The 227,218-nt window shown below is 57.2% G+C and carries 219 protein-coding genes, 10 tRNA genes, 3 other RNA genes, 1 pseudogene and 1 riboswitch (2 of these 234 running past the window's edge); of the genes and pseudogenes, 100 read left to right on the top strand and 133 right to left on the bottom strand.

Annotation, left to right across the window (positions count from 1 at the left end):
- The 15 genes from groL to GPK89_RS05295 all read left to right on the top strand — a co-directional run.
- Positions 1-244: the final stretch of a chaperonin GroEL gene (gene groL / locus GPK89_RS05225; protein WP_215691885.1), read on the top strand. Its footprint begins 1,388 nt before the window's first position; 244 of the gene's 1,632 nt are visible here — the last part of the coding sequence; its start codon lies off the left edge, out of view; its stop codon occupies positions 242-244.
- Positions 245-360: 116 nt separating this feature from the next.
- Entirely contained in the window at positions 361-822 is a 462-nt protein-coding gene (locus GPK89_RS05230; protein WP_215691886.1) for a VanZ family protein, read from the top strand.
- 28 nt (positions 823-850) lie between these two features.
- Positions 851-2,452, top strand: a complete 1,602-nt coding sequence (locus GPK89_RS05235) for a peptidoglycan D,D-transpeptidase FtsI family protein (protein WP_215691887.1) — start codon at positions 851-853, stop codon at positions 2,450-2,452.
- 247 nt (positions 2,453-2,699) lie between these two features.
- Complete coding sequence (locus tag GPK89_RS05240; RefSeq protein ID WP_215691888.1) at positions 2,700-3,683, top strand: diacylglycerol/lipid kinase family protein; 984 nt, start codon at positions 2,700-2,702, stop codon at positions 3,681-3,683.
- The gene (gene lon, locus GPK89_RS05245) at positions 3,676-6,126 is read left to right on the top strand and encodes an endopeptidase La (protein ID WP_215691889.1); all 2,451 of its coding nucleotides are present in this window, start codon (positions 3,676-3,678) and stop codon (positions 6,124-6,126) included. Before GPK89_RS05240 ends, lon begins: the two co-directional genes overlap by 8 nt.
- Before the next feature lie 71 nt (positions 6,127-6,197).
- On the top strand, positions 6,198-6,794 hold the full coding sequence (gene yihA / locus GPK89_RS05250; protein ID WP_215691890.1) for a ribosome biogenesis GTP-binding protein YihA/YsxC: 597 nt from the start codon (positions 6,198-6,200) through the stop codon (positions 6,792-6,794).
- Positions 6,795-6,797: 3 nt separating this feature from the next.
- Positions 6,798-7,556 (top strand): class I SAM-dependent DNA methyltransferase, encoded by a 759-nt coding sequence (locus tag GPK89_RS05255; protein ID WP_215691891.1) that lies wholly within the window; start codon positions 6,798-6,800, stop codon positions 7,554-7,556.
- Positions 7,557-8,468: an Hsp33 family molecular chaperone HslO gene (hslO, locus tag GPK89_RS05260; protein WP_215691892.1), complete on the top strand. Its 912-nt coding sequence runs from the start codon at positions 7,557-7,559 to the stop codon at positions 8,466-8,468.
- 106 nt (positions 8,469-8,574) lie between these two features.
- A tRNA-Gly gene (locus GPK89_RS05265) sits at positions 8,575-8,650 on the top strand.
- Between the two features lie 6 nt (positions 8,651-8,656).
- Positions 8,657-8,732 (top strand) — tRNA-Val (locus tag GPK89_RS05270).
- A gap of 5 nt (positions 8,733-8,737) precedes the next feature.
- A tRNA-Asp gene (locus GPK89_RS05275) sits at positions 8,738-8,814 on the top strand.
- A 3-nt stretch (positions 8,815-8,817) separates the two neighbouring features.
- Positions 8,818-8,893 (top strand) — tRNA-Phe (locus tag GPK89_RS05280).
- Between the two features lie 36 nt (positions 8,894-8,929).
- Positions 8,930-9,005 (top strand) — tRNA-Gly (locus GPK89_RS05285).
- Between the two features lie 32 nt (positions 9,006-9,037).
- Positions 9,038-9,109, top strand: a tRNA-Cys gene (locus tag GPK89_RS05290).
- Positions 9,110-9,517: 408 nt separating this feature from the next.
- Positions 9,518-10,477 (top strand): calcium/sodium antiporter, encoded by a 960-nt coding sequence (locus tag GPK89_RS05295; RefSeq protein ID WP_207686394.1) that lies wholly within the window; start codon positions 9,518-9,520, stop codon positions 10,475-10,477.
- Between the two features lie 309 nt (positions 10,478-10,786).
- Here GPK89_RS05295 and bilR read toward each other — a convergent pair whose 3' ends face one another.
- From bilR to GPK89_RS05310, 3 genes are read right to left on the bottom strand one after another with little or no spacing between them, the layout of a single operon-like run.
- Positions 10,787-12,712 carry a bilirubin reductase, long form gene (gene bilR / locus GPK89_RS05300; protein WP_215691893.1) on the bottom strand — a complete coding sequence of 642 codons (1,926 nt, stop codon included), beginning with the start codon at positions 12,710-12,712 and terminating at the stop codon, positions 10,787-10,789.
- Positions 12,713-12,742: 30 nt separating this feature from the next.
- Positions 12,743-13,498 (bottom strand): alpha/beta hydrolase family protein, encoded by a 756-nt coding sequence (locus GPK89_RS05305; RefSeq protein ID WP_215691894.1) that lies wholly within the window; start codon positions 13,496-13,498, stop codon positions 12,743-12,745.
- A gap of 3 nt (positions 13,499-13,501) precedes the next feature.
- On the bottom strand, positions 13,502-14,890 hold the full coding sequence (locus GPK89_RS05310) for an MFS transporter (protein WP_215691895.1): 1,389 nt from the start codon (positions 14,888-14,890) through the stop codon (positions 13,502-13,504).
- 214 nt (positions 14,891-15,104) lie between these two features.
- Between GPK89_RS05310 and GPK89_RS05315 the strand changes: the two genes are divergently transcribed.
- The 3 genes from GPK89_RS05315 to GPK89_RS05325 all read left to right on the top strand — a co-directional run bounded on the left by GPK89_RS05315 (position 15,105) and on the right by GPK89_RS05325 (position 19,130).
- Entirely contained in the window at positions 15,105-15,935 is an 831-nt protein-coding gene (locus GPK89_RS05315; protein WP_291232398.1) for a helix-turn-helix domain-containing protein, read from the top strand.
- Positions 15,936-16,223: 288 nt separating this feature from the next.
- Positions 16,224-17,618 carry an alanine/glycine:cation symporter family protein gene (locus GPK89_RS05320; RefSeq protein ID WP_215692140.1) on the top strand — a complete coding sequence of 465 codons (1,395 nt, stop codon included), beginning with the start codon at positions 16,224-16,226 and terminating at the stop codon, positions 17,616-17,618.
- A gap of 30 nt (positions 17,619-17,648) precedes the next feature.
- Complete coding sequence (locus GPK89_RS05325; RefSeq protein ID WP_252261495.1) at positions 17,649-19,130, top strand: Na+/H+ antiporter NhaC family protein; 1,482 nt, start codon at positions 17,649-17,651, stop codon at positions 19,128-19,130.
- An 80-nt stretch (positions 19,131-19,210) separates the two neighbouring features.
- On the opposite strand, the gene GPK89_RS05330 is transcribed toward GPK89_RS05325, so the two are convergent.
- From GPK89_RS05330 to GPK89_RS05345, 4 genes are all read right to left on the bottom strand, one after another.
- The gene (locus GPK89_RS05330; protein ID WP_215691898.1) at positions 19,211-20,119 is read right to left on the bottom strand and encodes an RluA family pseudouridine synthase; all 909 of its coding nucleotides are present in this window, start codon (positions 20,117-20,119) and stop codon (positions 19,211-19,213) included.
- A complete protein-coding gene (locus tag GPK89_RS05335; protein ID WP_215691899.1) occupies positions 20,116-22,065 on the bottom strand; it encodes a DUF6311 domain-containing protein in 1,950 nt (649 codons plus the stop codon). The genes GPK89_RS05330 and GPK89_RS05335 overlap by 4 nt, the downstream gene beginning before the upstream one ends.
- Before the next feature lie 281 nt (positions 22,066-22,346).
- Positions 22,347-22,973, bottom strand: a complete 627-nt coding sequence (locus GPK89_RS05340) for a recombinase family protein (protein ID WP_215691900.1) — start codon at positions 22,971-22,973, stop codon at positions 22,347-22,349.
- A gap of 184 nt (positions 22,974-23,157) precedes the next feature.
- Positions 23,158-24,147 (bottom strand): DUF4352 domain-containing protein, encoded by a 990-nt coding sequence (locus GPK89_RS05345; protein ID WP_215691901.1) that lies wholly within the window; start codon positions 24,145-24,147, stop codon positions 23,158-23,160.
- Between the two features lie 134 nt (positions 24,148-24,281).
- Between GPK89_RS05345 and GPK89_RS05350 the strand changes: the two genes are divergently transcribed.
- On the top strand, positions 24,282-24,464 hold the full coding sequence (locus GPK89_RS05350; protein ID WP_215691902.1) for a hypothetical protein: 183 nt from the start codon (positions 24,282-24,284) through the stop codon (positions 24,462-24,464).
- A 45-nt stretch (positions 24,465-24,509) separates the two neighbouring features.
- Here the strand turns inward: GPK89_RS05350 and GPK89_RS05355 are convergent, their stop codons facing one another.
- The 3 genes from GPK89_RS05355 to GPK89_RS05365 all read right to left on the bottom strand — a co-directional run bounded on the left by GPK89_RS05355 (position 24,510) and on the right by GPK89_RS05365 (position 27,604).
- Positions 24,510-25,025, bottom strand: a complete 516-nt coding sequence (locus GPK89_RS05355) for a hypothetical protein (RefSeq protein WP_215691903.1) — start codon at positions 25,023-25,025, stop codon at positions 24,510-24,512.
- A 1,072-nt stretch (positions 25,026-26,097) separates the two neighbouring features.
- Complete coding sequence (locus GPK89_RS05360) at positions 26,098-27,318, bottom strand: tyrosine-type recombinase/integrase (RefSeq protein WP_215691904.1); 1,221 nt, start codon at positions 27,316-27,318, stop codon at positions 26,098-26,100.
- A gap of 202 nt (positions 27,319-27,520) precedes the next feature.
- Positions 27,521-27,604, bottom strand: a tRNA-Leu gene (locus GPK89_RS05365).
- Between the two features lie 201 nt (positions 27,605-27,805).
- Between GPK89_RS05365 and miaB the strand changes: the two genes are divergently transcribed.
- From miaB to GPK89_RS05550, 37 genes are all read left to right on the top strand, one after another.
- On the top strand, positions 27,806-29,188 hold the full coding sequence (miaB, locus tag GPK89_RS05370; protein ID WP_252261496.1) for a tRNA (N6-isopentenyl adenosine(37)-C2)-methylthiotransferase MiaB: 1,383 nt from the start codon (positions 27,806-27,808) through the stop codon (positions 29,186-29,188).
- Positions 29,189-29,224: 36 nt separating this feature from the next.
- Positions 29,225-29,632, top strand: a complete 408-nt coding sequence (locus tag GPK89_RS05375; protein ID WP_215691906.1) for a YlbF family regulator — start codon at positions 29,225-29,227, stop codon at positions 29,630-29,632.
- 150 nt (positions 29,633-29,782) lie between these two features.
- Complete coding sequence (mutS, locus tag GPK89_RS05380; protein WP_215691907.1) at positions 29,783-32,401, top strand: DNA mismatch repair protein MutS; 2,619 nt, start codon at positions 29,783-29,785, stop codon at positions 32,399-32,401.
- A gap of 15 nt (positions 32,402-32,416) precedes the next feature.
- Positions 32,417-34,495 (top strand): DNA mismatch repair endonuclease MutL, encoded by a 2,079-nt coding sequence (mutL, locus tag GPK89_RS05385; protein ID WP_215691908.1) that lies wholly within the window; start codon positions 32,417-32,419, stop codon positions 34,493-34,495.
- Complete coding sequence (miaA, locus tag GPK89_RS05390) at positions 34,488-35,420, top strand: tRNA (adenosine(37)-N6)-dimethylallyltransferase MiaA (protein ID WP_252261497.1); 933 nt, start codon at positions 34,488-34,490, stop codon at positions 35,418-35,420. The genes mutL and miaA overlap by 8 nt, the downstream gene beginning before the upstream one ends.
- Before the next feature lie 18 nt (positions 35,421-35,438).
- Positions 35,439-36,668, top strand: a complete 1,230-nt coding sequence (locus tag GPK89_RS05395) for an HlyD family efflux transporter periplasmic adaptor subunit (RefSeq protein ID WP_215691910.1) — start codon at positions 35,439-35,441, stop codon at positions 36,666-36,668.
- A 121-nt stretch (positions 36,669-36,789) separates the two neighbouring features.
- On the top strand, positions 36,790-37,236 hold the full coding sequence (locus GPK89_RS05400) for a cell division protein SepF (protein ID WP_215691911.1): 447 nt from the start codon (positions 36,790-36,792) through the stop codon (positions 37,234-37,236).
- Positions 37,220-38,029, top strand: coding sequence for a YlmH/Sll1252 family protein (locus GPK89_RS05405; protein ID WP_215691912.1), 810 nt, complete (start codon positions 37,220-37,222; stop codon positions 38,027-38,029). The genes GPK89_RS05400 and GPK89_RS05405 overlap by 17 nt, the downstream gene beginning before the upstream one ends.
- Before the next feature lie 68 nt (positions 38,030-38,097).
- Positions 38,098-39,036, top strand: a complete 939-nt coding sequence (locus GPK89_RS05410; RefSeq protein WP_215691913.1) for a DivIVA domain-containing protein — start codon at positions 38,098-38,100, stop codon at positions 39,034-39,036.
- A gap of 53 nt (positions 39,037-39,089) precedes the next feature.
- Positions 39,090-41,864 (top strand): isoleucine--tRNA ligase, encoded by a 2,775-nt coding sequence (gene ileS / locus GPK89_RS05415; RefSeq protein WP_275951424.1) that lies wholly within the window; start codon positions 39,090-39,092, stop codon positions 41,862-41,864.
- A 64-nt stretch (positions 41,865-41,928) separates the two neighbouring features.
- Complete coding sequence (gene lspA / locus GPK89_RS05420) at positions 41,929-42,426, top strand: signal peptidase II (RefSeq protein ID WP_215691914.1); 498 nt, start codon at positions 41,929-41,931, stop codon at positions 42,424-42,426.
- The gene (locus tag GPK89_RS05425; RefSeq protein WP_215692142.1) at positions 42,413-43,345 is read left to right on the top strand and encodes an RluA family pseudouridine synthase; all 933 of its coding nucleotides are present in this window, start codon (positions 42,413-42,415) and stop codon (positions 43,343-43,345) included. The genes lspA and GPK89_RS05425 overlap by 14 nt, the downstream gene beginning before the upstream one ends.
- Positions 43,342-44,169, top strand: coding sequence for an HAD family hydrolase (locus tag GPK89_RS05430; RefSeq protein WP_215691915.1), 828 nt, complete (start codon positions 43,342-43,344; stop codon positions 44,167-44,169). The genes GPK89_RS05425 and GPK89_RS05430 overlap by 4 nt, the downstream gene beginning before the upstream one ends.
- Before the next feature lie 24 nt (positions 44,170-44,193).
- Complete coding sequence (locus tag GPK89_RS05435) at positions 44,194-44,667, top strand: PTS sugar transporter subunit IIA (RefSeq protein ID WP_215691916.1); 474 nt, start codon at positions 44,194-44,196, stop codon at positions 44,665-44,667.
- A gap of 241 nt (positions 44,668-44,908) precedes the next feature.
- On the top strand, positions 44,909-45,949 hold the full coding sequence (locus GPK89_RS05440) for an ABC transporter substrate-binding protein (protein ID WP_215691917.1): 1,041 nt from the start codon (positions 44,909-44,911) through the stop codon (positions 45,947-45,949).
- Between the two features lie 98 nt (positions 45,950-46,047).
- The gene (locus GPK89_RS05445; RefSeq protein ID WP_215691918.1) at positions 46,048-46,995 is read left to right on the top strand and encodes an ABC transporter permease; all 948 of its coding nucleotides are present in this window, start codon (positions 46,048-46,050) and stop codon (positions 46,993-46,995) included.
- Positions 46,988-47,782 carry an ABC transporter ATP-binding protein gene (locus GPK89_RS05450; RefSeq protein WP_215691919.1) on the top strand — a complete coding sequence of 265 codons (795 nt, stop codon included), beginning with the start codon at positions 46,988-46,990 and terminating at the stop codon, positions 47,780-47,782. Before GPK89_RS05445 ends, GPK89_RS05450 begins: the two co-directional genes overlap by 8 nt.
- A gap of 186 nt (positions 47,783-47,968) precedes the next feature.
- On the top strand, positions 47,969-49,648 hold the full coding sequence (locus tag GPK89_RS05455; RefSeq protein WP_215691920.1) for a GDSL-type esterase/lipase family protein: 1,680 nt from the start codon (positions 47,969-47,971) through the stop codon (positions 49,646-49,648).
- A 22-nt stretch (positions 49,649-49,670) separates the two neighbouring features.
- A complete protein-coding gene (locus GPK89_RS05460; RefSeq protein ID WP_215691921.1) occupies positions 49,671-50,426 on the top strand; it encodes a YjjG family noncanonical pyrimidine nucleotidase in 756 nt (251 codons plus the stop codon).
- A 69-nt stretch (positions 50,427-50,495) separates the two neighbouring features.
- On the top strand, positions 50,496-52,385 hold the full coding sequence (locus tag GPK89_RS05465) for an ABC-F family ATP-binding cassette domain-containing protein (RefSeq protein WP_215691922.1): 1,890 nt from the start codon (positions 50,496-50,498) through the stop codon (positions 52,383-52,385).
- Positions 52,386-52,497: 112 nt separating this feature from the next.
- Complete coding sequence (locus GPK89_RS05470; RefSeq protein ID WP_215691923.1) at positions 52,498-53,268, top strand: DUF4422 domain-containing protein; 771 nt, start codon at positions 52,498-52,500, stop codon at positions 53,266-53,268.
- The gene (locus tag GPK89_RS05475; RefSeq protein WP_215691924.1) at positions 53,261-54,160 is read left to right on the top strand and encodes a glycosyltransferase family 2 protein; all 900 of its coding nucleotides are present in this window, start codon (positions 53,261-53,263) and stop codon (positions 54,158-54,160) included. The genes GPK89_RS05470 and GPK89_RS05475 overlap by 8 nt, the downstream gene beginning before the upstream one ends.
- On the top strand, positions 54,157-55,875 hold the full coding sequence (locus GPK89_RS05480; protein ID WP_215691925.1) for an HAD family hydrolase: 1,719 nt from the start codon (positions 54,157-54,159) through the stop codon (positions 55,873-55,875). The genes GPK89_RS05475 and GPK89_RS05480 overlap by 4 nt, the downstream gene beginning before the upstream one ends.
- 19 nt (positions 55,876-55,894) lie before the next feature.
- On the top strand, positions 55,895-56,911 hold the full coding sequence (locus tag GPK89_RS05485; protein WP_215691926.1) for a glycosyltransferase family 2 protein: 1,017 nt from the start codon (positions 55,895-55,897) through the stop codon (positions 56,909-56,911).
- Positions 56,908-57,756, top strand: coding sequence for an NAD-dependent epimerase/dehydratase family protein (locus GPK89_RS05490; protein ID WP_215691927.1), 849 nt, complete (start codon positions 56,908-56,910; stop codon positions 57,754-57,756). Before GPK89_RS05485 ends, GPK89_RS05490 begins: the two co-directional genes overlap by 4 nt.
- 23 nt (positions 57,757-57,779) lie before the next feature.
- On the top strand, positions 57,780-59,723 hold the full coding sequence (locus GPK89_RS05495) for a rhamnan synthesis F family protein (protein ID WP_215691928.1): 1,944 nt from the start codon (positions 57,780-57,782) through the stop codon (positions 59,721-59,723).
- Between the two features lie 6 nt (positions 59,724-59,729).
- Positions 59,730-61,136, top strand: coding sequence for a rhamnan synthesis F family protein (locus GPK89_RS05500; protein WP_215691929.1), 1,407 nt, complete (start codon positions 59,730-59,732; stop codon positions 61,134-61,136).
- A 39-nt stretch (positions 61,137-61,175) separates the two neighbouring features.
- Positions 61,176-62,156: an acyltransferase family protein gene (locus GPK89_RS05505; protein ID WP_275951425.1), complete on the top strand. Its 981-nt coding sequence runs from the start codon at positions 61,176-61,178 to the stop codon at positions 62,154-62,156.
- 137 nt (positions 62,157-62,293) lie between these two features.
- A complete protein-coding gene (gene hprK / locus GPK89_RS05510; RefSeq protein WP_215691931.1) occupies positions 62,294-63,226 on the top strand; it encodes an HPr(Ser) kinase/phosphatase in 933 nt (310 codons plus the stop codon).
- Positions 63,227-63,244: 18 nt separating this feature from the next.
- Positions 63,245-63,994 carry a phosphatase gene (locus tag GPK89_RS05515; RefSeq protein WP_215691932.1) on the top strand — a complete coding sequence of 250 codons (750 nt, stop codon included), beginning with the start codon at positions 63,245-63,247 and terminating at the stop codon, positions 63,992-63,994.
- Positions 63,991-64,947, top strand: coding sequence for an ROK family protein (locus GPK89_RS05520; protein WP_215691933.1), 957 nt, complete (start codon positions 63,991-63,993; stop codon positions 64,945-64,947). The genes GPK89_RS05515 and GPK89_RS05520 overlap by 4 nt, the downstream gene beginning before the upstream one ends.
- Positions 64,948-64,970: 23 nt before the next feature.
- Positions 64,971-65,897, top strand: a complete 927-nt coding sequence (gene murB / locus GPK89_RS05525; protein WP_215691934.1) for a UDP-N-acetylmuramate dehydrogenase — start codon at positions 64,971-64,973, stop codon at positions 65,895-65,897.
- A gap of 16 nt (positions 65,898-65,913) precedes the next feature.
- Positions 65,914-66,777: an RNase adapter RapZ gene (gene rapZ, locus GPK89_RS05530; RefSeq protein WP_215691935.1), complete on the top strand. Its 864-nt coding sequence runs from the start codon at positions 65,914-65,916 to the stop codon at positions 66,775-66,777.
- A gap of 16 nt (positions 66,778-66,793) precedes the next feature.
- Complete coding sequence (whiA, locus tag GPK89_RS05535) at positions 66,794-67,726, top strand: DNA-binding protein WhiA (RefSeq protein WP_215691936.1); 933 nt, start codon at positions 66,794-66,796, stop codon at positions 67,724-67,726.
- Positions 67,719-71,261, top strand: coding sequence for a DNA polymerase III subunit alpha (locus GPK89_RS05540; protein WP_215691937.1), 3,543 nt, complete (start codon positions 67,719-67,721; stop codon positions 71,259-71,261). The genes whiA and GPK89_RS05540 overlap by 8 nt, the downstream gene beginning before the upstream one ends.
- A 166-nt stretch (positions 71,262-71,427) precedes the next feature.
- Positions 71,428-72,402, top strand: coding sequence for a 6-phosphofructokinase (pfkA, locus tag GPK89_RS05545; protein ID WP_215691938.1), 975 nt, complete (start codon positions 71,428-71,430; stop codon positions 72,400-72,402).
- Between the two features lie 150 nt (positions 72,403-72,552).
- Positions 72,553-72,628, top strand: a tRNA-Ala gene (locus GPK89_RS05550).
- A 41-nt stretch (positions 72,629-72,669) separates the two neighbouring features.
- Here GPK89_RS05550 and GPK89_RS05555 read toward each other — a convergent pair.
- Positions 72,670-73,359: a DUF421 domain-containing protein gene (locus GPK89_RS05555; protein ID WP_215691939.1), complete on the bottom strand. Its 690-nt coding sequence runs from the start codon at positions 73,357-73,359 to the stop codon at positions 72,670-72,672.
- Positions 73,360-73,760: 401 nt separating this feature from the next.
- Between GPK89_RS05555 and alaS the strand changes: the two genes are divergently transcribed.
- Genes alaS through GPK89_RS05585 form a run of 6 tightly spaced genes read left to right on the top strand, consistent with a single transcriptional unit; the run spans position 73,761 to position 81,083 of the window.
- The gene (gene alaS, locus GPK89_RS05560) at positions 73,761-76,421 is read left to right on the top strand and encodes an alanine--tRNA ligase (protein WP_215691940.1); all 2,661 of its coding nucleotides are present in this window, start codon (positions 73,761-73,763) and stop codon (positions 76,419-76,421) included.
- 39 nt (positions 76,422-76,460) lie between these two features.
- The gene (locus GPK89_RS05565; RefSeq protein WP_215691941.1) at positions 76,461-76,805 is read left to right on the top strand and encodes a histidine triad nucleotide-binding protein; all 345 of its coding nucleotides are present in this window, start codon (positions 76,461-76,463) and stop codon (positions 76,803-76,805) included.
- Positions 76,806-76,856: 51 nt separating this feature from the next.
- Complete coding sequence (locus GPK89_RS05570) at positions 76,857-77,396, top strand: phosphoribosyltransferase family protein (RefSeq protein ID WP_215691942.1); 540 nt, start codon at positions 76,857-76,859, stop codon at positions 77,394-77,396.
- Between the two features lie 3 nt (positions 77,397-77,399).
- Positions 77,400-79,472 carry a ComEC/Rec2 family competence protein gene (locus GPK89_RS05575; RefSeq protein WP_215691943.1) on the top strand — a complete coding sequence of 691 codons (2,073 nt, stop codon included), beginning with the start codon at positions 77,400-77,402 and terminating at the stop codon, positions 79,470-79,472.
- Positions 79,459-80,487, top strand: coding sequence for a DNA polymerase III subunit delta (gene holA, locus GPK89_RS05580; RefSeq protein WP_215691944.1), 1,029 nt, complete (start codon positions 79,459-79,461; stop codon positions 80,485-80,487). Before GPK89_RS05575 ends, holA begins: the two co-directional genes overlap by 14 nt.
- Positions 80,487-81,083, top strand: a complete 597-nt coding sequence (locus GPK89_RS05585) for a toprim domain-containing protein (RefSeq protein WP_215691945.1) — start codon at positions 80,487-80,489, stop codon at positions 81,081-81,083. Before holA ends, GPK89_RS05585 begins: the two co-directional genes overlap by 1 nt.
- A gap of 47 nt (positions 81,084-81,130) precedes the next feature.
- Here the strand turns inward: GPK89_RS05585 and GPK89_RS05590 are convergent, their stop codons facing one another.
- Positions 81,131-83,068 carry an NAD(+) synthase gene (locus GPK89_RS05590; protein WP_215691946.1) on the bottom strand — a complete coding sequence of 646 codons (1,938 nt, stop codon included), beginning with the start codon at positions 83,066-83,068 and terminating at the stop codon, positions 81,131-81,133.
- Positions 83,069-83,237: 169 nt separating this feature from the next.
- On the opposite strand from GPK89_RS05590, the gene GPK89_RS05595 reads away from it, so the two are divergent.
- From GPK89_RS05595 to GPK89_RS05605, 3 genes are read left to right on the top strand one after another with little or no spacing between them, the layout of a single operon-like run.
- Positions 83,238-83,435, top strand: coding sequence for a helix-turn-helix transcriptional regulator (locus tag GPK89_RS05595; protein WP_215691947.1), 198 nt, complete (start codon positions 83,238-83,240; stop codon positions 83,433-83,435).
- A 3-nt stretch (positions 83,436-83,438) separates the two neighbouring features.
- Positions 83,439-83,915, top strand: a complete 477-nt coding sequence (locus tag GPK89_RS05600; protein WP_215691948.1) for a DUF6773 family protein — start codon at positions 83,439-83,441, stop codon at positions 83,913-83,915.
- Positions 83,902-84,891, top strand: coding sequence for a CPBP family intramembrane glutamic endopeptidase (locus tag GPK89_RS05605; RefSeq protein ID WP_215691949.1), 990 nt, complete (start codon positions 83,902-83,904; stop codon positions 84,889-84,891). The genes GPK89_RS05600 and GPK89_RS05605 overlap by 14 nt, the downstream gene beginning before the upstream one ends.
- Positions 84,892-85,009: 118 nt before the next feature.
- Here the strand turns inward: GPK89_RS05605 and GPK89_RS05610 are convergent, their stop codons facing one another.
- The 5 genes from GPK89_RS05610 to asd all read right to left on the bottom strand — a co-directional run bounded on the left by GPK89_RS05610 (position 85,010) and on the right by asd (position 89,554).
- Complete coding sequence (locus GPK89_RS05610; protein WP_215691950.1) at positions 85,010-85,465, bottom strand: ACT domain-containing protein; 456 nt, start codon at positions 85,463-85,465, stop codon at positions 85,010-85,012.
- Positions 85,466-85,492: 27 nt separating this feature from the next.
- Positions 85,493-86,722, bottom strand: coding sequence for a CapA family protein (locus GPK89_RS05615; protein ID WP_215691951.1), 1,230 nt, complete (start codon positions 86,720-86,722; stop codon positions 85,493-85,495).
- Complete coding sequence (gene dapB / locus GPK89_RS05620; RefSeq protein ID WP_215691952.1) at positions 86,713-87,480, bottom strand: 4-hydroxy-tetrahydrodipicolinate reductase; 768 nt, start codon at positions 87,478-87,480, stop codon at positions 86,713-86,715. The genes GPK89_RS05615 and dapB overlap by 10 nt, the downstream gene beginning before the upstream one ends.
- A 66-nt stretch (positions 87,481-87,546) precedes the next feature.
- A complete protein-coding gene (dapA, locus tag GPK89_RS05625; RefSeq protein WP_215691953.1) occupies positions 87,547-88,437 on the bottom strand; it encodes a 4-hydroxy-tetrahydrodipicolinate synthase in 891 nt (296 codons plus the stop codon).
- A gap of 40 nt (positions 88,438-88,477) precedes the next feature.
- Positions 88,478-89,554 carry an aspartate-semialdehyde dehydrogenase gene (gene asd, locus GPK89_RS05630; RefSeq protein WP_215691954.1) on the bottom strand — a complete coding sequence of 359 codons (1,077 nt, stop codon included), beginning with the start codon at positions 89,552-89,554 and terminating at the stop codon, positions 88,478-88,480.
- Between the two features lie 126 nt (positions 89,555-89,680).
- Positions 89,681-89,857, bottom strand: a riboswitch (Lysine riboswitch).
- A 69-nt stretch (positions 89,858-89,926) separates the two neighbouring features.
- On the opposite strand from asd, the gene queA reads away from it, so the two are divergent.
- From queA to GPK89_RS05665, 7 genes are all read left to right on the top strand, one after another.
- On the top strand, positions 89,927-90,955 hold the full coding sequence (gene queA, locus GPK89_RS05635; RefSeq protein ID WP_215691955.1) for a tRNA preQ1(34) S-adenosylmethionine ribosyltransferase-isomerase QueA: 1,029 nt from the start codon (positions 89,927-89,929) through the stop codon (positions 90,953-90,955).
- Between the two features lie 77 nt (positions 90,956-91,032).
- Entirely contained in the window at positions 91,033-91,932 is a 900-nt protein-coding gene (locus tag GPK89_RS05640) for a helix-turn-helix transcriptional regulator (RefSeq protein WP_215691956.1), read from the top strand.
- Positions 91,933-91,986: 54 nt separating this feature from the next.
- Positions 91,987-92,589, top strand: coding sequence for a GyrI-like domain-containing protein (locus GPK89_RS05645; protein WP_215691957.1), 603 nt, complete (start codon positions 91,987-91,989; stop codon positions 92,587-92,589).
- A gap of 145 nt (positions 92,590-92,734) precedes the next feature.
- Positions 92,735-93,868 carry a tRNA guanosine(34) transglycosylase Tgt gene (gene tgt / locus GPK89_RS05650; RefSeq protein WP_215691958.1) on the top strand — a complete coding sequence of 378 codons (1,134 nt, stop codon included), beginning with the start codon at positions 92,735-92,737 and terminating at the stop codon, positions 93,866-93,868.
- An 81-nt stretch (positions 93,869-93,949) separates the two neighbouring features.
- Complete coding sequence (gene yajC / locus GPK89_RS05655) at positions 93,950-94,300, top strand: preprotein translocase subunit YajC (RefSeq protein ID WP_215691959.1); 351 nt, start codon at positions 93,950-93,952, stop codon at positions 94,298-94,300.
- A gap of 59 nt (positions 94,301-94,359) precedes the next feature.
- Entirely contained in the window at positions 94,360-94,779 is a 420-nt protein-coding gene (locus tag GPK89_RS05660; protein ID WP_215691960.1) for a TIGR04086 family membrane protein, read from the top strand.
- The gene (locus GPK89_RS05665) at positions 94,779-95,429 is read left to right on the top strand and encodes a hypothetical protein (protein WP_215691961.1); all 651 of its coding nucleotides are present in this window, start codon (positions 94,779-94,781) and stop codon (positions 95,427-95,429) included. The genes GPK89_RS05660 and GPK89_RS05665 overlap by 1 nt, the downstream gene beginning before the upstream one ends.
- Here GPK89_RS05665 and GPK89_RS05670 read toward each other — a convergent pair.
- Entirely contained in the window at positions 95,367-96,437 is a 1,071-nt protein-coding gene (locus GPK89_RS05670; protein ID WP_215691962.1) for a tyrosine recombinase XerC, read from the bottom strand. The genes GPK89_RS05665 and GPK89_RS05670 overlap by 63 nt on opposite strands.
- A 428-nt stretch (positions 96,438-96,865) precedes the next feature.
- Here GPK89_RS05670 and GPK89_RS05675 point away from each other — a divergent pair, with 428 nt between their 5' ends.
- The gene (locus tag GPK89_RS05675) at positions 96,866-97,072 is read left to right on the top strand and encodes a hypothetical protein (RefSeq protein WP_215691963.1); all 207 of its coding nucleotides are present in this window, start codon (positions 96,866-96,868) and stop codon (positions 97,070-97,072) included.
- A 12-nt stretch (positions 97,073-97,084) separates the two neighbouring features.
- The gene (locus tag GPK89_RS05680) at positions 97,085-97,384 is read left to right on the top strand and encodes a hypothetical protein (protein ID WP_215691964.1); all 300 of its coding nucleotides are present in this window, start codon (positions 97,085-97,087) and stop codon (positions 97,382-97,384) included.
- Positions 97,385-97,436: 52 nt separating this feature from the next.
- Here the strand turns inward: GPK89_RS05680 and GPK89_RS05685 are convergent, their stop codons facing one another.
- Genes GPK89_RS05685 through radA form a run of 3 tightly spaced genes read right to left on the bottom strand, consistent with a single transcriptional unit; the run spans position 97,437 to position 100,671 of the window.
- The gene (locus GPK89_RS05685; RefSeq protein ID WP_215691965.1) at positions 97,437-98,366 is read right to left on the bottom strand and encodes a haloacid dehalogenase-like hydrolase; all 930 of its coding nucleotides are present in this window, start codon (positions 98,364-98,366) and stop codon (positions 97,437-97,439) included.
- A complete protein-coding gene (locus GPK89_RS05690) occupies positions 98,363-99,259 on the bottom strand; it encodes an enhanced serine sensitivity protein SseB C-terminal domain-containing protein (RefSeq protein ID WP_215691966.1) in 897 nt (298 codons plus the stop codon). Before GPK89_RS05690 ends, GPK89_RS05685 begins: the two co-directional genes overlap by 4 nt.
- An 11-nt stretch (positions 99,260-99,270) precedes the next feature.
- Positions 99,271-100,671: a DNA repair protein RadA gene (gene radA / locus GPK89_RS05695; protein ID WP_215691967.1), complete on the bottom strand. Its 1,401-nt coding sequence runs from the start codon at positions 100,669-100,671 to the stop codon at positions 99,271-99,273.
- 181 nt (positions 100,672-100,852) lie between these two features.
- Here radA and GPK89_RS05700 point away from each other — a divergent pair, with 181 nt between their 5' ends.
- The 4 genes from GPK89_RS05700 (at position 100,853) to GPK89_RS05715 (ending at position 104,380) form a co-directional block, all read left to right on the top strand.
- Positions 100,853-101,587 (top strand): DUF5058 family protein, encoded by a 735-nt coding sequence (locus tag GPK89_RS05700; protein ID WP_215691968.1) that lies wholly within the window; start codon positions 100,853-100,855, stop codon positions 101,585-101,587.
- A 14-nt stretch (positions 101,588-101,601) separates the two neighbouring features.
- A complete protein-coding gene (locus GPK89_RS05705) occupies positions 101,602-102,282 on the top strand; it encodes a hypothetical protein (protein ID WP_215691969.1) in 681 nt (226 codons plus the stop codon).
- Positions 102,283-102,303: 21 nt separating this feature from the next.
- Positions 102,304-103,740: a M20/M25/M40 family metallo-hydrolase gene (locus GPK89_RS05710; protein ID WP_215691970.1), complete on the top strand. Its 1,437-nt coding sequence runs from the start codon at positions 102,304-102,306 to the stop codon at positions 103,738-103,740.
- A gap of 367 nt (positions 103,741-104,107) precedes the next feature.
- Positions 104,108-104,380, top strand: a complete 273-nt coding sequence (locus tag GPK89_RS05715) for a DUF6061 family protein (RefSeq protein WP_005345990.1) — start codon at positions 104,108-104,110, stop codon at positions 104,378-104,380.
- A gap of 211 nt (positions 104,381-104,591) precedes the next feature.
- Here the strand turns inward: GPK89_RS05715 and GPK89_RS16740 are convergent, their stop codons facing one another.
- The 7 genes from GPK89_RS16740 to GPK89_RS05750 all read right to left on the bottom strand — a co-directional run bounded on the left by GPK89_RS16740 (position 104,592) and on the right by GPK89_RS05750 (position 109,577).
- Positions 104,592-104,819, bottom strand: coding sequence for an IS3 family transposase (locus GPK89_RS16740; RefSeq protein WP_055167138.1), 228 nt, complete (start codon positions 104,817-104,819; stop codon positions 104,592-104,594).
- A 52-nt stretch (positions 104,820-104,871) separates the two neighbouring features.
- The gene (locus tag GPK89_RS05725) at positions 104,872-106,545 is read right to left on the bottom strand and encodes a recombinase family protein (protein WP_002604471.1); all 1,674 of its coding nucleotides are present in this window, start codon (positions 106,543-106,545) and stop codon (positions 104,872-104,874) included.
- A 77-nt stretch (positions 106,546-106,622) separates the two neighbouring features.
- Positions 106,623-106,796, bottom strand: a complete 174-nt coding sequence (locus tag GPK89_RS05730; protein ID WP_002604472.1) for a transposon-encoded TnpW family protein — start codon at positions 106,794-106,796, stop codon at positions 106,623-106,625.
- Between the two features lie 458 nt (positions 106,797-107,254).
- Positions 107,255-107,497 carry a helix-turn-helix domain-containing protein gene (locus GPK89_RS05735; RefSeq protein ID WP_002604473.1) on the bottom strand — a complete coding sequence of 81 codons (243 nt, stop codon included), beginning with the start codon at positions 107,495-107,497 and terminating at the stop codon, positions 107,255-107,257.
- Positions 107,481-107,918 (bottom strand): sigma-70 family RNA polymerase sigma factor, encoded by a 438-nt coding sequence (locus tag GPK89_RS05740; RefSeq protein WP_002604474.1) that lies wholly within the window; start codon positions 107,916-107,918, stop codon positions 107,481-107,483. The genes GPK89_RS05735 and GPK89_RS05740 overlap by 17 nt, the downstream gene beginning before the upstream one ends.
- A 473-nt stretch (positions 107,919-108,391) precedes the next feature.
- Positions 108,392-109,375 (bottom strand): 23S rRNA (adenine(2503)-C(2))-methyltransferase RlmN, encoded by a 984-nt coding sequence (rlmN, locus tag GPK89_RS05745; protein ID WP_002584956.1) that lies wholly within the window; start codon positions 109,373-109,375, stop codon positions 108,392-108,394.
- A 16-nt stretch (positions 109,376-109,391) separates the two neighbouring features.
- The gene (locus tag GPK89_RS05750) at positions 109,392-109,577 is read right to left on the bottom strand and encodes a cysteine-rich KTR domain-containing protein (RefSeq protein ID WP_003431289.1); all 186 of its coding nucleotides are present in this window, start codon (positions 109,575-109,577) and stop codon (positions 109,392-109,394) included.
- A gap of 398 nt (positions 109,578-109,975) precedes the next feature.
- Between GPK89_RS05750 and GPK89_RS05755 the strand changes: the two genes are divergently transcribed.
- From GPK89_RS05755 to GPK89_RS05765, 3 genes and pseudogenes are all read left to right on the top strand, one after another.
- Positions 109,976-110,332, top strand: a complete 357-nt coding sequence (locus GPK89_RS05755) for a helix-turn-helix transcriptional regulator (protein WP_002584957.1) — start codon at positions 109,976-109,978, stop codon at positions 110,330-110,332.
- A 201-nt stretch (positions 110,333-110,533) separates the two neighbouring features.
- The gene (locus GPK89_RS05760; RefSeq protein WP_002584958.1) at positions 110,534-110,863 is read left to right on the top strand and encodes a plasmid mobilization protein; all 330 of its coding nucleotides are present in this window, start codon (positions 110,534-110,536) and stop codon (positions 110,861-110,863) included.
- Positions 110,824-111,180: pseudogene (locus GPK89_RS05765) on the top strand (relaxase/mobilization nuclease domain-containing protein); the annotation flags it as partial. The gene GPK89_RS05760 and the pseudogene GPK89_RS05765, both read left to right, overlap by 40 nt.
- Here GPK89_RS05765 and GPK89_RS05770 read toward each other — a convergent pair.
- The 7 genes from GPK89_RS05770 to GPK89_RS05800 form a co-directional block, all read right to left on the bottom strand.
- Positions 111,123-112,001 carry a nucleotidyl transferase AbiEii/AbiGii toxin family protein gene (locus tag GPK89_RS05770; protein WP_055167140.1) on the bottom strand — a complete coding sequence of 293 codons (879 nt, stop codon included), beginning with the start codon at positions 111,999-112,001 and terminating at the stop codon, positions 111,123-111,125. The pseudogene GPK89_RS05765 and the gene GPK89_RS05770 overlap by 58 nt on opposite strands.
- Positions 112,002-112,595, bottom strand: coding sequence for a type IV toxin-antitoxin system AbiEi family antitoxin domain-containing protein (locus GPK89_RS05775; RefSeq protein WP_003505367.1), 594 nt, complete (start codon positions 112,593-112,595; stop codon positions 112,002-112,004).
- A gap of 88 nt (positions 112,596-112,683) precedes the next feature.
- Complete coding sequence (locus GPK89_RS05780) at positions 112,684-113,394, bottom strand: DUF6040 family protein (RefSeq protein WP_003505369.1); 711 nt, start codon at positions 113,392-113,394, stop codon at positions 112,684-112,686.
- Positions 113,372-115,093, bottom strand: coding sequence for a MobA/MobL family protein (locus GPK89_RS05785; RefSeq protein WP_215691971.1), 1,722 nt, complete (start codon positions 115,091-115,093; stop codon positions 113,372-113,374). Before GPK89_RS05785 ends, GPK89_RS05780 begins: the two co-directional genes overlap by 23 nt.
- Positions 115,069-115,374, bottom strand: coding sequence for a hypothetical protein (locus GPK89_RS05790; protein ID WP_215691972.1), 306 nt, complete (start codon positions 115,372-115,374; stop codon positions 115,069-115,071). The genes GPK89_RS05785 and GPK89_RS05790 overlap by 25 nt, the downstream gene beginning before the upstream one ends.
- Complete coding sequence (locus GPK89_RS05795; RefSeq protein ID WP_041254741.1) at positions 115,374-115,688, bottom strand: hypothetical protein; 315 nt, start codon at positions 115,686-115,688, stop codon at positions 115,374-115,376. Before GPK89_RS05795 ends, GPK89_RS05790 begins: the two co-directional genes overlap by 1 nt.
- A 144-nt stretch (positions 115,689-115,832) precedes the next feature.
- Positions 115,833-116,063 carry a helix-turn-helix domain-containing protein gene (locus GPK89_RS05800; RefSeq protein WP_003505382.1) on the bottom strand — a complete coding sequence of 77 codons (231 nt, stop codon included), beginning with the start codon at positions 116,061-116,063 and terminating at the stop codon, positions 115,833-115,835.
- A 174-nt stretch (positions 116,064-116,237) separates the two neighbouring features.
- Here GPK89_RS05800 and GPK89_RS05805 point away from each other — a divergent pair, with 174 nt between their 5' ends.
- Both GPK89_RS05805 and GPK89_RS05810 read left to right on the top strand, forming a co-directional pair.
- Positions 116,238-116,867, top strand: a complete 630-nt coding sequence (locus GPK89_RS05805; RefSeq protein ID WP_015520978.1) for a helix-turn-helix domain-containing protein — start codon at positions 116,238-116,240, stop codon at positions 116,865-116,867.
- Between the two features lie 86 nt (positions 116,868-116,953).
- The gene (locus tag GPK89_RS05810; protein ID WP_118266101.1) at positions 116,954-118,249 is read left to right on the top strand and encodes a tyrosine-type recombinase/integrase; all 1,296 of its coding nucleotides are present in this window, start codon (positions 116,954-116,956) and stop codon (positions 118,247-118,249) included.
- Between the two features lie 149 nt (positions 118,250-118,398).
- Here GPK89_RS05810 and GPK89_RS05815 read toward each other — a convergent pair whose 3' ends face one another.
- From GPK89_RS05815 to GPK89_RS05945, 27 genes are all read right to left on the bottom strand, one after another.
- Complete coding sequence (locus GPK89_RS05815) at positions 118,399-118,728, bottom strand: hypothetical protein (RefSeq protein WP_178875831.1); 330 nt, start codon at positions 118,726-118,728, stop codon at positions 118,399-118,401.
- Positions 118,729-118,777: 49 nt separating this feature from the next.
- Positions 118,778-119,371 (bottom strand): VanZ family protein, encoded by a 594-nt coding sequence (locus GPK89_RS05820; RefSeq protein WP_215691973.1) that lies wholly within the window; start codon positions 119,369-119,371, stop codon positions 118,778-118,780.
- A 137-nt stretch (positions 119,372-119,508) separates the two neighbouring features.
- Complete coding sequence (gene tyrS, locus GPK89_RS05825) at positions 119,509-120,729, bottom strand: tyrosine--tRNA ligase (RefSeq protein ID WP_215691974.1); 1,221 nt, start codon at positions 120,727-120,729, stop codon at positions 119,509-119,511.
- Between the two features lie 422 nt (positions 120,730-121,151).
- Entirely contained in the window at positions 121,152-122,819 is a 1,668-nt protein-coding gene (gene recN / locus GPK89_RS05830; protein WP_215691975.1) for a DNA repair protein RecN, read from the bottom strand.
- Between the two features lie 29 nt (positions 122,820-122,848).
- On the bottom strand, positions 122,849-123,319 hold the full coding sequence (locus GPK89_RS05835; protein WP_215691976.1) for an arginine repressor: 471 nt from the start codon (positions 123,317-123,319) through the stop codon (positions 122,849-122,851).
- The gene (locus GPK89_RS05840; RefSeq protein ID WP_215691977.1) at positions 123,316-124,161 is read right to left on the bottom strand and encodes an NAD(+)/NADH kinase; all 846 of its coding nucleotides are present in this window, start codon (positions 124,159-124,161) and stop codon (positions 123,316-123,318) included. The genes GPK89_RS05835 and GPK89_RS05840 overlap by 4 nt, the downstream gene beginning before the upstream one ends.
- An 18-nt stretch (positions 124,162-124,179) precedes the next feature.
- Positions 124,180-125,001 (bottom strand): TlyA family RNA methyltransferase, encoded by an 822-nt coding sequence (locus tag GPK89_RS05845; RefSeq protein WP_215691978.1) that lies wholly within the window; start codon positions 124,999-125,001, stop codon positions 124,180-124,182.
- The gene (gene dxs / locus GPK89_RS05850) at positions 124,998-126,872 is read right to left on the bottom strand and encodes a 1-deoxy-D-xylulose-5-phosphate synthase (protein WP_215691979.1); all 1,875 of its coding nucleotides are present in this window, start codon (positions 126,870-126,872) and stop codon (positions 124,998-125,000) included. The genes GPK89_RS05845 and dxs overlap by 4 nt, the downstream gene beginning before the upstream one ends.
- A 16-nt stretch (positions 126,873-126,888) precedes the next feature.
- Positions 126,889-127,356 (bottom strand): divergent PAP2 family protein, encoded by a 468-nt coding sequence (locus GPK89_RS05855; RefSeq protein ID WP_215691980.1) that lies wholly within the window; start codon positions 127,354-127,356, stop codon positions 126,889-126,891.
- 15 nt (positions 127,357-127,371) lie between these two features.
- Positions 127,372-128,265 (bottom strand): polyprenyl synthetase family protein, encoded by an 894-nt coding sequence (locus GPK89_RS05860; RefSeq protein ID WP_215691981.1) that lies wholly within the window; start codon positions 128,263-128,265, stop codon positions 127,372-127,374.
- Positions 128,255-128,476, bottom strand: coding sequence for an exodeoxyribonuclease VII small subunit (gene xseB / locus GPK89_RS05865; RefSeq protein ID WP_252261498.1), 222 nt, complete (start codon positions 128,474-128,476; stop codon positions 128,255-128,257). Before xseB ends, GPK89_RS05860 begins: the two co-directional genes overlap by 11 nt.
- A 6-nt stretch (positions 128,477-128,482) precedes the next feature.
- Entirely contained in the window at positions 128,483-129,697 is a 1,215-nt protein-coding gene (gene xseA, locus GPK89_RS05870; RefSeq protein WP_215691982.1) for an exodeoxyribonuclease VII large subunit, read from the bottom strand.
- Positions 129,676-130,623, bottom strand: coding sequence for a glycoprotease (locus GPK89_RS05875; RefSeq protein ID WP_215691983.1), 948 nt, complete (start codon positions 130,621-130,623; stop codon positions 129,676-129,678). The genes xseA and GPK89_RS05875 overlap by 22 nt, the downstream gene beginning before the upstream one ends.
- Positions 130,617-131,030 carry a transcription antitermination factor NusB gene (nusB, locus tag GPK89_RS05880; protein ID WP_215691984.1) on the bottom strand — a complete coding sequence of 138 codons (414 nt, stop codon included), beginning with the start codon at positions 131,028-131,030 and terminating at the stop codon, positions 130,617-130,619. The genes GPK89_RS05875 and nusB overlap by 7 nt, the downstream gene beginning before the upstream one ends.
- Positions 131,031-131,061: 31 nt before the next feature.
- A complete protein-coding gene (locus tag GPK89_RS05885; protein WP_215691985.1) occupies positions 131,062-131,424 on the bottom strand; it encodes an Asp23/Gls24 family envelope stress response protein in 363 nt (120 codons plus the stop codon).
- 98 nt (positions 131,425-131,522) lie between these two features.
- A complete protein-coding gene (locus GPK89_RS05890; protein WP_215691986.1) occupies positions 131,523-132,173 on the bottom strand; it encodes a SpoIIIAH-like family protein in 651 nt (216 codons plus the stop codon).
- 13 nt (positions 132,174-132,186) lie between these two features.
- A complete protein-coding gene (locus GPK89_RS05895) occupies positions 132,187-132,714 on the bottom strand; it encodes a stage III sporulation protein AG (protein ID WP_215691987.1) in 528 nt (175 codons plus the stop codon).
- Positions 132,711-133,142, bottom strand: coding sequence for a hypothetical protein (locus GPK89_RS05900; RefSeq protein ID WP_215691988.1), 432 nt, complete (start codon positions 133,140-133,142; stop codon positions 132,711-132,713). The genes GPK89_RS05895 and GPK89_RS05900 overlap by 4 nt, the downstream gene beginning before the upstream one ends.
- Positions 133,139-134,170, bottom strand: coding sequence for a stage III sporulation protein AE (locus tag GPK89_RS05905; protein ID WP_215691989.1), 1,032 nt, complete (start codon positions 134,168-134,170; stop codon positions 133,139-133,141). The genes GPK89_RS05900 and GPK89_RS05905 overlap by 4 nt, the downstream gene beginning before the upstream one ends.
- Entirely contained in the window at positions 134,167-134,550 is a 384-nt protein-coding gene (locus tag GPK89_RS05910; protein ID WP_215691990.1) for a stage III sporulation AC/AD family protein, read from the bottom strand. Before GPK89_RS05910 ends, GPK89_RS05905 begins: the two co-directional genes overlap by 4 nt.
- 3 nt (positions 134,551-134,553) lie before the next feature.
- Positions 134,554-134,748 (bottom strand): stage III sporulation protein AC, encoded by a 195-nt coding sequence (gene spoIIIAC, locus GPK89_RS05915; protein WP_215691991.1) that lies wholly within the window; start codon positions 134,746-134,748, stop codon positions 134,554-134,556.
- 13 nt (positions 134,749-134,761) lie between these two features.
- On the bottom strand, positions 134,762-135,235 hold the full coding sequence (locus GPK89_RS05920) for a hypothetical protein (RefSeq protein ID WP_215691992.1): 474 nt from the start codon (positions 135,233-135,235) through the stop codon (positions 134,762-134,764).
- Complete coding sequence (locus GPK89_RS05925; RefSeq protein ID WP_215691993.1) at positions 135,232-136,119, bottom strand: ATPase, T2SS/T4P/T4SS family; 888 nt, start codon at positions 136,117-136,119, stop codon at positions 135,232-135,234. Before GPK89_RS05925 ends, GPK89_RS05920 begins: the two co-directional genes overlap by 4 nt.
- A 172-nt stretch (positions 136,120-136,291) precedes the next feature.
- Positions 136,292-138,283 carry an NAD-dependent DNA ligase LigA gene (gene ligA / locus GPK89_RS05930; RefSeq protein WP_215691994.1) on the bottom strand — a complete coding sequence of 664 codons (1,992 nt, stop codon included), beginning with the start codon at positions 138,281-138,283 and terminating at the stop codon, positions 136,292-136,294.
- Positions 138,284-138,352: 69 nt separating this feature from the next.
- Positions 138,353-138,982 carry a sporulation protein YunB gene (locus tag GPK89_RS05935; protein ID WP_215691995.1) on the bottom strand — a complete coding sequence of 210 codons (630 nt, stop codon included), beginning with the start codon at positions 138,980-138,982 and terminating at the stop codon, positions 138,353-138,355.
- A 78-nt stretch (positions 138,983-139,060) separates the two neighbouring features.
- Positions 139,061-139,597, bottom strand: coding sequence for an NADH peroxidase (locus GPK89_RS05940; protein WP_078783802.1), 537 nt, complete (start codon positions 139,595-139,597; stop codon positions 139,061-139,063).
- A 120-nt stretch (positions 139,598-139,717) separates the two neighbouring features.
- The gene (locus tag GPK89_RS05945) at positions 139,718-140,251 is read right to left on the bottom strand and encodes a Gx transporter family protein (protein WP_252261500.1); all 534 of its coding nucleotides are present in this window, start codon (positions 140,249-140,251) and stop codon (positions 139,718-139,720) included.
- A gap of 292 nt (positions 140,252-140,543) precedes the next feature.
- Between GPK89_RS05945 and GPK89_RS05950 the strand changes: the two genes are divergently transcribed.
- The 3 genes from GPK89_RS05950 to GPK89_RS05960 all read left to right on the top strand — a co-directional run bounded on the left by GPK89_RS05950 (position 140,544) and on the right by GPK89_RS05960 (position 143,815).
- Positions 140,544-141,140, top strand: coding sequence for a DUF4358 domain-containing protein (locus GPK89_RS05950; protein ID WP_215691996.1), 597 nt, complete (start codon positions 140,544-140,546; stop codon positions 141,138-141,140).
- A 76-nt stretch (positions 141,141-141,216) separates the two neighbouring features.
- Positions 141,217-142,611, top strand: a complete 1,395-nt coding sequence (locus GPK89_RS05955) for an MBOAT family O-acyltransferase (RefSeq protein WP_215691997.1) — start codon at positions 141,217-141,219, stop codon at positions 142,609-142,611.
- Between the two features lie 16 nt (positions 142,612-142,627).
- Positions 142,628-143,815, top strand: coding sequence for a DHHW family protein (locus tag GPK89_RS05960; RefSeq protein WP_215691998.1), 1,188 nt, complete (start codon positions 142,628-142,630; stop codon positions 143,813-143,815).
- A 233-nt stretch (positions 143,816-144,048) separates the two neighbouring features.
- Here GPK89_RS05960 and GPK89_RS05965 read toward each other — a convergent pair whose 3' ends face one another.
- The 3 genes from GPK89_RS05965 to GPK89_RS05975 are packed head-to-tail and all read right to left on the bottom strand — an operon-like array spanning position 144,049 to position 147,366.
- Positions 144,049-144,963, bottom strand: coding sequence for a hypothetical protein (locus GPK89_RS05965; protein WP_215691999.1), 915 nt, complete (start codon positions 144,961-144,963; stop codon positions 144,049-144,051).
- Entirely contained in the window at positions 144,933-145,931 is a 999-nt protein-coding gene (locus GPK89_RS05970) for a hypothetical protein (protein WP_215692000.1), read from the bottom strand. The genes GPK89_RS05965 and GPK89_RS05970 overlap by 31 nt, the downstream gene beginning before the upstream one ends.
- Positions 145,921-147,366: a spore germination protein gene (locus GPK89_RS05975; RefSeq protein ID WP_215692001.1), complete on the bottom strand. Its 1,446-nt coding sequence runs from the start codon at positions 147,364-147,366 to the stop codon at positions 145,921-145,923. The genes GPK89_RS05970 and GPK89_RS05975 overlap by 11 nt, the downstream gene beginning before the upstream one ends.
- Before the next feature lie 67 nt (positions 147,367-147,433).
- Between GPK89_RS05975 and GPK89_RS05980 the strand changes: the two genes are divergently transcribed.
- Together GPK89_RS05980 and GPK89_RS05985 are read left to right on the top strand one after the other, a co-directional pair.
- Positions 147,434-148,084: a DUF421 domain-containing protein gene (locus GPK89_RS05980; protein WP_215692002.1), complete on the top strand. Its 651-nt coding sequence runs from the start codon at positions 147,434-147,436 to the stop codon at positions 148,082-148,084.
- 9 nt (positions 148,085-148,093) lie between these two features.
- Positions 148,094-148,462 carry a DUF4363 family protein gene (locus tag GPK89_RS05985; RefSeq protein WP_215692003.1) on the top strand — a complete coding sequence of 123 codons (369 nt, stop codon included), beginning with the start codon at positions 148,094-148,096 and terminating at the stop codon, positions 148,460-148,462.
- On the opposite strand, the gene nrdR is transcribed toward GPK89_RS05985, so the two are convergent.
- The 29 genes from nrdR to GPK89_RS06130 form a co-directional block, all read right to left on the bottom strand.
- A complete protein-coding gene (nrdR, locus tag GPK89_RS05990) occupies positions 148,442-148,915 on the bottom strand; it encodes a transcriptional regulator NrdR (protein ID WP_215692004.1) in 474 nt (157 codons plus the stop codon). The genes GPK89_RS05985 and nrdR overlap by 21 nt on opposite strands.
- Positions 148,916-148,941: 26 nt before the next feature.
- Positions 148,942-151,254, bottom strand: coding sequence for a protein translocase subunit SecF (secF, locus tag GPK89_RS05995; protein WP_215692005.1), 2,313 nt, complete (start codon positions 151,252-151,254; stop codon positions 148,942-148,944).
- A gap of 53 nt (positions 151,255-151,307) precedes the next feature.
- Positions 151,308-152,591 carry an aminotransferase class I/II-fold pyridoxal phosphate-dependent enzyme gene (locus tag GPK89_RS06000; protein ID WP_215692006.1) on the bottom strand — a complete coding sequence of 428 codons (1,284 nt, stop codon included), beginning with the start codon at positions 152,589-152,591 and terminating at the stop codon, positions 151,308-151,310.
- A gap of 217 nt (positions 152,592-152,808) precedes the next feature.
- Positions 152,809-153,147: RNase P RNA component class A (gene rnpB / locus GPK89_RS06005), an RNA gene on the bottom strand.
- Positions 153,148-153,194: 47 nt separating this feature from the next.
- Entirely contained in the window at positions 153,195-153,449 is a 255-nt protein-coding gene (locus GPK89_RS06010) for a pro-sigmaK processing inhibitor BofA family protein (RefSeq protein ID WP_215692007.1), read from the bottom strand.
- Complete coding sequence (locus GPK89_RS06015; RefSeq protein WP_215692008.1) at positions 153,446-153,658, bottom strand: hypothetical protein; 213 nt, start codon at positions 153,656-153,658, stop codon at positions 153,446-153,448. The genes GPK89_RS06010 and GPK89_RS06015 overlap by 4 nt, the downstream gene beginning before the upstream one ends.
- 12 nt (positions 153,659-153,670) lie before the next feature.
- The gene (spoIVA, locus tag GPK89_RS06020) at positions 153,671-155,146 is read right to left on the bottom strand and encodes a stage IV sporulation protein A (protein ID WP_215692009.1); all 1,476 of its coding nucleotides are present in this window, start codon (positions 155,144-155,146) and stop codon (positions 153,671-153,673) included.
- A gap of 15 nt (positions 155,147-155,161) precedes the next feature.
- The gene (locus tag GPK89_RS06025) at positions 155,162-156,706 is read right to left on the bottom strand and encodes a DUF3794 and LysM peptidoglycan-binding domain-containing protein (RefSeq protein WP_215692010.1); all 1,545 of its coding nucleotides are present in this window, start codon (positions 156,704-156,706) and stop codon (positions 155,162-155,164) included.
- Positions 156,707-156,932: 226 nt separating this feature from the next.
- A complete protein-coding gene (locus GPK89_RS06030) occupies positions 156,933-157,565 on the bottom strand; it encodes a thiamine diphosphokinase (protein WP_215692011.1) in 633 nt (210 codons plus the stop codon).
- Positions 157,562-158,422 (bottom strand): ribosome small subunit-dependent GTPase A, encoded by an 861-nt coding sequence (gene rsgA, locus GPK89_RS06035; protein ID WP_215692012.1) that lies wholly within the window; start codon positions 158,420-158,422, stop codon positions 157,562-157,564. Before rsgA ends, GPK89_RS06030 begins: the two co-directional genes overlap by 4 nt.
- A gap of 14 nt (positions 158,423-158,436) precedes the next feature.
- Positions 158,437-160,338 carry a Stk1 family PASTA domain-containing Ser/Thr kinase gene (gene pknB / locus GPK89_RS06040; RefSeq protein ID WP_215692013.1) on the bottom strand — a complete coding sequence of 634 codons (1,902 nt, stop codon included), beginning with the start codon at positions 160,336-160,338 and terminating at the stop codon, positions 158,437-158,439.
- On the bottom strand, positions 160,331-161,080 hold the full coding sequence (locus tag GPK89_RS06045; RefSeq protein ID WP_215692014.1) for a Stp1/IreP family PP2C-type Ser/Thr phosphatase: 750 nt from the start codon (positions 161,078-161,080) through the stop codon (positions 160,331-160,333). Before GPK89_RS06045 ends, pknB begins: the two co-directional genes overlap by 8 nt.
- Positions 161,081-161,115: 35 nt before the next feature.
- On the bottom strand, positions 161,116-162,153 hold the full coding sequence (gene rlmN / locus GPK89_RS06050) for a 23S rRNA (adenine(2503)-C(2))-methyltransferase RlmN (RefSeq protein WP_215692015.1): 1,038 nt from the start codon (positions 162,151-162,153) through the stop codon (positions 161,116-161,118).
- Positions 162,154-162,190: 37 nt separating this feature from the next.
- Positions 162,191-163,498 (bottom strand): 16S rRNA (cytosine(967)-C(5))-methyltransferase RsmB, encoded by a 1,308-nt coding sequence (gene rsmB, locus GPK89_RS06055; protein ID WP_346344838.1) that lies wholly within the window; start codon positions 163,496-163,498, stop codon positions 162,191-162,193.
- Positions 163,495-164,415, bottom strand: a complete 921-nt coding sequence (gene fmt, locus GPK89_RS06060) for a methionyl-tRNA formyltransferase (protein WP_215692016.1) — start codon at positions 164,413-164,415, stop codon at positions 163,495-163,497. Before fmt ends, rsmB begins: the two co-directional genes overlap by 4 nt.
- A 5-nt stretch (positions 164,416-164,420) precedes the next feature.
- Positions 164,421-164,936 carry a peptide deformylase gene (gene def / locus GPK89_RS06065; protein WP_215692017.1) on the bottom strand — a complete coding sequence of 172 codons (516 nt, stop codon included), beginning with the start codon at positions 164,934-164,936 and terminating at the stop codon, positions 164,421-164,423.
- Positions 164,937-164,954: 18 nt separating this feature from the next.
- Complete coding sequence (gene priA, locus GPK89_RS06070; protein ID WP_215692018.1) at positions 164,955-167,222, bottom strand: replication restart helicase PriA; 2,268 nt, start codon at positions 167,220-167,222, stop codon at positions 164,955-164,957.
- Complete coding sequence (gene gmk, locus GPK89_RS06075) at positions 167,219-167,797, bottom strand: guanylate kinase (RefSeq protein WP_215692019.1); 579 nt, start codon at positions 167,795-167,797, stop codon at positions 167,219-167,221. Before gmk ends, priA begins: the two co-directional genes overlap by 4 nt.
- A 2-nt stretch (positions 167,798-167,799) precedes the next feature.
- Complete coding sequence (locus GPK89_RS06080) at positions 167,800-168,054, bottom strand: DUF370 domain-containing protein (RefSeq protein ID WP_215692020.1); 255 nt, start codon at positions 168,052-168,054, stop codon at positions 167,800-167,802.
- A gap of 15 nt (positions 168,055-168,069) precedes the next feature.
- A complete protein-coding gene (locus GPK89_RS06085) occupies positions 168,070-168,948 on the bottom strand; it encodes a YicC/YloC family endoribonuclease (protein WP_215692021.1) in 879 nt (292 codons plus the stop codon).
- Between the two features lie 162 nt (positions 168,949-169,110).
- Positions 169,111-170,514, bottom strand: coding sequence for an oxaloacetate decarboxylase subunit alpha (locus GPK89_RS06090; RefSeq protein WP_215692022.1), 1,404 nt, complete (start codon positions 170,512-170,514; stop codon positions 169,111-169,113).
- Between the two features lie 22 nt (positions 170,515-170,536).
- Complete coding sequence (locus tag GPK89_RS06095) at positions 170,537-170,914, bottom strand: biotin/lipoyl-containing protein (RefSeq protein ID WP_078783769.1); 378 nt, start codon at positions 170,912-170,914, stop codon at positions 170,537-170,539.
- A 31-nt stretch (positions 170,915-170,945) separates the two neighbouring features.
- The gene (locus tag GPK89_RS06100; RefSeq protein WP_215692023.1) at positions 170,946-172,268 is read right to left on the bottom strand and encodes a carboxyl transferase domain-containing protein; all 1,323 of its coding nucleotides are present in this window, start codon (positions 172,266-172,268) and stop codon (positions 170,946-170,948) included.
- Positions 172,269-172,415: 147 nt separating this feature from the next.
- Positions 172,416-173,225, bottom strand: a complete 810-nt coding sequence (locus tag GPK89_RS06105) for a pseudouridine synthase (protein ID WP_252261501.1) — start codon at positions 173,223-173,225, stop codon at positions 172,416-172,418.
- 7 nt (positions 173,226-173,232) lie between these two features.
- On the bottom strand, positions 173,233-173,628 hold the full coding sequence (ytfJ, locus tag GPK89_RS06110) for a GerW family sporulation protein (RefSeq protein WP_215692024.1): 396 nt from the start codon (positions 173,626-173,628) through the stop codon (positions 173,233-173,235).
- 33 nt (positions 173,629-173,661) lie between these two features.
- Positions 173,662-174,522 carry a hypothetical protein gene (locus GPK89_RS06115; protein WP_215692025.1) on the bottom strand — a complete coding sequence of 287 codons (861 nt, stop codon included), beginning with the start codon at positions 174,520-174,522 and terminating at the stop codon, positions 173,662-173,664.
- Between the two features lie 6 nt (positions 174,523-174,528).
- Positions 174,529-175,104, bottom strand: coding sequence for an SMC-Scp complex subunit ScpB (gene scpB, locus GPK89_RS06120; protein ID WP_215692026.1), 576 nt, complete (start codon positions 175,102-175,104; stop codon positions 174,529-174,531).
- Positions 175,101-175,826, bottom strand: a complete 726-nt coding sequence (locus GPK89_RS06125) for a segregation and condensation protein A (protein ID WP_215692027.1) — start codon at positions 175,824-175,826, stop codon at positions 175,101-175,103. The genes scpB and GPK89_RS06125 overlap by 4 nt, the downstream gene beginning before the upstream one ends.
- A 4-nt stretch (positions 175,827-175,830) precedes the next feature.
- Positions 175,831-176,487: a site-2 protease family protein gene (locus GPK89_RS06130; RefSeq protein ID WP_252261503.1), complete on the bottom strand. Its 657-nt coding sequence runs from the start codon at positions 176,485-176,487 to the stop codon at positions 175,831-175,833.
- Between the two features lie 214 nt (positions 176,488-176,701).
- On the opposite strand from GPK89_RS06130, the gene rpmB reads away from it, so the two are divergent.
- The 3 genes from rpmB (at position 176,702) to GPK89_RS06145 (ending at position 178,372) form a co-directional block, all read left to right on the top strand.
- Positions 176,702-176,890: a 50S ribosomal protein L28 gene (gene rpmB / locus GPK89_RS06135; RefSeq protein WP_040917667.1), complete on the top strand. Its 189-nt coding sequence runs from the start codon at positions 176,702-176,704 to the stop codon at positions 176,888-176,890.
- 78 nt (positions 176,891-176,968) lie between these two features.
- Positions 176,969-177,142 (top strand): DUF4250 domain-containing protein, encoded by a 174-nt coding sequence (locus GPK89_RS06140; RefSeq protein ID WP_215692029.1) that lies wholly within the window; start codon positions 176,969-176,971, stop codon positions 177,140-177,142.
- A 36-nt stretch (positions 177,143-177,178) separates the two neighbouring features.
- Positions 177,179-178,372: an ATP-grasp domain-containing protein gene (locus GPK89_RS06145; RefSeq protein ID WP_215692030.1), complete on the top strand. Its 1,194-nt coding sequence runs from the start codon at positions 177,179-177,181 to the stop codon at positions 178,370-178,372.
- Between the two features lie 193 nt (positions 178,373-178,565).
- Here GPK89_RS06145 and GPK89_RS06150 read toward each other — a convergent pair whose 3' ends face one another.
- On the bottom strand, positions 178,566-179,897 hold the full coding sequence (locus GPK89_RS06150; RefSeq protein WP_215692031.1) for an MATE family efflux transporter: 1,332 nt from the start codon (positions 179,895-179,897) through the stop codon (positions 178,566-178,568).
- A gap of 208 nt (positions 179,898-180,105) precedes the next feature.
- On the opposite strand from GPK89_RS06150, the gene GPK89_RS06155 reads away from it, so the two are divergent.
- A complete protein-coding gene (locus GPK89_RS06155) occupies positions 180,106-180,945 on the top strand; it encodes an SDR family oxidoreductase (RefSeq protein WP_215692032.1) in 840 nt (279 codons plus the stop codon).
- A gap of 216 nt (positions 180,946-181,161) precedes the next feature.
- Here GPK89_RS06155 and GPK89_RS06160 read toward each other — a convergent pair.
- From GPK89_RS06160 to GPK89_RS06305, 30 genes are all read right to left on the bottom strand, one after another.
- Positions 181,162-181,238 (bottom strand) — tRNA-Pro (locus GPK89_RS06160).
- Positions 181,239-181,479: 241 nt separating this feature from the next.
- A tRNA-Pro gene (locus GPK89_RS06165) sits at positions 181,480-181,556 on the bottom strand.
- Between the two features lie 98 nt (positions 181,557-181,654).
- Positions 181,655-182,203: a GNAT family N-acetyltransferase gene (locus GPK89_RS06170; protein ID WP_215692033.1), complete on the bottom strand. Its 549-nt coding sequence runs from the start codon at positions 182,201-182,203 to the stop codon at positions 181,655-181,657.
- A gap of 80 nt (positions 182,204-182,283) precedes the next feature.
- Positions 182,284-182,636, bottom strand: a transfer-messenger RNA (tmRNA) gene (ssrA, locus tag GPK89_RS06175).
- 48 nt (positions 182,637-182,684) lie between these two features.
- Positions 182,685-183,152 carry an SsrA-binding protein SmpB gene (gene smpB / locus GPK89_RS06180; RefSeq protein ID WP_215692034.1) on the bottom strand — a complete coding sequence of 156 codons (468 nt, stop codon included), beginning with the start codon at positions 183,150-183,152 and terminating at the stop codon, positions 182,685-182,687.
- Positions 183,153-183,223: 71 nt separating this feature from the next.
- Positions 183,224-183,820 (bottom strand): recombination mediator RecR, encoded by a 597-nt coding sequence (recR, locus tag GPK89_RS06185; protein WP_215692035.1) that lies wholly within the window; start codon positions 183,818-183,820, stop codon positions 183,224-183,226.
- A 10-nt stretch (positions 183,821-183,830) separates the two neighbouring features.
- Positions 183,831-184,172: a YbaB/EbfC family nucleoid-associated protein gene (locus GPK89_RS06190; RefSeq protein ID WP_215692036.1), complete on the bottom strand. Its 342-nt coding sequence runs from the start codon at positions 184,170-184,172 to the stop codon at positions 183,831-183,833.
- Positions 184,173-184,194: 22 nt separating this feature from the next.
- Positions 184,195-185,928: a DNA polymerase III subunit gamma/tau gene (gene dnaX, locus GPK89_RS06195; protein WP_215692037.1), complete on the bottom strand. Its 1,734-nt coding sequence runs from the start codon at positions 185,926-185,928 to the stop codon at positions 184,195-184,197.
- Between the two features lie 63 nt (positions 185,929-185,991).
- Positions 185,992-186,091: signal recognition particle sRNA small type (ffs, locus tag GPK89_RS06200), an RNA gene on the bottom strand.
- A gap of 81 nt (positions 186,092-186,172) precedes the next feature.
- Entirely contained in the window at positions 186,173-186,400 is a 228-nt protein-coding gene (locus GPK89_RS06205; RefSeq protein WP_215692038.1) for an acyl carrier protein, read from the bottom strand.
- A 21-nt stretch (positions 186,401-186,421) separates the two neighbouring features.
- A complete protein-coding gene (locus tag GPK89_RS06210) occupies positions 186,422-187,591 on the bottom strand; it encodes a diaminopimelate decarboxylase family protein (RefSeq protein ID WP_215692039.1) in 1,170 nt (389 codons plus the stop codon).
- The gene (locus GPK89_RS06215) at positions 187,588-189,114 is read right to left on the bottom strand and encodes an amino acid adenylation domain-containing protein (RefSeq protein ID WP_215692040.1); all 1,527 of its coding nucleotides are present in this window, start codon (positions 189,112-189,114) and stop codon (positions 187,588-187,590) included. The genes GPK89_RS06210 and GPK89_RS06215 overlap by 4 nt, the downstream gene beginning before the upstream one ends.
- Before the next feature lie 14 nt (positions 189,115-189,128).
- The gene (locus GPK89_RS06220; RefSeq protein WP_215692041.1) at positions 189,129-190,709 is read right to left on the bottom strand and encodes an MBOAT family O-acyltransferase; all 1,581 of its coding nucleotides are present in this window, start codon (positions 190,707-190,709) and stop codon (positions 189,129-189,131) included.
- An 18-nt stretch (positions 190,710-190,727) separates the two neighbouring features.
- Positions 190,728-192,032, bottom strand: a complete 1,305-nt coding sequence (locus GPK89_RS06225; RefSeq protein ID WP_215692042.1) for a hypothetical protein — start codon at positions 192,030-192,032, stop codon at positions 190,728-190,730.
- 166 nt (positions 192,033-192,198) lie between these two features.
- Positions 192,199-194,604 (bottom strand): homocysteine S-methyltransferase family protein, encoded by a 2,406-nt coding sequence (locus GPK89_RS06230; RefSeq protein ID WP_215692043.1) that lies wholly within the window; start codon positions 194,602-194,604, stop codon positions 192,199-192,201.
- An 11-nt stretch (positions 194,605-194,615) separates the two neighbouring features.
- Complete coding sequence (locus tag GPK89_RS06235) at positions 194,616-195,284, bottom strand: methionine synthase (RefSeq protein WP_215692044.1); 669 nt, start codon at positions 195,282-195,284, stop codon at positions 194,616-194,618.
- Positions 195,284-196,147, bottom strand: coding sequence for a methylenetetrahydrofolate reductase (locus tag GPK89_RS06240; protein ID WP_215692045.1), 864 nt, complete (start codon positions 196,145-196,147; stop codon positions 195,284-195,286). The genes GPK89_RS06235 and GPK89_RS06240 overlap by 1 nt, the downstream gene beginning before the upstream one ends.
- A 16-nt stretch (positions 196,148-196,163) precedes the next feature.
- Positions 196,164-197,147, bottom strand: a complete 984-nt coding sequence (locus tag GPK89_RS06245; protein WP_215692046.1) for a ComEC/Rec2 family competence protein — start codon at positions 197,145-197,147, stop codon at positions 196,164-196,166.
- The gene (locus tag GPK89_RS06250) at positions 197,137-200,523 is read right to left on the bottom strand and encodes a DNA translocase FtsK (RefSeq protein ID WP_252261505.1); all 3,387 of its coding nucleotides are present in this window, start codon (positions 200,521-200,523) and stop codon (positions 197,137-197,139) included. Before GPK89_RS06250 ends, GPK89_RS06245 begins: the two co-directional genes overlap by 11 nt.
- 340 nt (positions 200,524-200,863) lie before the next feature.
- On the bottom strand, positions 200,864-201,931 hold the full coding sequence (locus GPK89_RS06255; protein WP_215692047.1) for a YcxB family protein: 1,068 nt from the start codon (positions 201,929-201,931) through the stop codon (positions 200,864-200,866).
- Positions 201,932-202,003: 72 nt separating this feature from the next.
- Positions 202,004-203,365 carry a sensor histidine kinase gene (locus GPK89_RS06260; RefSeq protein WP_215692048.1) on the bottom strand — a complete coding sequence of 454 codons (1,362 nt, stop codon included), beginning with the start codon at positions 203,363-203,365 and terminating at the stop codon, positions 202,004-202,006.
- The gene (locus tag GPK89_RS06265) at positions 203,347-204,018 is read right to left on the bottom strand and encodes a response regulator transcription factor (protein ID WP_215692049.1); all 672 of its coding nucleotides are present in this window, start codon (positions 204,016-204,018) and stop codon (positions 203,347-203,349) included. Before GPK89_RS06265 ends, GPK89_RS06260 begins: the two co-directional genes overlap by 19 nt.
- Before the next feature lie 11 nt (positions 204,019-204,029).
- On the bottom strand, positions 204,030-204,890 hold the full coding sequence (locus tag GPK89_RS06270; RefSeq protein WP_215692050.1) for a TraX family protein: 861 nt from the start codon (positions 204,888-204,890) through the stop codon (positions 204,030-204,032).
- Between the two features lie 57 nt (positions 204,891-204,947).
- Entirely contained in the window at positions 204,948-205,691 is a 744-nt protein-coding gene (locus GPK89_RS06275) for an acyl-[acyl-carrier-protein] thioesterase (RefSeq protein WP_215692051.1), read from the bottom strand.
- A gap of 103 nt (positions 205,692-205,794) precedes the next feature.
- A complete protein-coding gene (locus tag GPK89_RS06280) occupies positions 205,795-207,036 on the bottom strand; it encodes an ABC transporter substrate-binding protein (protein WP_215692052.1) in 1,242 nt (413 codons plus the stop codon).
- A gap of 2 nt (positions 207,037-207,038) precedes the next feature.
- Positions 207,039-207,890 (bottom strand): ABC transporter permease, encoded by an 852-nt coding sequence (locus GPK89_RS06285; protein ID WP_215692053.1) that lies wholly within the window; start codon positions 207,888-207,890, stop codon positions 207,039-207,041.
- 1 nt (position 207,891) lies between these two features.
- Positions 207,892-208,713: an ABC transporter permease gene (locus GPK89_RS06290; RefSeq protein WP_215692054.1), complete on the bottom strand. Its 822-nt coding sequence runs from the start codon at positions 208,711-208,713 to the stop codon at positions 207,892-207,894.
- A 3-nt stretch (positions 208,714-208,716) separates the two neighbouring features.
- A complete protein-coding gene (gene potA / locus GPK89_RS06295; RefSeq protein ID WP_215692147.1) occupies positions 208,717-209,763 on the bottom strand; it encodes a spermidine/putrescine ABC transporter ATP-binding protein in 1,047 nt (348 codons plus the stop codon).
- A 300-nt stretch (positions 209,764-210,063) separates the two neighbouring features.
- Positions 210,064-210,375, bottom strand: a complete 312-nt coding sequence (locus tag GPK89_RS06300) for a hypothetical protein (RefSeq protein ID WP_215692055.1) — start codon at positions 210,373-210,375, stop codon at positions 210,064-210,066.
- 106 nt (positions 210,376-210,481) lie between these two features.
- The gene (locus tag GPK89_RS06305) at positions 210,482-211,117 is read right to left on the bottom strand and encodes a TetR/AcrR family transcriptional regulator (protein WP_215692056.1); all 636 of its coding nucleotides are present in this window, start codon (positions 211,115-211,117) and stop codon (positions 210,482-210,484) included.
- A gap of 147 nt (positions 211,118-211,264) precedes the next feature.
- Here GPK89_RS06305 and GPK89_RS06310 point away from each other — a divergent pair, with 147 nt between their 5' ends.
- The gene (locus tag GPK89_RS06310; protein ID WP_215692057.1) at positions 211,265-212,104 is read left to right on the top strand and encodes a patatin-like phospholipase family protein; all 840 of its coding nucleotides are present in this window, start codon (positions 211,265-211,267) and stop codon (positions 212,102-212,104) included.
- On the opposite strand, the gene GPK89_RS06315 is transcribed toward GPK89_RS06310, so the two are convergent.
- From GPK89_RS06315 to GPK89_RS06345, 7 genes are all read right to left on the bottom strand, one after another.
- Entirely contained in the window at positions 212,105-212,893 is a 789-nt protein-coding gene (locus tag GPK89_RS06315; protein WP_215692058.1) for a hypothetical protein, read from the bottom strand. It lies immediately after the preceding gene.
- Positions 212,887-213,585, bottom strand: a complete 699-nt coding sequence (locus GPK89_RS06320) for an ABC transporter ATP-binding protein (RefSeq protein WP_215692059.1) — start codon at positions 213,583-213,585, stop codon at positions 212,887-212,889. The genes GPK89_RS06315 and GPK89_RS06320 overlap by 7 nt, the downstream gene beginning before the upstream one ends.
- Before the next feature lie 3 nt (positions 213,586-213,588).
- Positions 213,589-213,963 (bottom strand): GntR family transcriptional regulator, encoded by a 375-nt coding sequence (locus tag GPK89_RS06325; RefSeq protein ID WP_215692060.1) that lies wholly within the window; start codon positions 213,961-213,963, stop codon positions 213,589-213,591.
- 128 nt (positions 213,964-214,091) lie between these two features.
- On the bottom strand, positions 214,092-215,024 hold the full coding sequence (locus tag GPK89_RS06330) for an alpha/beta fold hydrolase (protein ID WP_215692061.1): 933 nt from the start codon (positions 215,022-215,024) through the stop codon (positions 214,092-214,094).
- Positions 215,025-215,042: 18 nt separating this feature from the next.
- Positions 215,043-216,059, bottom strand: coding sequence for an acyltransferase family protein (locus GPK89_RS06335; protein WP_215692062.1), 1,017 nt, complete (start codon positions 216,057-216,059; stop codon positions 215,043-215,045).
- Between the two features lie 30 nt (positions 216,060-216,089).
- On the bottom strand, positions 216,090-217,049 hold the full coding sequence (locus GPK89_RS06340) for an acyltransferase family protein (RefSeq protein WP_346344841.1): 960 nt from the start codon (positions 217,047-217,049) through the stop codon (positions 216,090-216,092).
- Between the two features lie 52 nt (positions 217,050-217,101).
- The gene (locus tag GPK89_RS06345) at positions 217,102-218,364 is read right to left on the bottom strand and encodes a replication-associated recombination protein A (protein ID WP_215692064.1); all 1,263 of its coding nucleotides are present in this window, start codon (positions 218,362-218,364) and stop codon (positions 217,102-217,104) included.
- A gap of 121 nt (positions 218,365-218,485) precedes the next feature.
- Here GPK89_RS06345 and GPK89_RS06350 point away from each other — a divergent pair, with 121 nt between their 5' ends.
- From GPK89_RS06350 to GPK89_RS06370, 5 genes are read left to right on the top strand one after another with little or no spacing between them, the layout of a single operon-like run.
- On the top strand, positions 218,486-219,133 hold the full coding sequence (locus GPK89_RS06350; protein WP_215692065.1) for an endonuclease III domain-containing protein: 648 nt from the start codon (positions 218,486-218,488) through the stop codon (positions 219,131-219,133).
- A complete protein-coding gene (locus GPK89_RS06355; protein WP_215692066.1) occupies positions 219,126-219,878 on the top strand; it encodes a GntR family transcriptional regulator in 753 nt (250 codons plus the stop codon). Before GPK89_RS06350 ends, GPK89_RS06355 begins: the two co-directional genes overlap by 8 nt.
- 57 nt (positions 219,879-219,935) lie before the next feature.
- Entirely contained in the window at positions 219,936-220,889 is a 954-nt protein-coding gene (gene pyrB, locus GPK89_RS06360; protein WP_078783728.1) for an aspartate carbamoyltransferase, read from the top strand.
- Positions 220,876-221,304, top strand: a complete 429-nt coding sequence (locus GPK89_RS06365) for an aspartate carbamoyltransferase regulatory subunit (RefSeq protein ID WP_215692067.1) — start codon at positions 220,876-220,878, stop codon at positions 221,302-221,304. Before pyrB ends, GPK89_RS06365 begins: the two co-directional genes overlap by 14 nt.
- 13 nt (positions 221,305-221,317) lie before the next feature.
- Complete coding sequence (locus GPK89_RS06370; RefSeq protein WP_215692068.1) at positions 221,318-221,521, top strand: ferredoxin-thioredoxin reductase catalytic domain-containing protein; 204 nt, start codon at positions 221,318-221,320, stop codon at positions 221,519-221,521.
- A gap of 44 nt (positions 221,522-221,565) precedes the next feature.
- Here GPK89_RS06370 and GPK89_RS06375 read toward each other — a convergent pair whose 3' ends face one another.
- On the bottom strand, positions 221,566-223,839 hold the full coding sequence (locus GPK89_RS06375) for an ATP-dependent Clp protease ATP-binding subunit (protein ID WP_252261508.1): 2,274 nt from the start codon (positions 223,837-223,839) through the stop codon (positions 221,566-221,568).
- A 152-nt stretch (positions 223,840-223,991) separates the two neighbouring features.
- Here GPK89_RS06375 and GPK89_RS06380 point away from each other — a divergent pair, with 152 nt between their 5' ends.
- Positions 223,992-225,731 carry an ABC transporter ATP-binding protein gene (locus tag GPK89_RS06380; RefSeq protein ID WP_215692070.1) on the top strand — a complete coding sequence of 580 codons (1,740 nt, stop codon included), beginning with the start codon at positions 223,992-223,994 and terminating at the stop codon, positions 225,729-225,731.
- Positions 225,728-227,218 carry the 5' portion of an ABC transporter ATP-binding protein gene (locus GPK89_RS06385; protein ID WP_215692071.1) on the top strand. It continues 267 nt past the right edge of the window, so only the first 1,491 of its 1,758 coding nucleotides appear in the window; it begins with the start codon at positions 225,728-225,730; the stop codon falls past the right edge of the window. Before GPK89_RS06380 ends, GPK89_RS06385 begins: the two co-directional genes overlap by 4 nt.

A 227,218-nucleotide genomic window follows, 5' to 3' on the forward strand; every position in this document is an offset into this window, starting at 1 on the left:
CGTTGTTATCGACAACATCCTGAAGGCCAACAAGCCCAACTACGGCTTCGACGCCCAGAAGGAAGAGTACGTTGAGGATATGATCGAGGCCGGTATCGTTGACCCGACCAAGGTCACTCGTTCCGCTCTGGAGAACGCCGCCAGCGTCGCCGCGATGGTTCTGACCACCGAGAGCTTGGTCGCTGACCTGCCCGAGCCGCCGGCTCCGGCTGCCCCGGCCCCTGACATGGGCGGTATGTACTAATTCAGCCCAAAAGCAAGCACAAGGTCGAAGTCTTGGCGACAAGGCTTCGGCCTTTTTGTATAGACCCAAGGCGGTAAAACGTGGTATAATAACCAAAAACAGCGGGGGAGGCAGCCATGAAACAACGGATGAAATACGCGGCGCTGGCCTTCACGCTGGGGCTGATGGCACTGATTTTCTACTTTTCGGGCCAACCGGCGGCGGACTCCTACAAACTCAGCGAGACCGTGACCGAGACTGTGCAGACGGATGGTATCTCGTTTTTGTTGCCGCTCTGGTTCGATGCCGAGAACTTCCACGCGAACCTGCGCAAGTGGGCGCATGTGGCGATTTTTGCCGCGCTTGGTGTAGGCATGGCCCTGACTGTGCACAGCTGGCTGTCCGGGCTGACGCTGCGCCGGCAGGGAATGCAGGCGGCGGTGCTGTGTGTGCTGTATGCGGCCAGTGACGAGCTGCACCAGTATTTTGTGCCCGGCCGCGCCGCCCTGGTGGGGGATGTGGTGATAGATGCCTTGGGCATCCTGCCCGGCGTGGCGGGGGTGTGCCTTTTGGTCTGGCTGCATCAAAAGCAACGCTGATGCCCATACTCCCACCGGGGGTGAGGGTATGTCTCTGCGGCGGTTTTATGGGCTTTGCGGGGCGTTGGTTTTTCTGGCGGGGGTCGTGCTCTGCCGCACCTACTGGGTGGGGCAGCAGGCCGCCTATGCCGCCAGCGCAGGCGGCCAGACCGTCCAGACACTGGACTTGCCCCGGGCCAGGGGCGATTTCTACGACCGCAACGGCCGCAAACTGACTGGCACGCAAACGCAGTATTACGCGCTCTGCATCCCCGGCGACGATGGCTACACGGCGCTGTTTCCCTATGTTTCCTACGAAAAGCAGGGCGTGCTTTACGACCGCCGTAACCTGGCCGCGCCGTTCCTGATTGAAGTCAGCCGCGACCTGACCGGGCGGGGCATCGCCACCTGCGCGGTGCCTGCGCATACGGTGGATATTGCGCCGCATCTGCTGGGCTACCTCGACGGCGAAGGCCGCGGCGTCGCCGGGCTGGAACGCGCCTACGACGCGCTGCTGACGGCCTCCGGCGATAAGCGCACCGTCAGCTGCGTGCTGGCGGCGCACAGCGGCCTGATGGCGGGGACAAGCCCTGTATGGGCTACGAGGAAAGAAGGCACTGGGCAGGGCGTGCAGCTGACACTGGACGCCGACTTGCAGCGCGCCTGTGAGGCGCTGGCGGCGCAGCTTATGCCGCGGGGGTGCATCCTCATTATGGACGCTGCTACAGGCGAGGTGCTTGCCAGCGTCAGTGCGCCGACGTTTGACGCACAGGATGTGGCCGCCAGCATCCGCGCCGACGATACTTCGCTCATCAACCGCCCATTTGCTGCGTTCAGCGCTGGATCGGTGTTTAAAGTGGTGCTGGCCGCAGCTGCCTATGAACAGGGCTTGGACTGGTTCACCCACGACTGCACCGGTGAAATCGTGGTGGCGGGGCAGACCTACCGCTGCGCCCAAGGCCGCGCCCACGGCGAAGTCAACCTGCGCGGTGCGCTGGAAGAAAGCTGCAACACCTATTTTATCAAACTGGGCCAGCTGTTGGGGGCAGAAGCCATCCGGGAAGAGGCAGAACACTTCGGCTTTGGCACAGCGGTACAAATTGCCCCGGGCCTGGCCGCAGCTGCCGGTACGCTGCCGGACGCGGAGACGCTGGAAAACCCCGGCCAGTTGGCAACGTTCAGCTTTGGGCAGGGGTCGCTGACCGTGACGCCGCTGCAAATCACCGCCATGATGAACACTGTTGCCAACGGCGGGGTGTATAGGACACCTGGCTTTGTGCAGGGCATCACCGGGGCCGATGGTATGTTGACCGACCCGGCGGCAGCGGAGAGCGCCCCGCGTACCGTCTGTGACGCCGCCACGGCCCGGGTGCTGCGCAGTATGCTGGCCTCGGTGGTGACGGATGGCATTGGCCATGACGCCCAGCCACGCCATGGTACAGCGGGCGGCAAGACTGGCACGGCCCAGACCGGCCAGTACAACGCCGACGGTGAGGAGCTGTTGAACTATTGGTTCACCGGCTTTTACCCGGCTGATGCGCCCCAATATACCATCACGGTCATGCAGGACGGTATCTTGAAGCCCGAAACCTCCAGCGCCGCCCTGTTTGAGCGAATAACGGAAATTCTGGATGTGTGGGCGGGGTACTAAGCCTTCTCCCCTCGGGGAAAGGTGGCCCTGCAGGGCCGGATGAGGGGCGCGTGTCCCATGGCAACCCCTTTATGGGCAAACATGGCAAGACCGCCCCTCATCAGTCCGCTTCGCGGACAGCTTCCCCCTCGGGGAAAGCCATTTATTGCATCCAATTTCCCCCAGGGTATTGCACTTTTGCGGTAAAAAAGCTACAATAATTATTATCTGTAAACCACAATGGCCTGGTGCTGAAAGGGACAAACCGATGCAGCCTGTATTCATTATAAATCCAACGGCGGGCAAGCTGGATGCCAGCGTGGCGCTGATTCCGCAGATCCACGCCGCCGCCAGCCGCGCCGGGGTAAAACCCATCGTGGAGATCACCCGCCGCCCGGGCCATGCCTGCGACCTGGCCGCCAAATATGCCGCCAGCGGGGAAGAAGTAGCCCTATACGCCTGCGGCGGAGACGGCACGCTGAACGAAGTTTTACAGGGCGTCATAGGCTGCCCCAATGCCGCTGTGGGCTGTGTGCCCTGCGGCAGCGGCAACGACTACGTGCGCAACTTCGGAACCCAGGCACAGTTTTTGGATATCGATGCCCAGTTGGCGGCAAAGCCGTTCGCGGTGGATCTGATTCAGACGCCCCAGGGGTACGGCATTGATATCTACGCTGCTGGCATTGACGCGCAGGTGGCAAACGGTATCCCCAAGTGGCGGCGCGTACCGCTGTGCGGCGGCACGACCGCTTACACGCTGTCGATCCTTGAAGCCATCTGCAGCACCTTCAAGCACCGTCTGCGCATCACGGCGGACGACCGCCGGCTGGAAGATACCTTCATGATGCTGGCGGTCTGCAACGGCCAGATGTACGGCGGTGGCTATTGTGCCGCGCCCCACGCCAGCATGGCGGACGGCCTGTTGGACGTGGTGCTGCTGAAACCCATCCCGCGCTTAAAGCTGCCCGGCCTGCTGGGCGGCTACAAAAAGGGTGAGCACCTGGCGGCAGGCGATGCCGTGACAGAAAAATTCAAACCCTACTTAACGTTTTTCCGTACAAGCAAAATTGACATAGAGGTGCTGGACGGCAACCCGCTCATCACGACGCTGGACGGTGAGTGTTCGCCCCAGCTGACGATGCACGCGGAAGCTGTGCGCAGTGCGGCGCATATTTTGCTGCCGCCCGCTTTGGCCGAAACCGCAAACAAGACGCCTGTTCTGGCAGGCTATGGGAGAGTAACGAATGTCTGAAAAAGTAAAAATCAAGATTGCCCGCAATGTGGTACATCTGCCGGCCATCGCGCTGCGCGGGCTGGTGGTGTTCCCGAACAACGTTGTCCACTTTGAGGTGGGCCGCACCAAGTCCATCGCCGCCATCGAGGCCGCCATGCACGCCAACAGCAGCGTGTTCCTGATCGCCCAGCGGGAAATGGACATCGAAGAACCGACCATCCGCGACCTGTACACCTACGGTGTCATTGCCGAGATCAAGCAGGTGCTGCGCGTCTCCGACGATCTCGTCAAAGTCCTGGTCGAGGGCAAGACCCGCGCCCGCCTGCTGGAACTGGATGCAGGGGAGAAGTATTTGCAGGCCACCGTGCGCCCGGTCGCGGTGCGCGGCATTGCTGCCGACAAGCGCAACCAGGTCGAAGCCCTTGTCCGCAGCCTGAAAGACTGCTTCGAGGAATACCTCTCGTACAGCCCGCAAATCTCCAAGGATGTTGTCTATAACATCATTTCTTCCGACTCGCCGCTGTTTTTGAGCGAGTATATGCCCGCCAACCTGCTGTTCAAGTATGAGGACAAGCAGACGATTCTGAACGAATCGACCCTGCTGGGCCGCCTGGAAAAGCTCTTGACCCTGCTGCGGCAGGAGTGCCAGATCATGGATATCGAGCGCGACCTTGACGATAAGGTCAACGCCCGCATGGACAAGGGCCAGCGCGAATACTACCTGCGCGAGCAGATGAACGTCATCAGTGAGGAACTGGGCGACGCCGAGGACACCCGCGCCGAGGCCGATACATACCGCGAGAAAGTCAAGGCGCTGAATCTCGATGAGGAATCCACGGAAAAGCTGCTGAAAGAATGTGATCGCTTGGCCCGGATGCAGGGCAGCAGCGCCGAGAGCGGCGTCATCCGCAGCTATCTGGACGCCTGCCTGGCCCTGCCGTGGCATACCGCCACCGAGGATGACCTCGACCAGGCCCACGCCCGCAAGGTGCTGGACCGCGAGCACTACGGCCTGCAAAAGGTCAAAGAGCGCATCCTGGAGCTGCTGGCCGTGCGCAAGCTAAACCAGGACGTCAAGGGCCAGATTATCTGCCTGGTTGGCCCTCCGGGCGTCGGCAAGACGAGCATTGCCCATTCTATTGCCGAGTGCATGAACCGAAAGTTCGCCCGCATGAGCCTGGGCGGCGTACACGATGAAGCGGAAATTCGCGGCCACCGCCGCACCTACATCGGTGCCATGCCCGGCCGCATCATCAGCGCCATCACGACGGCAAAGTCCACGAACCCGGTTATTCTGCTGGACGAGATCGACAAACTGGCAGGCGACTACAAGGGCGACCCTTCCAGCGCCCTGCTGGAAGTGCTGGATCCCGAGCAGAACCGCACGTTCAAAGACAATTACCTGGATATTCCGTTCGATTTGAGCGAGGTGCTGTTCATCACGACGGCCAACGATGCCTCCACGATTCCGGGCCCGCTCTATGACCGTATGGACGTTATCGAGCTGCCCAGCTACACCCGCACCGAGAAGTTCAACATTGCCAAGCGCCACCTGCTGCCCAAGCAGCTGAAAAATAACGGCCTGGAAGGCCGTGTGACCCTGACGAACAGCGCACTGTACGCCATCATCGACGGATACACCCGCGAGGCCGGCGTGCGCAACCTGGAACGCACTGTGACTTCTGTGCTGCGCAAGTGCGCCCAGAAGATCGCAGCAGGAGAGGCTGAAAAAATCAGTGTCTCCGCCGCCACGGTTCGGGAACTGCTCGGCCCCGAAAAGGTCAAGCCGACCTTTATCTCCCGCAAGGACGCCGTGGGCATTGCCAACGGCCTGGCCTGGACCAGCGTCGGCGGCGAGATGCTCCCCGTTGAGGTCGCCGTCATACCGAACGGCAGCGGCAAAATTGAAATTACCGGCAGCCTGGGCGACGTCATGAAGGAGAGCGCCCAGTTGGCCGTGACCTACGCCAAGGTCCACGCCGAGGAATACGGCATCCCCGCTGATAAGTTCAAAAACACCGACCTGCACATCCACGCCCCCGAGGGTGCCGTGCCCAAGGATGGTCCCAGTGCGGGCGTCACCCTGACCACGGCCTTGGTGTCGGCGCTGTCCGGTATCCCGGTGCGCCACAACCTGGCCATGACCGGCGAGATTACGCTGCACGGCAATGTGCTGCCCATCGGCGGCTTGAAGGAAAAGAGTATGGCCGCCTTCCGCGAGGGTATCTCCACCGTGCTCATCCCCAAGGACAACGCGAGCGACCTGTATGAGGTCGACGCCGAGGTCAAGGAGAAGGTGCAGTTCATCCCGGTCGCCAATCTGTCCGAGGTGCTGAAACACGCCCTTGTGCGGTCGGGCCGCACACCTGCCCGGGCTGCCCGCGGTGTACCGCAGGCAACCTCCCTCATCGCCAACGAAAAGCCCGCCGACGCCCACAAGGAACCCACGGCGGTGATGTAAATGATGTGCTGCAGGGGGCGGCACCCTCGACGCCCCGCAATGCACCACACACCTGAACAAAAGGAACACCCATGAATTACAACAACAGCGAATTTCTCGCGTCCTACGGCCTGTCCCGCCAGCTGCCGGACAGCGACCGCCCCGAGATCGTTTTCTCTGGCCGCTCCAACGTCGGCAAGTCGAGCCTCATCAACAAGCTCTGCAACCGCAAAAAGCTGGCCCGCGTCAGTGCCACGCCGGGCAAAACGGCCACCATCAACTTTTACCACGTCGATACGGCCTACTTCGTTGACTTGCCCGGCTACGGTTATGCCAAGGTTTCCAACGCTGAGCGCGAGCGGTGGGACGACTTGATCAACAGCTACTTTGAGGCGGACAGAGCCGTCTGCCTGCTGGTGCAGCTGCTGGACAGCCGCCATGCCCCCAGCGCCGACGACGTGCAGATGCTTGAGTACCTGCACTACCACCGCATTCCCTTTGTGGCGGCGCTGACCAAGGGCGATAAGCTGAAAAAGAGCGAGATGGCCACCCGCAAGGAAGAATTTGAAAGAATCTGCGCCCCTTACGGCTGCCAGGCCGTTGTGCTGACCAGCGCCGAGAACGGCCTGGGTATGGACGAACTGCGCGCTCTGCTGGAAGCCAGCATGGCAGCAGAGGACGAGGATTGACCGATGGCCTACAACGAGTTTGCCTATTTTTACGATGAGTTCAACGGCGAGGCCGACTACGACGCGCTGTACGGCTATGTGACCGATGAGCTGAAAGCCCATGGTGTTGCCGACGGCATCCTGGCAGACCTGGGCTGCGGTACCGGTGATTTGACGCTGATGCTGACCCAGGCCGGGTACGATGTCATCGGCATCGACCGCTCGGAGGAAATGCTCAGCGTCCTGCGGGAAAAGGCCGACGAGCTGGGCCTGACTGGCCGTCTGCTGCTGTTAAAGCAGGACCTGCTAGACCTGGACCTGTACGGCACTATCCGCGCGGCGGTGTCCACCTTTGACACGTACAGCCACATCGGCCCGCTGGACAATTTTGAAAAGGCCATCCGCAAGGCGGCCTATTTTATGGAGAAGGGCGGCGTGTTCATCTTCGATTTGAACACCCCCTACAAGCACCAAAAAATCCTGGCCGGGCAGACTTTTGACATTGAGGCTGAGGACGCCGACTGCCATTGGTCCAACCGCTATGACGAGACCGCACAGCGGGTGGATATCACCATCGATATCGACTACCACGAGACAGGGGAGCACTTCCGTGAGCAGTTCAGCGAGTACAGCTATGCACTGGACACTGTGACCGCCCTGCTGGAAAAGTACGGCTTTGCAGTGGCTAAAATGGCCGACGGCGAGAGCTTCGGCCCTGTACGCGCCGACAGCCCGCGCTGGATCTTCACGGCTGTCAAGCAATATACACAAGAGGTACAATAAATGGAACAGAATCATAATATGCTGCGCGGTATCTCCGAGAACGGCGGCATCGTATTTTACGGCGTAGATTCTACGGAAATAGTCCGCGAAATGGAGCGTCTGCACAAGACCAGCGCTGTTACCACTGCTGCGTTGGGCCGCCTGTTGACCGCCGCGTCAATGATGGGCATTATGCTCAAAAGCACCCAAGACTCGGTGACTTTGCAGATCAAGGGCGGCGGCCCCGCAGGCCGTTTGCTGGCTGTCTCCGACGGTACCGGCAATGTCAAGGGCTATGTGGAGCACCCAGTCGTGGAGCTGCCCCCGCGGGCGGACGGCCACCTGAACGTGGGTGCAGCCGTCGGCAAAGACGGCACGCTGGATGTTATCCGCGATTTGGGCATGCGGGAGCCATACATCGGCCAGGTGCCGCTGACCTCTGGCGAGATTGCCGAGGACGTCACGACCTACTTTGCCATCAGTGAGCAGGTCCCCACTGTCTGCGCCCTGGGCGTGCTGGTGGATAAAGACCTGAGTGTGCGCTGCGCAGGCGGCTTCATCGTGCAGCTGCTGCCCGGTGCGACCGAGGAAGAAATCGAACATCTGGAAAAGAACATCAAGGCCATGCCCAGTGTGACTACGATGCTGGAAGAGGGCAAGAGCGTCCGCGATATGCTGGAGCTGGCTCTGGCCGGTTTCCAGCCCGATATCCTGGACAGCTACCACGTGACCTACAAGTGCGACTGCGGCTTGGAGCGTGTGGAAAAAATGATCCGCTCCCTTGGCAAAAAAGAAATCGAGCGTATGCGCGACGAGGACCCCATTGCCGAGGTGAACTGCCAGTTCTGCAACAAAAATTATAAGGTGGACCTGAACGAACTGCTCAAAAACTGGCCTGCCATCGATGAAAAAGCTGCGGACGAAAACGCATGAAAAACTTTGAAAAAAGTTCGCAAAAAACGCTTGACTTTTCTGCTCACATAGTATATAATAACATGCGTCGCCCGGAGAGAGCGACTGAGCAAAAACTCTCCAATATGCGGCCGTAGCTCATCTGGTAGAGCGCCACCTTGCCAAGGTGGAGGTAGCGAGTTCGAGCCTCGTCGGCCGCTCCATTATGGGGAAGTTTAGCTCAGCTGGGAGAGCATCTGCCTTACAAGCAGAGGGTCAGCGGTTCGAGCCCGTTAACTTCCACCAAATGTGGCCCGGTAGTTCAGTTGGTTAGAACGCTAGCCTGTCACGCTAGAGGTCGTCAGTTCGAGCCTGATTCGGGTCGCCATTTGCCTCTGTAGCTCAGTCGGTAGAGCAGGGGACTGAAAATCCCCGTGTCATTGGTTCGATTCCGATCGGAGGCACCATTTTCTTGTATGTTCTTCGCAAAGAACATACACCATGCGGCCGTAGCTCATCTGGTAGAGCGCCACCTTGCCAAGGTGGAGGTAGCGAGTTCGAGCCTCGTCGGCCGCTCCAAAAAAACAGCAGAAAGCAATTTCTGCTCATATGGTGACGTGGCCAAGTGGTAAGGCAAAGGTCTGCAAAACCTTCATTCACCAGTTCAAATCTGGTCGTCACCTCTTCAAGACTTGCAAATTCTGCGATAATTCGTGGAAATGCAGGTCTTTTTCTTTTTTGAAAAATAGCCTGTGTTGTGATGCGATGCTTGTATCGGCACGGAAATTGGCAAGAAGCCCGCATGGAGCATATTTACCCCAACGCCAAAAAAGTGACCAAGGCAGAATAAATCCCATATTTTCCCTTGCGCTTTTGCTGGAAAACAGGTATAATATTCTCTGGATAAAAGGGAGTAAGGGGCGTACTTTAGTTGAAAAACGGGTGCGCTGTGCTGCAGCGACACCCCCGGCAGAAATGCCCGATGCAGTACCGGATGCTTGAGACTTTTATCACATTTTCCCATTTTGGGCTGGATGTGATAAAGGTCTTTTTTTGTGCCTCTGCCGCTATTATTAAAAAGGAGAGATATTATGCTGATCCCTGTTCTGTTATTTATCGTGGGTCTGCTGTGCCTGATCAAGGGCGGCGACTGGTTTGTGGACGGTGCCACCGGCATCGCCCGCCGCTTCCATGTGCCGGAGCTGCTCATCGGTGCCACGGTGGTGTCCATCGGTACCACCCTGCCGGAGGTCATGGTGTCCACCACCTCTGCCCTCACCGGTCACGGCGAGATCGCCTACGGCAACGCCATCGGCTCGGTCATCTGCAACGCTGCACTGATCGCCGCCATCACCATTGCGGTGCGCCCGGGCAAGGTTGACCCCAAGAGCCTGCGCACCCCGGTGGCCTTCTTCTTTGTGGCTGCCGCTTTCTATGCCGGTGTGGCCTACACCACCGGCTCCTTCACTCGCCCGGTGGGCCTGATCCTGCTGGCCATGTTCGTGGCTTACATCGTGTGCAACGTGCTGGCTATGAAAAATACCCCCGCCCCGGAAGAGGAAGAGCAGGCTGAGGAAGGCTCCTTTGCCAAGGAGTTGGGGCTGCTGGCCATCGGCGCAGTGCTCATTGCTGTGGGCGCTGACCTGCTGGTGGACAACGGCACCCTCATCGCACAGGCGCTGGGCGTGCCGGAGTCGGTCATTGCGCTGACCTTTGTGGCACTGGGCACCTCGCTGCCGGAGCTGGTCACCGCCATCACCTCGCTGGCCAAGGGTCACGGCGCGCTGTCGCTGGGCAACGTCATCGGTGCAAACGTGTTCAATCTAGTGCTGGTCAGCGGCGTGTCTGTCACGCTGGCACCCTTCAGCATCCCGCAGAACTCCACCATCGCAGGCATGAACGCCTCGCTGGTGATGGATATCCCGGTCATGTTTGCCGTGATGCTGCTGCTCACCCTGCCCGCTCTGATCAAGGGCAAGCTGAGCCGCCCGCAGGGCATTGCACTGCTGTGCATCTATGCCGCCTTCTGCGCCGTGCAGTTCAGCATCTGATCTGTTGTAAACGTAAAATATTTAAGGCTGCTGCACAGGGTTTTGTGCAGCAGCCTTTTTATGTGGGATGATTTTAAATGCGCTCCGCGACATCTTCCCCCGGTGGGTGAAGGCTTAAGCGGTGGCGGTACAGTTCCCGGCTGACCCGTAAAGTTTCCGGGCGTGTCCGCTCTCCCCTTGGGAGAGCTGGCGCGGGAGCGCCTGAGAGGGCGAGGCAAAACCCTGACGGCTTTGCCTGAGAGGGTAAAAAAAGTGGGTCAGAAGCGCCCACAGGCGTTTCTGACCCACAAATAGAACGATATTTTTGTTTTACAGCTGGCAGGCGGTATCGTAGCCGGTGCGGATGGCGTTGGAGATATCCGCAGCCTTGCCGGCGGCATCGCCAATGGAATACACCGGGATGCTGGCAGCTTCCAGCGCAGCAGCGTCAAATTCGTTGGAGCGTGCGCCCATAGCCAGCACGATGTAATCGCAGGGGATGGTCACCTCTGCACCGTCCTTGTTCTCGCAGACGACGGCGTCCATGCGGAACTCCTTGACCTTGTGGCTGGGGTACTGCTCCACGCCGTAGGTCTTATAGTTTTCCAGCAGGGTGGGCAGAATGGTGGTGCTCTCGCCTGCGGCGATCTTGTCCATCATCTCGATAACGGACACCTTGCAGCCGCGGGCAGCCAGATACTCTGCGGTCTCGCAGCCCACCATGCCGCCGCCGATGACGGCAACCGTGCCGTACACCTGCTGCTCACCGGCCAGAACCTTCCATGCATCGGCCACGTTCACGCTGTCGATGCCGGGGATGCGGGGTGCGGCGCTGTGTGCGCCCACAGCGTTGATGACGGCCTCGAAACCGGCATCCTTCAGCTGCTCTGCGGTGCGGGTCTGACCCATGCACAGGTGCACACCGGCGTTGCAGACCGCGTGGATCAGATCCTGTGCGGCGCGGCGCATCTCCTCCTTGCGGGGAGGTACGCAGGCAATGTTCAGCTGGCCGCCCAGAGTGGTGGTCTTTTCGAACAGGGTCACGTCATGGCCGCGCAGCGCTGCCACACGGGCGGCTTCCAGACCGGCAGGGCCGCCGCCGAGGACGGCGATCTTCTTTTTCTGCGCTGCGGGCTGGATGCTGCGGGTGTTCTCGTAGCCGTTCTCCGCGTTCAGCACGCAGGAGAGGAACTGACGGTTCTGGATGGCATCGGTGCAGCCCTTGTTGCAGCTGATGCAGCGGCGGATATCGCAGGCCTTCCCGGCAGCGATCTTGGTGCCCCAGTCGGGGTCTGCCAGCAGCGGGCGACCCATGGCAACCATGTCGGCCATGCCGCTCTCGATGACACGCGCAGCCATTTCGGCATCCACGATACGACCCACGGCGCTGACCGGCACATTGACGGCCTTTTTGATGTCCCCGGCGATTTTGACGAAGAAGCCGTAGGGCTGTACGCCCATGGGAGGAATGGTGTCGGCCATGTTGCCGGTGTGGTTGGCCTGCGCAACGTGGAACATATCCACGCCGTCCTCTACCAGCCACTGGGCAAACTGCACGGCGTCGGCTTCGTCAATGCCGCCCTTGCCGCGCTGCGGGGTGACGATGGACAGCTTGTAGTCGATGACCATATCCGGCACAGCCTTGCGGATGGCGCGGGTCAGCATGCGGGCAAAGCGGACGCGGTTCTCCAGACTGCCGCCGAACTTATCGGTGCGGTGGTTCATGCGGGTGGAGCACAGGCAGCCGTTCAGGCGGTCGCCGTGGATCTGGATGACGTCCACACCGGCCTTCTGTGCACGCACTGCGCAGGCGCACATCTTATCGATGATGGCCATCAGCATCTCCTCGCTGACCTCATCGGTGAAGAACATCATGTCGTGATGCAGGCGCTGACGCATCTCATCAAACTTTTTCTGCATAAACAGACTGTTGATGGCGTCTACGTCGTACTCCGGGTGGAAGAGCTGGACGCCCAGCTTGGTGCCGTAGGCGTGTACGCTGTCGGCCAGTGCCTTGAAGGCAGGGATCTGGCTGTCGTCAAACAGCTTGGGGGTGGGAGAAAAGCTGTTGATGGGCGCCACATCGCCCATAACGATGTAGCCCACGCCGCCCTTTGCCAGACGGGTGTAGAAGCCCATGTCCTGCTCACTGATCATGCCGTTTTTCTCGTAGCCGGTGGTCAGCGGGGGGAACATGATGCGGTTTTTAAAGGTCTGTCCGCCCACCTCAATGGGCTGCAGAATTACGTTTTGCATATAAAAGCCTCCTTGCAGATATGCTTTGCTTTACAGATTTGCTTTGATGAATGCTGCGGTCTTTTCCTCCACGGCGGCACGGGCTGCCAGCGTGGCAAAGTTGTGGCCGCCGCCTGCAATGGTGTCCACCTCGGGTGCGGTGTACACCTGTGCGTAACGGCTGCAGGTGCCCTCGTCCACCAGACGGTCATCGTCGGCGCGCAGCAGCAGCACCGGGCCGTTGTAGCCCTTGGCCTCGGTAAAGGGGTCGGGGTGCTTGGCCATCTCGTAGTTAAAGGCCATCTTGTAGCACAGACCCTCCAGGTCGGTGTAGTCCTTGCCGGTCTGCACAACGCCGTCGGCGCGCTGTGCGCAGCCAAACCACATCCCGGCACCCGGGCACAGCAAAATCAGGCCGTGGGGCTGGATGACCGGTGCGCAGGAGGCGGCAATGTAGCCGCCCATGCTCTGGCCGGAGAGGAACAGCTTTTCGCTGTCCACATAGGGCTGCTCAGCGGCCCATGCAAAGATATCCTGTGCATCGGTGTGCAGGCCGTCAAAGCTCATATCCTCAAACTCGCCGTCGCTCTCGCCGTTGCCGTAGAAATCGAACCGGGCGCTGCCGATGCCCTGCGCTGCCAGAGCGCGGGACAGGTGGGTGTACATGGACTTGTAGCCGCTGCAGCTGCCGGCAAAGCCGTGCAGATGCACCACAAAGGGTACCTTGCCCTCGGTGTCGGGCAGGGTCACGATGCCGCGCAGGGTGTGGCCATTGCGGTTTTTAAACTGAACCTGTAAGATCTTCATGGTTTACTTGCTCTCCTTTGCGGCGCGGCGAGCCTTCAGCTCGGTCAGCATCTCAGCAGTCTTCTGCTTGGTCAGGGGGTAGACGAAGAACAGGATGGCAACTGCAATGCCGTAGCCCAGGAAGTAGACGCCGGTGTAGCTCTTCCAGATGGCGTTCACAACGCCTGCGGTCTGCACAGCGCCTGCGGTAACGTTGTAGCCGATGGCACCCAGCACAAAGCTGGACAGGCTGCCGGAAATAGCGCTTGCAAGCTTGCGGAAGAAGGAGTAGGTGGAGTAAACGATGCCCTCGTTGCGTTCGCCGGTCTGCAGCTCATGGTAGTCGATGGCGTCGTTGACCATAGCCCAGATCAGCACCTGCATGCCGGAAGCGCCCAGATAGCAGATACCGTTGATGACGATGAAGGCCACAGGGTTGTGGACGGGGAAGAAGAACAGGATGCCGAACACGATGGCGGCAAAGCCTGCGCCCATGCAGCACCACTCCTTCTTGCCGAACTTGTTGGCCAGAGGCTGGGTGATGGCAAAGGACAGCACAGCGTACAGCACGCTCAGCATACCGGAGACAGCCTGAATTTTAACGTTGCCGAAGAAGTCCTTATACAGGTAGGTGTTCAGACCGTTGACCACGGAAGCACCGATCATGCCGGTCAGGCTGAAGAACATAACGCCCAGCAGAGCCTTATTGTGAGAGATCTCCTTGAGCACATGCAGGTAGTTCAGCTTTTCGCCCTGCGGACGCTCGGGCACTTCCACGCGCTCCTTGCACCACACGCAGGTGATCTGCAGGCACAGCAGACCCAGCAGAGCGCAGATGCAGGCCAGCATCAGGAAGCGGCCGGCCACGGGCTTGTTGTCCACATACAGGAACAGGGGGCCGATCATGACCATGACGGTCATGAAGATGGTGCCGCCAAGGCTGCGGTAGCGGGACAGTGCGGTGCGCTGGCTGACATCATCGGTCATCACGCTGGACAGGGTGCCGAAGGGCACGTTGACGCAGGTGTACAGCGCCTCGTACAGAACGTAGGTGACGAACATGTAGGCCAGACGCAGGCCGTAGTTGATATTGCCTACATTGACAAAGCCAAGTATGCACAGCACTGCCATGGGGAAGGAGAAGGCGCGGATCCACGGGATGAACTTGCCGCCCTTGGTGGCCTTACGGGAGTCCACGATGGCACCGATGATGGGGTCATTCACGGCGTCCCAGATCTTGGTGATCAGCAGCAGGATACCCACGTGGAAGGGGTTGACCTGCAGGATCAGGGTGTAGAAGATCGACAGATACATGGCGCGGTACTGCTCGGTGAAGCAGCAGCCCAGATCACCCAGCGTATAGCCGATCTTGTCCTTCATGGAGAAGGGGCGGATGGTCTTTTTCTGGTCCATTGTGTTTTATCCTCCTTAAAAACAGTGAAACCACGAGACTTTTCGCACAAGTCTCTTTTCTACGTTTTCATTATACGTTGATTTTTCATCAATGCATATCCAAAAAATGATTGAAAACTATCGCAAATTGATGTATTATGCAATTATAACAGTTGTACTTTTCTGTTGTGTACAACAATTTGTTACATATGACAGTTTTATGGAGAACTTTTTGGTGAATTATACAGTCAAGCGTTACCTTTTTGAGCAGAGCGCCGTCCGGGAATTTTATTCCGGCGCGTATTATGATTTGTTTCTGGTCATGCGGGGCAGCGGTGTGTTCCGGTGCAGCGAGGTGGTGCTGCCCGCACAGCAGCAGAATCTCATCATCTTCAAGCCCGGTCAGGGCGGCAGACTGGAATACGCCGGTGCTTACGGCCCGCTGGAACTTATTCGGGTGCAGCTGTCCCCCCAGACGCTGGCGCAGCTTTCGGACGCAGATACCGACCTTGAAAAAAGCTTCAACGTGGTGCCCTTCCGGCAGGTGGCTGTGCGCCCGGACAGCCAGATCTATATGCTGCTGAAAAACCTTGCCCGGAAGCTGCTGATGCTCCCGCAGGAGCGCACCCAGTTCGGTGCAGCGGTGTTCGAGCACGGTATTTTGCAAATGTTTGTGGTGCTGGCGCTGCGTGCCTGCATCCATGCGGAGTTCCACACCGCATCGGTCAGCCGCTACCACCTGATGCTGGACGAGGTGTTTTTGTTTATTCAGGCGCACCTTACCGAGGAACTGACGCTGGAGCGGCTGGAAAAGGAGTTTTTCGTCTCCCGGGAACATATTGCCCGGGAATTCAAACGCCAGACCGGGCAGACGGTGCACCGCTATATCGTAAAGGCGCGGTTAGACCGCTGCTGCACCCTCATCGAGCAGGGGCTGCCCATCACCGAGGTGTACAAGACCAGCGGCTTTGGCGGTTACAACCACTTTTTCCGCGCCTTTAAAAAGGAGTACGGCATGACCCCCAAGGAGTACTTCCACACCACCCGGCAGGACGCCCGGGGATGAATCCGGCAAAAGCAGCGCCGTCTGCGCCTGTGAAAAAAGCCGCCCGGGAAGATCCGCAGATCCTCCCGGGCGGCTTGCTTATCCTATTTTTTTTCTTTTACTTGCGGTGGGTGAGGCAGAAGACGCACAAGGGGATTGCAAACAACATGGCATAGTGGTATACTAATCTTGCAGTGATATAAGTCAAACTTGTCACAGTCGGACAAAAAGGCTTGTAAGCCGACAAAAAATGTCGGCGTTGCAGGCCTTTCTTTTTTTGCGAAAAATCAAAAGCAGAGGGATGCAATGATTCTTGAAACGATTGCGGCTGTCAATACGGCGGTCAACAACTTTGTGTGGGGCATACCGGCTATGGTGTGCATCATCGGCGTGGGGCTTCTGCTCAGCGTGCGCACGCACTTTTTGCAGATACGAAAGTTTCCATATGCCATCAAAACGACAATCGGGCGTATGTTCCGAAAAAAAGATGCCTCCGACGGTACGATGACGCCGTTTCAAGCGGTGTGCACGGCGTTGGCGGGCACGGTGGGTACCGGCAACATTGCGGGTGTTGCGGGCGCTATCGCCATTGGCGGCCCGGGCGCGGTGTTTTGGATGTGGTGTTCGGCGGTCCTGGGCATGTGTACTAAATTTGCCGAGGTCACGCTGGCAGTCCACTACCGGGAGCGCAGCGCCGCCGGGGAGTGGGTCGGCGGCCCGATGTACTATATCAAAAACGGCCTGGGCAGGCATTGGCAGTTTTTGGCGGTGCTCTACTCGCTGTTCGGTGTGCTGACGGTGTTCGGCACCGGCAACGCGACGCAGGTCAACACCATTGTGGCCGCCATTGACACGGCCCTGACGGAGTTCAACGTTGTGAGCGGCAGTGCGCTGTCCACCTTGAATCTCGTCGTTGGCATCATCGTTGCTATGCTGGTGGCCATGGTGCTGCTGGGAGGCATCAAGCGCATTGGCAGCGTCAGCGAACGCCTTGTGCCGTTCATGGCGCTGTTCTACATCGTGCTGTCAGTGGGCGTTGTCATCCTGAACATCCAGCGCTTTCCGGCGGTCATCGAGGCCATCTTCGCGGGGGCCTTCAACCCGGCGGCCTTCACCGGCGGCGTCATCGGAAGTCTCTTCGTCAGTATGCAGAAGGGTGTCTCCCGCGGTATCTTCTCCAATGAGGCGGGCCTTGGCACCGGCTCCATTGCCCATGCCTGTGCCGACACGAAAAAGCCGGTCAAGCAGGGTGTGTTCGGCATCTTTGAGGTTTTTGCCGACACCATCGTCATCTGCACGCTGACGGCCATGGTCATCCTGTGCAGCGGTGTCCCTGTCAACTACGGCGCGGCGGCCGGTGCCGAGTTGACGATCTCCGGCTTCACCACCACCTACGGCGGCTGGGCGTCCATCTTCACGGCGGTGGCGCTGTGCTGCTTTGCGTTCTCCACCATCATTGGCTGGGGCCTGTACGGCTCGCGCTTCATCGCGTTTTTGTGCCGCAGCGACAAGGTTGTGCGCCCCTTCTTTGTGGTGTACTCCTTCGTGTCCATCCTGGGTGCAACGGTCGATCTGGGGCTGCTGTGGAGCATTGCCGATACCTTCAACGGCCTTATGAGCATCCCGAACCTCATTGCGCTGCTCCTGCTGTCCGGCACGGTGGTCGAACTGACCAAGGACTATTTTGCGAAAGAAAAGGTGTAAAAAATGTTTATTGGAACCTGGTGGTCTCTGATGCCGCCTATCATCGCCATCCTGCTGGCGCTGCTGACGAAAGAAGTTTACCTCTCGCTGTTTGCGGGCTGTGCGCTGGGGGCGCTGCTGGTGGCGGAGTTCCACCCTTGGCTGGCATTTGACACGCTGTTCAACACGATGATCAACAGCGTTGACTTCTCGATTCTGATGTTCATGATCCTGCTGGGCATGGTCGTCATGCTGATGCAGGAATCCGGCGGTACGCGCGCCTACGGCGAGTGGGCGGCAAAGAAACTCAAGAGCAAGCGGGCTACCTTGGTGGCAACGTCGCTGCTGGGGGCGCTGATCTTCGTGGACGACTACTTTAACTGTCTGACCGTCGGCTCGGTCATGCGCCCGGTCACGGACAAATACAAAGTTTCTCGCGCAAAGCTGGCCTACCTCATCGATGCTACCGCTGCACCGGTCTGCATCATTGCGCCGATTTCCTCCTGGGCGGCAGCAGTCAACTCCTACGTCCCGGCGGGCAGCGCCATGTCCGGGTTTGAAATGTTCGTGCGCACGATACCGTTCAACCTCTATGCGCTGCTGACGCTCTACATGGTGTTCTTCACCTCGCTGGTCGGGTTTGACTTTGGCCTGATGAAAAAGCATGAGCGCAACGCCGCCAATGGCGACCTCTTCACCTCGGGCGGGGAGGCATTCCAAAACCAGGAGACACACGACCCCACAGAGGGCGGCAAATACGCCAAGGGCAAGGTCATTGACCTGATTGCGCCGATGATCGTGATGATTGCAACGGCTATCGGGGCTATGATCTGGACCGGCTACCTGAACGGCGGCACGAACCTTGTGGAGGATTTTGCCAACTGCTCCTCGTCGGAGTCGCTGGTCTTTGCGGGGCTTATCACGGTGGGGTTCCTGCTGGTGCTCTATCTGCCGCGCCGGGTCATCGGGTTCAAAGATTTCATGAACTCTGTGCCCGAGGGCGGCAAGCTGATGATGCCCGCTATCCTGATTCTGGTGCTGGCTTGGACGCTGAAAGGCATGACTGACGCGCTGGGCATCGGCGATTTTGTGCGCCAGGCCGTCAGCCTGAACGCCGGGCTGATGCGGTTTGTGCCGCTGTTGATTTTCTGCATTGCCATCTTCATTGCGTTTTCCTCCGGCACCAGCTGGGGCACGTTTGCCATTCTGGTGCCCATCGTTGTCAATATGTTCAGCGAGACAGACCCCAACATGATGCTCGTGGCCGTAGCCGCTGTGCTGGCGGGCGCTGTCTGCGGCGACCATATCTCGCCAATCTCCGACACCACCATCATGTCCAGTTCCGGCGCACAGTCCAACCACATCAACCACGTGCAGACCCAGATGCAGTATGCCATGGTCGTGGTGGCTGCCTGCGTGCCCGGCTACTTGATTGCGGGCTTTACCGAGAACTGGCTGCTCACCTTGGCCGCATCCCTCGTCATCCTGACCGTGATGCTTCTCTGGCTGCGCAAGCGCAGTTTAGCTGAATAAAAAAAGCAGTGCTTTCAAAATTGAAGGCACTGCTTTTTATTCTGCGTGCCCGGGCGGATTCCATATCCGCCCGGGCCGTCTTATTTCAACGTTCCATCCACGACCTGCTGGTAATACCACGGCTTCTCGGCGTGGAACACCCGCCCGGCCAGGTGGGCAAAACGCGGGTCGGAAATCTGTGCAGGGAAGCGCAGCTCCCACGCGCAGAGGGCTTGATACTTGAACCGCAGCTCCCGGTTGGCGGCGTTGCTGCCGTACTTGGAATCGCCCAAGATCGGGCAGCCGATGTGTGCGAGGTGCGCCCGGATCTGGTGGGTGCGCCCAGTCACAAGCTCGACCTCCAGCAGGGCCAGCCGTCCGCTGACGGCCAGCGTCTCATACCCGGTGATGACTTCCTTCGCGCCGCCTGCGGTCGTGTCGGTAATGCGCACAATGCCGCGCTCGGCGTCCTTCAAAAGGTAATCCCGCAGCAGGGCGGCGGGCGGGTTCGGGCGACCGAACGTCACGCAGAGATACCGCTTTTCAATGTCCCGTGCCTTGATGGCGGCGGTCAAAAATGCCTCGGCGGCGTTGTTTTTTGCCAGCAGCACCAGGCCGCTGGTGCCGGTGTCCAGCCGGTGGCAGAGCACCGCGTGGGTGGCCTTGCCCTCGGAGGCCAGCTTTGCCTGCACGCGGCGAATCAGCGTGTCGGTGTCTGGCCCATCCACCGCAATGCCTGCAGGTTTGCTGGCGATGATGATATCGTCGTCCTCATACACAAATACGGCGGCGGGGGTGGGGCGGTTTTCCAGCTGCTCATCGGTCAAAAATAGTTTGATTATGTCTCCGTTCTGTACCCGGGTCGCAAGCGGCTGCCTTTTGCCGTTCAGCTTGATCTTATTCTCGCGCAGGGCCTTGTTCAGCCGCCCCATGCCTAAGGCGGGAAACTGATCCATCAGGTATTTATCCAGCCGCACCGGCAGCAGGCTTTTCACGTGCAGTTCTTTCATTTTGTTGTCAGCTCCTCATCCCACAAAATTGTGGCATCGTCAATTTCCAGCGTAACCATCAGCCAACCGGCGTCATGGTCGTCCACTGCCAGTATCGGGTATTCGCGGCCCCCGGCACACAGGTATGCAGCACCGTCCAGCTTTGCGCGGGCAAAGGGAGAGTCCATAAAGCAGACTGTCTTTTTGGTGGAATCCAGCACACCGCGGTTCCACAAAGCGTCGGTGTAATCCGCCAGCCGCAGGGGATAGTTTTCATCGTAGGGCGTGCAGAGTGCATCAAAAGTCTTGCCTTGCAGCCCCGGCGCGATAACGTACCAGCTGGCCGTGCCGTCGGTACTTGTCACCCAGCCGCACCAGGCGGCATCTTTTACCGGCTCAACGGCTTGCAAAAATGCACCTTCGGTCGCAAATAAATAGAGAGTATCATTCTGCAAATCGCCGTTCACCAGCGCATCCAGCGCGGTCTGCCGCTCGGCGGCAAGGGCGGTTTCATCATAGCGGGCGGCGAAGGGGTCGTTCGTGGTCATGTCGTTGTCGGCGGCCCACAGCGCCAGGTGCAGGCTGTCGGCCTGCATCCCTTCCACGGATTCAAGGTGTGCGTACCGCCCGGAGGCTGTCTGCCAGAAGCTGCTTTGCATCTCGGTAGGAAAAGCGTCCACCGTTTGCGCGTTCCGCATGGCATCGTGCCGCTGGATGAGCGCGGGGCTTACATCCCACAGCTGCACCATTGCAAACATGGCCACCCAGACTGCTGCCTGGGGCAGCCGTGCCAGTCCGGTGAACGCCGCCAAAACCAGCAGGTAATACACCGGCCAGAACAGCCGCCCGCCGGAGCGGAACACCGAAAACAGTTTGATAAAGGAAGCTGGTAACGGCAGCGTGGCCAGCGTAACGCCGTTGGCCGTGATGACGTTGCTCACGGCAAACGCAGTCAGCACCACACAGCAAAGGCAGAGCGCCCAGTGGCGGCGAAGGTACCCGGCCAACCGCCGCCGCGCCAGCACCAGCGCCACCGGCAGCGCCGCCAGCACGCCCAGCCCCAGGTAGGCAAAAGCGTCATAGTTGCCGCCCACCTGGTTTTGCGCGGGCAGCAGACGGCTGTACAAAACGCCGTTTACGCCCACCGGGTTCCACAGCGCGTTTAAATTCATGGCAAAATAGCCGTACAGCGCCTGCCCGCCGCTGGTGGCCGTGCCGTACAAAAGCCCCAGTGCCCAGCCCAGCGCTGCCGTGCAGACCATATTGCTGCCCAGATACACAGCGGGCCGCAGCCATTGCCGCTTTTGCACGGCGTATTCCAACAGAAGCGCCAGCGTGACGGCGTAGGTCATGGGCAGAAAATAGGGGTGGATGCCCACGGCTAAAACATTGAGCAAAAACAGCCCCCGCGACGCATACAGCCCCTGCCGCTTACAGACAAAATAGCAGTAGAGCGCTGCCAGCACAAGCCATTGTGCCCCCAGTGAGGTGTGCCGGAACGCGCGTTCGATCAAAACAGGGCTGGCGGCAAAGACGAGCGACCCCGCCAGCGGGGCAAACAACCCGCCCGCAAACAGCGAACACAGCAGCGCCCCAAAACCGCCCTGCAAGGCAAAGCACACCAGCGTGAACCAGCCAAAATACTGGAACGTGCCACCCAGCGCCGCCGCCAGCGGGCGGCATAAAGCCGCCAGCAGGGGGATGGAGTCGGTGTAGGCTACGCTGACCCCGCCAGGGTAGTTGACGGCATCCGTCACACCCAGGGGCCAGCCGATGGCGCTGCGCTTATAAAACAGCCAGCCCGCGTAGTGCTGCTGGATGTCCTTTTCGATATAGCCGCCGCGGCAGAATGCGTCGTTGGCGACGTTCAGCGGCGCGGTGCCATACACCAGTAAAAAGATGGCCACCCCCAGCAGGGCACCCAGCAGAAACAGCTGCGCTTTGCGGGATAATTTATGGTTCAGCATATAGCCCATCCCTCGCACTAAAAAACAAAAGTCTAACCGACCGGACGGAAGGTTAGACTTTACGAGGAAATGCCGCTGACCGGGATCGAACCGGTACGGTATCGCTACCGAGGGATTTTAAGTCCCACTAAAAGCGGTATTTCTACATATTGAGTCCAAACACCTTTTGGTTAGCATGTTTTTCTATATATTGTGTGTATCTAAAGTAACAGGAAAAATATTACAAGAGATTGAAGAATTGAAATTATGGTAGAGGGATTTTCAAATAGGCATAAGAATATTTAATCTTTACCTTCATAGCGCTTCACCAGTCGATAAAATGTGGGCTTCGTAAGGTTCAATTCTCGCATTGCGTCAACAGCGAGAATCTGATTCTGTTTCCATTTGATATACACGGTCTGCCAATTTTCGGGGTAGTCCTTTGTGGGGCGGCCCATCTTAACGCCGTGTGCGCGCGCGACCTCAATGCCTTGCGCTTGACGCTTACGGATGTTTGTACGCTCTTTCTCGGCGGTGTAGCTAAGAATCTGCAAGACCAAATCTGCAATGAAGCGTTTGTCAAGGTTCTCTGTTGCGGTGCTGGTGTCCAGCAGGGGCATATCGAGAACTTTAATATCCGCGCCGATCTCGGTGGTGATGTATGCCCACTGCTTGCGAATTTCGGTATAGTTACGGCCTAGTCTGTCAAGAGAGAGAACAACAAGCAAATCACCTTTGCGCAAAAGGGGAGCACTTGTATCTGTGCCGACTAGGAGATTCCATGTGCGGCGCTCAAAATCCTTGCCCGATGCCTTATCGCAGAGAATGTGCTTCTCGTCGATGCCCTCGGCCAGCATAGCGGCCTTTTGGCGGTCAAGGTTCTGATCTACACTGCTAACACGGCAATAGCCCCAAACGGTTCTGTCCATCTGTCAGCGCTCCTTTCATTTGCTGATATAAATATACCACAGAAGTATCAAAAAGTCAACACTTTTATTGATACGTTTCTAAAGAAAATTTAAAGAATCTGAGACGCAGAAAATGCCCTCCGAATAGGCTTCGGAGGGCGTTTCTTTAAGTATACCTTTTGGAACGTCTTAGACGCTGATAAAATCAAACGAAATCTTTGGGTTCAATTAGAAATGCGCCTTGCCGCGTGGCGAGTTCAATCTTCTTCCAGTTGGCGGGGGCTTCAATCACCTTATAGCCGCTCATAGATTTACCGCTTAAAATGTCTTTATAGTCTTGGTCGTTCAAATCTTCCATGTCGTCAACCGTGGTATAGAGGAAACTGGTAAATCTATCGGAGTAGTCGTCAATGAACACATCGAATGTATTAAGGGCATCAAACCGTTGCGTTTGATCAGAAGCGTTTTTGATGTCAAAAAATAAAATGACGAAAACTTTACCGTCATCGGGTTCATAATAGGTATAAGAATCTTTGCTGACATATTCGGTTTGACGTGCGCCTGTCAGTGTAATCTTCATACCGTTGCGCGTTAGTGTGTCCCCTACATGGTAAACAACATCTTCTCCGCTTTCTTCACCCGCAGAAATCGTGCCCAAATCAGCATGGGTAATAGATACCACTGAATTATCAGGACAACTTATTTTTATTTCATTCCATTTTTCTGGGACAACCGCAGAAAAATAGTTTTTAGCTTTTCGTCCCGCTTCTAAAGAAGTATACCATTCAATTTTATCAACACCATTATATTTATCATAGAAGTTAATAAAAGAACATTCTTCACCATCGGCAGAAATCTTAAAGAAATCACTGAGGTCAATCGCGGTATTTGATGTATTTTCCAGTTCAAAACTTGCAAAGAAATACTCCGTGCCACTATCAGCGTCCGTATAGTCCTCAAATTCTGGTGTTGCATCAACAGAATCAATCACTAACGTGTATCCTTTTCCGTTGACGGTTTCGCCTTTCTTATAAACTGTTGTTGGGTCAAGCAAATTTGATACAGCCGTGCCTAAACCGCCCTTCGAATCAGAAGAAGTTGCTCCATTAGAATTTGTTCCACTTCCACCGCAAGCAACCATTGTCAGCGCTAATGCAGTTGTCAGGCTTAGTGCAGCAATCCTTTTTAACTTCATTTTGTCAGTCCTCCTCAAAATGATTGTAATACAAGTATACAGATTTTGCACATAATAATCAAGTGTTAATACCACACATAAATAATGCGTTGTTTTTGGTGGTATTTTCACCCACAATATAGAGGGGTGGTAAAATGGCTTTCAAGATTCCAAAAGAAGAATATGTCAATCGTACATTTAGGTTTGAAAAATCGCTGCTTGACCGTATGGATAAAATCTGCGATAAAGAGGGCATTTCACTAAACCGCCTTACTGTGCTATGTATTGAATATGCGCTTAACGATATGGAAGAAAATTCTGAAAATAAAGACCAATAGAGCCAATGGGCGCGTGTATCTTTACCCGATACACGCGCCTTTCTATTAGGATACAAGGTCAAGCTGCTCCTGCTGGGAGTTGTTAGCTACTTCAAGCGGCACATTCTGCTCTACTGCTTTATCTTCGTCAGTAGCCTTTTTGTTTGTTCGTTTGGCTTTCTTCGCGGCGGCTTCGCGCGCTTTCTTAGCTTTCTCTGCTTCTTCACCTTCGCGCTTCTCAACAAACCATTTGCGAATTACAGCAAACTTCACCTTGCGGACGCTCTTAGTTGCGTTGGTCTTGCTGGGAATCTTCTCACCGAACAGTTTGTCAAACTCGACCTTCCACTCTTTGTGTTCATCGTCACCAATGTAGGCTTCAATATCGTCCATAGTGGTATGGTCGTATTTGCCAACGCGCTTTTTGGCTTCTTCGACCACAATCTTGAATGTGGGGAACTTAGCTTTCGTTTCAATGTAAAGGTCATAGGTTTCTTTGTTGCCGTTGTTGAGCTTCTTCTCAAATGCAGCGGTGAAGATGATGGTTTCATTCTGGAGGCTTACGGTATAAAACTTAGACATAATGTTCTTTGCCTGTTTTCTCTGCTTCTCTTAATTCTTCTATATTATTCTCTTTATATCGTTATATTCCTTCTTATATTATCTCTTATATAATTCCTTACACTATCCCTTTTATTATTCCTATTATTATTTTCATTACTATCCCTTTACTGTTATCCCTATTATTCTTTGCAATTCCTGTTTGGTTTTATCAGCGCGCTTAACCAGACACGCGCTAACGCGCTGTCAGCTACGCGCGCGGTCTGTCTTAATTCTATTTATTATAATTATATATTATATTTATAATATCGTTTTTAAAGAGAGTAATAAGAAAACAAGAAAAATCCAAAAAAATAAGATATAATAATTAACACAAAATCGCAAATTTTCGGAAATCGTTTGCACTTCAACAGTCAGCAAATACCGTTTTTTGATTTTGCCTTTTGTGCGTATCCTGCATTATATCCCCCTCATACGAACCAACAGAGGTGTTGAACAATGACAAAACAAGAGCAACTAAACAGCGCCGTTTCTATGCTGCGTCCCTTGTGCGGCGTTTCAAGGGCTGCATTTGCAGCGTAGGCGGGTTTAAATGTCTACGACCTATATGACCTTTCACGCACCAAAAGAAAGGCTTCTAAGCGGCTCTGTGAGCGCGTGGAAAGAGCTTTGTTGAAATACTATCCCTTTGAGTATGAAACGCTTACACAGAGCCTTACAGCGTTGGAGGATTCAGCCGATGAAAACAACGAACATCTTCTATAATCCAGAACATGAAGCGTGGCACGATGAACGCAGCCACAAAATCGCCCAATAGGAAATAAACCGCCTTGTTCCCTCAATAGCAAAGAAAGAAGCGGCGCGCCTTTATAATGAGCGCATGGACAGATTGCTTGCTGACTTACAGGCCGACTTGCAAACAACCATCTATGCTGCTTTTGAGGATAATAAAAATGTTCTTTTGGGGTAGACTACACGCGCCGTCCTTTCCGATGCGCTGTTTGAGCGCGTCCGCAATGATGTGGAACGCTTAAAAATCACAATAGAATGAGAAAGAAATTGCGCCCACAGATTCTAAGCTGTGAGCGCGCTTTTATTTTCTGAAAGCTAACTTTGTTTTGCCTCGATTTATGCGAACAGTATTGATAGGGGCGTGTTCTTCGACCATCGGTTTTGTGTCCTCTGCGAACAAATTAGAGTAGCGCTGAACCATCTTCAAAGAGCGATGGCCTAATATCTTCTGCAAGGATAAAATATCACCGCCAGATTGAATCCATCGTTTGGCGAACGTGTGTCGCCAGAGGTGGCAGCTTGTCTTTTGAACGCCACGACTTTTGTTGTATTCTCCGAGGCTTTTGCCTAGGGCAACAGGGCCGCATTTGCTGCCGTAAGAATTGCAAAAGACATAGGCCTTATTTAAAGGAATGCCGTTTTCGTCACAGCGATAGTGGCGAATGTATTCTATAAGAATCGGCTTTAGTTTTTCGGCCATTGCAATGCGGGAGGGGTCACGATTCTTTTGAACATTGACGGTTATAATGCCTTCATCAAAATCTAGATCGCTTATTTTCAGATTGGCAACGGAGGAAATGCGGTTTCCAGTAGCAAGAAAATAGTTGATGATAACCCAATTTCGGTATTCTATGAAATCTTCGGGCCTAGGCTTTACAAGTAACTTTTCGATTTCAGAATCGGTGTACACTTCTTTGATTGCGGGCGCTACTTCTCTTATATAGATATTGCGCGTATCTATCCAGCCTTTATCCATGCAGAAGTAAGCAATAGCACGCCAACCGCGGAAAATGTTGTTTAGCGTTTGCTCATTACATTCTAGGTAGTCTAAAATGTAGTCGTGGTACTCGGCTTCAAAATCATCTGTTTCGAGAACGACCAACGGCATGATTTTGCCAAACTCGAGATCGCTCAATGTGTGCTCTGTAAGAGCCTCTTTTGAAGTGTTTAGCATTTTGGCGTAATCGGCAGGGGATTCACTCACGAGATAAGCAACAAACCTGTAAAGGTTGCGAAAAACCTTTTGATAGTATTTGATGGTGGCTTCTGTGTTGTTTTTGCCCCTTTGATAGCTGATAAACATATCTTCGATTTGCCAAAGGGGAGTGGTGAACTTATTGACTTGCTTGCTTTTTAAGCGCGCGATTCTTCCTTTTGGGAGAGATGCTTCTTGCATTTCCAGCGCGTGCCGAAATGTTTGACGAGTTTCTTCGTCAACGGTTGAGTTGGATTTATTTAAGGCTTCTGCTTCTTCTGGCGTGGCTTCAATAGTAAGACTGGCGTTGAAGATAGGCTCTTTCATTGTAAAACCTCCAAACATCGACCTTTTGATACAGAAATTATACCGCAAAATCGAGGGATTGTCAACAGAATCGAGGGATTTTCTGCCGAAAAAATACTAGGGATTGCCAGAATAAAATTGACTAGGGATTGCTTTTGATACACAGAAATCAAAACAAAAAAGGCCCTATATTCAGCGAATGAACGTTGAATATAGGGCTATATGCCGCTGACGGGAATCGAACCCGTACGATGTTTCCATCGAGGGATTTTAAGTCCCTTGCGTCTGCCAGTTCCGCCACAGCGGCATAACATATGTATTGTAGCGCATGATGGCGGAAATGTCAATCTTCCCGGCGCGTTTTTTCCATCCCAAAACCCAATTTGCACAAAAAATTCAACATCAGCCGCTTGTGCTTTTGCCCGAGATTTGCTATACTAATATGGTATGTTTGGATAGGTGCGCCCATTTGGCAAGACCCGGGCGTTTTATAATAAGGAGAATTCACTTGGAAAAACTGACCTATACCCACAATGACGCTGCGGCCAAGGTGCTGGCGGCCTACTACGAGACCCCGCCGCTGGCGTATGTGCGCAGCTACGGCTGCCAGCAGAACGTCAACGACGGAGAAAAAATCAAGGGCGTTTTGCAGGATGTCGGCTACGGTCTGTGTGACAATGTCGAGCACGCCGACCTCATCCTGTTCAACACCTGTGCCGTGCGTGAGCACGCCGAGCAGCGGGTGTTCGGCAATGTCGGTGCGCTGAAAAAGCTCAAAGAGCAGAACCCCCGCCTGATGATCGGCATCTGCGGCTGCATGGCCCAACAGGAGCATATCGTTGAAAAGCTGCGCCAGAGCTACCCCTATGTGGATCTCGTGTTCGGCGTTGACGGCATCGACCGCTTACCCGCCATGCTGGCGGAGCGCATCCGCAAAGGCAAGCGCTACCTGGAAAAGCCCGAGGAACGCAACGCCGTGGTCGAGGAACTTCCCATCCGGCGGGACTCCGGTTTCCGCGCCTGGCTGCCCATCATGTACGGCTGTGATAACTTTTGCACCTACTGCATCGTGCCTTATGTCCGCGGGCGGGAGCGCAGCCGTGAACCTGCCGCCATTTTGGCAGAGTTCAAGCAGCTGGTGGCCCAAGGCTACAAGGAAATCACCCTCTTGGGCCAGAACGTCAACAGCTATGGCAAGGGGCTGGAAAACCCCATCGACTTTGCCGACCTGTTGAATCTTTTGTGCGAGGTGCCCGGCGACTATCAGATTCGCTTCATGACGAGCCATCCGAAGGATGCCAGCCGCAAGCTCATTGATACAATTGCTGCGCAGGAGCATCTGTGCAAACACATCCATCTGCCGGTGCAGTCCGGGTCTGACCGCCTCTTGAAGGAGATGAACCGCCACTACAACGTCGCGCAGTACATGGACCTCATCAATTATGCGAAAGAAAAGGTCCCCGGCGTGACCTTCTCCAGCGACATTATTGTCGGCTTCCCCGGCGAGACGGAAGAAGATTTTGCCGCGACGCTCGACCTTATCCGCAAGGTGGGGTATATGCAGCTGTTCACCTTTATCTATTCCAAGCGCATGGGTACGCCCGCCGCCAAATTGCCTGACCCCACGACTCACGCCGAAAAGGCCGCCCGCATGGACCGCCTGCTGAAAACGCAGGAAGAGTTTGCCTTTGCGGCCACCGCCGCCATGACCGGCCAGACCGTCCGCGTGCTGGTGGAGGCCGCCGGCCGCAGCGAGGGCACTGTCAATGGCCGCCTGGACAACAACCTGGTGGTCGAGTTCAAAGCCCCCGAAACCCTCATCGGCCAGTGGGCCGACGTCCACGTCACCGGCTCCCGCGCCGCGCTGCTGGTGGGTGAACTTGCCGAATAAACCCAATCTACATTATATATACAAGGAGATTTTACTATGGATTGCATTGATCTTTTTAAGAAAGCCGCAGCTGCTTTGCAGACTGACGTCCGCTACCTGGAACTGGACGCCGCCCGCCGCGAGAATGACGCGGACGAGGAGCTGCAGAACATGATCGGCGAGTTCAACCTCGCCCGCCTGGACCTGAACAACGAGAGCGCCAAGCCCGAAACCGACGCTGCCCGTGTGGCCGAGCTGAACCAGCGTGTCAACGACCTGTACAGCCAGATCATGGCCAGTGAAGGCATGGTGCGCTACAACGCCGCCAAGGCCGAGTGCGAGGCCCTGGTCAGCCACATCGACGCCATCATTAACACCGCTATGAACGGCGGCGACCCCATGACCGTGCAGGCCCCCACCGGCGGCTGCACCGGCAGTTGCTCCACCTGCGGTGGGTGCCACTAAAGATTGAGGCACGGTAGGGAACTGTAGGGGCGAGCATTGCTCGCCCGTCACTTCCCGCTGCCGCTCATAGCCCGGGCAAACGGCCCGCGGGCGGGCAATGCCCGCCCCTACAAAGCAACGTATCAACCAGACAAAACAGGAGTGTGAAACATGGCCGAACAAGCAGTATCGCCCATGATGCAGCAGTATTTTGAAATCAAAAAACAGCATCCCAACGAGATATTGTTCTACCGCGTCGGTGATTTTTACGAGATGTTCTACGACGACGCGCTGACGGCCTCCCGCGAACTGGAACTGACGCTGACAGGCAAAAACTGCGGCAGGGAAGAACGCGCCCCCATGTGCGGCGTGCCGTTCCACTCCTACGAAACCTACATGGCACGCCTGGTGGCCAAAGGCTACAAGGTCGCCATCTGTGAGCAGATCGAGGACCCGGCCCTGGCCAAGGGCCTTGTCAAGCGTGATATCATCCGCGTTGTCACCCCCGGCACCGTCATCGAGAGCAGTATGCTCCGCGAGGACAAAAACAACTATCTGGCGAGCATTTTCTGCAAGCGCACCCGGGGCCGCTGGCGTGCAGGCGTCTGTTTTGCCGATATCTCCACCGGCGAAGCCTACGCTACCGAGCTGAACGCTGAAAAAATCGGCGGGGCCATCATCACCGAGCTGTGCCGCTACATGCCCAGCGAAATTCTGATTTGCCCGCCGATGCTCGACTTCAAAGACGTGACGACCTACATCAAGCAGCACACGAACGCCCTTGTTGAACTGCGGGAAGATGCCTGCTTCAAGGACACCGTCATGGAATCCACGATGGCGGATCAGTTCGGCGCGAACTGGCGGGAGACGCTGGGCTATGAGAAAGACGCCCTCGTGCCTTACGCCGTGGCTGCCCTGCTCAACTATCTGCACGAGACGCAGAAGCACGGCGTCGAGCGCATTAAGACCGTGCAGAACTATGCCGACGCACAGTATATGCGCCTGTCGCCTGTGACCCGCGCCAATTTGGAACTGACCGAGACGATGCGCGGCCGCGAAAAGCGCGGCACGCTGCTGTGGGTGCTGGACAAGACCGAGACTTCGATGGGCAAGCGCCTTCTGCGCTCCTGGATCGAGCAGCCGCTGGTGGATGCCGACGCCATCAACGCACGGCTTACCGCCGTGCAGGCACTCTATTCCGCCAGCATCGCCCGCGCTGATTTGAAAGAAGCTCTCGGTCATGTGTTTGACATCGAACGCCTGACTACCCGCATTTTGTACGGCTCGGCCACCCCGCGCGAGGTCAAGGCACTGGGGGATACCTGCGCTATGCTGCCCCAGGTCAAGACCCAGGCCGCCGCCTGCGGCGCACCGCTGCTGACCGATCTGTCCGAACAAATTGACCTGCTGGAAGATGTTTTGCAGAATATCCAGACTGCCCTTGTGGACGACCCACCCGCCAACATGAAGGACGGCGGTGCCATCCGCGCGGGCTACAACAGCGAGGTCGACGAGCTGCGGGACATCATGCACGGCGGCAAGGGGTATCTCTCAAACCTTGAAGCCCGCTACCGCGAGGAAACCGGCATCCCGAAGCTGAAAATCGGCTTCAACAAGGTGTTTGGCTATTACATCGAGGTCAGCCGCTCTTACACGGACTCCGTACCTGATACTTTTACCCGCAAGCAGACGCTGACGACGGGTGAACGCTACATCACGCCCGAACTGAAAGAGCTGGAAAATAAGATCCTCGGCGCGAATGAGCGGCTGCTCGTCCTCGAACATCAGCTGTTCGCTGACTTGCTCTCGTCGATTTCTGCCGAGATCGTCCGCATCCAGCGCACGGCGTCCGCCGTGGCGCAGCTGGATGTGCTGGCAGGCTTTGCCGAGGCCGCACTCCAGAACAACTACGTCATGCCCACCGTCGATGAGAGCGGCATCATGGAGATTAAAGAGGGCCGCCACCCGGTCATTGAGCAGATGCTCAAAGGCAGCCTGTTCGTGCCGAACGACACGCTCTTGGATGAGGACGAGAACCGAATGCTGCTCATCACCGGCCCGAACATGGCCGGTAAATCTACTTATATGCGCCAGAATGCGCTGATTGCCCTGATGGCGCAAATCGGCAGCTTTGTACCCGCTGCCAGCGCCCACATCGGCGTAGTGGATGCGATTTTTACCCGCGTCGGCGCGTCGGACGATTTAGCTGCCGGGCAGTCGACCTTCATGGTCGAAATGACCGAGGTAGCGGAGATCCTCAAAAATGCGACGAAGGACAGCCTGGTCATTCTCGATGAGATCGGCCGCGGCACTTCGACGTTTGACGGCATGAGTATTGCCCGCAGCGTGGTAGAATTTATCTGTGAGAACATCGGCTGCAAGACGCTGTTCGCCACCCATTACCACGAGCTGACCAGTATGGAACAGGATATCCACGGCGTCAAAAACTACAACATCGCCGTCAAAAAGCGCGGTGAGGATATCACGTTTTTGCGCCGCATCGTTGCAGGCCCGGCGGATGACAGCTACGGCATCGAGGTCGCCAAACTCGCGGGCCTGCCAGGCAGCGTGACCAAACGCGCCCACGCCGTGCTGCGCCAGCTTGAGGCCAACGCCCCAGGCCGCAACAGCACGATGCAGCTTGACTTTGACACCGTCGAAGCCTACAACAACCCCAGCGTCCCCAGCGAGGTGGTGGAAAAGCTGCACACCGTCGATATCGAGACGCTGACCCCGCTGGAAGCGCTGAACTTTTTGTACGAACTGAAAAATACCTTGGACAAAGACTAAAGGCAGGTGAGACCCATGGCGGAAATTCGTGTGCTGGACAAGCATACCGCTGAATTGATCGCGGCAGGCGAGGTCGTAGAGCGGCCGGCCTCCGTGGCAAAGGAACTTTTGGAAAATGCTATCGACGCGGGTGCAACGCAGATCACGCTGTCTGCAACGCGCGGCGGCATCCAGCAGCTGCAAATCGTGGACAATGGCTCGGGTATCGAGGCGGAATATATCGATAAGGCGTTTATCCGCCATGCTACCAGCAAGATTGCTACGGCGGACGACCTCGGGCACATCCACACCCTGGGCTTCCGCGGCGAGGCGCTGGCGTCGATTGCCAGCGTTGCCAAGGTCGAGGTGCTGACCAAGACTGAAGCCGACGAGTATGCCTGCTGCTACCGCATCGAGGGCGGCGAGCCCCAGGGCATGGAGCCGGGCGCTCGCCCGGTGGGCACGACCATCACGGTCAACGACCTGTTTTACAACACCCCCGCCCGTATGAAGTTCTTGAAAAAGGACGCCAGCGAAGGCACCTTCGTGGCCGAGACGGTGCTGCACGCAGCGCTGTCCCACCCGGAGATCAGCTTCCGCTTTCTGCGCGACGGCAAGCAGCAGTATGTCACCCCCGGCGACGGCGACCTGCGCAGTGCTGTCTACGCGGTCTTAGGCCGCGAGTTTGCCCGCGACCTGCTGCCGGTGGACGGCGGCAGCGAGCTGTACCACGTCACCGGCCTGGTCACGCCGCCGCGTGCCTGCCGTGCCAGCCGCGGGGCGCAGCATTTCTTTGTGAATGGCCGCTATGTCAAAAACCGAACAATGATGGCAGCGCTGGAAAATGCCTACAAGGGTACGATGATGCAGGGCAAGTTCCCGGGCGCAGTGCTCATGTTGGAACTGCCGCCGGACATGGTGGATGTCAACGTCCACCCGGCCAAGACAGAGATACGTTTTGCGCGGGAGAGCGATGTGTTTGACGCCGTTTACCGCGCAGTGCGTGCCGCACTGGCAACGCCGGGCAGCGGGGAATGCCGCTTTGAGATGGGCCACACCGCCCCTAAAGTTGGGCAGACCGAAATGAAGCCTGCCGAGCCCCCGAAGCCCGCGGCCAAGCCCGCCGTGACGATGCCCAAAAAGGGCGGTTTTACGACGCTTTCCTCCGTCGAGTGCCGCGCACTGAACGGCCTGACGGCCCCGGTGCCCGCAAGGCCGCTGCCCGGTGTATTGGAAGCACAATCCCCGAAGCCCGCCTACAATGCAGGCTCCGCGCCGAAGCCGCTGACGCCCGCCGCTGTGACCCCGGTCACGCCCATGGAGCCGGTGACGCTGCCGACGCCCCAGCCGATGCCGCCGGTGAACACCGACGACGCTGTGCTGGACATCCTGCCCGACGAGCCGGACGAGAGCGCTGCCGCTGCGCCCGCACAGCCCGAACCGGAAAACGATTACGTCCAGAACGACCCCCACGCACTGAGCGCCCTGCCTGATATGGTCAACACCCGACCCGAGCAGACGACGCTGACCCCGCCGCCCGCAAGCGAACCGCTGCGCCTGGTGGGCGAGGTGTTCAAGACCTACATTATTACCGAGCGCGGCGGTGAGCTGTGCCTCATCGACAAGCACGCCGCCCACGAACGCATTTTGTTTGAGCAGCTGGCGAAGGATTACGGCAACGTGCCGTCCCAGATGCTGCTGGTGCCGGTGCAGGTCAATCTGACCGCCGCCGAAAAGCAGGCGGTTTTGCAGAATATCGACCTGTTGACCGACGCGGGCATCGAGGCGGAGGATTTCGGCGGTTCCACCGTCGTTGTCCGCGCTGTGCCCGCCGATGTGCCGGTGGACGATGTGGAGGATATGATCGTGGAAGTCGCGGCGAAGCTGATCGACGGCGGCCGCGACGCTTTGCGGGAAAAGACCGAGTGGGTGTTGCATTCCATCGCCTGCCGCGCCGCCATCAAGGCGGGCGACCACACGAACGCTGCCGAAATGCTGGCGCTGGCCCAGCACATCATGGATGGCACGGTTCCGCCGTTCTGCCCCCATGGGCGGCCCTGCGTGCTGAAAATCACCCGGAAGGAGCTGGAAAAGCAGTTTGGCCGACTTGTCTAAACCCCGCGTTGTCGCGGTCGGCGGCCCCACGGCCAGCGGCAAGACCACGCTTTCCGTCGCGCTGGCAAAGGCGTTCGACGGTGAGATCATCAACGCGGACTCTATGCAGATTTATAAAAATCTTGACGTAGGAACGGCAAAACCGAGCGCGGAAGAGCAGCAGGGGATACCACACTACCTGCTGGACTTTTTAGAGCCGGAAATGCCGTACAGCGTGGCAGATTTCACCGCCGCCGCCGATCCGTTGATTCGGAAACTCACGGCACGCGGCAAGCTGCCCGTCGTTGTAGGGGGCACAGGACTCTATATCACCAGCCTTTTGAACGGCATGAACTTTGCCCCGGAAAAAATCGACCCGGCTATCCGCGCCCGCCTGCAAGCCCGGGCCGACGCCGAGGGCGGCGCAGCGCTGTACGCCCAACTGCAAAGCATTGATCCCGATTACGCCGCGCAGGTCCACCCAAACAACCTACCCCGCGTCATCCGTGCGCTGGAATTGTACGAAGCCACAGGCCGCAAAATGAGTGTGGAGCGCATCAGCGCCCGGGCTACTGAGCCACCGTACCGTTCGCTCTGCCTTTGCCTGACCTGCCGCGACCGCGCGGCGCTCTATGACCGCATCGGCCGCAGGGTGGACTTGATGGTGAAAAACGGCGTGTTGGACGAGGCAAAACAGGTCTATGACCATCGCGAGAGCTACCGCACGGCGGCCCAGGCCATCGGCTACAAGGAGCTTTTTCCGTATTTTGAAGGCACGGCGCCCTTGGAGGAATGCACCGAAAAACTCAAGCAGGCCACCCGCAACTACGCCAAGCGGCAGCTGACCTGGTTCCGCCGCCAGAACGACGCGGTCTGGCTTTATATTGATGAAGAAAACGTCATCGACCGCGCCTGTTCGCTGGTGCGTGAATTTTTGCAAAACTGACAGAAAGGGGAGTGCGCAGTGGAAAAACAGCCGAACCGCACAGCGGCAAAGAAAATTTTTCATGTGGTCGGGTTGCTGGCACTGGCACTGGTTTCTGTCTACATTATTGTACAGTGTTTCGTTATTTTTCGCCGCTCCTACAAAACAGAGACTGCCATCAAGTACACGTTGGCCGAGAGCATTACCCTCGACGGCGTTGTGGCGTTTGACTCGGTGGATGTGGCAGGCAGCGGCGACCTTGGCTACCTTGTCCAGGACGGTGAGCGCGTCACAAACGGAACCACCGTGGCCGAAGTGTACACCGATGATTCCCAGGGATTGCAGCGCGAGCGGCTTGACCGGCTCGAGCGCACCATCACGCTGCTGACAAAGTCCCAGAACTCCACCGGCAGTGATCTGTCGGTGCTGACGAACCAGACAAAACAGGCGCTGTACAACCTGCTGGATAAGATCAACACGGCTCAGTACAGCGGCATTACCGACGCCGAGGATACCTTCCTGCTGGCGCAGAACCGTCTGCAGGTCAGCACCGGCCAGACGGCGGGCTTTGCAGATACCATCGCGGCTTTGCAGGTTGAATATGACAGCATCAAGGCGCAGCTCGACGCTTTGCAGACTATCACGGCCACGACGAACGGCTACTTCAGCAGCACAGCGGCGTCGCCCGCCATCGCGGCGGATCGCCAGGCACTGGACGACGCTGACCCGGCCACTCTGCAAAAGATGCTGGCGGACGGCTTCCCGGCGGCCGCCACCGACCGCGCCGGGCAGATCACCACCGGCTTTTCCTGGAAATTTTATGCCGTCTGCGACCTGGATACCGCCGCGCGGTTCGACAATATTTCCAGCGTCAAAATCAGCGTGCCCGGCAAGCAGAACACCCCGCTTTCTGCCACGGTGGAAGAGGTGGCACCGGACAAAGACAACGGCATCGCCAAAATCGTGCTGCAATGCCAGACCATCAACGCCGAGGTGCTGAGCTTTGGTCAGGAGACCGCGCAGATCGACCTGAAAACCTACGAGGGCATCCGCATCGACAAAGAGGCCCTGCACATCGTGGACGGCCAGCGCGGCGTCTATGTCAAGTACGGCAACCTGCAAAGATTTTTGAAAATCACGACGCTGTATGAGAACGACAGCTACATCCTCATCCCGGAAAACGGCAAGATCGGCACCGACAACGAAGTGCGGCTCTACGATGAGATCATCGTGCAGGGTACAAATTTGCAGGACGGCAAACTATTATAACGGAAATACGGCCTTTTGTATTGACAAGACAGCCTAAAAAGAAGATAATATTTAATGTATATCGCTGTAATAGCGCGCTGACGTGAACAGCGCATACTTATCTCAAAGGAGTTTTACGACCATGTCCATGTTTGACAGTTTGAAAAGCAAGCTCGGTATCGACCCCGACGCTGATTCTTATGTAGATGATACCGAAGATGATGTTTTCCCCGGCGGCCAAGGCGGTGCGCAGGAATATACCCAGCAGGAGGTCAAACAGCACAGTAATAAGGTCGTGAACATCAACGCCACGACCCAGCTGCAAGTTGTGCTGGTCAAGCCCGAACGGTTTGAGGATGCCTCCACTATCGCCGATCAGCTCAACGCCAAGCGTACCGTTGTGCTGAACCTGGAATCCACCGGCAAGGAAGTTTCCCGCCGCCTGATCGATTTCCTGTCCGGTGTGGCTTACGCCAACAACGGCCAGATCAAGCGCGTTGCCACCAGCACCTTCATTATCACGCCGTACAACGTTGATATCATGGGGGATCTGATCGACGAGCTGGAGAACAATGGCGTATTTTTCTGATACCCAGGACACGCCTGCCAAGCGCGGCTTTGTGCCGCCGCAGAACGACGACGAACGCCGCCTGATGCGCCGTGTGGAGGAACTGTGCCGCGTGGCCCAAAGCCGCGGCATCCCGCGGTATACAGGCTTTCTCTCCGACCGGGAGCAGAGCCTAGCGCAGGCTGCCTGCAACAAGGCGGGCTGTGACTGTATCCGCTTTTGGGGCGGGTTTGAAGGTGCCGAGCGCAAGGTGCTCTGCATTGAGCCGCCCGACGCCTGGCAGGAGGAACCGCTGGCCTACCTGCAATTTGCCGCCTACGGAGATAAAGTACCGACCCACCGTGATTATCTTGGCTCTATCTTAGGGCTGGGACTGGAGCGCACCTGTGTGGGAGATCTTTTGGCAGACCCCGAACGGGGCGACATGTTTTACGCCGTCGTCCTGGCGGACAAGCAGGCGTTCATCAACGCCGAACTGACCAGCGCCGGGCACTGCACCGTGCACACCGAATGCGTTGACGCGCTGCCCGCCCATCTGCTGCGAAGCGGGGAACGCGCCTTGCAGGAGGCTACCGTGCCGTCCCTGCGTGCGGATGCTGTGCTGGCCGTGATGATGCATACCTCCCGCACCCGCGCGGCAGAATATATAGCTGCGGGCCGTGTGGAGATCAACCACCTGCCGCTGAAAGCTGCCCACGAGACCGCCTACGCCGAGGATATCTTCACGGTGCGGGGCGTGGGGCGCTTCAAGCTGGCGGCCATCGGCGGAAAAAGCCGCAAAGACCGCCTGTTCATATCCTTTTACCAATACTGAGCGCATGATCTGCCCGCCGTCTGCGGGCCGGGAATAACAGGGCACCGTCCCTGCATAGGAGGAAAGTCATGATCTCTTCTGAGGATGTCCGCCGCGTAACGTTTGACAAAGCGTTCCAAGGTTATCGCCGCGAAGATGTGGACGCATATCTGAAAGAGGTGGCCCAGGCCATGGACGACCTGGCTGCCCAGAATGATGACCTGCAAAAAAAGCTCGTTGTACTGGCCCAGCGCATTGACCAGTACCGTGCCGAGGAAGACACCCTGCGCACGACGATGATCAACGCCCAGCGCTTAGGGGAAAATGTCATCCGCGAGGCCAAGCAGAAGGCTGCCGAGATCATACGAACCGCCAACATCAAGGCCGAGGATCGCGAGCAGCGCTCCCGCGATGATGTGGAGCTGGCCAAACAAGAGATCGTCACACTGAAGAGCGAGGCGGACAGCTTCAAGCGCTCACTGATCGAGATGTACCGCAAGCACATCAACCTCATCAACAAGCTGCCGGATTACACCCCCCAGCCCGAGGATCCGCCGGTACGCCCGATGCAGCCTGCCGCCGAACCGGCCCCGGCCCCTGTACAGGCCGCCCCGGTCGAGCAGCCCGCCGTGGAGCCGACCTACACGCCGCCCGCCGCCCAGCCCGCGCCGGAACCGATACAGCCCCCGATGCAGGAGACCGCCTACTATGAGGAACCCGCCCCCGCACCCGAGGCTGCTGCCCCCGCCGGGGAAAAGGTGGACACCGTAGAGTTTGCCATTGCCCCGCACCCGGAGGAGCCCGAAGAAATTGCCCCGACCCCCATTCCGGAGGCCCCGGCCATTGATGAGAGCCGCTTCCAGGATATTTCGGGCCTGTATGACGAACCTGAGGCAAAACCCGCCCGCCGCAGAAAAGCGAGCACCACCACCAAGCGCACCACCCGCAAAAAGGCAAGTGCCGAACCGCAGGAGGAGCTGAACTCCCCGGCGTTCGATAACTTTGAAGGCGTTGACTTTGACAGCTGACACCGGATGTGGTATAAATAAAGAATCTACAAAATAGAGGAGAGTAGGAAACTTTGGCGCAGAACTACAACGACACCATCCATAAGATGCAGACCCCCTTTGAAATGCGGGCCGGTCTGCCGAAAAAAGAACCCAAAATGCTGGAGGACTGGGAGCAGAACCATGTCTACGAGCAGATGATCAAGAACAACGAGGGCAAGCCCCAGTACATCCTGCACGATGGCCCTCCGTATGCCAACGGCAATATCCACATGGGTACTGCATTGAACAAGATCATCAAGGATATCATCATCCGCTATAAGAATATGTCCGGCTTCCAGGCACCGTATGTGCCCGGCTACGACACCCACGGCCTGCCCATCGAGCTGAAAGCCCTCAGTTCCCTCGGCGACAAAAAGGCGGGCGTCTCCAAACTGGAGCTGCGCCAGATCTGCAAGGAATTTGCCACCGAGCACATCGGCGTCATGAACGAGCAGTTCAAGCGCCTGGGCGTGCAGGGCGACTTTGAAAATCCCTACCTGACCCTGCGCCCTGAGTTTGAGGCCCGCCAGGTTGAGATTTTCGGCGAGATGGCGAAGAAAGGCTACATCTACAAAGGCATGAAGGCTGTCTACTGGTGCCCCGAGGACCGCACTGCGCTGGCTGAGGCCGAAATCGAGTACGCCGAGGACGAGTGCGATTCCATCTACGTCCGCTTCAAGCTGACCGACGACCCCAACGGCGTGCTGGCTAAGCACAACATCCCGCTGGACAAGGCATGGATCGTCATTTGGACCACCACCACCTGGACGCTGCCCGCCAACGTTGCTACCTGCCTGAACCCCAACCTGGAATACGCCTTCGTCAAGATCGGCGACGCTTACCACATCATGGCCCGCGAGTTGGTCGAGTCCACGATGAAGGGCTGCCACATCGACGAGTACGAAGTCCTGCCCGAGACTGTTCTCGGCAGCGAGCTGGAACTCATGCAGTACCAGCATCCGTTCCTGGACCGCAAGGGCCTGGTCATCCTGGGCGACCATGTCACCCTCGAAGGCGGCACCGGCTGTGTCCACACCGCCCCCGGCCATGGTGTCGAGGACTTTGAGGTCTGCGTCAACCATTACCCGCAGGTGCCTGTCGTTGTCCCCGTGGACGATGCCGGCCGCCTGACCGCCGAGGCTGGCGAGAAGTTTGCCGGTCTGAAGGTCTGGGACGCCAACAAGGTTATCCTTGAGCATATCAAGGAGAGCGGCCACCTGATGGGCGTGCAGCACATCACCCACCAGTACCCGCATTGCTGGCGCTGCCACCATCCCATCATCTTCCGCGCCACCGAGCAGTGGTTCTGCTCCATTGACGCTTTCAAAGAGGACGTCTACAAGGCCATCGACAGCGTGCACTGGCAGCCGGCCTGGGGTCATGACCGTATGGCGGGCATGGTTCGCGACCGCAGTGACTGGTGCATCAGCCGTCAGCGCGTCTGGGGCGTGCCCATCCCGGTATTCTACTGCAAGAAGTGCGGCAAGTACCACATCACCGATGCTTCCATCAAGGCTGTCTCCGACCTGTTCCGCAAGGAGGGCAGCGACGCCTGGTACAAGTATGATGCCAACGACATCATGCCCAAGACCGAGGTCTGCGAGTGCGGTGCTTCTGATTGGGAGAAAGACCCCGATATCATGGACGTCTGGTTCGACTCCGGCTCCACTTGGAGTGCTGTCTGCCGTGAGCGCCCCGAGCTGCACTGGCCTGTCGATATGTATATGGAGGGCGCCGACCAGTTCCGCGGCTGGTTCCAATCCAGCCTGCTGACCAGCGTTGCCACCCAGGGCGTTGCCCCGTACCGCGAGGTTCTGTGCCATGGCTGGGTCGTCGATGCCCAGGGCAAGCAGATGCACAAGTCCGCAGGCAACGGCATGGAGCCTTCGGAGATTATCCGCGATTACGGTGCTGATATCATCCGTCTGTGGGTCGCATCCAGCGACTACACCGTCGATGTCCGCGCCGGCAAGGAAATCTTCCGCCAGCTGTCCGAGGCGTACCGCAAGATGCGCAACACCGCCCGCTTCATGCTGGGCAACATCAACGACTTTGACCCTGCGAAGGATATGGTCGCGGATGACCAGCTGTTTGAAATCGACCGCTGGGCGCTGGATGCCTGCAACAAGCTGACTGCCAACCTGCGCGACGCCTACGACCATTACGATTTCAGCCGTGCCTACCATGCGCTGTACAACTTCTGTGTCATTGATATGTCCAACTTCTACATGGACGTCATCAAGGACCGCCTGTACTGCGCTGACGACCACGCACGCCGCTGTGCCCAGACCGCGCTGTACCGCATCCTGGTCGACTTCACGAAACTGCTGGCCCCGATCCTCTGCTTTACCAGCCAGGAGATTTGGAGCTACATCCCGAAGCTGCCCGGCATGAAGGACTACGTTGTCTTTGAGCAGATGCCCGAGGCCAAGGCCGATGCCGACGAGGCGTTTGAAGCCAAGTGGGCCCGCATCATGGCCATCCGCGACGATGTCAAGAAGGTCCTGGAGCAGGCCCGCGCTGACAAGACCATCGGTTCCGCGCTGGAAGCCGGCCTGACGCTGTACTGCAGCAAGGAGGTCTACGACTTCCTGAACGCCATCCCGATGGATGAGCTGGCTGACCTGTTCATCGTCTCTCACGTTGACCTCGTCGAAGGCGAGGGCGGCGTCAAGGGCCTGGTCGAAGGTCTCGGCGTTGCGGCTGCCCACGCGGCCGGCAACAAGTGCCTGCGTTGCTGGAAGTATGAGCCTTCCGTCGGTGAGGACGGTCTGTGCCCGCGCTGCGCCAAGGTCCTGAAACAGTAAGTTTTACTCCGTCAGCGGTGCTTATAGTGGTAAGCACCGCTGATTTTTTCGGATAAGGTGTTGTATGATTTTCGGTTTGTTTTCTGTGCTGGGGGCGGCCGCGCTGGTCGTGATTGACCAGCTTATCAAGCATTGGGCCACGGCGGCGCTGCTGCCGGTGGGCCAGATGAATGTGCTGCCCGGCATTGTGGAGCTGCGCTACTGTCTGAATGACGGCATGGCGTTCTCAATGCTGGCGGGCAAGCAGGGCTTGCTCATCGGTATGACATCGGTCATGCTGCTGGTCGTGCTCGTCATGCTGTTCACCCGCAAAATGACGGCGTGGGAGCGCGTTGCCTGGACGCTGGTGCTCGGCGGCGGTGTGGGCAACCTCATCGACCGCGTGCTCAACGGCGTTGTGGTGGATTACATCAATGTGCTGTTCATGCACTTTGCCATCTTCAACTTTGCGGATATCTGCGTCTGCGTGGGCGTCGGCCTGCTGATGCTGGTCGTGCTGCTGGACTCCTGCAAGAAGGAAAAGCCCGCAGAGCAAAAGGCGGACGATGATGGAGCAGCTTGAATTTACCGCTGCGGCCGGCGATACCGGCCGCCTGGATGCCTGGTTGGCCGCGCAGTGCCCGGCACTGTCCCGCAGTGCGCTGCAAAATCTCATTGAGCAGGGCTGTGTGACGAAAGGCGCCGCGCCGGTCAACAAGAAAGAAAAGGTCGTGCCCGGCGCAGTCTACACTGTGGAACTGCCCGACCCGCAGCCCATCGAGGCCCGGCCCCAGAATATCCCGCTGGATATCGTCTATGAGGACGACGACCTGCTTGTCGTCAATAAGCCCAAGGGTATGGTCGTTCACCCGGCTCCCGGCAACCCGGACGGCACGCTGGTCAATGCGCTGCTCTACCACTGCGCGGGACAGCTGTCCGGCATTGGCGGGGCCATCCGCCCGGGCATCGTCCACCGTATCGATAAGGACACCAGCGGTCTTTTGGTCGTTGCCAAAAACGATGCGGCGCACCAGGCCCTTAGCGAGCAGATGAGCGTACACAGCATCCACCGCGTCTACCATGCGGTGGCCTACGGCAACCTGAAAGACGATGAGGGCTTTGTGGAAAAGTGGCTGGGCCGCGACCCGCGCGACCGCAAAAAGATGGCCGTGCTGGCCGACAACGCCGTCGGGGCCAAGTATGCCTACACGGGCTGGCAGGTGCTGGAACGCTACGGCAACTTTACCTACATTGCCTGCAAGCTCAAAACCGGCCGCACGCACCAGATTCGCGTGCATATGGCATCTACAGGGCACCCGCTGGCGGGGGATGCCGTTTACGGCCCAAAAAACTGCATCAAATCGTTGAACGGCCAATGCCTGCACGCCAAGGAGTTGGGCTTTGTGCACCCCAGAACAGGGGAGTGGATGCAGTTCGATTCTCCGTTGCCGCCCTATTTTGCGGATTTTATAACACGGCTAAGAAAGGAACATCGCGCATGAAACCACCCCTCGGCGATACCCTTGTGATCTGTGATATGGATAATACGCTGCTGACCGCCAAGGAGGGCATCCCGGCCTGCAACCGTGCGGTTATCCGGCTGTACACCGGCATGGGTGGGCTGTTCACGGTCGCCACCGGCCGCCCGCCGGAGTCCATCCGCGCGGCGCTGGGAAATCTGAAGCTGTCGCTGCCGGCTATCTCCTGCAACGGTGCGCTGCTGTATGATTTTTCTACGGAATCGGTGCTGCACCGCTCGACATTGAACCGGGAGCAGGCCACGACGGCCATCATCGATATCCTGGCGAAATTCCCGCGTATGGGCGTGGAGGTCATGGCGGGCAACGGCGAAATGTACGTCATCCACGCCAACGAAGTGACCCACGCCCACCAGGTGGACGAGCACCTGGGCAGCATCGCCTGCCCGGTGGAAAGCGTACCCGACGGCTGGGTCAAGGTCGTGTTTGCCTCTGACCCCGAGAGCATCCGCAAGCTGGGGCAGTACGCAAAGACAAAGTATTATGGCCGAGACAACTACTTCCTTGCCACCAACAGCATTTACTTAGAGATCATGCCCGGCGGCGTCAGCAAGGCCAGCGGCCTGCACGATTTGTGCGCCTTGATGAGCAAATCCATGAAGAACACCGTCGTCATCGGCGACTATTACAACGATTTGGAGATCATGCGGGAGGCCGGATACGCGGTGGCCGTTGCCAACGCCCCGGCCGAGGTGAAAGCTGCCGCCGACCATGTAACGACCTGCACCTGCGCCGAGGGCGCGGTAGGCGAGTATCTGTACAGCCTGATCGGTAAGACCGACGAATAACCGCATCACAAAGAGGGTTTGACGATGAAAGTCAGTGAACTGATGGACCCGAAGGGCGTGCTGCTCTACGCCAAAATCGATAACTCCGCCGACGCGCTCGGCATTCTGGTGGAATTGCAGGAGGGGATCGGCGTCATCACCAACGGCAACGCCTACTATAACGCGGTAAGCCAGCGGGAGACCTTCGGCGGTACCACGGCCATCGGCGGCGGTATCGCGCTGCCCCACGCCAGCAACGCGGGTGTGTCCGCGCCGGGCATCTCGGCACTGCTTCTGCGCCGCGGTGTGGACTGGGGTGCGCCCGATGGACAACCGGTGGACCTGGTGTTCATGATTGCCGTGCCGCCCAAAAGCGAGAGCCTGCATTTGCAGATTTTGGCGCGGCTCGTGAACCTGCTGGGCCGCCGTGACCTGGTGGAGGCCCTGCGCACCGCCAGCAACCCCCAGCGCTTTGTGGAACTGATTGCCAAAACCGAAAACGCCTGCTTTGCAGATTGACAGGGAACATCCCGGCTTTTACAGGAGGCCGGGATGTTCGTTTTTAACAAGAACTGGCAATATCCACAAAAAAACATCAAAAAGCGTGGCGGTATTATACGCATTTGTTCTTGCTTTAAGCCACTAAAGTGTGCTATACTTTAAAGCACTAAACCGGCTGCGCTGGAGGGACTTGTTTGAGGAAGCAAGTGTACACCTGAAACAAAAGGTTGCGCAGTGGGTACTATTTGGAGGAATAGACATGAAAAAAGCAGTTTCCCTTATGATGGCAGCCGCCATGACCATGGGCCTGGCCGCCTGCGGATCTTCCGCTTCTACGGATACCGCCGCATCCACCGCTGACGCCGCTTCCACCACCGAAGCCGCCGAGAGCACCGCAGACAGCGCTGCTGCCGCCGACGGCAAGGTTTACAATGTCGGCATCTGCCAGCTGGTTCAGCACGAAGCGCTGGACGCTGCGACCCAGGGCTTCAAGGACGCTTTGGTCGAGAAGCTGGGCGAGGGCAATGTAAAATTTGATGAGCAGAACGCCTCCGGCGATTCCGCCAACTGCGCTACCATTGTGAACGGTTTTGTCTCCAACGGCGTTGACCTGATCCTGGCCAACGCTACCGCGCCGCTGCAGGCCGCCGCCCAGGCTACTGCCGATATCCCGGTGCTGGGCACCTCCGTTACCGACTACGCCACCGCGCTGGATATCAGCGATTGGACCGGCACCGTCGGCAACAACATCTCCGGCACCTCTGACCTGGCCCCGCTGGACCAGCAGGCAGCTATGATCAAAGAGCTGTTCCCTGACGCCAAGAGCGTCGGCCTGCTCTACTGCAGCGCCGAGCCGAACTCCGTCTACCAGTGTGACGTCATCGAGGGCTACCTGACGGAGGAGGGCTATACCGTCGCCCGCTACGCCTTCACCGACACGAACGACGTTACCTCCGTTGCCCAGAGCGCGGCCGACAACTCCGATGTCATCTACATCCCCACCGATAACACCGCCGCCTCCAACACTGAGGCTATCGCCAATGTCGTGCTGCCCGCGCAGGTTCCTGTTGTGGCTGGTGAGGAAGGCATCTGCTCTGGCTGCGGCGCTGCCACACTGTCCATCAGCTACTACGATCTGGGCTACGCCACCGGTGAGATGGCCGCTAAGATTCTGGCCGAGGGTGCTGACATCTCCACCATGCCGGTCGAGTTCGCCCCCAACGTCACCAAGAAATACAACGCCGCCAACTGCGAAGCCCTCGGCATCACGCCGCCGGACGACTACGTGGCCATCGGCTGATAACCGGAACAGCGACTAAAAATCATCATAACAGCGAGGAAGGGGAGACATCTCTCTTTCCCCGCTGTTTTGGTGCTTTATGAAATGAGGATGTTTTTATGGATTTCCTGACCTCCCTGATAAACTCGATGCCCGGTGCCGTCGCGCAGGGCCTTATCTGGGGCATTATGGCTATCGGCGTCTACATCACCTATCGTATTCTGGATGTGGCGGATCTGACCGTGGACGGCTCCCTCGGTACCGGTGGCGCAGTCTGCGTTGTGCTGGTCCTGAACGGCGCGCCGGTGGGCGTCGCCTTGGTGGCGGCCACGCTGGCCGGTATGCTGGCGGGCCTTGTCACCGGCTTGTTCCACACGGCCTGCGGCATCCCGGCAATTCTGGCCGGTATCCTGACCCAGCTCGCGCTGTATTCTGTCAACCTGCGCATCATGGGCACCGGCACAGGCGGCGGCAAAGCCAACCTGCCCATTAGCGTGGACAAATACAGCCTGCTGGTCTCCGCACGCTATGTGCGCAAACTGGCGCTCAATAACCCAATTCTGGTGCTGGTCATCTTCTGCGCGGTGCTGATTGGCGTGCTGTATTGGTTCTTCGGCACCGAGCTTGGCTGCTCGCTGCGTGCTACGGGTGCGAACCAGCATATGGCCCGTGCCCAGGGCATCAACACGAACATTACCATCGTGCTGGGCCTGATGGTCTCCAACGGCCTAGTCGCGCTGGCTGGCGGTCTGCTGGCGCAGTACCAGGGCTTCTCCGATATCAACATGGGCCGCGGCGCTATCGTTATCGGTCTGGCAGCTGTCATCATCGGTGAGGTCATCTTCGGCAAAATCTTCCGCAACTTTGCCCTCAAGCTGACGGCAGCGGTCATCGGTGCTATCATCTACTACATTGTCATGAACTTCGTGCTGCGCATGGGTCTGTCCACCGACGACCTCAAGCTGCTGACTGCGCTGGTTGTGGCTATTTTCCTGACCATCCCGTACTGGAAAGGCAAATACTTCACGAAAACGCCGGTGAAAAAGGGAGGCAAGGACAATGCTTGAAATTAAAAATGTGTACAAGACCTTCAACGCGGGCACTGTCAACGAGAAGGTCGCCTTAAAGGGCCTCGACTTGACACTGGAGGACGGCGACTTTGTCACGGTCATCGGCGGCAACGGCGCGGGCAAGTCCACGATGCTGAATGCCGTGGCCGGTGTCTGGCCCGTAGATATGGGCAAGATCGTCATTGATGGGCAGGATGTGACCCGCCTGTCGGAGCACCAGCGTGCCAAGTACATTGGCCGCGTGTTCCAGGACCCGATGATGGGTACCGCCGCTACCATGCAGATCGATGAAAACCTGGCCCTGGCGGCCCGCCGGGGCTTGGCCCGCACACTGAAAACCGGCATCACAAAGAAAGAGCACGACGAATACTACGAGCTGCTCAAAACGCTGGACTTGGGGTTGGAAAACCGCATGACCAGCAAGGTGGGGCTCCTCTCCGGCGGCCAGCGCCAGGCGGTCACGCTGCTGATGGCAACGCTGAAAAAGCCAAAGCTCCTGTTGCTGGACGAGCACACCGCGGCCCTGGACCCCAAGACGGCCGCCAAGGTGCTGACTCTCTCCGAAAAAATCGTCGAGGAAAACCACCTGACTACCCTGATGATCACCCACAACATGAAGGACGCCATCAAGTACGGCAACCGCCTGATCATGATGTACGAGGGCCACGTCATCTACGATGTGAAGGGCGAGGAAAAGAAGAACCTTCAGGTCAGCGACCTGCTGCAGCGCTTTGAGCAGGTCAGCGACGGCGAGTTTGCCAACGACCGTATGCTGCTTTCGTAATCCACAATTTTGCCCGGGATGCACCATCCCGGGCATTCTCTTTGTAATAAAATTGTAATACGTGACAATTTTTTGAAAATGATGTTCAAAGCCCGCTAAATATGATATAATCTCTAATATGTATACTAGGTGGGATATGGCCTTGTGGCTCCCACTTGCCATAGACTAAGGAGGTACTCGTTCCCTATGAGCCGCGAACGTTATGAGGAAAAAGCAGGTATGAGCCCCACCCAGCGCAAGGCGTGTGTGGTGCTGGCGCTGTGTGCGTTGGCTATCGTGCTGAGCATTGTGGTCGCCTGGGTACTGCCCGGCAAGCTGGGCCTTTTTACCGGCGGTGCAAGCGCCTATGATAAGGACGCCTACCCGCTGGATACATCGCTGGAGGCTATACTGCCCCAGGCTGCGGCGGATGATGCCTATATCACCGCCAGTGTCTTTGCGGGCGATCAGTATGCTGTCACGCTGCAAAAGGACGCCCGCATCACGCTGAACCAGTTTGCGGGGCAGGAGGGGCTGCAAACCGCCAAGGCGCTGTCCACGGCCTGCGTAAACTTTGCGTCAGACTCCAACAACTACACGATCCCGCAGGCAATCCCCAAGATGAAAGCCCGCCGTGTTTTTGTGCAGCTGGGCTCCAACGATGTGGACGGAACGGTCAGTGTGGATTCCTTCATTGCCGATTACAAGCAGTTCTTGCAGAACATCCACTCGGCCTACTCCTATGCGGATATCATCGCAGTGTCCATCCCGCCTGTCACCGAGGACAGTGCCAACGCCGCCGAGACCCAGACTTACATTGACCAGTTCAACCAGGCCATTGCCGTGGCCTGCAGCGACATGGGCTTCAAATACCTGAACAGCGCCGAGACCCTGAAAAACAGCCGAGGCTTTGCCGAGAACAGCTACATGGAAGCCAATGAGTACAGCGCCTCCGGCGCCCGCGCCCTGCTGGAATACGCCAAGTCCCACGCCTATAACACGATGGACAGCCGCCCGGACACCAGCGACATCCCACAGCGCGCCTCGTCCACCAGCGGCGCGGCCAGCACGCCGCTCCCCACCGCCACCCCGACGAAGTTCACCGCCAGCTATGAGGTGGAGGACAGCGCCAAGGGCACCCTGACCGGCAACGGCCAGACCGGCGTTTCCAGCGTGGAGATCCAGGCGGACTCCGGCACCAGTGTCAACGTGACGGCGGTAGCCGCCGATGGCTTTGTATTCTACAAGTGGAGCGACGGCATCACCACCGCGACCCGCTATGACAACGTGACGAAGGACATCTCGGTCAAGGCCATGTTCAACGACGCCCGTGTCGAACTGACGCTGGACAAGGGCGACACGACGATCAAGAAGGGCGAGAGCCTGACCGTCAACGCCGCCGTCAAGCTGGGCGGTAAGGCCTACGACGCCACCAATGTGCAGTGGTCCATCAATGACGAGATGGAGAAAAACGGCAGCAGCCTGACCTTTACGCCCGACGCTGCCGGAACCTACACCCTCAAAGCGGGCATCGAGATCAATGGGACCTTCTCCACCGCGCAGCTGACCGTGACTGTGGAGGCCGACGCCGCGACGGTGAACATCAGTGGCAACAGCACCCTGACCGCGGGCCAGAGCACGACCCTGACTGCGACCGTCGCCAACGGCAGCGGTGATACAGTTTGGGGCTGCGAGGAAACGTCCTGGAAAGCCACCGGCGACCAGGTGACATTCACCGCCAACGAGCCGGGCACTTACCGCATCCACGCCGCCAACAACGGCACCGAGAGCGTCTTTATCCTGACGGTCACGGCTGCCGCCACGCCGGAGCCGACCGCCACACCGGCCCCTGCGCCTGAGAGCCAGTCGGAATCCAACGCAGAATAAAACGCGACAGAGGTTACAAGAAATGGCAATTTACACCTGTGTCCTGCTGGACATTGACAATACGCTGCTGGACTTTGACGCCGCCGAGCGCCAGGCTGTGACCGATATGCTGGCCGAGTACGAGCTGCCCCACGACGAGGCCGCCTACGAGACCTACCACAAGGTCAACCGTGAGCTGTGGGACTCGCTGGCAAAGGGCCAGCTGAACAAGCAAAAACTGTTCCAGATTCGTTTTTCCCGCTTTATGCAGGCCATGCAGCTGCCGGATAACGGCAAAGGCAAGGCCATGAACGACCGCTATGAAGAACTGTTGGCGACCCACGCCGATCTTCTGCCCGGTGCCCTGACCGCGCTGGAAGAACTCAGCGAGGTGGCAACGCTGGCCATCGTCTCCAACGGTGCCGCTGCCGTACAGGAGTCCCGTATTGCAGCCTCCGGCATTGACCGCTATATGGACGGCATTTATATTTCGGAGAAGGTAGGCGCGGCCAAGCCCAGTGCCAAGCTGTTTGAGCACGCCCTCCGCGATTTGGGCATCACGAACAAAAGCCGCGTGCTGATGGTCGGCGATGACCTGTTGGCCGATATCAAAGGCGGCATGAATGCAGGGGTGGACACCTGCTGGTTCAACCTCGGGAATGTGGAAAACAAGACCGGCATCACGCCGAAATTTACGGTCGGTTCCTATGAGGAACTGTATCGCATTGTGATGGAGCCGGAGGAACTGGAAAACTTGGGCGTGCGCAACCGCCGTCACAGCAACGAAGCCCTGCTGTAAAAACCGGGGCACACTGCCGCTGCCCGCAAAAGGCGGCGGCATCATTTTGGAATTGAGGATGTACCGTATATGTTGTTGGAACTGCAAAACCTGGGCAAGAGCTTCGGCGAACACGAGGTACTGCGGGATGTGAACGCGGGCGTCGAGCGCGGCGACCGCATCGGCATTATTGGTGCAAACGGCACCGGCAAAACGACGCTTTTGCGTATTCTGTGCGGCGAGAGTCTGCCCGACGCGGGCGACGCCGCCTTCGGCACCGGCGTGACGACCGGATATCTGGAACAGAACGCCCGGCTCGACCCAGCGCTGGATGTCTACGCCACGATGAAACTGGTGTTCACTCCGGCGCTGGACGCGATGCAGCAGATGGAAACCCTGCAAAAACAGCTGGCTGCCGACCCGCACAACGCCGAGCTGACCGAAAAGATTGCCCACTGCACCGCTGTTATCGACGCCATGGATGCCTATAACATGGACACCCAAATCAAAAAGGTCCTCAACGGCATGGGCTTTCCCGCTGACACCTGGGCGAAGCTCGCGGGCGTGCTTTCCGGCGGCGAGCAGACCCGCTTGCGCCTGGCGCGGCTGCTGCTGGAACGCCCTGACCTGCTGATTCTGGACGAGCCGACGAACCACCTGGACCTGGAAACGATGGAGTGGCTGGAAAATTACCTGAAGGCCTACCGCGGTGCGGTGCTGGTCGTCAGCCATGACCGCTATTTCCTTGACGCTGTCTGCACCCGTATCTGGGAGCTTCGCGGCAAAAGCATCAAGACCTACCGCGGAAACTACTCAGCCTACCTGCCCCAGCGCGAAGCCGCTGACGAGCGCCAGCAAAAACTGCATGACGCCGCCGTGGAAAAGGCTGCCAAATTGCAGGACTATGTGGACCGCAACTTGGTCCGTGCCTCCACCACCAAGATGGCCCAGAGCCGCCGCAAGCAGCTGGAAAAACTGGAGATCGTCGAGGCACCCACCGCCGAGGCGTGGGAACTGAACTTCCGCTTTGAGTACGACATTGAGCCGTATGACGAGCTGGTCATCATGAAAAACCTGAGTGTACACATCGGCGAGCGCACTCTCATCGATGCACTGGATTACGTTGTCCACCGCGGAGACAAGCTCGTCATTGCCGGCCCCAACGGCGCGGGCAAATCGACGCTTTTGCAGGTGTTGGACGGCAAGCGCCGCCCCTCTGGCGGCATGGTGCGTTTGGGCAGCGGGGCCAAACCCGGCATCTTCACCCAGCAGCAGGCCCGCCGGGCGGGCCGCGTCATCGACGCCATCTGGAACCAGTACCCCCGCTTCACCGAGCTGGAAGTCCGCAGCCATCTGGCACGCTTCGGCTACCGGGGCGAGGAAGTCTTTAAGGACTGCGCGTCCCTCTCCGGCGGCGAGCTGGCCCGCCTGCGCTTTGCCGAGCTGGCCCTTGAACGCCCGAACCTGATGTTTTTGGATGAGCCGACGAACCACCTGGATATCTACATGCGCGAGAGCCTGACCCAGGCGTTGGCCGCCTACACCGGCACGCTGCTGCTCGTCACCCACGATCGCTATCTGATGCAGACGCTGGGCTGCCCCATCATGTATTTAGAGGACGGTAAGGCGACGTTTTACCCGAATTTTGCAGCGCTGCAAAACCGCGAAGCGGGCAAAACCCAAGAGCAGCAGAAAACCGAGGACACTGCCAAAAAGCAGGCCTACGGCAAGGAACAGCGCAAGCGCCGCGCCGAGGTTCGCGCCCGCTTAAAGAAAGTGGAAACAGAGATCGAAGAGCTGGGGGCACACATCGTTGAGCTGGAAAACGAAATCAACGACCCCGAGGTTCTGCGCGACCACCTGCTACTGCGGGACAAATGTGATGAAATGGACGACACCCGTTTCCACCAGCAGGAACTTTACGACGAATGGGAAAAGCTGGCCGAAGAACAGGAATCCTTCGACAGCGAGGGCGAGTAAGCATTTTACCATTCTGTAACTTGTATTCCTGCAAAAAAACGCTATACTATAAGTTTAGCAAAACCCTTATATGAGAAAGTATAGGAAAGTATTTTAAGGCGGGTAGACTATATTGCAGACCACCATTATCGTAGCAACGCATAAACCGTACTGGGTGCCGGATGATCCGATGTATCTGCCGGTACAGATGGGCCATGCCATCCATCCGGCCATCGGCTATATCGGCGATGATACCGGCGAAAATATCTCGGAGCGCAACGCAAATTTCTGTGAGCTGACCGGCCTGTACTGGGCCGCGCACAACATTGATTCCGACTATATCGGCATTGTGCATTACCGCCGCTATTTTGCCAGCCGCCGCAAGAGCCGCTTTGCCGCCAAGAAAAGCCGCGTCATCAGTCACGAGGAACTGTGCTCTATCCTGGCGACCACCAACGTGGTGCTGCCTAAAGAACGCCACTATTTCATCGAGACAAACTACACCCAGTACATCCACGCCCACCATAAGCGGGATCTGGAAACGACCCGAGCCATCATTGCGCGCAAATGCCCCGAGTATCTGCCCGCGTATGATCTGTATATGTCCAAGACGCACGGCCACCACTTCAATATGTTCGTCATGAAAAAGGAGCTTTTGCAGCACTACTGCACCTGGCTGTTTGATATCTTGTTTGAACTGGAAAAAGAGTTGGACATGACCGGCTACACGGTCAATGACCGCCGCGTCTTTGGCTTTGTCAGCGAACGTCTGCTCGATGCCTGGCTTATCACGAACAACATCAGCTTTGAGGAACTGGACATCGTCTATATGGAGCACCAGAACTGGCTGCACAAGGGCACCGCCTTCCTCAAGCGCAAATTCTTCCCGAAGAAAGATGATTGACGCAAACGCCGTCACGGCTGTGGTCGTGACCTACAATCGGCTGGCGCTGCTCCAACAATGCCTGGCCGCCTTGTGCGCCCAGACCGTGCGGGGCTTTACGGTGCTGGTGGTGGACAACGCCTCCACCGACGGTACCGCTGACTACCTGAAAACGCTGGATATGCCTGGGCTTGTCTGCCGTAATCCGGGCAAAAATCTCGGCGGTGCGGGCGGCTTTGCCTACGGCATCCGGGAGGCTGCAGCCCTCGGCTGCAAGGCAGTCTGGATCATGGACGACGATACACTCCCGACGCCCACGGCGCTGGAAACCCTGCTGGCGGCGGACGCTGCCCACGGTGGAGACTACGGCTGGCTGTCTGGCCGCGCCCTGGCCCCGGATGGCGCCGACCAGCCTATGAACCTCCAGCGCAAGACGATGTACCGCGATATCGACGGTTTCGGTGATGGCAAAGGCGAGATACCCGCCGTGATGGCGAGCTTTGTCTCGCTGTTTCTGCGCGTCGAGACCGTGCGGCAGTTCGGCCTGCCCATCGCCGAGTTCTTCATCTGGTCCGACGATTGGGAGTACACCCGCCGCATTTCCCGCGAAAAGCCCTGCTATGTCGTGCCATCCAGTCGGGTCGTGCACGCCATGCAGAACCCCGGCGTGGTGAATATCGCGAAGGACGTGCCCGCCCGTTGGGCCAGATACCGCTACTTTTACCGCAATGATGTCGTGCTCTACCGGCGGGAAGGAGTCATCGGCTGGCTGTGGCTGCTGGCAAAGGATGCCTGGCACACCGTGCAGGTTTTGCGCGACGGCCAGGGCAGCCGGGCCGAACGCATCAAAATCATCTGGAAAGGCTTTGCTGCGGGGGTCAAGTTCCACCCGCAGACACCGTACCTGCCATGAATCTAACGGAACACATCTGCCATATGGCCGCCCGGTATGACGCGGTGGCTTTCGACGTGTTTGACACGCTCATCAAGCGTGACACTGCCGCGCCGACGAATCTTTTCCGCCTGCGGGGCGAGGCGTTTTATACCGCCCGCACCCGGGCCGAGCGCGAAGCCCGCGCCGCCAAAAGCGGGGAAGTAACACTGGCGGAAATCTACGCCCGGCCCTGCCTTGCGGGTTATGACACCGCGCAGGAGTGCGCTGCCGAGCTGGCCGCCTGCACGGCTTACGCACCGGTGCAGGCCGCTGTGCAGAAATTGGCGCAGCAGGGCAAAAAACTCTATTATATTTCCGATATGTACCTGCCGCAGACGCAGATCAACGCCATGCTGCGCCGCTGCGGCTACACCCAGTTTGCGGGGGGCTTCGCCTCCTGCACCTACGGTGTGCAGAAGCGCAGCGGCAGACTGTTCAAACAGTTTTTGCACGAGACGGAACTGGACGCCAGGCAGGTGCTTTTCATCGGGGACAGCTGGCGCGCCGATGTGGCCGGGGCCGCGCTGGCAGGGATAGCTTCGTGGCATCTGCCCACAGGCCCCGCCCCGGCGTCTGACCTCGATGCCTTTATACAAAACCGGCTGCAACTGTGCAAAACGGCGGGGGAGGCGCTGGGCATTTCGGTGCTGGGGCCGCTGGCTACGGCCTACTGCCGCTGGCTGCATGAACGCCGTGCCGTGCACCCGGACGCGAAACTCTATTTCCTCGCGCGGGATATGTACCTGATGCGCGCAGTATACGCCGCACTGTACCCGGACGAAGAAACCGAATATTTGCGGGTCTCCCGCCGCAGCCTGGCCCCGGCGTTTTTGGCGGCGGGGGATTATGCCAGTGTGAGGGCGGCACTGCCACGGCAAAGCCTGACCGGGGCGCAGATCGCCGCCTACTGCGGTGCAGTCTGCCCGCCGGAGCTGGCTGTACAAAAATTTGACTTGAAAGCTCCGAACACCGCAGAACTGGATATCTTTTTGCAAAAACTGCCCGCCCCGGAAAACGCCGAGGCCGTGACCGCCTACCTGCGCCAAATGGGCGTGCGGGAGGGGGATATCCTGGTGGATATCGGCAGCGGCGGCACGACCCAGCTGCTGCTGGAACGGTTGCTGGGCGTGCAGCTGCACGGCTTGCAGCTCTCGGCAGACGAGCGCCTGCGCAGCCGCTTTGACGAGACGCGCACCGAGGTGTTCCTGTTCGGCGGTCAGCCCGCTCCGCGCCTGTACTGGGCAGGTCAGCCGATGCTGGAACGACTCATTTCTGAGGATGTTGGCGCGACGCTCGGCTATCGGGCGGCAGAGGACAAAATAGAAGCAGTCGCGGCGTCCCAGCCTGTCGCGCCGCTGCTGGCGGGTATCCAACAGGGCGTGCGGAACTTCGCCGTTGCCTGGCGGGACAGCGTGCTGCATGATTGGCCCATCCCGCCGGAACGGGCCATTGCACCGTTTTTGCAGCTGGTGGAAAGCCCGACTGCTTTACAGGTAAAATTGCTGGGAGATTTGACTGTCGAGGATGGCGGTGTGTATCCGCTGGCCGCCCCCGAGAGCGCCGCCCACTACCTGGCCCACCCCAGGGACGTAAAACGCGATCTGGCAGAAGCGCGGTGGAAAATCGGCTTTTTAAAGCGGCTGGCCCCACTGCCGCTGCCCTACGGAAAAATCTATCTGAAACTCAAAAAATAATCAGGAAAGGAGAGATACCATGGCAAAAATCAGCGTCATTTTACCGGCCTACAACGCCGAAAAGACCCTGCGCACCGCCGTGGAGTCCATCCTTTCCCAGCAGGTGCCGGGGATGGAAATCATCATCGTCAACGATGGCTCCGCCGACGGCACGGCCCGGCTCTGCCATGTGCTTGCCAGCGAGAACGACTGCATCCACGTCATCACCCAGAAAAACGCCGGCATCTGCGCGGCCCGCAACCGCGGGCTGGAAGCCGCGGGCGGCGAGTTTATCGCCTTCTGCGACGACGATGATCTGTTCTGGCAGGGGGCACTTAAACTGCTTTTGCAGACTGCAGAGGATTCCCACGCCGACATTGTGCGCGGCGGGTATGAGCTTTTGCGCCAGCGCCCGGACGGCACCTTTGCCGAGCAGAGGCATCCCACCGGGCAGCCTTGCACAATAGAATTGGGCAAGGGCGGCTATGGTGCCTTTTTGGAGAACAGCGGCCCGCAGTTTGTCTGGAACGCCCTTTACCGCCGCACAGCGCTGTTGGGCCTGCGCTTTAATGAGCGGTGCAGCTTCGGCCTGGAGGATTTCGTCTTTAACGCTGCGGCCTACCGGCGCATCTGCAAGGCGGTCTACATCCCGCGGGTAGTCTACCGCCACTTTGAGGGGGCGCAGAGCACCTCCTGTGCGCGGACGGCGCAGGCACTTATGGGGCGCATCCGGGCGTTGGAACCCTGGATGGAGGCGGAATTTCACGCCGCCCAGCGCTGGTGCAGCCCCGACGAAATGCAGGCTGTGTGGAAAAACCGCCGCGCCCAGGTCGTGACATTTTTGATGCACCAGCTGCGGGATGCCCGCGCCCCCGATCCGCTGCGTCGGCAGGCGTGGCGCACCCTGCGGGAAGTTCTGGCCCCATACCCGGGCGGAATGCTTGACATTTTGCACGATGCAGGGAAAAATAAAAAGCAGACGGCCGCGCTGCTCTTATACCAGCTGCGGCTGCAAAATCTGTACGATTTGCTGACCATCAGAGAGGAACAACTATGAAAACGATTCTTGTCACCGGCGCGGCCGGGTATATCGGCCGCCATGTGGTCAAAAATGCCCTGGATCGCGGCTATAAGGTCATTGCGGCAGACTTCAACTTTAAAGGTGTGGACGAGCGCGCCGAGTTCTGCGATGTGCCGCTGTTCAGCGGCGACGCTGACCTGTACCGCAAACTGGGCAGCCCGGATATCTGCATCCATCTGGCCTGGCGCGACGGCTTCCGCCACAATTCGCCCGCCCACATGAAGGATCTGTCCAGCCATATCGTGTTCCTGAACGCCCTCATCGACGGCGGCCTCAAAGATTTGAGCATCATGGGCACGATGCACGAGGTCGGCTACTGGGAGGGGGCTATCAACGAGAGCACGCCATGCAAGCCCCAGAGCCAGTACGGTATTGCCAAAAACGCCCTGCGCCAAAGCATGATGCTGACGCTGGCGGATGCCCCCTGCAAGCTGCATTGGCTGCGGGCCTACTACATCACCGGCGACGAAGCCCACGGCAGCTCCATTTTTGCAAAAATCACCCAGGCCGAGCAGGACGGCAAAAAGACCTTTCCGTTCACCAGCGGCAAGAACCTCTATGATTTCATCGATGTGGACGAGTTGGCAAACATGATTGTGGCGGCCAGCGTGCAGGATGAGATCAATGGCATTATCAACGTCTGCACCGGCAAGCCGATGAGCCTGGCCGAGCGGGTCGAGCAGTTCCTCAAAGACAAAAACTATAAAATCAGGCTCAACTACGGCGCATTCCCGGACCGCCCCTACGACAGCCCGGGCACTTGGGGTGACCCGGCCAAGATCAATAAGATTCTGTCCATGGATACCTACAAAAAAGCATAAAAGAGCATAAAAGGAAAAACGCAATGAAACGATTGGGCATCTTTTTCTTTTACGAAAAAAACGGCGATGTGGATGATTTCATCACCTACTACCTCGCTGACCTGAATAAGAACCTGACCGAGCTGGTCGTCGTCTGCAACGGCAAGCTCAGCGCACAGGGCCGCGCGGCCTTTGAACAGTTTACCGACAACATCATCGTGCGCGAGAACAAGGGCCTCGACGTCTGGGCCTACAAAACGGCGCTGGATTCTTACGGCTGGGCGAAGCTCACTGAATTTGACGAGATCGTCATGACGAACTCGACCTTGATGGGTCCGGTGCGCCCGCTCAAGGAAATGTTTGACGCCATGTGGGAAAATCAGGATCTCGATTTCTGGGGTCTGTCTATCCACCACGGCGCAAAGTCGAACCCCTTCAAGGGCAAGCACCTTTATAACTATCTGCCGGTGCACATCCAGTCCCATTTCATCGTCTACCGCCAGCGCTTTGTCAAGGCCCCTGAACTGCAAAATTATTGGGACAATATGCCGATGATCGAAAGCTACACCGACTCGGTGCAGCGGTACGAGGCCGTGTTCACCAAACAGTTTGAGGATAAGGGCTTCAAGTGGGACGTCTATGTCAAGACCGACGATTTGAAGGAGTTCACCGACTATCCGCTGCTCGTCTGTCCGACGCGCCTTCTGCGGGAGAAAAAGTGTCCGCTGTTCAAGCGCCGCAGCTTTATGCACGAGCTGGAAGCCTACCTCAACTATACAGCGGGGGAGCCGGTGCAGGAACTGTACGCCTACCTGCGGGATGAGACAGACTATCCGATGGCTCTCATCTGGAAGAACATGATCCGCACGATGCACCCCCACGACTTCACCCGCAGCCTGGCCCTGACCCGCATCATTGAGCCGACTGTGCTGGATGCCGTTACGGCGGAGAGTATCTGCAAAAACCGCCGCATTGCGCTGGCCATGCACCTCTATTTTATGGATATGCTCGACCAGAGCAAGGCGTTTGCGGCCAAGTTCCCGCCGGAGACGGACGTTTTTATCTCGACGAGCAGCGCCGAAAAAAAACCGCAGATCGAAGCGGCCTTTGCTGATTTGAACCTGCACAGCGTCACCGTGACCGTGGTGGAAAACCAGGGCCGCGATGTGGCCGCGTTTCTGTGCGACCTGGCCCCGCAGCTCAAAGACTACGACTATGCCTGCTTTATGCATGACAAAAAGGCCATCCAGACCAAGCCGGGCAGTGTGGGGGCCAGCTTCGGCTATGTCTGCAACGAGAACGTTTGCAAAAATGCAGCCCATGTGCTGAACGTGCTGTGTGAATTTGAAAAGGATCCCTACCTCGGTATTCTCTGCCCGCCGTACCCGACGCACGGCTTGTACTTTATGAATATGTGCTCCGGCGGCTGGGGCCCGAACTTTGAGAACACGAAAAAGCTGATGAAAGATCTGGGCATCGATATACCCATTTCCGGCGAAAAATCTCCCATTGCGCCCTACGGCAGTGTGTTCTGGTTCCGCCCCAAGGCGCTGGAACCGCTGTTTGCCCACGGCTGGCAGCATTCGGACTTCCCGCCCGAACCCTTACCGCAGGACGGCACCATCAGCCACGCCATCGAGCGCATTTACCCATTTGTGGCCCAGAGCGCGGGCTACTACCCGGCGGTGGTCATGAGCAAAAACTATGCCGTTACCCACAACGACACGATGCAGGCCTACGCCAGCGGCATGATCCGCCCGCTGGCCCGGGTGTTCGACTGCACGACCTTCTACGGTGCGGAAAACTCGGCCACAGGCTTTGCCTACAAAAAGCACCACCTGTTCAGCCACTATGGGCCGTACTCCGACAGCAAGCGCCGCCACGCGCGGAACTGGCTGCGGGACAACCTGCCCGCAGGTTCCTACAAGGTCATCATCAACACCAAGCGTGCCATCTTTGGACCGCACGAAGGCCCCTACGAGGACTGACCCCTTATGAAACGACTGGTCATCTATTTCCATTACGACCCGGCAGGCCGCATCGATACGGCCTGCCGTATTGCTGTGCAAGCCATGCAGAAGTACGCCAAGGTGCTGTTTGTTACCAACGGCACGCTGACCCCGGCGGACCGCGTCTGGGTGCGGCAGGCGGGCGCAGGCCGCATTGAGCGGGACAACACCGGCTTTGATGTAGGTGCTTACAAAGAGGCTCTGCTGACCCTTGGCAGGGAGAAGCTGGCGGAGTATGAGGAAGTCATCCTCATGAATTTTACGCTGGCGGGGCCTGTCTGCCCGCTGGGGCCGATGTTCGCCGCTATGGACGCGCGGGCGGAACTCGACTTCTGGGGCCTGACGCGCCATTATGCCATGCAGAGCCGCCGCTTTGGCGGCGCGGTGCCGGAACACCTGCAATCCCACTTCCTGGCGCTGCGGCCGCGATTATTCAACAGCGACGCCTTCTGGGACTATTGGCAGCAGATGGCGCTGCCCGCAAGCTATGAACAGTCGGTTATCCTGCACGAAACGCGGTTCACGCCGTACTTTGCTGCCAAGGGCTATATCTGGGATACTTATGTAAATACCGACGATTTGTGCGGCGTTTTCGTCAACCCCATCATGGCCTGCCCGGCAGAACTACTGCAAAAACGGGACTGCCCGTTTTTCAAGCGCCGCAGCCTGTTCACGCCCTATGCCGACGAGCTGCGCCGCACCGATGGCTGCGCGGCGGGGGAACTGTACCGCTATGTGAAAGCGCACACGGAGTTTCCCGTTGACCTTTTACTTGCGTCGCTCTTGCAGACACAGCCCATGGCCGCACTGGCAAAGAACCTGCACTGGAATTACGTGATAGCAGAACCCGCCGCCGAAGTGCCCGACCTGGCCGCGCTGGGTCTGCGCTTGTTGCGGTACACGCTGCCCGCTGCCGACCCGGTGACGGACTGGTACAATAAAAAGGCCTCTGCCGACGCGGACGCCCTGCTGGGCCGCGCCGCGCAGCTGTTTGAAAAAAAGCCGCTGTTGGGAGTGCTCAGCCCGGCGCTGCCGTTGTGGCAGGGCTGCGCCGCCGCCCGGCGTACCCAGTGGCAACGCGACGCCGGGACACTGGCCGAAAAAGCCGCCGTGCCTGTTGGCAGCGACCCACTGCCTGCACCCAACTGCGGCTGGCTGCTGGTGCGGGAGGCTTCCTTCCTCGACGGCATCCCGCCCTGCACCACCCAGCGCGACGCTTGGCAGCTGGCCCTGACAGCCCAGGCCGCCGGGTATTATGCCGCTGCCTTTGAAACCGCCGCCCAGGCTGCCGCGCGGGCGGATGTTCTGGATGTGTACGAGGCCGATGCCGCTCGGCCTGCCGTCGTGGCCAAGCATCTGGGGCGGCTCATCAAGCACAAACTGCAAAAGTAAAAGGGGAGAAGAGCCATCAAAAAGCAACGCCTTTTTTATCTGGACCTAGTCCGCGCCGTGGCGCTCATCTGTATTCTGGTCGTGCATTTCAATGCGACGGTCACAGGCTATTTCACATTGCCTCATAAAATTTTCACCAGCAACCTGCCGCTGGGCATTTATTTGGGGGATTTCGGCTCCTCGCTGTTTTTTATCGTGTCCGGCGCGTCACTGGCGCTGACAGTCCCGGCAGAGCAAAGCCCCCCGCAATTTTACAAAAAGCGGGCAAGAGCTGTCTATCCGCTGTTCTGGCTCGCGTGGTTCGTTGTGTTCAGCTGCCGGTTCGTCACGCGCCCAGGCAGTTTCGGCGGGGCCAGGACCGTCACGCTGGTGCTGACCTTTTTGGGCCTTGACAACTTCGCCGTTGCCGCTGGGTGGGTCGGCATGGACTTTGCCTGCGTGGGTGAGTGGTTTTTAGGCAGTATCCTGTTTTTATATCTGCTGTTCCCGCTTCTGCAGCGGGCCTTGCGCAAAAACGCCTGGCTGACCTGGGTTGTGACGCTGGCCGTGTGTATCCCGGTACACCTGCTGGGCTGGGATGCGCGGCTGGTGGCCGTACATATCCCGGAATTTCTCTTCGGCATGACGTTTTTGATGCTGCCGAAAAAAGTGCAGTACATCTTGGCTCCGGCACTGCTGGTGGCGGCCATCCCGGCTAAAGGATGGGACGGCAAAATCACCTGTGCTCTGGCAAGCATGGGGGTGTTTATCCTGCTGGCGCTGGTGTCGCCGCTGCTGGACCGCCCCTGGCCTCGTGCGCTCGGCGCAGAGCTTGCCAAAATTTCCTACGCGGTGTTCCTTGTGCATCATGTGCTCATCCAGGATATGGCATCCCACTTTGACTTGGCGGCGCTCTCCCGCCGGGACACAGCGTTCCTCTTCATTATCTATCTGGCGGCAGCTTTTGCCGCGGCCAAGGCGCTGCTCTGGCTGCAAACAGCCCTGCGCGGGGCGTTTGCCAAACTGTGCCCCCAGACATAAAACCTGCTGCCCGCTGTTTTTATCCAAAAACAGCGGGTATTTTTTTAACATTGTACACCTGCGCCCTCTGTACAAAAATCGGCAGGTACGGTATAATAAGTAATAATGTTCTACAAAAAGGAAAGGGGCGTTCCACTGTGTCCGAATTCTCTGTTTCCCTGGCAAAGCTGGCTGAGGAAGCCAATCTGACGACCGCCTACACCCCCTGTGAGCTGGACAAGATTCAGGTCACGGCAACCGAGGTGTACCGCCCGGGTATCCTGCTGGCCGGTTACTATGAAAACTTTGACAACAAGCGCATCCAGATCATCGGCCTGACCGAAATGTCCTATCTGGATGAGTTGTCCACTTCGCTGCGCAACACCCACCTGGAAAAGCTGTTTTCCTTCCAGCCGCCGGCTGTTGTGCTCACGCGCGGGATGCGGCCCATGTCCGAAATGATGCAGTATGCCAAGCAGTACGGCGTGCCGCTCCTGATGTCCACCGAGATGACGTCTGCCCTGATGGGCCAGCTCATCACGACCTTGAACACCGAGCTTGCGCCCCGCATCACTCGCCACGGCGTATTGGTCGAGGTCTACGGCGAAGGCATCCTGATTCTGGGCGACTCCGGCGTCGGCAAGAGCGAGACGGCCATCGAGCTGGTCAAGCGCGGCCACCGTTTGATCGCCGATGACGCCGTTGAGCTGCGCCGGGTGTCCTACCGCAAAATCCTCGGCACCGCACCCGCCAATATCCGCCACTTTATTGAGCTGCGCGGTATTGGCATTATCAATGTGGCCCGCGTGTTCGGTATCGGTTCAGTGCGTTCCAGCGTTGAGGTCGAGATGGTCGTTCAGCTTGAACCCTGGGACCGCACAAAGAACTACGACCGCACCGGCCTTGAGACCGAGTATTATGATATCCTCGGTGTCAAGGTGCCCAGCATGCTCATCCCGGTCATGCCCGGCCGTAACCTGGCTGTTATTCTGGAAACGGCGGCCATCAACAACCGCCAGAAGGAAATGGGCTACAACGCTGCCAAGGAGCTGCTGACCCAGCTGGGCTTGGCGGACGATATCTCAAAATAAAAGAGGTTTTTCCATTCCATGCAAATGATTGCAGACCTGCACACCCATACCCTGTGTGCGACCCACGCTTACAACACCTTTAACGAAATGGCCGTAGCGGCCAAGGAAATCGGTTACTGCGCCCTGGCTGTGACTGACCACGCGCCCGCTATGCCCGATGCGCCGCACTCGTGGCATTTCTCCAACTGGAGCGCCATGCCCCCTGTGATCAACGATGTCGTTATGCTCTACGGAGCCGAGGCCAATGTCATGGACACTAAAGGCGGGTTGGATATGCCTGAGAGCCAGCTCAAAGACCAGGATTGGGTCGTGGCGTCCATTCACAGCTCCTGTGTGCCGGGCCTGCTGACCCGCAAGGAGGCAAACCGCCTCTGGCTGGCTGTGGCGGAAAACCCTTACGTAGATATCATCGGCCATTCCGAGCAGGAAAACTACCGCTACGACTACGACCTTGTCACCAAAGCGTTTGCCAAAAATCACAAGGTCGTGGAGCTGAACGGCAACTCCTTCAATGTCCGCAAGGACGGCATCCCCAATATGCGCGCTCTGCTGGCAGCCTGCCTGCAAAGCGGCTGCCATATCGCTGTGGACAGCGATGCCCACAGCACACACCAGTTGAAACACGGCCTGACAGCCCTCTACGCCATGCTGGAAGAGATGGATTTCCCGCAGGAGCTCATCGTGAACGCCACGCGGGAAAACCTGGTCCGTGAATTGAAATTGCATAAAAAAACCTGTGCAGAAAAAGTAGGAGGAATTTTATTATGAGCAAGTACACCATTGGTATCGATCTGGGCGGCACCACCATGACCGCCGGCTTGGTCAACGAGAACTACGAAATCGTCGCCAAGACCACATGGGCTACGCGCCTGCCCCGCCCGGCGGAGGATTTGGAAAAGGCATTGGCAGACCTGTGCCGCACCGTTGCCAAAGAAAACAAAGTTGACTTTGCCGATGTCAACTATGTGGGCATCGGAACCCCCGGCAGTGTGAACTTCAAGACCGGCTTTGTCGGCTTCAACACGAACTTCGGCTACTATGACTGGAACCTTGGCCCCGACATGGAAAAGATGCTGGGCTGCAAGGTCTATGTGGAAAATGATGCCAACGCCGCCGCTTACGGCGAGTACATTGCGGGCGGCGCCAAGGGTTATAACGACGCAGTCGTCATCACCCTGGGCACCGGCATCGGCAGCGGCATCATTCTGGGCGGTAAAATCCTGCGCGGCTTCAACTTTGCGGCTGGCGAAATGGGCCACAACGTCATCGTTAAGGACGGCATCCAGTGCACCTGCGGCCGCAAGGGCTGCTGGGAGCGCTATGCCTCTGCCAGCGCACTGACCCGCGAGACAAAGGCCGCCATGCAGGCCAACAAAAACACCATCATGTGGAAGATGACCCAGGATATCGACCATGTCAACGCCAAGCTCGCCTTTGACGCCATGGCTAAGGGCGATGAGACGGCAAAGCAGGTCGTGGACAGCTGGATCGAGTATGTCGGCGTCGGCATTGCAAACGTCATCAACACCTTTGAGCCGGAGGTCATTTGCATCGGCGGCGGTGTGTCCAACCAGGGCGAAGTCCTGCTGGCCCCGGTCCGCGCATATGCTGAGAACGAGACGAAGAACATCACCACCGGCAAATTCCCCAAAATCTGTGCCTGCACGCTGCATAACGACGCGGGTGTTATCGGTGCAGCTGCCCTGGGAAATTCTATTTAACAGCAGTTTTTACGGAGGTTTCCATGCAGGAACAAACGATCACGGCACTGCGTGAGTCACTGGCGGCGGCAGGACTGCCGTTTGTGCAGGACGAGCCGCTGGCAGGGCACACGACATTCAAAATCGGCGGCCCGGCAGCGTTCTGGTGTACGCCGCATAACGCGGAGGAACTGCGCAGCACGCTGGCCCTCTGCCGCGAAAACGGCGCGCGGGTCTACCTGCTGGGCAACGGCTCCAACACATTGTTTGACGATGCAGGGTTTGACGGCGCAGTCATCGATATGCGCGGCGTGGCCGAGATGGAGCACTCCGACGCAGACAACGATATCGTGCGCATCACCGCCGGGGCAGGGCAGACCCTGGGCCGGCTTTGCAGCAAGGCCCAAGCGCTGGGCCTGACCGGACTGGAATTTGCCTGCGGCATCCCCGGCACGGTGGGCGGCGCGGTCTATATGAACGCCGGTGCCTACGGCGGCGAATTGAAGGACGTGCTGGAAAGCGTGACCTTCCTGGATGACAACTTACAGCTGCGTACGCTGCCTGCGGCGGATCTGGCTATGGGCTATCGTACCAGTATTTTTGAACAAAATCCCGGCTGGTGCATCCTGTCGGTCACGGTCGTTCTGCACCGCGGCGATGGTGCTGCCGTGCTTGCCAAGATGCAGGAGCTGCTGGGCAAGCGCAAGGAAAAGCAGCCGCTGGAGTGGCCCAGCGCGGGCAGCACCTTCAAGCGGCCCGTGGGCGCGTTTGCGGGCAAGCTGATCGAGGACTGCGGCCTGCGGGGCTTTACCGTGGGCGGCGCGCAGATCAGTGAGAAACATTGCGGCTTTGTCATCAACCGCGGCGGCGCGACCTGTGCCGACGTGGTAGAACTGACTGAGCAGGTCAAACAAATCGTGAAGCAAAAGACCGGCTTTGTGCTGGAACGTGAGATTCGCGTGGTAAAATAAGAGAGCGGTGGGGGAAATGAACTTTCTGATCGTGACCGGCCTGTCCGGCGCGGGCAAGTCTATGGCTGTCAATGCGCTGGAGGATATCGGCTTTTTCTGCATTGATAATATCCCGGTGGCATTGCTGCCGCGTATCGTGGACTTTGCCCTGCAAGGCGAGAACCAGCTCAACCGCGTGGCGGTCGTTATGGATGTGCGCGGCGTGCGCAGCATCGAGCAGCTGAAAGCCGCCCTGGACGACCTGGATGCCAAGAAAATCGATTACGACATCCTGTTCCTGGATGCGAACGATTCCGTCATCCAGCGCCGCTACAAGGAGACACGCCGCCAGCACCCCATCACCATCAGCGAGAAAGTCCCCATCACCGAGGCTATCGCCAAGGAGCGCAAGCTATTACAGCCTTTGCGTGAGAAGGCAAAATATGTCATCGACACGTCGTTGCTTTCGGCGGCGCAGAACCGTGAGCGGGTGTGCAGCCTATTTCTGGACAAGGGCGAAAGCCCGATGGAGTTGATGGTCGTGTCCTTCGGCTTCAAGTACGGTCTGCCACAGGAGGCAGACCTGGTGTTGGATGTGCGCTGTTTGCCAAACCCCTTCTATGTGCCGGAACTCAAGCACAAGACTGGCCTCGACCAGGAGGTCGTGGACTACGTCATGAACTCCGAAGCGTCGCAGGAGCTGCTGCGCCGCTATGAGAGTATGTTGGAATACGCCCTGCCGCTCTATGTCAAGGAGGGCAAAAGCCAGCTGATGATCGCGGTGGGCTGCACCGGCGGCAAGCACCGCTCCATCACGTTCGCACGGAAGATTGGCGAGTTCTGCGAGAAACTCGGCTATGCCCCCAGCGTGCAGCACCGCGACGTGAACCGAAGTTTATAATAAGGAGACCACCACCTTGAGCTTTTCTCAAGAAGTGAAAAACGAAATACTACGCCGCAAAATCAGCAAACCCTGCTGCAACATGGCCGCCGCGTATGCGGTGGCCTGTTTTGGCAAATACTTTGATGACCGCGGTGTTGTCTTACAGACCGAAAACGAGGGCGTTGCCCATTTTGCCCAAAAGCTCTACCGTCGCTGCGGTGTGCAAGGCACTGTTATCAGCAAGGAACGCCCCACAGGCCCGGTGTATGAGTTCAGCGTAAAGGACCCAGCCGAGGTTGCCAAGATGCTGGCACTGTTTGGCCACACCGGCAAGGAGCCTACCCTGCGCATCCGTCCGGAAAATTTCAGATGCCAGAACTGTATGCAGGCGTTTATCTCTACAGCGTTTTTGTGCTGCGGCACGATGACCGACCCTGAAAAAAGCTACAATCTGGAATTCCTCTCGACCCGGCATTACCTTTCCCAACAGCTGGAAGCCATGCTGGCCGAGCATGATTTTCATCCCCACCGCGCCCTGCGCAAGGGGGCCAACACCATTTATATCAAGGCCGCCGACCATATCGAAGATCTGCTGACCTTTATGGGGGCGGGCGGCGCGGCCATGCGCATTATGGATCAGCGTGTTTACAACGAGATGCGCAACAAGACGAACCGTCTTTCCAACTGCGAGACAGCCAACCTGGGCAAAAGCGTCCAGGCCGCCGTACAGGTGCAGCTTGCCATTGAAAAGCTGCAGGCGGCGGGGGCTATGAACACCCTGCCCGAGGCCCTGCGCCACACCGCCAAGCTGCGGATGCAGTACCCCGACCTGCCGCTGGCAAAGCTGGCCCAGAAGTTTGATCCGCCGGTGAGCAAAGCCGGGCTTTCCCACCGGATGAAGAAGATACAGGAGGCTGCCGCCCGCCTGGGCACGGCCCCTGACGAAAAGGAAACACCCCATGCCTGAAACGACCCCGAGACAATTCACACACCTGCATGTCCACACCGAGTACAGCCTGTTGGACGGTGCCTGCCGCATTGACCGGATGTTTGACCAGCTGAAAGCGATGGGGCAGACGGCGTGCGCTATCACCGACCACGGTGTCATGTACGGCTGCGTGGCTTTCTTTGATGCGGCCAAAGCGGCGGGCATCAAGCCCATCATCGGCTGTGAGGTCTATGTAGCCACCCGCACCCGCTTTGATAAGGTCAACCGTATCGACGGCAACAACCACCTGATTCTGCTCTGCAAAAACGAGACAGGCTACAAGAACCTTATCAAGATGGTGTCTGCCGGCTTTACCGAGGGCTTTTACTCCAAGCCGCGTATCGATAAGGAACTGCTGGAAAAGTACCACGATGGTCTGATCTGCCTGTCCGCCTGCTTGGCGGGCGAGATACCACGCGCGATTCTGGCAGGGGACTATGACCGCGCCAAGCAGACAGCGCTGTGGTATCGGGACTTGTTCGGCGAGGGCAACTATTACATCGAATTGCAGGACCACGGCCTCGAAGAAGACCAGGTCGTGCTGCCGCAGCTCATCCGCTTGGCACGGGAGACCGGCATCCCGATGGCGGCAACGAACGACGCCCATTATATCACCAAAGAGGACGCCAAGATGCAGAGCATTCTGCTTTGCATCCAGACCGGCAAGACCATCAACGATGTGGATCGGATGGAGTTCCAGACCGACGAGTTCTATCTGAAATCCACCGATGAGATGTACGACCTCTTCTCCATGGTGCCCGAAGCCTGCGAGAACACGAACAAAATTGCCGAGCAGTGCAACTTCGCGTTTACCTTCGGCGAGACGAAGCTGCCGTACTTCAAAGCGCCCGACGGCATGGAGAACCAGGCATATTTTGAAAAGCTCTGCTGGGAGGGCCTGGAGCGCCGTTACCCCGGTAAAGTGACCGATGCCCTGCGTGAGCGCCTGACCTATGAGATCAACGTCGTCAAGACGATGGGCTACACGAACTACTACCTCATTGTCTACGACTTTATCAACTACGCCAAAAGCCACGATATTCCGGTCGGTCCGGGACGTGGCTCCGGCGCGGGCAGTCTGGCGGCCTACTGCGTCGGCATCACCGATATCGACCCGATCCGCTACAACCTGATCTTCGAGCGTTTTTTGAACCCAGAGCGCGTCTCAATGCCCGACTTCGACGTCGACTTCTGCTACGAGCGCCGCCAGGAGGTCATTGACTATGTCAACGAGAAATACGGCCGTGACCATGTGGCCCAGATCGTGACGTTTGGTACGATGGCCGCCCGCGCTGCCGTGCGCGATGTGGGCCGCGTTATGGGCATGAGCTACCAGGATGTGGACCGGGTGGCAAAGCTCATTCCCACCGACCTGAAAATGACGCTGAAAAAGGCGCTGGAAGTCAGCCCCGATTTGAAAACGCTCTACGACGGCGACAGCCAGGTGCATGAACTCATCAACACCTCGCTGAAAGTCGAGGGGATGCCGCGCCATGCATCCACCCACGCGGCGGGCGTCGTCATTACCCGCGACCCGGCCACCGAGTATGTACCGCTGTCCACGAACGACGGCCTGCCGGTCACCCAATTCAACATGGTGGAAATCGAGCGGCTGGGCCTTTTGAAAATGGACTTTCTGGGTCTGCGCACGCTGACCGTCATCCATGATACCGAGATGGCCGTGCGCCATACCAAAGATCCGGATTTCCGTATTGCAAACCTCGATTACGACGACCCCGACACCTATGCCATGCTGGCAAAAGGTGAGACGGAGGGCATCTTCCAGCTTGAATCTACCGGCATGACCCAGGTGCTTGTCAGTATGCGGCCAAAGAACCTGGAAGATATCATTGCCCTGATTTCGCTCTACCGCCCCGGCCCGATGGATTCCATTCCGACCTACCTGCGCAACCGCAAGGACCCTTCCCAGGTGACCTACAAAACGCCGCAGATGGCGCATATCGTTGACGTTACCAACGGCGTTGTCATCTACCAGGAACAGGTTATGCAGATCTGCCGCGAGTTGGCCGGGTTCAGCTTCGGTCAGGCTGACAATGTCCGCCGCGCAATGAGTAAGAAAAAGCTCAAGGTCATGGAGGCTGAGCGCGAGCACTTTGTCCACGGCTGCAAGGAACCGGGAAAGGAGTGTGCGGGCTGCGTGGCCAACGGCGTGCCCGAGAACGTTGCCAACGAGATTTACGACGATATGATCAGCTTTGCGTCGTATGCGTTCAACAAATCCCATGCCGCCTGCTATGCCTACGTGGCATTCCAGACGGCGTATTTAAAGTGCCACTATCCGCATGAATTTATGGCGGCACTCCTGACCAGTGTGCTTGATAATACGTCAAAAGTTATTGAATATACGACCGAGTGCCAGCGTCTGGGCATCAAGGTCCAGCAGCCGGATATCAATATCTCCCGCGGCGGCTTCACGGCGGATGGCGGCCTTATCCGCTTCGGCCTGAACGCCGTCAAGAGCGTGGGCCGCGACGTAATTGACGCCGTCATTAAGGAACGCACCCACCAGCCTTACCGCAGTCTGTACGATTTCTGTAAGCGCTTGCGGGGCGGCGGCCTCAACCGCCGTGCACTGGAAAACCTCGTCAAGGCCGGTGCATTCGACAACCTCGGTGCTACCCGCCACGGTATGCTGGAAAGCGTCGAGGGCATCTTGAAGAGCGTCGAGAACGATGCCCGCCAGAACCTGGACGGTCAGATGGATCTTTTTGGTCTGATGGGCGGCGGCAGCGACGACAAGCCCGCCGACGATTATAAAATCCCGAACCTGCCGGAATATTCGGCTGGCGAACTGCTGAAAATGGAAAAAGAGGTGTCCGGCCTCTACCTGTCCGGTCATCCGCTTGACGCCTACCGCGCCCAGATCGCGCAGATAGCTACCTGCACCATCGCCCAGCTGCTGGGGGAGGACGCCAAACAGTTTGACAACCAGACTGTCACCTTTGTCTGTACCATCGTCAAGAACAAAATCATGACGACAAAGTCCAACACCCTGATGGCCTTTACCACCGTCGAGGATCTGACCGGCAGCATGGAGATGATCGTTTTCCCGCGCATCCTGGCAGAGTGCCGCGCAGCCTTGCAGGAAAACGCCGTCGTCGTCGCCAATGGCCGCGTCTCCGTCAAGGAGGACGAGGCCGCCCGGTTGCTGGTCGAGGGCGTGCAACCCATTGACAGTTATGACCCGAACAAAAACTTTGGCATGAACCGTGTCGAACGTGTCAAACGCGAGACCAGCGGGGGAGGGGCCGCCGGGTATTTCCTGACCGTGCCAGCTCGGGACTGTCCGGAAATGCACAAGGTTGAAAATCTTTTGTGCAACATCTTTGACGGCGGCACAGTCAAGGTATACTTCCGCTTCCTGGACACCGGGAAAGCGGTGCTGGCCCGGCACATGGCAATCAAGGACGATCCGCTGCTGCGTACAGAATTGGAGCGAATTCTGGGCAAAAATTGTGTAAAAGTTCAGGATATCGAACAGTCTGCAAAATAAATCCATGTGTTTTGCGCGATTTGTCCATAATTGCCAAGGCCAAAGTGTGGTATAATGTGGATGGTCACGAGATTGTTAAAAATTTATTGTAACGTGATGACCGCGCCTGAATACATCGTACATTTCAGGCGGGTCCATAGTTCCCGAAATAGGAGGGGCTCGCTTTATGGCTAAGGAAATCAAAACGATCGGTGTTCTCACCAGCGGCGGTGACGCACCTGGCATGAACGCCGCTGTCCGTGCAATCGTCCGTGCAGGTATCAGCAAGGGCTACCGCATGATGGGCATTCAGCGTGGTTACAACGGCCTGATCAATGGTGAAGTGTATGAAATGAACGTCCGCAGCGTGTCTGAGATCATCCACCGCGGCGGCACGATTCTGTATACCGCACGCTGCCTGGAGTTCAAGACGAAGGAAGGCCAGGCCAAGGGCCTTGCCCGCTGTAAGGAACTGGGCATTGACGCGCTGGTCGTCATCGGCGGCGACGGCTCCTTCATGGGTGCCCGTGCGCTGGCAAACCAGGGCATTCCCTGTATCGGTCTGCCCGGCACCATCGACAACGATATCGCCTGCAGTGAGTATACCATCGGCTACGACACGGCCATGAACACCGCTGTCGAGGCCATCGATAAGCTGCGCGACACCACCCAGAGTCATGACCGCTGCTCGGTCGTTGAGGTCATGGGCCACCACGCTGGTTATATTGCACTGAACGTCGGCATCGCCACCGGTGCGGTTGCCGTTTTGCTGCCGGAGATCCCGTTCGACTTTGAGCGTGACATCCTCGATCGTATGCGCCAGACCCAGGTCACTGGCAAGAAGCACTTCATCATCATTGTGTCCGAGGGTGTTGTCGGTGCCCAGGAACTGGCCAATCAGATTCAGGCGGCTACCGGCGTTGACTCTCGTGCCACCGTTCTGGGCCACATCCAGCGCGGCGGTTCTCCCACGGTGCGCGACCGTGTGAATGCCTCTCTGATGGGCTACCACGCCATCGACCTGCTGGACAAGGGCATTTACAACCGCGTTGTGGCTGTCTCCGGCGACAAGATCGTCGATTACGATGTCAACGTTGCGCTGTCCATGCACAAGACCATCGACCGCGACATGATCGAGATTGCCAAGGCTATTTCCATCTGATACTTGCAAGGGCTGCATCCCATTTGGGGGCGGCCCTTTTCTATAAAATATTTTATAAGTTTTTTTGCAAAAACCTGTTGACATTTGCGAACAGCTTTGCTATAATAACACACGTCGTCAGGAGCAAACACCCCAGACGACGCCAGCTGTGGGGGATTAGCTCAGCTGGGAGAGCGCTTGCATGGCATGCAAGAGGTCACCGGTTCGATCCCGGTATTCTCCACCACAAACCCGCCTGATAGAGTTTCTGTCAGGCGGGTTTTCTTTTTATTTTACCCGACAGGCGAAAAATCCATCTGCCTTATCACAGGCAGCGTAGAATACCTCGCTGCGTTGGCCGATGCCCTGGGTGTGGAGCTGGGCATCCAGCCAGCGTTCATCCCGGCCTGCAGCCTTTAAATTGTCCTGCATGAGCTGACCGTCGATAATTAAATCATACCAGATGCCGGCGACGTCGGGATGCAGCTGCATATCCTCAGGCGTAAGCGGGCGGTTGAGACTTTTGGGCAGAAAGCTGATTTGCCCGCTTGTCTCCAAAATTGCCGTTTCAATTTCGTTCGGATCAAAGTACCCGGCTATCCGGGCCTGGCCCAAAAACTCATTTACATCAATGGCAGCCCGCTGCAAGGCTGTTTTTGATATCACGCCGCCGTCCATCAGGATCAGGCTGCGCCCGCTCCAAAAGCAGCGCATGGCGTTACTTTTGCAGGCAGTATAGTGTACAAGCCAGGTGGCAAGGATATAGATGATAAGCGCCGACAGGGGACGCCACCACTGCTCTAAGTCCGTCGCCAGTTCGGCCCCGATAGAACCTACGGTGACGGCATTTAAATAGTCAAAGGGGCTCATCTGTGCGATCTGCCGCTTGCCGCCGATTCGGGTGAAAACGAACATTACCACCAGGGACAGCAGGCTTGTCAGCACGACCAGCCGGATCTCTACAAAAACATCTGCCATAAAAACACTCCTCTCCGTGTTAGGTTTTGCGCAGATGGGTGCTTTTATGCGGAAAAAAGCGGTTGACAAGAGGACAAAAACGGCATATAATAAGCCTGTAAAAAGGAAAATAGCGATGAAAGGGCCAATGCCGCCCCTCCGCTTTTCAGAGAGAAAGCCGCTTGGTGTAAGGCTTTCAGCGTGAACACGGCAGAGCCACCCCGGAGCTTTCGGCGTAGAGCCGAGCGTACCTGCGGCGTTAACGCAGACACAAAGAGGTGGTGCCAATGCTTTACAGCATGGCACCGCAAACCGGGTGGTACCACGGAAGCATAACAGCCTTCGTCCCTGTATTGGGGCGTGGGCTGTATTTTTTTGTGGCGGCACTTATTCGCAATTTTATGGATTGGAGAACACAACCTATGCAATGGACCGGATTGAACGAACTTCGCGAGAAGTACCTGCATTATTTTGAGACGAAGGGCCACCTGCGCTTGGGCAGCTTCCCGCTGGTGCCGAAAGATGACCCCAGCCTGCTGCTGATCAACAGCGGCATGGCCCCCATGAAAAAATGGTTCCTCGGCCAGGAGGAGCCTCCGCGCCACCGTGTGACCACCTGCCAGAAGTGCATCCGTACCCCGGATATTGAGCGCGTCGGCATCACGGCCCGCCACGGCTGCTTCTTTGAGATGCTGGGCAACTTCAGCTTCCAGGATTACTTCAAGAAGGAAGTCATTCCTTGGGCCTGGGAGTTCCTGACCAAGGAACTGGAAATCCCCGCTGACCGCCTGTATATCTCCGTCTACCAGGACGACGACGAGGCCTACGATATCTGGACGAAGGAAGTCGGCATCCCCGAAGATCACATGGTCCGCCTGGGCAAAGAGGATAACTTCTGGGAGCACGGCTCCGGCCCCTGCGGCCCCTGCTCTGAAATCTACTACGACCGCGGCCTGAAATATGGCTGCGGCAAGCCCACCTGCGGTGTCGGCTGCGACTGCGACCGTTTCATGGAGATCTGGAATCTCGTGTTCAGCCAGTATGACGCCGACGGCAAGGGCAACTATGAACTGCTGGCTAAGCCCAACATCGATACCGGCATGGGCCTGGAGCGTCTGGCCGTCGTCATGCAGGACGTGAACAACTTGTTCGAGGTCGACACCGTCGCCGCTGTTCTGAACCACGTCGAGCGTATTGCCGGCAAGAAGTACGGCGAGAACGAGAAGGACGATATCTCCATCCGCGTTATCACCGACCACATCCGTGCTACCGTCTTTATGGCCTCCGACGGCATCCTGCCCTCCAACGAGGGCCGCGGCTACGTCATGCGCCGTCTGCTACGCCGCGCTGCCCGCCACGGCCGTATGCTGGGCATCAACCGCCCCTTCCTGACCGAGCTGGTTGACACTGTCATCGAGTCCAGCGAAGCGGGTTATCCCGAGCTGCGCGAGCATGAGTCTTATATCAAAAAGGTCATCGGCACCGAGGAACTGCGCTTTGGCCGCACCATCGACGCTGGCCTGAACATCCTGACCGGCATGATGGGCCGCCTGAAGGAAACCCACGAGAAGGTTCTGTCCGGCGTTGAGGCATTCAAGCTGAACGATACCTTCGGTTTCCCGCTTGATCTGACCCGCGAGATCGCCGCCGAGGCAGGCCTGGCCGTCGACGAGGCTGCGTTCCACATCGAAATGACCAAGCAACGTGAGCGCGCCCGCGCCGAGCGTCTGGCAAAGGATATCTCTGGTTGGAGCGCTGACCTGTTCGGCGAGCTGACCGCCGATGCCACCCAGTTTGACGGCTACGAGACCTTGAGCGAGAAGGCCAAGGTCCTGGCCCTGTCCGACGGTGAGGAGCTGGTTGACGCCATCGCCACCGACGAGGCAGGCGAGGCCAAGGACGGCGTTTTGGTCGTTCTGGACCGCACGCCGTTCTACGCCGAGATGGGCGGCCAGGTCGCTGACCATGGCTATCTGGTCAGCGGAGACGCCAAGCTGAAAGTCACCCAGGTTAAAAAGACCCCGAAGGGCTACTTCGTCCACACCTGTGAGCTGCTGGACGGCACCATCCATGGGGGCGACGAGGTCACGGCCTCTGTCGATGAAAAACGCCGCGCCGCCATCTGCCGCAATCACACCGCCACCCACCTGCTGCAGAAGGCCCTGCGCGAGGTTCTGGGTGAGCATGTCCACCAGGCCGGCAGCTACCAGGACGACCGCATCACCCACTTTGACTTCACGCATTTCAGCGCGGTTTCTCCGGCTGAACTGGCTGAGGTCGAGCGCCGTGTCAACGAGAAGATTTACGAGGCTCTGCCTGTCACCGTCAAGAACCTGCCCATCGAGGAAGCCAAGAAGATGGGTGCTATGGCACTGTTCGGCGAGAAGTACGGCAGCGTTGTCCGCGTTGTCGACGCTGGCGGCTGGAGCACCGAGTTCTGCGGCGGCACCCATGTGACCAACACCGCACAAATTGGCTGCTTCAAGATTTTGAGCGAGTCCAGCGTGGCCGCCGGTATCCGCCGCATCGAGGCCACCACTGCCTTCGGCGTGCTGGACCTGTTGGATGACCGCACCGAGACGCTGGCCAAGACCGCTGTTGCCCTGAAGGCCAACAACCTGAAGGACGCCCCGGCCCGCGCCGAGGCCCTGGCTGCCGAGTTGAAAGAGACAGCCAAGCAGCTGGAAATCCTCAAGGCCCAGATGGCCTCTGCCAAGATCGATGGTCTGTTTGAGAATGCCGCCGACATCGACGGTGTGCGCATCGTCTCCGCTTACCTGACCGGCACCGGTGCTGACACCTTGCGCGATATGGTCGATAAGGTCCGCGACAAGGCCCCCAATGCTGTTACGGTTCTCATTGGCAGCGACGGCAGCAAGACGATGATGGCCGTCGGCGTCTCCAAAAACGCCCTGGCCCGCGGCCTGAAAGCCGGTGCTCTCGTCAAAAAAATCGCTGCCATCGCAGGCGGCAACGGCGGCGGCAAGCCCGACTTCGCCATGGCCGGTATCCGCGATACCAGCAAGATCGACGACGCACTGAACGCTGTGCCCGAGATCGTCAAGGCTGAAATGAATCAGTAATTTTCCACGATAAAATCCACAGCAAAGGAGGGATTCCGAATGGAGGATTGCCTGTTCTGCAAGATCGCCGCGGGCGATATCCCCTCGAACAAGCTGTACGAGGATGACAAACTGCTGGCGTTCTACGACATTGACCCGCAGGCTCCAGTGCATTTCCTGGTTATCCCCAAGCAGCACATCGCGTCTGCCGCAGCCCTGACCGAGGATGACGCCGCACTGCTGGGCCACATCTACGCCGTTATTGCGCAGCTGTGCAAAAAGCTGGGCGTCGATGAGAGCGGCTACCGCGTTGTCACCAACGTGGGCGCCGACGGCGGCCAGAGCGTGAAGCACCTGCACTTCCATGTGCTGGCAAAGCGCAGCCTTGCATGGCCTCCGGGCTGATGCCGGGCGCTGTAAGCACACTCGTGAAATTATAAAGAGAGGTAAACCAACATGGCAGATACCTATACACTGCATATTGCAGGCCTGACCCGCGAACTGCCCATCTGCAAGGTCAATGACCACATGGACATTGCTGCCTTCATCATGTTCAGCGATGTTGAATTGACCGAGGCCTGCGCCGCAGCCCTGCTGAAAAAGGCCCCCGAGTTTGACGTTATCCTGACCGCCGAGGCAAAGGGCATCCCACTGGCCTACGAAATGGCACGTCAAAGCGGCAAATATTGGATCCCTGCCCGCAAAGGCCCGAAGCTGTATATGCGCGAGCCCGTCATTATCGAGGATCAGTCCATCACCACCGCCGGCAAGCAGATGTTGGTCATCGATAAGAAGGATATCGAGTATATGGACGGCAAGCGCATCCTGATCGTGGATGACGTTATCTCCACCGGCGGCTCTCTGCACGCGTTGGAGACGCTGGCCGCCAAGAGCACCGGCACCGTCGTCGGCTGCTGTGCAGCACTCGCCGAGGGCGATGCTGCCAAGCGCACCGACATCTTCTTCCTAGAGCCGCTGCCGCTCTTCCTGCACTAAGCAATGAAACGAAAGCTCGGTTGGTTCGGTCTCGGTTTTGCCGGGGCTGAGCTTGCTGCGGCCATTCTGCCGCCGCTGGTCTGTGTGCCCGCGGCGGCATTTTTGGTATGGCTGGCCTTTTTCAGCAGGAAAAGGCGCAGAGATCATGGGATACCCCTGCTGGGGGCGGTGTGTGGCCTGGCGTGGTTTTTGGTGTTCTCCCTTGTCTGGGTGCGGCCCGCCAGGGCGCTGGCCGGGCAGACTGTGACCTGCACGGCGGTCGTTGAGACAGATGCCGATGCCTCGTACAGCGAGAGCAGACTGCGCGGCACGCTGCGGCTGACTGAAATCGACGGCAGGCCCGCCAATGTCCGGGTACAGTGTTCGTCATTCCCCGGGGAGAATGCAGGGGAGCGGTTCAAGGCGCAGTTTGCCCTGGCAGAACTGCCCGACAACAAATACCGCCTGAGCCGCAACAGCAAGGGCGTCTATTTGCAGGCGGAATACCTGGGCAGCTACCAGCCCCTTGCGGCAAGCCGTGCGCCGCGCTTTGCGCTGTACCGGCTGCGCCAGCGGTGGAGCGCTGTCCTGCGCCGCTGGCTGCCCCGGCAGCTGGACGGCATGGAAACCGCCATGCTGCTGGCAGATAAAAGCCGCTTGGACGATGCCGTACAGCAGGCCTTCCGCACAGCGGGAGTGTCGCACCTGCTGGCGGTATCGGGGCTGCACCTGGCGCTGCTCTGCGGGCTGTTCAGCTTTGGCCGCAGGTGGAAATTTTACAAGCCGCTCATCATCCTGCGCGGCGCGGTGGCGCTGTTCTATGTGCTGCTGACCGGGGTGCCTGTCTCGGTGCTGCGAGCAGGGCTGGTGTTTGCGGTGGCGCTGGCGGGGGACTTCCTGCTGCTGCCGTTCGACCTGCTGACGGCAACCGGCTTTGCGGCTATCTTGATGGGCCTGCAAAACGCCTACGCGCCCTGCGATATCGGCTTTCAGCTGTCCTTCTGCGCCGTGCTGGGCGTACAGGCAGCCGCCGCGCTGACCCGCGCCGAGGAGCGGGCAGCGGAGGACAAGCCCGCCGCAGTCAGGCTGCTTTGCCGCCTGGCAGAGCCGGTGCAGAGTGCCGCGCTTGCCAGCCTTGCCACATTGCCGGTGCTGGTAGCCCACGGCATGGCTGCCAGCCTGGCGGGGCTTGTCTGTAACGTACTGGTCGTCTGGATGCTGCAGCCCGCGCTGCAAATGGGTATCCTGTTGTTGGCAGTCAGCGCTGTACCGTTTTTGCTGCCGTTTACGAACTTGACCGCGCTGCTGCTAAGTCTGTGGCTTAAACTACTGCTCTGGTTGGTAGAGCGCTGTGCCGCGCTGCCGTTCGCGTCGGTTTGCCTGCCGCAGCGGTACACGCTGTTTGTGCTGGCGGTGCTGGGTATGCTGGCGGCTGCCTACTGGCATGCTAAAAAGCTGCGGGCCTGCCTGCCCGCAGTGGCCGCCTGCGCGGTGCTGGCTGTGGGCATGGGACTGTGGATGCAAAGGGACGTTGTGCAGCTGGCTCTCGTGGGTGCGGCCAACAACCCCTGCGTGGTCTGCGTGCAGAATGGAAAGACGGTGGTGTTTTTCCGCGGCGGGGAGAGCAACCTGGCCGCCGTGAAAAACTACCTTGCCGGGCGCAGCCGGGGCAAACCGGTCCTGCTTGTTGACCTGCGGGCCAAGCCCACCGAGTTGGACTTCGCCGCCGCCGAGGTCGTGACGATGCAGGAACAGCCCGACTTTGCAACACGCCCGGTGCTTGACGGATTGGCGCTGGACCTGTATCATAATAAAAGTGCCAGCCTCGCCGTGCTGGAGGTGGGCGGGCGGCATATCGCCGTGGGTGCGGGTAATATCCAGCTGGCGGAGCCTGTGCGGGTGGATGTGCTCTGCGCACCGGGCAGTTGGCCGGACGCCGTGCAGCCAGACACCGTTTTGTACACCAGCACCGCGCCGAAATGGCTGGACAAAGCCGAAAACTGCACACTGCGCTATGGCGAAGAGGAGCCGGGCTTGACCCTGCGCCCCGGCCGCAGCATATTTTGGGAGGAGGCACAGACCGTTGCTGTACAGTGAAAATGAACTCAATAAGCGTCTGAAAGCGGGCTGCGGACTGTACTATTTTTACGCATCGGACGAAGCACTCGTCCACAACGCCGCGCAAAAGGCGCTGAAATTCCTGAACCAGGATGACCCCGAAACCACCGTGTTGGACGGACCGACACCCGCTGTGGAGGAAATCGTGCTGGCTGCCGGTACGATCTCCTTTTTCGGCGGGCGGCGTCTGGTGCTGATGCCGCTGGTGCGTCCCTCGACCTACTCGGACAAGGATTTACAGGAGCTTTGCGATACGCTGTCTGACACCGAGAACGCCATCTTTGTGATGACGAGCGTCGTCGAGGAAAGCTACGGCAAGCTGCGCCCCGGCAAGCGGGAGCAAAAGCTCATCAGCTGCTGTGAAAAGCTCGGCTACTGCGTGCAGATCAACAAGCCCACAGGTGCGGCCTTGCAGGCTATGGCCCGGGGCTGGGCGAAGGAGAGTGGCGCTGTCTTTGCGCCGGGGGCAGAAGACGCCCTGCTGACCCGCTGCGGCGACGATCAGTTCCTTTTGAAAAACGAGGTGGAAAAACTGGCTGCGCTGGCAAACTACGGCACTATCACGCCGCAGATGGTGGGCGAGATTGGCACCGTGACGCTGGACGCAGATACCTTTGACATGGTCAAGTTGCTGACCGGCGGCCAGGCCGACAAGGCCCAGCAAAAAATGAAAACGCTGCTGGCGCTGCAAAATGATCCCATCATGATCACGGGCGCACTCATCGCAAACTATCTCGATTTGTACCGTGTGTTGCTGGGCCGCCGCAGCCGCCGCAGTCTGGCCGATGTGGCAAAAGATTTCGGCTACAAGGGCAACTGGAACTACCGCCTTAACAACACTGAGCGCACGGCCTCGCGGTTCAAGCGCGGCCAGCTCGAACGCTGCCTGCACATCCTGCAAAAGTTGGACACTGACCTGAAAAGCAGCAAGCTGGACGCAGAACTGCTGATGCAGAAGGCCCTGTGCGAGTTGGCGCTGGCAGGGAGGGCGTGATGCTGAAATTGGAACAGGCCCTTCTGGTGGAGGGAAAATATGACGCCGCGCGGCTGGCAAATCTTGTGGATGGCACGATCTTGACGACCGATGGCTTCCGCGTGTTCAGGGACGGCGCATTGCAAAAGCTGCTCAAACGCATTTCCGCGGCGCAGGGACTTATCATTTTGACCGACTCTGACGCGGCGGGGTTTAAGATACGTCACTTCGTCACAGGGTTAGTGGGCGCAGAAAATGTGCTGCAAGCCTATGTGCCCGCCATCCCCGGTAAGGAATCCCGCAAGGCGGAACCCGGCAAGGAAGGTCTGCTGGGTGTCGAGGGCGTGAACAATGATTTGATTTTGAAGGGGCTGGAAACAGCGCTGGCAAGCAAAACTACTTGTCAGCAGAAAACCGCACAGCTGCGGCCCATAACGTATACCGACCTGTACGAGTGGGGCATTTCCGGCACGGCCAACAGCGCCGACAACCGCCGCGTCTTACTGCGTCGCCTTGGATTGCCGCCGCGCCTGAGCAAAAAAGAGCTGCTGCAAATTCTCAATACGCTTTACACCTACGACGCGCTGAACGCGGAAATCGAAAAAATAGAAAGATAAAAAATGTCCGAAACCGAGCAAAACGGTTTCGGACTTTTTTGTATCACTCAAACTTCCAACTTTTCCAGCTCGGCCATCCACAGGGTGTTGCAGGCGTCGCTAGGCATACGCCAGTCGCCGCGGGGGGACAGCGTGACAGAGCCGACCTTCGGGCCGTCGGGTAGGCAGCTGCGCTTGAACTGCTGGGCGAAGAAACGGCGGTAGAAATTCTTCAGCCAGGCCAGCAGCACTTCCGGCTCGTACTTGCCGTCAAAGGCCGTGCGGGCCAGGTGGTAAATCTTCGTTGGGCTGAACCCAAAGCGCAGCACGTAGTAGAGGTAAAAGTCGTGTAATTCATACGGACCAACGAGCTTTTCTGTCTGCTGGGCAATCGTGCCGTCGGCGGCGGTGGGCAGCAACTCGGGGCTGACCGGCGTGTCCAGGATATCCACCAGCACGTCCCGCAGCGTATCGTTGCCACAGGTGTCAGCCACATACTGCACGATATGCCGTACCAGCGTTTTCGGCACGCCGGCATTGACGCCGTACATACTCATGTGGTCGCCGTTGTAGGTGGCCCAGCCCAATGCCAGCTCGCTCAAGTCGCCGGTGCCGATGACAAAGCCGCCGTTTTTGTTGGCATAGTCCATCAGTTCCAGCGTGCGCACGCGGGCCTGGCAGTTTTCAAAGGTGACGTCGTATTTGTCGGCGGGCTGGCCGATGTCGGCAAAATGGCTCTTGACGGTCTCGGTGATGTTGATTTCGCCAAAGGTCACGCCCAGAGCCTCGCACAAAATCTCGGCGTTGGAGCGGGTGCGCCTCGTCGTGCCGAAGCAGGGCATCGTCAGCGCAATGATATCTTTGGGGTCGCGGCCCAGCACCTTGCAGGCGCGCACGGCCACCAGCAGGGCCAAGCAGCTGTCCAGCCCGCCAGAGATGCCGATCACCCCGCATTTGGCGTGGGTGTGCTCCATACGCTTGGCAAGGCCCTCAGCCTGGATGCGCAAAATCAGCTCGCACCGCTCGGTGCGGGTGGCGGCGTCCTGCGGCACAAACGGCGTGCAGGAAACAGGGCGCGTCAGGGCAAACTCTACCGGCGGCAGCTCAAACTCCACGGTGGTATAGCCGTCCGTCTCGGGCATAAAGGTCGTGTTGCGCTGGCGCTCCTGTACCATGCGGCCCAGGTCCAGCTCGGTCACGGCGTCCTCACCCGCAAAGGGGGCGGTGTCGGCCAGCAGACTGCCATTCTCGGCAATCAGGTTGTGCCCGGCAAAGGTCATGTCGGTGGTGCTTTCCCCGTGGCCGGCATCGGCGTAGAGATAGGCGCAGAGCAGCCGCGCACTCTGCCCGCAGACCAGCTCACGGCGGTAGGCGGCTTTGCCGACCGTCTCATCACTGGCAGAGAGATTCGCCACCACCGTGGACCCTGCCAGCGCATGGGCGCAGCTGGGCGGGACGGGTGCCCACAGATCCTCACACACCTCGGCGGCCAGCACAAAGGCGGGCATCTGCTTACAGGCAAACAACAGGTTCGTGCCAATCAGCGTTTCCTGCCCGGCCAGCTCAGTGCACTCCGGCTCACGCATACCGGGGATGAAGTGGCGCTTCTCGTAAAATTCGCCATAGTTGGGCAGGTGCATTTTCGGCACAAGGCCCAGCAGTTCACCGTTGCAGAGTACTGCCGCGCAGTTGTAGAGCTTGCCGTTGTGGCGTACCGGCAGCCCGACGAGGACAACAAGGTTCAGTCCTTCGCTGGTTTTCAAAATCGCGGCAAGGCCGTCCTCGGCCCCGCGCAGGAGCGTTTCCTGCAAGAACAGGTCGCTGCAGGTGTAGCCGGTCAGCGCAAACTCCGGCAGGCAGAGCAGCTGGACGTTTTTCTCGGCGTATTCGCGCATGACGCCGATGATCTGGTCGGCGTTGTAGGCGCAATCGGCCACGCGCAGGGCGGGGCTGGCTGCGGCGGCGCGGATGAATCCATTTTCAAAAGCGGGAAAGCTGTACTTCATAGCCAAACTTCCTTTATCATAATATAAAACTATCATAGCACAGCGGGCCGCTTGCCGCAAGTATGTGTTTTGTGTGCAAAATATAAATTTCAAAAAGTAAGATATACTTGACAAAATGTAATGCAAATGATATAGTAAAGCCACAGCAAGAGGAAAGGAACGTAAGGCTATGGCAAAAAAACTGAAGCTGAAGGCCGCCCGCGCCGTGCGCGATATGACGCAGGCGGATCTGGCGGCGGCGGTGGGCGTGTCCCGCCAGACCATTAACGCCATTGAAAAAGGGGAGTATAACCCCACAATCAACCTGTGCCGCAGCATCTGCAGGGTGCTGGGAAAGACATTGGACGAGCTGTTCTGGGAGGAATAAGCAATGAATCTGAGAGAATTTCTGAAACGTGATAATCTGGACGAAATGCAAAAACAGACCCTTTTGAAGATCGAGTCCCGCGGCTTCTGGGGGCTGTGGATGCTGCTGCTGGCGGCGCTTATCATCGAAAGTCTGCTGGGCTTTGCCCCGCGGGAGATGGCGGCAGAATGGTTTATCTTTATGCTGGGGAGTGCCTATTCGGTCATAAGTGATCTGCGTGCCGGTATCTGGGACCGCCACTTCAAGCCGAACACAAAAACCAATGCCGTTGTGTCCGTTGCGGGCGGTGCTGCCGTGTTTGTGTGGGGGCTTATCAAATTTGCAGCACTTGGCACGGGCATTGCGGTGCTGCAGGCGGTCATCATGGGGGTCTGTACCTGGGTGCTGTGCTTTGCATTGCTGCAGCTCAGCATGAAGGCTTACAAAAAGCGCCACGCTGAGTTGGAAAACCCCAAGGAGGACGACGATGAAAACGAATAAACGCGAGCTGACCGTCTTTGCCGTTTGTGCCTATGCGGTGCCGTTTCTGATGATGCCGCTCTTATACATCTGCCTGCAGAACGGGCAGGATACAAGCATTTTTGCCAACGCCCAGATGTTCTACCCGGCGGCGGGTGTCATGCTGGCCTTCCTGCTGGCGCGGCGGCCGGATACGCCCAAGCGGTTTTACAGTCTGCACATCGTGTCCGCCGTGCTGATGCTGGTTATGAGTGTGTTGTCCGTGGCTATGCCGCAGACGGGGTGGCTGACCATTGCCAACGTTGTCATTATTATTGCCTCGGCGCTGGGCTGGATACTGCTGCTGACCGAGAAAAAGGAGCGCCGTGAAGCCTACGGCTTGCGCCTGCACGGCAAATTTTTGACGGCACTTGCTATCTGCGTGTACTTCCTCGCCGTCAAGACCGGCATGGTGTTCCTCTCGGTGGCAATGCAGGGCGGGGATACTTGGGCCAACTACCTGGCCTACTGGCGCAGCCCCACACCGTGGATCATGGCGATGGCGCTGATTCCCAATTTCTTTCTGTCCTTCCTGCCGTTCTTTGGCGAGGAATACGGTTGGCGCTGCTACCTGACGCCCGCCCTGCAAAACCGCTTCGGTGCGCGGCGCGGTGCGCTGGCCGTGGGTGTTCTGTGGGGCTTGTGGCATCTGCCGCTGAACCTGTTCTTTTACAGCCCGGAAACAACCTTGCAGAGTATCGCGTCGCAGCTTGTTGTCTGTATGACGCTTGGCGTGTTTTTCACATTCGCCTACGAAAAATGCGGCAAAAACATTTGGGTGCCCATACTGCTGCATTATTTGAACAATAATATGATTCTCGTCTGGACAGGCACGGCGGATATCTCCAACCAGGTCATCCGTTGGACGGACGTGGGCGTCAGCGCCGTGATGTATGCAGCCGTGTTCCTGTCGTTTTTGGCGGCAAAGTGTTACCGTCGTGGGGAAAAGGCGGTGTAATTCTACGGAAATTCGATAACAGAAGTGCATAGTAAGCTTTGCATCACCAAAACAAAATAAACCCCGCCGGGCATTCCCAAAAGAAAAGCCCGGCGGGGTTGCTGCTTCTGCTATTAAATTACACCGCAAACGCCTTGTGCAGTGCGTCGAGGGCGGCGTCCTCGTCCTGTTGGCGGATGAGCAGGGAAATGTCCAGGTCGCTGGTCGTGATGAGCACGATCTCGACATTGGCACCGGACAGGGCAGCCAGGGCGCGGGCGGCCACGCCGCAGCTTGTGACCATTTCCTCACCGAAGAGGTTGATCTTGCTGTACCCGCCGGAAACCAGCGGGGGATTGGCCTTGGCCGCAGCGGGCAGGGCCTTCATGACAGCGGCAAAGTTGTCATAGCTCGTGGTGAAGCTGAAGTCCACCGCTGCGCCGCGCGGGGCGCTCTGGCAGATCATATCCACCACAATGCCTGCCTTGGCGAACACGTCCAGATGCTCGGCCAGGCTTTTGGCGCTGTACTGCGCACCGGGAAAGGTGGTGAGCATGATGTTCTGCTCACTGTTGATTTTGCTGACACCGTACATAAACAATCATCCTTTCTATGCAATATGTTAATCCAACGTAATAAACTGCTCATCAATCGCACCGTAAAGCACACTTTCAATGTATGCGCGGGAGAGGGTAAACACGCCGTGGGCTGCGCCCAGTTCGTCGGTATACTGGCTGTACGGGATGACGCGGATATTCTTGTAGCCGGCCTCATACTGGCTGATGACGCAGTGCAGCTTCGGGTCGCGTATCGTGATGCTGGAACTGCCGTCCGGCTGGGTCGTTTTGTCAAAGTAAACGTCCAGAATCGCACCGATGGTATTGTCGGCCGAAGATTGGGCGTTGATAAAGTTGCCCAGGCTGTACACCACAAAGGTCGTGTTGCCGTTGGCCCCGGTCAGCCATTCGGCGTTCTGCACCACATGGGGGTGGGTGCCGATGATAACATCAACGCCCTGATCAGCCAGCCATTGGGCGGTCTGCTTCTGGAAGTCGTTGATCTCGTGCGTGCCTTCGGTGCCCATGTGGGCGCTGACGATGAGCACATCACAGTTGGGGCGCATATCGGCAATCTGCTTGGCAATCGTCTCCCGGTCGTCGAGGTACACAACGCCGTACTCCGCGCCCGAGGGCGTCGGCAGGCCGTTCGTGTGTTCGGTGTAGGAGAGGTAGCCGAAAGTGATGCCGTTGACGGTCTGGTAGACGTAGTCGTCGTAGGTGCTGAGATTGTAAAAGCCCATCGTGACGACATCGTCCGGCATGGCGGCCCAGTGCGCCATGGAAGCCTCAATACCTGCCGCACCCTTGTCGTAGCTGTGATTGTTGGACAGGCTGAACACCCGGAATCCCAGATTATACAGCGTGTCGGTGATGGCCCCGGGCGTTGAGAACATCGGGTAGCCGCTGGCGGCAAACTCATCGTTGACAAGCGTTTCCTGATTGAGCCAGTTCACGTCAAACTGGTCGTAGTAGCCCTGCATCGCGGCATAGGCGGCGTCAAAATCGTAGTGATCGCCGCCTCGTTCTTTCGCCTGCAAGAAGATACCGTCGTGGATCAGGTCGTCGCCGGTCGCGGAAAAATGCACGGTCTCCACGGTGGGTGTCGGCTCGGGCGTTGGCTCCGGTGTAGTGGTAGGTTCCGGGGCAGGCGTTTCCATCATGACCGGCTGCGGATTGACGGCAGGCAGGGTCACAGGCTCATTGACTGGGGCCAACAGGGAGCCAATTATTGTACCGCCCACGCCCAGCGCAATTACCAGGCAGGCGGCAAGGTCGTTGCCTTTCATTCGCATACGAGTTTACCCCGCAGCAGGTCGGTCATCGTGTAGTAACCGGGGGCCAGCGCTGCAATGTAGAGCGCGGCCTGCACGGCACCATCGGCAAAAACACCGCGGCTGCCTGCACTGTGGCTCAGGGTCACGACCTCGTCGGGGCCGCAGAACAGCACATCGTGTTCGCCCACAATGCCGCCGCCGCGGATGGAACTGATACCCAGTTCCTGCACACCGCGCTTCTGGCGCACCTGGGAGCGGTCGTAGACGTACTCATACTTGCCGCCCGCCTCGGCGTTGATAGCATCGGCAATCATCAGTGCCGTGCCGCTGGGGGCGTCCAGCTTGTTGTGGTGGTGCTTCTCGACAATTTCAATGTCGAACTCGCCGCCAAGGATCTTCGTGGCCTGGCGGGCCAGTTCGATCAGCACATTCACGCCCACCGACATATTTGCACTGCGGAAGATGGGCACCTTGGCGCTGGCGGCCTCCAGCACGGCCTCATCCTCCTTGGACAGGCCGGTGGAGCAGATGACGCAGGGCAGGCCGTTCTCTGCACCGTACTGTGCGGCGGCCACTGCCCCGGCGGGGGAAGAAAAGTCGATGATAACGCCCTTGCAGGGGAGCTCGGCAAAGCCTGCGTAGACCGGGATGCCGCCCACATTGCCCGCATCACGGTCAACACCGGCCACAACACGGCAGTCGTCACGCGCACCGATTTTTTCCAGCAGGGCGCGGCCCATGCGGCCATAGATGCCCTGAATGATGATATCCGTCATTGTTACGTCCTTTCGTGAAAAAAGCGAAAAGCCGACCCGCAAAAATGCAGTGGGTCGGCTGTGAAATTATTTCAGCAGGCCGAAATCCTGCATGGCGTTTTCCAGCTGTGCCTGCACAGCGGCAGAGGGGGCGACCAGCGGCAGACGGCATTCACCGGCCTGCCAGCCCAGGCGGTTCATGGCCCACTTGACCGGGATGGGGTTTACATCGGCAAACAGCGCCTTGATGAGAGGCAGGGCTTTCAGCTGCATGGACAGGCTCCCGGCGGTGTCACCTGCAAACCACTTGGCGCAGATGTCGTGGGTGTACTGGGGCGCGACGTTGGACAGCACGCTGATGACGCCCTTGCCGCCCAGTGCCAGCAGCGGCACAATCTGGTCATCGTTGCCGGAGTAGATGTTCAGGTTATCCCCGCAGGCCGCCGCAATCTCAGCCACCTGGCTGATGTTGCCGCTGGCCTCTTTCACGGCGTTGATGTTCGGGTGTTTGGCAAGCTCGGCCAGCGTGGCGGGGGTCAGGTTGCAGCCGGTGCGGCTGGGCACATTGTACAGGATGCAGGGCAGGTGCACCGCGTCCGCAATGGCCGTGTAGTGGGCGATAAGGCCTGCCTGGCTGGTCTTGTTGTAGTAGGGCGTGACCAGCAGCAGGGCGTCGGCACCGTCGGCCTCAGCCTGCTGGGACAGCCAGATGGCGTACTTGGTATCGTTGGAGCCGGTACCCGCGATCACAGGCACGCGCCCGGCAACCTTTTTGACCGTATAGCGGATGCACTCGGTATGCTCCTCGTCGGTCAGTGTCGGGGACTCACCGGTCGTGCCGCAGATGACGATGGCGTCGGTGCTATGGGCAATCTGGTCCTCAATGATGCAGCCCAGTTCGTCATAGTTGACGCTGCCGTCTGCGTTCATCGGGGTGATGACGGCCACGGCGGCTCCTGTAAAAACGGGTTTCTTCATACGAATTTCTCCTTACACCAAAGCTGCTTGGCGCAGCAAATCAGTCAAAATAGCCCTTGGCGGCCAGCAGTTCAGCCAGCAGCACACCGCCGCCGGCAGCACCACGCAGCGTGTTATGTGACAGGCAGACAAATTTGTAATCGTACTGGGTATCCTCGCGCAGGCGGCCGATGCTGACAGCCATGCCGTTTTCAAGCATACGGTCGAGCTTGGGCTGCGGGCGGTCGTTTTCCTCAAAGTAATGCAGGAACTGCTTCGGGGCGCTGGGCAGGTTCAAATCCTGTGCCGGGCCGTGGAACTCCTTCCAGGCCTGCAAGATTTCTTCCTTGCTGGGCTTATTTTCAAAGCGCACGAACACTGCGCCCATGTGGCCGTCAGAGACCGGCACACGCAGGCACTGGGCCGTAAAACGGGGCGCAGTGGCAGGAACGATCTTATCGTTCTCGATGTGGCCCCACAGCTTCAGCGGCTCCTGTTCGCTCTTCTCCTCTTCGCCGCCGATGTAGGGGATGACGTTGTCGAGGATGTCAGGGAAGGTATCAAACGTCTTGCCAGCGCCGGAAATGGCCTGGTAGGTGCAGACCAGCACGTCGGTGATGCCATACTTGCGCAGCGGATGCAGGGCAGGCACATAGCTCTGCAGGCTGCAATTCGACTTGACAGCCACAAAGCCGCGCTTGGTGCCCAGGCGCTTGCGCTGGGCGGGGATAATCTCGATGTGGTCAGCATTAATCTCAGGCACGACCATCGGCACATCAGGGGTGAAGCGGTGGGCGCTGTTGTTGGACACGACCGGGCACTCGGCCTTGGCGTAGGCTTCTTCCAGCGCCTTGATCTCGTCCTTCTTCATGTTGACGGCGCAGAATACGAAATCGACCTTGGAGGCGACTTCTTCCACGTTGGCGGCGTCCAGCACGACCATCTTTTTAACGCTCTCGGGCATGGGAGTCTGCATCAGCCAGCGGCTGCCGACGGCTTCCTCATAGGTTTTCCCTGCGCTGCGTGCACTGGCCGCGAGGGCAACCAAATTAAACCAGGGGTGATTTTCCAGCAGCGTGATAAAGCGCTGGCCGACCATACCGGTTGCACCGATAACACCAACATTGTACTGTTTCATCCTGACTAAGACCTTCCTTTCACGATACCCTTCCTTATACCTATGCGTGTTCCCGTAAAAATTTGCACAGATAATAAAAAAACCGGCTTGAAAACCGGCACAAAATGCAATATAATATCATATTGCATATAACACAGCGCAACACACTGATTTACAGTGTGACAGTCCCGCACCTGTTTGGCTGCGGACCCAGGCGGATGCGTGCCGCGCATCACCTTCGGCGAAGGACCCTTTCCCGGTTTCCGCCCTTGGCAAGGGGATAAGGAAAACGGTACTGATGTGCTTCGCGCCTCTGTGTTTGGATTCATTATAATATTCCTGCATAGGAATGTCAAGACAATAGCGCTTTAAAGTGAAAAAGGATGAGAAAATATGCTGAAAAAAGATTTCTGGTATGACCTGCCGAAAGAACTCATCGCCCAGGAACCCGCCAATCCCCGCGATGCTGCCCGCCTGATGGTGCTGGACCGCAAAAATGACAAAATCTTGCACTCGGTCTTTCACGAACTGCCGCACTATCTGGAAAAGGGCGACCTGCTGGTCGTCAACAACTCCAAGGTGCTGCCTGCCCGCCTGATGGGCACCAAGGTTCCCACGGGTGCGGTTTGTGAGCTGCTGCTGCTGCGTCAGGTCAAGGGCGATACATGGGAGTGTCTGGCCCGCCCCGGCAAGCGGATGCAGCCCGGCACAAAGGTGGAATTCGGCGACGGCAGCCTGACCGCTGTGGTGGACGAGACGATGCCCGACGGCAACAAATACGTGACGTTCACCTACGATACCGAGACGCTGTACGAGAAACTGGACGAGTTTGGCAAGATGCCGCTGCCGCCTTACATCACGAAGCAACTCGAGGATCAGAGCCAGTACCAGACCGTCTATGCGAAGGAGCTGGGCAGCGCTGCTGCGCCTACGGCGGGCCTGCACTTTACCCCGCAGCTGATGGACACCATCCGCTCCCGCGGTGTCAACATCGCCGAGGTCACGCTGCACGTCGGTCTTGGCACCTTCCGCCCAGTGAACGAAGAATCCATCGAGGACCACCAGATGCACAGCGAGTGGTACTCAGTCAGCGAGGAGACAGCAAAGCTCATAAACGACACCCGCGCCGCCGGGCACCGTGTTATTGCTGTGGGTACCACGAGCTGCCGCACGCTGGAATCCGTCTGGGACCGCTACGGCAAGATCGTACCCTGCAGCGGCAACACGAGCATTTTTATTTATCCCGGTATCGAGCTGCACGCCATCGATGGCCTGATCACAAACTTCCACCTGCCGGAGAGCACGCTCATTATGCTGATCGCCGCGTTCTATGGGTATGATAAGACTATGGCAGCGTATAAGGTCGCTGTCGAGCAAAAGTATCGCTTCTTTAGCTTTGGTGATGCGATGTTCATTCGGTAATTCGGTAAAAGAAAACAACTTCTCAAAAGCGCCGGGGTAGCCTTCGGCGCTTTTGCTATGATGAGGGGGAACGCTGTATGGAGCAGGGCAGATTGTTCAAAATTGTGTATTACTTGTTGGACAAAGGCAGGACCACGGCCCCCGAGCTGGCGAAAAAACTGGAAGTCTCCGTCAGGACGATTTACCGTGATTTGGACGTCCTCAGCGTCGCCGGAATACCGATTTACACCACGCAGGGAAAGGGCGGCGGCATCTTCCTTCTGCCGGAGTTTGTGCTGGACAAATCACTGTTGTCACCGCAGGAAAAAGAGCAAATCCTCATGGCGTTACAGGGGCTTTCCGTCGCAGAAAACAGGCAGAGCGATGAACTGCTTGCAAAAGTGGGTGGACTTTTCCGGGCACAGCACGCAGACTGGATAGAAGTCGACTTTTCCGACTGGCACAAAAACACCGCAAAAGCAGACGTGTTTGACCAAATCAAGGGCGCTATTTTAAGCCACCATAAAATCAAATTTTCGTATTTCTCAGGAGAGGGCGACTGCACGGCCCGCACGGTGGAGCCGTATAAGCTGGTTTTCAAAAGCAAAGATTGGTACTTGTACGGCTTCTGCTGTTTGCGGAACGACTTTCGTTTTTTCAAATTGACACGAATCAAAGATTTGGAAATTTTGTCAGAAACTTTTCTGCGCAAAGTGGCGGACACTCCTGCATCAAAAGCAAGCATCCAAAACGAACCACTTATCCCGGTAAAGCTGAAATTCTCTCCCGAGGCGGCCTTCCGTGTCTATGACGAATTTGCCGACACCGTAACGAAAGACGCGCAGGGGAACCTGTACGTGGTCGTTAATCTGCCAGAAAAAACGCTGTACAGCTATATTTTGTCTTTTGGCGATACAGTAGAAATTCTGGAGCCTGACGCACTGCGGCACAACATGAAAGAAATGCTGGTCCACATGGCGGGAAAATATAAAACCTGACACAGGACGTCAAGTTTTCTGCGGTATCATGAAAAGCGAAAGGAGGCGCTTTTTATGAAATACGAATGGAAAAAGCAGGAGAAGGAACTTTACGGCGCAAAAACAGTCCCCGCTGTGGTGACAGTCCCGGAACAAAATTACATTATGATAAGCGGAGAGGGAAACCCGAATGACGCAGATTTTTCCAACCGTGTGTCGGCGCTGTATTCGGTGGCCTATGCGGTCAAAATGGCTTACAAAAAAGCTGCGCAAGGCGGTATTGACGATTTTGCCGTGTACCCCTTGGAGGGTGTTTGGCAGAAAATTGAAGGGGACGAGCTTGTAAAAGAAAATCTGCGGTACACTCTCATGATACGTCAGCCGGGCTTTATTGAGAAAGACCGCATAGATGCGGCTTTGGAATGCGCAAAAGTCAAAAAGCCGAACCCGCTCTTGGAAGAAATCCGCTTTGAAATCGTGCAGGGCGGAACCTGCGTGCAGATTTTGCACATTGGCGCGTATGATGATGAGTTGGTGTCTTTTGCAATGCTGGACAAATTTGCACGCGCCCTCAGTCTGACACGTGCGGAAAGCTGCCACAGGGAAATCTATCTGAATAACGCCAACCGCACAGAAAAAAGCAAGCTCAAAACCATTTTGCGCTATATGGTAAAATAGTTCTGTGAAAGGGTCGTTGGGCTGCCGTTTTACGGTTGACGAATCACGATTTTTCTTTTATAATAATCTATTAGGCGGTGCAGGGAAAAAAGCCCCCTGCGCCGCCTTTTTCGGATGAATCATTTTAAAACGGAGATAGAAACCTATGCCTTACCGCCTTATCAAACAGGAAGGTACCGCTCGCCGCGGTGAGTTTACCACGGTCCACGGTACGGTACAGACCCCGGCGTTCCAGAACGTCGCCACAGCTGCCGCCATCAAGGGCGGCCTGTCGGCGCTGGATCTCAAGGATATCCGCGCACAGGTCATGCTGTGCAATACCTATCATCTGCACCTGCGCCCGGGTGACAAGCTAGTGGCCGAGATGGGAGGCCTGCACAAGTTTACCAAGTGGGACGGCCCCATTCTGACTGACAGCGGCGGGTTCCAGGTGTTCAGCCTGGCCAAGCTGCGTCATATCACCGAGGAGGGCGTCACCTTCAACTCCCACCTCGATGGCCACCGCATTTTCATGGGGCCGGAGCAGAGCATGCAGATTCAGGCAAACCTCGGCTCCACCATCGCCATGGCCTTTGACGAATGCGTTGAGAACCCGGCCACCTACGAGTACGCCAAGAACAGCTGTGCCCGCACGGCACGCTGGCTGCTGCGCTGCAAGGACGAAATGAACCGCCTCAAGCATGAGGAAAAGGCCGTCAACCCGGATCAACTGCTGTTCGGCATCAACCAGGGCTGCACGTTTGAGGATCTGCGCGTCGAGCATATGAAGCAGATTGCTGAGTATGATCTGGACGGCTACGCCATCGGAGGTCTGGCGGTGGGCGAGCCTGCCGAGGTCATGTACGATGTTATCTCTGCTGTTGAACCGTTTGCGCCGAAAAACAAGATTCGCTACCTGATGGGCGTCGGCACCCCGGGCAACATCATCGAGGGCGTCTACCGCGGTGTTGACCTGTTCGACTGCGTTATGCCCAGCCGTAACGCCCGCCACGGCCACCTGTTCACCTGGGACGGCATCATCAACATCAAGAACCTGAAATATGAGCGCGACGAGTCGCCCATTGACCCGCGCTGCGATTGCCCGGTCTGCCGCAACTTCTCCCGCGCGTACATCCGCCATCTGCAGAAAGCGGACGAGCTGCTGGGGATGCGTCTGGCCGTTATGCACAACCTGTATTTTTACAACCACCTGATGGAGCGCATCCGTGAGGCGCTGGACAACGGCACCTTCCAGCAGTTCCACGACACCTATGTGCATAAACTTGACACCCGCATCTGATTTTTCGTGCAAAACGCTTGCACAATGCGCACATATTCGATATAATAGAAGAAATCGTTATTTTTAAGGAGTATACTTGCTATGATCCAGTTTTTGAATGCCGCTAACGGCACGGCTACCACTGCCGAAATGCTCATCAGCTTCCTGCCGATGATTCTCATTATCGTTTTCATGGTCATTCTGATCTACCTGCCGCAGAAGCGCCAGGACAAGAAGGACGCCGCCATGCGCAGCTCTATTGAGATCGGCGATAAGGTCACCACCATTGGCGGCATTGTCGGCATCGTCTGCGCCATCGCTGATAAGGATGACACCATCGTCATCGAGACTGGCAGCGACCGCACCAAGATTCGTTTCCGCCGCACTGCAATTTCCTCTGTGGAGAAGCTGGATGCCGGCAAGGATAGCAAATCCACCCCGGTCAAGAAGTAATCTGACATAAAACTAACGCCCTCTTGCATAGTGTTGACTGTGCAAGGGGGCGTTTTGTTATGGGTGGAAAAAATCTGCAAAGACCGAAACAAGGCAGAGCTGCGGCAAAAAATCCGGCTGTGATGGCAGTGCTGCTTGCCTTTGGCTGCGGCGTGGGGGCGTGTATGGTGCTGCTGGCGCTGGGAGCGTTTTTGCTGACCCACACGGGTCTGCCGCTGGCGGCGGTGCGCCCAATGGCATGTATGGCGGCGGCAATCGGTGCGGCGGTATCGGCCCGGGTACTGGCGGGCAGGCTGAAACAGAAGCTGCTGCTCTGCGGTCTGGGCTGTGGTGCGTTTTATACGGTCTGCCTGATGGCAGCGACATTGGCAGCCAGCGGTGAGCTGGACTGGCAGGGGGCAAACGCCATGCTGCCGATGGCCCTGCTGCTGGGCGGTCTATTGGGCGGTGCGCTGGCGGCCTTGCGGGGGAGCCGCTGATGCGGGCGGCACAGACGACACTGCGCCGCCCAGCCTTGCTGTTGCCCCGGCGGGCAGAACGACCGCGCCGAGAGTGCGCGGGAACGGCGCACAGCGGCGCGGTGTGGCTGTTTGGCACGATGTTCCTGGCTGGCTACCTGCCGGGCATCTGGCTGGGGCGGGGCGGTGTTTCGGCGCTGGGGCAGCAGCTGGCGGCGTATTACACAAAAAGTCCCGAAAATGCAGCGTTCGCAGCAATTTTCGGGACAGAATTTTCGGTGAGCTTTTTACAGCTGACCGCAGTATTTTTGTGCGGCTTCTGTGTGTTGGGCGTGGGCTTGTTGGCGCTGCTGTTTGCGGCGCGCGGCGTGTTCCTGGGCTACTGCGCGGCCTCGGTGGCAGCGGTGAACGGCGCGGCGGGGCTGGTGCAGTACCGATTAGCAACAATCGGTTCCGACGCGGCAACGCTGTTTTTTTGCCTGTGGCTGGCGGGCTGGTCGGCACGCCTGGCAGGGGAACTGCTTAATGTTATATGCGGCCGCGCCACGCGGGAAACGCCTGGCACGCTGCGGCGGCTGGCCGTGCGGTTCGGCGCGGCGCTGGTGCTGTCAGCTGTTTTCAGTGCCATCTGGACTTTCCTCGCCTTCGTCACTGCCAAGATCGGGCGCTGACGGCTGTCCTTCAAACGTTTTGTCGGCCAGCGGGGAAGAGGCCACCGCCTGGCGTAGCTGGTCACGGTTGATGTGGGTGTAAATCTGCGTTGTGGAGACGTTTTCGTGACCCAGAATTTCCTTTAAAGCCAGCATATCCACGCCGCCCTGATACATAAGTGTGGCGGCGGTGTGGCGCAGCTTGTGGGGCGAAAATCCGCGCCCGCTCAAACCTGCACTTTGCAGGCAACGTGCGACGATCTGCTCGACCCGGCGCGCCGAAAGCCGCTTGCCGGTGCGCTTGGAGACGAACAAGGCATCCTTGTCGGCGAGATTCGGCAGGGCAGCGCGGGCTTTTTTATAGCGCTGCAAGGAAAATAAGCAGGCATCGTTCAGGTAGACCAGTCGCTCTTTGTTGCCTTTGCCGACAATGCGGATCGTATCATCGCGAAAATCGCTCAAATCGATGGTTACAAGCTCGGCAAGGCGCATGCCACAGTTTAAAAATAACGTTATGATACAGTAATCCCGCTCATAAAAATCGCTTTGTATATTTTTTAACAATTCAACGGCTTCGTTTTCGGTCAGGTACTTGGGCAGTGCCTTTTGCGGTGTGCCCAGGCTGATATTTTCCGTGGGATTGACGGTCAGTTTGTTGACCTGGGTACACATATAATGGAAGAAGCCCTTTAAGGCGCTCAATTTGCGGGCGCGGGCCTTGGGGCCGTTGTCCGCATTGCGGGCGTAGTCCAGGTAGCCAAAAATATCCCTTTTGGTGATACCGGCAATGTCCCTGGTTGATATGCCAGTCAGGTCGATTTTCTCGGGGGGTGCGGCATCATCCGCGCGATCCCATTGCAGCATCATATAGCGGAAGAACCCGCGCAGATCGAGATAGTAACCGTTGACAGTGCGCGGGGAGCGCAGCTTCACGAAATCAAGATAGTGAAGGTATTCAATTACATCGTTGGGGATGTCCAGATACGGTGCATGGCGATCCGGGTGGACGACATCAATATAACTGCTCAAAACACAAGCCCTCAGTTAGATTCAAATTGCGGAAACGTGCCGAAATGCCGTTTCTGCTTTTTTATTGTAGCACAGTTGGGGACGAGACGTCAATTTCACAGAGTTATAAGAAACGCAAGCAGTCGTGCATATTACAATGCGTAGCAGTTTTGCATAGGCATGAATATTCATACAAAACAACCTAAAAAGTCAAAAGGAGAGACTTATACGTTCTGTAAAAGGCATAACATACTATTTCGCTAAATGCAAATTTAGCGAAATGTAGGGAGGCCAAAACAAGCCCTCCGTGGGCCTGTGGAGCCAGTTAGCTGTGCCCGGCCATAAAACCTCAACCGCATGGTATGGGCTGCCAATCTCCAAAAGCCAAAAATCAATCTTGCAATTTACAGAAAATCTGCTATGATTAAATAAAAAGGAGCTGCAAACTCATGAACAAGGATACTATCATAAAAATTCTACTGGGCATTATTGCACTGCTGGTGTTTGCGTGGGTGTGGCGCATCATCAGCGGTATGCTTATCGGCACACTGATCGTGACGACCTCGCTGCTGTCAATGTTGATTGCCCTGGTTATTCAAATTGTGATTCCGATTGCGATTATCGTGTTCGTTGTCAAACTAATCCGAAAGAAATGAGTGTGGTTACGAATGGCGCTGTTCAATAAGAAAAAGCAAGAAGTCCCACAGGAGCCCAAACAAGAGTCGAAAGCGGATACTGCTGGCAAAATCAATCTTTCCCTGCGGCCGGATGAAATTGACTTGCTGCGCGAGTGCATGAAACGCACAGAAGACTACTATCGCGGTTTGCTGCTGCTGAAGCAGGATTGGAACGCCGAGAAAAATGAGGCCGCGATCGCGGTCATTAAGGTCAAGCTGAATATGATTGACAGATTGCAAGAAAAGACGCTGTATGACGGCCAGTCGGAATACTATCGCAACCTTCAATAAGCAAAAAATCCCACCCGCAGGAGCAAATAATGCTTCCTATGGGTGGGATTTTTTATCGATTGATGGATTGCGCCATCTTATGGTAAGTGTGGCGCTCACCGCGAATGGCAATCGAATACGCCATGATATTTTGCGGCAAGGCCATACCAGGCACGCCGGTGTCACCGATGTGGTGGATATCCGCACCGACCATCTTGCACATCAGCGCAATTTGACGGATTGTGGCGACGTCCGCGCCTTCCTGCGAAGTGCCGATGGCGGTCAGCGCCAATTTGCCGTGGCTGTGTACCACTTTGATCAAATCATGCGCGTAATTCTGCGTGATGCCGGGCACGGTACCGGGTGCGGGCAGCAGAATGATATCTGCACCAGCGGCCATAAATGCCTCGGCGTCGGCGGGCGTCATGATCTGTTCCCCGCCTTCCCCTGCTACGCCGGATGCGTGCATCTTGCCGGCGGCCAGCATCACGCGGTCGCCAACGGCGGCAGAAATATCTTTTAACGATTCAACGATCAATTCGTTGCTGACGCCGTTGCCAGGGTTGCCGGTCAGCACGATAAGATCAACGCCCATATCGGCAGCGCGGCTGGCGTTTTCCGCGGTGGCAAGGCGGCCGCTGCTCATCTTCCACAGCGTACCATCGTTGCTTTTTGCGGCTTGTGGGTCGCAGGGCTCCAGATTGATGCCTACCACGCGGCCCGTCAGGCGCTTGATTTCCCGCACAGTCTCTTCCTCGGGTACTTTGGGCAGTGCATTGATGACCGGGTGCTGCACATCAAACATATTCAAAAGCAGAATGTCCGCACTCAAAGAAGCCGCATACTCGGCGTTCGTCACGTCCACCAGCAGCGGCGGCGTCAGGCCAATGGTCTCACAGGCCAGCACGCGGCCTTCGCTGCCTGCGATGGCCGCCAGCAGGTCGGTTTTGCTGTACGCAGCTAGGTCACTGGGCGTGCAGTCCAGCAGGCGCTTCACGCTCATTCGTCGTCATCCTCCTCAATCACGCGGCCGATGCCTTTGCGGTAGAATGGCTCACTGCCGCGCATACCCTGCTGGCCCAGCGGAGAAACAGACGTTGTAATGTTCAAGTCCATCTTCTTCTCACGGCTGGCCAGGTATGGGCGGGCAGCCTGCGCCACGGCGGCGAACAGCTTGTCGTCCTTGGGACCATCCAGAACCAGTAAGTAGCTGCGAGCCTCGCCATTGACAATCATGACCTGCAGATAGGCAGAACCAACGCCGGGCGCACCGGCCAGCACCTCGCAGACCGGGTCGATCATGGCATCAGGCAGCACGCTGGGCTCCACCAGCGTAACCTTGTCGCCGGGATGGATGCGGTGCGCTTCCTGCTGGGCCTTCTGCTCGGCCATTTTTTCCACAATTTTCTTGGCGACTTCGTCCTTCTGCTTCTTGACGGACTCAATGAGCGGGCGTTCCAGACGCAGGCTGTTGTCGCCGGGGTTGACGACCAGACCGGAGGCGTCGGTGTTCTTGGCAATCATGTTGGCGTAGTCGTCAAAGCGCAGCAGGATAATCTGCTGCGCAGCCTTGGGCTGCTTGGCCTGCCACTCGTGTACGGCATCCCAATCGCTGAAAGCCAGGTAGTAGTGCTTGCCCTCGGGGCTGTTGACCATGACCAGACTGATTTTGGTATCCTTGGGCAGCTGCACACGGCCATCCGCATCGGGCTTGGGCGCAGGCTGGCCCTGTAAATCAAACACGGCAGGGGCCAGCAGCGGCGAGCGCACCAGCTCGTTTAAAATATTGTTCAGATTTTTGGGGCTGTTGTCCTCTTTGAAGGCCGCAATCGTCTCCTTGACCTTCGGGTTGAAAGTCGGTGCCTGGGGCTTTTTCTGTTCATTCTGTTCGGGCATGGGTCGATTCCTCACTTTAATTTTATTGCGTTGATGGCTTCCCGCAGGTAGGACACACCCACCAGCTTCAAGCCGGGAAATTGCGAAGGGTCAATCATTTTCAGGTTGTGCTTCGGCACAATGGCTGTGTCAAAACCGACGCGCTGCGCCTCGCGCAGCCGCGTTTCCAGGTGGGTCACGCTGCGCACCTCGCCGCCAAGGCCGACCTCACCGATAGCAAGGGTCTTTTCCCCCACCGGCAGGTCCAGCAGACTGGACGCCAGCGCAATGCAGACCGGCAGGTCACAGGCGGTCTCGTCCAATTTCAGGCCGCCGATGATGTTGACATAGACGTCTTGGTTATAAAAGGCATACCCGGCGCGCTTTTCCAGCACGGCTAGCAGCAGGTACATACGGTTATAGTCAAAACCGCTGGCGGTGCGCCGCGGGCTGGGAAAACTCGTCTTGGTGGCAAGGGCCTGTATCTCGCTCAGCACCGGGCGGGTGCCCTCCATCACGCAGGCCACGCAGGTGCCGCTGATGCCCAAGGGCCGCCCTTCCAGCATGACCTGGGAGGGATTCTCGATTTGCGCCAGCCCTCGGCCGGTCATATCGAACATACCGATTTCGTTCGTGGAGCCGTAACGGTTCTTGACGGCCCGCAGCACGCGGTATGGCAGGGTCTTGTCACCCTCAAAGTAAAGCACCGTATCAACGATGTGCTCCATGACTTTGGGGCCTGCAATCGCACCGTCCTTGTTGACATGGCCGACGATGAAGGTGGGGATTTCCAGCGTTTTCGCTACACTTAAAAAGCGGGCGGAACTCTCCTTCACCTGGCTGACCGTGCCGGACGACGACGAAATATCGGTGCAGCGCATCGTCTGGATGGAGTCGATGACGACCAAGTCGGGCTTCATCGATTCGATCAGGCCGCATATCTCGTCCACGTCGCTCTCGGCGACCAGCGAGATATTATCCTCGGGCACATTCAGGCGCACAGCACGCAGTTTGATCTGCCGCACCGATTCCTCGCCGGTGACATAGAGCACATTGCGGGTCTTGCTGACCTCGCCGCAGAGCTGCAGAAGAATCGTTGACTTGCCGATGCCCGGCTCGCCGCCGATGAGCGTCACACTGCCGATGACGATGCCACCGCCCAGAACGCGATCCAGCTCGCTGATGCCGGTGACGATGCGGCTTTTTTCCTCGGTCGTGCTGATGTTTTTTAATTTCTGTGCCACCAGGCTTGTCTGCCCGGTCACGCGCGGCGTGGCAGCGGCCTTGCCGCCGGATGCCTTGGCGGGTTCTGCCACCACATCCTCGGTCATAGTGTTCCACGCCCCGCAGGAGGGGCAGCGTCCCAGCCAGCGAGGGCTGGTCTCGCCGCATTGGGTGCAGACATAGATGGTTTTGAGTTTATCTTTGGGCATGGACGCCTCCCTGAACTATACTTTACCTATTATAGCCCAAAATGGGCGCGGGGGCAAGTATCCACTGAACAAAAACATTTGTAGCTGTAAAATGTACTTTTTCTCTTGCTATTTTTTGAACAATGTGTTAAAGTTAAAAAAACGCTTTAAAGCTATAAAGCAAAAGAAAAGGTGTGGTGTTATGGACTTCAACGTGAACGCGCCGATCCTGTTTGTGCTGGTCGGCATCATTGTGGCGTTCGTGCTGGCACAGTCGGCGTTCTTTCTGTGGCGTGCGGTCAACCGCGCAAGGGAAATCGGTCTGCCGCAGGAAACCATACGCAAGACCATTTCGGCGGCGGCCGTCTTTACGGTAGCACCAGCAGTGGCCATTCTGGTGGGCGTTATCTCCCTGAGCAAGAGCCTGGGTATCGCCCTGCCGTGGCTGCGCCTATCGGTCGTAGGATCCCTGACCTATGAGACCGTCGCGGCGGGGACCTCACTGACGGAGCTGGGGCTGGACACCAATACCCCCATCCCTACGGCGTCGGACTATGTCACGGTGGCCGCCGTTATGACGGTGGGCATCATGGTCGGCCTGGTCTTGGTGCCGCTGCTGACCAAGCGTATCCAGGGTGGTATGATGAAACTGGGCGCAAAGGATCACCGCTGGGCAGATATCTTTAATAATGCCATGTTCCTTGGTATGATCAGCGCCTTCCTCGGCTATGTGTTCAGCGACGTGATGAATGTGACCCACGGCGATTTCTCGGGTCTTATCCCGGTGCTCGTCATGCTGACGTCGGCGGTCGTGATGGTTATTTGCGGCGTGGCGGCCATGCGCACGAAAAAGCGCTGGATACAGGACTATGCGCTGCCCATCAGTATGCTGTGCGGCATGGCAGTGTCCATCCCGCTGACAAACTGGCTGAGCTGAAAGGAGCGGTACTCATGGAAAAGACAGTTCTGGAACAGAAAGAAACCTATGTCGACAGTGTGCACCGCTGGGGCCGCATTTGGGGCCTGACGCTTTTGGTGCTGATTGTGGCATACCCGATCGCAGTGTCGCTTATCTTCCACGCACAGGTCAACTGGCCCGCGTTCATTAAGGGCTTTATCGCCATCGGGCCTATGTACTGGGCCGTCGGCATTGTGGAAATTTTTACCTATGTGCCGATGCTCGGCGCGGGCGGCAGCTACCTGTCCTTCGTCACCGGTAACATCTCCAACCTGAAACTCCCCTGCGCCCTTGACGCCATGGAGCGGGCGGGCGTCAAGTCCAACAGTGAGGAAGGTGAGGTCATTTCTACCATCGCCATTGCCGTGTCAAGCATCGTGACGACGCTGATTATTTTAGTGGGCGTGGTGCTCATCATCCCGCTGACACCGCTGCTCTCCTCCCCCATCCTAGCCCCGGCGTTCTCGCAGATTTTACCCGCACTGTTCGGCGGTCTGGCGGTGGTGTTTGTCTCCAAAAACTTCCGCCTGGCGCTGGCCCCACTGCTGCTGATGCTGGTGCTGTTCATCTTTGTACCCGCGCTCAATGCGTCCACGGTAGGTATCATGGTGCCGGTCGGTGTCATTTTCAGCTTGGTAGTGGCGCGTATCCTGTACAAAAAGGGCCTTGTCTAAGCCCATAAGGAGGAATACAAAATGATCGTTTTATGGTTGATTCTGGCGGTTGTCGTCATGCTGGCCGCCGTGGTACTGGTGCGCACGGCCCGCTTTACGCCGGGCGCTGCCCCCGCTGTGCCCGAGGGCGAGGAAACCATCGACCGTGACAAGGCCGTGGAAAATCTGCGCACCCTCATCCGCTGCCGTACCGTCTCCAACACGAACCACGCGCTGGAAGACGATGCCGAGTTTGAAAAGCTCATCAATACCCTGCCGACGCTCTATCCCAACGTTTTCAAGACCTGCAAGTTTGAGCGCCTTGAGGACCGTGGCCTGCTGTTCACCTGGTCCGGCAAGGAGCACACCGAGCCGACCGTATTGATGGCTCACTATGACGTCGTCGACGTTGACGAGGCAGGCTGGAAGAAGCCGCCGTTTGAGGGCGTGCTGGAAGATGGCGTGCTCTGGGGCCGCGGTGCGCTGGACACGAAAGTTACTTTTAACGGCGTGCTGACCGCTGCTGACAAACTGATTGGCGAGGGCTACACCCCCGCGCAGGATATCTACTTTGCATTCAGCGGCGGCGAGGAAGTCAACGGCCTGGGCGCGGTACACATTGTAGATTGGTTTGAAGCCAACCACATTACCCCGGCGCTGGTTGTGGATGAGGGCGGCGCGGTCGTCGAGGATGTGTTCCCCGGCGTCAAGCAACCCTGCGGACTGATTGGCATTGCGGAAAAAGGTATGCTGAACGTGGAGTACAAGGTCAAGTCCGGCGGCGGCCACGCCAGCGCGCCCAAACCCCACAGCCCGCTTGTGGCCCTGAGCGAAGCCTGCACCAAGATCGAGAACCACCCCTTCAAGGCGCACGTCACAAAGCCAGTGGCCGAAATGTTCGATACGCTGGGCCGTTACTCCAACGTTACCTATCGCATGATCTTTGCCAACCTCTGGCTGTTCGGCGGCGTGCTGGATTCCATCTGCCGTAAGAGCGGCGGCGAGCTGAACGCCCTGATGCGCACGACGGTGGCCTTTACCCAGGCCAAGGGCAGTGCGGGCCGCAACGTCATCCCGCCCGAGGCAGCCTTTATCAGCAACCTGCGCCTGAACCCCGAGGACACGATGGACAGTGCTCTTGCCTACCTGAAAGAGACCATCAACGACCCCGCCGTCGAGATCACGAAGCTGGAAGGCATGAACCCGAGCCGTATCAGCGAGACGAACTGCCCTGCCTGGGACAAGGTCGCCAGCGCTGTGGCAGGCACCTGGAAGGGCTGTCTTGTCTCGCCCTATTTGATGGTGCAGTGCTCCGACAGCCGCCACTATGGCCGTATCAGCGACCATGTGTACCGTTTCTCGGCTATGGATCTGACCGCCGAGGAGCGCGGCACCCTGCATGGCAACAACGAACGCATCCGCGTCGAGACCGTTGGTCGTGCCGTGGAGTTTTACGTCCGTTTGATGCGGCAGTGCTGAGAAAATAAGCATACAAAGAGGTGCAGCCCGTTTGAAGTGCTGCACCTTTTACTGTTTATATCCCGAAATGTATAGAGGGAGGCATTCTCGATGCCCAATCATACAAACTGGAATTGAGATTTCATATATTCCAAGGGATTTAATAACTGTTATATTTTATTATCAAATATCTCTCAATCCCTTGAAAACACAAAGTTTATCGCAGGTGAGCTTTCCCTTATTGTTTCCCTTGCGTTATATCGTCCCACCAGTGTTTACGAACTCTGATAAGGGCAAAAACAAGGGCAAGAAAATTATATAAAACAGTATAACACAAAATAAAAGTGACATTGTGAACTGATTGAAATGCTTCTGATTTTTGCAACAAATGATTGATTTAACGATAAGGAGATTTGATACGATGAGAACAATATTTGCAGAATACAATCCCAAGCGCAACAGTATTGATGTTTACACCTCTGTTGGCTATATGCTCCGCATTGACTGTTGGGAAGCTGAAAAGAACTTAAAAACCACACCAGGATCAGACTGTGCATTAAACGCACTCGCCATTGATGAACCTCTTGAATATGCCAAATTATATCTTGATGGAAATTTGCAGATGTGGGTAGATGCGGAAGACTCATTAGATATTTTTTAATTTTTAAACAAATACAACAGTTTAAATCGCTATTAACCACAATATTTCCGGAAAATTCATCATAGGTTTGTGCAAATGCAAAGAAACGGCGGCTCTGAAAATCAAAGCCGCCGTTTCATAGGCGCGTGAAAATGTGTGGTGTGCGCCCCGTCAAGTAGACAATTAAAAAAATATAGGTTTTTTGCTACCCAGATCATGCTGGGTAGCATTTTTATGCTGCCATAAGCATGTCATGGTATTCCATTGGCGTTAGAATACCGAGACCTCGTTGAGGTCTGTCATTTCTGTAATAATCTATATATTCAACAATCGCGGAGACTAATTCTTCTCTACTATGAAATTTCTTCTTGTAATACATTTCTCGTTTTAAAATTCCCCAGAACCCTTCCATTGGACCATTGTCTGTACAATGAGCAACACGTGACATACTTTGAGTCATTCCAGCTTGTTCCAGTTTATGATGAAATGCCCTGGACGTATATTTGCTGGGGTTAGATAGCGATACTTTTTACATCTACCATGTTGCGGCGGTCATGGTTGACAACTTGCGTCGGCTCCTGCTCGGTATCAACCTGTCCGACAAAGCTATAATGGATTTCGATTTTCCGGGTGTTGGTTTCCCGGTCTAATTCATGTATCAAAATACGGTCGATAAACTCATGGACGTTTTCATAGGTCAATTCCTGTATGTCGCTGTATTTCCCGACAATCTGAATAAACCTTGATATATCCCTTTTTCGCTCGGTAACGGTTGCGATCTGCTGTTGTAACTCGTCTATCCTTGCGGCAAGGGATTTCTTTTCGTCCTCATAGCCGGAAGTTAGAAACACAAACCGTTCATCTGTCAGTCTGCCTAATGCGTTGTCCTCATACAGCTTGCGGAAAAGCGTGTCAAGTTCGGTCATACGCGCCTGTGCTTTGAAAAGTTCCTTTTGCTGCTGCGCTAATGCCTTTCTCGCTTCCATGTCGCCGTACTCGGTAGCTTTACAGATAAAGTCCTGTTCGTGTTCCTTAACATACCGCAAAACCCGCCGCATATCTTCCAGCACTAAATCAAGAAGTACGTTTTTGCGGATATAATGAGAGGTACACTCGCTGCCTGTCCTTGCCCTGTTGCGCCATGCGCCGCAAGAATAGGAAAACTTGCGCGGCTCGATATTTACGCCCTGTTGGTAATACATCTTATGTCTGCAACCAGCGCAAAACAGCAAGCCGGAAAAAATATCAATCTCCGCTGCTTTTGTCGGGCGGTGGCGGGTAGCAATCCGCTTTTGCGCAAGTTCAAAGGTTTCCTCGTCAACAAGCGGCTCATGGGTGTTTGGGAAGAAATAGCGTTGTTCTTCTTCGTTCTTCCGGGTCTTTTTCGACTTGTAGGATACCTTGTGAGTTTTCGCGGTTATGGTATGCCCTAAATATTCCTGCCTTGCTAATATGTCATAGAGCGTTTTGTCCGGCCAAGTATAGGGGGCGATCATTGCCCGCTGATACCGCGCCTGTCCTGTACGCTGATAGCGCAACGCTCCAATCGTCAAGACTTTGTTTTCCGCAAGCCATTTTTGGATTTCGCACATACGCACGCCGCTAACAAACATAGCGAAAACCTGTTTGACAATCGGCGCGGTTTCCGGGTCGGGTATAAGGTGGTGGCGGTTGTTCGGGTCTGGGATATAGCCGTATGGATATTCCCCGTTGACGCGCTCGCCTTTTTGCGCCTGTGCCTGTTTAACTGCGCGGATTTTCTTGCTTGTGTCGCGGGCGTAAAACTCGTTAAACCAGTTCCGCAAGGGGGTAAACTCGTTATCCTCCCGCGCTGTGTCAACTCCGTCGTTGATCGCGATATAGCGTACTCCGTTTTCGGGAAATACAATCTCTATGAGTTCGCCCGTTTTCAGATAGTTTCTGCCAAGACGGGAAAGGTCTTTGGTAATGACCGTCGCCACTCGTCCGGCTTCCACTTCCTGCAACATCGCTTGCAGCCCCTCGCGCTCAAAACTCACGCCGGAAAATCCGTCGTCCACAAAAAACTTTGTGTTCAAAAAATGGTGTTCGTCCGCATAGCGTTGAAGTATCATTTTTTGGTGCTGTATGCTTCCGCTTTCTCCGGCTTGCATATCCTCTTGACTTAAACGGCAGTAAAGGGCGGTGATTTTATTCGACTGTAACATTAGTCCTCCTTTCCGACAGCCGAATAAACAGGTATAATGTGTTGCTATCATTATACCATATCCCGCCGCCTAATGCACTACTCGGACGCTAAAAATCCCGGATTTCCGGGCTTTTTCTGCAAATCCTTTACAATGAGTTTCTCAATCTTTTTATGGATTGTATCGGTTGCCTTTTCACTCGGCAACGCTTGAACAAGATAGGTGATTTTCCCTATTTTGCGTTCGGTTGTAATTGTCTGTTTTTTATCCATTAGAAAAACCTCCTTTTCCTGTATGGATAAACTATATTCGTCAAAAGGCAAAAACGGGCGGTTGTTAGCTGCAACCTCACGGGAGTTTCACCCCGGCCCATGCTTATGGGTGCGCCGCGCAATACTTTGAGGGTGTTCAACGCGGGAGTATCATTGTGCCGCCTTGTATGTCGTCGCCCACAAGCTGCTAAACCTGTTTTACGGCGCGGTAGTTCTCGCTCGGCTTTTCCCCTATGGGGAAAAGCTGTCATGGCGTACCCGCCGACTGGCTCGGTACAGACGGAATGTACCCGTTTGCCTGTTATGCTGCGCACCAAAGGCCGCTTTCTTTGTCAAAGAACAATAGGCTTTGTCGGCCTGCAAAAGCACATCAACAGCGGATATGCTTTTGCGGAACGACAAATAGCCCATAACGGGAAGCGTGGAAAGGGGACACGCTCCCCGCATGGGCTAAAAGATTATCCTACATGAAAAGCAAGGGTGCGGGTAATAAGGCGCACTTGCAGCCTGTTACGCATTTCCTCGTCCACATAGGAATAGGTATTGCCCGCGTCGTCTTTCAGCGTGCGGGTACAAAGTTTCGCTATGTAACCCTCGTAGTGCTTCAAGATCGCGCACATGGCGGTTGTGTCGCCGTTTGCCGCTGCGGAAATGACAGGGAACGGCAACAGATTTTCAGACTTCCTAACGGTATTCATCATCTGCTTTTCCCTCCAAATACTGTTTGATTTTCGCAAGCGCGGATTTCCTGTGCCGGAAAACCGTCGTGCGTACAACATTCAGCAGTTCGCCAATTTCCGCGTCGCTCATATCCAAGAAGTAGGACAAAAGGATAATGTCGCGTTTCCTTTCGGGCAAAGCGTTAAGGGCTTCGGCAAGCAGTTCATTTTTGACGAGTACATCAAAGCCGGACACTTGAAAACGGAAATAATCGCTTTCGTATTCGTCCGTTGTGAAAAGCTGCGCGAGTTCGCTTTCGCTCAAATCCGAAAAAGTAACTTCGCGTGCTGCGCGTTTCGCAAGAGTGCGGCGGTGGCTTTTCGCTTCGCCGACCAAAGTTTTCTTTGCTAATGCGTCGTACTGATGTTGTATTCTTTCCTTGTCGGAAGAAGATAGCTCCATAGAGTTCACCTCCTTCCCGCGTGGAGTAGAGGACGGGAGTTAAGGGCTTGTCCTCTCTGCCCCTTTCGCTCCGTACCCGTTCGGGAGATGGCTCTTGAGTGCGCTTTTCAGAAAAAAGTTGAAAAAAGCAAAATGCGCCCGTCCGCAAGACGCGGACGGGCGCAAAGGAAATGTAAGCAGTAGCTAAATGTATTGACAGTTCACATTCATAGCCGGAATATCCCGCTTGCGGAGCATAGCTTTTTTTGACCGCAAAGCATTAGGCGGGTTACAGTAAATAAAAATGGACACGGCGATACCTCCCCGATACCGCCGTATCCTTAAAAAAGGGCGACTTTAATACACTACCCGCAATCCATTCTATAATAGGGAACAGCGGCTTTTGCGCAATATTAAATAAAAAAGCCGATAACACATAGGTTTTTTGACCTAATGCGTTATCGGCTCTGCGTCTATGCGTCTGGCACTTTTAATCATTTTTTTTTGAATTTATTATATGTGTTAGCTAACTGTCCACAAGCCGCGTTAATCTCTCTGCCATGAGAAACTCTCATAGTAACTTCAAGTCCTGCTTGCTCTAATTGATGTTTGAATGCAACTATTTCCCGTTTCTGTGGTGCTTTAATTCTTGAATTGCTTGTTGGGTTGTATTGTAACACGTTAATCATAACTTTTTTGCCCCGAAACCATTTTGCAAGTTGTCTTACATCTGAGGGCCGGTCATTTATACCCGGTAAAAGCAAATACGCAAAGACAATTTTGCGATTATGCCTTTCAGAATAGGATAAGGCTTGCTTAACAACATCTTCAATAGCATATATGCGCATGTGAGGAATAATACGATTTCTTGCAGATTGTGTTGCTGCGTGTAAAGATATTGTCAACTGAATTTTAAGATGTTCCTCGCGCAATTTTTTTAATTGATCGACCGGACCAACTGTTGATATGGTAATGCCGTCGGTTGGAAAGTTGAGCCCATATCTATCTCGGAGAATATGGATTGCTTTTATCAAGTTGTCATAATTGAATAAAGGCTCTCCCATACCCATAAAAACGATACGGTTTACTTTTCGACGCAACAATATAATCTGTTGTACGATTTCTGACGATGTTAGATTACGAACAAAGCCATTTCGCCCGGACTCACAAAAAATACAACCAACAGGACAACCGACTTGTGTGCTCACGCAAACAGTTCCACCATCTCGCCGCTTGATAAAAACCGTTTCAATGTATTTGTTGTCTTTCAGTTCGTAAACATACTTTTCAGTATCACTGCTTTTGCAAATATTTTTTACCAACATTGATAGATTTTTTTTGCGTGGTAATTGCTTATATAATTCTTCATATAAGGCTTTTGCTTCATTCTCGCCAATAACTTCCGACATTTCTTTGTAAGTAAATCCGTATGGATCATTCCGTACTTCCGCAGGCGTATATTTAGGTAAACGTTTCATTTTTATATCCTTTCTTCTAAATAATAAAAGTTTGTTTTTCTGTATTTTTGATTACAATCTCTAATTTTTCTACATCAATGATATGCGTCAATTTGCATTTAGGGCAGAAAAGAGGAAAATCTTTTAATACAGTATTATGAAATACTTGAACTCTCGTCTTTCCGTTACAAATCGGACATTTTATCCAATATTTTTTAAGCATTATATTTCACTCGTCCTTTTTACACAAAAAAATGCAGGTCAATCCTCAACATGAGCATTGACCTGCATTTATAATGCACAGAGCAGTACAACAAAACTAAGGCATAGCTTGCACTATGTCTATACTATATCTATACGTCGTTAGTTTTTTGTATAGCATCCGCAAAATAAGCATGACAAAAAAGCCCATGTTGAAAATGGGAAAATCCTTTTTTTCAATGCTTATCTAATACGCATGCTATGCAACATAAACGCCGCCTCCTTTTACATGAATTTTATTTTATCAGAAAATCAGTCTACTGTCAATACACAACAGGAAGTATTTAACCTAATGATATGAATTGTGTGGACATATCCAAAAAGAAAGGTGAACTGTAAAATGTAACAGGGTGAATGAAAATGGCAAAAAGACCCGTACCATTGTACGACTTTAAGGCTTTCGGGGCAGCTATAAAAGCCGCGAGAAATGAATACGGCGAGAGCCGCAAAAAGGTAAGCGACGAGTTATATATTTCCCCGCGCTACCTTGCGAATATCGAGAACAAGGGACAACAGCCGAGTTTACAGGTATTCTATGACCTTGTAACCCGGTATCATATTTCGGTAGATCAATTTTTCTTCCCGAACAGCAATGCGGAGAAATCCACCGGGCGGCGGCAGCTTGACGCGCTGCTGGACGGTATGAGCGATAAAGGCATACGGATTGTAACCGCAACAGCAAGGGAGATAACGGAAGTCGAAAAAGCAGAGGATTAACCTCACAATATGAGAAATCGGGAGATTGCAGCGCATGGCGGCTGCAATCTTTTTTTGCGTCCAAAATCAAAGGAACGCGCAACAAATACCGCCTTTCGGTGGGGGTATGGAGTAGATAGCAAGCACAGCAAACGAGTACCCGTTTGCGGAAAATGCTTGTTGGGATAATCCCAAACCCTTATACCGAAAGGCGGTGCGGAAATGGAAAACCGAAAGAGAAATATACAGATGAAGTTTTACGTTACGGAAGAAGAAAAGCGGCTGATCGACGAGAAGATGAAGCAGCTTCCCATAAAGCAGTATGGGGCATACTTCCGTAAAATGGCGATAGACGGGTATATTCTTGTCGTTGACCGAAGCGACACAAAAGCATATATCCGGGAACTGCAAGCGGTGAGCCGGAACATCAACCAAATTGCAAAACGCGCCAATGCGACGGGGACGGTTTACAGGCAGGATATAGAGGACATTAAAAAGGCGGTGGACGAGATATGGCGGTTACAAAGACGCACCCTATTAAATCAACCTTAAAGGCTGCGATAGACTATATCTTAAATCCCGAAAAGACAGACGGGAAGCTGCTTGCGTCCTCTTTCGGCTGCGGGCTGGAAACCGCCGATATTGAGTTTGCATGGACGCGGGAAGCTGCCGGAGATCGCGGCACACATTTAGGGCGGCACTTGATACAATCCTTTGCGGTGGGAGAAACCACACCGGAAGAAGCGCACAAAATCGGCATGGAACTTGCCGGGGCGGTATTAGGCGGCAAGTATGAGTTTGTTTTGACAACTCACGTCGATAAAGACCATGTGTCATACATATTCTCCAATATACTTCCATATAATGCACAGATTGACTTCACAATTGCATGCCATGAAATATCAGCAGCATAAGAATAATTTTTTTGATATGTTTTCCATAAGGTCTCCATAACCGGACTTGATTCAATTTCATCAAATATTTCTCTTATATCCTCAGCTTCTATCAGGTCTAATGTTCCCCTTTTTTTGGCTGTAGCCACAAGTGCAGTCCATAAAACTTGTTTTTGGAGTTGTTCTCCATACAACTTTTGTAAAATATAAATATCATAAAAATCTCTCATTCGTGTATTTGTAACGTTTCGACTAACAACAGTTTCCAATTTTTCAGCCAATACCGTTTCCAGATTATATGCCCATACCTCAATAGTGCGGTCTTCAAGCATAAGATTAAATTTGTACTTGATTTCTCTTGGTGTAATTACATCCCCTGTAGAAATATCAATCTTTAATGGTGTGATTACACCATCAAATTTCGTTTCCATGCTTACACGAACACCAGGATAATCTGCTTCTTCCATGATTTCCGATATCCGTTTGACCCGAAATGAAACACCATCGTCCAGTGGAATTGATATAATTTGGGATATAATCATTTCTACATCCTCCACACTAACATTAGTGCCTTTTATGGTAGCATCCAGATCCATAGTAGCTCTGGCATCCAGACCAACCATTGCCGCCACAAGCATTCCACCTTTTAATATAAACTGGTTTTTATACTCTGATAAAGAAATTCGTTCTAAAAAACGTTCCATCATATAATTCCGCATCAAAATCTGTGCATCTGCGGATTTTTTCTTTGACATATTACGAATTAAATCCTTTAATTGTCTTGCCGTTGTTATCATCTAAAGTAACACCTCCAAATATGGTCTAAGTATGTTTTCAACATGAAACATAGCTGCGTATTTCATAAGCATCCGTAAGTTTTTATCCTTACGTTTTGCATATTGTTTCAATGCGTCTTGAAAGACCTGCATTTCAACATTTTTTCTGCTACGAAGCAGATCACAAATTGTTCTCTCCATGTCATAAACGGGAACGGAATGTCCGAATGATGTCTGCATAGCTATGATTCCTATTTCATGTAAATCCTTTTTTACTGTGTACACTTGAAAACCGTCTTCCTGCAAACGACTTGGATTATATCCAGTTCTTACTGTTATGGTGTATTTCAAAGGCTCTCTGTCCGTTAAATCATGAAAAAACAATGCAGTTTCATGAGAAAATACAGCTTGACCACAACGTAAATGCAAAAGGTACATTGCATCTGTCCACGTATCCGGCGATACATACACACCATGAGCAGCTTGTTCTAATCCTCGTTCCTTCACATATGCATAAAACACAGACTTACTAATTCCATTATTTAGAACTTGAAATGTCTGAATTGTCCCTCCACATTCACGCAACAACAAATCTAATTTTTCAAACTGAGTCATATGCTTTCTCCTTTCGTGCTAATATGATAATATATATTAGCACGAAAGTAAAGACATATAGTACCAATAAAATATCGGTATTTTTGTTTTAATGATATCCCCTTGTTTCTCGCCATCCCTTTACATACCACCTGATTCCAACATATACCAGTTGCACGAATAATAAGAGAAATAGCAGATTGATTGGCAATGTTGTCTTTATCCACTTCCCAAAGTAGATAGCTGTTGCCATGCTTATAAGTATTACCATTATGGTAATCATATCCCAACAGCACTTCTTATATAACTCTGCAATCTTTATCTCTATAAATGCTACAAGTATTCCAGCACCCACCAAACATCCACCGCAGATCAGTATTCTTATCAGCCAATATACAATTCCGGCAACGACAGGATTGGATATTCCATTACTAATCTGTGCCATGTTCTTTCCTGTCAGTATAATCCACCCTGCAATGGTCTGTATAAAAGTGGCGATTGTATCAAAGAATACCACGCAATCAGAAATAAATATTTTTGACCGTATCATCTGAAAAAGAGTAGTTGATACGGAATACCATATCAGCAGAAACATCAATGCTTCATACATGGCTGTTTTTGTTTTATATCTGCCTGCCAGTTTTTCTCTCTGCGTATCATACTTTTCCTTTGCTTTCAGATAAGCTGTCAGGTTACAGTTCCCACACTTTTGATAGAGTACCGGCTTTTCAACCGGTATCTCTACTTTTTTTTGATGAGAGAGTGCATAGTCCCGTTCCTGTTCTGCCTGCCTTAGCTTATCTTGACATTCCTCTGTCATGATTTCGGCAGCGTGCGTTTTCTCTTTCTCGCTCTGCAACAATTCTTTTGTTTTCCTCAAGTCGTTCTTTAAGGCTTGAATGTTCCCTGCTCTGTTCTCGCTGTTTAACCTCTCGTTCAAGGTCAGCGATTCGTCGAGCTGCATTTTCAGTTCCCGGATAGTCCTGTCTTTCTGGTCGAGTTCTTCCTGCATCTGCTCTGTCAGCAGAAGCAACTCTTCCAGTTGATCGTCGCTCTTTGAGTTTCTTAATTCGTTCATCAATCGACCTTCCTTTCTCTAATTGCTGTTCAAGTTCAACAATTCGCTGTTCTGTTTCTGCAATAGCCGGTTCTCGCTGTTTAATTTCTGTGCCAATTCCTGCCATTGCTGATTTTCGTCTGTGAGTTTCTGTATCTGGTCTGTCTTTTCTTCCAGAAGCATCAACAGTTCTTCTGTATTCGGTAAGATTTGTAGCAGCTCTGATAATTCGCTCTCTAATTGCTGCAATCGTTCTTCCTGCTCCTGAAAACACATCAGCTTCTCGTCCTTTTCCTGTATCTCCTGAAGCATCTCTGCCATGATATTCTGCTGTTCCTCTATCTGTGTAATCATTGCTTCCATCATGGGAATTACTTCTTTGCTTTCTTCTAATGTCATTCAACCACTCCCTCCACATCGACAATGCACCGGATACCTTACCAAAGGTTTCAATTACCTTTTGCAATAGTGCATTTTGTTTTTTAATCATCTGGTTTTCCTCAACCTTCCATGAACCTTTCCTTATCTGTCCGGTGAGATATTTTTCCTCAATCTTTCTTGCATCTGCACCCTCATGGATAGTAGGAACTTTTAATTTACCCTGTCTTTCATAAGAGCGGTGGTCAATATGATTGTCTATGGATAAATGTCGGTTACACGTCTTAGCCCATTCGCTTCGCCATAACTCACAATTCTTTGGATTACTCCAGCCGGTAGCATCGGTCAGAACACGTTTCCATTGTTTTCTGTTTCTTGCCCCGACTTTCTGTACTCCGTTTTCATCAAGTACCGGAATACGGATTCCATGCCGGTCAGGATTTTTCTTATCCTGCCACCAGTCCGGGTGGGATTCATCAACCACGATATTTCCGTCAGTATCTCTGACAAAATCCCAGTCCTTGACTTCTTTGCTGCCCCATGAATGATCCAGATTGAATGGTCGCATGGTTACAAGTAAATGCACATGTGGGTTTCCATCGCCCTTATCGTGTATGCTCCAGTCGACACACATTCCCTTATCCACGAAAGTCTTTTGAATATATTCGGTTGTATAATCAATCTGTTCCTGTCTGCTCCATTCTTTCGGCAGGGAAAATTCAAATGAGCGTCCAAGCTGTGCATCTGCATTTTTTTCTATCTTCAATACCTCATTCCATAGACGCTGTTTCTGAAATGTGATTTTAAACTTTTCCAGTGCGGCATCTTTATCATCCGCTCTTTTATAACGGATAGACTGTTGAAACCTTTTTATATTTTCTTCCGGTACATGCAGCCATTCAGGAGGTGCATTTTCGCACATCATCAGACTGGTGTAGACGACTTCCTTTTTGGAAGTATAGTAACTGGTTCTGCCTGTTTCCTCATTCTTCATCACATCTCCATTAAGATATGCCGATGCGGATATGACAGATTTTCCTTTACTGCGCCCGACAATCTTTACTGTAAAGTGAAATATCGCCATGATACGATTCCCCCTTTCTGCCGTATCCGGCATTGATTTCCGACAGCATCTTCTTCTGGTTTTGCAGGAGTGAAGCTGTCGGAACGCCCTCTGCACAAGAGTGCCACCTGCGGCATGAGCAGGTCTGGCTGAAAGCCCCGCCGACGGAACGAGCCCGGCAAGCGTAAGCGCAGACCGGTTGCCACTTGTGGCAAACTTATAAGGACGACCTCTGGTTGTCCATAAGTGCGCCCTTCATTCAAAGGCAATGAAGGGAATGGAAAACCCACTCCCTCCGCCATTACACTTCCTCCATGTCTGTAACTAATTCTTTCTGCATCGCTTTTGAGAAAAACTTCCCGTTTGTTTCCTGCCTTTTTAAGAATCCTATCAACTTTGGTAAATCTTCCTCCTCAATCGGACAGCCAAGAACCGATTCCACCGCTCCTCCAATCTGACAGAGCCTGTGGGTTCGTTTTTTACTTTCTTCCGCTTTCTTTCTCTTTTCCAGTTCCTTCCGCTGTGCTATGAGCTTTTTTGTAGCTTCAATGCTTTCCTGTTCCTTTTTCTCTAATGCACGTATTCTTTCTTCATAAGTCTTTGTTGATTTCGCCATATCGTCTTCATCCTCTCTTTTTCCGATAAACAACAGTTCCCGGTTGCATATCAGGAGAAGCACATGGTATAATCCTCTTGCGTGTAGGTATATCATGGCTTCGGTCTGATAGAACCTTTGGCGGTTTCGTAGGAAGCCGCCTTTTTAAGTTGCCACATTTCTTGTGACAGCTTTTACATTTCCTTTATCCCTCAGATCTCGCCCCTCGTTGGCTTCCATGAACTTTTCCAGAATGTCAGTTTTAATAAGGACTTTTCTTCCGACTTTTAATACCGGAAGCTTCTTCCATTCAACCAGCTTTCTCAAAGTATTTCTGCCAATTCCTGTATAGTCGGCTGCTTCCTCGATGGATAATGCAATCTTTCTTTCCGTCATCTTGTCACCTCCTATTAAATTGCATTATGCAATTTTTGTTGTGCTGTTAGTATAGCGGTTTTATATTGCGTTGTCAAGCGTTATGAAATTTTAAAATTAATCATTAGATTGCATATTGCAATTACGTGAGGTACATGCTATAATTCATACATACCGAAAAAGGAGGCAATCAGCATGAAAGATAAAGAATTACGCAAGCTGATAGGCAGCAGGGCAAAACAGCGTCGTCTGGAATTAAATCTGACACAGCCTTATGTTGCAGAGAAGATGGGAGTTACAGCTTCCACAATCCTGCGTTATGAGAATGGTTCGATTGACAATACCAAAAAGATGGTGCTGGAAGGTCTTTCGGAAGCACTTCATGTATCTATTGAATGGCTCAGAGGTGAAACCGATGAATACGAAACCGATATTACGGATAAGAAAGAATTACAGATTCGTGATGCAATGGGCGATATTCTCAAACAGCTACCTCTCGACCTTAGTAAAAAGGAAGATGCTTTTTCAAAAGATTTACTGCTGTTAATGTTAAAGCAATATAACCTGTTTCTGGAATCATTCCAGTTTGCCTGCAAGAATTACAAGGGCAGCACGAATGAATCGGATATTGCAAAGGTAATGGGGTTTGAATCGAATGATGAATATAACGAGATTATGTTTCTCCGGGAGATCACCCATACTGTTAATGCCTTTAATGACATGGCAGATATTGTAAGGCTCTATTCCAAGAAACCGGAAATGGCAGAACAAAGGCTTGAAAATCTTTTATCAGAAGTTTTGTATGAAGATTCCGATTCGGTATAGAACGACAACCGGAGTTATGATATACTTACACGCAAGAAGCATTTCATCAGTTCCGATTGTCTGATATCGAAAGGAGACACACGATTATGGCAAAAGGATCTGTAAGAAAAAAAGGAAAGAAATGGTACTACCGCTTCTATGTAGAAGATGCAAGCGGCAATCTAGTTCAGAAAGAATACGCTGGAACAGAAAGCAAAAGTGAAACGGAAAAACTGCTCCGTCAGGCAATGGACGATTACGAAAGCAAAAAATTCATTGCAAAGTCGGAAAATATTACAGTTGGAGAATTACTTGATATATGGGCAGAGGAAGAATTAAAGACCGGTACTCTCAGTAATGGGACAGTCCAGAATTACCTCGGTGCAATTACCAACATCAAGAAGCATCCAATTTCAGAGAGAAAGTTGAAAAATGTAACATCTGAGCATTTACAAGCCTTCTTCGATCTGCTTTCCTTTGGTGGCACTTATCCAGATGGTTCAGAAAGAAAAGGTTATAGCAAAGATTACATTCGTTCTTTCTCGGCAGTATTACAGCAGTCATTCCGGTTTGCAGTATCACCAAAGCAATATATCACTTTCAATCCGATGCAGTATATTAAGCTGAAATACCAGACGGATGAGGTTGACCTGTTTTCTGATGATGACATGGATGGCGATATACAGCCAATTCCACGAGAGGATTATGAAAGACTGATTGAATTTCTACAGGATTACAATCCACCGGCAATACTTCCAATCCAGATAGCTTATTATGCAGGACTTCGTATCGGTGAAGCCTGTGGTCTGGCATGGCAGGATGTAAATCTTGAAGAACAGTGCCTTACAATCAGACGCAGTATCCGCTATGATGGTTCAAGGCACAAGAATATCATCGGACCAACCAAACGAAAAAAGGTAAGGATTGTTGATTTTGGAGATACACTGGCAGAGATTCTTCGTAATGCCCAAAAGGAACAGCTTAAAAACCGAATGCAGTACGGAGAACTTTACCACAAAAACTACTACAGAGAAGTAAAAGACAAAAACAGAGTTTACTATGAGTTCTATCATTTGGACGGAACAGAGAATGTTCCAGAAGATTATAAGGAAATATCCTTTGTCTGCTTAAGACCGAATGGAAGTTTGGAACTGCCAAGCACGTTAGGAATTGTTTGCAGGAAGATTGCTCAGAAACTGGATGGATTTGAAGGATTTCATTTTCACCAGTTGCGACACACCTACACAAGCAACCTTCTGGCAAATGGAGCAGCTCCGAAAGATGTACAGGAACTGTTAGGACACTCAGATGTCAGTACCACAATGAATGTCTACGCCCATTCCACAAGAAAAGCCAAGCGGGAATCCGCAAAGTTACTTGATAAAGTGGCAGGCAACGACTAAATAAAACTTTCCCTTATTTCCCTTACGATTATCTCATAAGGGCAAAAATAAGGGAAAATACATATCGTTTCACTAATGAATGGGCTGGAATGTCTGTAAAATAGGGAAAGTTAGAAATATATTTCGGCAAACTGGAATTTGCCGCTCCATTAGAGTCCATAATGAATAACCCATTTGTTTTGGCCTAATGCCTTTTCTAACAGTCCCTTTAGTCCATATAGTTTAGGAATATCATCAATGACATCAATAAACGCTTTTAGAGAACTGGGCGGAACAAGTGAAACACCACAGTATGCAAGCCCCTTTTCTTTGATAGAAAGCGTATGCCAATAGAAATCAATGAAACCAAGCTTTTCTGCAATGCCTTCTACATAGTCATCATCAACAGAAATGCAATCATATTTCCATGGTTCATACTCATCGTACCTTTTACCCGGTTGAGGTGCATCCATCATAATTCCAAACTCATGTTTTGCCATATATGCTTCACTCCACAAATTCAGATTTCTCAGTTTCAAAAACTGAAAGTTACAGCACCATTTCCCATAACAATGATGAAATAAACGGTTGAAGGAAGAACATAATAAGTGCTACAGATACACATATCATGTAAAAGTCACCCATTTTTGAATTTGAAAAGATTCGCTTCGTAAAATTATCAGTTATCCTATGTACAATAAAATATCCAATTATAGTACCAACAGTATTTGTAATAATATCGTTTATATCACTCGTTCTAAAAGTAAAAATCTGTGATATTTCAATTAAACTTGTAGCTATAAATCCCACTAAGGCAATGTTTTTAATGTTTCTAAATTTATCCCACAATATCGGCAGAAAGAAACCAAATGGAACAAATAAAAGTATATTCAAACAAGCATTGGTGAAATCTGAAACCATATCCAAAAACGGGATAATGTTCACTGCAAAATCAATTTTCAGAGATGCTATATTAGGAAAGCCTACAAGTGCTAAGACTGCAGTAAAATAAAACCCCAATACCATATAAATAATGGTTCGTTTCCAGCTATGAAAACATAACTTGTTATATATGCACCAAATAGGAATTATAAAAACAGCTGCCGCAACAATTTCGATAAGTGCACTATATATTCTATACATGTTTTTCTACCTCCACAACTTCCGATTTGTTCCATTATACTACACCAAAAGCCCCCTGTCCAACAACATTTGCCGTGCGGACAGGGGGCTTGTTTGCTTATAGTGTGTGATGAAATTGACTGTGAAGCAACTTTGCTTTACAGCGTGACCTTGTGGTAAACCTTCTTGCCCTTCTTGATGACGACGCCCTTGCTCAGCGCGTCAACGGTCAGAACAGCCTTCGGGTCGGTGACCTTCTCGCCGTCAACAAGGACGCCGCCCTGCTGAACCAACTGGCGGGCCTCGCGGTTGGAGCCGCACAGACCGGCAGCTACCATGGCAGCCAGCAGGCCGACAGCGCCGTCCTTGACAAGCGCTGCATCCAGCGCCGTGCTGGGCATATGCTCATGATCGGCGGCACCGCTGAAGAGGCCGCGGGCGGCAGACTGCGCCTTCTCGGCCTCCTCCTCGCCGTGGACCATCTTCGTCAGCTCGTAGGCCAGAATCTCCTTGGCCTTGTTCAGCTGCTCGCCCTCCCAGTGGTCCATCTCGTCGATCTGCTCCAGCGGCAGGAAGGTCAGCATACGGATGCACTTGAGCACATCCGCATCGCCGACATTGCGCCAGTACTGGTAGAATTCGAACGGGCTGGTCTTGTTGGGGTCAAGCCAGACGGCGTTGCCCGCAGTTTTGCCCATCTTCTTGCCCTGAGAGTCGGTCAGCAGCGTGATGGTCATGGCGTAGGCATCCTTACCCAGCTTGCGGCGGATCAGCTCGGTGCCGCCCAGCATATTGCTCCACTGGTCGTCGCCACCGAACTCCATGTTGCAGCCGTAATTCTGGAACAGATGGTAGAAGTCGTAGCTCTGCATGATCATGTAGTTGAACTCGAGGAAGGACAGGCCCTTCTCCATGCGCTGCTTGTAGCACTCGGCGCGCAGCATATTATTCACGCTGAAGCAGGGACCGACCTCGCGCAGCAGCTCGATATAGTTCAGGTTTAGCAGCCAGTCGGCGTTGTTCAGCATCATGGCCTTGCCTTCGCCGAACTCGATGAAACGCTCCATCTGACGCTTGAAGCACTCGGCGTTGTGGTCGATGTCCTCCTTGGTCAGCATCTTGCGCATGTCGGTGCGGCCGGAGGGATCGCCGATCATCGTTGTGCCGCCGCCGATCAGGGCAATCGGGCGGTTGCCGGCCTGCTGCAAGCGCTTCATAAGGGTCAGGGCCATAAAATGACCGGCGGTCAGGCTGTCGGCCGTGCAGTCAAAGCCGATGTAGAAGGTCGCCTTGCCGTTGTTGATCAGTTCCTTGATCTCATCCTCGTCCGTGACCTGTGCAATCAGGCCGCGGGCTTTCAGTTCGTCGTAAATCGTCATGGGTTTTACCTCCGTTTGTTGCGGCAAGGGCAAAAATAAAAGCCCCTGCCAAATGTGAATTTGGCAGAGGGCGAAATTTCGCGGTACCACCTCTGTTTGCCCGTGCCTCACGGCGGCGGGCCTTCGCGGGTGCGGCAGACAAAGGACTGCGTACACCCAAACGCTGTAACGTGCGCACACGGCACAGCCTACTAACCTAAGCGTTCAGCCTGCTGCTCCGGGCTGTATTCGCCATCTGCACCTGCTGACCCCTTGCACCGACCGGGACTTCTCTAAAGCGTGGCAGATGGGTACTGGTTCCCATCACTGCATTTAACATGGTTTACTGTATCATATTCTAAACGGATTGTCAAGAGGCGGGCACATATGGAATGTGCCTCTACGCATTGTAGGGGCTGATGCTCGCGTCAAGCCCGCCGCCGTCATTTCGACTTTTCGATAAGCTCCCGCGCACTGGCAAGGCTCAAATCGCTGACCTTGTCGCCGGAAATCATTCGCGCCAGCACTTCCACGCGACCATCCATATCGAGAGTATGAATTTCCGTAAACGTGCGGTCGTTGCGGACGTTTTTCTGGATGAGCAGCTGGTTGTCCGCAAACGCAGCCACCTGCGGCGTGTGGGTGATGCACAGCACCTGATGCCCTTTGGCTGTCTGGTGCAAAAGCTGCCCGATGCGCCCCGCCGCCAGACCGGAAACGCCGGTGTCGATTTCATCGTAGATGACCGTCGGCAGTGCGTCGCGGTCGGCTAATGCACTCTTGAACGCCAGCATAATGCGGGAAAGCTCGCCGCCGGAGGCAATTTTCGCCAACGGCTTGGGTTCCTCGCCGGGGTTGGTGGAAATCAAAAATTCCACCGTGTCCTGCCCATGGGAGGACAGCGGCCCCCGCGCGTGCTTGAGGGCAAAACGGATGCCCGGCATATTCAGAAATTCCAGCGCCGCTTTCATTTCCTTGTTCATGGCGGCAAAGCCCTTCAGGCGGCTCTGGGTCAGTTTTTCGGCGGCCTCCTTCGCAGCGGCGTACAGCGTCTGCATCTGGGCTTTCAGTTCGGCAATTTTCTGGCCTGAGGACTGGAAGGTCTCCAGCTCTGCGGCGGCGGCTTCGCGCCTGGCCAGCAGTTCGTCGACCTCCATGCCGAACTTCTGCTTGATACGGTAAATTGTATCCAACCGCGATTCGATTTGATCCAGCTCCCCGGTGTCAAAACCGTAGGCATCCAGCCGGTCGGCCAGATCGGTCGCTAGTTCGCGGGCGCTGTAATACAAATCGTTCAGCCGCTCACTCATCGGGGCCAGCGTCTCATCCAGCCGGGCGCTGTTCTGTAAGCCGTCCACCGCGCCGCCCAACAGGTCCGCCGCGCCGGATTGCTCGCCGTCCTCGTCGCCCGCCAGCGCCAGATGTGCGGCGGTGATGCCTTCCAAAATGCTCTGGGCGTGGGTGATGACATTCTTGCGCTCCTGCAAGGTCTTTTCCTCGCCGGGCTGCAAAGCGGCAGCGTCAATGGTGTCAATTTCCGCAGTCAGCGCCTCGATGCGGCGCTGTTTGTCGGACTCACTGGCGTTCAGCGCGTCCAGCTGACGCTTGACCGTGACCAGTTCGCGGTAGCGGCGGTAATACTCGGCAAACAGCGCACGGTTCTGGGCGTACTGATCCAGCAGCCCCAAATGCAGCGCCGGGTTCGTCAAACTCTGGCTGTCATGCTGGCCGTGGATGGAGAGCAGCCCCGCCGAGATATCCCGCACGACGGCGGCGGTGGCGGGCATACCGTTCACGCGGCAGCTGCCCTTGCCCTCGGCGTTGATTTCGCGGTACAAAAGCAGGTCGTCGTTGGCTTCATAGCCGCACTTTTCCAGCTGCTTCTTGACCGAATCAGGGATACGCTCAAAGGTCGCCCAGATGCAGGCCTTCTGCGCGCCGCTGCGCACCAGCTCACGCGATGTACGGTTGCCCAGAATGGCATTGATGGAATCGATCAGGATGGACTTGCCGGCGCCGGTCTCACCTGTCAGCACGTTAAAGCCGGGGGTGAAGTTCACCTCGGCTTTTTCGATAACGGCAACATTTTCGATTTTCAGGTTTGCCAGCATGGGATAGATCCTCCCTGTCGTTTTGTTGATTACCCGCGGCGGGTGTACTGCTGCAGCTGCTTACAGATCTCAGCGGCGGCCTCAGGGGTGCGCATCAAAATAAAAAATGTGTCATCGCCAGAAAGCGTACCAACGACATTGTCCCACTGCTTGGCGTCAAACACCTCGCACGCGGCGTTGGCCATACCGGAAAAGCACTTGACCAGCACGGTGTTCCCGGCGTAATCGACTTTGAGCACTGACTCACGGAACAGCATCTCAAACCGGCTGGGCGAATGCGTCACCTTGCCGGAGGCCGACGCCGGAACATAACGGTAGCGGCCGTCAGCAGTGGCCGTCTTGACCAGCTGCAGCTCGCGGATATCGCGGGACACGGTGGCCTGGGTCACGTCGAAGCCCTCCTCCCGCAGATGGGCCAGCAGATCCTCCTGCCGGTCAATGGGGTGCTGCTCGATCAAATCCAAAATCGCCTGGTGGCGTGCACTTTTCACAGGGATCATCTCCTCATCAATTTGTTCTCTATGGCGTGGAACTGCTCCGCGTCGTCAAAGGCAATCAGCTGTAAGCCCTGCCCGCCGCCCGTTATGCACAGGCGCTCACCGGGGAGCAGGTCACATTGGTCGCTGCTGTCCGCGCAGGCAAAGCTGCCGTCGCGGTTCTCGGCGTCGGCAATGATTTCAAGCCGACGGCTGGCGGCAAAAACAAGCGGTGCCACGTAAACATTGTGGGCGCAGACCGGTGTTAAGACCATCACATCTGCGGAAACATCCAAGATCGGCCCGCCTGCGGAAAACGAATACGCGGTGGAGCCGGTTGGCGTTGCCAGTATCATGCCGTCGCTGCGGTAGCTGCCCACAAACGCGCCGTCGCAGTACACTTTATAATCCATCGGGTGCAGCCGCGTCTGGCCGAACAGAACGATATCATTGATGGCATCGGCCCGCCAGCCGTGGGTGGGGACCTCGGCGTGGAGCAGCCCGCGATTCACGAGGGTGAACTCCTCCGCTGCCAAGCGCTGCAATTTTGTGGGCAGTTCGGCGACCTCGCAGGTGGCCAGAAAGCCCATGCGGCCCAGGTTCACACCCAGAACCGGCTTGCCGTGCCGCATACAGGAGAGTCCGGCCCGCAGCAACGTTCCGTCGCCGCCGATGGTCACGACCTGGTCCGCCGCGCGATAGGCGTCAGCCTCCGGCAAAAACTGTACCCCGGCAAGCCTGCCCTCACCCGCGAAGGTCTGCGGCATCAACACCTGTACGCCCAACCCGGCCAGCACAGCAGCAGCCTGCCGCGTAACGGCAAGCCCTGCGTCCTTGGTGGGGTTCGGAATCAGCAAAACTGACATAGGCGTCAGATTCCTTTCTCAGTGCAGATTGGGGGCCTTGTCCAGCGTCTCATGGGAGGCTGCCACGACCTTTTCAATCAGGCCCTCCGGCAGCGGCAACGGCGTGTCGCAGTGCTGGACGTACATCAAATATTCAATGTTGCCCTCGGGCCCCTTGATGGGCGAAAAATCCAGGCCCGCAGGGGTGAAATGGTTTGCCATGGCGTAGCCCTCGGCCATCTGCAAGACCTCGCGATGGGTGGCGGGGTCACGCACGACACCCTTTTTGCCGACCTTCTCGCGGCCTGCCTCAAACTGCGGCTTGACAAGGCATACGCCAACAGCATCCGGCGTGCAGATTGCATCCGCAACCGGGAAAATATGCTTGAGGGAGATAAACGAAACATCGACGCTGAAAAACGCTACCGGCTCGGATAAATCCTCCGGCTTCACGCTGCGGATGTTCGTTCTCTCCATATTGATAACGCGCTCGTCTGTGCGTAGGCTCCACGCCAGCTGGCCGTAGCCAACGTCCACGGCATAGACCTTGACCGCGCCGTTTTGCAGCATGCAGTCGGTAAAACCGCCGGTAGAGGCACCGATATCCATGCAGACTTTGCCGTCCGGGCGCATCGGAAAGACCTGCATAGCCTTTTCCAGCTTAAGGCCTCCGCGGCTGACATAGCCGATGTCGTGTCCGCGCACTTCGACTTTGGCGTCGGGCGCAATCATTTCCCCGGCTTTGTCGACTTTCTGCTCGTTGACAAAGACAATGCCGGACATGATGAGCGCCTTGGCGCGCTCCCGGCTCTGCACCAGACCATTCTGGCACAGGTATTGATCCAGGCGAATTTTGCTCATGCCTGTTTCTCCTTTAAATAGTCCAAAATATCCTTGCACAGGGCCGCCGCGTCCAGCTGCTGATCCTTGCGCAGTTCGGGCACGTTGGCGTGCAGCAGGTGTGTATTGTCTACGGCGTGCAGCAGGTATTTCCCTTGCCAGCCGCATTGCTGCATGGCAAAGCCCAGCTGTTCGCCGATGCTGCCGGTGCGGACGGAATCCTCGGCAAACAAAATCGTATCATAGCTGCGCAGCGTGTCGCACAGGCCGTCAGGCAGCGGGAAAATCTGCGTCAGCTTGACGCAGTCGGTCTGCACGCCGTTCTGGGCAAGCAGATCCTTGGCCGCAATGATTTCCTCGGCTTCGGCACCGTAGCTGACCAGGGCGACTTTGGCACCCTCCACAGGTTCCAGCACATCGTACCGCGCCCCTGTGCAGGGCAACGCCGCAAGGGCGGGCTTTTCCTCCCCGCGGGCATAGCGGATGGCACGCGGGCCGCGGGCCTCACGCACCAGATAGGTCAGCCAATAGCGAAGCTCCGCATAGTTGGACGGCGCAAAGACCGGGATATTTACATTCGAGAAAAATGCCACATCGTAGATGCCCTGATGGGTCGCACCGTCGCCGGGCACAAGACCCGCGCGGTCTACGGCGAAAAGTACATCCAGCTGCATCAGGCTGACATCATGGATGATTTGGTCGTAGGCACGCTGGAAAAACGTAGAGTAAATCGCAACCACGGGCAAAAGCCCCTGGCTGGCAAGGCCCGCCGCAAAGCTGACGGCGTGTTCTTCCGCCATGCCGACGTCAAAGAAGCGGCCAGGATGGCGGTGCTTGAAGAAGTTGAGGCCTGTGCCGTACTTCATGGCAGCGGTGATGCCACAGACGCGCGGCTCGTCATCGCCCAAATCCGCTAACGCACAGCCGAACGTTGACGAGAAGGAATCCTTCGGCGAAAGCTCGGGGTCAGTCAAATGGCTCAAATCGATGGACGATACCGCGTGGAACTCGCCGGGGTTTTCCTCGGCGGGTTTCAGGCCTTTGCCCTTCTGGGTGACAATGTGCAGGAACACCGGGGCATACTGCTCCCGCAGGTTCGTCAGCGTGTGGGTCAGCATATCCACATCATGGCCGTCGATGGGCCCGATGTACTGGAAGCCCATCTCCTCAAACATCGTGGATTTGTAAATGCCGCGGCGAATCAGCTGCTTGCCACTCTGCAACACCTTGACCATGGCGTTACCGGCCACCGGGATGCGCTCCAACGTTGTTTCCATATGGGCCTTGACGTGGGAGTATTTTGGGTCGGTGCGCAGCTTGGTCAGATAATTTGCCATCTGGCCGACATTTTTGGAAATCGACATCTTATTGTCATTCAGAATGACAATAAGATTGTTCAGCTTGCTGACATTGTTCATGCCCTCGTAGACCATGCCGCCGGTGAAAGCGCCATCGCCCACGATGACCACGACTTTGCCAGGCTCATTCTTGAGCTTTTTCGCCCGGGCAATACCGATGGCAGTGGATAACGCCGCACTGCCATGCCCGGCAATGAACGCATCACAGTCACTCTCTTTCGGGCTGGGAAAGCCCGAAATGCCGTCTTTACGGCGCAGCTGGGCAAAGCCCGCACGGCGGCCGGTCAGCAGCTTGTGGGTGTAGCACTGGTGGCCGACGTCAAACAGAAGCTTGTCCTGCGGGAAATCCAGCACGCGATGCAGGGCAACCGTCAGTTCGACCACGCCGAGGTTCGACGACAGATGGCCGCCGGTCTCGGAAACACTTTTAATCAAAAACTGCCGGATTTCCTCACACAGGGCGGGCATATCAGTCATCGGCAGGTTTTTTATCTCCCCGGGCGCATTGATGCGCTCCAACAAAGGATAGCTCATAGATGCACCTCGTTTTTTACACCATCGGCATGGCAAAGCCCAGCACAATGCCAAGCGCCGCGCCGGTCAAAACTTCGATCGGCGTATGGCCGACCATTTCCTTCAACTTTTTGCCGTGAGGCAGCTGGAACTGCTCAAAACCCTGATCCATCCATTCGGTGAACATACGATTCAGAACTTTCGCCTGCTCACCGGTCTCATAGCGCACGCCCATGGCGTCATACATGACGATGATGGACAGCACGGCCGCAATGGCAAAAATCGGTGAGCTGACGCCGCAGTAGCGCCCTGTGGCAACGACCATGGCGCAGACCGTGGCCGAATGGGAGCTGGGCATACCGCCGGCCCCCCACATACGCTCGGCAATAAAGCGGTGGAAGATAAACAGGTTGAGCAGCACCTTAATAAGCTGTGCCAATAGCGATGCGCAGACCGCCGTGACCAGCACAAAATTCCAACTCAGCGCAGCGCGCAGCAGTGGCATAGGAAAATCACATCCTTATTTCTTACGTTCCAGCAGTTCCGCCGCCATCAGCCGCAGAAAATCTGCCTTTGGCCCAAGCGCATCCAGCGCGGCCAGAGCTGCGGCGTTGTGATGCTCTGCTTTCTCATGGGCATCCTGCAAGCCGTACAGCGTGATAAAGGTGGTTTTGTCATTGTCCGCGTCGCTGCCGACCGGCTTGCCGAGTTCTTCTGTCGTAGAGGTGACGTCAAGAATGTCGTCAACAATCTGAAATACAAGGCCGACTTCGGCCGCATAGCGAACAAGGGATTTGCGAATAGCAGTATCCGCCTTAACGCCTGCCGCCGCGCAGCCCAGTTCCACAGCGGCAATGATGAGCGCACCGGTCTTGTGGGCGTGCAGTTCTAAAAGTTCGCTCTCACTGGCACGCATCGTTTCGAAACGCTTGTCCAGCTCCTGACCGTAGAGCATCCCGCGGTCGCCGCCGCCCTTGGAGAGCAGCTGCACGGCCTCAATGCGGCTCTCGGCAGAGAGCTTCGCGTTGGCAATGACTTCAAACGCAGCTGTGACGAGTGCGTCGGCGGCCAGAAGAGCCGTGGCCTCGCCAAACTGCTTGTGGCAGCTGGGGCGGCCCCGGCGGAAATCATCATTGTCCATGCAAGGCATATCGTCGTGGATGAGCGAATAGCAGTGCAGCATTTCCAGCGCACAGGCATAGTCCAGTGCGTCGGCGGCATCGGCCCCGCACAGCTGGCAGGCGGCCAGTGTCAGTACGGCGCGTACCCGCTTGCCGCCGCCCAAAAGGCTGTACCGGGCGGCCTGGCCCAGTGCGGATTGCTGCGGCAGATAGGTGTCGCACAGTTCGGCCAGGCGGGCTTCCGTCAGCTGCGCCCAGGCGGTGAACTGCTGCTTATAATCCTCATGCTTCATGGGATACCTCCCCGCCCGGGGCAAGGCTGGCGTCGATCTCCTCGACCTGCAGCTTGGCCTTGTCCAGCGCTGTATTGCAATAGTGGATCAGACCGGCAGCCTCCGCATACAGCTTGACGGAATCTGCCAGCGGCGTGGACTCATCCTGCAATTGACTCAGCAGGCCCTGCAGGCGATCCATACCCTCCTCAAAGGATTTGGGCTGTTTCATCGGGTATCACTCCCCTGTTGTTTCTAAATCATGCACCGCTTCCACGCGGCATTCGGCGGCGGCCTTTGCACTGCGCACCGTGATCGTCTCGCCGGGGCGCAGTGCCTCCACCGCGCAGGGCACACCCTGCCGCTCGGTCAGCGTATAGCCGCGTGCGAGAACGGCGTAGGGGCTCAGGGATTCCGCCACAGCGGCGGCGTTTTGCAGCTGCCGCTCAGCACTCTGCACGCGGCGCTGTGCGGCGCTTTGCACAGACGCCTGCAGCGCGGCCAACTCCCGCTCCCGGTGGGTAAGCTGGCTGTGTCGGCGCTGTAAAATCTGGGCAGCGGCCAGCTGATTAAACCTATTATAGCATAGATTACAACGATTCTGTATATTTTTTTGAATATTTTGCTGTAAAATGAATATTTTCTGCCGCACATCCGCCTGGTCGGGCACGCACATCTCCGCTGCAGCAGAGGGCGTGGGCGCACGCAGGTCAGCCACATAGTCCAAAATCGAGGTGTCAATCTCATGCCCGACGGCAGAAACCACCGGTTTGCGGCAGGCTGCGGCGGCACGGGCGATACGCTCTGAGTTGAAGACCCACAGATCCTCTTTGCTGCCGCCGCCGCGTGTGATCAAAATCAGATCCGGGCGCGGGTCACGGTCCAGCCTGCGGATGCCCTCGGTGATGCTCTTTTCAGCCTCAATGCCCTGCACATTGACCGGGGCCAGCAGCAGTTTGACCATCGGCCAGCGGCGGCCGATGACGTTCTGCACGTCCTGCCACGCCGCGCCGGTCTTGCTGGTCACAACGCCGATGCACCTGGGCACGGCGGGCAGCGGGCGTTTGCGCTCGGGTGCAAACAGGCCCTCGCTGTCCAGCTTTTTGTACAGCGCGTCAAAGGCCATCTGGGCAGCCCCCGCGCCGAAGGGCTTCATATAATCGGCATATAATTGAAACGCGCCGTCCCGCTCATAGATCGTGGCGCGGCCATAGACCAGCACCAGCATACCGTTCTGCGGCGTGAAATTCAAAAGCTGTGCCTGGGAGCGGAACATCACGGTCTTGATGGCCGCGTTCTCGTCTTTCAGCGTAAAATACAGGTGGCCGCTTTTGTAGTGGCGGGTAAAGCCGGAAATCTCGCCGCAGACGATCAGATCGTTCAGCGGGTCGCACTGGGCCAATACCTGCTTGGCCAGCCGGTTCAGGCTGGTTACATTGATGTAGTCGGCCATGCGCCACACTCCCTTGCCGCTAAGATCGAGATGCCGATGGCGTTGTCACTGGCAAATTTGCCCGGCACAAAATGCGCGTTCGGCACGCGGTTCGTCACATAGGTGCGTATTAAATCACTGCTCATCACGCCACCCGCAAACACAACCGGCAGGCCCGGGCACTCTGCTAAAGCGTTGTTCGCCATCCGCACCAGTGTCTCACCCACGCAGAGCAGGCAGTATTTGCAGACGTAGGGTGCGTCGTGCCCTTCCGCCAGCAGCTTGGTGCACTGGTTTTCAAGACCTGATAAACTGCACGTCAGCCCTTTTACGCTGACCTTGGGGCGCACTTTCTCGGTGCATAAAGCGGCCTGCTCGCTGACATAGACGCCCGCCGGGAACGGAAAGCCAAGTTTGACGCCCAGCCGGTCCACGGCCTGCCCGGCATATAAATCGCTGCTGGTGCCCAGCGGCGTGATGCTCTCGGCCTCATGGCACAAAAGCAGGTCAGTCGTGCCGCCGGATACGTGAAACACCAGCGCCTCCCGCTCAAACAGCGTAAGATCGCCGGTGGCGTACAGTGCGGCGGCAATATGCCCCTGCTGGTGGGTCAGCTTGACCATCGGCAGCCCTTTGGCCAGTGCAAACGCCGTGGCGGCGCTGACACCAGCCAGAAAGCACGGCATATACGACCCTTCCACCGGGCGTGGCTTGGCTGAAACGCCGACGGCGGCAACCTTGGTCAGGTCGGCCTTGCCGGAAAGCTCAGCCAGCATCTCCGGCAGGGCTGCCGTGTGGTGGAACAGCGCGTCACTCTGGCGCAGGCCCAGTTGACCTTCTTTGACAGGCAAAAACTTTTTGCAATCGCAAACAACCTCTCCGGCGTCTGTGTCAAACACTGCCAGAGAGGTTGCGTAATTGCTGGTGTCGATGCCCAGCGTCAGCATTGGGATTCCGGGGCCTCTCCGCGCTCCCGCGCGACGGAACCCAGCAGGCCGTTGACAAACTGATAATCGTCGTCAGCACCGTATTTTTTGACCAGCTCCACGGCCTCATTGATGGCGACGCCGGGCTTCTGCTCCTCACCGTACAGCATTTCTGCCAGGGCAAGGCGCAGGGCAACCAGGCTCACGCGGGGCACGCGGGGCAGCGTCCAGCCCTTCAGGTGGGCGGTGATGATCTCATCCAGCTCGGCGGCGTGGTCGTTCATGGCGGCCAGCAGCTGGTTGGCAAAGGCGTCGGGGGCGGCGTGGTCCTCAGCGGGCACGGTGGGCTCTTCGGGTTCAAACGTGGCGGCAAATGCCGTCAGAAAGGCCATCTCGCGGGACTCGCGGCGGGTCAGCTTTTTCTCCATACTCAAAATTCCTGTCTTTCCTGATTCTCTCTTATTTCTCAGTCTTGTCGGCGTCGGTCAGGCCCACGACCAGCACATCGACGCGAGCGACGGTGATGCCGGTCATGTTCTGGATGGCCTGCTTGACGTTCTCCTGCACTTTCTCGCACAGAGGCATGACCTTACTGCCGTACACAACGGTGATGTGTACCGTGACGGTGGCAATGCCATCCTCCATAACGACGGTGACGGGCTTCTGCAGGCCGGTACGGCCCAGTAGCGAACGGACGTTCTGGCTGGTGCCGGTGGCTACATCAGAAACACCGTCAACCTCCAGCGCGGCCAGACGCGCGATTTTTGCGATAACTTCGGTCGAGATCTGTAAGCTGCCGCCGATGGTATTGTGTACATCCATAATGTGTACCCTCCCGTTGCAAACGGCCTTTTGGCCATAGTTCTACTAATATGATTCAGTGTACCACAAAACGGCGGCGTTTGCAACAGAATGTTCAGTTATTTTACTTCCACGATGGTGATATCCTGCGCGGTCAGCCCCTTGCACTGGTTCAGCAGCGCGTCGCGGATGCGGGTGACCTCCTCCGCCGTCAGGGCATCGTTCTCGGTCATGACGGTGACGTTGGCCTTGCTGCCCTCCAGGTTGACAACGCAGTCGGCGAAGCCCTTGGACTTGATGAGCGTTTCAAGCTTGGTTTCCAGCGTAATATTGCTGATGCGGGCGCTGAGCTCAGTGGTCAGCTGGTCTTTTTCGGCGTCGCTGAGTTTGGCGTCCTTCAGGGACTTTTTCAAGGTGTCCAGCGCTTCGTCCCGGGCCTTGCTGCGCGTTAAGCGGGCGGACTCAAAAAACTCTGTGCCGGAATCCTGGTTCACACTGACCAGCTGGGCTTCGCCATAGTTTTTATCGCCCAGTTCCTCTGCGGCGGGTTCGGCATCTGCTGCAGTCTCTACGGCCAGCGGGTCGGTCAGGATTTCGGATACAGCGGCGGATGTCTCCACGGCATCGGCGGCAATATCCTCCGAGACGACCAGGCTCGACGGGGCCTCGCGGGAGAAGGACCAGTTCAGATACACGGCGGCTCCCAGCGCCAGCATCAGGACGGCGGCGGTCGCACCGCGGTTTTTCAGTTTGGCAGAAACTTGTTTCATAACGGCTCCTCCTCTATCTGGTCGATGCCATTTTTGCAACGGTGATGTGGTTCGCGCCGACGCCGGTCAATGTCTCCACCAGCGCGGTCACGCGGTTCTGTACGGCTGCGTTGCCGCCGCCCTCGCACACAACAGCCACGCCCAAAACCTGCGGCATCTGCACGGTCTCGACAAGGCCGTCTGCCCTGCCGCTGCCCAGCAGCACATGGGTCGATGCACCGTCAGCGTCGGTGTCGGTGGCGTAGATGCTCTCACTGCCGGATTCCAGCGTGACCATGACAGCGGTCTTTCCAGCCCCTTCTACGCGGGAAATCAGCGCGGTCAGACGGCTTTCCAGCTGGGTGGCGTAGTCGGCGGCTGTGTCGGTCTGCACTGTTTGCGGGGACTGTGTGCTGTTCCCGGCAGGCAGCCAGGCCGTGACACCCAGCAGCACCAGCCCAGCCAGCCCGGTGCAGACCAGCAGGTTCACCCGCTGCTTTTCGTCAGCCAGGGCTGCGTGCAGCTTGGCGGCCAGCGGGGCCAGCTTCTCCTGGGCGGTCATGGGGCATCCCCCGCAAACTGCCAAGGCAGCGTGCCCGCGTTGACGGCCAAAAGAGACTCGATGGCTGCTTTGTCGCGGATATCCACCGGCGTGATGACGCAGACGCCATCCTGCAAACTGACCGCCGCGTCAATACCCGCACCGCGCAGCACTTCCCGCACGGCGTCCACCGAGGCCGCTAGCGCCAATTCCCGGCGGTAGGCTTCATAGTCGGCGGTACTGCCCCCTGCGGGCAGGTTGCGCAGCTCGTCGGCCAGGCCGTGCCAATCCATGCCGCGCACCATCTGCACGCCCGCTGTTAAAATATACAGCACCAGCACGGCGTTTATGACGGTTTTAAAGCTGTTTTCCGGCCAGAAGAGCCGCAGCATCCCCGCTAATGCTGAGATCACACAGCACCCCAGCGCTAAATGACGCAGCGAAGTCATCCAAAACCTCCATTCCCTGCCAGCAGCAAAAGCGCGGTGGACAGAAACACCATAAAAAAGTAGAGCACCAGCACCGACCCGCAGAGCCGCGCACCCTCAAAGTAGAGATGGCACAGCCGGGCGCACTGTTTTTGCCCGGTGGCCCCGGCCACGATGCCTGCCGCCGCAAAGGTGACGGTGTAGGCAAGGCTTTTCAGAAACAATGGGGCAAACAGCGCGGCCAGCGCCAGCAGTGCCGCCAACGCCAGCGAGCCTTTGAGCAGCTGTAAGGCCGCGGCGGCCCCAGTCAGCGCGGCGGCAGCGGCGTCCCCCACTACCGGGATGGCTCCCTGCAAAAGCCCTTTACCGGTCTTTAGCGCGGCGTTGTCCACTGTGGCGGCCAGTGTGCTTTGCAGCCCCAGCACCAGGCTGAACAGCGCCCCGCAGACCTTTAATAGCCAGCTGATACAGCGGGCAAACAGCGCAGCGGCATCCTCAATGCCGTGGTTGCCCCACAGGCAGGCGCAGACGGCGAAGCAGAAGTATATCTGCATGATGGGCAACAGCAATTTTTGGATGAGTGACGCGAGAAAACCCGACATAGCCAAGAACATGCCGCTGTACACCAGCGCCCCGGAAACCTGCCCGCCCGCCGCCGCAAGGCCGCTGAACACCGGCACAAAGGTGGTTAAGTAGGTGCGGCAGTCCTGCGCTGTGGCGGCGACGAGTTCTGTCAGCTGCATGACGGTGGAAAGGCTCAACGAACCGAACCCCAGCACGGCAAGAATTTCCACATAGCCGCTGTATGGGCTGCCTGCTAAAAGCCCCAGCAGTCCCGCCAGCAGCAGGTATCCGGCGGCCTGGGCTGCAAAGTGCAGTGCAGGCTGGAAGCCCTCGGCCAGCCAGCTGCCTAACGTATCGCACAGGTCAGAAAGGCTCCACCCGGCAGCGTCGGTGATATCGACGCCGCTTTCATCCAGAATAGCCTGAGCGTCCGCGGGCAGCTCGTCCGCAAATGCGGCGGGCGGCGCGGCGAAAAGAAGGATCACTGCAAATAGTCCGCAAAGGAGCCGAGCAGCGATTGCAGCAGCGGCAGCGCCTGCAAAAGGGCCAGCACGCGGCCGCACAGCTCGACGGCGGTCGCGGCGGCAGAAAGCCCGGCCTCCTTGCAGGTATCGGCGGCAAACTGGGCCACCAGCGCAATGCCCAGCACCCGCAGCAGCACCGCCGGGCTCTGCCCTTGAAAATAGACGTCCAGCGTGCGCAGCCAGTCCAGCCATGGGTCTACCTGTTGTACCACCACCGCCAGCAGCCCGGCGGCAGTGCAGGCCGAGACAAGGAACGCGAAGGCTGGCTGGTCCTTTTTCAGCAGCAGGGTCAACACGGCCGCCACAAACACAGCGGCGGCCAGCTTGCAAAGCAGTATCATAGCTCATAATTCAAACAGCGCTTTGATGAGGACGAACAGGTCGCTGATCTGCCGCACCAGCATTGTCAGCACGACGATCAGCCCGGCGAGCGTCGTCATCATGGCCTGATCCTCCCGCCCGGAACGGATGAGCAGCTGGTTCAAAACGGCAACGATGATGCCGGTAGCGGCGATCTTGAAAACAAGGTCAATGTCCATTTCGGGCCACTCCTTACCACAGCAAAATGGCGGCCAATACGCCCAGACAGCCGCCCAGGCGGGGCCACAGCCGGCGGGCATCGTGGGCGCGGGCGGCAAGCTCGTCGGCCTCGGCCTCACACAGCGCCGCCAACCGGCGCAGCGCGGCACAGGCAGTCAGGCGCGGGGATTCTTCGGCAGCGGCCAGTGTCTCGGCAATCTCTCGGCAAAGGGCATCCGGCAGGCAGTCTGGCGGGCGTAGGGCTGACAGCGCCGCTGTACCCGCAGGGCAGCAGGCGGAAAATGCCGGGCAGCGGGCCGCGCGGGCCAGCAGCTCCGGCCCGGCCAGGGCTTGCGCTTCCAGCAGTTCCGCCAGGTAGGCCAGCAGCCGGGCAAAGGTATGGCACTGCCGCTGCTGCGTGCCGATGCGGGCGGCTGCGGCAAACCCACCGCCAGCCCCGGCTAAAATCAATAGCAGCGCCCCGGCAGTGCGCAGAAAAACCGTCACAGCGCCACCCACCGAACCACGGTGCCGGGCTGCGCACGGCCCGACAAAAAAGCTGCTTTTTCAAATGCGCCTGTGGCGAGCAACTGTGCCAGCTGGGGCTTTTTGCGCAGACCCTCGGGGCTGTCGCAATGCACGGTGGCGAGAAAGATGACCCCCGAGGCCACGCCCTGCGCTATGGCCTCTGCGTCCCCCGGTGTGCCCAGCTCGTCACAGACGATGATGCGCGGGTTCATGCAGCGCAGCGCCATGGCAATGCCCTCGGCCTTGGTGCAGCGGGCGTAGACGTCGCAGCGTATCCGCGCGGCGCGTGGCAGGCTGCCGCTCTCGCAGGCCATCAGTTCCCCGCGCTCGTCGATGACGCTGACGATGGTCTCCCCTTCGCAGAACTTTTGCACAAGAGATCGCAGCAGTGTGGTTTTGCCGCTGCCCGGCGGGCCGGCCAGCAGCAGACCGCCGGCGGGCGTGGCTATGTAGGCTTCCAACTCCGATGGCAGCGGGCAGGTCAGCCAGCGGGCAATGCGCAGGTTGAGCGACGTCACTGCCGAGAAACCGCCCGGCCCGCGGCACCCAGCCACGCCGATGCGGCAGCCGCCCTGCACAGTGAAATACCCTCGTTTCAACTCGTCCTCATAGGCGTAGACCGAGCGGCGGCAGAGCTGCAAAAAGCAGTCACGCAGAGCCTCGGCATCCAATACGGTGGGCAGCCTGGCACCCGGCAGAAACTTTGCCGCCGGACATAGGCGGCCCTGCATCGTGAACAGCACGGGCTGCCCCAGCCGCAGGCGTATTTCCTGGACATACGGCGCGTAGTGGATATCCAGTTTTTCCAACGGTGCGCGCAGTGCGGGTGGTAGGCTTTGCAGCAGGCGGTAATACTCGTCCATCGTTTCTTCACCTCACACTGCCACTGTATGATGCCGCGCGGGCGGATAGAACAAAAAAGAGGACATCCCCGAATGGAAATGTCCAGTAGAAAAGTGTGATGTTTTGTGGGTCATCGAGGATGCCGATACTTACGGTTGTAGGGGAGCATTCTATATGCGATGCGTCCGCGCGTTATTGGTCGTTTTCCTCAATCAGCCTATACAGCCCGGCCTCGTCCAATACCGGAATGCCCAGTGTCTGGGCTTTGGTTAATTTGGAACCGGCGGCCTCACCGGCCACAACGTAGCTCGTCTTTTTGCTGACAGACCCTGCCGCCTTGCCGCCGTTCTGGGTGATGAGGGCTTCGGCTTCCTGACGGGAGAGCGTCGGCAACGTGCCGGTCACGACCAGCGTCATACCGGCCAGCGCTGTGCCCTTCTTTTCGCCGGTCCACTGCATATTCACGCCGTCGTCGGCCAGGCGGCGCAGCAGGTCGGTCGTTCCGTCCTTTGCAAAAAATTCCAGCACGCTCTGGGCCATGACCTCGCCAAAGCCGTCGATCTCGCACATCTGTTCGGCCGTGGCCTGGCGAAGTGCGTCCATGCTGCCGAAATGCTCGCCCAGCAGTGCGGCGGCCTTGTCGCCGATGTTGCGGATGCCCAGGCCGAAAATCAACTTGTCGAGGTTGTTGCGCTTGGAACCCTCAATGGCATTCAGCAAATTCTGCACGCTCTTTTTCTTGAACTTGTCTAAGGTAAGCAGCTGTTCCTCAGTTAAGGTGTACAGATCGGCCACGGTGCTGACCAGCCCTTTGTCGATGAGCTGCACGGCCACAGCCTCGCCCAGGCCGTCAATGGCCATGGCGTTGCGGGACGCAAAGTGGATGAGGTTGCGCAGGCTTTGGGCCGGGCACTCGGGGTTGACGCAGCGCAGGGCCGTTTCGTCCTGCAAATGCACGACCGGTGCGCCACAGCTGGGGCAGACCGTGGGCATCGTGAAAGTCTTGCTGCCCGGCAGCCGGGCCGAAACGCCAATGACTTCGGGGATGATGTCCCCCGCTTTGCGCACCTTGATGGTATCGCCAATGCCAACGCCGAGGTTTGCAATGATATCGCCGTTGTGCAGACTGGCGCGGGAAACGCTGGTGCCCGCCAAGAAAATCGGGTCAAACACCGCCGTCGGCGTCAGTACGCCGGTGCGGCCGACGGTGACTTCAATATCACGGACGACGCTCTCTTTAACCTCAGGCGGATACTTAAATGCAATCGCCCAGCGCGGGAACTTGTTCGTGCTGCCCAGCGTGCGGCGGGCGGCCAGGTCGTTGACCTTGATGACTGCGCCGTCAATGTCAAATTCCAGCGTGCCGCGGGCTTCGCCGATGGATTCAATTTCTTTGATGGCGTCCTCGATATTCTCAAACACGCTGTACCGCGGTGATACCGGGAACCCCAGCGTTTTGATGTAGTCAAGCGTTTCATGGTGAGTCTTGAAGGTTCGACCCTCGCACTGCTGCAAGTTGAACACAAAGATGGACAATCCGCGTTCTGCCGTGATTTTGGAATCCTTCTGCCGCAGAGAACCGGCCGCCGCATTGCGGGGATTTTTGAAGGGCGTTTTGTCCTCAAGCTCCTGCTGTTCTTTCAGTTTAAAGAATGCCGAGTGCGGCATATAGACTTCGCCGCGCACCTCCAAAAAGTCCGGCGCGTCGGGCAGTTCGTGCGGGATGTCTTTGATGGTCATGATGTTCTCGGTCACATCCTCGCCCACAACGCCGTCGCCGCGGGTCGAGCCGCGCACGAGCTGGCCCATGCGGTATTCAAGGCTGACCGAAAGGCCATCGATTTTCGCCTCGACGACATACTCCGGCTCGATGCCAGCCTCGCGCACGCGGGTGTCAAACTCCCGCAGCTCGTCAAACGAGAATGCGTCCTGCAAACTCTCCATCTTGACGGCGTGCGTTACCTTGCTGAATTTGCTGCTGGCCGTGCCGCCGACATGCTGCGTGGGCGAGGACGCTGTGACCAGCTCAGGGTATTCAGCCTCGATTTGCTTTAACTCCCGGTTCAGGGCGTCGTACTCGAAATCTTCCAGCTCGGGGGCGTCCTGGTCGTAATAAAGGCGGTTGTTTTTTTCTATGATGACGCGCAGTTCTTCGGCGCGTTTGCGGGCTTGCTCAAGTTCCATACTGTTCCACTCCGTTTGTTGGTATCACTTTAGTATACCACACTGCACAGAGAAACTTCAACAATCAAATCAAATCCCGGCGTAGGCGCTCGGGGTATCGCCGCCAATCAGCACACTTGCCAATGGGTAGTCGGCGTATACGGTCAGCGTGGCGGTGCTGCCGTCCAGAATCATATTGACGGTGACGGACAGCTGCAAAACTGCGCTGTATCGTGTGGTATTGATGGATAAAGACTCCGTCGCTTCCCGGATATGCCCCTCCGCGTAGCCCTTGGGCTGTACCTGCATCCGCCAGCCCGGGCCAAGGCCGCTGAGCAGTGAGTTGTTCGTCAGGCTGCCGAAAGGAATCGTGAAATTTTCCTCCGGCAAAGCGTTCATTTCCTCCTGCACGGCGCTGACAAGGCGCAGCTGCGCGGCCCCGGCGGCTGCTGCGTCCAGACTGACGATGCCGCCGCTCTGCACAAACAGCGCATCGGTAAGGGACGCATCCGCTGCGAGCGCCGCTGCCACGGCCCGATTGACGGCCTGCACGGTGGCGGCGCGAGCTTCGTATTCGGCCAGCTCGTGCAGAGTGGGTTTGATGACTGTGTTGACATAGCGGTTCAGCCACAGCCCTCCCGCCAGCAGAGACGCCGCCAGCAGCCACAAAACCCCGCGCAGCTGCGCCCGTCGCATGGCTTTTACACTGCACCGCCGCATGGCACCACCCCCGGCGTATCCTATGCAAAAACGCCCCGGAGCGTTCAAACTCCGGGGCGCAGTGTGCTTTAGGTATGATTATTTGAAGTAGCGGTCCAGCAGGCCCTGCATACCGCGGCCATGACGGGCCTCGTCCTTTGCCATCTCGTGGACGGTGTCATGGATGGCATCGAGGTTCAGCTCCTTAGCCTTCTTGGCAAGGTCCATCTTGCCGGCGCAGGCGCCACACTCGGCGTCAACGCGCATCTGCAGGTTCTTCTTGGTGCTGTCGGTCAGGACCTCACCCAGCAGCTCGGCAAACTTGGAAGCGTGCTCGGCCTCCTCGAAAGCGTAGCGCTTCCAAGCCTCGGCGATCTCGGGGTAGCCCTCGCGGTCAGCGACGCGGCTCATAGCCAGGTACATGCCGACCTCGCTGCATTCGCCGTTGAAGTTCTCACGCAGACCCTGCTTGATTTCCTCGGGAACATCCTTGGCGATGCCGACGACATGCTCGGTCACGTAGGTGTTGTCCTTCTTCTCAATAAATTTGGATGCCGGGGCCTTGCAGACCGGGCAGAACTCGGGAATAGAACCCTCAGCGATATAACCACAAACGGTGCAAACGTACTTCGTCATAAGAATTGCCTCCTGTTATTTTGTAATAGCTCCTAGGACACATTCCTGTGTCTGTGGCTATATTATACGATACGTTCACAGGTTTGTCAATAGCGATTTTATACTTTTTAAGAAATAATCTTAATTTTTGAAAGGACTCCCCTTCCGCTGCTGCCCGGCGGAACTGGGCAGCGCGGTGAACAGTGCTTTGGTCAGCACACAGCTGATGCCGCCAACGATCAGCCCGGCCGCCAGCAGCACCGGCGCATAGGCAAGCGCCATGCCGCTGGACAGGAGGATGGCTGCCCCCATCAGCTGGCCGAGGTTGTGCGCCAGCGCCCCACAGGTGCAGAATATGTACCCGCTGACCCCGGGCAGATGCAGCAGCAAAAGATACGCGGCCAGCGCCAGCGCCCCGCCGCATAAGGAAAGAAAACCAGCGGTCACGCCGCGCGCCAGAAAGGCAAACAGTGCCTTGAGCACCACCAGCAATACCGCCGTGCGGGTGCGCAGGAACAGCAGCGCGTACATGACCACAATATTGGACAGCCCTAACTTAATGGCAGGCATCAGCCCCAGTAGGGGCGATACCATGGATTCCAGCCAGGACAGTGCGATGGCAAGGGCAAACAGCATCCCGGTCCATGCGGTCTCGCGGGCTTTTGGATTGCGCATCTGGCAGTTCACTTCCTCATAGTATAGGGGTCGATGTTCACCATCGACCCGCGGGCGGAGGCGAGCATCCGCTCTTACAAATCTGGTTTTTACTTTGTCTTGAATATACCCTGCCGAAGGGCGGTTTGTCAAGGCATAAAAAGTTTACATATTTTTGCTGCCGGGCGGCTTGTGTTTCGCCCAAAACATCTTGAAAAAAACAGCCAAATAGTGTATCCTTATAAAAGTATGGGAAAACTGTACCTATACGTGAGGGAAAACCTTACCGAAATATAAAAGGAGAATTTCACCTATGAAAAAACTGATTCCTGTGATTCTGTGCTGCGCTATGCTGCTGGCTGCCTGCGGTTCTACTGCAGACAGCACTCCTGCCGCCAGCGAGAGCACTTCCGTTGCTGCTTCTTCCGAGGCTGCTTCTTCTGAGGAAACCACTGCTATTGGCAGTGCAGACGGCTCGACTGAGAGTGTCGTGAGCGATGAAGCCAACACCGCCAACCTTGATGCCGCCGTTGCCGCTATCGAGGCTGTCAACCCCATCGCCAACCCCCGTGCGCTGGACGACTTCTCTGTGGAGAATGAGCTGATGCTGACGATGGACAACCTCGTCGGCTACAAGGGCGACGTCACCAACGACCAGGCAGATTGCGGCCTTGTCTTTGTGGCCCAGGCCAAGGACGGCCAGGTTGACGCTGTGAAGGCCGAGCTGGAAGCCTACAAAGAGAGCCTGTCCGCTAACGACCTGTACGCCGAGTTTGCCGACAAGATTGCCCTGGCGAAGGACGCCCGCATTGTGACCAACGGCAACTATGTCGCTATCGTCATTGCCGGTATCGCTAACCCGGACTACGCCCCCATCGACACCGCGCTGGAGACGGCCCTCAACTTCTAAAAGATGACCCGATGCAGGGCCGCTGCCGTTCGGCAACGGCCCTTTTTTAACATGATTCAAAAGAAGGGAGTACGCCATGGTTTTTAACAGTGTGGTGTTCCTGTTCTGCTTTCTGCCGCTTTCCCTGCTGCTGTATTATCTGGTGCCCGGCCGCGCCAAAAATGCAGTGCTGCTGGCAGAAAGCCTGATTTTCTACTGCTGGACCGGCATTGAATTTCTGCCGCTGATTGCAGCGCTTATCGTGTTCAACTACCTGTGGGCGCTGCTGACAGCCAAGACCGGGGCTAAGCTGCGCGGTCTGCTGCCAGCCGTGGCGGTGCTGGTCAACCTGGGAGTATTGGTGTATTTCAAGTATGCCAACTTTCTGATCGACACGCTGAATCAAATCGGACATTTTGGCATTGCAGCCCTGAATATCGGCGCGGTGCTGCCGCTGGGCATCAGCTATTACATCTTTAAAATCATCAGCTATGAGGTCGATGTCTACACGGGCAAAATCAAACCGGAGAAAAATTTCCTGACGTTTGCGGTGTATGTCCTCTTCTTCCCGCAGCTTATTGTCGGGCCTATCGTGAAATATCGCGAGATGGCCGACCAGCTGCACGATGGCCAAAACCGCTGCACGCTGGCAAAGGCCCAGCGAGGTGCGGAACTATTCGTGTTCGGCCTCGCAAAAAAAGTCATTCTGGCGGATTCCATCGGTGCGCTGTGGACTGATATCATCGGTGGGGGTGGCGTGGGGCTGGCGAATGTCTCGACCCCGCTGGCATGGCTGGGCATTATCGCGTACAGTTTGCAGCTGTATTTCGACTTCGCCGGTTACAGTGAGATGAGCAACGGCCTGGCTGCTCTGCTTGGCTTTGATTGCCCGGCCAACTTCAATCTGCCGTATATCTCCGGTAGCATCACCGAATTTTGGCGGCGCTGGCATATCACGCTTTCGGGCTGGTTCCGGGATTACATCTACATTCCCTTGGGCGGCAACCGCAAAGGCGCGGCGCGGCAGCTTTTTAATATGTTCCTGGTCTGGGCGGCTACCGGCATCTGGCATGGCGCCAGCTGGAACTTTATCGCCTGGGGACTTTACTACTTTGTGCTGCTGACCATTGAAAAGAACTTTTTGATGAAATACCTGAAAAGGGGCAAAGTCTGGCCGCACATCTACACGCTGTTCTTTGTGGTACTGGGCTGGGGCATCTTTACGGCCAATCAGCCCGGCGCACCGCTGGGCTTGCTGCTGCAAAAGCTGTTTGTGCCCCAGGGCGGCATTGCCCCGCTGTACTACCTGCGCAACTATGGTGTGCTGCTGGCGCTGGGCTGCGTCTGCTCGTCCACTTTGCCCAGCTGGCTGTGGGCAAAAATCAGCAAAAACACGGCGGCCAAGCTCATTGTGTTTGCGTTGCTGACCGTGCTGTGCGTCTGTTACGTGGTGGCTGCCACGAATGCTACGGCGCTGTACGCGAATTTCTGAGAGGAGGAATGGCTGTATGTCTACGAAAGTTGTCTACCGTAAAGACAGCGGCAAACGCCGCCCGGGCTATGCGCTGCTATTCCTCTGCGGTGCGCTGTTGTTTGGCTTTTCACTGGTGAACCTGCTGTGGCCCAAGCGCACCCAGCTGGAATTGGAAAACCGCAAGGCAGCGCCCTTTCCGGCGTTCAGCGTCAGTACGCTGCTGGACGGCAGCTGGCAGAGCGGCTTCTCCCGCTGGATGCAGGATCAGTTTGCCTTCCGTGACGCAGCGGTCAACACCCAGCGCGCGGCGGATGAGGTGCTGTTTCAGAAAGTGGAGGAAGGCGGCATCCTGCTGGGCAAGGACCACTGGATGTTTACAAAGCTGTTCACCGTGGACGATGCCACGAAGAAGCAGCTGGACAAAAATATCACGGCAGTCAGCGATTTTGCCGCAAATCACCCGGGCAAAGTCACCTTCCTGCTGGCACCGTCGGCCAGTGTCATCTACCCCGAAGCGCTCCCCCTGGGCGCACCGATGGTAGATGAAAACGCAATGCTCGATGACATCTTTGCAAAAATCGGCCAGAATGCCGATGCCATTGATCTGCGGGAACCGTTCACTGAATTAAAGGACGAGTACCTGTATTTCAAGACCGACCACCACTGGACGCCCAACGGTGCGTACCACGCCTACGAGCAGTTCTGTACACTGAAGGGCCTGACGCCCTTTGACCGCACCGCACATGAGGCTGTGACGGTGACAGATTTCCAGGGCACGCACTACTCAGCCACGCGTCTGTGGAATGTGCAGAATGACGAGATCACCTACTACCCGCTGGACAGCCTGATGACGGTTTACAAAATCACCGGCGAGGCCCAGTACGAGCCGGACAAGACCGAGAACATTGTGAATGCCGATAAATTTGCCACCCGCGACAAGTATGCGGCGTTCCTGGACGGCAACAACGGCTATTCGACGATCGAGGGCAGCGGCACCGGCAGTATTCTGGTGGTGAAGGACAGCTACGCCAACAGCTTTATCCCCTATCTGACCGAGAATTATGCCAAGATCGGCGTGGTGGATTTCCGCAATTTCAAGTACGGCCTCGACTCGACGATCGAGAAAGAGGGCTATAACGAAGTGCTGGTGCTTTACAACTTCCAGACCTTCATCGCGGACACGAATTTGATCTATATTTCGCGGCCATCGACGATACAGTAAAAAACGAAGGCGAGCCTGAACGTTTCGTGAAACGTTCAGGCTCGTTTTTTGTATGGATGTGCGATGGCAGGGCGTCGAGGACGCCGCCTCCTGCAACAAATGTGATATATGCCTCCCAGGCCGTGTTCCATATTGCTGCCGCATTAAAACGCAGCCGTATTGTAGGGGCCGGGCATGCCCGGCCCTCGGCCTATGGGGAGCCGCTTTCTTGCGTGCGGATATGGAATTCGCCTCTACTCAAAAACAACGGCCAATGTGGGTGCCGGAGCTTCCCTTCCCACGCCATACAAATTCTCATGCCAGAATTGCAAATGGAAAAAATCAGCTTTGGCATCGTTGGTCAGCGCGGCGAAAGCGTGCTGCAACTCTGCGCAGAGAAACCCCTGCAAATCGTCATCCGCATCGGCCAGGGATTGCAGCGTACAATCCCGCAGATGCAGCTGCACGGCGGTATCCTCTACGGTCACATTGACTTCGCTTTTGCAGAGCGCCTGCCCATCGTGGTACGCCGAAAAAAAATTATCTGCCTGCCCGCAGAGCACCGCCGCCAGTTGGGCAGGCAGACCACTGACGCGCCTGGCGGGGGCATCCTTTGCCAGCAGGTAAAAATCATACCCACTGTCGGTGCGGTAGCCGGGCACAGCACAGCCGTCGGCCTGGGTAAAGAGCTGCTGCAAGCCGCAGTGCAGGGCGTATTCCTGCTCCACGGCCTTCATGTCCTCATATAGATTCGCGGCGTCCTGCGCCCAGCTGTGGGCGGCATCGTCCAGCACAAATACAGACAGCTCCGGTGCTGGCTGGGCTTTGTCATACAATAGTGTGCCCAGGGTCTGCGCTGTCTGCCAGTCTGAGCCCGGCGGCAGGGCGGCCAGATCCAGCAGGCCGTAATAGAGCTGCCCGGGCAGCGTGTCCTCAGTCCGGTGCAGGGCCTGGGCAGGCGTTGCACCCCGGGCGCTGGCGGTCTTGTAGTGTACACCGTCCTCCCCGCCGTTTTGGTCGGCCAGCAGCAGGCAGACCGAATACTGCCCCTGCTGCTGCGCAAAAAACACAGCGCGGACGATCTCCCGTTCAGAAAGCGCCTGCCCGCAGCCACAGAGCAGCACGGCAACACACAAAATCAGGCACGCCTTAACTTTTTGCACAGACACGCGGCGGCACCTCCCATCCAGGTCAGAACGACAAAGCCCCAGGTCATAGTGCTGCGCAGCGGCAGCGCGGCGTCCAGGTCAAGCTTGCGCAGCACGGCGCAGAGCAGCCAGATACCGCCAAGGTACAGCGGGAACCGGTCCAGTCCGGCGGCGCTGTTTTCGGCCTTGCTCTGCCCGCCCAGCAGCCGCACCAGCGCATAGAGATACAGCGCCAGCTTGACCGTGACCGCCATGACCCACAAAATAAATTGCAGCCACTCCAGCCGATTGAAAATCGAAAGCGCCCCGCACCGCGCGGCGGCGTGTACGGGGTCAATCCGCAGCGGCATGGCCGCGCCGTAGAACAGCTCCAAAAGCAGGTGCATCCCCACGTCAAAGGCCAGTGTATACCCGGCCAGCCGCAGCAGCGCGTGGCGGCCACGCTTGTCCTGCTCGGGCCAGAGGGCGGGCAGCAGATACTCCGGGTAGAGCGTCAGCTGGTCTTTTGCGGCAGCGCGAAAATCCCCCTGCGTCAGCGGTGCAGTCTGCAAATTCGTCACCCGCAGGCGCGGCAGTACGGAGACCAGCATCACGGCGGTGACGAGGACCAACAGGCACAAAACGGCGTGGGCCGTCTGGGACAGCGCCGACACCCGCCGCAGATAGACGACCGGCAGCACACAGAGCAGGCAGACCGATGTCAGCGTGACAGCACCGGGGTACAGCCGCCCCGCCAGCTGCCACAGGCGCAGAAGCTCTAGTACCGAGGTATAGAAGAGCAGCGCCCCGAACAGCAATTTGTACACCGGGTCGGCGGCCAGCCGCCAGCATCGGGCGAACAGCCAGCCGGCGGCGGCCAGTATTGGCACGCAGACCAGCGCCGCCGCCAGCCCGGCCCGGGGCCAGTAGGCTGTCTGGCTGCGCAGCAGCACGTTGACCAGCAGGCTGATCAGCAGTGCCGCAAACAGGCTTGGGCATTCACGTTTCATCGCGGCTGAGCACCTCCCTGGACTGGGCCAAGCGGCTCCAGATGCTGCGCACAAAGCCGTCCCGCAGGCTGGCGTGGGTGGGCGGCAGCAGCGGGTAGAGGTAGTCATACCCGAATGGCTCACTGCCGCAGGCCATGGCTAAAATCGTCAGCGCGGCGCAGGCCAGCCCTAGCACGCCGAAGCACCCGGCCAGCAGAATAACAGCAAAGCGGAACAAAATCGTCTGCTCGTACAGCGACGGCACAGCCAGCGTGGCAATGGTAGCAGCCGCGGCCATCGTTAAAACTGGTACGCTGACGATACCCGCACTGACGGCGGTCTCGCCGATGATGAGCGCCCCCACGAGGCTGACGGTGTGACTGATGGACTGCGGTGCGCGCAACCCGGCTTCGCGCACGATCTCCAATAACAGCGTCACGCAGAGCATTTCCATCATCGGCGGCAGCGGCGTCGATGTCTCCCCCTGGGCGAGCTTGGTCAACAGCTGGATGGGGATGATCTCCGGCGCAAAGGCCACGGCCATGACGTACAGACCCGGCCCGAATACGGCCAACAGAAATGCCAGATATTTTAAAATGCGGATCAGTCCCGCAAACACGGCACTGGAGGCGTAGTCGTCAAGGCACTCGAAATGCTCGGCAAAAAAGCTGGGGATGATGAGCGCGTAGGGGCAGCCCGCCACCAGCACAACGGCCTTGCCCTCGCACAGGCGGGCGCAGGCCGTGGCCGGGCGCTCGGTGTAGGCGGCAGCCGGGAACAGATTGAGCTTGTCCTGCTTGAGGAAAGACGCAAAGTAGGCGCTATCCAAAAGAACGGGTATCTCTACCGCGGCCAGCCGCGCCCGCAGTGCGTCAATGGTCTCCTGCGGGGCCAGGCGGCTGTCATAGCACAGGCAGTATTCGGTCTTGGCGCGGGTGCGGGCTGTGTAAATTTCTGCCGCCAGTGTCCCGGTGCGGAGCTGCCGCCGCAGCAGCGAAATGTTATTGCGCAAAAGCTCAGTGAACGCTTCCTGCGGCCCGCGCAGGTTGCCCTCGCCGGTGGGCGTCGAGACAGACCGCTGCGGCATTTCCTGGGTCGAAAACGCCACGGCCTTGGCAACGCCTTCAATCAGCAGCACGGACAGGCCGTTGGAGAGCATTTCTATAAGTGTCGTCTCGTCGGTGATGGCGTCCGGCTCAGCCGGGATGCGGCTTTGGGTCAGCAAGTAGTCGCACAGCCCCTCCCCGCCGCCCAGCATGGCCGGGTCGCGGTCCAGCATATCCAGCGCCATACGGCAGAGCTTTTCCGGTGAGGATAGCCCGGTGAACATAATGGCGGCGCAGGGTACGCCCGCGATCATCAGGCGCTTTGTATAGAAATCATCAGAATGACCAAACATTTCATCGAGAAACGCAAGGTTTGCATCCAGCGAACGGTTCAGCGGTTTTTGCGGCATCGGTGTTCCCCCTCTCACGCAAAATAGTGTTGCCGCTTTCGCCGGGATTTATGAGGAGGTGGCCCGAATGATTTCTTCGGTCGTGCGTACAGTGCTGGTGTACCTGGCCGTGGTGGTGGCTATGCGGCTGATGGGCAAGCGCCAGCTGGGTGAATTGCAGCCCTCCGAGCTGGTGACGACGCTGCTGATCTCCAACGTCGCGTCCATCTGCATCGATGAGCCTGACCTGCCGCTGTCGGCGAGTCTCGTGCCGATTTTTTTAATAACTGCGCTGGAAATTCTAAACTCAACACTTGTCTGGTTCTGCCCGAAATATGCCCAGCTCCTCTTGGGCAAACCGGTAACGATCATCCGCAACGGCGAGATACAGCAAAATGAATTGGCCCAGCTTCGCATCACGGCGTCCGATTTGGCCGAGGCACTGCGCGGCAAGGATATTTTCTCGCCCGAGGATGTCTACTGGGGTGTGGTGGAGCCGAACGGCAGCATCACGGCCGCGCCCATGCCACAGGACGGCGAGGCCCCGCCCATGCTGCCACTGCTCATCGATAAGGCGGTTTACAAAGAAAATCTCGCCTTTTTCGGCATGGATGCTGCCGCACTGGACGCTCTGCTGGTCCGACAGAACGTAACCCGGGAAAAGGTGCTCATGCTGCTTTACAACGGTGAAAAGATCGTATTGATACAGAAAAAGGCCGCCCCCAAAGGGACGGCCTGAAAGGTGCTTATGAAACGGAACTGGTATGCAGCCGCAATTTTGCTGGTGCTCTGCCTGCTGCTGTACCTGGCGGGGCGGTACGTGACCGACACCACCGATGCCATGCAGGCGGGTGTGCAGCGGGCTTATGCCTTGGCGGAACAGGGCGACTACCCTGCCGCCCGCGCAGCCTATGCGCAGACGACCTGGCGGGCCGAGCGCGACAGCGCCTTGCTGGCGCTGCTGGTGCGGCGCAACATTATCGACCAGCTGAACCAGACGATGGCGGTGCTGCCGCCCTGTGCCGAAGCGGACAGCCTGGCCGACCTAGAAATGGAGACGCAGCGCGCCTGTGCCCAGATAGCCCAGGTGCGGCAATCATTTTTCGGCGGGTTTTGAGCGGCTGTCCAACATGTCCTTCAGTTCTTCCATGAAGGTGTTGACGTCGCTGAACTGGCGGTAGACAGAGGCAAAGCGCACGTAGGCGACATCGTCCATCTGCTTGAGCTCCTGCATAGCCAGGTCGCCGATATGGATGGAGGAAACCTCGCGGTCGTAAGAGTTGAGCAGCTGCTGCTCAATGCGGTCTACGGCAGCGTCCAGCTGGGTGTAGCTGACAGGGCGCTTCTCGCAGGCGCGCAGCATACCATTCAGCAGCTTCTGGCGATCAAAGACCTCGCGGGAACGGTCTTTCTTCACGACCATCAGCGGGACCGTCTCGACAATCTCGTAGGTGGTAAAGCGCTTTTTGCAGTTCAGGCACTCACGGCGGCGGCGAATCTTTTCGCCATCCTCCGTCGGGCGGGAATCGATGACCTTGGAATCCACTTCACCGCAGTAGGGGCATTTCATATCGGGTACCCTCCTTTTCTACAAGCTCAAGCCTTCTTGGGGGCCTTCTTCTTGTTCTTCCAGTCGACCCACAGCGGCGTAGCAATGCAAATCGTGCTGTACACACCGCTGACCATACCGAACAGCAACGGGAACGCGAAGGAGTAGATGCTGTCCAGACGGTAGATGACGGAGATCACGCAGACGACGCCCAGTGCCAGGCAGGTGGTGATGGAGGTCATCAGAGAGCGGGCAAAGCTCTGGTTGATGGACAGGTTGACCAGCTCGGCAAGGCTCATCTGCTTTTTGCCGTACAGGGCGCTGTTCTCACGGATACGGTCGTAGATAACGACGGTATCGTTGATGGAGTAACCCAGGATGGTCAGCAGCGCAGCAATGAAGTTGCCGTTCAGAGGAATGCGCAGGATGACGAACACGCCGAACACGACAAACATATCATGCAGCAGCGCCACAATGGCGGTGGAACCGGCCTTGAGGCCGCCGATTTTGCGGAAACGATAGGCCACATAGAGAAGAATCAGCACACAGGCGGCGACCAGCGCGACGACGCTCTTGAGCAGGAATTCGTTGCCGATGGTGGCATCGACGTTGCTGACCTCATTCTGGGCAAAGTTGTTGTCGGGGTACTGCTCGTTCATGGAGGCCAGCAGGTTGTCCAGCTGCTCGGTGGTCAGTGTGTCGCTGCCGGGCAGGGTGACGGTCAAGGTCTGGTTGCCGGAGATATCAGAGCCGGTCTGCAGGGTCAAATCAGATTTGCCCAGCTCGCTGCCGATGGCGGACTTCAGGTCGTTCAGGTCAACGTCGCCCTCATAGGCCAGCGTGATCATAGAGCCGCCTTTGAACTCAACGTCCATCTTGACGCCGAACACGGCACAGAACACGAGCACAACAGCAATCAGTGCGCAGGAGAAGGTGTAGAACTTCTTGCGGTTGCCGATGAAGTTGATGGAAGGCGTTTTGAAGTTGGCACCGCCCTCCTTCTTGCCGCCGAAGAGCCAGGCTTTGCGCAGCGGCTTGAAGTGGACTGCACCGCGGATCATAACGCGGGTGGCCCAAACGCCGAACACGAAGTTGAGCAGAACACTGGTCAGTAAGGTGAAGCCGAAGGAGTAGATGGTGCCGGCCGTGGAAGGTCCAAACCAGAAGAAGATGGGGTTAAAGACCTTGGCCCAGAAGCCGTCCGTGGGGCCGAAAGCACCCATCAGGATAGCGGCGACGATAACAATGGTCACGTTGCCGTCGATGATGGGGGTCAGACCCATCTTGAAGCCGCTGTTGACAGCGCCCTCCAGGGTCTTGTTCTTGGCAAGCTCTTCCTTGATGCGCTCGGCAGTGATGACGTTTGCGTCAACACCCATGCCGATGCCCAGGATGATACCGGCGATGCCGGGCAGGGTCAGCGTGGAACCCGGGAACACGCTGAAGTAGCCGGAGACGACTGCCAGCGTGGCGGCGACCTGGCCCATCAGGGAGATAACGGCGATGGTGCCGGGCAGACGGTAGCGGAAAATCATCATCAGCGCGACCAGGATGAAGGCGATGATACCGGCCTGCACCATAACGTCCAGGCTCTTGGCGCCCAGCGAGGGGCTGATGGTGGAGTAGCTTTCCGCGGACAGGGCAAACGGCAGAGAACCGGAGTTGATCTGGTTTGCCAGCGTGGAAGCGCTGTCCTGGTCAAAGTTGCCCTTGATGATGGCCTCACCGCCGGTGATGGCCTCGTTGACCGTGGCGGTGGAAATGTTCGAGTCATCCAGCCAGATGGAAATGGTGCCGTTGTTGGCAGCCAGCTCGGTGGTAGCGGCGGCAAAAGCGGACGCACCGTCGGAGTTGAACTTCAGCTGGACGACCCAGCCTTCGGTCTCATTGTAGGCGGCGCTTGCGGAAGCCACGTCGTCACCGCTCAGAATCTCCTCACCCGTGGAGGAAGATCCCTTGCGGAACACCATCTTGGCGGTGGTGCCGATCTCATCGATAGCGGTCTGCGGGTTGAAGTCCGCTTCATCGCTCTTCCAGGGAAAACGCACGATGATACGATTTTTGTTGTTGTCGACGTAGCTCTCGTAGTCGGTGATGCCGAGGCCGACAAGGCGATCCTCGATAACCGTTTTAGCTGCGGCCATCTGGGCATCGGTGGCCTCCACATCGTCGGCAGGCATGAATGTAACGTCCACGCCGCCGCGGATATCGATGCCGAAGCGGATGTCAGATGCCCCCTTGACATAGGCATTCTTGGTGTCGCCGTAGGTATAGCTCACACCCAAAATGGCCGTCAGGGAGAACAGCACGATCAAAATTGCCACGACGAACAACGGCCATGACTTCCCTTTTCTGTTCATAGAAACCTCCAAAAAACTTGCCCGCACCGGCGGGCGGGATAGATTTTTGCCGCTTATTCAGCCTTATCGGCCAGCAGCTTTTCAACAACTGCCAGGCGCACACAGACGCACAGCAGTGCAGAAGCAGTTTCGACCTCGTCGAGGCTCGGATAGGTCGGCGCAATGCGCAGATGCGAGTCATCGGGGTCCTTGTGATAGGGGTAGGCAGAGCCTGCGCCTGTCAGAGTCAGGCCGCAGTCCTTGCACAGCTGGGCCACGCGCTTGGCGCAGCCGGGCATGACGTACAGGCTGATGAAGTAGCCACCCTTGGGGTTCGTCCAGTGGGCGATATCGCCGCAGGGGGTCAGCTCATCAGCAAAGGTGGTTTTGACGGCGTCAAAGCAGGGCACCAGGCGGCGGCGATGCTTGGCCATATGGGCCAGCACACCGGCCTTGTTCTTGAGGAAACGGACGTGGCGCAGTTGGTTCATCTTGTCATAGCTGATAATCATGGTAGAGAACCGCTTGCACATATACTTCATCGAGTTCTCGCTGCAGGCAATGGCAGAAATGCCTGCGCCCGGGAAGGTGATCTTGCTGGTGGACGTGAACATAAAGACACGATCTTCGTTGCCGTACTTCTTGGCCTCGTTCAGCAGGACGGGTGTCTCAATGATCTCATCGGTCAGGTGGTGGACGATGTAAGCCTCGTCCCAGAAAATCTTGAAATCCGGGGCGGCGGTCTTCATAGCGGCGAAGCGGCGGATGGTCTCATCGCTGTACGTGTAGCCGTCGGGGTTGGAGTACTGCGGTACGCACCAGATGCCCTTGATGGTGTCATCGTTGGCGACGAGCTCCTCGATCATGTCCATATCGGGGCCGTCGGGGCTCATGGGTACAGAAATCAGCTCAAAGCCCATTTCCTCGGTGATGGCAAAGTGGCGGTCATAGCCGGGCACCGGGCAGAGGAACTTGCGGTGTTCGACCTGGCCCCAGGGCTTCGGGGACTCCTGAAAGCCGAACATCATGCCGATGGCGACCAAATTGTACATCAGCTGTAGGCTCGAGTTGCCGCCGACGAAAACCTCGCTGGGCTTAACGCCGAACACATCGGCAAACAGGGCGCGGGCCTCGGGAAGGCCCTCCAACTCGCCGTAGTTGCGGGTGTCGAAGCCGCTGTCAGTGATGTAGTTGTCTATCTTGAGCAGATCCATAGCCAGGTCCATCTGGTGAGGGCCGGGTTTGCCGCGTGCCATGTTCAGCTTCAGGCCCATGTCCTGGAACTTTTTGTACTGGGCTTCCAGTGCGGCTTTTTCAGCGGTGAGTTCGTTGCGATCCATTGCAAAATAATCAGCCATAATACGATCCCCCTAAAAAAATATGTACTTTCCCTATTCCCCGCTGCAGCTGCGCCCCTCTATCTTGGCACAATCGCAGGAGTACACTACATTATATACGATTTTTCCGAAATAAACAAGCGCTTTTTGCCATGATTTGCACTTTTTTATGCGGAAAAATACAAAAAAGCACATCTGCACCAAAAAAACAGATGTGCTTTTGTAATAGACAAAGAAAAAAACGACTGGACCGTAAGCCGGGTTCTGTATCAAACGACGATCTATCTTGTCCTTGCGTCACCGCAAGGCTCACGCCATCACCGGGACGCGCGAGACTCCGCATAATGTCCCATACGGATGTTGCTTCGAGCAGGGTTTACATAGCCGCAAAGTCGCCAGTGCGCTGGTGAGCTCTTACCTCGCCTTTCCATCCTTACCGCTTTCGCGGCGGTTTCTTTCTGTTGCACTATCCCTGGGGTCGCCCCCGGCTGCCGTTAGCAGTTACTCTGTCTCTGTGAAGCCCGGACTTTCCTCAGGCAGCCCTTGCGGGCTGTCCCGCCGCCGTATGTTCCACTCGTTTTCTAAAAAAGTATAGCATATTTACAGCGCCTTGGCAAGCAAAAGTTACAACAGCAACCGCAGAACCAGCAGCGCCGTCACCCCGGGCACGCCTAAAACACCCGCGCAGAAGGCTGTAAAACGGGTCAGCGGCAGCGCAATCCCCGTTACGGGTTCCAGCAGCCCCAGCACGGCCAGCGCCCCTAGCCCGCAGACAGCCCCGGCCAGCAAACTGCGCACGCCGTGCCGCTGGCGGGCGGCGCACCGCACCACGGCCAGTACGCAGATGCCCGCAGCGAGGAAGGGCCAATACTCCGTCATAGGTTCTCCCGGTCTGTGCGCAGTATGCGCAGCAGTGCCCGCCAGCGGCACAGCAGGGCAGCGTGCTGGTAGGTCAGCTGCTCGATATAAAAGGGGTCCTGCGCTTCTTTAAAGGCTCGCTCGTTGGCGTGCAGGGCCTGCACGGTGGTTTCCAGCTCGGCCCTGGCGGCGCGGCGCTCCCGCTCAGCTTTGCTTATGCGTCTGAACATAAGGCCCCTCCGTCACAGCAAAATGCAGATCAGGCCGTCGCAGCCCTCGTTGATGATGCGTTCCAGCGTCTGCTGCAGGCGGGCGCGGGCTTCCTGCGGCATATGCAGCAATTTTGCCTGCACACCCTCGCTGACAAGCTCGTTCAGGCTCTTGCCGAAGATATTCGTGCTCCACAGCTTGCCGGGGGCGGTCTCAAAGTCGGAGAGCAAGCTCTTGATGAGCTCTTCGCCCTGCTGCTCGCTGCCGACGGTGGGCGAAAGCTCGGTGTGGATATTCGCCCGTATGATGTGCAGACTGGGCGCACTGGCGGAAAGCCGCACGCCGTACTGCCCGCCCTGGCGCACAATCTCCGGCTCTTCCAGCGTCAGCTCGTCGATGCCCGGCATGACGATCCCGTACCCGGTGGCTTCGACCTGGTCGAGGGCGGATTTGATCTTGTCGTAGGCGCGCTTGGCCCGGGCCAGGCTGACGACGCAGGGCAAAAGGCTGGCTTCGTCCACGATGTCCAGCCCGGTCTGCTCACCAAGGATTTTGTAAAAGATATCCGGGGCCACTACGGCGTTGATGCCCACACTGCCGCTGGCAAGGTCCATGCCGGTGAGCGACGCGGATGTGATATACTCGCACCCCAGCTGAGGGCGGCGGCCTGCCAGGTCGGCCATTTTGTGTACCGAGGCGGCAAATTCCAGCATGGCTGTATAGATGGCGCTTTGCAGCCAGTGGCCACTTTCCAGCATCGTGACCCAGCCGGGCATCCGCACGGCGATCTCCCGGATGGGAAACTCGTACAAAAGCGTCTGCAAGAGTGAATCCAGCGTCTCAACGGTCATCGTCGTGCAGTTCAGCGGCACAACGGCGTGGGCGTAGCGCTCAGCCAGTTCAGTGGCGAGGCGGCGGGCGTCGTCACTGTCTGGCTCGGCGCAGTTGAGCAGGATGACATAAGGCTTGCCGCTGTCGTTCAGCTCGGCAATGATGCGCCGCTCGGCGTCAAGGTAGGCTTCCCGCGGCAGGTCGGCCACTGAGCCGTCCGTCGTGACGACCAGCCCGATGGTGGCGTGCTCCCGGATGACGCAGCGGGTGCCGGTTTCGGCTGCCAGGTCAAAGGGGACTTCGTGGTCGAACCAAGGGCTTTTGACGAGGCGCGGGGCCTCGTTTTCCTCGTGTCCGAGGGCACCGTCTACCATGTAGCCGACGCAGTCGATGAGCCGCGCTTTGAAACTGCCGCCGCCCGAAAGGTCGATTTTGACGGCTTTTTCGGGGATGAACTTTGGCTCGGTGGTCATGATAGTGCGCCCGGCGGCGGATTGGGGCAGCTCGTCGTGGGCGCGGGCGCGTCGGGCTTCGTTCTTGATGCGGGGCAGCAGCATCAATTCGGCAAAGCGCTTGATAAAGGTGCTTTTTCCGCTGCGCACCGGCCCCACAACGCCAAGGTAGATATCCCCGCCTGTGCGCTGGGCAATGTTGTGGTAAATTTGCTCCTGTGTCACGGATGTTCCCCTCCTTTACAGCGCAGCCGGTATCAGCAGGCAGGCGGCGTCGGCCGTGGTCTCCCGGGTCGGCTCGCTGCTTTCCAGGTGGTTGGCGGCGGCCAGGTCCCGAGCGCGGGCGTGGTAGCGCTTGGCAATGTCAAAGATACGCTCCCCTTGCTGGGCATAGTAGATGTAGAGGGCCGGGCTGTCGCTGTCATCGTAGGCCTCGCCCAGCTCCACGCCGCACAGCGCATCAAAGCTCTGTGCCTGCAATAGCGCACCGTTGACTTCGATTTCCAGATCGACCCGCAGCCGGGCACCGTTTTTACTGCTGGAGACCCGCACGACGGACGCCCCCACGCTGGGCCAGGCGGCATCGGCCGCACCGGGCCACAGGCCGCCGGGCTGCCAGCTGAAAGTTTTGTCATAGCAGGTCAGTTCGCCCCGGGCATCGCTGATGAAAACATGGGCGGTCCCCTTGCCCGACAGCCGCAGATGCGTTTCGGCCTTGTCGCCCTCGGCGGGCGCAGCGCAGAGCGCACCCAGCGTCACAAAACAACCCAGGACCGTGCCGTCGGCGTCGGGCAAATCATCCTCAATACTGATGGGGATGCGGCCTGCAAGCGCTGTGGTTTGCTGCAAAAGGCGGCAGACGGTTTGCACGGTCTGGGTCTTGCAGAGCGTGGAGTAGGCGTCCGCCACGACGCTGTACTGCACGCTGCGCCAGACCTCGACGCGCAGTTTCCAGGTGACGGTGAGGGCGGCCTCCCCTGCGCCGTCGTCGGCACTTAAAGTGCAGGCCAGCACCTCGCCCCGCACAAGGGCGGTGTCGTCCTCGGCGGCGCCGGGCAGTTCCAAATTCTGCTGGATGGGTAGCTCCTTGCTGCGCACGGTCAACTCGCCGCTGTCAGCGTTCTGGCTGCAAATTTGTATCTGCAAAGTGCCCTGCACACTGGCTTGCCCGGTGGCAAGGGTCACGCCGCCAGGGGCAAAGCTGCCGGTGATGTCCAGAACGCTCTCCCCTGCACCGGGCAGTGCGGCGACGGTCTCGGCGGTCAGGGTCTTTTCCTCGGTCACGGCGCACTGCAGGCCCTGCATCGTGCGGGTGTACTGCTCAATGCCGCAGTCGGCCAGTGAGGTCAGCAGCTCCAGCTCTTTGCGCACGGCTACGGCGGCACACAGGATGTACGCCCCGCGCAGGTCGATACGGTGCTCGCTGACGGCGCGGCAGTTACAGTATTCCGGTTCGCCCCAGACCTGCGCCGGACCCTCGGCGTACTGCCCGGCGGGCAGCTCGACCGATTTTTCAAAGGCAAATTTCTGTTCGGTGCGCAAAAGGCGCATGCCGGGTTCCTCGCTCTGGTAAAAGACCGTGCAGCGCAGGTAGCCCTCCACCTGCCAGCGCCCGCCCGCCACCCGGTTTTGCAGCACCACCGGCGCAATTAGACACTTGACAATCTTGAATACTGCGGGCAGATAGTCGGGTATCAAAATTTCGGTTTCGACAGGAAGTTCCAGCCGCGTTTCCCAGCGACCGCCATAGGATGCTATGGTGTCTTTGAACACCTTGAGTTCCATATTGCTTGCCCCTTTCCGGTTATGTTCTGGGGCATTATATGCGGCGGGGCAAAAAAATAGCCCCTGCCCGGGTACAGGCAGGGGAATTTTTCAAACTTCAGACCTTGAAGGCTGCGCGCAGGAGCCAGCGGAAGGCGCGCGGGCAGCGGACCACGACCACATGCATGGCATACACCTCACTTTCCATGTCTGTGTACGCCATACTATGCGGGCGGCGGGTCAGGTGTTACGCATCGTCGCGGGTCAGCACCACAACGCCGGTGCCGCCGCTGCATTGCAGGCGGGCGGTCTCGGCGACAAATTCATTGCTGACGCCCAAAGGATAATCGGCGGTCAGCTTCGCGTTTTCCAGCGGGTAGAACGCACCGCGGATGGCAAGCCCGGTGAGCTGGCCTTCCAGCGGGAACACCGAGACGTACTTCCAGTCGCTGCGGTGCAGCTCCATCGGGGTGTTCGGCACAAGGAAATGCAGCTCACTCCGCTCGTTCGCAAGCAGGACCTTCACGCCGTTTTTGGCAAGGTACAGCCCGGTGGCAAGGTTTGCCAGCGTATGTTCCAGCCGGGCACCGCCCAGGGCACCCAGCAGGGTGATCTCGTCATAGCCATGTTCCAGCAGCCAGCGGGCAGCGTACTGGGTGTCGGTGTCGTCCTTCACATGGGGCAGCACGATCGTCTCGTGCTCGGCCTTGGGGCGCGGGGCAGAATCAAAATCGCCAACGATCAGATCAGGCCGCAGGTCAAGCCGCTCGGCGTTGCGGTAGCCCGCATCGCAGGCTACAATGAAATCCCCAGGGCGCACATAGCGGCCCACGGCGGTGGATACCGGCACGGCGGAAAGGATAATGGCACGTTTGCTCATTTTTCCCACTCCTTTCGTGCGCTGGCTTCCTCGTACATGGCAAGGTAGCTGGCATAGCGTGTTTTGCTGATGGTCCCCGAGTCCACGGCCTCACGCACGGCGCAGCCGGTCTCGCTGCGGTGGGAGCAGCCGGTGAACCGGCACTGGCCGAAGTAGGGCGCAAATTCCGGGAAGGTATGCTGGATATCATCCTTGGGGATGCGGCAGAGCTTTTGCGCTTCCAGGCTGGCAAAGCCCGGTGTGTCGGCCAGACGGCCGCCGCAAATCTCAAAAATCTCCACCTCGCGGGTCGTGTGACGGCCACGGCCCAGCTTTTGGCTGATAGACCCGGTCTCGCGCTTCAGCTCCGGTGCCAGTGTGTTTAACAGTGTGGATTTGCCCACGCCGGAGTTGCCACAGAAAGCGCACAAATGCCCCTGGATATACCCGCGTATCTTGTCCAGTCCTTCGCCGGTTTCGTAGTTCAGCTGTATCAGCGGGATGCCGCTGCCTGTGTAGGCGGTGCGCAGCATATCCGCAGCGGCCAAGTCGGCCTTGGTCACGACCAGCACCGGCTGCACATCCTTGTAGATGGCGGCGGCGGCCAGTTCGTCCAACACCAAGGTGCTGGGCACAGGCTGGGTCGTGCTGGTGACGATGAACAAAATATCCAGGTTGGCGATGGGCGGACGGATAAAGACATTCTTGCGCGGTAAAATCTCATCAATCATCGTGCCATCGGCGGACAGGGCCACGTTATCCCCCGCCACCGGCGTGATGCCCCGCTTGCGGAAGATACCGCGGGCTTTGCATTCCACGATGCCGTCCGGCGTTTTTACATAGTAAAAGCCGCCGATGCCTTTTGTAATATAAGCCATGGTTCCCTCACTTGTCAGGCGATGGGATTGCCCTGGGCGTCGCACTGCTGGCCGTTCTCGTTCCACATCGAGCCATCGGTGTGCTGGGTGATCTGGTGGCTGCCGTCAGCGCTCCACCAGGTGCTCTCCTGGATGCCGCCGTCACCGCCGGAAGGCGTTTCCGGCTCGACCGCGGCCTCGGGGATACCGGTGGAAACGACCAGCGTGATAACGCTGGACTTGCGCACCATTGTACCGGCATCGGGAGACTGGCTCAGAACCGTGCCCTCGGGCTGCTCGCTGGGCTGCTCCACCGTGCGGATGGACAGATTCAGACCCTTGACCTCGTTGCGGGCTTCCTCAATGGTCTTGCCGGTCAGGCTCGGGACCTGGCTCTCCTTGGCAACCTCGGAACGGCTGACATACAGGATGACCGTAGTGCCGCCCTCGACCGTCTCACCGGAGGAAGGCTGGGAGTAGACGACCGCGCCGTTGGCGACGGTGTTGTCGGACATGGGCTTCTTCGTCACGCGCAGACCCATATCCTTCAAGGTCTGCTCGGCATCCTCGGCGACCATGTTCTTTGTCTCGGGGATCGTGACATACTGGGTGCCCAGGCTGACCGTCAGCACGATGCGCTGCTTTTCCTTCACGGTACGCCCGGCCTTGGGAGTCTGGCGGATGATGGTGCCCGCCGGTTCGCTGGAATATTCCTCCGGGAACTCGGCACGCAGCAGGCTGTTGTAGTCGGTGGCAAGGAACTCGTCCTTCGTCATGCCCACAAAGCTGATGATCTGCACGTCGGCACGGTTGGAGAACAGCAGGTTGCTGGAATTGGTGAAAATCAGATAAATCAGAATGGCCGCACCGATGACGAACGCCACGGCCATGCCGAAGAAAATCGGGAAAAGCGAGAAGCCCTTGGAGGCTTTCTTCTTCTTTTTGCCGGACTTGCTGCGGCCCGGGTTAGCGGTGCCCACTCGGCGGGCGTCGCCGGTGCGGATGTTGGCGGCTTTTGCGCCGGGCTTGGCACTGTTTACCACGCGGTTGATGTTCCTTTCAGGGTTATCTTCGGCATTGCGGTACTCATACTCAAAGCGGATGGAGGGATTGCGCTTGAACTCCTCAATGGCGTCCAGCATTTCCTGGGCACTCTGGTAGCGCTTGTCAGGATCCTTTTCCATGGCTTTTTCGGTGATCTGGCGCAGACCGGCCGGGGTGTTGGGGGCAATTTCCGCCAGCGGCTTCGGCTTCTCGGAAATCTGCATGATGGCAATGGACACTGCGCCGTCGCCGTCAAAGGGCAGGCGGCCGGACAGCATCTCATACAGCATGACACCGACGGAGTAGATGTCGGTGCGGGCGTCGGTGCGCTCACCCTTGGCCTGCTCGGGGCTGATATAATGCACTGAGCCGATGGCTTTGTCGCTGACGGTCTGGCTCTGTGCGCGGGAGAAGCGCGCAATGCCGAAGTCCATCATCTTGATGGAGCCGTCCGCCAGCAGCATGATGTTCTGCGGCTTGACGTCGCGGTGGATGATGCCCTTGGAGTGGGCGTGCTGCAAGGCGCTCAAGACCTGGGTGGCAAAGTGTACGACCTCTTTCCAGGTCAGGGCACCGCCGCGCTGCTTGAGATATTCTTTCAGCGTGATGCCGTCCACATACTCCATGACGATGTACTGCAATTTGTCGGTGACAGATACATCATAGACCTTGACGATATTGGGGTGACTGAGGATGGAGATGGCCTTGGACTCGTTCTTGAAACGGCGCACCAGTTCCTCATTGTCAAGAAATTCTTCCTTTAAAACTTTGACGGCGATCCGGTTGCCGGTTTTCAGATCGGTGCCGCGGTAAACATTGGCCATGCCGCCAACGCCCACCAGGCCTTCGATCGAATACCGGCCGTCCAGCCGCTTGCCAATCAGATTATCCATTGTTGACCTCCGTAGTTTCCACGCCCATGAGCAGAACCGTAATGTTATCCTGACCGCCCGCCTGCAGGGCGCGGTCTACCAGAATGCTCGTTGCATCAAAGAAAGGTACCTCACGCAAAACCTGCGCGATATCTTCATCCGACACCATGTTGGTCAAGCCGTCGGAACACAAGAGAAGAATGTCGCCATCCTCAATCTCGCAGCGGTTGTACTCCGGCACGATGTTGGCCGAGACACCCAGCGCGCGGGTGATGAGGTTTTTCTGCGGGTGGATGGCCGCCTGTTCCCGGGTGATCTGGCCGCTGTCCACCAGCTGCTGCACCATCGAGTGGTCGCGGGTGATCTGCCGCAGCGACCCTGCGTGGAACAGGTATGCGCGGGAATCCCCGGCGTGTACCACATGGGCCAGTCCGCGGCTGGCGTAGGCGCAGACACCGGTGGTGCCCATGCCCTGCATTTCCGGGTCAGAGGTGGACTTTTCATACACGGCGCGGTTCGTGATATCAAACCCGCGCATGATGAAGGTCTTTTCCATGCCCGGCTGCAGGGCTTTCATGTGGCGGGCAAAATACTGCTGCATGGTGTCGGTGGCAATACGTGCGGCAATGCGCCCACCGTTGACACCGCCCATACCGTCGCAGACGATGCCCCAGGCGGTGCCGCCTGCCAGCTGCTGCGCACAGTAGTTGTCCTGATTTTCCTGCCGGCAGCTGCCGATGTCCGTGATCGCGGCAATCTTCATTCAGGTTGGTTCCTTTCCGTTGCTAAAAGCAAGACTTATTTTCCCTGTGCATCCTCGCGGCGCAGCTGGCCGCAGGCGGCACTGATATCGGTGCCCAAGCGGCGGCGCACCGTGGCGTTGACGCCGAGCGCTTCCAGTTCTTTCTGGAAGCGGTGGACATTGGCATCATCCGTGGCAGAATAAGGGCTGCCGTCCACCGGGTTGATGGGGATAAGGTTGACGTGTGCGCCCATGCCCTTAATAAGGTTCGCGAGCTTCTGCGCCATTTCGCTGCTGTCGTTGACGCCGCGCACCATCGAATACTCAAAGCTGATGCGGCGGCCTGTCTCCTTCTGGTAGCGGCGGCAGGCGGGAATGAGCTGTTCCAGCGGGAACGCATCGTTGACCGGCATCATGCCGGAGCGGGTTTGGTTGTCCGGTGCGTGCAGCGAAACGGACAGCGTTAATTGCAGGTGCCGCTTTGCCAGCTCGTCGATTTTCGGCACCAGGCCGCAGGTGGACAGGCTGATATTGCGCATGCCGATGTTGACACCTTCCGGGCAGGAGATGATCTCCAAAAAGTCCATCACATTGTTGAAATTGTGCAGCGGCTCCCCGATGCCCATTAAAACGATGTGGGAGACGCGCTCACCAGAATCTTTTTGCGCGGTGTAAATTTCCGAGGCAATCTCCCCCGCCGTCAGGTCGCGCACACGGCCCGCCTGGGTAGAGGCGCAGAACCGGCAGCCCATGGCACACCCGACCTGGGTGGACACACAGACAGTATTGCCGTATTTGTAGCGCATCAGAACAGTTTCGATGCAGTTTCCGTCGGCCAGCTGCAAAAGGTACTTGACCGTGCCATCCTTGGATTGTTGGCGGCGGCGGATGGAGGGTGCGGCAATCGTACACTGCTCCTCCAGCGCGGCCAGCAGGGTTTTGGGCTGGTCGGTCATCTGGGCAAACTCGGTCACGAGCTTCTGATGCAGCCATTTAAAAATCTGTTTGGCGCGGAATTTCGGCTGACCCAGCCCCACGATGTAAGCTGTCAGGGCGTCCAGCGTCATATCCGAAATGCAGATCCTTTCGCTCATGCAGGGTCGCCTCCTTTTTATAATAACGAATTTTGTGTCACTTTCGTTCCAGGATGGCGACAAAAAAACCGTCCGTCCCGGTCTTGTGGGGCAAGAACAGCGTGCCCAGCGGGCCGATATCCGCCCCGGGCAGGGCTGTTTCCGGCTCCACCACATGGAAATCCGGGTTGGCGGAGAGAAATTTCTCCACCTGAGCCTGGTTCTCCTTATAATTGACTGTACAGGTAGAATACACCAAACGACCGTTTTCGGCAAGTGAATCGGCCCCATTTTGCAGGATTTTTTGCTGCGTGGCGAGAAGATTCTCTATCCCGTCCAAATCCTTGTACCGAATGTCCGGCTTTTTGGCGATAACGCCGAGGCCCGAGCACGGCACATCACAGAGCACCCGGTCGAATTTCGGCCAGCCGGGGTTATGCCTGGTGGCGTCGTTTTCCACCGCCACGGCACAGGTCACGCCGCAACGGTCAAAGGATCTCTGCAAAAGCGGCACGCGGGTGGGGACAAACTCCCCGCTGACCAGCTGGCCCTTGTCCTGCATGGCCTCGGCCAGCGTCAGGCTTTTGCCGCCCGGCGCAGCGCAGAGGTCAAGCACCTGCTGGCCGGGTTTGGCATCCACACACAGCGCGGCAAGCTGGCTGGCAAGGCCCTGTACGTGGAAAAGCCCTTCTTTAAAGGCCGCGCTTGCGGCGGGCGAACCGGCAAACTCTATCACCAGCGCCCCGGCCCAGGGGCCGGGCGTTACGGTATGGCCCTCGCTTTGCAGCAGCGCTGTCAGCGCGGCGTCGTTGGTGCGCAGGGTGTTCACGCGGATGGTCGTTTTCGGCTTGTCGTAAAAGGCAGCGGCCAGCGGGAAAGCCTCCTCACCGAACTGCTCATAAAACAGCTGCGCTACCGGGCGGGACAAGCAGTAGTACGTTGCCAGTCGGTCCAGCGGGTCGGCAAATTCGCTCTCGCAAACTTTGGCGGAAGCGGCGCGGCGCAGCACGGCGTTGACCATGCCCGCAGCGCTGGCCTTACCCAGTGCCTTCGTCAGCTTGACCGATTCATTCACGGCGGCGGGCAACGGCACATTCATGTACCGCGCCTGGGCCAGCCCCGCCCGCAGCACAGCGCGTACCGGCGCGTCCAGCTTGTTGACAGGCTTTTTCGTGAATTGATTTAAGATGTAATCCAGCAACGGTAGGCGTTCCAGTGTTGTATAGAAAATACGCGCAGCAAAGGCGGCGTCGCGGCCATCCAGGGGCGGCGCACACTTTTTCAGCTCAGCGTCCAGCACCAGGTTGGCGTAACCGGCCTGTTCCTGGTGCATCAGGGCCTTGACGGCCAGACGGCGCGGCGTCACAGGCTGTCCCCCGCTTTCAGGCGGCGGCCTGCGGCCCAGGCAGTGCCCGCCATCGGCTTGCCGCCCTCGGGCGTCACCGTCAGTAGAGCGACCGCACCATTTGCAGCGGCAATCGTCAGCGGCTTCAGGGCCAGCACCGTGCCGGGGGTGGCGTTCTGGGCATTCTCGGCCAGACGGCATTCCAAAACTTTGATGCGCTTGCCGTCCTGCTCAAACCAGGCGACCGGCCAGGGGTTCATGCCGCGCACCCAGTTGTGGATGTGGGCGGCGTCCTGCGTGAAATCAAAACGGGCCATGTCCTTCGTCAGCGGCGGGGCCATGGTAGCCTGGGCGTCATCCTGCTTCTGCGGGGTCAGCTCCCCTGCCTTAATTTTTTCCAGCGCCGTCACCAGCGTTTTCGCGCCCACGGCGCTGACACGGTCAAACAGTTCGCCGCTCGTCTCCTCGGGGTCAATGGCGACCGGTTCCACCATCAGAATATCGCCGGTGTCCAGTCCTTCATCGAGCTGCATGATGGTCACACCGGTCCCGGCATTGCCATTTAAGACAGACCATTGGATGGGCGCGGAGCCTCGGTATTTCGGCAGCAGCGAGACGTGCAGGTTGATACAGCCGTACTTGGCCGCGTGCAGCAGCTGTGGCGGAATGATGCAGCCGTAGGCCACAACAACGATGATGTCGGGGGCCAGCTCTTTAATGACATCGTCGGACGAACCATCCCGCAGAGTGCGGGGCTGATACACCGGAATGCCGCGCTCCATCGCCAGCTGTTTGACCGGCGGGGCCGTTAAAATCTGCTTGCGGCCCACCGGCTTGTCGCGCCGGGTAAAGACGGCACAGACCTCGTGCCCGGCCCCCAGCAGGGCGGCCAGACTTTCGGCGGCAATGTCAGGGGTGCCCATGAACAGGATGCGCATAAATCTTAGTCCTCGTTTTCCTCAGGGTAATCGTCCTCATAGAAATGCTCGGCCAGGTCCATGATGGTGATGCCGTCCAGGTGATTGTTCTCGTGCTGGATGCAGCGAGCCAGCATATCGTCGGCCTCCATTTCAAACCATTCGCCGTGGCGGTCCTGGGCCTTGACCTTGACATGCTTCGAGCGCTTGATTGCGCCGTTATGCCCCGGGAAGGACAGGCAGCCCTCATACAGCTCGACCTGCTCGTCGCTCAATTCGAGGATTTCAGGGTTGATGAACTCGATGAACTTGTATTCGTAATTCTCGGGAACTTCCTCGGGCAGGTCGCGGTCGTCCAGGCAGATGAAAAGGCGGCGCATCATGCCCACCTGAGGGCCGGCCAGGCCCAGGCCGTTGGCGGCCAGCAGGGTTTCCTTCATGTCGTCGAGCAGAGTGCCCAGGCGGTCGTCAAACTTCGTGACCGGGCGGCAGACTTTTTTCAGAATCGGGTCGCCGTCCTGTACGATGGTACGCAGTGCCATAAAAATAACCTCCAAATGTTATAAATCACCGTCAGAATTGAAATCGAGTACCACGGACGCTTTCTGCGGCAGCTTTTCGGCGTCGTAGGCGTCCAGTGTCTCATGCAAAAGCCCGCGGAACGCTGCATCGTTGCGGCATTTCAGCGTGAGCTTGTAGCGATATTTGTTGTTGAGCATCGTAATGTTCATTGGTGCAGGGCCTAAGACCCGCAGCGGGATATTCGGCTTTTGCGCGGCGTGCTGGGCCAACAGTGCGCCAAACCGCTGCGCTGCGATGAACACCGCACCCTCCTGGTCGCCGACAAAGCCGACGACCACAAACGAGCAGAACGGAGGGTAGAGACCAAACCTGCGGAAGGTGATTTCCTCCCGGTAGAAGCCCTCGTAATCCTGGGCTGCGGCCAGCTGCAGAACCGGGTGGTCCGGTACGCAGGTCTGGATCAGCGCCCGGCCCGGCAGTTCGGCTCGGCCGCCGCGCCCCACGACCTGAGTAATCAGGCTGAACACGCTCTCATACGCGCGGAAGCCCTGACCGAACAGCAGTGAGTCGATACCCAAAACACCCACCAGCGTGACCTTTTCAAAGTCAAGGCCCTTGGCCACCATTTGGGTGCCAAGCAGGATGTCGTACTCCTGCCGCGCAAACTGGGCCAGCATCGTCTCGTGGGCGTCCTTACGGGCGGTCGAGTCCTGATCCATCCGCAAAATGCGGGCATCGGGTAAAAGCTCGGCCAGCTCTTCCTCCACCCGCTGGGTGCCAAAGCCGCTGTAATTGATCTTACCGCCGCACTCGGGGCAGGTCTGGGGCAAGGGCTGCATGGTGTGGCCGCAGTGGTGGCACATCAGCGCCTGCTGCGGTTTGTGGTAGACCAGCGGCACGCTGCAATTCGGGCATTTCAGCACATGACCGCAGGTGGCGCACATACCGATGGTGCGGTAGCCGCGCCGGTTGAGCAGCAGAATACTCTGTTCGCCGTTGTCAATGTTCTCCCGCAGCTCCCGCGCCAGCCGCACGCTGACCTCGCGGGGGTTGCCCGCGGCCAGCTCGGCACGCATATCGATGAAATTCACGCTGGGCAGCGGCCGCCCGCCGTAACGGTGGGTCAGCTGCACCAGCTGCAATTTGCCGCTCTCGGCGGCGTGGTAAGTCTCGGTTAGCGGCGTGGCCGAGGCGAACAGCAACAAGGCGTTCTCCATCACGGCGCGCTTTTTGGCAACGGCGTGGGCGTCATAGCGCGGGGCGGATTCACTCTGGTAGGTGTGCTCCTGTTCCTCGTCCATGATGATAAGCCCCAGGTTTTGCAGCGGCGCAAAGACAGCGCTGCGCGTACCTACGACGATATCGGCGTTTCCCTGTTGGATCATCCGCCATTGCAGCAGCCGCTCGGTGTTGTTGAGGGCCGAGTGCTGCACGGCCAGGCGGCTGCCGAAGGTAGACTTGAGCCGCCGTATCATCTGCGGCGTCAGGCTGATTTCCGGCACCAGTACCAGTGCGCGGCGGCCCAATTCCAGCGTGCGTTGGATGAGCTTTAGAAACACGATAGTCTTGCCGCTGCCGGTCACGCCGTGTAAAAGTGCCGCGTGGGGCTTGAAATCCTCTAAGTTTGGCAGCAGATCGTCAAAAACCTGCTGCTGTTCAGGGGAGAGCTCCAACGGCTGCGGGTCAAAGGGGATGGCCGCAAACAGGTCAAGGGATTTGTCCTGTTCGGCGGCGGTCAGCACGCCCTTTTTCACAAGGCCGTCCAGCGTCGCCTTGGAGATGCCCACCTCGTCCAGCTGTCGGGCAGTCAGGGGGCCGCTTTTCAGTGCTTCCACGGCGGCCAGCTGGCGCGGGCCGGGCTTCGGCTTTTCGGGCAGCTCCCCCGCCAGCGTGTACAGCCGCTCGGTCGAGCGGCGCAGACGGCTCTGCATGACGTGCTTACCGTCCACGACGGCAGGGCGGTACTGCGCACCGTAAGGGATTACCGCTTTGACGGCCTCGAACCAGGTGCAGAAGGTGCGCTCTTTCAAAAAGCGCACCAGCTCCAACAAATCCGGCGTCAGGCGAGCGTCCTCGGGCGCGGCGTCGTACAGGATTTTCAGCCGCTTGGGGGCGTCAGCCCCGTCCACTTCCTCCACAGCCAGCACAACGGCCATCCGGGCTTTGTCACCCCGGCCAAACGGCACCAACACCATGCTGCCGGGAAAAACCCTGCCGACCAGCTGTGTAGGAATGGTGTAGGAATACAGCCGGTCAAAGTGGATGTTCGCGTCGTTTACGGCGGCTTGGGCAAGTGTCAGCGTCATTCGTCGCTGCCGTGCTGCAGCTTGAACTGGATAATGGAGTAGAGGCTCTCGGCGCAGGAGTCGACCTCGACGTTGACAACGTGCTCATCATAGTTGACGGAGTTCGCAATCTCGGTCTCGGCACGTTTCAGGCGGCGCTGGATGGTCTCCTCATCCTCGGTGCCGCGGCAGCGCAGACGGCGTTCCAACTCCTGCATATCCGGAGGCAGCACAAAAATCGTGGTGGCACCGGGGTACATTTTTTTAATGTTGCCGGCACCCTCGACCTCAATGACCAGAATGACCGGGATACCCAGCTTCATGCGGCCCTCGATCTCGCTGCGCAGCGTACCGTAGTAATTCTCGCAGTATTTGGTATGCTCTACGATCTGGTCATGCGCCAGATGATCCTCAAAGTCCGCTACCGACATAAAGTGGTAGTTGATGCCGTCCTTCTCGCCCTCGCGCGGGGTGCGGGTGGTGGCGGAGACGGTGTGCTGGATTTCCGGGTGCTTTTTCAGCAGCGCGGCCACGACGGTATCCTTGCCAGTGCCGGAGGGGCCGGAGACAACAAACAGATATTTTTCACCTTTCATCGTTACTTCCTCTTTTCTTCCGTTTCTTCTGCGGCACGCCCGGTAATGCTTTCCAGCGGGATGCCCGATAGTATGACATGGTCAGAGTCCATGATGAGCACAGCCTGAGTGCGCCGCCCATAGCTGGCGTCGATGAGGGCGCCCTTCTCACGGGCGTCCTGCACCAGGCGCTTGATGGGCGCAGAGTCCGGGCTGACGATGCCGATGATGCGGTCGGCGTTGACCATATTGCCAAAGCCGATGTTCAGCAGCTTCATGGCGTACCTCCCCTGTTACTCGATGTTCTGGATCTGCTCGCGAATCTTTTCAATCTCGGATTTCAGCTCCACGACCAGCCGCGTGATGGAGACATCCTGGCACTTGGAGCCAATCGTGTTGGACTCACGGTTCAGTTCCTGCGTCAAAAAGTCCAGCTTGCGGCCAATCGGCTCGTCCAGCTCCAAAATTTCGCGGTACTGTGCCACATGGCTGTGCAGGCGGACGGTTTCCTCGTCGATGGCGGTCTTGTCGGCGAAGATTGCAGCCTCGGTCACAAGACGGCCCTCGTCGATGCTACGGTCGCCCAGAAGCTCCTGCAGGCGGGCATAGAGCTTGTCGCTGTACGCCTGCACGCGGCCCGCGCTGTTCTCCTCAATTTGGCCGACCAGCGTCTCAATGGTGGTCAGGCGGCCCGCAACGTCGGCCTTCATCTTCTCGCCCTCGACGGCGCGCATGGCAATGAAGGCGTCCACGGCCTGCTCGGCCACGGATTTGACATCCTCCCACAGCTCGTCCTCGTTCGTTGGAGCGGCGGTCTGAGTCAGCACGTCCGGGAAGCGGGAAAGCATCCCGACCGAGACGTCGTTTTTCAGGTCCATCCGCTCCGCCATGGCGTTAAGCGCGGCGCGGTAGCCCTCGGCCAGCTGCCAGTTGACGGTGACGACGGTGTCCGCCGCTGTAACGGTCTGGATGGAAAGGCTCAGCTCCACCTTGCCGCGGCTGACCTTGGCGGCGACGAGCTTTTTCAGCTTATCTTCCAAAAATGCGCAGGAGCGCGGCAGGCGCGAGGAATACTCAAAAAATCGTGCATTGACGCTGCGAAGTTCCACTTTGATGTCACGGCCGTGCAGCAGCGCACCCGCGCGGCCATACCCTGTCATGCTCAAAACCATAACCTTACACCTCATAAAACAACATATATTGTTTATTGTACTATTTTTGGGCGCTAGATGCAAGGCTGGCAGTCGTATTTTGCAAAATTTCACGTGGATTTTTACAATTTATCCAAAACAAAAAGCCGCCCCCGCAGCAAAGCGGAGACGGCATAGTGCCAATTAGACGGGATGAGACTTGTTCTCGTAGTCGGCGTGCAGAGCATCCACACCCTGCAGGCGGGCGTTGCGCTTCTCGAAGAACTTGGGCGCAACCTGCGGGAACATGGCGTAGGTCAAGACGTCCTCCTCCTGGATAGCGTACTTGGAGGCTTCAGCCTTCAGTTTCTCCATCTCGGGCTCGAGGGTGTCGGCAAAGCGGCAGGTGATGGGCTTCTCACCCTTCAGGATGAAGTCGCTGAACTCCTTCTTGATGGGCGCGGGGGTCTTGCCGTAATCGCCATGGACCAGGCCCTTGAACTCCTTGGTGACCATCTTGTAGCGCTCACCCATGATGACGTTAAAGACAGCCTGGGTGCCAACGATCTGGCTGGTCGGGGTGACCAGCGGCGGATAACCGGCATCCTCACGCACGCGGGGAATCTCCTCCAGAACATCCTGGAGCTTATCCTCCTTGCCGGCGTCCTTCAGCTGCTTGAGCATATTGGAGAACATACCGCCCGGCACCTGATACAGCAGGGTGTTGGCGTCAACGCCCAGGGACTTCTGGTTGATCTGGCCGTTGGCGATGTACTTTTCGCGCAGCTTGTTGAAGTAAGCGCGGACGACATTCAGCTGGTTCAGGTCAAGGCCGGTGTCGTAGTCGGTGCCCTGCAGGGCGGCGACCAGACTCTCAGTGGGCATATGAGAGGTGCCCAGAGCGAGGGGGCTCATGGCGGTATCAACGATATCTGCGCCAGCCTCGATGCCCTTCAGAATGGACATGGAAGCAAGACCTGCGGTGTAATGGCTGTGGATATCCACAGGAATCTTGATGGTCTCTTTCAGCTCCTTGACCAAGTCATAGCAGGTGTAGGGCTTCAGCAGACCGGCCATATCCTTGATGCAGATAGAGTCGGCACCCATCTCTTCCAGAGTCTTGGCATAGTTGGCGAAGTACTCGTTGTTATGTACCGGGCTCAAGGTGTAGCTGATGCAGGCCTGAACGTGAGCGCCTTCCTTGTTGGCGGCCTTGATGGCGGTCTGCAGGTTGCGCGGGTCGTTCAGAGCGTCGAAAATACGAATGACGTCAATGCCGTTGGCGACAGACTTCTGGACGAAGTACTCGACGGCGTCATCGGCGTAGGGACGGTAGCCCAGCATATTCTGGCCGCGGAACAGCATCTGCAGCTTCTGGTGGGGCAGCTCCTTGCGCAGGATGCGCAGGCGCTCCCAAGGATCCTCATCCAGGAAACGGATGCAGGAGTCAAACGTAGCGCCGCCCCAGCACTCCACAGAGAAGTACGGGATTTTGTCCATTTCGGGCAGGATGGGGCGCATTTCGCCCATGGTCATGCGGGTGGCCAGCAGAGACTGGTGGGCATCACGCAGGACGACCTCAGTAATCTTAATGGGTTTCTTAGCCAATGTGATTCACCCGGCCTTTCTATTAGTTCATGGTGATGAGCAGGTCGCCGGAGTTGACAACGTCGCCCTTGCGCACATTGACGCTGGCAATGGTGCCATCCTGCGGGGCGCTGATCTCGTTCTCCATCTTCATGGCCTCGAGGATCAGCAGGGTGTCGCCAGCCTTGACGGAGTCGCCGGCCTTGACCTTGACATCCAGGATGTTGCCGGGCATGGGAGCGGTGACAGAGACAGCACCGGCAGCGCCAGCGGGGGCGGCAGCAGGTGCCGGTGCAGCGGCGGGAGCCGGTGCGGCTGCGGGGGCAGCAACAGGAGCGGCAGCGGCAACGGGGGCACCAGTGCCTTCCTCAACGGTGACATTATAAGCAACGCCGTTTACGGTAACGATCAGGTTTTTCATAGAAAGTTCCTCCCTATTTCAAGGTTGATGATTACAGCGTGATATTGCCGTGCTTCTTAGCCAGGCGCACAGCGCGCTTGCTGGCCAGCATATCCAAGGCCTGGACAACAGTGCCGCGGGCGGTGGCAGCATCGGCAACGGCGTCAGCGGCACCGTTGGCAACAGCGGCGTCAGCGCTGCAAACGTCCTTGGCGTAAGCGGCGGCCTTGGCCTTGGTGGCGTTGACGATGTTATCGGAAGCAAAAATTTCGTCCTTGTACAGAACGGTGACGGCGGCCTCAGGGGCCAGCGGAGCCACAGTGCAGCCCTGCACGGCGACGCGCCAGTCAGCGCAGGCAGCAAAGACGGTGTAAGCAGGGCCGACAGCCTCACCGGCCAGAACGGCGACCTTGACGGTGGTAGCCTCGGCATAGACACCGGCCATACGGGCGGCCTGGCGGATACCGCCGGCCTCGTCGTCACCCTCGCTGCGGCCGAAGCCCTCGGTGTTGACGACGGTCACGACCGGGATGCTGTACGCATCACACAGGCGGACAAAGCGGGCGGCCTTGGCGGTGCACTTGTGGCACAGGGCCTTCTTCTCGGTGGCGACAATGCCGACGGCGCTGCCGTTGATGGTAGCCAGCGCGGTAACGACATTCTTGCCGTAACCGGCGTACAGTTCGACGGCGCTGCCCTCGTCAGCCAAAGCGGCGACGGCGTCAGCGGCGGTGTACTTTACGAGGTCGAGAGCCTTGGAAGGTGCGGAAAAGTCGAACAGAGCGGGGCCGGCCAGGTTGTTGGCGGGCAGCAGGGCGACGATGGACGCAGCCTGCTTGGCAGCGGCAACAGCGTCCGCGGCGGTAACGGCGGCGACACCGGCCTTGGCGGCGAACGCGGCAGAACCGGCGTTGGCGACCTTGTCCTCAGCGTTGAACGGAGCGTTCAGGAACAGCTCGGCGTCCTCAGCCATGACACAGACGTCAGCGGCGGCGGCGTTGATGGCGTTGGTGCCGGCGCAGGTGCCGGTAACAACGGCGACCTGGGGCACAACACCGGACACGCGCGCAATCTCAGCGGTCAGGCGGGCGTTGGCGTTGAGCAGGTCAAGGCCGCCCTCCAGCTTAGCGCCGGTGGAGTCATAGAACGTAACGACCGGTGCACCGGTCTCGGCGGCCATCTCCAGCACGCGGATATTCTTTTCGATATCCTGCACGCCGACGGGAGAACCGTCCTCAAACACGACGTAGGCGTTCTGGCCGTTTGCACAGCCGTAAGCTGCACTTACAGCGCCGTCAGTAAACAGCGGCGCGTAGGTGCCGTCATCAAAAAATGCTGCAAGGATCTCTACCTTGCCGGGCTTATTTGCTGCCATACAGTTTCCTCCTATGGTAAAACTGACTGTTTTTTATAAAATCTTATAAAAATATTTTACAAAAATCCGCCATTTAACATAATTATACTACGATTGCGCTATTTTCACAAGTGGAATTTTGCACGTTTTTCAGGATTTTCTGCAATTTTAGTCAGAATTTGTGCGCTTCCTGATGGGGCCGGGGCGGCGTGCCGTGCCGGAAGGGCGGCTTTCACCCTTATTAGACGATTTCATGGCCGCGTTGCGCAGGGCGTTGATCTCGCTCTTTTTCAGTTCGCGGTACTCGCCCGGCTGCAGCATACCCAGTTTGACCGGGCCTTCGGCGCTGCGGCGCAGGCGCACGACCTGCAGGCCGACTGCCGAGCACATGCGGCGGATCTGACGGTTGCGGCCCTCGTGCAGGGTGATCTCCAGTACGCTGCGGCCCGGCTCGTCCACCACAACATGGATGACGCAGGGCTTGGTCTTGACGCCGTCGTCCAGCACGACGCCGGAGGACATCTCAATGATCTGTTGCTCGGTGGCGCGGGGGTTGACCGTGACGCGGTACAGCTTGCCGACGCCGCCGGACGGATGGGTCAGCATATTGATGAACGCGCCGTCGTCTGTCATCAGCAGCAAGCCCTCACTGTCCTTGTCCAGGCGGCCGACAGGGCGCAGCATGGCGGGCACATCGGACACCAAGTCCATGACGGTCTTGCGGCCGCGATCGTCGGAGCGGGTAGTCAGGTAGCCACGGGGCTTGTGCAGCATGATATAGGTGTACTGGCGCTTACGCACGATGCGGACGGTCTTGCCGTCAATCATGACCTTGTCAAAATCAGGGTCCATCTTGTCGCCCAGCCCGACCGGGTGGCCGTTGACCTTGACTTTGCCAGCGGCAATCAAACGCTCGGCCTCGCGGCGGGAGCAGATACCCTGGTCAGCCAGTACCTTTTGAACTCTTTGTTCTGCCATGAAAAATTTACTCCTTATCAGCGGGGGCATCAGCACCCGGCTTTTCTTTCTTGATGAGCGCGGCAACTTTGTCCACCAGCTCCGGCAGGGACGCAATGACGTTATCCACGGCGGAGACTTTTTCCACCAGCTGGACGGTGCGCACATTGCCGTTGGACACGACCAGGAACGCCACCGGCGTGACCGAGACGCCCGCGCCGCTGCCGCCGCCGAACATCTGCTTGTTGGAGTTTGGCCCGACGTCGGAACCGCCGGATGCAAAACCGAAGGTGACGCGGGAGACCGGGATGATGGTGGTATCGTCCACATGGATGGGATCGCCGATGATGGTTTCGGCGTTGACCATGTTGCGAATTTTTTCGATGGTGACGCCCATCAGGCCCTGAATAGGATGCTCAGCCATAAGAAATTCCTCCTTTTATAATACGAAAATCGTTTATGAATTTTTGACGGCGGGCTGCAGCTGCGGGTTTTTCCACAGCCGCCAAAGCACCCGTAAAAGCAACCAGAGCAGCACGCCGGTACCGATGGATACACGGAAAGAGATATTGCGCTCCCCTGTCCGCTCACCGGTGAAATCCGGCTCGAGCCAGAGGCGGTCGCTCTGCAAACGGATGTACTGCTGCAAAAACGCCAGCAGATTGTTCAGCGCTGCCATCTCCGCGCCGTACAACTCGGCGGTGGTGCTGGCCTCGTCTGCGGTGACGGTCCAGAACACATCCAGATGCTGCACCCGCACGGTGCGCAGCAGGCGGCGGCCCAGCCAGCCGGTATGCCCCAGCATACATTTTGCAAAGGCCATCGGGTCATCGGAGAGCAGCTGCATAGCGGCGTCGATGTGGTCAGAAATGCCGAACGGCAGACCACCCTTGCTGTTCTGTGCGGGGGGCGTTTCCTCTGGCGCGGACGCTGGTGTGATTTTGGCCTCGGCTTGCGCAGCTGTCGCTGCGGGCCGCGGTGCGGGGGCAGGCAGTGCAGACTTATCCGGCTCGACCTTGACGGTCACGCTGGCCTTCTCGCCCTCCACAGTCTTGATGACAGTGGGCGGCGGGGATGTGTCGGGCTTTTTCGGCGACTTCTGCGTGGGCTTGGATTTAGCTTTGGACTGTGTGCCCTGCGTGCCGCCGCGCGGCCAGAGGGTGAATTTCAGCGGCCCGTAAAAGGCTTTGGCGAATGCCTCCCCCGGCCTGTACGCCGCCTGTATGCCCAGTGGCAGCAGCAGCGCGACGACCAAAAGCAGCAGGATTGTCAGCAATACCCAGCCGATCAGCCGCAGGATGAAGAAAAGAATGGCCATAGGCAATCACTTCCATTCCAACTGGCCGTCGTCGTCCTCTGCTTCCTCCGGCTCGCTGTTTTCCGGTGCTTCGCCGTGCAGCGGCGGCAGGTCGGCCAGGCTGCCCAGACCGAACACCCGCAAAAAGGTATCCGTGACCTGAAACGCCACCGGTTTGCCAGGCAGATCCAGGCGGCCTGCTTCTTCAATCAGCCCTTTGTCCAGCAGCTTTGTGACGGTGGACGAGGAATCCACGCCGCGCACCTGCTCGATAAAGCTGCGGGAGACCGGCTGATTGTAGGCGATGACAGCCAGTACTTCCAGCGCAGCGGGAGAAAGCGGCGCGTTGCGGCGGGTGTCCAAAATGCGCTTCACCATCTCGCCGTAGTACGGGCGGGTCGTCATCTGCCAGCGGTCCGGTTCAAAATACAAAAGGACCATACCGCTTTCCCGCTCGTCGTAGAGCTTCTGCAATTTCTGCAAAAGTTCGGCGGTCTCGTCTGTGTCCAGCCGCAGGGCGTCGGCCAGGCGGGCGGTCTCCACCGGCTCGGCGTGGGCAAACAGCATGGCTTCCAGCGAGCCCAACTCCTGTCGTTCTGTCATTGCGTTTTGTCCTTTCTTCTGCGGTGGGTATGGTCAAGCTGCAAAGTGCCGCTGTCATCTACCTTGACGCGGCCTGCGCGGATCAGTTCCAGCAGTGCCAGGAATGTAGCGACATTGGTGCTGCGGCTCTCCTCGTGGCTGAACAGCTCCCCCATCTTCTGCAAACTGCCCTTGAGCAGCCCGCGCAGCATATGGGAGACCCGGCTCGCCACCGAGACAAACGGCGCTGTGACCAGAGGTTCGAACTTTTCCTGCGTGGGCTTTTTCTTGCGGGTGCTGCGGCCCATTAAGTTGAACCATGCCTGCACCAGCCAGTTGGGGTCATGGCGGCGAGTGTACTCGGCTGCGCCCACCAGCGGCATCGGCTCACGCGCGACGGTATACAAATCCCGCGCACGGCTGCCCAGCTGGGCGGCGACCTCCTTGCAGGCGCTGTACTCAATCAAGCGGCCGGTCAGCTCGGCCTTCATCCGCTCGGCCTCGGGGCTGCGGGGCAGCAGCAGCGCACTTTTCATCTGTACGAGATGGGCCGCCATATCGATGAACTCGCTGGAAATCTCCATGCGGTTCTGCTGCATTTCACGGATGGCGGCGGTGTACTGCTCGATCAGCTCCATGATGTTGACATCATAGAGGTTCATTTTATTTTTGCCCACGAGATACAGCAGCAAATCAAGCGGGCCCTCAAAATCTTCAATTTTAAATGTCAGAACTTCCGGCAAAAACTCAATACCCCCACAATAGTTCCACAAAGCCTGTCAGGCGCAGCATCAAATTCCACATGGCGTTGACCAGCATCGAGAGCGGCGTGTTCAAAAGGCCCAGGAATACCAGCGCCAGCACGGCCAGCATGATATACCGCTCGTACTTCATCGCCTTGAAGTAAAGCCGCTGCGGCAAAAACAACAGCGCAATGCGGCTGCCGTCAAACGGCGGCACCGGCAGCAGGTTGAACACACCCAGGCTCAGGTTCATGGCAACCATATAATAAAGGAACATCGACAGCGCGGGCACAGCCTGCCCCGCGCCGCTGTACCAGCAGAGCTTGTACAGGATCATCGATACCCACGCCAGTAAAAAGTTGCTGGTAGGCCCGGCTGCGGCGGACAGCGCCATGCCGACTTTCGGGTTCTTATAGTTGTAAGGGTTGATGGAAACAGGCTTGGCCCAGCCGACACCGCCCACCAGCATGCACAATGCGCCCAGCGGGTCAAAGTGGCGCATCGGGTTCAGTGAGAGCCGACCCGCCCGCACGGCGGTGTCGTCGCCCAGCAGGTGGCTGGCCAGCGCATGGGCGGACTCGTGGAATGGTATGGCAATCAGCACAACGATGGCGCGCAGCAGATACTGCAAAATCACTGCGGAAGACAACAAACCGTTCAAAAGCACACACCACCCCATTAAAACTTAGTCTATTATATCGTAGAAACGGCAGCAAAACAAGCCCCGCAGAGCGGCAAAACACAATATTTGGGGGCAAAATTGAGCAAAAACGCAAAATTATGAAAAAAATTCAAAAAAAATCTTCGAAAACACTTGCATTTTCTGCCATCATACGCTATACTGTTAAAGCTATTGAAAAGGAGGTGCAAGCATTATGGCCAAATGTTCTTGCTGTGGCAAGGGTGTCACGTTCGGTATCAAGGTTTCTCACTCTCATCGTCGGAGCAACCGTACCTGGAACCCCAATGTCAAGCGCGTGAAGGCGATCGTGGACGGTTCCCCGAAGTATATCTACGCCTGCACCCGCTGCCTGCGCTCTGGTAAAGTTACCCGCGCGGTCTGATTGGAAGGAAAAAATGCCGGTCACATCCGTGTGACCGGCTTTTTCTCTTTTGGTTTGCTTTTTTAAGGAGGTTCGCCCATGCTCCCCCATGACCCCGTAATGCTATTGAGCTATGTCAACACCCAGTTGCGCGACAGGGACGCTTCTCTGGATGCGCTCTGCGACCGCGAGGATGCCGACAAGCAGGCGTTGTGTGCGGCTCTGGCCGAAATCGGCTATGAGTACAACGCCGAACAGAACCGATTTGTGTGATACCCCCCAAATAGAGAGAGGAAGTTGAAGAACCCGATGAATTTTATCTTTGTCAGCCCGCATTTCCCCAAGACCTACTGGAATTTCTGCGACCGCCTGCACCGCAATGGTGTCAATGTGCTGGGCATCGGTGACGCGCCGTTCGACGAGATTCCGTGGGAACTGAAAAACTGCCTGACGGAGTATTACCGCGTGAACAACCTCGGTAACTATGACGAGATGCTCCGTGCTGTCGCCTACTTCACCTTCCACTACGGCAAAATCGATTGGATCGAGTCCAACAACGAATATTGGCTGGAAATGGATGCCCAGCTGCGCACGGATTTCAACATCACGACCGGCGCACAGAACGACTTCATCGAGCGCATCAAGTACAAGAGCAAGATGAAGGAAAGCTACATTGCCGCCGGTGTGCCGGTGGCCCGCCACCATATGGTCAGCACCCTGCATGAAGCCCGCACCTTTATTAAGGAAGTCGGCTACCCGGTCATCGTCAAGCCGGACAACGGCTGCGGTGCCGAGGCCACCTACAAGCTGCATAACTTTACCGAACTGAAAAAGTTCTATGCAGAGCCGCATAATGTGCAGTATATTATGGAGGAATATATCAACGGCACCATCGTCAGCTTTGACGGCGTGGCCGACAGCCATTGCGTGCCGCTGTTCTACACCTCCAATGTGTTCCCCACCCCGATGCTGGATATCGTCAGTGAGAACGGTGATTTGAGCTACTGGACGCAGAAAACTGTGCCCGCCGCGCTGAAGGATGTGGGCTTCCGCACCATCAAGGCGTTCGGCGCAAAGAGCCGGTTCTTCCACTGCGAGTTTTTCCAGCTCAACGAGGACAAGCCCGGCCTTGGCAAAAAGGGCGATTACGTTGCGCTGGAAGTCAATATGCGCCCGGCCGGCGGCTACACGCCCGATATGATCAATTATGCGAACTCGGTGGATTGCTACCAGATTTGGGCCGACATGGTCTGCTATGATGAGGTGCGCAACGCTGAGCTGGACGGCCCCAAGTATTTCTGCGTCTATGCAGGCCGCCGCGACTGCCACGAGTACAAGCGCACCCACGCACAGATCATGGCCAAGTACGGCAGTCGCATGAAGATGGCAGAGCGCATCCCCCAGGCCCTGCGCCTGGACATGGGCGACCAGATGTACACCGCCGTCGTGCGCTCCACCGCCGAGCGCGACGCGTTCATCCGCTACGTGCAGGAGAAAGCGTAAAAAAGCTTTCTCACGAGGGAGAAGGTGACCCAAAGGGCTGGATGAGGAGAGGCGTGCCCATGATTACGCATAAATGGGCTGCTGCTGCAAGCGCGCCCCACATCAGTCACCTTCGGTGACAAGCTTCCCCCAAGGGGAGACCTTTATACAGAAAGAGCCTGACCATCCCCGGTCAGGCTCTCTTTGTATACCCTTACTTCAATTTCACGCTCTTATGGTATACGCCCAGCGCAATCACGGCGGTGATGACCTCCGTCACCCAGAAGGCGTTCCAGATGCCGTTTGCACCCAGCACGCGGCAGAACGCCCAGGCCAGCGGCATGATGACTACCACATAGCGGCACAGCGAAATAACAAGCGACTGTACGCCCATGCCTAGGCCCTCCAGCGCACCGGAGACAACGACCGAGATCGTCGAGACGATGAAGCCCGCACAGATAATGCGCAATGCGACTGTGCCGATGGCGATGGTCTCCGCGCTGGAACTGAACAGCCCAATCAGTTGCCCGGACAGCGCCAGGCACAGTACCGTGCCCGCCGCCATAATGGCCGCGCACATCCCCATGGCCGTGCGGTAGAGCTTCTTGACACGGTCATACTCCCCTGCGCCGTAGTTGTAGCCAATGATGGGACGCAGGCCCTGCACAATGCCGTTGGCGGGCAGATACAGGAAAGTCTGCAATTTGTAGTAGATGCCCAGCACCACAACATAGCTCTGGGAGAATGCCGCCAGCAGTCCATTCAGGAAGGAGATAAGCACCGAAGGCAGCGCTAAATTCAGGATAGCAGGCACGCCGATGGCGTACAGCTGCAGGTCCAGCTTGGCGTCGGCCCGCAGGCAGGCGCGGCGCAGCTTGACCGGGATGGGCCGCACGTTATAAACGATGAGGTAGAACACGACCGGTACCAGCTGGCCGATGCCGGTAGCCAGCGCCGCGCCTGCAATGCCCATTTCCGGGAAGGGACCGATGCCGAAAATCAGCAACGGGTCAAGGATGATGTTGCAGACGGAGCCGCCCATCAGGCCGATCATTGTGACGTTCATCCGGCCAACGGCCTGAAAAATCTTCTCAAACGACATGGCCGCCATGATGACAACGGCAAACATAAAGGCGATGCTGGAATAGGTCAGACCCATGGCGATGACCGATTCATCGCTGGTGAAGGACCGCAGAAAGCGCGGCATGATGGCCGTGCAGACGATGGAGATAATGACGCCGTGAATCAGCGAAAGCACCATGCCGTGGGTGGCGGCAGTGTCAGCCTTTTCCTTATTGCCTGCGCCCATGTGCAGCGAGATCAGCGCACTGATGCCGACGCTGAAACCAATCGCGATTGCATTGATGAGGTTTTGCACCGGGTACACCAGCGAGAGCGCGGTCATGGCTTCCTCACTGATGCGGGCAACGAAGAGGCTGTCCACAATGTTGTACAGCGCGTTGACCAGCATAGAAATGACCATGGGCAGCGCCATCGAAGTCAGCAGCGGGAAAATCGGTTTTTCTTTCATAAAAGTATCGTTCATGGGTTTCTCCTTTTCGGCACGCAAAAACGCCACACAACAGCCCGGAGGGCCATTGTGTGGCGAAAAGTAGTATCAAAACTGTAAAAATCCACACCTTATTTTAGGTGCCTTTATTATACAAACTACCGCCGAATTTGTCAAGATGCTTGCGCCGGGTGCGCAAAAACGGTACAATAAAAGCAAAATAGTTTTGTAAGGAGAATCTCTGATGAAAAAAGTGTTGGTTTCCGGTGCAGGCGGCTTTGTGGGGGCACGCATTATGGCGCAGCTGGCAGGCCGGTATGAACTGTGCGCTTTCCCGAAAGGGATGCTGGCCGCCGCCGATGAAACGGCGGTGGCCGAGCTTGTGTGGCACGAACAGCCCGACGTAATTTTGCACACAGCGGCAATCTCGGACACTGGATACAGCCAAAAACACCCGGAGGAATCCTATCGCGCCAATGTGCAGCTGCCGCTCTGGGTGGCCAGGGCCGCGCAGACAGTGGGGGCAAAGCTTGTGTGTTTCAGCTCGGACCAGGTATACACGGGGCTGACGGACATTGGGCCGTTTGCCGAGGATACGCCGCTCTCCCCTGCCAACGTCTATGGCCGCCACAAGCTGGAAGCCGAACAGCGCGTGCTGGATGCCCGGCCCGATGCTGTGCTGCTGCGTGCTACCTGGATGTACGATCTGCCCGGGTATGGCTTGCCGATCCGCGGAAATTTTCTGCTGAATCTGTACAGTGCGGCTCTGCACGGCGGCACACTGCGGTTCTCCTGCCGTGACTACCGCGGCATTACCTACGTGCGCGAGGCTGTGGAGCAGCTGACCCAGGCAATGGAACTGCCCGGCGGCGTGTACAACTTTGGCAGTGAGAACGACTGCAACATGTACACGACCGCGTTGCGGGTCTGTGAGACGCTGGGCATCCACCCAGAGATTGAAAAACAGGAGTGGCCGCGCAGCCTGCTGATGGACGGCAGCAAGTTCCGCAACGCCGCAGGTGTGGGATTTGCAGACACACAGGCCGGTATAAAGCACTGCTTGCGGGAGTATGGGCTGGAATAAGTGCGGCGGAAATCAGCGGCGCACCATACGGTAAAAGTCGCCGTCCCCGGCGGTCGTTGCCTGATGAACGATGCCGCCGTCAATGGCGAAGCCTGCACGCTGGTAGCAGCGGATGGCAAGTTCGTTCTTTCAAAATATCGCTTTCTCAAAGACGTAATAAAAAACCGCCAAATCCGAAAGGATTTGGCGGTTATACTGAGTAGACAACCCAACGTTTGGTCCGAGTGGCGAGAGTCGAACTCACGGCCTCTTGAACCCCATTCAAGCGCGCTACCAAACTGCGCTACACCCGGTCGAACCGGGCTGTCTCAAATCAGCTTATATATTATAACCGACTGCGAAGAAAATGTCAATACCCTGCACCATAAAAAGTTGCGGAATTTGACATTTTTAATTTTCATGGATTATGCTGCAACCGTAGCGGCTGTCCCCAAAGTCCCGCTTGTTGACCAACTTGACCCCAAGTTTACCACAAAACAAAAACCGCCAGACCCATAAGGATTTGGCGGTATACTGAACAGACAGCCCAACGTTTGGTCCGAGTGGCGAGAGTCGAACTCACGGCCTCTTGAACCCCATTCAAGCGCGCTACCAAACTGCGCTACACCCGGTCGAACCGGGCTGTCTCAAATCAGCTTATTCATTATAGCGGAGTAAATCACAAATGTCAAGCAATTTTGAAAAATAAATGGGAAATTTTGTCCGAATTTCAGTCCAACTCCAAGCGCATCAAAATAAGCTCCTGCCATGCGCCGCTGCGGGTGCGGAAACCGCGCGGATTGCGGCCATACTCGGTGAAACCTACGTGCTCATACAGCATTCGTGCGGCGGTATTCTCGGCCACGACGTCCAGTTCCAGTTGGGTATACCCTGCCGTTTTGGCGCACTCGATACAGGCCTCCGTCAGGGCGCGGCCGATGCCCCTGCCCCAATAGGCCCGGTCGATACTGATGCCGAACTCGGCGCGGTGGCGCAGCTTCTCCTGACTGCCTATGGGGGTTATGCCGGCGGTGCCGACGATTTCGCCGCCGATAACAGCGCAGATTTCAATACTGTTGGAGCTGGCAGCGGATTGGGCGAGAAAATCCCGCTCATTTTCTACGGTCATCGGGCTTTCCCCCGGATAGGTCAGCAGAAACTCGGTCTGTGTGTGGGTCAGATTGAAAATGCGCAGTACCGGCTCGGCGTCGTCTGCCCCAGCATTGCGCAGCACACAGGGCGTGCCGTCGCGCAGGGTCAAGTTCTTTTGATATTGCATGGTACCCTCCTTAGCGGACTAATGTGTGTACTTATAAACAAAAACGTCGTAGATTTCAACGAATCTACGACGTTTTTTCATGGTGGAGCTGACGGGAGTCGAACCCGTGTCCGAAAAGAAATCGGTTAGAGTATCTCCGGGCGCAGTGTGCTTATTGAATTTCCCTTGGTGCGGGCGAACACACACGCACTACACCGCGGTAGCTTCATAAATTCATGCCGGACCGCAAAGCTTAAGCCCGTTCACGTTCAGTACCTAATCGACGCCCTGACCCCGCGCGGTACTAACGCGGGCAGAACGGTAGAGCCTAATTAGGCAGCTACGGCAACAGGATAATTGTTGTCAGTTAATTTAAGTTGGCGCTTTTATCGTGGGTCACCGCCACGGCCCGCTGCTCACGCCTCTCTCTCCCCGTCGAAACCATTACAGCCCCGCATATTCGGCAGGTGTGAGCCTGCCGGGAAAGATAAGGGAAAACAACTTATCGCTGCGTTTTCAGTGCGCGGTCAATGTCGCGCTTGGCATCGCGTGCCGCAGCAGTTGCACGCTTGTCATAGAGCTTTTTGCCTTTACAAAGACCTAATTCCAGCTTGACGCGCCCTTTCTTGAAATAGAGCGAAAGAGGAACAAGCGTATACCCTTGCAGCTTGATCTGCTGGCCCAGGCGGCGAATCTCCGCTTTGTGCGCCAGCAGCCGCCGCGGGCGGCGCGGGTCTTTGTTGAAGATGTTGCCCTGCTCATAGGGGCTGATGTGGATACCTTTTGCTATCAACTCGCCGTCATCGATATCCGCCCAGGAATCCTTGAGGTTTACCCCACCGGCGCGCAGGCTTTTGACCTCGGTGCCGACCAGCTCAATGCCGGTTTCCAGCGCTTCGACCACAAAGTATTCGTGGCGCACCTCACGGTTGACGGCAATCATTTTCTTTCCGCTTTTGTCCTCGGCCATGGGCACACCTCCTTCGCGGTGATAGGATATTTATTGTAACGCGGCTGCGGCGAAAAGTCAAGGGCTTTTCGTCACATCTCGCCGCGACCGGCCATAGCGCGGTACAGCGTCGTCTCATCGGCATATTCCAAACTGGAACCCACCGGCAGACCATAGGCCAGGCGGGTCGTCTTGATGCCCAGCGGCTTGATGAGTTTGGCGATATACATAGCGGTTGCCTCGCCCTCCACCGTGGGACTGGTGGCCATGATGACCTCCTTGACGGTGTCGTTCAGGCGGGCCAGCAGTTCCTTGACGCAGAGTTGGTCTGCACCGATACCGTCCATCGGTGAGATCAGGCCGTGCAGCACATGGTACAGGCCGCTATATTCGTGGGTGCGTTCGATGGATTTGATATCCCGCGGGCTTTCCACAACGCAGATGACGCTGCGGTCCCGCTTTTGGGAGGCGCAAATTTTACAGACCTCACCGGCAGTATAGTCCTGGCAAATGCGGCAGCGGTGCAGGTCTTTCTTTGCGTGCTCAATGGCTTTGGCAAGCTCCATTGCCTGCTCTGGCGGCATGGACATGACCTGGTAAGCCATGCGCACGGCGCTTTTTCGGCCAACGCCGGGAAAACGGGCAAACTGATCCACCAGGTTTTCCAGCGGCTCAACATTTTGCGGCATAGTGTGCCTCTCAGCCCAGACCGGGGATGTTCAGCCCGCCGGTCATCTTGGACATTTCTTCCTCGGAGTCCTTATCCACGGCAGCAGTGGCGCTGTTGACGGCGGCGGCGATCAGATCCTCAAGCATTTCGATATCGTCGGGGTCAACGGCCTCAGGCTTGATCTTGACAGCGGTAATTTCGTGCTTGCCATTCATGGTGACAGTGACCATCTCACCGCTGGCAGTGCCGGTGTATTCCTTGGCTTCCAGTTCTTCCTGCTTAGCGCGGATGCTGTCCTGCATCTTCTGCACCTGGCGCATCATGGCGTTGGGGTCGGGACGGCCGTAGCCTTTGGGCATTCTTGCTTTCATGGGTGATATCCTCCAAAAATAATTATTTATCAACGATTTTCAAATCGACGCCCAATTCCTGCATATTGTGCAGGGTCTCGTCAATGCTGACAGCCGGGGCATCGCTGGCGGCTTCCTTCGGCTCCTCATAGGGGCCGATGCTGTATTTGATCCGCGAGACGCGGTAGATGGCTTCTTTCAGCCGCTTGCTGACTTCACGATTGTTGCGGATGTAATCGCGGAAGGCGTCGCTACATTCAAACAAAACGCGTTTGTCGTCGCAGTAGGCCCTGGTGCCGCGCAAAAACGAGATGAGCATGGCGTCATTTTCTTCCAGATCCGACAGGACGGCGGGCCAGAAACCGAACGGTTCCAGCGGGCCGGCCTGCCGGGGCGGTTCCGATTTGCGGGGGGCTGCGGCAGGGGCCGGGCGTGTCGGCGGGGATGCAGGCTGCGGTGTGGGTTTTAACTCGGGCTGCAAGAACGGCGGCTCGTCGTCGATGGGCGGCGGTACGTCATCTGTCTCCCCCGCTGCGGGGGCTGCCATGGGCGGCTGTGCCTGCGAAACCATCGGCGGCACAACGGCAGGTGCAGCCTGTACCGGCGGCGGGGCCGCAGTGAACGCCCTGGGGGCAGACGCGAATGCCTGCGGTGCGGCGGGTACAGGGGCTGCCTGCTGGATGACGACCTGTGCGGCGGCTTCAGCCTGGGTCAGCGAGAACACGGCCAGTTCCAACTCAATACGCTGGTCGGTGCCGCGGCTCATCTTTTCCAGTGCCGAGCCAAAGGCGTTGATGGCGCGGATAGCTTCGGTCTGCGGGAAGTCTTTGCGCTGGGTGTAGGCGGATTCTTCCTCCGGCGAGATACCGGTCAGAAGCGACGTGCCGCCCGGTAGCGCACAGAGCATCAGGTTTCGGTAATGCCCGGCCAGTTCCATGCAGAGGCGGCGCATATCGACGCTCTGCTGGCGCAGTTCGGCGATTTTTTCCAGCGCGGTGACGGAATCATGGGCGTTGATGGCGTCGCTGATCTCGAACAGGTATCCCCTATCCGTGACGCCTGCCATGCGGCGCACAAGGGCTTCGTCAACTTTGTTGTCGACACCGGCACAGGTGTCCAGGATGGAGAGTGCGTCACGCATCGCGCCGTCAGCCAGGCGGCCAATCAGCTGCGCAGCGTTCTCGTCGAGGTCGATTTTCTCTTCCCCGGCGACATACAGCAGACGCTTTGCGATATCATCTGCCGTGATGCGGGTGAAATCGTACCGTTGGCAGCGACTTAAAATCGTGACCGGAACCTTCTGCACCTCGGTGGTAGCAAGGATGAAGATGACATGCTCGGGCGGTTCCTCCATCGTTTTCAGCAGCGCGTTGAACGCGGCTGTCGAAAGCATATGCACCTCGTCGATGATGTACACTTTATATTTGCAGACAGACGGCAGGTAGGCAACTTCGTCGCGCAGGTCGCGGATATCGTCAACGCCGTTGTTGGAGGCAGCGTCCATCTCGATGATATCCATGATGGAGCCGGAGTCAATACCCTTGCAGATTTCACATTTGCCGCAGGGGTCGGGGCTGGTGGTGTCCAGGCAGTTGACCGCCTTGGCAAAAATTTTGGCGCAGGTGGTCTTGCCTGTGCCGCGCGTGCCGGTGAACAGGTAGGCATGGCCGATACGCCCGGCTGCAATCTGGTTCTGCAAGGCCGTGACGATGGCCGTCTGGCCTACGACGTCGGCAAAGCGCTGGGGACGCCATTTGCGATATAAAGCGCGGTACATCGACACATCCCTCCTAAGATATAAAAACAGCGGGCAGAGCACGCGGCTGCGCTGCTTTGCGTACAGATGCAGGCTTGACCGCGGCACTAGGCAAGCGCCGCTTAATGCTGCTCGGTTCCCCGCCTGACATGGTTCACAGGCTGCCCACGCGCGGGACCTGCATCTGTACGCGAAACAGCGCAATTCAGCCCTGTCCGCTTTTAGTATTATACAATAAGTTCAGGATAAATGCAAGCGTTTTGCATTAATCTTCCTGCAGACGCTCCACCATCTGGTAAAGGGCTTCGGCGCTGTTGAAGTTCTGGGGCATGATCTCTGACGCCGGGATGGAGATATCGTACTCCTCGTTCAGGGCAGAAATGATTTGCAGAATGTCAAAAGAATCAAGGATGCCGTCGTCGATTAGGGTGGTGCAGGTGGAAAAGTCCACGCCCTCTTTGATCTCGCTCAAAATTTCCAGTAAACGTTCCATGATGAATTTCTCCTTTTTTATCTATAAGTTCGGCGTGTTGAGGGGGGACGTCGGCGTGATGCCGCGCACAAGGCGGGGCGTACCGTCCTGCCACAAAACGACCCGCGGCAGGTCGCGGCTGAGAAACAGCCCCAACCCCTCGGTGACGGAGTAAGCCCCGGTATTCTCAAAGACAAGCAGGTCGCCGGGGGCAAGGCCGTCCAACGGCATACTGCGTACCAGTACATCGTTGGTGGTACACAGGCTGCCGCAGAGGGTCCAATCCAGTGTCTCCCCTGCCTGGGCGGCAAAGTGGCGCAGGTGCGGGCGCTTCATGCCCATGATTTGGCCCAGGTAGTTCAGGTGGTTCATGCCGCCGTCCACAATGCAGTAGTGCTGGCCGTCGTGGTCCTTACAGTCCATGGCAGTAGTCAGGTAATAGCCGCATTCGGCGGTGTAAAAGCGGCCCATCTCCACGGTCAGGTGCGCCCAGCGGGCGGCCTCCTGCAAGGCAGGGGCCAGCGTTTTGGCCGGGGCGAGGGTGTCGGTGAAATCGTCGCCGTTAAAATAAGGCACCGACAGGCCAGGGCCGTATTCCAGCTCTGAAAGGCGCAGGCCAAAGGTCTGCTCGATCTCGTCATAAAGCTCGCGCAGCATCGCCAGTTCCTTTTGCTGATTCGCCAGCTTTTTGCGCTGGGTGCCCACAAAATAGTGGATGCCGATGAACTCTAAATCGGGCGTTTCGGCGCGATGCGCCAGCGCGTGGAACAAATCCGTTTTGGACATACCGAACTGACTGCCCGCATTCAGCCGCAACAGCACCGGCAGGTGCTTGCCCGCCGCGAGGGCGGCCTCTTGCAGATAGCGCACCTGCAAAAGGGATTCCGCCGTGTAGCTGCCGGCACCGTCTGCCACGGCGCGGACGATATCCACCGGCGTTTTGTTCACGCCAGAGTAGATGACGCGGGCGTCGGCGGCATGAAGCTGCTCGCAGATGGAAAGCTCGCCGGGGCTGCACACTTCCAGCCGCGCGGTGGCGGAGGACATAGCGTGCAGCAAAAACGGATTGGCCTTGATGGAATAGCACAGCGCAATGTCTGGGCCGAAAATCTCCTCGATGGCCCGCACGCGGGCTTGCAGGGCGTCGGCATCAAAGACGAAGGTCGGCGTGCCGTAGGCAGCAGCAATGCTTTGTAAAGCGGCGTCAGTCATTTGCGTGCTCCTTTTTTCGTCAGGGCGGCCAGCGCCGTTCGGTCAATCTTGCCGTTTTTGTTCGTGGGAAGTTCGTCCAGCTGCTGAACCGTGTTGGGCTGCATAAAGGGCGGCAGGTTGGCTTTCAGCGCGGTCAGCAGGGCGGCTTTCTCGCAGCTGCCGGTGTAGAACAGGTGCAGCCGCTGTTTTTCGGCGTCAAAGATGCAGCAGGCACGGCTCACATCGTCACACCGCATGGCGGCGGCTTCGATCTCGCCCAGCTCGACGCGGTGGCCCATATGCTTGATTTGGAAATCCTTGCGGCCGATGTAGAATAAATTGCCGTTTTCATCATACCGCGCCAGATCGCCGGTGCGGTAAATGCGCTCGTACCAGTTGGGATTCAGCGGATTCTGGGTAAAGGCTTGGGCTGTGCGCACCGGGTCAGCGTAATAGCCCAGCGCCAGTGCCGTGCCGGAGACACAAAGCTCCCCTGCCTGGCCTGGTTCGGTCACAAGGGCGTCGCTTTCGTCCAGCAGAAAGACCTTCTCGTTCGGGAAGGCGCGGCCAATGGGAAGCACCTCGTCAGGGGCAAAGTCCCGGTCAGGCAGGATGGCGTAGGTACAGTTGCAGGTGATTTCCGTAGGGCCGTAGAGGTTGACGAACCGGGCGGCGGGCAGCGCTTTCTTCCACTTCATCAGGTGCTTGATGGGCATGACCTCACCGCTGAAAAGAACCTGGCGCACGGCGGAAGGCACGCGGTAGCCGAAGCCGTTCATGATGGAGACAAAGCACATGGCACTGACAGCCCAGACCAGCGTGGTGACAGCGTGGTCGGCCAGGTAGTCCATCAGCTTGGTAGGCTGGCTGAAATAGGCCCGGGGGATGATCTGCACCTTGGCCCCGGTGTAAAGGGCGGTGTACAGATCCTTGACCGAGACGTCAAAATCAAAGGGGGCCTGGTTGCCGAGGATATCGTCCCCGTTGATGCCAAAAATACCGGCAAACTGCGGGATGAAATCCAGCACCGAGCGGTGGCTGACCGTGACGCCCTTGGGCACGCCGGTACTGCCGCTGGTAAAGTTGATGTATAAGGGGTCAACGTCCACAGCCTGGACACGGCGGGCAGCCAGCAGTGCGGCGTCCTCATCGGCGGTCAGCAGACTTTCCAGCGAAAGAATGGGGCCGGAATAGCTAAGCTTTGCTGCAGCGTCGGCGTGTTCGGCGTCGGTGATGAGCAATGCCGGGGCAAGTGTATCCAACACCTGCCGGGTGCGGGCGGCGGGCTGGCGGGGGTCCAGCACCGAGTAGCAGCACCCCGCATAGACCGTGCCCAGCATAGCGGCAAAGGCCGGGGCAGATTTTTCGAGATAGAACGCTGCCGGGCAGCGGGGCGCGGTGCGGGCTGCCAGGGCACTGCCGCTGCGGCGGGCCAATTCTGCCAGCTGCGCCCAGGTGTAGTCCTGCTGCACATCCCCCACGGCGGGGGCATCGGGGCAGCGGGCGGCGGTGGCTTCAAGCCAATCCAGAATATTGGTTTGCATAAAAAACTCTTTTCTCAGAAATTTGCGTAAAGGAAACCAGTGGTGTCAGTCACGCAGATAAAGCTGATCAGCGTCAGGAAGATGACGAGATAGTACAGCGCCCAGCGCACGACCAGCGGCAGGCGCTGCACATCCGCGTAGGGGTCACGGCCGTTTTCCTTCAAAACGCTATGTACAAAGACCAGTACGGTGCTGATGATTACGATGCCCCACGCAGGCCCCGAAACAGCGGAAAATGCGCCGGGGGCGTTTGCCGCCAGCGAGTCAAAGCGGAAATCCGTAAAGGTCTTTTGCAGGCAGAGCAGCCCGCGCATAAAACCGTTGCGGTCAAAGTACCAGCCGATGTTGACGATGACAAAGGTGCGCAGAATGCGAAACAGATGCCAGGCACGGCTCTCAGTGGGGATATGCAGCGCAGCGTTGAGCTTTTTGAATGCGGGTTCCAGCAAGTCAGACAGAGCAATGACCACGCCGTTATAGAGACCCCAGACGAGGTAGTGAATCTCCGGGCCGTGCCAGATGCCGACGACGGCGAACACCAACAGGTTCGCCACAGCAGCGGGCAGTACGCGGCCCAAATGTTTGCCGCCGTGCTTGGCTGCCCATTTGCCGAAACGCTGCATCGGCTTGGTAAGGGCGAAGGGGTAAAAGAGGTAGTCGCGCATCCATGCGCCGAGAGAGATATGCCAACGCCGCCAGAAATCCCCCAGTGAGGTGGAGAAATACGGCTGGCGGAAGTTGGGCATCATCTGGATGTCATACAGCTGCGCGACGCCCAGCACCATATCGATACCGCCGGAAAAATCAGCGTACTGCTGCAAAGAATACAGCAAAATTGCCAGCAGCGCCATCGCGCCGGTAAGGCCGCTGGCATCCTCAACGTCCAAAATTGCGGCAATCGTCGGGGACGTCAGGTTGGAAATTGCGTATTTCTTCATTGCGCCGAAGGCGAACAGGAACAGCGCACGTTTGGTGTGCTCCCAATCCCAGGTATGACGGGCCATGAACTGGGGTTCCAGCTCGCCGTAGCGGTTGATCGGCCCCTGCACGAGCTGCGGGAAAAAGCTGATGAACAAGAGAAAACGCGCAAAGTTTTTCTCAGCCGGGTGGCGGCCGCGGTAGCAGTCGATGAGGTAGCCCACAGCCTGAAATGTATAAAAGCTGATGCCAAGCGGCATGACCAGCCCCAGCGCCGACGGCGTGCTGGCGGCCCAAGCCCCGGAAAGCAGCGCCGCAAAGTGGGACCAATATTTAAAGTAGCCCAGCACCAGAAAGTTCACAACCAGGATACCGGCCAGCACGCCCTTTTTGCGGCGGGTGGTCTGGGCCTTGATGGCCTTCTTTTCTTCTTTTGGCAAGCCGGGCTGTTTGCGGCGGGCGGCGGCATCGGTGTCCAGCTTGGCAAGGCAAAGCCCACCGCCCCAGACCGTCAGGGCCGTAAAAAGCAAAAACGCAAAGTCCTGCCAGCCGCTGGCTGCAAAAAACACCAGACTCAACCCCAGCAGGCAGAGCCATTGGCGGGTGCGCAGCACGGTATAATACAGCAAAAGGCCGACCGTAACCAGCAGAGCAAAGCTTAGGGAATAGAGTTCCACACTACACCATCCGTATATTTAAAAATCAAGATAACATTCGTAATAACGCTCAAAATCTGCATCAGACCCGACTACCCGCGCATTGACGCGGAACTGATAGCTACCGTGTACTGTTGTGGGGTATTCGACCCAGGTACGGGTGTCGTAATCGGAAATTTTTGCGTATTCCGTCTCACCGGGGGCTTTGACCCAGAACTCATACTCAGCCTCGACTGAGGGTCCGTGGTAGGAACCCGCCAGCAGCAGAATTTTGTCCGTTTGAATCTCCGGCGTCAGGTACACATTTGTGATATAGTTGACGGCGGCCAGGTATTCTTCCGGCGTCTCAAACAGGGCATCCACGTCAGCTCCCTCGTCCAGCAGGGCCAGGAACTTTGCCATGCACTGGCTGAAAGCGTTGCCGCCGGTGGTGTTCATGTGGGTGAAATCCTTGTAGTAATCCGGTTCAACGTTCGCGAACAGTTCCTGTTTGGCAAAGTTGAAGTCATAGTAAGATGCGCCGTAAAGCCCTGCCAGCTTTTTGAAAAAGGCGTAATCGTCAAAATAAGTATCGTAGCTGATGACGTCCAGCGTCGTTTTTGGGGCGCTGATGACGAGCAGCGGTACGCCTTTCTCTTGGCAGAGCTGCATCATCGAGACAAGCTCGTCAATGTGCTGCTGGGTGAATGGGTGGTTCGTCTGGTTCCAGGTATTCACATTGCCGACCGTGTCAAAATCGATGACGGTATCCCCTTCCGGCTGGCCGTGCGCCGCGCCGCGCGCAGCAATGCGGGCAGTCAGGGCGTTCCACTTCTGCCGGATGGTGGCGGGCCAATCGGTGGGCCAGTTGCCGCCCTGCCAGGGGAACAGCGCGTTCAGCGAATCCGCGTCGGTAAAGCGGTCGGCGCTGGTCATGTAACGCAGCAGTTCGGCGGGGCGGTCCTGCCAGCGGGAAGTCTGCAACTCGGCAGAGAGAAAAGCCTTTTGCGCCTTGGGGTACGGCTCCCCCGTCATATTGTACAGGTCCATGACCAGGATGACATACTGCGGTGTATGTTCCCGCAGCACGGATTCCAGTGCAATTTTGGACATATCCCAGCTTTGGGAGTTGGTTGCCATCAGCGCCACGGATTTGCCGGTGGCGGCGGCCAGTTTTTCCTCCGGCAAAGCGCAGGAGGCCAGCGACGAGCCAATGACGGCGATATCGACGCAATCTTTGCTGTGATAGTTGCGCCACATGGCAAGACTGGAACCGTTATCCGGCGGCATAAAGCCGCACAAAAGCAGATTGATAAGCAAAAAGCCGACGAGAAAAGCGGCGATTTTGATGATACGTTTCTTCAAGCAGATGCTCCTAAAAATCAGACAAATCAGCCAATTTACCCAGAATGTGCGTATTGCTTATTATAGCGCATAACCCCTGTAACTACAATGGCTTTTCCTAAGAATCAGCAATTTTTACAACTGAAAACAAAAACTGCCGCGTTTTAGCAAAAAACGCGGCAGGGGGTTATCCAAGAAGCTGTTTGGCAAGGTCAGCGCTTGCCTTGGCGTCCTTGCAGTAGTAATCAGCACCGATATCGCGGGCGTAGTCAGGCGTCAGCACGGCACCGCCCACCATGACTTTGCAGTCGAGATTCGCGGCGTGCAGGGCTTCAATCGTGGCCTGCATGTTGGGCACGGTGGTCGTCATCAGGGCGGACAGGCCCACGAGTTTGGCCCCGGTCTGGCGCACAGCCTCGACCACGCGCTCGGGGTCAACGTCGCGGCCCAGGTCGAGCACGTCATAGCCGTAATTTTCCAGAATAACGCGGACGATGTTCTTGCCGATATCATGTACATCGCCCTTGACCGTGGCAATGACGATCTTGCCTTTGCTGCCCTGGGCCTGACCAGAGGCTGCAATCTTGGCTTTAATGGCTTCAAAAGCGGCCTGGGCAGCGGTGGCAGCCTGCAAAAGCTGCGGCAGGAACACGGTCCCCTTCTCAAAACCGTCGCCCACGGCGTCCAGCGCGGGAATCAGCGAAGTATTGACCACATCCAGCGGCTCCCGCATGGTCAGGGCGGCATCGGCGGCGGCGCGGGCCTCGGCTTTCAGGCCGCGGCGCACAGCCTCAAACAGGGCGTCCCCGCCCGGCGCGGCGGCGCTGACTTCGGCCACCGTGGCAGCGGATTTGCTCGTTTGGGTCGTCTGAATCTGCACATCGGCGTAGGCGGCCACGTAGTCGGTGCTCTGAGGATCCTGGCAGGTCAGCACGCGGTAGGCGCGCACGGCGGCCATCATTTCCGGCGTATTGGGGTTCATGATCGCCAGATCCAGCCCGGCAGACATCGCCATCGTCAAAAATGTGGTGTTCAGGTAGCCGCGGCACGGCAGGCCAAAGCTGATGTTGGATACGCCCAGCACGGTGCGCACGCCCAGCTCTTTTTTGCAGCGGGCCAGCGCTTGCAGCGTTTGGGTTGCGCCTTCCTGCTGAGCGCTGGCGGTCAGGCAGAGACAGTCAATGTAGATATCCTCGTCCGGGATGCCTGCGGCGTGGGCGGCGTCCACAATGCGGCGGGCAATGGCGACGCGGCCCTCCACTGTCGGTGGGATGCCGCCCTTATCCAGCGCCAGGCCGACGACGGCTGCACCGTACTTTTTGCAGAGCGGCAAAATCTTTTCCAGCGTCTCAGTCTCGCCGTTGACCGAGTTGACGATGGGTTTGCCGTTATAAATGCGCAATGCACGGGAAAGAGCCTCGGGGTTCGAGGAATCCAGCTGCAGCGGCAGATCGGTGACGGCCTGCAAATCCTTGACGAGTTGTTCCAGCGTGGCGGCTTCGTCGATGCCGGGCAAACCGGCGTTGACGTCCAGCACCTGGGCACCGGCCTCGGCCTGGGCCACAGCCTGGGTGCAGGGGTAAGCACTGTCGCCGTCGCGTAAGGCCTGCTGCAAGCGCTTTTTGCCGGTAGGGTTGATGCGCTCGCCCACGACGGTAATGCCGTTTACTTCCACAAAGCGAACCGGTGTACACAGGCAGCTGCGGCGGATTGGAATTTTACCAGCCGGGGCCAGCGGACTGAACGTCTCGTGCAGTTTGGCGATAAAGGCAGGTGTGGTGCCGCAGCAGCCGCCCACCATCGAAACACCGATGGCGGCGTATTCTTTCATTTCGGCGGCAAAGCCGTCCGGATCCAAGTTGTAGCTGCCGTCCGGGTTGGGCAGACCCGCATTGGGTTTGACAAAGACCGGCACACCGGTGGGCACGCTGCGGCAAAGCCGCTGAGCAAAGGGCAAAATTTCCTTGGGGCCAAGCGAGCAGTTGATGCCCACGGCGTCCGCGCCGAGGCCTGCCGCCGTGACGGCGTAGCTTTCCACTGTGCAGCCGGTGAAGGTACGGCCCCGGCTCTCGAAGCTCATCGAGGTAAAGATCGGCAGGGTGCAGTTTTCTTTGGCGGCCAGGATGGCGGCTTTCAGCTCGTACAGGTCGGTCATCGTCTCCAAAAAGACGAGGTCGGCACCGGCTGCCGTGCCCGCACGGATGACCTGGGCGAACTCGGCATAGGCATCCTCAAAGCTCAAGGTGCCTGCGGGAACCAGCAGCTCACCCAGGGGGCCGATGTCCAGCGCCACCAGTGCGCCGGTAGTATCGGCGGCCTTGCGGGCGCAGGCGATGGATGCCGTGACGACATCCTCCACCGTATGGCCGCAGCCTGCCAGTTTTTTTGCATTGGCACCAAAGGTGTTTGCCAGCAGGATATCAGCCCCGGCGTTGGCATAGTCGGTGTGGATGGCCGTCAGTACGTCAGGCATTTCCAGCGCGGCCAGCTCGGGTTTCTGCCCGGGCTGCAAACCGCGTGTCTGCAGCTGGGTACCCATGCCGCCGTCCAGAAAAACAAACCGCTTGCGGTCAAAAACTTCGCGAATCTGCATAAGATTCTCCCCTATCCCTCTTGGTTGAAACAGGTCGTGCCGCGCTTACGGAACGAGCAGGTCTCTTTTAAATGGCAGGTCGCACAGCCTGCGCGGGTGCCGGTCACAGGATGATCGGCAATGCCTAAAATGGCGGTGGTGCTTTTGCGCGGGGTCAAAAGATGCTGCGGCGTCACGGCCAGGCCGCAGCCGCGAACGCTGTCTACTGCCAGGCAAAGCTCATCGTTCAAATCCAGCGGGCAGTCACCGTAGCCCGGCGCATAGCGGCCGGTCAGGTACAGGCCCTTCGCTTCGAACAGCGGGCGCTGCTCAGCCTCCCACTCGTCGCAGACCTGTTCCAGCAGAACCGAAGCCAGTGCATCCGCAGCCGTCGCCGAGGCAATGTCGGTCAGTTCCAAACGGCGCAGAAATTTATCGATCTCCGACCCGAGGGTCGCGGCCATCAGCAGTGCTTTATCACAGCCCTGCAAATGGCGGGCTAGGTCGGTGCCGCAGTTATCAAACGGCAGCACGGCCAGCGGCAGGACGCGCCACACAACATGGGGCGCGGCGATGGCGAGAATTTGCTTTTCCGCTTTATCCAGCAACGCGGTGGTAGCATCATCGGGCGTCCAGCCGGAGGCCCCCATGTACCGCAGCGCCGTGGCGCGGCGGATGGCGGCAGGCTTGCGGCGTTCCATTACAGCAAGTCCCTGATGCCGTCGTAGACCTTGGCGGCCACGGCGGCGTCGTTCATGGCGTACAGGTGGATGCCATCCGCGCCGCCTTCGATCAGGTCGCGCAGCTGGTTGACGGCGTAGTCGATGCCGGCATCGTACAGGCTGGCCGGGTCGTCCTGATAGCGGGAAATCATGCGGGTGAAGTCCGACGGCAGGCTGGCCGAGGACAGCGCTACGGTGCGCTCGATCTGGCTGCGCTTGACAATGGGCATGACGCCGGCCGAGACGGGCAGCGTGATACCGGCGCGTCGGGCCAGGTTCAGGAAGCGATAGAAGTGCATATTATCGAAGAACAGCTGGGTCAGCAGATGCTCGGCACCCGCTGCCTGCTTGATGCGCAGGTTCTCCACATCGTGCAGCAGGGTGTCGGCCTCGGGGTGGCCCTCCGGGTAGCAGGCACCGTGGACGGAGAAATTCGGCTTCTTCCATTTAATAAAGGAGGTCGGGTCACTGGCGTGCCTAAAGTCGGGGCTTTCGGGGCGGGCCGGGCTGCGGTCACCGCGCAGGGCCAGCACATCGCGAACGCCGACGGCCTCCAGCTGATCAAGGATTTCGGCAGCGCAGGTCTCGTCGTTGCCCATGCAGATGAGGTGTGCCAGTGTGGGAATGTGCAGCTCGTTCTGGATGTAGTCCGCTACCTCGGCGGTGGAAACGCCGCCCGCAGAGCCGCCCGCGCCGAAAGTCACGCTGATGAAGCCGGGAGTCAGCGCCTGCATCTTTTGCAGCGTGTCCTTGAGCTTGTCCATCTGGGTGGTCTGCTTCGGGGGAAAGCATTCAATTGAGAAAACGCAGCGCTTAGTTTTGAACTGTTCGGTGATCGTCATTTTTTTCTCCTTATTGTTACGCCGCAAGTTCGGCGGAATCCGCGGTGGTTTCCACAGTCAGAGTATCATTTTGCCAGATAAAGGTCAGGCTGCCCTGTAAGTCAGTCCGGTACACCTCTGCGCCGACGGCAGCAAAATTTTGCAGCGCCGCGCGGTGCGGGTGGCCGTAATCATTGTTCAGCCCACAGCTGACGGCCACGGCCTGCGGGGCCGCAGCCTGCAAAAACGCAAGGCTGTTGGAGGTGTAAGAACCATGGTGCCCAGCCTTGAAAAGGGTCGTGTGCAAGGAGGTGCCGTAGGTGTCCAAGAGCTGCTGCTCGGCGGCTTCCTCGGCGTCACCGGTGTCTAAAAAGCGGAAGTCACCTGCTGTGAACAGCGTGCAGAGCGAGGCATTGTTGACGCTGTCGTCCGCAGCCTCAGCACTGCCGCCCTGTAAAATCTGCAGCGTGCCGCCGCCTAAAGAGTAGCTGTCCCCTGCTTCGGTGGTGAGGATTTCCGCCCCGCTGTCGGCGGCCGCTTGCGCTAAATTGCGCGGCCAGTCGGCGGTGTCCTCGGGGCCGGGCTGCCAGTCTGGCAGCAGCAGTGTCTGAACCGGGTAATTTTGCAGCACCGCCCGGGCATTGCCGGTGTGGTCAGCGTGGGGATGGGTCAGCACAAGGTAGTCGAGCGTTTCGACCTCCAGTGCATCCAAATCGTACAGCAGCGCGTCCTCGGCTTCGGCGGGGCCGGTGTCAATCAGGCACCAGCGGCCATCCTGGCAGAGCAGCACGGCGTCGCCCTGCCCCACGTCCAGCACATAGACAACAGTGCTGCCGTCGGCGATTTGCGGGGCGCTTTCCTCGGTTTGCAGCGGCACACCGAAGAAAGCGCGCAGCTGCTGCCAGGTGGGAACAGGGCATTTGCCGCCCGCAAACTGGATGACGAGCGCGGCGCAGAGCAGCACAAGCAGCAAAGCAGCCACCGCAATGCTGGCAGCCTTTTTGAAGCGGTTACTCGTCATACTGGCCGCCCAGCTTGCGCTCCTCCCACTCGGCCTTGGTCACCAGCACGGCGCGGGGCTTGGCACCCTCATAGGGGCCGATGATCTTTTCCTGTTCCATCTGGTCCATGATGCGGGCCGCACGGGCGTAGCCCAGCTTACAGCGGCGCTGCAACAGGCTGGTGCTGGCCTGCCCGGCATCGATGACGCATTCGACGGCCTGCTCAAACATGGCATCCAGTGCGCCGCCTGCGTCGCCGTCATCGTCGCTGCCCTTCTTGCTGCCCTTCTCGGCAACAGCGCGGCGCTCCATTTCGGCAATCATTTCTTCGTCGTACTGGGCGGAGGAAGTGGACTTGATAAAGCTCAGCACCGCGCCAATCTCTTCATCAGTCACGAAGGTGCCTTGCACGCGGACGGGTTTGGAGGCACCGACCGGCAGGAAGAGCATATCACCGTTGCCCAGCAGCTTTTCGGCACCGCCGCTGTCCAGAATGGTTCGACTGTCGATCTGGCTGGAAACAGCAAAAGCGATACGACTGGGGATATTGGCCTTGATCAGGCCGGTGATGACGTCAACGCTGGGGCGCTGGGTGGCAACGATCAGGTGGATACCGGCGGCGCGGGCTTTTTGCGCGATACGGCAGATGTAGTCCTCGACCTCTTTGCCGGCAACCATCATCAAATCGGCCAACTCGTCAATGACGATGGCGATATAAGGCAGGTGTTCCATGCCGGTCTGGGCGGCCAGTTTGTTGTAGGCTTTGATCTCGCGGACATTATTTTCGGCAAAGAGCTTGTAGCGGCGCTCCATCTCGGCAACGCTGGCACCCAGCGCACCGGCGGCCTTGCGCGGCTCGGTGACGACAGGCATCAGAAGATGCGGGATGCCGTTATACTCGGCCAATTCAACGACCTTGGGGTCAATGAGAATGAGTTTGACATCCTCCGGCCCGGAACGGAACAGGAAGCTGATGATGATAGAGTTGACGCAGACGGATTTACCGCTGCCGGTGGAACCTGCAATCAGCAGGTGAGGCATCTTGCAAAGGTCGGCGACCTGGGCCGTACCGGCGATATCCTTGCCCAGGGCCATCGTCAGCGGGCTGCGCATGTTGACGTAGTTCTGCGACTCAAAGACAGAACGAATATTGACGGTAGAACGAATCTTATTGGGAACTTCGATGCCGACGGCGGGCTTGCCGGGGATGGGAGCCTCGATACGGACACCCGCAGTGGCCAGGTTCAGGGCGATATCATCGGCCAGGCTTGTGATGCGGCTGACCTTGATACCAGCCTGAGGCTGCAGTTCGTACCGGGTGACAGAGGGACCGCGGCAGATATCCAGCATCGTGGTCTTGACGCCGAAGCTGTCCAGCGTGTTGACGAGGATGTCGGCGTTCTTCTTCATTTCGCGGGCGGCACCGGCTTCATCGTCGGGACGTGTGGGGTTAAAGAGGTTGACCGACGGATAGCAGTACGGCTCGGGGGGCTGCTCCTCCGATGTGGGCAGCCGCATGGCGTTGGGGTCTGCCTTAGCGGCGGATGGCGGTGTATGGATGGGCGCACTGGCCGAGTTGCCTACGGCGGTGGAAACCCGCACGCGGGCGGCCTCACCCTGCTGCGGCACGGTGAAGCTGTCCTGCGTCGTCTCGGCAACCGGGCGGGTCATGGTGGGCGCAGGCTGCGCGGCAGGCTCAGCGGCCAGCTCATCCAGCATCTCCGAGACAGAGCGGCCGGACTGCCAGGCGGCACTGACCGCACTGCCGGTATCGGTAAAGCTGCCGCCCAGCGTCGGGATAGCTGCGGGCGCAGGGGCCGGGGCGACAGGTGCAACAGGAACAGATGGAGCAGGCGTACCGCCCAGCGGGGCGGTAGTCTGGGCGGCCAAATCAGCCGGGGAAATGACCATTGTGTCACCCTGCACGCGGCCGGTCATATCCAGCTGCGGCAGCTGCACCGGATCAGGCTCGGGTTCGTCCTCCACCGGGATCAGCGGCGTGTCGAACTGGGGCACCGGCGTCAGCGGAGTTTCAAACTCGGTGGGCTGCGGCAGGTCCAGCGTTGTCTCGGCGCTGACCTCCTGGGGGGCATAATAAGGCGCGTGGCCGCTCACGGCGCGATTGATCAGCGCATCCAGCTCATCCATCGGCTCCTGCGCGGGTGCCGGGGTGGGCGCGGGCGTGATGGGCGGCGTGTAGACGGGTACAGCGGGTTCCTCGGCAGGCTGTAACTGCAACTCAAAATCCTCCTGCGGCGCGGGGGCCGGGGCGGGCTGTGCCTGCTGGGCGTAATGGAAAGTGGTGCTTGTCTTGTTGGAGAGCGGGTCCATGCCGAAGGTGCCGCCCGGGCCGATGTTGACCGGCTCCAGCGGGTCGTGGGTCTGGGCTTTCAAACGGGCACCGTCGCTGGCAGCGGGGCCAAGATCTACGTCAAAATCCGGGCGCTGCTGGGCGGGCTGAGCCGCAAAGGGGGCCTGCGGCACCACTGGTGTGACCGGGCCTGCCGTGTAGGTCTGCTGGGCAGGCTGCACCGGTGCGGGCTGCTGCTTGGGAAAGCGGCTGGTGTCGGCGATGACGTCGTAGACCGGGTGATGTGGACGGTTCGCGTCCGGCAGTGCGCCGGTCAGGTTCTCGACGCTCTCCTCCTCCGGCTTCTGGTTGAACAGGCGGGTGTCGTAGGCGGTCTCGGCGGAGGCGCGTTCCTCGCGCTTGGACTGCAAGGCCTGGTACTGATTGTTGACAAACAGCACGACGTCAGCCGGGGTGATGGCAAAGAAGAACATCAGCCCCAGCAGGAACACGAGCAGCATTAAAATATTGGATGCCGGGCGGCCAAACAAGGCCAGCAACGCCGCGCCGATGGGCGCACCGAGGACGCCGCCCTCCCAGAAATAGGTGCCGCCGCGGGTGAACAGCATCTTGATGACTTCCCACGAGCTGAGACCTTCGACGTTCAGTTTGGAGAAAATGACTGGTACGCTGGCGCAGAGCACGCCCATGAGCGACACCTTACCTGCAAACAGCGCCACGCGGTAGCCAGAAGCCAGCAGGTAGGCAAGGTAGAGCAAAAACGGCCCGACCAGGTAGGTCGTGACGCCGAAAATGCCGAAATACCAGCTGCGCAGCGTGCGCCAGACATTTTGTCCGGGTACAAGCACCAGCGCAACGCAGAGCAACCCCAGCCCCACCAACAGCACACTGCGGGCAAGGTTCGGGGTCTCGGCGCGGCGCTGGGCGCGGCTGGATGCCTGACGGCTGCGGGCAGACGATGCGGAACGCGACGACGAAGAACGCCCGGCGCTGCTGCGGGAAGAACCCGAGCGCGACGAGGAACTTGTACGTTTTTTGCTGCCGGAGCCGGAAGTGGATTTTTTACCGGAACGAGATTGTGCCATGTTTCAGTGATTCCCTCTCTTGTTACTCAGTACATATATAATAGGAAGTCTGCGGTCGCAGCAGACTGATAAGGACATACGACTTTTATTTTATCACGATTAGAAAATCTTGTAAAGCGAATTGGGGCGACAGACGGTTACAAAAAAATAAATCCCCGCCCTGAGGGATGGGCGGGGATTTAAAGAAAGGAGGAGAAGAACACATGAAAAATGTGGTTAAAGCTATTTGACTTGGGGTTCATTTAGCTTGCAACTAAATTGTAACTGTTTTGTCATCAAATGTCAATAGCAAATTGTAAATCTTTTGTCATTTTTCAATTTGTTCACATTTGTGTCCGGCTCACTCCCCTGTTAATTCGCTGTACTCCTTAGTGGGTGCGTCGCCCCAGCCGGTTTTGCCGCTGGCGGCGGTGGCACCATCCCAGTAGTGGTAGGCGTAGATGTTCAAAATCTGCGCCTCCTGCCGGGACCAACCGCCGTTTTCGCCCTTGGGGCAGCGCTCATACACATACAGGGCGCAGCTGCCGTTTGCGGAGTCACGGTCGTACTGCAAAAATTCTACGGCGTCGTCGGTATCGTTCAGGATGATGTAGTCCTCCCCTTTTGCGGTCAGCTTGAACTCGTAGGTGGTGGAGGTTTCCTTCAGATAGGTTTCGTAGATTACGTCATAGCCGGTGCTGATAGGGTCTTTAGAGATGGTTTCTTCTGTGTCGGGGGCAGCGGTAGGGGCGGCTGTGGGTGCCGGGGTCGGTTCTTCCTCGACGATGGCCGATTCTGTTGGGAGCGGCGTGGGCGCGGGAACAGTTTCTGCAGAGGTGCTGCAGCGGGCCAGTACGGCCATGCAGGCATAGCTGAGGAACAGGACACAAAGAAGGGCAAACAAAACGGAAAAGAGTATCTCTTTCACCTTCGGCTTTCGCTTCTCGGCACAGCGCTCACGCAGAAAATCCAGCACGCTTTCGGGACATTCGTTCTCACACAAGGCATAGCCGATACGGTTGGAGACCATCAGGCAGACGGAATGCTTCCGCACAATGACCCGGTAAAGGTCGTCATACCAAATCGTGCTTTGGGAGTAGGAGCTTTGCACTGTGAAGCAATCCTCGTAAAACGTGTAGTGGACGAGCTTGCCGCGGGCGGTTTCGTTGCTTTTATATGCGGAAACTGCCATCGAACGCGCGAGGAAAAACGCATAGGGAATTGAAAGAAATCCCAACACAAACCCCAGAACCGACGCAGAATTGATATATAAAAACAGCAAGGCGACGAGCACAGCAAGCTGCCACAGACGCAGGCGATTGACAAGAAACATCCGCTTAACGTACATGGTTTGGGTGTTGTGCACATCCAACGTATAAAGCGGCGTGCCTTGCGGCTGATCCAGTTGCCAGAATTTTTGAGTATCCATGCCGGGTACATTCCTTTCGCTTGCATACAGATTTTTCCTGATTTTAGCACAAGGCAAAATCGCCGTCAAGCACTATCTGCCAATCGGCAGGCGCAGCTCGGCGCAGGCACCATGTGTGCCGGAAAGGTTAGATAAAACCAGTGTGCCGCCGTGGAACTGTGCGACTTTTTTCGCAAAATACAGCCCCAATCCCTGATGGGAGGCATCGCTGCGGGCGGCGTCGGTGTAGAGCATTTCTCCTGCTTTTGCCAGCGCTTCTGGCGTGAAGCCGGGGCCGGTATCGGTCACACGCAAAATAAAGCTGTTGTTTTCCTTTGCAACGGTCAGGGTGACGGTTCCGCCGCGCGGAGTGTGGGCGGCGGCGTTGTCCAAAAGGTTTTCCGCAGCACGCAGCAGGTCGTTTTCTGCAGCACGGATCGTCCCCTGCCATTCCTCCTGTAATATAAAATGGATTCCGGCAGGCGCGCAGAGAGCGCGGGCTGTCTGCGCCAGCCGTTCCGTGAGGGCGTGGCTGGCCAGCGATGTTTGTACGGCAGGTGCTGCGCCAGCTGTGCGCAGAGCGGCCAAATAGTGGCGTGCGCGCTCTGTGCCGCGCAGGATGGCCTGCAGTTGGGCATGCTGTGCATCGCTCAGGGTATCTTCCTCAAGAAGCTCGGCGTTGCCTTGTATGACGGTCAGCGGTGTTTTCAAGTCATGGGCCAATGCGGCGATCTGCTCGGTGCGCTGCTGCTCCATCCGCCACTGGCTTTGTAGGCTGTCCGTCAGTTCGCGGCCCATCGTCTGTAAGGCCTGTAAGGTGGCGGCAAATTCCCGAATGCGCACGCCATCCGTGTCAATTTGCTCCAGCTGCCGGGCGGCAATAGCATCTACGGCCGCGTTCAGCCGGGTAGTCTCTGCGGCAAAAGTGCGCACGGTGCAGTGGGTCTGCCAGCCCAGCCAAACGAGGATGAGTGCCGCCAGCAGCACAAAATAGAAGGTCTGGAAATCCGGCAGCGTGTCCCGCAGGGCCGGGTCGGCGTAGGGCGTAGCATAGTCGTACTGCAAAAGGCAAAAGCTTCCGTCAGCCATTTTGACATCGTACTGGTACTGCATATACCCCAGATTGCCGCTGCCGCCGTGGTAGGAGTTGAGAGCAATTTTCAGCTGCCGGTTGGTCATGTTCGTTTGCAAGACCGTGTCGTTCTGCACCACGGCCCAGCGGCATAAGTCGCTGATCTGCAGGGAATCGAAGGTGTCTGCCGTCATTGAGGCTACAGTCCCCCGGGCATCGGCGCAGGCCTGGGCGGACGCCACGGCAGGCAGCAGAAAACCGATGTTTATCAGCTGCATAAAAATGCCCCACCAAAGTACCAGAATCAGCGCACACCCGCCGCCGCACAGAAGAAGATACCGCAGCAGCACGGTGCGCAGACTGGTCAGTTTTCGTTTTGCCATTGGTAGCCCACTCCCCATATCGTTTGCAGCACCTCCCCTGCCCCGGCCGCGCGCAGTTTGGCGCGGATGTTCTTGATGTGCTGGGTGATGGCCGTGTCATCCGCTGTACCATCGTAACCGAACACCGCTTCATAAATTTGTTCTTTGGAAAAGGTCTGCCCTGCATGCAGGGCCAGCAGCTCACAGATGGCGTACTCGGATTTTGTCAGGTGCAAAGGCGTGCCGCCAACGCTGGCTTCCTTGGCGGAAAGATCCAGCGCCACCCCGCCGCGGGTGATCTTATGGGATGGTGTGCGGTTCTGCCGCCGCAGGTGTGCTGCGACCCGCGCACGCAGCTCCGCTATGCGGAACGGCTTGGTCAGGTAATCGTCCGCGCCAAGGCCAAGGCCTGTCAGCACCGACGGCTCATCGGTACGCGCGGTCAAAAATAAGATCGGCGCATCTGTCTCGGCGCGGATGCGCCTGCAGACGGCGAAGCCATCCTCACCGGGCATCATCACATCCAGCAGGATGCAGTCTGCCCAGCGGCAGAGCGTATCGGTCAGCTGCGTGCCGGAGGTGCGCGTTTCTACGGTGTGGCCGTCACGCTCAAGCGCTGTTTTTAGCAGCGTACAAAGGTCACGGTCATCATCGACCGCCAGAATGTTTGCCATAATAGCCCCTTTTATTGCAGTAAGCTGTAAACAAGACAGGATGCACCGTAAAGCAGATAGACATGTGCCGGGTAGAACCAGTAGAACAGCTGCTTGTGGCCGCTGCCGCGCTGGCCGTTGTACAGCGCCATGCCGATAACGGCAAAGACGCCGAGCCACTCATAGTAGACTGTGAACATCTGGGAAAAGGCGAAATCCGGCAGACCGCGAACCTGCAGAAAGACCAGAACAAAATCACACAGGAAGGTCATAGCCGCCCAAACGACCAGCCGCAGGCGCTTGTGGTTATACAGCGCATACAGCACGATGCCCCCGGCCAGAAAAGACCAGCCGCCATCGGTGATGGATGTCCACAAAGGCAGCGGCGCGGTGATGACCCACGCCAACACGGAGGAGCCGATCGGTGCGTCCTGAATTTTGGGAAAAAGCATCAGCAGCGCTACGATGCAAATCGGCCAGAGAATCGGCATGGCAGCAGCCAGTGCGCCCCGCACAAACCGGCGCTGGCGCAGCCAGTCGATGCCCTGCCAGATGATGCAGAGCAGCATCAGATCCTGAAAAATGGCATTCAGCGGGTAGAAGCCGTCCCCGCGGCGGAAGGCCCCTGCATAGATCATAAAAAATTCCACAGTGCCCATCGCAGTACCGATGGCCCAGATACGCAGGAAGTAGCGCCTGCGGTCATGGGTATGGGCGAAGCCCTCAACAGTGCAGAACAGAAACAGCGGCGCGGACAGCCGCGCCAGCATACTGAACCATTCCGGTACAACGCCCGTAAATTCAAAAAAGTAGTGAATGTGATCCATCACCATGAGCACCAGCGCAATGGTTTTGAGCGCCGTGCCTGTCAGGCCGAATTTTTGCTTTGTCATAATAATAACTCCTTTACATTGTCGATGTAAACAGTGTAACAGGGGTTTGTGTAGAAATTATAAGGTTTTGAAGGTTACGACGGCTTCAAACGCGGACTTTCCCTCGCGCTCACCGTCAAAATAGAACTGGTTATCCGGCAGCGCGGCGCGGCGCAGGGTGAAGTTCTCGCCGCGCGGGACCTCGCGGTGGTAGTTGATGATAAAGTCGGAAATCTGCGCGGTATCCCACACCTCCCATGGCACGGCATCGCAGACGATGTCGGCGTAGCGGGTGTTGTTCAGGTGGCCGTTCATATCGCAGCGGGAGTAAGTCGCCGTCTGCGTGCCCAGCGTCTCGCAGTCCTCGGGCGCGAGGCGGGGCAGCTTCATCGGCAGTTCAATCGGTACATCCTCGGCCCACTGGTCGGCAAACTGCGGCGGGTGCTTGCGCAAAATCATCCGCTTTTCGGTGTCGATGAGCACCCAGCGGCTGTCCATTGTGACGACCTCTGCCCCGCTGGCATCGTAAAAATGGGTGATGCGCTTGTTGACGGCGCGCTTGCAGCGCTCGGGCTGGGTAACGAGGGTCAGTCCCTCGTCCACGCGGGGCAGACGGTTGACGTGCAGGGCCAGCTTTGCCAGCACATAGGCGGTGTGCGTCTCACGGTAGAGGGAATCGCTCAGACCGACGGCCTCGGCGTGGGTGGTGGCAATCTGCTGGGCATAGCGCAGCAAAGCTCCGAGCTTGACGTTGCCCAGGTGGTCGCCGTCCGCGCGGTAGACCGTGAATTTTTGGGTGTAGGTTATCTGTTTTTCGGGCATGGATGCGCCCTCCTTAGTACAATTGATTGATCAAGAAGAGTATAACACAAGTGCGGAGAAAATGCAAAAAAGCTGCACACGCAGACGGTGTGCAGCATAAGGGTCAATAATTATCCCGCGTCTTTTTGCGGAGTTTGCGCCAGATATTGAAAGCGGAAATAACAAGGGACAGCATCAGCAGCACAACGACCATCCAGCCGCTGCCGCCTTCTTCGTAGCTCTTCATTTCGCTCCACTGGGCGTCCATGGCGGCGTTGATGTCGTCGGGCAGCGTCTCAAAGACCTCTGCCTTGTCCAGAACCTCCTGGCTGGGGTAGGCAATTTCGCTGTACTTCAAATCATCGTCCAGCATTTCCCACACGGCCGTGATGGGGGTGGAATAACCGATGAAGTCAGCGTTTGCCAGGCCGACGTCCGGCTCGCAAAGATAGTTGATGAACATTTCGGCGGCTTCCTGATGCTTGGCGTTGGCCGGAATGCACATACTGTCGACGAAGAAGTTGACGCCCTCTTCCGGGTGGACAAACGCCAGGTCGGGGTTCTCGTCGATCATCGTGATGGCATCGCCCGCGTAATAGGGTGCCATGGCGGCCTCGCCGCCCTCCATCTTGTCAAAGACCTCATCCATGACGTAGGCCTGCACGATGTTCTTCTGCTTTTTCAGCGCGTCGGTGATGGCGGTAATCTCGTCCACCGACTGAGGGTTCATCGACAGGCCAATCGTCTTGGCAGCGATGGCGTAGGCGTCACGGGAGTTGTTGAACATCAGCACATTGTTGGTGTACTCCACATCCCACATGTCGGCCCATTTTGTAGGCGGCTCCTCGACCATCGTCGTGTTGTAGACAAGGCCGGTCGTGCCCCACATATAGGGCACGCTGTACTTATTGCCGGGGTCAAAGCTGCGGTCCAGGTATTCTTCACCGATGCCGGCAAAGTTCGGGATGTTGTCCATGTTCAGCTCGGCCAGCATCCCCTCCTTCGCCATTTTGCCCACCATGTAGTCGGAGGGAAAAATGACGTCGTAGGACACGCCGCCAGATTTCAGCTTGGCGTACAGGCTCTCGTTGGAGTCGTAGGTCGTGTAGTTGACCTTGATGCCGGTCAGCTCCTCAAACGCGGAGAGGACGTTCACGCTCTCGTCCGAGCCATCGGAAATGTACAGGCCGTTGTTGTAGACATTCAGCGTGATGTGGTCGTCCGCAAAGCGGGTCCAATCGTAGTCGCCGGAGACGGAAATATCGTCGTTGACGGGGATATCCTCGGCGGCCCACACCGGGGCAGCACTTATTATCGTGACAGTCAGGGCTGCCATTGCGGCGGCAGAAAGTTTTTTCCAGTTCATCTTCAGCGCCCCCCTTCGTCCTGCATAGCCTTACGGATGGCGTTCTGGTTGCGGCGGTAGGCGCGGGAATCCGCGGCGTTGGAAATCAGGATGATTGCCAGAATGACGCAGAACATGACCGCTGACAGGGCGTTGATCTCGGGGCTGACCTTTTTGCGGGTCATCGAGTAGATGGCGATGGGCAGCGTCTGCATCGTGCCGGAGTTGAAGTAGGAAATCATGAAATCGTCGATGGAGTAGGTCAGGCAGATGAGGAACGCCGACAGAATTGCCGGGGACAGCTGCGGCATGATGACCTTGGAGAATGCCTGGCGCGGCGTGCAGCCAAGGTCCAGCGCGGCGTTGTACAAACTCGGGTCAAGCTGGCGCAGCTTGGGGCCTACATTAAAGATAACGTAAGGGATGTTAAAGGTAATGTGAGCAATCAGCAGCGTGGGCCAGCCGAAGATGCCGCTCTCGCCGCCGATACCGAAGCTCTGCGCCATGACGAAGAGCAGCATCAGCGAAACGCCGGTGATGATCTCCGGGTTGACGACCGGCACATAGCTGATGTTGTTGATGATGAGCTGGCTGCGGCGGGACATCGAGTTGATACCGATAGTCGCCAGCGTGCCCAGCACCGTGGCGATGACACTGGAAACCAGTGCCAGCACCAGGCTGAGCCCCAGGGCCGACAAAATCATCTCGTTGTGGAACAGGCTCTTGTACCAGCCCAGCGTGAAGCCGGTGAAGTTGGAGCGGGATTTGCTCTCGTTAAAGCTGAATGCAATCATGACCGCGATGGGCAGGTACATGAAGCAAAACACCAGAATGACGTAGGTGCGCATGAGCAGCGCGGAATGTTTTTTCGCCATGTCACATCACTCCTTCCATCTCGGACTCGTCGAAGCTCGAAGTGAAGCTCATGCAGAGCAGGACAATGACCATCAGCACCAGGCTCATGGCAGAGCCGAGGTTCAGGTTGTAGGAGTTGCCGAGGAACTGCAGCTCGATCAAGTCGCCGATCAGCAGGTTGGAGCCGCCGCCCAGCATACGGCTGATAATAAAGGTGGAGACGGCGGGCACGAACACCTGGGTAATGCCGGTGGCAATGCCGGGGCCGGTCAGCGGTACGAGCACGCGGAACAAAATCTGCCAGACGTTGCAGCCCAGATCCTGCGCGGCCTCGACGATGGAATCATCGATCTTCGTCATGGCCGTGTAGATGGGCAGAATCATGAAGGGCAGATAGTTGTAGACCATGCCCAGCACGACCGCGCCGGAGGTATTGATCATGTTGAAGGGGCCAAGGCCGAACAGACCGAAGAATTTGTTGATAAGGCCGTTTTTCTCAAGCAGGGTCATCCATGCGTAGGTGCGCAGCAGGAAGTTCATCCACATGGGCAGCATAATAAGCATGAGCATGATATGCTGCTTGTTGGCGCGCAGGCGGGAGAGAAAATACCCGACCGGGAACGCCATGACCAGGCAGACTACCGTGGAAATGGCGGCCAGAATCAGGCTGCGGGCAAATACGCTGGAATACCGGCCAATCTGGGTCAGGTTGTCAAGGGTGAACTGTCCGGCGGTGTTCGTCATGGCGTACCAGACGACGATGACCAGCGGCACGACAGTGAAAATGGCCATCCAGAGCAGATACGGCCCTGCCAGCCAGCGGGAGGTTTTGGATTTGAGCATCTATCACACCTCCGAACGCTTCATGATATGAATTTCGTCCGGGCCGATGTTCATGCCGATAAGTTCGCCGGGCTGGCTGGCCTGTGTAGAATGAATGATCCACTCATACCCTTCCACATCGACGTGCATTTCAAAGTGAACGCCCTTGAAGATGACCTCACGCACAAGGCCGGTCAGCATACCGACGGAAGGCGGCACGATCTGCACGTCCTCGGGGCGGATGACGACCTGCACAGGCTCGTTGGGCTTGAAGCCGCGGTCCACGCAGGTAAAGTCATGCCCACCGAAGTTGACATAGAAGTCGCGCAGCATGACGCCGTCCACGATGTTGGAGTCACCGATAAAGCGGGCCACAAAAGCGTTCTTGGGTTCGTTATAGATATCCTGGGGAGAGCCGATCTGCTGGATCTTGCCGCCGGACATGACCACGACGGTGTCCGACATGGTCAGCGCTTCCTCCTGGTCATGGGTAACGTAGACGAAGGTAATGTTCATTTCGCGCTGCAGGCGTTTCAGCTCCAGCTGCATCTCTTTTCTCAGCTTGAGGTCAAGGGCGCCGAGAGGTTCGTCGAGCAGCAGGACGCGGGGCTGGTTGACCAGGCTGCGGGCAATGGCCACGCGCTGCTGCTGGCCGCCGGAAAGCTGATGGATGCTGCGGCGCTCAAAGCCTTTCAGGCCGACGGTCTCAAGCATTTCCAGTACTTTCGGGCGGATTTCATCCTCTGCCATTTTTTTCAGGCGCAGGCCGAAGGCGACGTTCTCGAACACGTTCAGGTGCGGGAACAGCGCATACTTCTGGAACACCGTATTCACCGGCCGTTTGTACGGCGGCATATTGGCGATGTCCTTGCCATCAAAAAAGACATTGCCCGATTTCGGGGTGACAAAACCGGCAATCACACGCAGGGTCGTCGTCTTGCCGCAGCCCGAAGGGCCGAGGAAAGTGACAAACTCCTTGTCGTGGATGTCCAGCGAAAGGCCGTCCAGAACCTTTTGCCCATCGAAATCGACAACAATGTCTTTCAGAGATACGATCAGATTTTCATTCATTTTCATTGCATCCCCCTTTGCGGAATTTCCCGTTACAGGGCTTCTTCGCGCGCCGTTTCTTCCTTAGGTCGGCACAAAGTCCTTGACGAGTCAGCGTCAATTATGCCGCCCCGCAAAGGTTTGTTACACGGTCTTTGTTTTGCAAAGTCCGCTGCAAGCAGCACATACAACGCCAATGTGTCAGGGCAGAAAAAATTTACCCTTAGATGCACACACAAGATACATTATACGGCATGGAGAATGTTTGTCAATAAAAACTTTTTCATGATTTTGTAAAGAAGTGTTCATGACTTCGTAAAATTATCTTGCTTTGCAGAAAAAACGCGCTGCGGCAATGTTTATTGTAATGGACGCCGCGGTGGCCAGCAGGCCCAGCGCAGTGATGAAATTTAAAACGGCCAGCAGCGTTTGCTTGCGGCAGCTGTCTGCCAGAATGCCCCCATACAGTGTGCCCGCCAGCATCGGCACCAGGGCCGCCGCCGTGATGCCGCCGTACAGCGCAGCGGAACCGGTCTTGCGCAGCAGGTACAGCGGCAGCGCAAACCGCAGTGCCGCATTGGCGAACAGCGTAACGATTTGGCAGATAAGTAATCTGTAAAAGGTAGTGTTCATGGGTGTGTCTCCTGTTTTTGTGAAAACTGTTTTATATAAACCGACCGGCGGTTTGTAAATGCGAAATAAAATTGGCGGTGCAAGCCGCCAAATGCAGGTTTTTACCTTATTCCTCGCACATCTTCACCATCTGTGTACTCTGTTCCTCGGTCAGCAGATCCAGCCCAATCCCCTGCGTTACCTGGCGGAACACCGCGCACCGTGCCCGTTGCTGGTCTGGCGTGGTAGGGCGCGTCAGCGGGTGGAGCCAGAGGTCTGCCAGTAAAAACAGGGCTTCCCCCAATGCGGCGGCGTCCGCGGTGTGGATGCTGCCGTCGGTTGTTCCCTGCTGAATCATCGGTGTTATGTAAATGGGAATAGTCTTTTCCAACAAATCGTGCAGCTCAATGGAAAGAAACTGAGGGTCGTCCCAAAGACGCGGCAGTGCGCGGCCCAGCGCTTGCTGGCGCTGCGGCAATAGCGACGCGGCAAAGACGGCCTGCAATTTTTGCAGCCCGGTCATGGCGTCGTCGTCGCGGATATGGGCCAGCGTGGCCGTAAACTCCGCCCCCATGCGGTCGCCCACCTTGGCGGCAATTTCCTCTTTGGATTTAAAGTGGTGGTACACGGCTCCCTTGGAAAGTCCTGTTTCGTCAATGACATCCTGCAAGGTGGTGTGGGCATAGCCCTTTTGGGCAAACAGGCACGCGGCAGCGTCAAGGATTTTTTCTACGGTTTGCTCCGGATATTTGTTGCGCGACATAGGATACACTCCTTTTTACAGACTAATGGTCTGTAAATTGAATATACGCGCTTTCACACCAAAAGTCAATACATTTGCCCGGGATTGTCCGGTGATTTGCGGCAGCGGGGGTGGTATACTTTTGAGAGTAGAAAGAGGGGTTATTGTATGGAAAAAATCGGAGTCATCGATGTAGGTGGCGGTCTGCGCGGCATCTATGCGGCGGGCGTGTTTGACTGGTGCATGGACAACGGCGTACAATTTGATTACGGCATCGGCATTTCGGCAGGAAGCGCTAACCTTGCCTCCTATTTAAGCAGCCAGCGCGGGCGGAACTATCTGTTCTATGAGGAATACTCCATGCGCAAAGAATATATGGGCGCAGGAAATATGCTGCACGGCGGGTCGTTTTTGAACCTGCAATATATCTACGGCACATTGAGTAACCGCGAATGTGAAAACCCACTGGATTTTGAAAGGATGGCGGCTAATCCGATGGAGTGGTACATGATCGCCACAGACGCCACAACTGGCAAGCCGAAGTACTTTACACGCGGCGATATGCGTCAGGACGACTACCGCGTGCTGATGGCATCCTGCTGCATCCCGGTGGCGTGCAAGCCTATTGAGATTGGCGGTGTGCCTTACTATGACGGTGCGCTGGGGGATACGATCCCTTTGCAAAAGGCTTTTGCGGACGGCTGCGACAAGGTTGTGCTGATTTTGACAAAGCCGGTGGGCACCATCCGCGCGGATGGCACGGACCGTAAGCTGGCGCGGGTCATCCACCGAAAATACCCCCACGCCGCCGAACAGCTGGCCCTGCGGGCGCAGCATTATAATGAAGGTATTGCGTTGGCCCAAAAGCTGGCCGCCGAGGGCAAGGTGCTTATTATTGCGCCAGACGACACCTGCGGCGTCAAGACGCTGACCCGCGACCAGGAGGCGTTGAAAAAACTGTACAGCAAAGGCATGAAAGACGCAGAGCGCATCCGGGACTTTCTGTAATTACGCCAGATTCAGCCGCTTGGTCATGAACCACTGGGTCAGTGCCCACATAAGGGCATCGACGAGGGCGATGAGCGCAAAGACGACCAGCATGGAAAGCAGCAGGAAAGGCAGACTGTTGTCATAGTTTAAAATGAACGATGCACCGATGAAATTTATATTGCTGAAATATTTGTATCCATAGAGGGCAACGAAAAACGCAGTTACCAGTGCCGCCATCTGCCCGGCAAAACCGATGACGAAGTAAGCGGCGATGCTGATAAGCATGCGCTGCTGGGTGAACTGCCCGGCGAAAGCACAGGCCAGGTAGGTGTGCAGCAGGGCCCCCGCAATCAGGGCCAGAACGATAAGCACCATTACAGCCCAGATGGCAAAATCCTCAGCATGAGGGACGCTGAATGCAAAATCGCCTGTAAGCAGCGCACCACAGACGGAAGAAAATAACATACCGAACACGGTCCACGCCGTGCCGCAAATAACCTTGGCGGCAATATGCTTCCAGGGCTGCACGGGAAGGGCCAGCATCAGGTAGCCGCGGTCGCCCAGCAGGCGGTAAAATTGCTGCACTTCAATAAAGAAGCAGACCGCCAGCACTACCAGCAGGCTGACGAGCGCTGCCAGGTTCAGCAACACCAGGGCCAGCCCGGCCAGCGGAAATCTGTCAGAGGTATTTTGGATAAAATGGCTCAGGATACCGGTGAAAATGTTCAGCACCAGCACACCGCTTGCAATCGGCAGGACAACGCGGCCCGTGGCCTTGAACTCGTATTTCAATAAATTTGTCAGCATTTGTAGACCTCCCGGAAGTATGCATCAACGCTCATGCCTGTTTCCTCGCGCAGCTCGTCAACGGCGGCCTGGCGAAGGGCCTTGCCGTTTTGCAGGAAAATCACCTCATCCAGCACCTTTTCGATGTCGCCAATCAGGTGGGTGGACAGGACCAGCGCGGCGTCCTCGCTGTAATTGTGAAGGATCGTCTGCAAAATGTAGTCGCGGGCAGCGGGGTCAACGCCGCCTAAGGGCTCATCCAGCAGGTAGAGCTTGGCGGCGCGGCTCATGGTCAAGCAGAGCTGCATTTTCTCCTGTGTCCCCTTGCTCATGGCACCGATTTTGTCGTGAGCTTGGATGCGCAGGTCAGCCAGCATGGCGTCGGCCTTGGCCTTGTCAAAATCGGGGAAAAAGTCATTGTACAGGCTCACGGCGTCAGCGGCTGTGAACTCAGTAGGCAGGGCCATCCGATCCGGCAGATAGCTGGTGACAGCCTTGGTGTAGACACCGACGGGGGTCTTATTGACCAGCACACTGCCAGCTGTGGGTGTAAGCAGCCCGGCAGAGATTTTCAGCAGTGTGGTTTTGCCGCTGCCGTTGGGGCCCAGCAGCCCGACCAGCTTGCCGGGCGTGACGGAAAACTCTGCGCCGTTCAGGGCGGTGGTGCGGCCATACCGTTTGGTCAGGCCGTGTACCTCATAAATAGCATCCATGGTTTACTCCTCTGTCTGCTGCTGTGCGGTTTCGCGCAGTAGCGTTTCAATTTCGGTTTCGGTCAGGCTCAGGGCGTGCATTTGATGCAGAAACTCCCCTGCCAGCGTTTGGGCGCGGCGGCGGCGCAGGGCGTGTAGCGCGGCGTCATCGGCGGTCACGGTGCGGCCTGCCGTGCGCTGGGCTTGCAGCAAGCCGCGGCTTTCCAATTCCTGCAAGGCACGCTGCATCGTGTTGGGATTGACGCCCGCGTCGGCGGCCAGCTCCCGCACAGGCGGGATGCGGCTGCCGGGCGGGAACTCCCCTGCCACCAGCGCAAGCTCAAGCTGTTCCACAAGCTGCACGTAGACCGGGCGGCCTGCTGTGATGTTCCAGTTCATAACGGCGGCTCCTTTGCTGTATCATTGTGTTAAGAACTTAATACAATGATACAACTGCAATATGGATTTGTCAAGAGGAAAAATAAAAATCCTCCGCCAATGTGGCGGAGGATGCGATACAGCGTGGTTTAAATGTGATCTTCAATCCAGGTCAGCACGTAGTCAAAGACCTCGTCGCGGTTGGTCTCGTTGTGCAGTTCGTGGCGGCCGCCCTCAAAAATCTGGCAGGTCAGGTCGTTGACACCGGCGTCGCCCAGCATGGCCCAGACCTTGCGCACGCCGCTGCCGTAGCCGCCCACCGGGTCGCAGTCACCGGCAATCAGCAGAATGGGCAGGTCTTTGTCGATGGCCTGCGCCCACGCCTTGGTGCTGACATGGTTCAGCGTTGCCAGCATTTCGCGGTAGGTGGCGGCGGTGAACTGGAAGGTACACAGGCAGTCGGCATCGTAGGCGTTCACAACGTTTTCGTCGCGGGAAAGCCAGGCGTTGGGCGATTGGGCGTTTGCAATTTTCTTGCAATAGCTGCCAAAATTCAGCTTGACCATCAGCGGCGAAACATAGCGCGGCCCCTTGACGCGGGCAATCAGCCCGGCTAGTTTTTGGCCGATGACGTTCATAAAGCTGGGGCCTGCCGTGCCGGAAATAACCAGTGCCGTGATGCTCTCCGGCCACTTTTCGGCGTACCAGCGCGCGTAAAAGCTGCCCATGCTGTGGCCGTACAGGATAATGGGCGTATCAGGAAAACGCTCATGGAGCAAGCCGTTCATTGTGTGCAGGTCGTTCAGCAGATGCAGGCGGCCATCCGGCTCGCCGTAGTGGCCGTGCTCCCCTGCCTTGGCGGTGTCGCCGTGGCCGAGGTGGTCATTGCCCGCCAGTGCAATGCCGTGGGCGGCGTAGAACTCGGCCATGGGCGCGTAGCGGCGCACATACTCGCACATACCGTGGCTCAGCTGGATGACTGCCCGCACAGGTTTATCCGGCATCGTGTACAGCACAGCGGAGGAAATATGGCGTCCGTCCGACGACGGAAACGTAATGGTCTCGCAGTGAAGGTCAGACATAAATTTCTCCTATTTTAGTCAGGTTTGTTGGGTAGGCTGCTTTTGTGTTTTGGCGGTCAATCGCGCCATTACGCGGGCAAGCAAAACGGCAAAGAGCACAGACAGGACGGAAAGCAGAAGCCAGCGCTTGTCCGTGCCATACAAGATGTCGTCCGAGAGTGCATCGCGAAAGACCTGGAAAGCAAAAGCGTGAACAGCGTAAATTTCCAGTGTACATCCGCCCAGGAACGTACAGCCGCGGATGATTTGCGGGGCAACCTTATCCAGGCAGGCGGCCAGCAGGGACAGTACAATACACAGCCCAGGTGCAATCAGGATAAACGGAAACCAATACAGACCATAGGCCCAAATACGGTCATCCGGGACGCACTTGACTATGTACACCAAAAGCCCCCAGCCAAGGCAGGAAAGCGCAATAAGCGCGGCGGCCAGTCGGGCCGGGATCTCTTCGTGCCTGGCACCGTAATCGGCAAAACAGATGCCGAGGAAAAGAAGCGGCAGCCGCGAAAACAGCATGAGCCGGATATCCGAGAAAAATGGTACAGAAAACGCCGCACAGAGGAAAAACAGCAGAATTTTTCTGCGCAGGGACGCATTCTGACAAAGCGGTACAAGAAAGAGGGCAAAGAGATAATAAATCCACACACCATTCATGTACCAAAGTGTCTGAAAGTCCGCACTTGCCAAGAAGTCAACACACAGATAGTTCGCAAATACCGAAGAAACCGAAATACCGGAACGAAGATGCTGGTAGATCAACCAGGCTGTCAGCACAACATAGTAGCTGGGCAGAATGCGGATGATACGTTTTTTGAGAAAAGCAATCGGGTCATAGTGGCGAGTAAGGGAATGATAACAGCCCAGGCCCGAGGCAAACACAAAAATGTCAACGCCCGAAAAGCCGAAGAAGCGCACATACCCAAGGAAGGAACTGTAATATTTTGGCGGTAGGCTGGAATGGTAGTAGAGTATCCATAGCGCAGCCAGTGCCATCCAGACAGAACGATACTTTGTAATGTTACGGTAGCGGAGCATGAATTATTCTCCTTATTATGATGTGCAGTTTTACAATTTCCCGGCAAGAAATTTTGATATCCGGGAAGCAGCGGCAGATGCCAGAAAGGCAACCAGGAAGGATGCGGCGGTGATGAGCAGCCAGCGCTTATCGGTGCCGTAGAAAATACCGGAATCCATGGCGCGGCGCGCTGCATGGAATACAAACATATGCACGACATAAATTTCCAACGTACACCCACCGATATATCGCAGAAAACGGATAACGATGGGGGCGGCGCATTCCACCAGCATCGACAGCCAGGAAAGCAGCAGGCACAGCCCCGGGACAATCAGGATAAACGGCCACCACAAAAGGCCGTAGGGGTACAAATATTCGTGACAGCGATAGTAACACAGCAACAGGATGGCGATGCCCGCCGCCATTGCGCTAAGCAGTGCAAGGACGGTACGCTTGGTAAGCGTGGGATACCGACTGCCGTAATCTGCGGCGCAGACGCCCAGATACAGCAGCGGAACACGCGCAAACAGCATGAGGCGCATGGTGTCCCCAAGGAACGGAACCGTCAGCAGAATGCAGAAGCAAAAGCCCAGCAGCTTTGTTTTGAAGTTGCCCCGCAGGCAAAGCGGAACAAAGAACAGCACGAGGATATAGTACACAACCAGGCCGTTTACATACCACAGCGTCTGTAAGCCAAGGCCAAATAAACTGTCTATTCCTAAGTAAGTGGCGACCACACCCTGCACCGTGGTACCCAGGCGCAGGCCGTCATAAATGACCCAAGGCGTGACACAGAGATAATAGGCAGGTACAATCTTGATAAGACGCTTTTTAATAAAGATGAGCGTATCAGGGTTCTTTTTCAGCGAGTGATAGCACCCGAGTCCTGAGGCAAACACAAAAATGTCAACACCGCCTGCCCCGCAGCTTTTTAAGACCTGCAAAAACGCACAGGGGGGGTAAGCGAAATATGGTGATATACCACCCACAAGGCAGCAAGGGCCATCCACACACTGCGGTAGGATAGGATTTTTTTGAAATCGCAAAAGTCAGCCACAGCGGTTATTCTCCCTTGATTTTCTTCCAATATTGGGCAAAGGCCTGCTCGTTCTTGTTCTCGCCGGGGACGTAATACTGGCGATCCTTGATAGCATCGGGCAGGTATTGCTGGGCGACCCAGTGATTGGGGTAATCGTGTGGGTAGAGGTAATGCTGACCCTTGATCTTGGCATCCGCGCCGTCGTAGTGTTTGTTTTGCAGCTGGCGCGGGATGGGCCCGGTGCGCCCGGCCTGGATGTCCGCAATGGCGGCGTTGATGCCATCGTGGGCGGAGTTCGACTTGGGCGCGGTGGCAACCAGCACGACCGCATCTGCCAGCGGCAGGCGGGCCTCCGGCAGGCCAACGGCGTTGGCGATATCCACCGCCGCTTTGACAATGGGGATAATTTGCGGCCAGGCCAGGCCGACATCCTCACACGCGCAGACCATCAGGCGGCGGCAGGCGCTGGGCAGGTCGCCCGCTTCCAGCAGACGGCCTAAATAATGCAGCGCTGCGTCGGGGTCAGAGCCGCGCATGGATTTCTGGTAGGCAGAGACGATATCGTAATGGTCGTCGCCCAGTTTATCATACCGCATGGCGGTACGCACGGCCACCTGCTGTACCATGTCCAGCGTGATGGTGCGGCTGCCATTTTCAATCGGCGCGGCGGTCACGGCAAATTCCAGGTTGCCCAGCGCTTTGCGCATATCGCCGCCCGCGCTCTGGGCCAGGTAGTCCAGCGCATCGTCGGGAATCAAGATAGGCGTTTTATCCTCGGCCCCCAGCCGCGCGGCGGCGTTCTGCAAGCCGACGCGGATATCGTCCGCCGTCAGCGATTTGAACTCAAACACCGTGCAGCGGGATAAAAGGGCGTTGTATACATAAAAATAGGGGTTCTCGGTCGTGGAGGCAATCAGGGTGACGGTGCCCTGCTCCACGCATTCCAGCAGGCTTTGCTGCTGGCGCTTGTTGAAATACTGGATCTCGTCAAGATACAGCAAGATGCCCCCGGCCGCGCCTAAGGTGCCGATATCCGCCAGCACTGATTTGATATCGCTGGTGGAGGCCGTCGTACCGTTGAGTTTGTGCAGCTGCATACCGCTGCCCGCCGCAATGATGCTGGCAACCGTCGTTTTGCCAACACCGGAAGGGCCGTAGAAGATCATGTTGGGGATCTTGCCGCTCTCGACCGTGCGGCGGAATACCTGATTTTTGCCGAGTAGATGCTGCTGCCCGCAGACTTCATCCAGGCTGCGGGGGCGCAGACGTTGTGCCAATGGCTCCATTTTGTGTTCCTTTTTTAAGATAAGTTTGAGATAGTGTACCAAAACGTCATACTTCTGCTCTTGATTATATCAAACACACGTGGTAAAATCAAATGAAAAGAACAGAAACGGAGAAAAAGCAGTGACGAAACAAGAATTGGCGGCAGTCTGCATTGCACGGCTGAAAGCAGAATACCCCGACTCTGACTGCACGCTGGATTATGACCATGCGTGGCAGCTTTTGGTATCGGTGCGGCTGGCGGCCCAGTGTACCGATGCCCGCGTGAATGTGGTGGTGCAGGATCTGTTCGCCAAGTATCCCGGGGTGAAAGAACTGGCTGCGGCCAGCCCGGAGGAAATCGAGGCCATTGTCAAGCCTTGTGGGCTGGGGCACAGCAAGGCGCGGGATATTTCGGCCTGTATGCGGGTGCTGCGCGACCAATATGACTGCCATGTGCCCGATGATTTTAATGCGCTGCTGGCGCTGCCCGGCGTGGGCCGAAAGAGCGCAAACCTGATTATGGGCGATGTATTCGGCAAGCCCGCCATTGTGACGGACACCCACTGCATCCGCCTGTGCAACCGCATCGGGCTGGTGGATAATGTCAAAGAACCCGCCAAGGTCGAAAAAGAGCTGTGGAAAATCATCCCGCCCGAGGAAGGCAACGGCTTCTGCCACCGGCTGGTGGACCATGGCCGTGCGGTCTGCACGGCCCGCACCAAGCCCTACTGCGACAAATGCTGCCTGGCTGACGTATGCCGGGCACGAAAGGAATTTGCGAATGAATAAGACGACGGAAAGCCGCCTTGGCGGCGAGCTGCGCAGCCAGCAGGCCTCCCAGCGTTTGTTGGATGAGCTGCGCGGCGGCCGCTATGCCAAAGCCACCCAACTGCCCAGTGAATTGGAATTGGCCGATGTTCTGGGCGTGAGCCGTACCGTGGTGCGCGACGCCCTGAGCGATTTGGAGCGTGACGGCTATGTGGAGCGTGTGCGCGGCATCGGTACGCTGGTCAATCGCGACGTGGTGCAGGTGGAAAACCGCATGGACCAAAAGTTGGAATTTAACCGGATGATCCGCGCTATTGGCCGTGTGCCGCATAGTGACACCCTGATGGTCACGAAGGAGACCGCCACGCCGGAACTTATCAAAAAGCTGGCACTTGACCCGGAAAAGGAGCACACACTGGTATTTGTGTGCCGCCGGGTACTGGCAGATGAAACGCCGGTGCTTTACTCCACCGATATTTTACCGTTGGCATTGTTTGGCGGCAAGCGGCTGGATACCATTGATTTCAGCCGCCCGATTTTTGAAATCGTGGCGCAGTACTGCCATATGGAAGTGACCGAAACGCTGACGACACTGCACGCTGTGCAGGGCACGCCGAGCATCCGCCGCCAGCTGGGGCAAAAACCGGAACAGGCACTTTTGCAGCTGGATGAAATTTTCTACTCTCGCACCTGCAAGCCGGTCCTGTGCTGCCAGACCTGCTACACAGATTTTTTTGACTTTGCGATGGTGCGCAAGCTGGTTTGATTTTAAACGGTATACCGCCGCTTAGAATAGATTAGAGTTAAACAAAGGGGATTGTGTATGAGACATTTGATCGATCCGGCGGACTTTACGCTGGAAGAAACGCTCAGCTTAATGGACCTTGCCGACCGTATCCACGACGACCCGGCCGCATACAAAGACGTTGCCGCCCGCAAGCGGCTGGCGACGCTGTTTTATGAGCCGAGCACCCGCACCCGCCTTTCGTTTGAGGCTGCTATGCTGAACCTGGGCGGCCAGGTATTGGGTTTCCCCGATGCCGGTGTATCCAGCGCATCCAAAGGCGAGACAGTCGCCGATACCATCCGCGTTATCAGCTGCGTGGCCGATATTGCCGCCATGCGCCACCCCAAGGAGGGCGCACCGCTGCGTGCGTCCCGGTACAGCCGCATCCCGGTCATCAACGCCGGTGACGGCGGCCACAGCCACCCCACCCAGACGCTGCTGGATATGATGACGATTCGCCAGCGCAAGGGGCATCTGGATCATCTGACCATCGGCTTCTGCGGCGACCTCAAGTTTGGCCGCACGGTGCACAGCCTGATCAAGAGCCTGTCCCGCCTGCCGGGCATGAAGTTTGTGCTCATCTCACCCGAGGAGTTGCGCGTGCCGGATTACATCATCAGCGAGATCCTCGAACCTAACAACATCCCCTATGTTGAGACACGCAGCATGGAGGAGGCTCTGCCCGATTTGGACGTCCTCTACATGACCCGCGTCCAGCGTGAGCGGTTCTTTAATGAAGAAGATTACATCCGCCTGAAAAACAGCTATGTCCTGACAAAGGAAAAGCTGGCTCTGGCCCCCGCGGATATGCCGGTGCTGCATCCCCTGCCTCGTGTGAATGAGATCACGCTGGACGTGGATGACGACCCGCGCGCAGCGTACTTTGACCAGGTGCAGAACGGCGTGTATATGCGTATGGCGCTGATCATGACTTTGCTGGGTCTGAAAGACCCCAAGACCGGGGAGGTAGCGTTCAATGTTGAAGGTTGATGAGATTCAGAACGGTGTGGTTATTGACCACATCACCGCAGGCACCGGCCTGGCCTTGTACCACATGATGGAACTGGAAAAATTAACCAATGCCAGTGTAGCACTTTTGCAGAATGTCCGCAGCCAAAAGGACGGCAAAAAGGATATAATAAAGATTGAGGGCGACGTGTCCGGGCTGAACTTTGACATCCTCGCCTATGTCGATCCGAAAATCTCCATCACCTTTATCAAGAACGGCCACGTGACGGAGAAGAAGCACCCCGAGCAGCCAAAGCGCCTAGTCAATGTCATCAAGTGTACGAACCCGCGCTGCATCACCTCCATTGAGGAAGGCTGTGACCACATCTTTGCTTTGACGCCCAGCGGTCGTTACCGCTGCATCTACTGCGAACAGGAGTTCCGCGTCAAGCCGTAAACGAGGTAACATTATGGATAAGTCAAGATTTCACCTGAATCCTGATGCCGAGATCGTGAAGAACATCCGCGAGGGGCTCAAGCGCACCGGCGGGTATTGCCCCTGCCGCTTGCAGCACATCCCGGAGAATATCTGCATTTGCAAAGAGTTCAAAGAACAGCTGGCCGACCCAAACTACCATGGGCCGTGCCACTGTGGGCTGTACGTGAAAGATTGACAGAGAAACGAGGTATCTGCTGAGATGGCAGGTACCTCATTTTTTTATACACACGCCGCCAACGTACCCTCAGTCAAAATAATATTCCCTTCCGCATCGGCATCGGCGGTGTAAACGACGCCGGGGTGGGCGGTCCCGGCGGCAATACGGTCAGCGAGGGCTTGCTCCACTGCGCGGCTGACGGTGCGGCGCAGCTCCCGCGCACCGTAGGGCGGTACTTTGTCCCCCGCCAGCGTTTTGGCAGCGGCAGCGGTATGGCGCAGCGTGTAGCCCTGTGCGGCGGCGCGCTGTTCCAGTTCGCACAGCAGCCGGCCGGCAATGCCCTCCAGCTGTGCCGGGCCGAGCGGGTCAAACAAAACCGTCTCGTCCAGACGGCCCATCAGTTCGGGGCGGAAAAATTCTTTTGCCTCCTGCACGGCCTGCTGGCTGCGGCGGCTCGTCTCGGAGGTTGCCGCACCGAAGCCCAGCGGGGCCGTCTGTCCTGAAAGACACCGCGCCCCTAAATTGGATGTGAGCAAAATAATTGTGTTGGAAAAATCAGATTTTCGCCCCTGCGCGTCGGTCAGGCTGCCATCCTCGAGGATTTGCAGCAATAGATTTTGGATATCGCTGTGTGCCTTTTCGATTTCGTCAAACAGTACGACGCTGTATGGTCGGCGGCGCACGGCCTCGGTCAGCTGGCCGCCCTCGTCGTGGCCCACATAGCCCGGCGGCGCACCGATGAGCCGCGCCACGGTGTGGCGCTCCATATACTCCGACATATCAAAGCGCAGCAGAGCTTTCTCGCTGCCGAACCAGCATTTTGCCAGCGTGCGGGCCAGCTGTGTTTTACCCACACCCGTCGGCCCCAAAAACAGCATGGCACCGATGGGCCGCCCGCTCTCCCGCAAGCCGGTACGGCTGCGGCGGATGGCTGATGCCACGGCGGCGACGGCCCGTGACTGGCCGATGACCTCGGCAGAAAGGCGCTCTTCCAGGTGTGCCAGCCGCTCACGCTCGGCCTCGCCTACCCGTTCGGCGGGCACGCCGCTGGCCTTGCTGACCACATGGGCGATGTCGGCGGGGCTTAACGCTTTTTTCTCGCCGCCGGTGTCGGCAATGCGGCGGGCGGCGGCTGCTTCATCCAGCAGGTCAATGGCCTTGTCGGGCAGGAAACGCCCCGGTAAATAGCGCACGCTAAACTCCACCGCCGCATGGATGGCCTGCGGTGGGATAGCAACGCCGTGGTAGCGTTCGTACCGGGGCATCAGGCCGTTTAAGATTTTTTCGGCGTCGGCGGGGGCGGGTTCCTCCACCATGACCTTGCAAAAACGGCGTTCCAGCGCTGAATCATTTTGGATTGTCTTGCGGTATTCCTCCGGCGTCGTTGCGCCGATGAGTTGTATTTCCCCACGGGCCAGCATCGGTTTTAGGATGCTCGCGGCGTCGATGGCTCCCTCCGCCGCACCGGCCCCGGCAATAATGTGTATCTCGTCGATGAACAGCACGGTGGAGCGGTCGCGGTACAGTTCTTCCAATAGATTTTTGAACCGTTCCTCGAAATCGCCGCGGTACTTTGTACCCGCAACCATGGATGCCATGTCCAACGCCAACAACCGCTTGCCCCGCAGCGCCGGGGTGATTTGCCCGCTGGCAATGCGCTGGGCCAGCGCCTCAGCCAGGGCACTTTTGCCGACGCCAGGCTCCCCCAGCAGGCAGGGATTATTTTTCTGGCGGCGGCAGAGAATTTCAATCATCCGGTCCAGCTCGGCCTCCCGGCAGAGCACCGGGTCCAGCCGCCCCTCCTGCGCCAGGCGGGTTAGGTCGCGGCCGTATTTTTCGCTGGGTCGCCCGGTGCGGCTGGACGACATACGCGGCTGCGCGGGCAGCACGAATTGCCCGGAAAGCTGGCGGCACTCCCGCGCGGCCTGGGGCAGCTCGATCCCTAAGGATGCCATCCACCGGCTGGCCGTGCAGGACGAATCCTCGAGCATCGCGCAGAGCAGGTGCTCATTCTCAGCCTTAGCGGCGCTGGCGGCGTGGGCCCCCAACACGGCAAATTCCATGGCCTTGGTCAACTCGGGGGCCAGGTCACGGGAATGCAGCTGCCGGGGGCTGCCTAGGCTTCGGGCGGCGCTGCACCCAGCCAGCGCCGTGGCTGTCACACGCTTGCGGCGCAGAAAATCCGCCGCCGTGCCTCGAGCAGTTTGCACCAGCGCCAGCAGCAGGTGGCCGGTGTCGGCCTGGGAACACCCCTGCTGCCCGGCCAGCACCACCGCCGTATGCACGGTGCGTGCCGCCGTGCGGGAAAAACCTTTATATCGGTAAAGCCAGAACATCTGCATATCCTCCCTCAACAATGTGTCCATTGAAAGTATAGACGCCGGGCGAATAAATAGTCATCGAAATATGTAGCTTCATGCAATGACAAGCGGGAAAATATGTGATATAATAAACCGATATTGTTAATTTTTGGTTTGAGGTGGTTTCAATGCACAAATTGATGCGCTACATCAAGGGCTACGAGAGGCAAGCCCTGTTAGCGCCGCTGTTCAAGATGCTGGAAGCCTGCTTTGAGTTGTTCGTGCCGCTGGTCATTGCCAGCATTATTGACACAGGCATCAAAAATCAGGATGCAGCTTTCATCTGGACGCGCTGCGGTCTGCTGGTTTTGCTGGCGGCCATCGGCCTTGCCAGCAGTTTGACGGCCCAGTGGTTCTCCGCTACGGCGGCGCTTGGCTTTGGTACGGCGCTGCGCAAGGACTTGTTCCGCCATATCGACACACTGAGTTACAGCGAACTGGATGGCATCGGCACCCCGACACTGGTCACCCGTATGACCAGCGACATCAATCAGGTGCAGAACGGCGTCAACCTGACGCTGCGCCTGCTGCTGCGTTCGCCGTTCATCGTTATCGGTGCGCTGATTATGGCGTTCTCCATCAGCCCGAAGCTGACGCTGCTGTTTATCGGCGTGACGATTATGGTGTCGCTCATCATATGGGCCATCATGCGCGTGACGGTGCCTATCTACCACGAGGCACAGAATGGCCTGGATCGCGTGACGCTGCTGACCCGCGAAAACTACGTAGGTGCCCGCGTCGTGCGTGCCTTTGCCTGCCAGGCGGACGAGCTGGCCGCCTTTGTGGAGACGAACGACCACCTGAAAAAATTGCAGTTTGCAGCCGGGCGAATCTCCGCATTGATGAACCCGCTGACCTATCTCGTCGTCAACCTGGCTGTGGTGGCCCTGCTGCTGCGCGGCGGTGTCGAGGTCGATGCCGGTGCGCTGACCCAGGGCGAGGTCATTGCCCTTATCAACTATATGAGCCAAATCTTGTTGAGTCTGCTGCGCCTGGCGGACCTGGTCGTCTCGGTCACGCGCGCCCTGGCCAGCGGTATGCGCGTCAATGAAATTTTAAACACCCATACCACGATGGAGGATCCTGGCACGGCGACGCTGGACATTGCGAATGCGGCCGACGCGGCGAAGTTCGACCATGTCAACTTCACCTACAAGGGGGCAGGCGCACCCAGCCTGACCGATATCTCGTTTACGGCCAAAGTCGGTGAGACCATCGGTGTAATCGGCGGCACCGGCAGCGGCAAATCGACCTTGATTGATCTTGTCTGCCGTTTCTATGATGCCGATAACGGCGGCGTGACGCTGTTTGACAACGATGTAAAGCAGTACAGCTTTGCACAGCTGCGCGGCATGGTGGGCATCGTGCCCCAGCAGGCCGTGCTGTTCACCGGAACCATCCGCGACAATATGCAGTGGGCCGCCCCCGGTGCGACCGACGAGGAGATTTGGCAGGCGCTGGAGATTGCCCAGGCGGCGGAGTTCGTGCGCGGCAAACCCGGCATGCTGGACGCCCCGGTCGAGACTGCAGGCCGCAACTTCTCAGGCGGGCAGCGCCAGCGACTGACGATTGCCCGCGCACTGGTGCCAAAGCCGAAGATTCTGATTCTCGATGACAGTGCCTCGGCGCTGGATTTTGCTACTGACGCGGCGCTGCGCAAGGCTATTAAAGAGGAAACGAGCGGTATGACGGTGTTCATCGTCTCCCAGCGTGCGGCCAGCGTGCAGCGTGCCGACCATATCCTGGTGCTGGACGACGGCAAGCTTGTGGGCGATGCTCCCCACGCCGAGCTGCTGCAAAGCTGCGAAGTTTATAAGGAAATCTGCCTGAGCCAGCTGAGCAAGGAGGAGGTGGCCAAAACACTATGAGCAAGCAAAAACAAAAATTGAACCAGAACACCATCCATCGCGTTTTGAAGCTGATCCGCCCCTACACCGGCATGGTCATCCTGACGCTGACATTTGCGTTGATCACAGTGGTCACTACCCTGCTGGCCCCGGTGCTGTCCGGCAAGGCCGTGGATATGATTCTCGGCCCCGGTGAGGTCGACTTCGTGGGCCTTGGCAAAATCGCACTGGTCATGGCGGGCACAATCGCCTGCACGGCGCTGTCCCAATGGCTGATGAATGTTGTGAACAACCGCATCACCTTCCAGGTCGTGCGGGACATGCGCGTCAAGGCGTTTGAGCAGCTGGAAATTTTACCGCTGAAATATATGGACGCCCACCGCCCCGGCGACGCTATCAGCCGCATCACCACCGATGTAGAGCAGTTCAGCGACGGTTTGTTGATGGGTTTTACCCAGCTGTTTACCGGCGTGCTGACGATTTTTGGCACGCTGGGCGTGATGATTTTTATTGACTGGCGCATTGCGCTGGTGGTCGTGGCGCTGACGCCACTGTCCATCTTTGTGGCGCGGTTCATTGCCACCCATACCTATTCTATGTTCAAGGTGCAGAGCGAGACCCGCGCCGAGATGACCAGCCTGGTGGAAGAGCTGGTTGGCAATGAGCATATGGTTCGTGCCTTCGGCTACGAAAGCCGTGCCGAGGAACGCTTTGACAAGATCAACCTCGATTTGCAGAAGTGCGGCGTCAAGGCGACGTTCTTCTCCTCCACCACGAACCCCTGCACCCGATTTGTCAATGCGCTGGTCTACGCCGCCGTCGGCGTGCTGGGCGCATTCGTCGCCATTGCGCGCGGTATCACGGTTGGTCAGCTGTCGGTGTTTTTGAACTACGCGAACCAGTACACGAAGCCCTTCAACGATATCTCCGACGTTATGACCGAATTGCAGAACGCCCTTGCCTGCGCACAGCGCGTGTTTGACCTCATCGATGAGACACCCATCACGCCAGATTCCCCTGACGCGGTGGCACTGCCCCACGGTGCGGGCAGCGTCGAGTTCGACCACGTCAAGTTCCGCTACGTGGACGATATTCCCCTGATTGAGGACATGAATTTGAAGGTCGCACCCGGCCAGCGCATTGCCCTTGTCGGTCCCACCGGCTGCGGCAAGACGACCCTGGTCAACCTGCTGATGCGGTTCTATGAGATCAACGGCGGCACGTTGCGGGTCGATGGACACCCCATTGATACCGTGACCAGGGACAGCCTGCGCGGCAACCTGGGTATGGTCTTGCAGGAAACGTGGCTGAAAGCCGGTACGATTGCCGAGAACATTGCCTACGGCAAGCCGGACGCTACCCGCGAGGAAATCATCGCGGCGGCGAAAAAGGCCCGCGCCCACAGTTTTATCTGCCGCCTGCCCAACGGGTATGATACCCAGGTGACTGAGGACGGCGGCAACATTAGCCAGGGCCAGCGCCAGCTGCTTTGCATTGCGCGTGTCATG

Origin of the sequence: Gemmiger formicilis (assembly GCF_018784445.1) — a bacterium.
GTDB lineage: Bacteria > Bacillota > Clostridia > Oscillospirales > Ruminococcaceae > Gemmiger.

Excerpts from the sequence above, each read along its gene's own strand:
- GPK89_RS05230 (WP_215691886.1), top strand. The coding sequence starts at position 361 with ATGAAACAACGGATGAAATACGCGGCGCTGGCCTTCACGCTGGGGCTG.
- GPK89_RS05235 (WP_215691887.1), top strand. The coding sequence starts at position 851 with ATGTCTCTGCGGCGGTTTTATGGGCTTTGCGGGGCGTTGGTTTTTCTG.
- GPK89_RS05240 (WP_215691888.1), top strand. The coding sequence starts at position 2,700 with ATGCAGCCTGTATTCATTATAAATCCAACGGCGGGCAAGCTGGATGCC.
- lon (WP_215691889.1), top strand. The coding sequence starts at position 3,676 with ATGTCTGAAAAAGTAAAAATCAAGATTGCCCGCAATGTGGTACATCTG.
- yihA (WP_215691890.1), top strand. The coding sequence starts at position 6,198 with ATGAATTACAACAACAGCGAATTTCTCGCGTCCTACGGCCTGTCCCGC.
- GPK89_RS05255 (WP_215691891.1), top strand. The coding sequence starts at position 6,798 with ATGGCCTACAACGAGTTTGCCTATTTTTACGATGAGTTCAACGGCGAG.
- hslO (WP_215691892.1), top strand. The coding sequence starts at position 7,557 with ATGGAACAGAATCATAATATGCTGCGCGGTATCTCCGAGAACGGCGGC.
- GPK89_RS05295 (WP_207686394.1), top strand. The coding sequence starts at position 9,518 with ATGCTGATCCCTGTTCTGTTATTTATCGTGGGTCTGCTGTGCCTGATC.
- bilR (WP_215691893.1), bottom strand. The coding sequence starts at position 12,712 with ATGCAAAACGTAATTCTGCAGCCCATTGAGGTGGGCGGACAGACCTTT.
- GPK89_RS05305 (WP_215691894.1), bottom strand. The coding sequence starts at position 13,498 with ATGAAGATCTTACAGGTTCAGTTTAAAAACCGCAATGGCCACACCCTG.
- GPK89_RS05310 (WP_215691895.1), bottom strand. The coding sequence starts at position 14,890 with ATGGACCAGAAAAAGACCATCCGCCCCTTCTCCATGAAGGACAAGATC.
- GPK89_RS05325 (WP_252261495.1), top strand. The coding sequence starts at position 17,649 with ATGCCGCCTATCATCGCCATCCTGCTGGCGCTGCTGACGAAAGAAGTT.
- GPK89_RS05330 (WP_215691898.1), bottom strand. The coding sequence starts at position 20,119 with ATGAAAGAACTGCACGTGAAAAGCCTGCTGCCGGTGCGGCTGGATAAA.
- GPK89_RS05335 (WP_215691899.1), bottom strand. The coding sequence starts at position 22,065 with ATGCTGAACCATAAATTATCCCGCAAAGCGCAGCTGTTTCTGCTGGGT.
- GPK89_RS05340 (WP_215691900.1), bottom strand. The coding sequence starts at position 22,973 with ATGGACAGAACCGTTTGGGGCTATTGCCGTGTTAGCAGTGTAGATCAG.
- GPK89_RS05345 (WP_215691901.1), bottom strand. The coding sequence starts at position 24,147 with ATGAAGTTAAAAAGGATTGCTGCACTAAGCCTGACAACTGCATTAGCG.
- GPK89_RS05350 (WP_215691902.1), top strand. The coding sequence starts at position 24,282 with ATGGCTTTCAAGATTCCAAAAGAAGAATATGTCAATCGTACATTTAGG.
- GPK89_RS05355 (WP_215691903.1), bottom strand. The coding sequence starts at position 25,025 with ATGTCTAAGTTTTATACCGTAAGCCTCCAGAATGAAACCATCATCTTC.
- GPK89_RS05360 (WP_215691904.1), bottom strand. The coding sequence starts at position 27,318 with ATGAAAGAGCCTATCTTCAACGCCAGTCTTACTATTGAAGCCACGCCA.
- GPK89_RS05375 (WP_215691906.1), top strand. The coding sequence starts at position 29,225 with ATGGATTGCATTGATCTTTTTAAGAAAGCCGCAGCTGCTTTGCAGACT.
- mutS (WP_215691907.1), top strand. The coding sequence starts at position 29,783 with ATGGCCGAACAAGCAGTATCGCCCATGATGCAGCAGTATTTTGAAATC.
- mutL (WP_215691908.1), top strand. The coding sequence starts at position 32,417 with ATGGCGGAAATTCGTGTGCTGGACAAGCATACCGCTGAATTGATCGCG.
- GPK89_RS05400 (WP_215691911.1), top strand. The coding sequence starts at position 36,790 with ATGTCCATGTTTGACAGTTTGAAAAGCAAGCTCGGTATCGACCCCGAC.
- GPK89_RS05405 (WP_215691912.1), top strand. The coding sequence starts at position 37,220 with ATGGCGTATTTTTCTGATACCCAGGACACGCCTGCCAAGCGCGGCTTT.
- GPK89_RS05410 (WP_215691913.1), top strand. The coding sequence starts at position 38,098 with ATGATCTCTTCTGAGGATGTCCGCCGCGTAACGTTTGACAAAGCGTTC.
- lspA (WP_215691914.1), top strand. The coding sequence starts at position 41,929 with ATGATTTTCGGTTTGTTTTCTGTGCTGGGGGCGGCCGCGCTGGTCGTG.
- GPK89_RS05425 (WP_215692142.1), top strand. The coding sequence starts at position 42,413 with ATGGAGCAGCTTGAATTTACCGCTGCGGCCGGCGATACCGGCCGCCTG.
- GPK89_RS05430 (WP_215691915.1), top strand. The coding sequence starts at position 43,342 with ATGAAACCACCCCTCGGCGATACCCTTGTGATCTGTGATATGGATAAT.
- GPK89_RS05435 (WP_215691916.1), top strand. The coding sequence starts at position 44,194 with ATGAAAGTCAGTGAACTGATGGACCCGAAGGGCGTGCTGCTCTACGCC.
- GPK89_RS05440 (WP_215691917.1), top strand. The coding sequence starts at position 44,909 with ATGAAAAAAGCAGTTTCCCTTATGATGGCAGCCGCCATGACCATGGGC.
- GPK89_RS05445 (WP_215691918.1), top strand. The coding sequence starts at position 46,048 with ATGGATTTCCTGACCTCCCTGATAAACTCGATGCCCGGTGCCGTCGCG.
- GPK89_RS05450 (WP_215691919.1), top strand. The coding sequence starts at position 46,988 with ATGCTTGAAATTAAAAATGTGTACAAGACCTTCAACGCGGGCACTGTC.
- GPK89_RS05455 (WP_215691920.1), top strand. The coding sequence starts at position 47,969 with ATGAGCCGCGAACGTTATGAGGAAAAAGCAGGTATGAGCCCCACCCAG.
- GPK89_RS05460 (WP_215691921.1), top strand. The coding sequence starts at position 49,671 with ATGGCAATTTACACCTGTGTCCTGCTGGACATTGACAATACGCTGCTG.
- GPK89_RS05465 (WP_215691922.1), top strand. The coding sequence starts at position 50,496 with ATGTTGTTGGAACTGCAAAACCTGGGCAAGAGCTTCGGCGAACACGAG.
- GPK89_RS05475 (WP_215691924.1), top strand. The coding sequence starts at position 53,261 with ATGATTGACGCAAACGCCGTCACGGCTGTGGTCGTGACCTACAATCGG.
- GPK89_RS05480 (WP_215691925.1), top strand. The coding sequence starts at position 54,157 with ATGAATCTAACGGAACACATCTGCCATATGGCCGCCCGGTATGACGCG.
- GPK89_RS05485 (WP_215691926.1), top strand. The coding sequence starts at position 55,895 with ATGGCAAAAATCAGCGTCATTTTACCGGCCTACAACGCCGAAAAGACC.
- GPK89_RS05490 (WP_215691927.1), top strand. The coding sequence starts at position 56,908 with ATGAAAACGATTCTTGTCACCGGCGCGGCCGGGTATATCGGCCGCCAT.
- GPK89_RS05495 (WP_215691928.1), top strand. The coding sequence starts at position 57,780 with ATGAAACGATTGGGCATCTTTTTCTTTTACGAAAAAAACGGCGATGTG.
- GPK89_RS05500 (WP_215691929.1), top strand. The coding sequence starts at position 59,730 with ATGAAACGACTGGTCATCTATTTCCATTACGACCCGGCAGGCCGCATC.
- GPK89_RS05515 (WP_215691932.1), top strand. The coding sequence starts at position 63,245 with ATGCAAATGATTGCAGACCTGCACACCCATACCCTGTGTGCGACCCAC.
- GPK89_RS05520 (WP_215691933.1), top strand. The coding sequence starts at position 63,991 with ATGAGCAAGTACACCATTGGTATCGATCTGGGCGGCACCACCATGACC.
- murB (WP_215691934.1), top strand. The coding sequence starts at position 64,971 with ATGCAGGAACAAACGATCACGGCACTGCGTGAGTCACTGGCGGCGGCA.
- rapZ (WP_215691935.1), top strand. The coding sequence starts at position 65,914 with ATGAACTTTCTGATCGTGACCGGCCTGTCCGGCGCGGGCAAGTCTATG.
- GPK89_RS05540 (WP_215691937.1), top strand. The coding sequence starts at position 67,719 with ATGCCTGAAACGACCCCGAGACAATTCACACACCTGCATGTCCACACC.
- pfkA (WP_215691938.1), top strand. The coding sequence starts at position 71,428 with ATGGCTAAGGAAATCAAAACGATCGGTGTTCTCACCAGCGGCGGTGAC.
- GPK89_RS05555 (WP_215691939.1), bottom strand. The coding sequence starts at position 73,359 with ATGGCAGATGTTTTTGTAGAGATCCGGCTGGTCGTGCTGACAAGCCTG.
- alaS (WP_215691940.1), top strand. The coding sequence starts at position 73,761 with ATGCAATGGACCGGATTGAACGAACTTCGCGAGAAGTACCTGCATTAT.
- GPK89_RS05565 (WP_215691941.1), top strand. The coding sequence starts at position 76,461 with ATGGAGGATTGCCTGTTCTGCAAGATCGCCGCGGGCGATATCCCCTCG.
- GPK89_RS05570 (WP_215691942.1), top strand. The coding sequence starts at position 76,857 with ATGGCAGATACCTATACACTGCATATTGCAGGCCTGACCCGCGAACTG.
- GPK89_RS05575 (WP_215691943.1), top strand. The coding sequence starts at position 77,400 with ATGAAACGAAAGCTCGGTTGGTTCGGTCTCGGTTTTGCCGGGGCTGAG.
- GPK89_RS05585 (WP_215691945.1), top strand. The coding sequence starts at position 80,487 with ATGCTGAAATTGGAACAGGCCCTTCTGGTGGAGGGAAAATATGACGCC.
- GPK89_RS05590 (WP_215691946.1), bottom strand. The coding sequence starts at position 83,068 with ATGAAGTACAGCTTTCCCGCTTTTGAAAATGGATTCATCCGCGCCGCC.
- GPK89_RS05595 (WP_215691947.1), top strand. The coding sequence starts at position 83,238 with ATGGCAAAAAAACTGAAGCTGAAGGCCGCCCGCGCCGTGCGCGATATG.
- GPK89_RS05600 (WP_215691948.1), top strand. The coding sequence starts at position 83,439 with ATGAATCTGAGAGAATTTCTGAAACGTGATAATCTGGACGAAATGCAA.
- GPK89_RS05605 (WP_215691949.1), top strand. The coding sequence starts at position 83,902 with ATGAAAACGAATAAACGCGAGCTGACCGTCTTTGCCGTTTGTGCCTAT.
- GPK89_RS05610 (WP_215691950.1), bottom strand. The coding sequence starts at position 85,465 with ATGTACGGTGTCAGCAAAATCAACAGTGAGCAGAACATCATGCTCACC.
- GPK89_RS05615 (WP_215691951.1), bottom strand. The coding sequence starts at position 86,722 with ATGCGAATGAAAGGCAACGACCTTGCCGCCTGCCTGGTAATTGCGCTG.
- dapB (WP_215691952.1), bottom strand. The coding sequence starts at position 87,480 with ATGACGGATATCATCATTCAGGGCATCTATGGCCGCATGGGCCGCGCC.
- dapA (WP_215691953.1), bottom strand. The coding sequence starts at position 88,437 with ATGAAGAAACCCGTTTTTACAGGAGCCGCCGTGGCCGTCATCACCCCG.
- asd (WP_215691954.1), bottom strand. The coding sequence starts at position 89,554 with ATGAAACAGTACAATGTTGGTGTTATCGGTGCAACCGGTATGGTCGGC.
- queA (WP_215691955.1), top strand. The coding sequence starts at position 89,927 with ATGCTGAAAAAAGATTTCTGGTATGACCTGCCGAAAGAACTCATCGCC.
- GPK89_RS05640 (WP_215691956.1), top strand. The coding sequence starts at position 91,033 with ATGGAGCAGGGCAGATTGTTCAAAATTGTGTATTACTTGTTGGACAAA.
- GPK89_RS05645 (WP_215691957.1), top strand. The coding sequence starts at position 91,987 with ATGAAATACGAATGGAAAAAGCAGGAGAAGGAACTTTACGGCGCAAAA.
- tgt (WP_215691958.1), top strand. The coding sequence starts at position 92,735 with ATGCCTTACCGCCTTATCAAACAGGAAGGTACCGCTCGCCGCGGTGAG.
- yajC (WP_215691959.1), top strand. The coding sequence starts at position 93,950 with ATGATCCAGTTTTTGAATGCCGCTAACGGCACGGCTACCACTGCCGAA.
- GPK89_RS05660 (WP_215691960.1), top strand. The coding sequence starts at position 94,360 with ATGGGTGGAAAAAATCTGCAAAGACCGAAACAAGGCAGAGCTGCGGCA.
- GPK89_RS05665 (WP_215691961.1), top strand. The coding sequence starts at position 94,779 with ATGCGGGCGGCACAGACGACACTGCGCCGCCCAGCCTTGCTGTTGCCC.
- GPK89_RS05675 (WP_215691963.1), top strand. The coding sequence starts at position 96,866 with ATGAACAAGGATACTATCATAAAAATTCTACTGGGCATTATTGCACTG.
- GPK89_RS05680 (WP_215691964.1), top strand. The coding sequence starts at position 97,085 with ATGGCGCTGTTCAATAAGAAAAAGCAAGAAGTCCCACAGGAGCCCAAA.
- GPK89_RS05685 (WP_215691965.1), bottom strand. The coding sequence starts at position 98,366 with ATGAGCGTGAAGCGCCTGCTGGACTGCACGCCCAGTGACCTAGCTGCG.
- GPK89_RS05690 (WP_215691966.1), bottom strand. The coding sequence starts at position 99,259 with ATGCCCGAACAGAATGAACAGAAAAAGCCCCAGGCACCGACTTTCAAC.
- radA (WP_215691967.1), bottom strand. The coding sequence starts at position 100,671 with ATGCCCAAAGATAAACTCAAAACCATCTATGTCTGCACCCAATGCGGC.
- GPK89_RS05700 (WP_215691968.1), top strand. The coding sequence starts at position 100,853 with ATGGACTTCAACGTGAACGCGCCGATCCTGTTTGTGCTGGTCGGCATC.
- GPK89_RS05705 (WP_215691969.1), top strand. The coding sequence starts at position 101,602 with ATGGAAAAGACAGTTCTGGAACAGAAAGAAACCTATGTCGACAGTGTG.
- GPK89_RS05710 (WP_215691970.1), top strand. The coding sequence starts at position 102,304 with ATGATCGTTTTATGGTTGATTCTGGCGGTTGTCGTCATGCTGGCCGCC.
- GPK89_RS05715 (WP_005345990.1), top strand. The coding sequence starts at position 104,108 with ATGATTGATTTAACGATAAGGAGATTTGATACGATGAGAACAATATTT.
- GPK89_RS16740 (WP_055167138.1), bottom strand. The coding sequence starts at position 104,819 with ATGACTCAAAGTATGTCACGTGTTGCTCATTGTACAGACAATGGTCCA.
- GPK89_RS05725 (WP_002604471.1), bottom strand. The coding sequence starts at position 106,545 with ATGTTACAGTCGAATAAAATCACCGCCCTTTACTGCCGTTTAAGTCAA.
- GPK89_RS05730 (WP_002604472.1), bottom strand. The coding sequence starts at position 106,796 with ATGGATAAAAAACAGACAATTACAACCGAACGCAAAATAGGGAAAATC.
- GPK89_RS05735 (WP_002604473.1), bottom strand. The coding sequence starts at position 107,497 with ATGATGAATACCGTTAGGAAGTCTGAAAATCTGTTGCCGTTCCCTGTC.
- GPK89_RS05740 (WP_002604474.1), bottom strand. The coding sequence starts at position 107,918 with ATGGAGCTATCTTCTTCCGACAAGGAAAGAATACAACATCAGTACGAC.
- rlmN (WP_002584956.1), bottom strand. The coding sequence starts at position 109,375 with ATGAAACGTTTACCTAAATATACGCCTGCGGAAGTACGGAATGATCCA.
- GPK89_RS05750 (WP_003431289.1), bottom strand. The coding sequence starts at position 109,577 with ATGCTTAAAAAATATTGGATAAAATGTCCGATTTGTAACGGAAAGACG.
- GPK89_RS05755 (WP_002584957.1), top strand. The coding sequence starts at position 109,976 with ATGGCAAAAAGACCCGTACCATTGTACGACTTTAAGGCTTTCGGGGCA.
- GPK89_RS05760 (WP_002584958.1), top strand. The coding sequence starts at position 110,534 with ATGGAAAACCGAAAGAGAAATATACAGATGAAGTTTTACGTTACGGAA.
- GPK89_RS05770 (WP_055167140.1), bottom strand. The coding sequence starts at position 112,001 with ATGATAACAACGGCAAGACAATTAAAGGATTTAATTCGTAATATGTCA.
- GPK89_RS05775 (WP_003505367.1), bottom strand. The coding sequence starts at position 112,595 with ATGACTCAGTTTGAAAAATTAGATTTGTTGTTGCGTGAATGTGGAGGG.
- GPK89_RS05780 (WP_003505369.1), bottom strand. The coding sequence starts at position 113,394 with ATGACAGAGGAATGTCAAGATAAGCTAAGGCAGGCAGAACAGGAACGG.
- GPK89_RS05785 (WP_215691971.1), bottom strand. The coding sequence starts at position 115,093 with ATGGCGATATTTCACTTTACAGTAAAGATTGTCGGGCGCAGTAAAGGA.
- GPK89_RS05790 (WP_215691972.1), bottom strand. The coding sequence starts at position 115,374 with ATGGCGGAGGGAGTGGGTTTTCCATTCCCTTCATTGCCTTTGAATGAA.
- GPK89_RS05795 (WP_041254741.1), bottom strand. The coding sequence starts at position 115,688 with ATGGCGAAATCAACAAAGACTTATGAAGAAAGAATACGTGCATTAGAG.
- GPK89_RS05800 (WP_003505382.1), bottom strand. The coding sequence starts at position 116,063 with ATGACGGAAAGAAAGATTGCATTATCCATCGAGGAAGCAGCCGACTAT.
- GPK89_RS05805 (WP_015520978.1), top strand. The coding sequence starts at position 116,238 with ATGAAAGATAAAGAATTACGCAAGCTGATAGGCAGCAGGGCAAAACAG.
- GPK89_RS05810 (WP_118266101.1), top strand. The coding sequence starts at position 116,954 with ATGGCAAAAGGATCTGTAAGAAAAAAAGGAAAGAAATGGTACTACCGC.
- GPK89_RS05815 (WP_178875831.1), bottom strand. The coding sequence starts at position 118,728 with ATGGCAAAACATGAGTTTGGAATTATGATGGATGCACCTCAACCGGGT.
- GPK89_RS05820 (WP_215691973.1), bottom strand. The coding sequence starts at position 119,371 with ATGTATAGAATATATAGTGCACTTATCGAAATTGTTGCGGCAGCTGTT.
- tyrS (WP_215691974.1), bottom strand. The coding sequence starts at position 120,729 with ATGACGATTTACGACGAACTGAAAGCCCGCGGCCTGATTGCACAGGTC.
- recN (WP_215691975.1), bottom strand. The coding sequence starts at position 122,819 with ATGCTGGCAAACCTGAAAATCGAAAATGTTGCCGTTATCGAAAAAGCC.
- GPK89_RS05835 (WP_215691976.1), bottom strand. The coding sequence starts at position 123,319 with ATGATCCCTGTGAAAAGTGCACGCCACCAGGCGATTTTGGATTTGATC.
- GPK89_RS05840 (WP_215691977.1), bottom strand. The coding sequence starts at position 124,161 with ATGTCAGTTTTGCTGATTCCGAACCCCACCAAGGACGCAGGGCTTGCC.
- GPK89_RS05845 (WP_215691978.1), bottom strand. The coding sequence starts at position 125,001 with ATGAGCAAAATTCGCCTGGATCAATACCTGTGCCAGAATGGTCTGGTG.
- dxs (WP_215691979.1), bottom strand. The coding sequence starts at position 126,872 with ATGAGCTATCCTTTGTTGGAGCGCATCAATGCGCCCGGGGAGATAAAA.
- GPK89_RS05855 (WP_215691980.1), bottom strand. The coding sequence starts at position 127,356 with ATGCCACTGCTGCGCGCTGCGCTGAGTTGGAATTTTGTGCTGGTCACG.
- GPK89_RS05860 (WP_215691981.1), bottom strand. The coding sequence starts at position 128,265 with ATGAAGCATGAGGATTATAAGCAGCAGTTCACCGCCTGGGCGCAGCTG.
- xseB (WP_252261498.1), bottom strand. The coding sequence starts at position 128,476 with ATGAAACAGCCCAAATCCTTTGAGGAGGGTATGGATCGCCTGCAGGGC.
- xseA (WP_215691982.1), bottom strand. The coding sequence starts at position 129,697 with ATGGCCGACTACATCAATGTAACCAGCCTGAACCGGCTGGCCAAGCAG.
- GPK89_RS05875 (WP_215691983.1), bottom strand. The coding sequence starts at position 130,623 with ATGCTGACGCTGGGCATCGACACCAGCAATTACGCAACCTCTCTGGCA.
- nusB (WP_215691984.1), bottom strand. The coding sequence starts at position 131,030 with ATGGAGAAAAAGCTGACCCGCCGCGAGTCCCGCGAGATGGCCTTTCTG.
- GPK89_RS05885 (WP_215691985.1), bottom strand. The coding sequence starts at position 131,424 with ATGGATGTACACAATACCATCGGCGGCAGCTTACAGATCTCGACCGAA.
- GPK89_RS05890 (WP_215691986.1), bottom strand. The coding sequence starts at position 132,173 with ATGAAACAAGTTTCTGCCAAACTGAAAAACCGCGGTGCGACCGCCGCC.
- GPK89_RS05895 (WP_215691987.1), bottom strand. The coding sequence starts at position 132,714 with ATGACCGCCCAGGAGAAGCTGGCCCCGCTGGCCGCCAAGCTGCACGCA.
- GPK89_RS05900 (WP_215691988.1), bottom strand. The coding sequence starts at position 133,142 with ATGACTTCGCTGCGTCATTTAGCGCTGGGGTGCTGTGTGATCTCAGCA.
- GPK89_RS05910 (WP_215691990.1), bottom strand. The coding sequence starts at position 134,550 with ATGATACTGCTTTGCAAGCTGGCCGCCGCTGTGTTTGTGGCGGCCGTG.
- spoIIIAC (WP_215691991.1), bottom strand. The coding sequence starts at position 134,748 with ATGGACATTGACCTTGTTTTCAAGATCGCCGCTACCGGCATCATCGTT.
- GPK89_RS05925 (WP_215691993.1), bottom strand. The coding sequence starts at position 136,119 with ATGGACGAGTATTACCGCCTGCTGCAAAGCCTACCACCCGCACTGCGC.
- ligA (WP_215691994.1), bottom strand. The coding sequence starts at position 138,283 with ATGGAACTTGAGCAAGCCCGCAAACGCGCCGAAGAACTGCGCGTCATC.
- GPK89_RS05935 (WP_215691995.1), bottom strand. The coding sequence starts at position 138,982 with ATGCGGCGGTGCAGTGTAAAAGCCATGCGACGGGCGCAGCTGCGCGGG.
- GPK89_RS05940 (WP_078783802.1), bottom strand. The coding sequence starts at position 139,597 with ATGACGAAGTACGTTTGCACCGTTTGTGGTTATATCGCTGAGGGTTCT.
- GPK89_RS05945 (WP_252261500.1), bottom strand. The coding sequence starts at position 140,251 with ATGCGCAATCCAAAAGCCCGCGAGACCGCATGGACCGGGATGCTGTTT.
- GPK89_RS05950 (WP_215691996.1), top strand. The coding sequence starts at position 140,544 with ATGAAAAAACTGATTCCTGTGATTCTGTGCTGCGCTATGCTGCTGGCT.
- GPK89_RS05955 (WP_215691997.1), top strand. The coding sequence starts at position 141,217 with ATGGTTTTTAACAGTGTGGTGTTCCTGTTCTGCTTTCTGCCGCTTTCC.
- GPK89_RS05960 (WP_215691998.1), top strand. The coding sequence starts at position 142,628 with ATGTCTACGAAAGTTGTCTACCGTAAAGACAGCGGCAAACGCCGCCCG.
- GPK89_RS05970 (WP_215692000.1), bottom strand. The coding sequence starts at position 145,931 with ATGAAACGTGAATGCCCAAGCCTGTTTGCGGCACTGCTGATCAGCCTG.
- GPK89_RS05975 (WP_215692001.1), bottom strand. The coding sequence starts at position 147,366 with ATGCCGCAAAAACCGCTGAACCGTTCGCTGGATGCAAACCTTGCGTTT.
- GPK89_RS05980 (WP_215692002.1), top strand. The coding sequence starts at position 147,434 with ATGATTTCTTCGGTCGTGCGTACAGTGCTGGTGTACCTGGCCGTGGTG.
- GPK89_RS05985 (WP_215692003.1), top strand. The coding sequence starts at position 148,094 with ATGAAACGGAACTGGTATGCAGCCGCAATTTTGCTGGTGCTCTGCCTG.
- nrdR (WP_215692004.1), bottom strand. The coding sequence starts at position 148,915 with ATGAAATGCCCCTACTGCGGTGAAGTGGATTCCAAGGTCATCGATTCC.
- secF (WP_215692005.1), bottom strand. The coding sequence starts at position 151,254 with ATGAACAGAAAAGGGAAGTCATGGCCGTTGTTCGTCGTGGCAATTTTG.
- GPK89_RS06000 (WP_215692006.1), bottom strand. The coding sequence starts at position 152,591 with ATGGCTGATTATTTTGCAATGGATCGCAACGAACTCACCGCTGAAAAA.
- GPK89_RS06010 (WP_215692007.1), bottom strand. The coding sequence starts at position 153,449 with ATGACGGAGTATTGGCCCTTCCTCGCTGCGGGCATCTGCGTACTGGCC.
- GPK89_RS06015 (WP_215692008.1), bottom strand. The coding sequence starts at position 153,658 with ATGTTCAGACGCATAAGCAAAGCTGAGCGGGAGCGCCGCGCCGCCAGG.
- GPK89_RS06025 (WP_215692010.1), bottom strand. The coding sequence starts at position 156,706 with ATGGAACTCAAGGTGTTCAAAGACACCATAGCATCCTATGGCGGTCGC.
- GPK89_RS06030 (WP_215692011.1), bottom strand. The coding sequence starts at position 157,565 with ATGAGCAAACGTGCCATTATCCTTTCCGCCGTGCCGGTATCCACCGCC.
- rsgA (WP_215692012.1), bottom strand. The coding sequence starts at position 158,422 with ATGGCTTATATTACAAAAGGCATCGGCGGCTTTTACTATGTAAAAACG.
- pknB (WP_215692013.1), bottom strand. The coding sequence starts at position 160,338 with ATGGATAATCTGATTGGCAAGCGGCTGGACGGCCGGTATTCGATCGAA.
- GPK89_RS06045 (WP_215692014.1), bottom strand. The coding sequence starts at position 161,080 with ATGAAGATTGCCGCGATCACGGACATCGGCAGCTGCCGGCAGGAAAAT.
- rlmN (WP_215692015.1), bottom strand. The coding sequence starts at position 162,153 with ATGAGCGAAAGGATCTGCATTTCGGATATGACGCTGGACGCCCTGACA.
- fmt (WP_215692016.1), bottom strand. The coding sequence starts at position 164,415 with ATGCGCATCCTGTTCATGGGCACCCCTGACATTGCCGCCGAAAGTCTG.
- def (WP_215692017.1), bottom strand. The coding sequence starts at position 164,936 with ATGGCACTGCGTACCATCGTACAGGACGGCGACCCGATTCTGAAAAAA.
- priA (WP_215692018.1), bottom strand. The coding sequence starts at position 167,222 with ATGACGCTGACACTTGCCCAAGCCGCCGTAAACGACGCGAACATCCAC.
- gmk (WP_215692019.1), bottom strand. The coding sequence starts at position 167,797 with ATGAAAGGTGAAAAATATCTGTTTGTTGTCTCCGGCCCCTCCGGCACT.
- GPK89_RS06080 (WP_215692020.1), bottom strand. The coding sequence starts at position 168,054 with ATGAAGCTGCTGAACATCGGCTTTGGCAATATGGTCAACGCCGACCGC.
- GPK89_RS06085 (WP_215692021.1), bottom strand. The coding sequence starts at position 168,948 with ATGGTTTTGAGCATGACAGGGTATGGCCGCGCGGGTGCGCTGCTGCAC.
- GPK89_RS06095 (WP_078783769.1), bottom strand. The coding sequence starts at position 170,914 with ATGAAAAACCTGATCGTTACCGTAAACGGCGTTGCTTATAATGTCACC.
- GPK89_RS06100 (WP_215692023.1), bottom strand. The coding sequence starts at position 172,268 with ATGGCAGCAAATAAGCCCGGCAAGGTAGAGATCCTTGCAGCATTTTTT.
- GPK89_RS06105 (WP_252261501.1), bottom strand. The coding sequence starts at position 173,225 with ATGGCAGAACAAAGAGTTCAAAAGGTACTGGCTGACCAGGGTATCTGC.
- ytfJ (WP_215692024.1), bottom strand. The coding sequence starts at position 173,628 with ATGGCTGAGCATCCTATTCAGGGCCTGATGGGCGTCACCATCGAAAAA.
- GPK89_RS06115 (WP_215692025.1), bottom strand. The coding sequence starts at position 174,522 with ATGGCCATTCTTTTCTTCATCCTGCGGCTGATCGGCTGGGTATTGCTG.
- scpB (WP_215692026.1), bottom strand. The coding sequence starts at position 175,104 with ATGACAGAACGACAGGAGTTGGGCTCGCTGGAAGCCATGCTGTTTGCC.
- rpmB (WP_040917667.1), top strand. The coding sequence starts at position 176,702 with ATGGCCAAATGTTCTTGCTGTGGCAAGGGTGTCACGTTCGGTATCAAG.
- GPK89_RS06140 (WP_215692029.1), top strand. The coding sequence starts at position 176,969 with ATGCTCCCCCATGACCCCGTAATGCTATTGAGCTATGTCAACACCCAG.
- GPK89_RS06145 (WP_215692030.1), top strand. The coding sequence starts at position 177,179 with ATGAATTTTATCTTTGTCAGCCCGCATTTCCCCAAGACCTACTGGAAT.
- GPK89_RS06150 (WP_215692031.1), bottom strand. The coding sequence starts at position 179,897 with ATGAACGATACTTTTATGAAAGAAAAACCGATTTTCCCGCTGCTGACT.
- GPK89_RS06155 (WP_215692032.1), top strand. The coding sequence starts at position 180,106 with ATGAAAAAAGTGTTGGTTTCCGGTGCAGGCGGCTTTGTGGGGGCACGC.
- GPK89_RS06170 (WP_215692033.1), bottom strand. The coding sequence starts at position 182,203 with ATGCAATATCAAAAGAACTTGACCCTGCGCGACGGCACGCCCTGTGTG.
- smpB (WP_215692034.1), bottom strand. The coding sequence starts at position 183,152 with ATGGCCGAGGACAAAAGCGGAAAGAAAATGATTGCCGTCAACCGTGAG.
- recR (WP_215692035.1), bottom strand. The coding sequence starts at position 183,820 with ATGCCGCAAAATGTTGAGCCGCTGGAAAACCTGGTGGATCAGTTTGCC.
- GPK89_RS06190 (WP_215692036.1), bottom strand. The coding sequence starts at position 184,172 with ATGAAAGCAAGAATGCCCAAAGGCTACGGCCGTCCCGACCCCAACGCC.
- dnaX (WP_215692037.1), bottom strand. The coding sequence starts at position 185,928 with ATGTACCGCGCTTTATATCGCAAATGGCGTCCCCAGCGCTTTGCCGAC.
- GPK89_RS06205 (WP_215692038.1), bottom strand. The coding sequence starts at position 186,400 with ATGGAACGTTTACTGGAAATTTTGAGCGAGATCAAAGAGGGCGTGGAC.
- GPK89_RS06210 (WP_215692039.1), bottom strand. The coding sequence starts at position 187,591 with ATGACTGACGCCGCTTTACAAAGCATTGCTGCTGCCTACGGCACGCCG.
- GPK89_RS06215 (WP_215692040.1), bottom strand. The coding sequence starts at position 189,114 with ATGCAAACCAATATTCTGGATTGGCTTGAAGCCACCGCCGCCCGCTGC.
- GPK89_RS06230 (WP_215692043.1), bottom strand. The coding sequence starts at position 194,604 with ATGCAGATTCGCGAAGTTTTTGACCGCAAGCGGTTTGTTTTTCTGGAC.
- GPK89_RS06235 (WP_215692044.1), bottom strand. The coding sequence starts at position 195,284 with ATGGAACGCCGCAAGCCTGCCGCCATCCGCCGCGCCACGGCGCTGCGG.
- GPK89_RS06240 (WP_215692045.1), bottom strand. The coding sequence starts at position 196,147 with ATGACGATCACCGAACAGTTCAAAACTAAGCGCTGCGTTTTCTCAATT.
- GPK89_RS06245 (WP_215692046.1), bottom strand. The coding sequence starts at position 197,147 with ATGACGAGTAACCGCTTCAAAAAGGCTGCCAGCATTGCGGTGGCTGCT.
- GPK89_RS06250 (WP_252261505.1), bottom strand. The coding sequence starts at position 200,523 with ATGGCACAATCTCGTTCCGGTAAAAAATCCACTTCCGGCTCCGGCAGC.
- GPK89_RS06255 (WP_215692047.1), bottom strand. The coding sequence starts at position 201,931 with ATGGATACTCAAAAATTCTGGCAACTGGATCAGCCGCAAGGCACGCCG.
- GPK89_RS06260 (WP_215692048.1), bottom strand. The coding sequence starts at position 203,365 with ATGGCAAAACGAAAACTGACCAGTCTGCGCACCGTGCTGCTGCGGTAT.
- GPK89_RS06265 (WP_215692049.1), bottom strand. The coding sequence starts at position 204,018 with ATGGCAAACATTCTGGCGGTCGATGATGACCGTGACCTTTGTACGCTG.
- GPK89_RS06270 (WP_215692050.1), bottom strand. The coding sequence starts at position 204,890 with ATGACAAAGCAAAAATTCGGCCTGACAGGCACGGCGCTCAAAACCATT.
- GPK89_RS06275 (WP_215692051.1), bottom strand. The coding sequence starts at position 205,691 with ATGCCCGAAAAACAGATAACCTACACCCAAAAATTCACGGTCTACCGC.
- GPK89_RS06280 (WP_215692052.1), bottom strand. The coding sequence starts at position 207,036 with ATGAACTGGAAAAAACTTTCTGCCGCCGCAATGGCAGCCCTGACTGTC.
- GPK89_RS06285 (WP_215692053.1), bottom strand. The coding sequence starts at position 207,890 with ATGGCGAAAAAACATTCCGCGCTGCTCATGCGCACCTACGTCATTCTG.
- GPK89_RS06290 (WP_215692054.1), bottom strand. The coding sequence starts at position 208,713 with ATGCTCAAATCCAAAACCTCCCGCTGGCTGGCAGGGCCGTATCTGCTC.
- potA (WP_215692147.1), bottom strand. The coding sequence starts at position 209,763 with ATGAATGAAAATCTGATCGTATCTCTGAAAGACATTGTTGTCGATTTC.
- GPK89_RS06300 (WP_215692055.1), bottom strand. The coding sequence starts at position 210,375 with ATGAACACTACCTTTTACAGATTACTTATCTGCCAAATCGTTACGCTG.
- GPK89_RS06305 (WP_215692056.1), bottom strand. The coding sequence starts at position 211,117 with ATGTCGCGCAACAAATATCCGGAGCAAACCGTAGAAAAAATCCTTGAC.
- GPK89_RS06310 (WP_215692057.1), top strand. The coding sequence starts at position 211,265 with ATGGAAAAAATCGGAGTCATCGATGTAGGTGGCGGTCTGCGCGGCATC.
- GPK89_RS06315 (WP_215692058.1), bottom strand. The coding sequence starts at position 212,893 with ATGCTGACAAATTTATTGAAATACGAGTTCAAGGCCACGGGCCGCGTT.
- GPK89_RS06320 (WP_215692059.1), bottom strand. The coding sequence starts at position 213,585 with ATGGATGCTATTTATGAGGTACACGGCCTGACCAAACGGTATGGCCGC.
- GPK89_RS06325 (WP_215692060.1), bottom strand. The coding sequence starts at position 213,963 with ATGAACTGGAACATCACAGCAGGCCGCCCGGTCTACGTGCAGCTTGTG.
- GPK89_RS06330 (WP_215692061.1), bottom strand. The coding sequence starts at position 215,024 with ATGTCTGACCTTCACTGCGAGACCATTACGTTTCCGTCGTCGGACGGA.
- GPK89_RS06335 (WP_215692062.1), bottom strand. The coding sequence starts at position 216,059 with ATGCTCCGCTACCGTAACATTACAAAGTATCGTTCTGTCTGGATGGCA.
- GPK89_RS06345 (WP_215692064.1), bottom strand. The coding sequence starts at position 218,364 with ATGGAGCCATTGGCACAACGTCTGCGCCCCCGCAGCCTGGATGAAGTC.
- GPK89_RS06355 (WP_215692066.1), top strand. The coding sequence starts at position 219,126 with ATGAATAAGACGACGGAAAGCCGCCTTGGCGGCGAGCTGCGCAGCCAG.
- pyrB (WP_078783728.1), top strand. The coding sequence starts at position 219,936 with ATGAGACATTTGATCGATCCGGCGGACTTTACGCTGGAAGAAACGCTC.
- GPK89_RS06365 (WP_215692067.1), top strand. The coding sequence starts at position 220,876 with ATGTTGAAGGTTGATGAGATTCAGAACGGTGTGGTTATTGACCACATC.
- GPK89_RS06370 (WP_215692068.1), top strand. The coding sequence starts at position 221,318 with ATGGATAAGTCAAGATTTCACCTGAATCCTGATGCCGAGATCGTGAAG.
- GPK89_RS06375 (WP_252261508.1), bottom strand. The coding sequence starts at position 223,839 with ATGTTCTGGCTTTACCGATATAAAGGTTTTTCCCGCACGGCGGCACGC.
- GPK89_RS06380 (WP_215692070.1), top strand. The coding sequence starts at position 223,992 with ATGCACAAATTGATGCGCTACATCAAGGGCTACGAGAGGCAAGCCCTG.